This is a genomic window from Pseudogracilibacillus auburnensis (assembly GCF_003201975.1).
Taxonomy (GTDB): domain Bacteria; phylum Bacillota; class Bacilli; order Bacillales; family Amphibacillaceae; genus Pseudogracilibacillus; species Pseudogracilibacillus auburnensis.
In genome coordinates this window covers 57672-252190 of the sequence record NZ_QJJQ01000006.1, presented here as the reverse complement: position 1 = coordinate 252190, position 194519 = coordinate 57672, and the positions used below count along the sequence as shown (strand labels likewise).

The window sequence follows — 194519 nt, the reverse complement described above, 5'->3', positions numbered from 1 at the left end:
TCAGAAAGAACAGCGAAGTCTAAGATGCCTAAGTCAATACCGATGGCTGATTCGGTTTTAGGAAAGTCGTGTATCTTTTCTTCACAAAGAATAGACACAAAGTATTTTCCACTTGGGTTTTTGCGAATGGTCGCTTGAAGTATACGCCCATGAAGTTTCCGGCTTTTGGCGAATGGTACATGTCCAATTTTAGGAAGTTTCAGGAGGTTACCATCAATAGAGATATTTTGGTTGACGTATTTTGTAGTGTAGGACTGAACAGGGTGCATCTTACTTTTGAATCGGGGTCTTTCGTTTTGTTTGTTAAAGAAACGAGAAAAAGAATCAGCGAGGTTTTTCAAGGAGGACTGAAGGGCAATGCTATCAACCTCTTTTAACCACTCCGTCTCTTCTGCCCTTTTCATTTTAGGAAGCATGGCAGAACATTGATTGTACGATAATCCCTTTCCAGTCTCAGCGTATGTCGTATTCCATCGAAGAAGAAAATGATTATACACAAATCTTGCACAACCAATTGTTTTAGCAATTAGCTTTTCTTGGTTTTTATTGGGATAGATCCGAAATTTATAGGCTTTATGTTTCAACATATGATCCACCTCGTTTTGATACTTTCATTATACTTTACGGAACGTGTGTTTGCAAATGGATTGAGATTAGATTTATAGCTCCCTGGCGTCCATTCATCCCACGATTGAAATCGCGGGTGTTCTGGACATTTTTATAAAACATGAATCGTATTAGGTTGAATTCCATTTCTAATAGGTAAAAAAGCGTGTGTATCTCCAAACATCATTGCATAGTTTTCTGCTTTTTCATCTGCACCAATACCAAAAAAATATGGAAGCCACCAACTGATCAATACCCCTATAAAAATACAAGCCGGATGGATGATTAGCCATAACTTTGCCCATATGGGGTACCTTTTTCCTACAAATAGCGAAATTAAACAAATCAGAATAACTATTTGTATAGAATTGATAAAGGTTGTCATGATTAATCCTTTTTGACTGTTGACAGACTTAACTGCGTCAATGTCGTTTAGTACACCTAAAGAAATCCAATCGTGAAACAGCATAAACAATAAGATGAAAAAGTAACTAATTAATAAAAACTTTTCAGATGTACGGATATTACGTTCTATCATTACCTCCTCCTTCCTCACAATCTTTTTCCGTTTTGATCATACATCTACTTTTTCAATATTCCTAATCGATACATATGCGATATATACTCCGATTATAGCAAGAGTTAATGGAATATAAACGATCGAAGCGATCGAAACGACTGGATTATGTGAACTAATTAAAAAAACAATAAAAATCGATGAAATAATCGTTGCAGGGACAGATTTTTTCTTCATCCCAAAATATAATGGGATAAAGCTCGTACCAGCAATGGCAATCGCAAATGTGATCATACTTAGCCCTTGATTTACTAAAAGGTCGAGTGTCACATCTCCTTGGACAAAATGATATTTCGCATTAAATGCTAAAAATACAAACGCCACAAAGATATTAGTTAATAGAGTAACAAAAAACGTTAAAAACCCGATAATTCCTAACTTGGCAGCAAAAATTTTCTTTCGTTGAATAGGGTAAGTAAACAGAATAGATATCGTTTTATTTTTATATTCGTCAATAATTATTCTCACAATAAGAACGGATGCAAAGATAATAAATGTCGCTCTAACTAATGCACCAATTACAATAAATGCTTCATCGATACTTGTAAATGGGACTTCGCCCTCCATGGTTTCAATAAATCCCATAAAAACAACGAAAAAACAAGCGATCAATAGATTAGCAATAATCGCACCCCGTATATACCATCCTAACTTTGCCTTTCTTAATTCCAATTTCATTAATTGCCACATTGTAACACTCCTTTCTTCGTTAAAAAGTTACACATGGTCAAAAAAGTACTCTTCCAGTGATGCCTGCTTTTGGTAAATAGATTCGATCTCAATATTATTTAAAATAAGTGTTTTCGAAACGACAGACAACGGTGTATGTGTATCAAAAATACGAATATACTTATCTTCAACTACTTTATAATTTGTAATTTGCAGTTTATCTTCCAAAACGAAACAAGCTTTCTTTTGGCTGTTTGTTGCAATTTCAATATAATCGGTATACTGGGATTGGATTTTTTCCATGGAATTTTCAGAAGTAAGCTTCCCTTTATGGATAACACCAATGGTATCAGCAATTTGTTCAATTTCTTTTAAAATATGGCTAGAAATCAACATCGTAATCCCGTAATCTTGATTTAATCCTATAAATAAATCTCTTATTTCTTTAATTCCAACTGGATCAAGACCATTGATCGGTTCATCTAAAATTAATAATTCCGGCTTCGTAATGATTGCACGTGCGATTCCGAGACGCTGCTTCATCCCAAGTGAAAAGTTTTTTACAACTTTGTTCATAGCCTCATGCAATTTTACCTTTTCTAATACGAGTGGAATTTCCTTTTTATGATGAAATCCCATATACTCACAATGCAGCTCCAAATTTTCTTTTGCCGTCAACTTTTCATAAAAAATTGGATATTCGATCATACTCCCCATTCGCTTTAAAATGTCATATGACGAAGGTGTTACCTTTTGACCGAAAATTTCTATTTCCCCGTCAGTCGGTTTCATTAGATTCATCACCATCTTCATGATCGTTGTTTTACCAGCTCCATTAGGACCAAGAAAGCCATAAATTTCTCCTTTTCTTATCGACATATTTACGTTGGAAATAATTTCGACTCCTTGGATTGTTTTCGTCAAATTATGTGTTGTTAAAATATTTGTCAATCTATTTCCTCCTTCCTTCTTTCAGCTAATGTTATTATATTGCAGCAAAATTTCTTTTTTCTTTCGTAATTCTTACTTAATTCTTACGTTTTCACTATAGACTTCTAGTTTAAAAATGACCGATCTACCAAAATGGGAATCTCATTGTTTATTAAATGTTATAGTGAAAATAGTCTTTTCATATGGAACACTTTCTAAAGTGATGCTTCCACCCATTTCTTCTACAAGTCTTTTTGTAATCGTCAAACCAAGCCCACTTCCTTGAAAGGACTTATTCCTCGCTTCATCAAGCGTAAACAACCTTTCAAATACACGTGCTTGATCCTTCTCTTCAATACCTTGTCCCTGATCCCACACTTTGAGGAATATTTGCTGTTCGTCTTTACTCAAATGAAGTCCAATTACCCCTCCATCACTACCATAACGAATGGCATTCGATAACAAATTATGTAATACTCGATCAAATACTTCTTCATTTCCTAATGTAAAAAGCGATTCATCATCAATATCGACGATCGCTTCTAGTCCCTTTTCTTGGATTAAGTCATAAAATTGCAACATATTTCTTTTACAAACTTCATTCATACTCACAGGAGTTAATGGAATTCTTTTATCTCCTGCTTCAAGCTTTGCTAAGTCAAAAAAAGTGTTCATCAATTTGATAATTTCTATTACTTTATGATGGATTTTTGCTAGCATTCTGCTCCTTTCTTTATCTGATAGCATTTCATCCCTCTGCATCATTTCGATATACCCAAGTACCACAGTCAATGGCGTTTTTAAATCATGGGATACATTGGCTAGCATTTTTTTAATCGACCGTTCCTTCTTAGTATATTGAACAAACGTATGCTGCCAGTTTCCGAGTAATCGATTGATTGCTATTAATAAAGACTTTAAAGCAGTATAGTCAGTAACGACAAGTACATTTTCTGAAGAATGTTGATCAACAATTTCATTTAGTTTAGCTGTTATATACTCCATATCCCGTTCGATCGTTTTTTTTACACGATATTGAATCAAATTAGCTATAAGTAAAATGACGATTATCCCTAAAAGAAATAGAACCATTTAAAATTCTCCTAGCCGATAACCGATTCCCCATAATGTCTCGATATATCGCGGTTTAGACGGGTTATCCTCAATTTTTTTTCTTAATCTTCTCATATGTACATTAATGATATTCTCATCACCGTAATAGTCGTCCTGCCAGACTGATTGGTATAGTTGCTCTTTCGTAAAAACTTTCTTTTGATTCATAAAAAACAGTTTTAAAATCTCCCATTCTTTTAACGTTAGCTTGATTTCTTTTCCCTTTTTATCAAGACGAACATTTTCTAAATCAAGCGTAAGTTCATGTACAGAAATTGGCTCTTGTTTAGCTGGACTTGAATATTGATTGGCTCTCCGTATTGCCGACTTCACTCGTGCTAAAAGTTCAATCATGGAAAATGGTTTAGCGATATAATCATCTGCACCAAACCCTAATCCTAAAGCCTTATCTACATCACTATCTTTTGCTGAAACAATTAATACCGGAACAGTACTCCGCTGCCGAATAATTTTTAAAAATTCCATCCCATTTAATTCCGGTAACATAAGATCTAAAAGCACTAAATCAAACCGTTCATTTTGAAATGCCTCGATCGCTTTTACCCCATCTTCTGCATGAACAATATGAAAGCCTTCTTTCGTTAAATAATTTTCTATCATTTCACTAATCGATCCATCATCTTCTACTAACAAGATTTGTTGTAACAATCTAACTCCTCCTATTTTTACCTTTTATATATAGTAATTCATTAACTTTTATTGCCTTACTACCTTCTTTCATTGTAAATATATCATAATAAGGATTAGAAAACATGGGCATAGCCAAAATGAAAAAGACTCGCCTGAACCCGAAAAAACATGTAAATAATTTACACATCTAAATTCAAGATGCTTATTTTTCGTCATTATCAGTATGATGTCAAAAAAAGAATTTAGGATTAAACCTTTACAATACAACTATAGGGAGTAAATTTTTTGAACTAAGGGGAGTCATGATGAGTGAAAGTAATGTTAAAAATCGTTCCATTCTTATTGTAGGAAGAAGGTAAATCTATTTTCGTTCAAATCTCCATAAATAAAAGAGTAATCTAAAGGCACAAAAAGCAAGCCATTTTTTTGTGCCTCCTGAAAAGGATAACATTATTGATGATCCATTTTAATCGAATGCATACAGGAACATATGGAAAATTGTCTTGATCATTAAGCGCTCACTAAATGAAAAATACTTTCCCTAATAAATCTTTTTCGATTGATTAGTCTTTATTATTCCTATTTTCCCTCATTAATTTGGCAATTTTCTTTTCGTCTTCATATGGACTTTTTTCTAATTGAGTGATTACTAAGTTTTTACGGTGGGTAGAGTGATGCTGACTTAGTTTTGCTTGACCTTCCATCTTTGTTATGTTTATTTTAAATCCTTGAACACCTTTATTCATATTATCTAGAAATCGCTGATCCAAATTTTCTATTCTAAAAGAACTGTCCACTGCTTCATATTTCTCGACCATATCATGATAGGATTTTATTAATTCCTCACCGGCTTCAATAAGTTGCACCTCTCCATAAACATGGACAGAAACATAATTCCATGTTGGGACTGCTTGATTCGTTTCATACCATGAAGAAGATATATAACAATGTGGTCCTTGAAAAATGACTAGAACAGTTTGCCCCTCAATATCTGTCCATTGCGGATTTGATTTTGCAAAATGTCCATACAAAAAATTATTCTCTTTATTCAATAAAAGAGGTAAATGCGTTGCAAATGGTTGTCCTTCATGTGTTGATACGACTGTTGCAAAACTATTTTCCTCTATTATTTGGTATCTTTTAGCAAGATCTTTTAATTCAAATTGTTTTGGTATATACATAGCTGTCTCCACTCCAGATAGTAGGTTTATATAAAGAATCGATTACATATTCCAATATCGTTTTATATCCTATTTTTTTCGATATTAAATAAAATCATCTCTTTGATTAATTGATATGGTAATGGTTCATTTTTTGGAAATTGGATGGTGCCTTTTGAAAACGTATAATATGCAAGTTGATTTTCAAAAGCCTTAACTGTAGATGCGCCTACATAAAACCCTATATGATTTTGATGCATGGCAAAATGGACAAGATTCCCATTTTGAACAAATGTGGGCATTTTCCAACTAATTTTCTCTTCCGCATTGGGGGCAATATTTTTAATCATTTCTCGAAGTTCCTTTAATTTTGCTTGTTCTGTTGGCGAATAAAGAACAATATATTCATCAATTGAATTAATTGACCTACAATAATGGGATTGATTTTTCTTTTTAAATTCACGCCCGCACATACTGCATGTCCACATGTTACCAACACCTTTCGAACTTTAATAGTACTTTTCCTGTTCATTACATTCTATACTAACAATAATCGATAAGATAATAGAAATCTAGAACTATTTTCTATATTATTCTGTAAAAAGTATGCCTAATTTTATGATTACCTCGTTCTAAGGATACAAAATAGCTTTTTAGTTAAGTGTTCATCATAGATTTAAATGGAAAAAAGAATATTTTTAAGATCTTATTCAGAATATTAATAGGATAATTTAGATTGTATTTGTATGATCGCAGGTTATGCATCTATTTTTCTATAAAAAAACTTCACTTATCCATTTAAAAAGATAGTGAAGTAATAAAATTATCATTCAATTATTAAAAAATAACATAATAAAAGACTACAAAAGTTTCATAAAAAATTAAATGTGCTAAAGTATGCCATTAGTAGCTACTTTAACAACTTGAATATCATTATACTAATTTTGAACTTACACTTTCTCCACTACTAAACACAGAGAGAGCGAGTATTTCTGCGACATCCATCGTACCAATTTCCTGGTCGACGTCTTTTGCTTTCGTTCCATCGCTCAACATTGTTAAACAGAACGGACAAGCACTAGAGATCATCGTTGGATTTACTTCAAGAGCCTGCTCCGTCCGAGCAACGTTAATTCGGTTTCCTGTTGTCTCTTCCGTCCACATAAGGCCACCGCCTGCTCCACAGCACATACCGTTGTCGCGAGTACGAACCATTTCAACAAGTTCAAGGCTAGGAATTGCTTTTAAAACTTCGCGTGGCGGATCATAGACATCATTATACCTTCCCAAATAACAGGAATCATGATACGTAAGCCGATGTTCAATCCGACCCTTAGGTCTTAATTTCCCGTTCATCACTAGATCGTATAGTATCTGTGTATGGTGGATAACTTCCGCATTAAATCCAAAGTCTGGATACTCATTTTTAAAAATATTATATGCATGGGGATCAATCGTGACAATCTTCGTCACTTCATTTTTCTCAAACTCCTTAATATTTTTCTCGGCAATTTCTTGGAATAAAAATTCATTTCCGATTCGGCGTGCCGTGTCTCCTGAGTTTGCCTCCCGGTTTCCTAAAATTGCAAAGCTTATCCCCGCCTTATTCATTAATTTCGCAAAGGCAATGGCAATCTTTTGACTGCGACTATCATAAGCACCCATTGAACTTACCCAAAATAAGTATTCAAATTCTTGCTTTTCCTTCTTCAGCTCTTTCACTGTTGGGATGTATACATCCTCATCTAGCTCACGCCATTTGATGCGGTCTTTTTTCGATAAGCCCCAAGGATTTCCTTGTCGCTCGATGTTCATAACCGCTCGCTGTGCTTCCGGATCCATTTTTCCTTCTGTCATCACAAGATATCTTCGCATATCAATGATTTGACCGACATGCTCATTCATTACTGGACAGGCGTCTTCACAATTTCGGCAAGTCGTACAGCCTGCTAACTCTTCCTCTGTGATAATATCACCAATCATGTTGATCTGATTGATTTCGGCTACAGCGGTTTCATGCTCCATATGTGCATACTTATTCGGTCCTTTGTTGCCAAATGCATAGGCTGGTACCCAAGGCGCTTTTCCAGTAACTGCTGCTCCTTTATCGTTTAAATGATCGCGTAATTTAATCATAATATCCATTGGCGACAACATTTTCCCTGTCGTTGCCGCTGGACATACACTCGTACAGCGCCCACATTCCACACACGCATAAAAATCCAACATCTGACGTTGATCAAAATCTTCAACTTTCCCGACGCCGAAGGAAATTTCTTCTTCATCGGTATCCTCATCAAAATCAAAGCTGATTGTTTTCATTTTTCCAGGTATGCGTTTACTTAAAAACACATTCACTGGACCAGCAATTAAGTGGGCATGTTTTGACTGGGGGATATACACTAAGAATGCTAGAATCGTAACAGTATGAATCCACCAAGCTATGAAAAATAACACCATTGCGGCTGTAGGTGGCAACCAACTAAATCCGAGCGCAATAACACTTGCTACTGGCTCTGTCCAAGTCGCTGCTTCCCCTAACCATATTTGCAGCATTCCGTTACCGAACAATACCGAGATCATAAGCGTTCCAATGAAAAGCAAAACGATCCCTGCGTAAAATCCTCGCTTCAATCGGACTAGTTTTTCAATATATCGGCGGTAAAATGCCCAAACAACTGCGACTAAAATCGTAAGCGTTACAAGCTCTTGAAAAAAAGTAAAGCCAGGGTACAGCAGACCAAGCGGTAAATGGTTCCCAGGCGCAAGACCTTTAACGAACATATCAATCGCACCGAATTGTACGAGAATAAATCCGTAAAACATCATCACATGAATCAAGCCAGATTTCTTATCTTTGAGCAACTTCGATTGACCGAAAACGATGAACCAAATATCACGTAGCCGCTTGTTTAAAGCAAGATCGAATTCCGATTTTTTCCCAAGCTTCATATACGTAATCCGTGTTGCGACCGCTTTTCCGAATAAAAATAAACCGTAAAATGTTACGATAATAAATGTGATTAAATTAATCATTAAAAATGTATTCATTTTTTTACCTCACTTAAGACAAGAAATAGCCACTTAACGAGATGTACGCCAAAACAAACCGTTTCAGCGAACATCATCATGAACAGTTTTTCATTTTATTAAGCTTGCACACCTTCCACCTTTAATTGTTCCGTCAATTTAGGCACGACATCAAAGAGATCCCCGACAATGCCATAATCGGCGACATTAAAAATATTCGCTTCTGGATCTTTATTAATTGCGACAATCACTTTTGAGTTCGACATCCCTGCCAAATGCTGAATCGCACCAGAAATTCCAATAGCAATATACAAGTCAGGTGTAACTACTTTTCCTGTTTGTCCGATCTGCAAAGAATAATCACAGTACTCGGCATCACATGCACCACGTGATGCACCAACAGCACCACCTAGCACTTCTGCCAACTCATAAAGCTGCTTAAACCCATCGGCACTTTTCACACCACGACCACCCGCAATGATAACGTTCGCCTCAGACATATCGACACCTTCCGCTTGTTTACGAATAATTTCTTTTACCATCGTCCGCAAGTTTTTAATATCAATGTCCTTCGCTTCTACTGCACCTGTACGACTTTCGTCTCTTTCCAACATCGCAATATTATTCGGACGGATCGTAATGAAAGTGAGTCCTTTTTTAAACGTCTTTTTCTCAAAAGCTTTACCCGAATAAATTGGTCGTACAAAAACTTCCTGATTATCTTCTTTTTCGATGCTAACAACGTCTGATATAAGTCCTGTATCAAGGCGTGCAGCTATTTTCGGTGTTAGATCTTTTCCGATCGCCGTATGCCCCATAACAACACCGTACGGATCTTCTTCCTCAATAATTTTAAGCAATGCTTGTCCGTAACCTTCTGATGTATAATTTTCCAAATTAGCATGCTCCACTGTGATCACACGATCTGCACCGTGCTGAATCATTGTCTGTGCACTTACTTCCAGTGCTCCTTCGCCCAATAAAACGGCGACTATCTCTGCATCAACATTTATTTGTTTGGCGGCTGCAATTGCTTCAAAACTAACATTTCTAAGTTCTTGACCCGCTAATTCACCTATAACTAAAATCGGTTTACTCATCGTAATGTTCCTTTCTTTACGTAAATTTAGAGTACTTTTGCTTCATTCTTTAACAAGGAAATAAGTTCTTTTACCTGATCATCCATTTCCCCTTCTAAAATACGCCCAGCTGACTTTTCTGCTGGTAAGAACCGGTTCACAGTTTCCGTTTTTGGTTCCAATTCGTCTTCCTCTAAATCAAGATCATCGATTTCCAGTTCTTCCAAAGGTTTTCTTTTCGCTTTCATTATTCCCGGAAGAGACGGGTAGCGCGGCTCGTTAAGTCCTTGTTGACAAGTTACAAGGAGCGGTAAGTTCACTTCAATTTTCTCGACATCGCCTTCCACATCTTTTTCAATGTGAACTGTCTCACCGTCCATTTCAAGGCCGACAATTGTAGTCACATAAGGAATGTCTAGTCTTTCTGCAAGACGTGGGCCGACTTGTCCACTTGCTTCATCAATCGCAACGTTTCCAGCTAAAATAAGATCCGGTTCTTTACCTTCAAAAAAAGCCTCTAAAATTTTTGTTGTTGTAAATTGATCCCCATCTTCAAGATCGTCCTCTATGTTAATAAGTACTGCTTTGTCTGCACCCATGGCAAGTGCTGTACGTAATTGGCTTTCTGAATCTTCATCACCAATTGTTACAACTGTTACTTCACCACCATGTTTATCACGCTGGATAATTGCTTCTTCAACCGCATACTCGTCATATGGATTAATGATGAATTCAGCATCTCCTTCATCAATTTCTCCGTTGTTAATAACGATCTTATCTTCCGTATCAAACGTCTTTTTAAGTAATACGTATATATTCAAATGGAGTTCCTCCTTTAAATTTATTTAAAAAAGAGAACTGCTCACTTACTTATATTTTAGTAATTAGGTGGCCAGTTCTCCCTTCTTCCTTACTTTTTCATTGGAATATGAACACCGCGTTCTTCGGCAACTTCTAGGGCTCTAGAGTAACCTGCATCTGCGTGTCTGATCACTCCCATTCCAGGGTCAGAAACGAGGACGCGCTCAATTTTCTCAGCCGCTTCTTTCGTTCCATCAGCAACTAATACTTGACCAGCATGAATAGAGTATCCCATTCCAACACCACCACCGTGATGTAAACTTACCCAACTTGCTCCTCCACTTGTGTTTACTAGTGCGTTTAAAATTGGCCAGTCTGCTACTGCATCGCTTCCGTCTTTCATTGATTCTGTTTCACGGTTTGGTGAGGCAACAGATCCACTGTCCAAGTGGTCACGTCCAAATACGACTGGCGCACTCAGTTCACCACTTGCAACCATTTCATTTACTTTTAATGCAAATTTATGACGCTCGCCATAACCTAACCAACAAATCCTCGCTGGTAATCCTTGCCATTCTACCATTTTTTGCGCCATATCAATCCAGTTCACTAATGCTTGGTTTTCCTTAAACATTTCTTTTGCTAATTGGTCTGTTTTATAAATATCTTCTGGATTTCCTGACAATGCAGCCCAGCGGAAAGGTCCGTTTCCTTCACAGAACAGTGGACGTAAGTAAGCTGGAACAAATCCTGGGAAATCAAATGCATTTTCTACTCCTTGTTCTTTTGCATAATGACGGATGTTGTTACCATAATCAAATGTTTCTGCTCCAGCATCTTGTAAAGCTAACATTGCTCTTACATGCTTCGCAATCGTTTCTAAAGATAATCGTTCATATTTATCTGGATCTTCTTCTCTTAATTGTAATGCTTCTTCATATGTCATGCCGCTTGGAACATAACCATTTCTTGGATCATGTGCACTTGTTTGGTCTGTAACGATATCTGGAACGATGCCACGGTCATGAATTTCTTGGAAAATGTCGGCACAGTTCCCAACTAGTCCAATAGAGGCTGGCTCGCCTTTTTCTGTTAATTCTTTTACTTTATCTAAAGCTTCATCTAAATCTTCACAAATATAGTCACAGTATCCTTCTTTCATTTTTCTGTCAATTCGTTTACGGTCAACTTCTACTACTAAAATAACAGCCTTAGCCATTTTACCAGCTAGTGGCTGAGCACCACTCATTCCGCCCATACCACCAGTTAAAATAAATTTACCCGTCAAGTCAGGGCTACCGAATACTTTCTTCCCAGCTTCAACAAAGCTTAAATACGTACCTTGGAGAATTCCTTGTGCACCAATATAAATCCAGCTTCCCGCCGTCATTTGACCGTACATCATAAGACCTTCTTTATCTAACTCATTAAAATGTTCCCAGTTCGCATATGCAGGAACTAAGTTAGAATTCGCAATTAACACTCTTGGAGAGTTTTCATGTGTTCTGAATTTACCAACTGGCTTACCAGATTGAATTAATAGCGTTTCATCATTCTCTAACTCTTTTAATTCGTTAATAATTGCATGATAGCTTTCCCAGTTTCTTGCTGCTTTACCGATCCCGCCATATACAACAAGGTCATCAGGATTTTCTGCAACTTCTGGATCTAAGTTGTTCATTAGCATTCGCATTGCTGCTTCCTGAATCCACCCTTTACATGTTAACTCATTCCCTCTTGGTGCACGAATGTTTTGAACCTTAAGACTACTCATTTTACATCTCTCCTTTTTATTTTAAGCTGTTTTTAAAAAATATGTTTTTGCTACAAAATCCATAAACTGCGCAGTAAGTTAATTTGGTATTCTGGCTAGCCCCCAGTAACAGCACCGTTGATTTCCGCTCCAGACAGTCGCTTTCCGCGGGCACGGCTTTAGCCTCCTCGCGGAAAGATCACCGCTGCGGGGTCTTCAGACACGTGCTATTCCCGCAGGAATCGACTGTCCTACGCCCCAATCAAACTATACGTAAGGTGATTTACGTGATTACACCCTTATAAACAAATAACCGTAATGAGTGACAACACCCAACCTTAGCGAAGGAAATACACGAAGACTTCTGCGGGAGGCTAGGCCTCGGTGAGACTCCTCAACGAGCAAAGCGAGTGAGGAGGCTCAACAGCCGCCCGCGAAAAGCGCAGTGTATTTCCGTAGCGATAGGACATCCAGCTATTCGAATTTACTGCACAGTTTATCTCAACTACAAAGATTAATAGCTACAATACTTTGGAAAAAAACTATTTTAACAAATAACTAGAAATAACCATTTTTTGGACTTGTGACGTACCTTCAAAGATTTCCAAGATACGCTGATCTCTGTACAGCCTTTCAACTGTATATTCTTTCATATAACCATATCCGCCATGTACTTGAACTGCTTTATTGACAACTCTGTTCGATGCTTCTGCTGTAAATAGTTTTGCAATGGAAGCTTCTTTCGATAATCTAAATCCTTCTTTATCTTTTAAACTGGCAACATAATAGGTGTATAGTCGACCGACAGCAAGATCTGTTTCCATTTCTGCCAGCATCCACTGTAATCCTTGGAAATTGGAAATCGTTTTACCAAATGCTTCCCGTTCTTTCGAATAGTTAACCGCCTCATCTACTGCTGCTTGTGATAGACCAATAGCCATCGCTGCAATACCGATTCTTCCACGGTCGACTACTTGCATCGCAATTTTGAACCCTTGTCCTTCTTCCCCGACAAGATTTTCTTTTGGAATAACACAGTTTTCAAAAATGACTTCATCTGTTTTTGCACCACGAATGCCCATTTTGTCATCGCCAGCACCAAATGATAGTCCAGGTGTCCCTTTTTCTACGATAAAGGCGCTAATTCCTCTGCTGCCTTTTGATGTATCTGTTTTCGCATATACGACAAGTGTGTCCGCATAGGCACCATTCGTAATAAATATTTTTGAACCATTGATTACATAATTGTCTCCGTCAAGCTTTGCAGTTGTTTTCATGGAAGCAACATCCGTTCCACCATTCGGCTCTGTAAGACAAAATGCAAATAACTTTTCTCCTTGACAACCAGGAACTAAATATTTTTCTCGCTGCTCTTTATTAGAAGCAAGATAGAGCCCGTCAATACCTAAATAATGTGCTGTTAGGATGGAACCAGTTGCAGCACATCCATATGTTATTTCTTCCACGGCAATCGCTTCTGAAATTGCATCTGCCCCAACTCCACCGTCTTCTTCCGGATATGCAATTCCTAACAGGCCGAGCTCCGCCATTTTCGGAATATGCTCTTCTGGAAAACGGTTCTCCCGGTCAATTTCCTCTGCTTTAGGAGTAATGACATCTCTTGTAAAGTTTCTTACCATATCTCGAATGCTTTTTTGTTCATCTGTTAAATCAAAATTCACGATCATTCACTCACTTTGCTTTAAATTTCTGTTGCATCATGTCGTTATGTTCGCCCAAAGCCGGGCTTGGCGATGTTATTTGTACCGGTGTTTTTGATAATTTAACTGGATTGCCTGGAATCCGAGTTTTTCCCGCTACCGGATGCTCCATCTCTAGTAACATTTCTCTTTCTTTTACATGATCACTTTCACTAATTTCAGCAATATTTAAAATTGTCGAGCTCGGTACTCCCGCATTATTAATAAGCTCTACTGCTTCCTCAGCTGTATATCCCTGGAGCCATTCTTCGATAATCACTTTTAATTCGCTTTCATTTTTCCCACGTTCAATATCTGTTGCAAAACGTACATCCTTTAACAACTCTTCTTTATCCATCACTTTACAAAGTCGTGCAAATAAAGAATCATTTGCTGTCGCAATGACGACATAACCTTCTTTACTTTCATACACATCAAACGGAGCACTAATCGGATGCCTGCTTCCAATTCGTTCTGGAATAGTCCCTTCCGACGTATAGCGCATGACATTATGTTCGAGTAATGAGAATATCGAATCAACCATTGCTACATCAATTGTTTGACCAACACCTGTTCTTTCTCTATGAAATAGCGCTACCATCACGCCATATGCCGCATAAAGCGCTGCACTCATGTCACCAAGTGATGCACCAGACCGTGTAGGCGGATTATTTGGATGACCAGTAATGCTCGCAATCCCCCCCATCGCTTGTGCAACGAGATCATAGGCAGGTCTTTTCTTCAGTGGGCCATATTGACCAAATCCGGAAATGGAACAATAGATGATTCCTTTATTCACTTCTTTCAATGTTTCATAGTTTAACCCTAACCCTTCCATTACACCAGGACGGAAATTTTCTACAATAACATCCGCTTCTTTGATTAACTCCATTAGATTTTCATAATCAGAAGGATCTTTTAAATTCATTTCAATACTTTTTTTACCACGGTTCAAAAACATAAAGTAACCACTTTCCCCATTTTGGAACGGACCAAAATGTCGTGTATCATCTCCAAATTCTGGTCTTTCAATTTTAATAACCTCAGCACCCATATCTGCCAAGAGCATTGTGCAATATGGACCTGCCAAAACCCTGGAAAAGTCGATCACTTTTATCCCTTCTAAAGGCTGCTTCAATGAAACTCCCCCTTACCTAAAACTTGCTTTAATAGAACGCTTTCATATCCTTACTTACACTTTATCAGAAAGTGCATTTTTTAATAGTTGAAATTTATACGATAAAGTGCACTTTTCCATTGTGGTTTTGTGCACTATCAGAAGACTTGGCACTCACTAAAGAAAACACATCGATTGGCAAGCAGAGAGGTGGTGACTAGGTGATGCTTCGCTTATGTAAGTAAGTGATTAACTTATTTACCTAGCCGTTCTGCGAATGCCTTCGTTGCACTTACACTACACAGGACTTACTAGTAACTGGTGCCCACGGCAGTTGGTTTTCGATGGGGCGAGCATAAGCGCAGCTCCAGAACGTCGTGCTTTTAGCCAGTGAGCAGTAAGAAAGTTTATACTTTCTAATCTGCTAAAAAAAGAAACGCGACCGGAGTGACGATAATTAATGTTAAAATAACTCGGAAGAACCAAATAATGACTAACTTCGGTACACTAATCGGGATATCCGTCGCTAGCACACTTGGTATCGAAGCCGAGAAAAATAAAATGGATGATACGGATAAAACAGCAACAATATACTTTGTCACTAATGGAGCTTCAACCGCTAGTAAAGATGGTAAAAAAATTTCTGTTATCGAGATTGCGCTTGCTTTTGCAGCAAGTAAAGGTTCAGGAATTTTTAAGACGTATGTAATTGGATAAAAAACATAACCTAAATACTCAAAGATTGGAGTATATGTTGCTAAAACCAATCCGAGCAAACCGACCGAAAGAATGGTCGGCAAAATACTCATGACCATTTGAAATCCCTCTTTTAAACTGACGAAAATATAGCGATGTAATGGTTCACTTTCATCCGCTACTTTAAGGGCTTCTTTCCATGCTTCTTTTACCCGATCTTTTTTAATGATTCTTTCTGGGTCCCCCTCTCCTGTTACATATGTATCAGCCATTTTGTTCAGTGGCCACATACGAATCGTAATCATTGTTACAACGAATGTGATCACTAAAGAAGACCAAAAATAAAAGTTCCAAATCGACATTATATTCAACGTATTTGCAATGACGACCATAAATGTGACTGATACGGTTGAAAATCCAGTAGCAACGATCGCAGCTTCTTTATCCGTATACTTTCCTTCATTATAAATTCGGTTCGTAACTAAAAGACCGATGGAGTAACTTCCTACAAAAGAGGCGACTGCATCAATTGCTGATCTTCCCGGTGTTCTAAATAATGGGCGCATAATCGGCTGCATTAAAATACCGATAAATTCCAATAATCCGTATCCGACGAGTAGCGCTAAAAATAAAGCACCCACAGGGACGAGAATACTTACTGGTGTAATAAGTGCGTTTAATATAAATGGTCCCATATCTTCCTGAAACATCCATGCCGGTCCTACATTAAAAATCAGCATCAAACCAAGAATTAATCCAATAATTTTAAAAAAAGACATAATGATGGATGTGATCGTTTTGTTCCATGTCTTATTAACAAATGGATAAAACGCTCCCAAAACTAAAATGATCATAATATATACATGTAAGAGAAGCGGAGGCATCCCTTTTAAGAAAGATACAATATGATCCAGCATAATAGAGGATTTTCCATTTATCGTCACCGGAATAAAGAATACAAACGCACCGACAAAACTATAAAAAACTAATTTAAAAATGTTTTTCATCTTGATATAACTTTGCTCTGTTGAAGTGTCTTTCATATTATCAACTGCCATCTCCATTTCCTCCCTGTTAAACGCTTACATGAATGCTTCAGAAAAAGCGTGTCTATCCTACTACTTTATTTCATTTCATTGGTGAGTTAAAGTTTAAATTTTAGCAATATTGTGTACTTTTTCATTATTTGATTGTACTTTTTAGGGATATTCCTATTTTTTTATAGATAGTACACTGTTTCGGTAGGCACTTGGAGTCATGCCAATATGCTTTTTAAAAACTCTGCTGAAATATTGGGAAGAACTGTAGCCAATTGCTTCCGCTATTTCATATACGGTCAAGCTTAAATCTTGTAATTTCTCTTTTGCTTTTTTCATTCTTAATTCGGTTAAATAATCAATATACGATCTGCCAGTCGTTTGTTTAAATATCGCACTTAAATAGTTAGGACTTAAATCTACCCTATCTGCAATCGTTTCTAATCCGATATCTTCATCATAATGTTCTTCTACAAATTGCAGAACTTCCTGGACGGACTTAAGCACTTGTTCATTATGACCTTCATGGACATAAGCGGAGTATTCATGAACAATCGCTTTAATCCATGTATCAATCTCGGTTAATGATTCAATCTCATGTAGTTCTTTCGCATGTTTAATTTGTAAAGGCATGATATGTTTTGGATTCGCCCCATTTTGCATAGCTGATTTCGACAATGAAAATAAAAGATCCAACACTTGCAAGCGAAACTCTTCTGGTTGAAAATGACTATGGGTAGCCACAGAACGATAGATTTCTTTCCAAATGGCATGAACTGCTGTAACATCCCCTAATAAAAATTTATTTGTCATTTCCTGAATTTTGTTTTTGTACTTGTCATATTCAGGAGTTTCAAAGTAATCCAAATCCTCTATATGGATAATAGAATTTTCGGCTTGAAAAAGCCGGTATGTCTGTGCATATTCGCTTTCTTGATAAGAAAGATGGAGATTGCGGGCATCTTCATAATAATTCCCAATCCCGATCGTGACCGTATAATTTGTCTGTTTGTTAATTTCTTCTCTTATTTTCTCTGCATATTCCGTCGCTAGCACCTTATATTTTTCTTCCTCTAATTGCACAGGCAAAGAGAGTAATAATGCATACTTCTGCTCATTAACGAGCACTTTTAATGATACATCTTGCAAATTACAATAATTAATAGCCTGAAGTACCTCTTCTCGTAAAGAGTTTTTCCACAGTTCCCCTTTGTTCTCTACCAGTTTCGAAAAGTGGTCGATACGTAAAAGCAGCACCGTATTTGGAATGAGCGAAAGGTTTGCAAGTTGACTTCGTTCCCATATTTCCTTGGCATTTTTCGTATTTCCATGCAATAGATCATAAGCTAAACTTGCTCGAATGGATTGAATCTCATATGCTTCTCGCTTTCTCTTTCGTCTCTTTTCTCGTTTTAAGTCTGTATATGCATTTGTCAGCAGAGTGAGTAAATCGGGGATATTTAATGGAAGAGTTAGACAATCATACGTTCCATAAAACATAAGTTTTTTCACTAGTTCAAAAGAAAAGGTCTCACTTAAAAATATAACTTTTGGTTTGTCTAATTTTCGCAATTTTTTCAGGAAGTAGAAGTACTTCTCTTCTTCCAATCCTGAAAGATTAATGAGCAAGAGATCAAATTTCGAGAGTGTCGCTACATCGGTAAGGGCCTTAATCACTTCAATGTGAAAATTCTCTTGCTCCCACAAACGTTCATAAAGGGTTGGCTGATTATATACACCTAATGAAATCATCTTCTTAGCTCACCTCTTGCTCATTTTTATTTTATCTAATGATTTCTTAGCTTGTACATACCCTGCATCTGCATGGCGAATAATACTCATGCCAGGATCAACAACTAGGACCTTTCGAAGTTTTTCTGATGCCTCTTCACTTCCATCGGCAATAACGGTCATCCCCGAATGAACAGAGTTTCCAATGCCTACTCCCCCACCATTTTGAATGCTAACCATCGAGGCTCCCGCACTTGCATTTAACATCGCATTTAATATCGGCCAATCTGCGACTACATCACTACCGTCTAACATATTTTCTGTTTCCCTAAAAGGAGCGGCCATCGTGCTTCCTTCTGAATGGTCTCTCGTTATGGCAACCGGAGCAGACAGCTCTCCTGATTGCACCATTTCATTAATAAAAACACCAATTTGTTCTCTCTCCTCGTAATTTAACCAGCAAGTACGAGCTGGCAGTCCATAAAAATAGATTTTTTCCTGTACAAAGTTAATCCATCTAGACACCCTTTTATCATGCTCGAATACTTCTAAGACGAGTTCATCCATTTTGTAAATGTCCTCAGGATCCCCCGATAACGCGATCCACCTGCAAGGACCTCTTCCTTCACAGTAGAGCGGTCGCAAATATTCCGCTGCAAAACCTGGAATCGTAAATGCCTTCTCATAACCTGCCTGGAAAGCTTGTTTTCTTAAGTTATTCCCATACTCAAAAACGATTGCCCCTTGTTCCTTAAAGTTCACCATTGCTTCTACGTGTAAGAGTAATGATTCTTTAATAAGCTGATGATAATGTGTAAGATTTTTCTTCCGCAATGTTTTCGCCTGTTCTAAATTTAACCCACTCGGTATATACCCCATATGTAGATCATGGGCAGATGTCTGGTCTGTGACAATGTCAGGAATAAATCCTAATTTCAGTGCTTCACGATATCGTTCGGAAACATTACCAACTAACGCGATCGCTAACGGTTTTTTTGCAGTGGCCGCTTCCTTAGCTAATTTAATCGCTTCTTCCAGCGTATCCACTTTAATATCACAATAATTACTTTTTAAGCGCTGGTCGATTTTTTCTTCTGAAATTTCAACGACAATGCAAACACCGCCATGCATCGTAACAGATAAGGGTTGGGCAGTACTCATACCACCTAACCCTGAAGTTAACACTATTTTCCCTCTTAATGTATGGTCAAAATGCTTTTTTGCAATTTCACCCATCGTTTCAAATGTCCCCTGCAAAACGCCTTGGACTCCTATATAAGCCCAAGATGCTGCTGTTGATTGACCATACATGATTAATTCTTTATCAACCAATTTGCTAAACGTTTCATCTGTGGACCAGTGCGGAACTAATACAGATGAAGCATTCACAATTCTTGGCGAGCTTACGTATGTTTTAAATTTCCCAACTGGCTTTCCAGACTGAATAATCAATGTTTCGTCCACTTGCAAATTTTTCAATTCATGGACAATTGCTTTAACCGCTTGATGATTCCGGGCGGCTTTTCCTCTCCCACCATATACAATTAAATCTTTACTGCTTTCCGCGACGCGAGGATCAATACTGTTTAGAAATAACCGTAATAACCCTTCGATCTCCCAGCTTGCACAACTTTTTTTCGGTCCTATTGGTGAAATTAAAACATTTGGCATCCGTAAAACTCCTTTGCCTATTTACTTTATTATATGCCCATCGGCCACAACAACTTTGCCTTTTTTAACAACTGTATGAGCATGGTTCATTCCGTATTGATACGAAAGCATTAAGTGATTTTTTACATCAAACATCGTAAAATCTGCATCCTTACCAACCTCAATACTTCCAATTCTGTCAGCCGCATCAATCGCATGGGCTGCGTTTATCGTTGTTGCGGTAATCACTTCTTTTGGATTCATCCCCATTTCTAAGCAGCCCAAATTCATAATAAACTGTAAAGAAAGCGTTGGGGACGAACCCGGATTTGCATCAGTCGATAAAGCAACCGCCATTCCAGAGTCAATCATTTTTCTCGCTTCTGCATATTCAGCCATTAAGAAAAATGCTGTACCCGGAAGTAGTACACCAATGACATCGTTTTCTGCCATCATTTGGATTCCTTTATCTGAAGCTCTTAATAAATGATCCGCTGAAATGGCATTGACTTCTGCTGCTGTTTCCGATCCACCGTATGGTTCAATTTCATCAGCATGAATCTTCGGTTTTAAGCCATGCTTTTTCCCAGCTTCTAAAATTCTTCGTGACTGTTCTGGTGTAAAGACACCTCTTTCACAGAACACATCATTGAATACCGCAAGATTTTTCTCGGCAACGACCGGAAGCATTTCATTAATAACGATATCGACAAACACTTCCGGATTATCTTTATAATCCATTGGAACCGCATGTGCTCCCATAAAGGTTGAAATTAAATCAATCTGATGATCTTTATTCAATTTCTTCGCCACCTCAAGCTGTTTTAACTCATGTTCTGTCGTTAAACCATATCCGCTTTTTGCCTCAATCGTCGTTATCCCATTTAAGAGCATTTTATCTAAACGATTCTTCGATTGTTCATATAATTCAGCAGAAGTCGCTTGTTGTGTCGCTCTTGTCGTCGCATGGATTCCACCACCAGCATTCATAATATCCATATATGCTTTACCATCAAGCCTCATTGCATACTCATTTTCACGGGTTCCCGCGTAGACGATATGAGTATGTGGATCTACTAATCCAGGCGTAACGATTCTACCTGTTGCGTCAACAATTTCCGCTTGATCGATCAAATCCTGATGTTCTTTTCTAATTTCTTCGTCAGTACCAACGGCAATAATTTTACCACCTTTTGATAAAACACTGCCATTTTTAATAATACCGATTTCACTCATCGCTGCTTTTTTTGCTGGTATATCCGAATAACCCTTGACTGTAATAAGCTCCGCTGCATTGTTAATATATAATACGTTCGGCATCTTCATTTCCTCCTTGAATATGAAAATCTATCTTTATTTCCTTTAAATAATCATGTAAGTTATCAATATCTTGATGGAAAATTCTATCTTCTTTTAAACTTGGGACAATACTATTTACAGCATTCCATTTTTGTCTTATTTTCTTAGATGCTTTTTCAACTCCTTTATATTCCAATGCCTGCATTGCACAAATAGCCTCAATTGTTAATACTCTACGGCTATTTTGAATGATGTCTGCGGCATGTCTTGAGCCAATCGTTCCCATACTTACATGGTCTTCTTGGTTGGCTGATGATGGAATTGAATCCACACTTGCTGGATGGGCAAGTGTCTTATTTTCCGAAACTAAGGAAGCCGCAACATATTGCATAATCATCGCCCCAGACTGTAAACCTGGTTCCGGACTTAAGAATGCAGGTAAATCTTCATTTAACTGCGTGTTTACTAAGCGCTCAACTCGCCGTTCGGAAATATTTGCTAATTCCGCTACCGCTATTTTTAAGAAGTCCATCGCAAATGCAATAGGCTGTCCATGAAAATTCCCACCAGAGATCACTGTCTTTCCATTATCAAATATAAGTGGGTTGTCGGTCGCCGCATTCATTTCGATTTCCAATTTTTCTTTTACATAATCCAATACTTGCCATGATGCCCCATGAACTTGCGGAATACATCGTAGTGAATATGCATCTTGTACCCTTTTTTCATTTTGCCGAGTCGTTAACTCACTTCCTTGTAGCCAGTCCAACATTCTTTTTGCAACCGCTGTTTGCTGTGGGTATCCACGAACTTCATGTGTCTCCGGTAAAAATGCATCAATTACACCTTCAAGGGATTCAAATGTCATTCCAGAAATCCATTCGCTATCCAAAGCGAGTTGTTCTGCTTCGATATAATTGACAACCGCCATGGCTGTCATCGTCTGGGTTCCATTGATTAAAGCTAACCCTTCTTTCGCCTGTAATGTAATCGGCTTGATTCCATTCTTTTCCAACACTCCTAAAGCGGGGACAATATCACCCGACTCATTAAAGACGCGCCCTTCGCCAATTAACACTAAAGCTAAATGGGCAAGTGGTGCCAAATCACCTGAGGCACCTAATGAACCTTGCTGTGGAACTACAGGAATAATGTTTCGATTAATCAATTTCGTAAGCATCTCAACAACCTTTACCCGGACGCCTGAATATCCTTTTACTAACGCATTCAGCCGTAACATCATCATTGCTTTAGCAACGATCCTTGGAAAAGGATCCCCAACACCACAAGCATGAGAACGAATTAAATTCAACTGGAGAGTTTCCACATTTTCTTCGGCTATTTTTACATTACTGAATTTACCAAACCCAGTATTTATTCCGTAGACAGATTCATCACCCAGTGCGATTTTATCTACGGCTGCTCTGCTTGCTTCGACTCTAGTCAAGCTATTTTTTGCTATATGTATTTTTCGATCACCGTATAAAACTTCTTTTAATTCGCCAATTGTAAGTGTATCTCCGGTAAGTTCTATCATATCATTTCCTCCCTCTTTTACTTTTTTTATTCAAATGCATGAACGTTTCCGCTATGACGTAACTTATTAATCTTGCTGTTTGATCCGCCACATCTAAGGTTGGATTCACTTCCGATACATCAAAACTCAAAAAATTATCCAGTTTCACAACATGTTCTGTTATTGCTCTAACCGTCTTTGGCTCAAGACCAAATGGTGCTGGAGCACTCACACCTGGCGCATATGCTTGATTGATGACATCCGTACAAATTGTATAAATCACATAATCTTGCTTCTTAGCAAACGCATCAATTTTAGCAAATGTCTTCTCAAAAGGCTGGATCTCTGTCTCAAAAATGTATTCCACACCAAACTCCTCAGCCGTCTTAAACAATTGCTCTATATTCCCTAATTCCTGCAGACCTACACATAAATATTCAGCGTTTTTATCACTTTCTAAAATTTGCCGAAACATTGTTCCCGAAGATGGTATCTCATCCATACGCAAATCAAAATGGGCATCTAAATTTATCATACCGATTTTTTTATCATCCCCTACCGCTTCTCTTGCTCCCAAGTAATGACCGTAAAACGTTTCATGACCACCACCTAAGATAATTGGGGTGAAATTTTTATTGATCAGCTTTGCGACGTATTTCCCTAAATTAGACTGCGCCGCTTCCAAATCATTGTCTAAACATTGTATGTTTCCTATATCTATCACACTCTTAACCTCATAATGATACGGAATACTTCCAAGTAATTTTCTAATATGATTTGGAGCCTTGGCCGCTCCGATTCGACCTTTATTTCTTTTTACACCTTCATCACATTCAAATCCGACGATTCCGATATGCCGTTCATCACTTTTTACGACATCATCTATTTTTGTATTCTCAACCACCTGATGAAGGCGCTTTCCTTTTGTATTTTTGTCTATTCTACCTGCCCATTCATAAAACAAGTCCATCAACTCCTCTCGAAAAATCTCTCTTTAATTATTGTATTTCATCCTATTTATTAATACCAATACGATTATTCTATAAATGCATAGCTCTCATCTATAAATATTGTATAGTTGGATATGAAACAGTGTTTTGAGTCTGTATATTCAAGGGAGCATCATTTATTAATTATTTCCCTTGTATACACTTTCCGTGCTGGTACTTGGTTTCCCAGAATACGCTCATGAAGACTTATGAGGAAACCCCATCCGTAAAAATAAAGCTGTTTAATGGAAAGGAGTACGGGGGCTACGAATAATGCTGTCTTAAAAACTGAAATGCGGGATTCACACGAAAAATGCCACCTTCTATTCTAGAATGTAGAGAAGATAATCAACCTTTATTTAAACGTTAATCAATATAAGCCTGTAGCTTAACTCCATAAATAAATAGAAATCAGAAAACCATGCTATAATTGATTATATAAGAATGAAGGCGCTTTAGATGGGGCTTTTTGTTGGTGGTCTAGAACCCTTTCAGTCTACGCCATCATACAAGATTACTAGTGTCAATATGGGACGATTATCATTGATTACCAAGATTCGCCTTTTCAGCATAGGACAGGATGTACCATTATCGGTATTGTTCACAATACGACTAACTTTAATTGAACAAATGCAGCCGATACTCTTTCACGACTTTAGTCTTTTAATCATCCACAATATTACAATCATTTTTTATCATTGTTAAGGACAGGTGACTTACATATGGATCACAGACTATTATTATATTTCACCACATTAGTCGATAAGGGAACATTTACTCAAGCCGCCAAGGCTTTACATATTTCCCAGCCATCGTTAAGTTCGGCTATAAAGAAATTAGAAGATAATATGGGGCTCTCTCTATTCGAAAGAAGCACAAGGAAAATTTCACTAACAAGAGAGGGAGAAATTTTATATAAAGAATCAAATAAATTATTGAATCATTTTGAACATGTCCAAAAAGAAATGACTCGGTTAAAAAATGAAGGTCCTCTAGAATTGAAAATTGGTACGATCGAATCGGTAAAATTCTGGTTACCGAAAGTAATTGTGACTTATCGTGAATCAAACCCTGAAGTGCATATTAAACTACTAGAAGTGCTTGGCTTAAGGCAAGTGGAAACAGCATTGCAAAATTATAAAATTCATCTTGCCATCACGAACCAGCACTTCGAAAATGACGAGATATTAACCGTCCCCATCTATAAAGAGAATTTAGTTGCATTATTTCCGAAAGGTCATCGTCTGCAACATATCCAAGCTATCTCCATTAATGACCTGGAAGAGGAAGAGTTTATTATTTGTAAAGAGGGATTTCAAACACGCCAAGATATATTAAATGCATTCCGTAAAACAGGTATTAATCCAAATATTCATTTTGAAATTGAACGATTTGAAACCGCTTGTTCATTGGTAGAGGAAGGACTTGGGATTACAATCGTCCCTGAAAATTATATAAAATCGATTAACCATTCTGCATTTTCATATAAAAGAATTACAAATGCTAACTTATCAAGAACGGTCTATATTGCCTGTTTAAAAAATCGATACTTACCACCAGTTATTGAACAATTTATTAATATTACGAACGATTTCTTTGAAAAATCTATTTATAATGATTAATTGTATTACTTCGTTCAGTGAATAAGTATTAATGTCACCCAGGGTAATAGAAATATAATCAATAGTTAGCATTCGTAGTAGAAATAAGAATCCGCTCAAATTAGACAATGCTACTATTATTGTTTTTTCAGCGAAGGTATGATCCAGTGACTGCATTTGCTAGATCACCTACACTACCATCTGTTTAAACACAAGGTAAACCTTTTACCGTAAGACTTGGGCAACTTTAGATGGCCGAAATTCGGACAACGGATTCTTATCTTTATCTTTTATCATTCGTCTTTATGCTCGCTGTTTCACATCATTCAACACAAACTCTGGAACTTCTCCTTCTATTGCTCGAATGACATTTAAAGATGTTCGGGAACGAAGTTCATATTCTGATTCCACTGACACATATGAGGAATGTGGTGTAACATAAACCTCATCCATATGAAGCAATTCTAAATCCTCTTTCGGCGGCTCCTCCATAAGCACGTCCAAACCAACTCCAGCAAGATGCCTTTCCTTCATCACGCGAATTAAGTCATCTTCCATAACAATAGCACCTCTACATGTATTAATAATGATCGAACCTTTTTCCAGCTGCTTCAGCCGTTCATAATTAATCATTCCTTCCGTTTCTCCTGTTAATGGAACATGTAAACTTAAGATGTTTGATCGTTCTAACAACTCATCCAAAGAAACGGATTCCACCCCAAGTTCCACAAAAGCTTTTTTTGGTACAAACTTATCATGCGCAATGACATGTACGCCGAATACCTTAAACTTTTTTGCGACTTCTTTTGCAATTCGTCCAAAACCGAGTAGTCCTACTGTCCTACCTTGCAATCTACGTATAGGTAATGTATCTAATGGATTCCAATCCCCATTTCGTACTTGTTCATTATAAGCACGAAGTCTTCTAGCAACGACTAACGCAAGTGCTATCGTGTGATCGGATACTTCACCAATACAATAATCCGCCATATTCGTTACATAAATTCCTTTTTCCGTCGCTCTCTTCATGTCAATATGATTAAATCCAACTCCAGAAGAGGCAATGATTTTACATTTTGTTAACCGTGAAATAATTTCTTCTCCACAAGGAAATCCAACTTGGGCAACAATCCCGTCCGCATCTTTCCCGAAAGTCTCTAAATCGTCCTTCACCGATTCACTTCTTGTCACTTTATATTCAATGCCATGTTTTGTATAAATTTCTTCTTCTAATTCATGTGTAAACCATTCATCATCTAAAATCCATACTTTTTTCACCATAAAATCAAGTCCTCCTACATCGTTTTTAACGTATCAATTAACAAATCATTCTGTTCTTTCGTTCCTATAGAAATCCGGACATATTCGTCATATCCCCATGGTTTACATGGGCGGATAATAATCCCTTTTTGTAGTAATGCATCAAATATTACTTTCGCATCTCTTTTGACATGTACGAATAAGAAATTGGTAGAGGAAGGATAAACCGTAAAACCCAATTTTGTTAATTCTTCCTTAAGACTATGTTTTTCTGCTTCATTCATGTCAAAATGACGCTTGGTAAAGTCAGTATCATCTAATGTCGCCATAGCCGCCTCAATGGCAATCCGATTACATGCAAATGGTTCTCTGAGACGTAAAATAGGTTGTAATCTTTCTTCAGAAGCAATAGCATAGCCGACTCGTAATCCTGCTAGACTATAAAATTTAGAAAAGGTTCGAATCGTAATGATTGGATACCCATCTTTAAAGAAGTCAATGCCAGTTTTATAATTCTCTTTGTGGACATATTCTATATAGGCTTCGTCCAAAACGACAGTCACATGTTTCGGAACAGCTTTTATAAATTGTTCCAATGACTCTGAATCTACTATTGTTCCTGTCGGATTATTTGGATTACAAATAAAAATTAATTTTGTTCTTTCGGTAATGTTCTGCTTCAATGCTTCTAAATCAAACGTCCAATCTACTGTTAACGGTAGTTCAACAGGCTTCCCACCCATTAATAATGTTGCAGAACGATAAGCCGGAAAAGTAGGACTGCAGTACAATACTTCATCGCCCTCATTCACATAAGCGCTGATGACTAGTGATATAACATTGTCCGCCCCATTGCCTGTCAGTACTTCGTCCGGATGGACATGATATAAAGTGGCAAGTCGCTGCCTTAGTTTTTTTGCCGAAGCATCTGGATATAAATGACTACTCGTCATTGCATTTTGTATGGCTTCTTGTGCTTTCAATGACGGCCCTAGCGGGTTTTCATTTGAAGCAAGTCGATGGACTGCTTCTAATTTGAGTTCTTCTTTTACTTCTTCAATTGATTTCCCTGGTACATATGGAGCTATTTCTTGCACACTCTTTCTCCATCTCATTTCATTTCTAATCATTTTATCAGCTCCTCTTAATTCTAATTACTTAAACTCGGTATAAAAGTAGATAATTGCGGGATTAAGATGATAATAATAATCGTCACAACCATTGCTATCACAAATGGAATAAGTGCTCGTGATATCCGTTCCACCGAAACTTTGCTAATATGCGATGCGACAAATAAGTTTACACCTAAAGGTGGTGTCACATATCCAACCGCTAAGTTACATACCATAATGACCCCAAAGTGAATTGGATCGATGCCCACCGCTTGAGCAACTGGTAGTAAAATCGGTGTGAGGATAACGACAGATGAAATCGTATCGATAAACATCCCAACAACAAGTAAAAAAAGACTAATTAAGATCATCGTAATGATCATATTATCTGATATTCCAGTAATAAACTGTGCGATTGTACCTGGGATTCTTTCAATACTAAGTAAATAAGCAAACGAAATGGAAAAACTGATAATGATAACTACTGGGATATTCATCAATGTCGCTTCTAAAAAAACATCATACAATTTTTTAAATGTTAATTCTTTATAAACAAAAAGTCCGATAATTAGTGAATAAATACAAGCTACTGCTGCTGACTCTGTCGGAGAAAACAATCCACTGTATATTCCACCTAAAATGACTACTGGGATTAACAATGCCCATTTTGCATAATTAATTGCTTTCAATACGTCCATAAAAGTCGGGAATTTTCCTTCTGTCGGAAAACCTTCTTTTTTCGCAATCCCATAAGAGACAATCATAAGGGCTATTCCAACTAAAATTCCTGGAATGATACCAGCAAGGAATAGTGAACCAATCGATACTCCTCCGATAATTCCAAACATAATAAACGGTATACTTGGCGGTAAAATGACACCGATTGATCCGGCTGTTGCTGTAACAGCTGCTGCAAAATCTGTGCGATATCCTTTCTGAGCCATGGATGGAATCATAAAGGAACCGATCGCAGCTACCGTCGCTGGTCCTGAACCCGAAATTGCAGCAAAGAACATACTTGCCAGCACTGTACCGATAGCAAGCCCCCCTACTAAATACCCTACTAATACTTCAGCAAGTCTTAATAACCGTTTGGAGACTCCACCTTGCCCCATCAATACGCCAGCTAAAATAAATAGTGGTATTGCTAATAATGAAAAAGAATCAAGAGATGTAAAAGCTTGTTGAACAATAGATCCCAACGGTAGTTTAGTTGCAAAAATCATCGTAAATAAGGTTGACGCTCCCAAAGAAATAGCAATAGGAACACCGATTAACATAAGGACAAAAAAGCTTATAAATAAGATTGCAATTGTCATTCTTTCACCCCTTCTAACCCGTCATCTTCCACTAAATCACCCTTCAAAATGGATCTAAATTGTTGAATCAACCGAAGAGCCATGAGAAATCCTCCAATCGGAATTACCGTATATGGAATGGCCATTAAAATTCCCATAGAGGGAGCTTTTTGTCCTGTATTCATTAATTGAAGGATAAAGTCCGTGCCTTTTATTGCAATAAAGAGAGCAAAAATAAAAAATAAGATCGTTGCCAATAAATCAATGTACTTTTTCAATTTTTCACCGAACATATCCCGTAGAAAAGTAACTCGGATATGTCCTCCGGTTTTGATCGCTAAACTAGCACCAAGCCAAACTTGAGCTACATGAATATATCTAGCTAATTCTTCTCCCCAAATGAGACCACTGCCCAAAAAATATCGAAACAATGCTTGACTAAATATTAAAGCTAAAATAATAACCATGGAAGATACTAATAAAATCTCCTCAAGTTTCCTTATAAGGTTAAGTATTTTCACATTTTCATCCTCCCGTAATTAATTTTCCATCGTCTATGAAGTAAGTAAACCCGATCGTTATTTACAGGAAATAGCAATCGGGATTTTTATTACTATTTATTTATTGTCCATCCTTATCTGATTATGATAAGAGATACTATGTTTAACACTATTGTCTAGCTAGATCGACGAGTTCCTGTCCAATTTCTGCTTCATATTTTTCATAAACAGGTTGTAATGCTTCAATAATTTCAGCTTTCGCTTCATCAGAAAGTACATTTACTTCCAAGTTTTCTTTTAAAAACTCGATCGCTTTCTCGTCACGTTCTTTAGAAACTTGTCTTTCATGTTCTGTAAATGCTGCGCCAGCTTCATCAAGTACTGCTTGTAATTCCTCAGGTAAAGACTCATAAAAATCTTTGTTCATGATCAAAGCCTCTGCCGTAAAAGAATGATCCATAATCGTCATATACTTCTGTACCTCAAATACTTTTGAGCTTTCAATTAGCTGACCTGTTGTCTGCATTCCGTCAAAAATATTTTGCTGTAAGGCGGAATATAATTCCCCAAAAGCATAAGGTTGCGGGTTTGCACCCAATTCACTTAAGCTATCTAAATGGATATTATTTTCCATTGTTCTAATTTTTAGGCCATCAAAATCTTCCATTCCTTCAATTGGTTGAGCATTATTTGTTAGTTGCGTCATCCCAGCACTACCCCAACCTAAACCTTTTAACTGAACAGTTTCCAAACTCTCATTTAACTTATCCCCTAATTCGCCGTCTAAAGCAGCATTAGCTTCATCTACATCATCGAATAAAAATAAGAGATCGAGCACCATGAATTCTTCAGCAAAATTTGCCAGTGGTGCTGTGGCTGGACTAGCTGCTTCTATATTACCAGCCTGTACTGCTTCAATCGCTTCTCTTTCAGATGAATAGAGCTCAGCGTTTGAAAATACTTCCACTTGTAATCGACCATCTGATTTTTCCTCAGCAACTTCTTTAAACTTCATTAATCCTTCATGCAGTGCTGAATCCTCTTCAACTGAGTTAGAAATAGTTATCGTGTATGGTTCATCTGTAGAACTACTTTCCGCACTTTTACTACTTGCATCTGAATCTCCACAAGCGGCAACGATTAGTAATGTAAAAATTGCGAATATTCCAATTAATTTTCTCATTTTATTTCCTCCCAATATTGTTCCTTCGTTTTTTATTTAATTGAGCTACACTTTTCCTCAAATAATTGTAAGATCGATACAGGAATAATTTAACGGCTCCAAAATTAATCGCTTACAAATTATTTAATAAAACGATACATTTTTTTCTTTTGCAACACATTTTTTAAAGCGCTTTCACAGCGGACAAAAATTATTGCTAAAGACCCCCTTTTGCCTTTCTGTTTACTATGATGTGGAAAAGTACTTCAAAAATATATCTATGCTAGTTCTGTATTTTCAATTATAGGTAACGTTTTATTAAATAACAAATACCTTTTTTTTATATATTTATAGGTTTTATCTATAGGGGAGTTTATCTCTATGAAGAATAAAGCCTAACATAGCTATGCCATTGTGATTTAATATCCCTTGCGAGATTCGCTCACTAAGAATAAAGAATGGAAAAAAGAAGGAAATAGAGAGTTTAGACTTATTGATGTTAATTATCTATCAAAATAAAAAAATATGGAGTTTCTACGCACAGGACGTGCTAGCCAAACGTTTTCAGTGGGACGAGCGAAAACGCAGTCCCAGGGCGCCCTAGTTCTGAGTTTGCTTCATTTCTCTAACTGAACCTTAGTCGCACTTATTTTGCGGCACTTATTGGCAGGAGACAAGTGCCGCCGCGGGGATAAATTAAGGTATGGCTGTCCATGTCTATCTCTTAATGAAAACACATGAAAAACCATACCATTTAAATGATCAAGAAAACAACCACCTATTAGAACATTCTTCCTCCCTATTTAAAAATAGGAAGTGCATGATTACATAGCCAATTAATAACCCTACAGCTAAAAAGAATACCACCTTTTAATATCTCTTTCATATTGATGAAACCTTTCTTCTACCACTGTTAAACGTCTTTCCTCGTTCTCATAAAACAAATATAAGCAAATAAAACAGATCCTATAAACCAAATAAACACAATTCCAATTGAAGTCCATGAACCTGTATCAGCCATTTGAATAAGTTGCGGTACTGGAAACATATTCGTTATCTTTAGCATAACTCTACCTTGTTCAAGATTTAAAAATTCTATCATTGGCGTAAATCCAAATAAGAAAAGGATGGGCATTAAGTATGCAGTCATCATCCCAACTGTTTTTACGAATAACCCTACACCAATACCTAAAAATAAGAAAAAGAAAAATAAGAGAAGAAGACCAATCATACTTCGACTACCGTAATATTCCTAGCAGCACATGCCTCTAAATCAAAATGATCTGAACCTACTCCCGCTGTTATTGCTAACTTAAGATTTGGTGAACGTTGGACCCTATCTTCAGTCAAGTAAAACGGATAAAAAGGGCTACATATGATGACCGACATATCTTCTAAATGAGGTTCTAACGATTCATCGGTATCACTTACAACGACAAATTCATGGTCTTTGTCCTTAAAATAATCATATAAGTTATACGCCTTTTCTACATTGAACAAATAATTAGGGGATGGTTCCATCAACTCATCTACTGGCGGTAAAACAGCTACAATTTTCATTTTTATTCCTCCATTTTGTTAGATTTTTAGAAGAACACGGACAACACTCTTTCCTAATGTTTCGTTTCCATTTGAGTCTGTGTATAGAATCACCGCCCATCAAATATATTTTGATTAGAAAACTTAGCATACGTTATAGGTAAGAAAGTTTTATACTTTTTTTTTGCAAATAAAAAACCACCACATTTTCGACAAAAATCAGCATCATACTGATTCTTATCCAAAATGTTGGTGGTTAGTTACTAAGCACATATGTACCATATACCATCCGCCTAATCATATGGAAAAGCGTTCATTTGTTCCATCAATCGATCGTTCGAAGACGAAAATAGAAACTACTTCGTCCTTATCTAAATCAACATCGGTAAACAGTTTCACAAACTTAGCCCCGACTAGTTCTTCCATATCTGTTGGAGCTAACTGACTATACAAATCTTTAATCATCCGGGTTCGCGCTTGCCAAATCATCTTTCGTCCTTCCTCAGATTGGGTGATAAATTTTTCTACTGGGCTAGGCATCCACTCATATGAGCAATTACCCAATTGCGAATAAAAGTAACTTTAATTTTTTCAGGACCCTTTCCAATCTTGCTCTTACGATAAGCACGAATTAAATTGGCAAATTGCTGTTCAAGCTTTGGCAAACTTTCATTCATACAGCTCACCCACAAAGCTAATATTTAAAACCTTCTGCAAAGTTATATTTGATTATAAATAGACATAACAAATAATGTTTATATTCACAATTTACCATTTTTACATTGTATTGTCAATAATGAATAGTTCAAAAGTTAATTATTTTCTTACTCACAATACAATTCAAGTAATACTAATTCATTAGACTGCTATCACTATACGTATGATGGCTCTATTTAAAAAGTAAGCAAAACGATGCCCAAAACTGCAACAAATACGTATACTGTCATCTTAATACGGTTCTTTACTGATGTTAGTGGAACTTACATCTTATTGTCTTGCTAGTAACAAAGCTCGACGTATATCATTATGTAACCTAACGTTCCTCATATATTCCGCTTATTAAATAAAATTTTCATTGTTGTTCTAACAGATTGAGCTGATTTATCAAATGTAGCTTTTCCCCATAGCATTATTCAAATACCACTTATCACATACCTACATTATTTCAAGATTTACAAGCTTCAATGCAGAACGAAATAAGACATCAACAGCAGTAGATAGAACTTCTTCGTCAAAATCAAACTTCTCATTATGATGACCTGCTGATAACTTTGTCCCTATCACAGTGTAAGTTGCCAACCCGCCATGAGACTGTACATGGTTCATAAAATACGTTGCATCCTCTGATCCTATTGAATCATCATTATCATTAGATACCTTTTGTACATAGGGTGACTTTTCAGCTACATTTGTAAGTAATTCAACTAGGACGGGACTTGTACTTCCACTCGGCGCAGAACCAACCACATCTACGATTACATTAGTATCATACATTTCGGCAGCACCTCTTACTATTGAAGTTGCCTTTTTATACATATAATCATTAATCTCGGTTGTTTCTCCCCTCGTTTCAATTTGCATTGTTGCTTGTGACGGTATAATATTTCTCCCACTTCCACCTTGTAAAAAACCAACATTTACTCGAGAGTTACCTTTACTATGACGGGGTATACTATGTAAACCTAGAACTGCAGTAGCAGCTGCCATTAATGCATTTTTTCCTATTTCTGGACTACTACCTGCATGAGCAGCTTTCCCCTTAAATGAAGCATTTATTTTCGTCGTAGCTAAGAAACCATTTTGTCCAGTAACAATCTCACCTAAGGGAATGCCCAATCCTATATGTGTAGCAATAAAGAAGTCAACATCATCAACGATTCCCTTTTCAACCATTGACTTAGCCCCCCGTGTTCCCTCTTCAGCAGGTTGGAAGATTAACTTAATTGTTCCACATAGTAACTCTTTATTATCCATTAATAAAGTAGACAAACCAAGTCCGATAGCAGTATGTCCATCATGACCACAGGCATGCATCATATGCTTGTTAACGGATGCAAATCCTTCATTGAATGGTCGATGATTTGCCGTCAGGTCTTCTTGAATGTTTAAAGCATCCATATCAACTCTATAGGCTATTACAGGTCCCGGTCTTCCAGTTTCTACTATCCCGACAACTCCGGTTAATCCTTCGTTCATTTTGTCAATCCATTGCTTATCTGCACCATTTTTTAATGCCCACTCCCGATGAGTCTTCAATGTTTCTTCACTTGGAAGACCCATGCATGCATCCTTTTTCATTACCTCTTCTCCAACTTTTACAACATATCCTAATTTTTCTAAATAAGATGCCACTATAGAGGCAGTTCTCATTTCTAAAAATCCAACCTCTGCATGTTTATGGAAGTCTCTTCTCCAACTAATAAGGTCTTGTTGTATGACTTGAACTGCTTTTTGTATGTGCATCAAAATCACCTCACCTCTGATAAAACATTAAACTAGTTAAATGAGTATTGCAATCATCTAACTAGTTTAAAAGTTTATTAGTAACGTTCCTATTTTTACATAAATTCATTAACCTAAGTAGGAAGCTTGAACAACTTTGCTATTCATTAATTCCTCTTTTGTCCCTTCAGACACTAAGCGCCCTGCCATTAATACGTATGCACGATCACAAAAGTTAATTGCCATTTCTGCATTTTGATCCACCAATAATATGGTTGTTCCATTTTGATGGAGCTCATCAATCTTTTCATAGACTTCATAAACTAATTTTGGGGAAAGCCCCATTGACGGTTCATCAAGTAACAGTATTTTAGGTTTTGTCATCATAGCTCGGGCAATGGCTAACATTTGTTGTTCCCCACCTGAGAGAAGTCCTGCCATTTGATTTTTTCTTTCTCGCAAAATGGGAAAGGGAGCAGAAGACTCTTCAGCCATATTATTACGTTCTTTTAAAGATAATGTATATCCCCCCAATAATAGATTATCCCAAACCGATAAGTAAGGAAATACTTGTCTTCCCTCTGGAACGAGTGTCATTCCCCTTCCAACTAGCTTATATGTTCTCGTGTTATTAATCGGCTTCCCGTCCAATGTAATCGTTCCATTCCTTGGTCTGACTTCCCCCATAATGCTCTTTAAAAGTGTACTTTTTCCGGCTCCATTTGCCCCGATAACGGAAACTGCTTCACCTTCCTTCACATTAATATTAATCTTTTCTAATGCACATATTTGACCGTAATATGTAGCCAGATTTTTAATATTAAGCATTTGCCTCTGCCCTCCCCATATATGCTTCGATAACAGCTGGATGATTATGAATCATTTTAGGTGGCCCCTCTGCAAGCTTTTCTCCAAAATTTATGACCGTTATTTGATCGGATAATACGTTCACTAAATTCATATCATGGGCAATAATCAAAATGGTGATTCCTTGTTTATTTACTAACGAAAATAAATCCATCAATTCTTTTGTTTCTTGTGGATTCATACCAGCTGTTGGTTCATCAAGTAATAACAACTGTGGATTCATCGCTAAAGCTCTAGCAATTTCAACCCTTCTTTGATTACCGTATGACAGTTTTGCAGCATACTCATCACGCATATCCCATAAACCAACAAAATGTAAAATTTCCTCGACCCTCTCCTTTGCTGCTTTTTCATTATTTCGAAAATTTTTAGTTAAAAATAATGCTGGAAAAACTTTTCCACCTGTGATTAAATAGGTGCCCATTAACACCGTTTCAAATACAGTCATTTCCGGAAACAGTCGTATATTTTGAAAAGTTCGGGAAATACCGGCCTTTGCAACATGGTCCGTTCTCATTGATGTAATATTTCTATTTTTAAACCGAACTTCTCCGTTATCAGGCATAAATACTCCTGTAATCAGGTTGAATACGGTGCTCTTTCCAGCTCCATTTGGCCCTATAACCGCATGTATATGACCTTCTGTAATTGAAAATGATAAGTCATTTACAGCTTTTATACCACCGAATGATTTTGATAAATTTTTGATTGTTAGAATTCCATCAGAGTTCACATTATTCATAACGTAACCCTTCTTTCTTCACTTCGCTGTTTACAACCGTATTGACCGTTTTATTTTTAATAAATTTTTCCTTAAACAAATGCATTAGACCCATAATTCCTCTAGGAAAGAACATCATGACAAGAATGATCAGCAATCCATAAATCATCATTCTTAATTCGGGAGTGGAACGTAACGCCTCCGAAGTGACGGTTAATAGTGTCGCTCCAAGAATTGCACCAATAATAGACCCTTGCCCACCAATCATGACCATTGTTAATATCGTAACAGACATTGCAAATGCAAATGTCTCTGGACTTACAACATGAAGAAAATGAGCATATAAAGCACCTGCAACACCGCAATACGCACTAGAGATGGTGAACATCACAACTTTTGTTTTAAACACTGGAATCCCCATTGCTTGAGCAGCAAGTTCGTCATCTCGAATAGCTGTACAAGCACGACCAAATCCAGATCTGATGATTAATCTTGTAACAAATATCGATAACAACACAAAAGCAACAAACAGCGGATAATAATCGATATATTTATTAAATCCATATTCCAATATACTACCAATTCGAATAGTAGGTGGAGCTGGTATGGCTGAAACCCCCATCGGCCCACCGGTTAAATCCGACCAATTCAAAAAGACTAACCATAAAATAGTTCCAAAAGCTAATGTGGCCATAACTAAATATTCTTCCACTAGTTTTAATCCAATAAATCCAACTACAAATCCAATCATCGTTGTAATGATCGTCGCTAGCGGTAAAGTTACCCAAAACGAGTAATCTAGTTTGGTTGAAAACAACGCCGTAGAATAAGCACCAATTCCAAATAACCCTGCATGACCTAAGGAAACTTGCCCCGTATATCCGACAAGTAAATCTAATCCTAAAGTTAAAATTATGTAGATTAGAATTAAGTTAACGACATAAATGAAATATGGATTAGTAATCAAGAAGGGTAGAAAAAATAATACAATTCCTCCAATAATTAAGCCCATTTTACTGTAACCTAACTCTTTCATTTTCTTCATTTTTCTCCCCCTTTAAACTTTTTCTTGAACAATCTTTCCGAATATTCCTTGAGGTCTCACTAATAAAATCACTAATAATATAACCATTGCCACTGCATCCCGGTAACCAGAAGAGATAAAACCTGTTGCGAAGCTTTCGACAATACCGAGCATTAACCCAGCAACTAAAGCTCCAGGTATATTCCCCATTCCTCCCATTACAGATGCCGTAAATCCTTTTAATCCAGCGAAAACACCCATCGTTGGATAAACGAGAAATATGGGACCTACTAAAATACCTGCTATAGCTCCAACAGCGGAACCAACCGCGAATGTGATAGAAATTACCTTGTTCGCATTTATTCCCATTAATTCAGTTGCATGAATGTTTTGGGCTGCTGCCTGTACAGCTTTCCCCATTAATGTACGATTAATGAAGATTTCTAAAAGAGCCATTACAATTATTGCGATAATGATAATAAATACATAATGCTGATTAATTAACACTCCTCCAATCAAAACACTTTCAGTTAAAAACGGTGAATGCAATCGTTCAGGTGATGCACCAAAAACAAATTGAGCTACGTTTTGCAATAAAATCGCTATTCCAATTGCTGCAATGAGAAGGTTTAGCTTTGGGGCTGTTCGCATATGTTTATAAACGACTTTTTCCATTAAATATCCAAGTAGTGCACCGGCCACTACACCACCTACATAAGCTAACCAAAGCGGCATATCTAGTAAAGCGAGATAAAGGGCAACAAATGCCCCACCCATATATACCTCGCCATGTGCAAAATTAATAAAACGTAATACATTCCAAACCATCGTATAACCGATAGCCATTAAAGCATAAACACTACCTAGTACAATCCCATTAATAAGTTGGTCAACAATCATCAATTTCACCTACTTTTAATTTTGTATGACAATAAACTCATCATCTTGAACTTGCATAATTAATGGTGGATATGATCGATCACCATTTTCATCAAATTTGATTGGACCTGTTACTCCGGTTAAATCAATAGTAGCTAGGGCATCACGAACTGCTTCATTTGAATCGCCACCCTCTTCAAATGCTTTCGCTAAAGCAATAGCGCCATCATAAGCAATGGCAGTTAAAGCTTCTACGGGTACGTTATTTTCTTCTGCTAACTTTTTAAATTCATTCATTTCTTCAGATTCCATTTCTAAATTTAGCATTGAAGCAAAAATATGACCTTCTACCGTGTCTCCACCTAAAAGAAGTAATTGCTCTGAATACATAGAGTCATCAGGTGAGAAAAACTGTACATCTAATCCAGCTTGTTTTGCTTGTTGGGAAATCAAAGCAACTTCATTGTATAGACCAACAATCATGACAGCATCGGGATCTAAATTTTTTATTTTTGTTAATTGAGAAGAAAAGTTTTTATCACCGGGATTATATGTTTCATTAGTAATAAATTCGACACCGAGAGACCCAGCTGCTTCTTCCGCCGCTTTATGCATTGTTACACCGTAGTCTGTATTTTCGTATAAAGAGACAACTTTCTCTATACCTTCCTCTTTAGCCATATACTCTAACACTGCTGGTACATAGGTAGAGCCAGTAAGCAAATTTCTAAATAAGTAATCATTTTCAATTGTTGATAGTTCAGGACTTGCACCCATATGTAAGTGAATAACTTCAGCTTGCCCTGAAACTTCCTGTGCGGCAATCGTTGGCGAGGAGTTATACCCTCCCATGATTGCCCTTACCCCATCGTTATTAATCATTTTATTGACCACTGCTACAGCTTCAGAAGTAGTTGCCTTATCGTCTCCAACAACTAGTTCAAGTTTTTTCCCATTGACACCACCATCATGATTGATTTTAGTAAATGCTAGTTCAATTCCATTTCTCATTTCTTCCCCATACTGCGCATTATCACCTGTCATCGGAGCTTGTAATCCTATCTTAATTACGTCCGAATCACCTGATGATTCAGTTGATTTATCGTCATGATCAGATGACGTTTTCGAGTCAACATTTGAACAAGCAACCAAAAAAATGACTAAACTAAAGAAAACAATGAAATTTACTAGTTTCCCAATTCTTTTCCTTTTCATCAATTATTCTCCCCCATGTTTATTATTAACTACTTATCATTAGAGCAGCTTACAAAAATCTTTTACGTGTTAATAAAACATTTATCTCCTTTCTTTTTTATTTAGGACATTTCTTAATCAATTCCTAATTAGGGTTTGCTGAACAACTAAATTGCTTTTCATTCTACTGTTGTCTTCCGCGAAATGTGACATGCTTTCCGCAGGTACGGCTTCAGCCTTCGACGCATAGGACGTGCTAGTGCCGGTGTTGCGACAAGGACGTCACGTACTTAACCCGAAAACCACTTCCCGCAGGGTCTTTCGACGTACAGGATCTACTAGTGCAGACGAAGACATAAGGACGTGGCACACTTAATCATCATGTTCTAGTGACTTTATGCATAGGGTATTTTTGCCTTGCTGTCGTTCAGCTCCCCTCAAATTACCTTGCACTTTATATCAAGAAAAACGAGTACAAACTATTAATTTAGCTGGAATTTCTGTTTATTCAGTAGATCCTTAATAGATTGATAATCTATTCCGATACTTGTCAATAATTTGAATATTCAACCTACGAAAACACCAATTATTGATTGAATTAAATGCAACTTCATGCCTTTTGTGCTTCTTTTTTTATCTCTTCTGTTTCAGCTTTTATAAATTTATTTAACCCGTAATAGGCTCCAAAAGAGATGATAATTCCTACAACCCATGCTAAGTCTATACCACCAAGTGCCTTTGAAACAGGTCCTTGATAAATTCCGGTATTTGTAAATGGTACTTGACAAGTAATTGCTACTAAATAAACAACTAATGTCTTACTATTTAACTTTCCAAATATTCCATCTTTCTCCATGAATGCTTCTGGCGGATAATCATTTCGTTTTAATATATAAAAGTCTGTTAAATTGATAACACTCCATGGAATAATAAAGAATAAGATAAAACTTAAATAAATTTGAAAATAATTCATAAAGTCTCCCGCACCAGCAGTTGAAGCAAGCACGATAATAGCTCCAATAATCACCGATGTAATAATACGCATTTTTCTCGATGTTTTAAATTCAATAAAATTACTTGCAATTGACAAAGTAATTATTCCAGCTCCATAAATGTTTAGCGAATTTATCACTAATACGCCTAGTGTTATTACGATAACAAGAATGTATCCAATCGTCCCCATTGCCTTTATTTGCCCCATAACGTTTCCATTTACAACCATTGTCGCAATCGCGGCGCCTAAAATCATTAACCAAGCGGAACTAAGAAAACTGCCAGCATAAGAATAAATAAATGTCTTTTTTGCTTCACTTGGACGCATAAACCTTGAGTGATCCGACACGTACGGTCCATAAGTAATCTGCCAAGTTATCGATATTGCTGTAGATAGGAGAAATGTACTGAATGTGAACTCTCCTTTGCTGAGTATATCCATTGATAATTGACTGATTACTAATATGGTTAGTATTAAAAAGATCAACGTATATCCAATCGTATAGAGTTTCATAAACTTCTGAATAATATCTTGACCATATATCGCTAGTAGAACCATTGGTATCATAGCAATCATGACCGTAACATTAATATCAACGCCAAATGCTTCATTCATTCCTTGACCAACTAATATTGTATTTGTAGATCCATAACCAAAATACATAGTGAGCACAATTAACATTGGTAAAATTACTCCATAAAAACCAAACTGTGCCCTACTTTGCAATAGTTGTGGGATTCCTAATTTTGGACCCTGAGCAGAATGTAGAGCCATGATTGTTGCCCCAATCGCATGTCCTAGAAACATTGATACACTTGCCCACCAAAAATTTAATCCAATCATGATTGATATGGCTCCGGTAACTAATGTTGTTGATACGGTGCTAGCTGCAAACCAAGTAAAAAATAATTCTTTAGGATTTCCTTTTCTTTCATCTAAAGTGATATACTCATAACTTTTTCGTTCAATACGATTTGAGTTTTCATCCATTTCTTTATCCCCTTTTTGACCATAGATCCTTTTTAAAAAAGTATTTATTTCAGTTACATTAGCATGTTGGTGCTTTAAGATTGTTCCAATATTTAGATTGGATTTCAATTACACTATCAATTGCTTCTCGTTGGTTAGAATATACTTTATCGGGATAACCGTTTGAACCTGCTGAGAAAGGATCCTCAACATCCGTTGTCTTTTCACAGAGCTCCTCAATAATTCGTAAAGTACAGAAAGGGACATATGCATTACTGTAACCGCCTTCATGACACATAACCAATTTTCCTTCACAATACTTATTTGCTAAATCCTTAATAACTTTTGTCATTTTTCCAAAACCATTGGCTGAAACGAGCATTCTTCCTAGAGGATCAAATGCACTCGGATCTTGCCCTGCAGAAACGATGATTAATTCTGGCTTAAACTCCTCAACTATTGGACGAATAATGGATGTAAATGTTTTTAAATATCCTGCATCACCTGTACCAGGAGGTAAAGGAATATTGACGTTGTATCCACTACCAGCACCCTCTCCAACATGTGTTACATACCCAGTATCCGGCGGGAAACTTAAGTCTTGATGAACCGAAAAAAACAATACTTCAGGGTCATGATAAAAAGCTTTTTCCGTTCCATTTCCATGATGCACATCCCAGTCAAGAATCATTATTTTCTTAAGTCCATATTTTTCTTTTGCATATTTTGCGGCAATAACAACATTATTAAATAGGCAAAATCCTATACCGATATCTGCTTCCGCATGATGACCGGGTGGTCGTGTTAATGCATACGCATTATCAACAACTTTGTTCATAACAGAGTCTACAGCTGTTAATGCTCCACCAGCAGATAGTAAGGCAATTTCATAAGAACCTTTTCCAACGATTGCATGGTCGCCAGCATCGCCACCTGTCGTATCACTAAGATGTTTCACTTTATCTACATATTCTGGTAGATGAAATAATTCAATTTGCTCTCTTGTTGCCATACGAGGACGAATCCTTTCCAATTCCCACATTAACCCGCATCTTTCTAGCAAATTATTTACACGTTTTTTAGTTAATGGATGTTCAGAAAATACATCCGTTTCTAAATATCCTCCAGATGGAAGGTATAGTGTTCCACTTCCAGTATCATGCCAAAAATAACTTTCATCATAAATGTAACCTGTTTTCATGTTGCAACCTCCAGAGAAATAGATTGTTACTAAAGTTGATATAAACATATCTCCCAGCCCGATAATACAAAAGGTTTTTGGATTTTATCTAACTGGGAGCAACTATTTATCTATAATATAACTACTAAAATTACTAGTCTAAATTAACCCAAACATTTTTTACCTCTGTATAATTGTCTAATGCATATGAACCCATGTCTCTTCCAAAACCAGACTGTTTATATCCACCGAATGGCGTTGCAGGGTTTACCATACTGTAACAATTTATCCATACTGATCCGGCTTTTAGGCGATTAGCTACATTATGTGCATTTTTAAGGTTTTCTGTCCATACTCCAGCAGCCAATCCATATGGCGAATTATTTGCACGCCGAATCACTTCGTCAACATCGTTATAAGGTAATGCGACTACGACTGGGCCAAAGATCTCCTCTTGACAAACTCTCATACTATCATTAACATCCGCAAAAATGGTTGGCTCAACAAAGTATCCTTTATCTGTACTATTTCCGCCAGATAATAATTCAGCCCCTTCTTCTTTACCAATATTAATATAGCTTACAACACGATCCTGTTGTTCCTTTGATACAAGTGGTCCCATTTCCGTTTTCTCTGAAAGACCTGTACCAAGCTTTACTTTTTTTGCAAAACTAGCAAGATCAGCTACGACATGATCATAATCATCTTTATGAATATAGATCCTAGAACCTGCACTACAAATTTCTCCTTGATTTGCCATGATTCCAGTAAAAACTCCTGGTATAGCTTTAGACATATCAGCATCAGGAAACACAATATTCGGCGACTTCCCACCAAGTTCCAAAGAAACACGTTTCATTGTGTCAGCTGCATTTTTCATGATTAGTCTACCTACTTCTGTGGAACCAGTAAATGCAATTTTATTTACATCAACATGATTTACAAGCGCATTACCCGCAGTCTCACCGTTACCAGGCACTATGTTAATTACACCTTCTGGGAAACCAGCTTCCTCAATTAATTTTGCTAAATAAAGTACAGAAAGCGGTGTTTGCTCCGCTGGCTTTAATACAACAGTACACCCAGTAGCAAGAGCAGGGGTGATTTTCCAAAGTGCAATCATTAATGGAAAATTCCAAGGTACTATTGCTCCAACTACGCCGACTGGTTCATGTCGCGTGTAATTAAAAAAGGATGAATTAACAGGTATTGTTTGCCCCATATTTTTCGTTACCCAACCGGCAAAATAACGGGTTTGCTCAATACAATTAGGAATATCGATAAGACGTGCTTCATTAATTGGTTTTCCATTATCTAACGTTTCAATTTGTGCTAATTCTTCTGCGTTTTTTTCAATTAAATCAGCTAGTTTAAACATTAAGTTTGCTTTTTCGGCAGCACTCATTCTAGACCAAGGTCCATCTTCAAATGCAACCTTTGCTGCTTTTACTGCTTGATCGATATCAGTTCCATCCGCCTCACTTACTTTTGCTAAAACGTCTCCTGTTGCTGGATTTAATGTGTCAAATGTTTTTCCTGACACGGAATCTACAAATTCCCCATTAATATAAAGCTTTTTTGTACCTTTTAAAAATTCCATCACTTTTGGCTGTAATTTTATTGTAGTCGCTTCCATATTGATCCTCCTAATTAGTAGTATTAAGGGAAGAGGACAAGTATCGTCCTCTTGTTTTACAAAGTTTTTTCAAATGACGTTAATGCATCATCAATAATACTTATCATTTCTTCAATCTCTACTTTGTTTACAATAAGTGGCGGTGCTACAGCAACAATATTTACTTGTTCTTCAAAGTCAGCAGCTCGTAAAATTAAGCCGTTATCAAAACTATGATCAACGATATGACGGGCGGCTCTAATCGATTGAGCAAATGGAGTGTTTGAATCTCTATCTTGCATCAATTCAAAACCTGCGAGTAGTCCAACTGCTCTCGTTTTTGCAACATGTGGATGATGCTCAACTAAATAGTCGAATCCTTTTTGTAATTCTCTATTCATTTTATTAACATTATCTAAGACATTATTTTTTTCAATAAATTCTAATGTTTTTAACCCTACAGCACATGCAGTAGGGTGCCCACTATATGTGAATCCATGACCTAAAATGTTGTCATATGAAACAAGTGTATCTCTTACTTCTTGCGTAAGTAATACAGCTCCTAGCTGAGCATATCCACTCGTAATACCTTTTGCTACACACATGATGTCAGGTACGACATCCCAATTATCCACACCGAACATTTTACCTGTTCTACCGAAACCACAAATTACTTCATCAGCAATAAATAGAATATTATTATCTTCACATAATTGCTTAACAGCTTGTAAATATCCTTCGGGTGGAACGTGAACTCCCCCAGCCCCTTGGATAGGTTCCATAATTACCGCTGCAATTTGGTCAGCACCTTTCGTATCAATAATATGTCGGATACTATGTTTATAATCCGGGTCATTCTTATCCCCTTTTTCTGCATTTACTAAATGTGGCATTGCATGGATGATATCGGAATCTTTTGATCCAGAGAAATTATGAAATCCGACGATACCTGTTGCTGACCCTGTTGAAATAGTAGCACCATGGTATCCACGTTTTAATGAGATAATGTTTTTCTTAGACGATTGACCTTTTAGATCCCAATAGAATCTAGCAAATTTAAAGGCGGTTTCATTCGATTCTGACCCACCAGATGTGAAAAATACAGCATTTAAATCTCCTGGTGCAAGGCTGGCAATTTTTTCAGATAAACGAACAGCTAATTCATTTGAATAACCATAGAATGATGAACAATATGCGAGTTTCGTTAATTGTTCATGGGCGGCATCGGCAAGTTCTTTTTGACCAAATCCTAAGTTAACGTTCCATAGCATCGACACTCCATCAATATATGACTTTCCATGGATATCTTTAACACGAACTCCTTCTCCCTCTGAGAAGATAATTTTTGGTCCTTCTTCTAAAAATGTTCTCGGCACTGTAGTAGGATGAATAAAATGTTTTTTGTCAGCTTCTATTAATTGCTCTACGGTTGAATTTTCAGTTAAATTAGTCATGGATAAATTCTCTCCCTTATTTTAAATTAATCATATTATTTAATTGGTGTTAACTTAACAAACCAAAAGTATTACGCGATGTTTAACTCATTAACAACTAATCCTATTTAAGTGCGCGTTCAAAAAGACCGATAAAAAGGATCAAGAAGTTCAAGGCGGCGTAGCTTTGAGGAACGAAGCGCATGCCTTTACATACGTAAGTACCGGAAAAGCAAGCCAACGCGGAAATTCGATGCGTCATTTTTGTTGGACTTTTTGAACGTCCTCTTTAAGCAGTTTTTTCTTTATCATCTTTTTTATTATTCGGGTCATTTATTAGTTCTTCTAAAGGAACTGTCTCAAACAATGGTTTTTTCATTTTAAACTTTACCCAGCATGCAGCATAAAGTACTGTTAATGCTAAAAATAGTAATGAATATTTATATATTTCCTTAGCTACCGCGGCATCTGGATGCATATTAAGCATCACATAAATCATCCCTACTAGACCTAATAGTTGAATGGTTATCCCAAAAGGTGACTTAAATCCTCTTTTAGCTTGCGGATATTTAAAACGTAAAATCATTACATCTATATGAGCGATACAATAGGTCACTAGCCAACAGAAACAACCCGCTAAAATAAAGATTGCAACTGTTTCACCAGTAGCTGTCCCAGAAATAACAAAAATTAAAAATAATGAACTTAAAAACACTACGCCAACCCAAGGGGCTCCAAATCTATTTAGTTTACCAAAAAATTTAGGTAACTGTCCCCGTTGTCCCATTCCATAGAGCATACGAGCAACTGACCCAATGATTGTATTCATCGTACTTGTAGTGGCAAAAATTGCTACGATCCCCATCCACACTTGACCCGTTTTCCCTAGCATTGCAGTTGCAAAAACAACATGAGGAGAAGCTGAACCGGCTAAAGTTTCAAGCGGTACATATTTCATCGATGCGAAACCAAATAATATATTGGCAATAAATATTACAACTAATCCTATACCTATCGCTATAGGGATAGTGAGGTTTGGTCTTTTAATTTCTTCTGCAAGAGGAGTGATAAATTCAATACCTATAAATAACCAAATTGCAAGTGCAGTTAAACCTAGTACACCTAATCCAGTTTCACTAGCTACACTTATTGAAAAATCGATAGGTTCACCGGGAAGTTCAATTCCGGACAATCCTAAAATTCCCAACACAACAGTGGAGCCTATTAAGATGATTGTCAATGCTAGCTGAAGAGAACTATATGCTTTTACTCCAAGTACATTAACTGAAGCAATAATAACTGTGATAATTACCGCTACTATAATAGGATTTAATCCTGGAGCGAAAACGTCTGTAAATATCATTCCAGCAATTGCAGCTTCCGCGGCTCCTGAAAAAATACTTACTAGAAAATAACCACTAATGACTGAAATGATTCCAACAAAGGGGCCCATTGCAGGTAAGGTATAATGATTAATTCCTCCAGCTACGGGCATCATACCTGCTAATTCAGTAAATGAAATATAAGAAAATACCATAAGTATCAATGCTGCGAGCATCGCAAAAACAAATGGCTTACCACCTGCTCCAAATCCTTGACCTAATGAAACTAATGCACTCGAACTTACAACAATACCAACTCCAGTAGCGGTTGTTCCCCATAATCCCATGGTTCTCCTTAATTGCTTTCCCATAACCAACCTCCTAATAGATTTTTTATTAAGCACTTTATTCCTAATTAATATCGAGGATTCTCATTTCTTTACCTATGAACCCCTTCAGTAAAACGCTTTCAATTAACAGGAATAAAAGTTTCAAATGATTGAGACATTTGTTGAGTTGAGGACATTTCCGTATTAGTTCCTTAATTGAGATTATCCAGTCCTATTTTCGCTAGGAAACAAAATATTTAATCATTCGCCCCATAGACTTTGAATCATTTTTTAATCAAACCTTCTGTCAATTTCCAGCACACCTTGTAAAAGTAAATTTGCCGCAGCATCAATATCTTTTGGCTCACTGTATTCTTCTGGACAATGACTTTTACCACCAACACTTTTTACAAAGATCATAGCCGACTTTGATGAAGCTGCCATATGTGCTGCATCGTGAATTGCCATACTAGGTAATTTTAAATAAGGTTCATCTATTTGTTTTGCTGTATCTTCAAGAACAGCTACTATTTCATTATCTAATTGAATAGGTACTTGTTCTAAGATGACGTTCTTTGTAATGATTACATCACGATCCTTCAATATGCTTTTCCATTCCCTTTCAATTCCTTGAATGACTTCTTCCATTCTAGATTGACTTTCTCCCCGAATTTCGAAGAAGAATTCTACTTTTCCAGGAATAATATTGACCGCATTAGGATGGACATCTAGCTTACCTACTGTCCCTACCAAGTCCGTTTCATCACTCTTACAGATTGTTTCTACTACAGATATCATTTTTGAGGCAGCAGTTAATGCATCATTTCTATCCTCCATCATCGTTGTACCTGAATGATTCGACTCACCAATAACAGAAACATGACACCGGTACATTCCAACTAAATTATTCACTATTGCAACAGAAATATTTTTATTTTCTAACCGTTGTCCTTGCTCGATATGGACTTCAATGAAAACTTTTTTATCCTTCCTCATTTGCTCCATTTCCTTAATAGATTCTAAATCCCCACCCACCACCTTTAATGCATCTCGTAATAACTGACCTGATGAATCAGCTACGTCGAATAAATCCTCTTCTGTTAGCTTTCCAACAAACGTTCTACTTCCTAATGTAGATAAACCAAAATCGTTGGATTCTTCTGCTGTAAAGGATACAATCTCAATGTCATGGTCTAATGTTAGATTCCTTTCCTTCAGGCAGCAAATTACTTCTTTTGCAATAAGTACACCAAGTGCTCCATCATATTTCCCACCATTTGGAACGGTATCCAAATGGGAGCCGATCACAATAGCACCACTCTTTTTTCCATTGCCTTTTAATGTACCCCAAATATTTGCAATCCCATCCACCTTAACTTCCAGGCCTAAATCTTCTAATTCTTGAATAAACATCTTGCGAACCTCAATATCTGCTTTAGAGAAGCTCGGACGTGTTATACCACCTCGTTCATCTTTTCCATACGAAGCATATTTATCCAAATCGTCAAATAGCCGACGCTTATTAATTTGCTTCCATTCATATTCGATCACCTTACAAGCCCCCCTCTTCCTACAACTAGTTTGCTAAGTTAATAACTGTTATTAATGATAGATTGAAAGGTTCATTATTTCCTAAGATGCAATCTTTTTTTCCGACTACATCTTAGGCTACTGTTTATTATTTATTCGTCCCCTAGTACTCCATAGGATGGAGCTATTTCAGGTGTAATAGCTCTAATTCGATAATCTTCAGCTTGAGGTTCATAAATATCCCAAAGCGCTTTTAAATCTTCAAGAGGGTTATCGCTATAATCTACTCTTAAATCAACATAAGGAAAAGCATCTTCTAAGTATACAAGCAACCCTATAGAGCGCTCTTGATCCAATTCTCCCCCCATAGTAAACCCTTTTTCAATCGCGGCAATTAATCGATCTGTAATTGGTAAACCTTCAAGTTCTAAAAACTTTTTCCCCATTTCTTTTGGAATAGTTGGATCGCTTAACAAATTGCCTATACTTGCCACATTTTCGCTGTTAAACTCTCCATGGACACCTAAAGCTTCAGCACCCGTAAACACAGCTGATTTTCCGCTACTATCTACAACAGCTAATTGACGGTATTCCGAAAAAGGAGTAGATTCCTTCATTGCTTGAATAGCTGAATCTGCATCAAAACCATTTTCCATCACATTAAGACCTATGTTCGCAAGTCTTGGGTCTGTAACGTTCTGTGTTAAAATGGCACCGACAGACTCTTTTACCCAAGGGCATCTAGCTCCAACTGAGGGGCTACTTGAAGTAACGATCACCCCGAGAGCTCCTGTTTTAGAACATCTGCCCGCTACTGAAAATGTACTAGTAATTTTCATGTGTATAAATCCTCCTAATAATCTAACATCCTTTAAATAGTCTTAATTACTAATAACCGCTTCAACATCAATTTCCATAAGCATTTCAGGCATTGCAAAACCACTGACAATTAACCCCGTACTACATGGATAAACTCCTTTAAAATGTTTAGCAATTACCGGATATACTTTACTTCTGTCTTCACGCTTTAATATATAAACTGTCATTTTGCAAATATCATTGACTGTTCCACCAGCTTCTTCAATTAATTGCTTCACACACTTGCACGCCATATCTGTTTGAGCAGCTACATCTCCAACTCCATGGAAATTACCTTCAAGATCAAACCCTGTTTGCCCACGCAGAAAGATTCTATTTCCAGCTCGAACAGCCATACTAAGTTCGTTTTCTATATGATGTTCAGGTTTTCCTAGCTCTGCAGGGTAAAAATCTTTTGTTTTAAACTTTCTAATTCTTTTTATCTCCATTTTTTTTGTATCTTCTTGAATGCTCATTGTGAACATACCTCCAATTTATTTTATTAAATGCATAGGTGCAGCTTTTATTCCATCCCAATCTAATAGTTCTAGCGCTTCGTTTACCTTCCCTTGTACAAAAAGAGAACGTATTCGTGTAGATGAAATTACATTTCCTGATTCACAAAGTACTGGATCAAAAACCGACACATGAAAGTGTTTTCGTAATGTTGTTATATCTCCTTCCCTATTTCTTCCAAAACGAAAATCATGACCTTCACAAATTTCAAGAGGATGTAAGTATGATAGTTCCTCGATAAAAGCATCAGTTCCTTGTGAAATGTAATTGGCATCAAATGGTGCAATTATTACATGCTGTACACCAAGATTTTCTAACATCGTTATTTTTTCATCAACAGGCAATAATAACTTGGCATGCTGAAAGAAAACTTTCGGCGGCGGATCAAATGTATAGACTACAAGTGGGACATTTAATTCTTGGGCACGCTGATTCGCAAAACGAATTAATGCCTGATGTCCTTTATGAAGACCATCTAAAGCACCAATTGTAAGAATACATCCAGTGAGTTGTAAACTTTTTGCTTTGTGAACTTTCATACTTAGCCTCCTTTTCAATTTGATACAATATTTAACTTTGTACTAAATGTGGAGCTAAGTTTGCAGCCTTTAATACCATATTACGATGGGCTTCTAAATCGTAGTTCTTAAACGCTGCCGCAGACTGTGCAAACGGTGGACTTTGAGCAAATAATTCAAACGTCACTTGGTGTCCTGCATAAGATGAATTTAACAAGTCACGGGCAAAGTATAATAACTTAGCACGGTCTTCTGCACTCCATTTTCCTACCGAATAATAACGATCAACATAATCTTTAATTTGCGGATCGGTCATCGTTACCATATCTGGTGTTACCGCCAACTGTCCACCAACTAATTCTCTCGTTAAATGAGCCATAGCAGGAAAATGTTTCAAAGCATGAATTCGACCAGTATATAACAATGATTGGTTCGGCATCATTAAACCACCATCCGTATTTTCAGCCTCTGACACTGCAGCGGTTAAATGGGCATTAATTGTTTGGCGATATGTAATTAATTCTGTTAACTTTTCTTGAACTGCTGGTATTTTCGTTAAACCTGTTTGTTCTACGTTTAATAATGCTGCACCGATTAAATAATCTGCTCTTTTTAAAAGACGTAACACATAGTTGAATGCTGAATAACGGTGTACTGTTTCTCGAATATACTTTGCCGATTCTAATGAATTATGGAACAACACATTTTCCCAAGGTATGAGAACATCATCGAAAACGAGCAATGTATCAATTTCTTCAAATTTAGTAGATAAGGGATAATTCTCTGGATTTCTACCTGAGCCTACTGGCGAACGACAAATGTGCTTTAAACCCGGCGCTCCCATGTCACAAATAAATCCAACGGCATATGGCTCCATGTTTACACTAGTATTTGACCAATTAGAAATTGTCGGTTTAACAAAAGCTTGGTGTGCGTAGGCAGCGGCGGTTTCAAACTTTGCTCCCCGCACGATAATTCCTTTATCATTTTCTGAAACGACATGTAAAAGAGTCCCACCATCTTCTCCATTTATTAATTTACTTCGATCGCCTTTCGGATCTGTATTTGCAGAGACATGAAAAATGTCCTCCCTCGCAATACGGTCAATATGATTTCTTATATTCGTTGCATATGTTGGGTCAATTTCATTTAATCGGTCTTGAGCGTCATACAATGACCACATTTCACCTATCGTTTCATCTCCTACACGATAGACTACCCCACCTAAATCATCTAAGACCGTTTCTACATATGTACGGATAGCAGTTAAATCTTCTTTTGTCTCAGGCATTTTATAAGCACGGCAAACTTCTTCTCCATCCTCTAGTTTAGCTGTGGTAATATGTTTATACTTTTCTTCATGATTCATGTCATACATCCTAGCCTTCACATCTATAATCGGCTTAAAAGCAGGATGCTCCGCAATGTTTGAGACTCTTTCTCCATCAATGTAAACTTCTCTTCCATCATTCAATGAATCCTTATACTGTTGACCTGTTAGTAGTGCCATAATTCCTTCCTCCCTAAAGTGTTAATCTATTGTTAAATGCTGCCACCAGCACTTCCAATTAAATATTTACCTAACTTTTTAGCTTCTTCTGCATGTTGGATGATGATCTGTTTTGCTCTTTCTTTATTACCCGATTCATATGCTCCCAATAGCAAGACGTGATCTTCTGAAAGTCTATTTAGCTCGGAATAAGCCGTCGGATTATTTGCTTCTAACGCTACGCGTAATGCACTTGACATGACGGCCTCAGCAGTTAACCTTCTATACGAATCTAGTAATGTGGCGTTTCTAGCCAAAGCCATTGTATAGTCATGTAAAGCTGTGTTTGCTTCAATGTATTGATCTGGATTAATTGATTCATTTTCCTTGAAAATTGTAGATTCAACACGATGCCGTAATTCTTTAAGCTCATCTTCTGAAAGATTTCCAACTGTTTTTTCAATCGCTGCAACCTCTAACACCATACGGGTTTCCAAGGCTTCATTTAACAACTCAATATTTAATGGAGTGACCGTATAATTACCATCCTCCATTTGTGACAGGAGCTGTTCCGCCTCCAATTTGGCTAAAGCATAATAAATAACTTGTTTTGGCACTGATAATTCTTCTTGTAAATTTTCAACATTTATTGATTCTCCTGCAGAAATATCACGTTCTAAAACTCTTTTTCGAATGGTTCTATATGTTTTTTCATTGTCATACGGCTGAAAGTATCCAAACTTTCCACGGTAGTAAGTCAATGGAGCTTTGTCTTTTGTTCCCGCATAGATAACTTCCGCTAAAAACACGGAATGGGTTCCTCCCGTAACTTCCTTTATGACTTTACACTCTAAATGTGCCAAAGCGTCATTTAATATAGGTACATTAAATTTTCCAAATGTGTAATTCGTACCTTTAAATTTATCTGTTTTCGGACGTGAGAATTTAAATGCCATCTCCCCTTGCCCATCGTGTAGAATATTAACCCCAAACTTTTTTGCTTTTGAAATGGCATGACATGTTCCAGTTTGCTGATTCACACAGACGATCAACATTGGAGGATCAAGTGACAACGACGTAACCGCACTAGCCGTGATCCCAAATTTTTCATTTTCATGTTTAGTAGTAATAATAGTAACTCCACTAGCGAAATGACCAATAACATCCCTGTATAAATCACTATCTAGTTTTGAAGCATCAAACTTATCTGTAATCATATTCATCCTCCTTTTGGTTTATTAAGGAATATGTCCGTATTTATTCCTAAATTAATCAAAAAAAATAAAACTCATGATTTCAAGTTACTTAAAAAAGGTTTATGATTGCGCTTTCACTCCTTATGAAAAAAATAGAACAAACAACCCTAAATGATTCTTTATTTTCTGTTAGACTTAATATAATCTTTATTCAGATAATTGTCAACTATTTTTTAAATTAATTTTTTAATCTTTTTAAAAAACATATTTGTTTTAGTAATCTAAATTATCATGTTATATGTTTACAAATAGAGAAAAATTATAAAAATTTGTTTCATTCAGAGTTATCTTGTTATATTGTAATAAATAGCTTTTAAGAACATAACATAGAAATTTACTATAAGATTTTCACTCTTACAATTATTTTAAATATATATGGGGGTTAGTAATATGAAAGCAAAAGTTGGTGTTGTTGGACCGAAAGATTCGCTTGATTTAGTAAGTGAGATTGCAAAAGAATATGAAGACCAGTTAGAATTAATGCTCTTTATATATGAATTTGTAGAAGAAACAACTGCTATCGTTGATCAAAATCAACACTTAGTAGATGTATGGATTTTTTCTGGTCTTACTCCTTATTTATTAGCTAAAAAAAGTAATTCGAATCAACCTTTTTTTTATTTAACTTTAAATGGATCTAGTCTAATGAAATCTCTTTTAGAAAGTGGGTATAAGGACAAAAAAGTACTAAACAAGCTTAGCGTTGATATGCTAGAGTGGCAACATATTACGGATACTTTTTCCGACTTGAAGCTTCCCTATGAAGACATTAGATGGTACGAAATTAAAGATTATATCCCTATCAATGAAGTGATTAATTTTCATCTTAGTGTATATGAAGAGGATCATAACTTTATTTGCTTCACCTGTTTAAGTGATGTCTACGAAAGTTTAAACAAAAAAGGCATTCCGGTTTATCGGATAACTCCTACGAGAGCGAGTATTCAATCAACAATCAAACTTGCATTACAATATCGAAAAGCACTTCATTTTCAACAGTCTCAGATCACCGTTATTGTTGTTAAGGTAAGTAATATTGAGAAGTCTGATTATGAAAAAATGATATCATACGATGCCCATCGCCTAAATCTTGAATTGCAATCAACTATATTGTCGTTTACAGAAGAGATTTCAGGATCATTTGTCCCGATAGGAATCGGTACTTTCCATATCTATTCTACTAGGGGATCATTTGAAAATATTGAACAGCAAGTCAGTTTTCTTTTAGAACAATTAATGTTAATAACTGATTTGCCGGCTAATATAGGAATTGGCTATGGAGATACAACGTTAGCCGCAGAAGAAAATGCAAGACTTGCGCTACTCCATGCTCAAAACTACGATGAATTTAGCGCGTTTCTTGTAGATAATTATGGTGAAGTGGAAGGACCATTGGAAAGTGTAAATAAAATTACTTTTGGGTACCGAAATGAGGACAAAGAAATAGGCAAGAAACTGAAAGAAAGTGGTGTTACTATTACTACATTTAATAAAATTTTATCCATTCAACAAGATTCTGGCAAACATTCAATTTCAGCTAAAGAAATGGCAAACTGGCTGAAAATGTCCGAAAGAAATGCTCGCCGTATTTTGAATAACCTTATGAAAGCGGGGGTTGCAGAAATCATCGGCGAAGAATCTCCGGGTTCAAGAGGAAGACCTAGAAATATTTATAAGGTTGGCATAGAAAAAAACGACGATTAATTCACAATTTTTATCGATTCAAAGCTCGGATAGACAAGTAATGTCGCTTGTGGGAGAGATCGGCTTAAATAATTTGAAGAAGAACATGGTGTAGTTTTCCTAACAATACTAATAACATCTTCCAAATGACAAAACTTTAGAAAGAAATGTATGACAAAAGCCGTTTATTATACATAAGGTGTACAAAAGAACAATGATAAAGGAAGTGCTCTTTTGTATAATCCGTATCATCAGTGCCGTGAAAATCAATATCCTTACGTCATTCAACCAGGTGACACATTGCAATTTATTGCGAATAAGCTTGAAGTTGTATTATCAAGAATAATTGCAGCAAATCCTGGCATCGATCCATATAATCTAATAATCGGCCAAATCATCTGTATCCCAGCTTGTCCACCAAATCATATTGCTTATATTATTCAACAAGGAGATACGCTCTATCGTATTGCTCAGGATTTTAACGTAACGATTGCAAGTATATTAGAAGCAAATCCAAGTGTCGATCCTAATTATCTTCGTGTCGCCCAGCGAATATGTATTCCATCAGCATGCGCCACTTCAATATCCGATCAAGCATAAGATCGACATCCTCAGCCCCGAAATCCCATTCGGGGTATTATTCTCCCTATAAATTCTTACTTCACACCCCTTCGTATTGATTTTTTCTAATTTTAGCGAATGAAACGATTCACTTGGTGTAAACGCAATGAATCATTGGGGTGTTAAGTGTAGTACTAAATATTCATTTTTTCTTATCACCAATTCTGGCGACAATCTCGCCTGCCTTTTGCATCGAGATCAACTGTTATTTTCTTATGGGCTTTAAATCAGTAATAATAATACACAAATCCATCCTATCGTTTATACGTAACTTTGAGTTAAATTGTTCGTTTATGCACAAAATTCTTTTTCCCATCTCAACTTGCTATCTTATTAATAGAATAAAACCTATAATCTTGATTACCATTAATTGAAAAAACCATTTAATAATTGATTTCCGTTGTATATCCCCTTCATAGAATGTCTTAAATCTGTCAGAAATGGATCGTTCATATTTTTATAGACAACAATGATTCATGGTAGGAAAATATCCTTTTCAGCTTTGTTTTATTCATTCTTAATCCAATTTTATTTGGCTTCACAAATTTGTCTTTTTCATTGTTTAGCTATATGCTTTTTCCATTCTAAATTATGATATGATGAATGTATAATATAAAAGGATGATGCGCCATGGTATTAAAAAATGTTTTCTTTCAGCGTAATAGTTTACTTATTTTACTTGCTCTTGTACTCGCATCAAACATTTCGTTATACCATTCGACGTTTGGAGTGAGCATTTTACCTGAGAATCCAAATGGGGTCGTTGTTGGATCCATCATCGATCTTGCAATCATTTCACCGTTATTGTTCATTGCTTGGAGACGAAATTGGAATTTAAAAAACATCATTATTACAATCGCTGGTGGTCTAGTACTTGTGCGTTTCCTAATTCCAATTGAATATTTAAAGCCATTTGAAGCTGTAACTTGGGTTGGATTTACAGTAGAGGGGATGATCGTCTTATTTGAAATAAGTCTCCTTATCCTCTTGGTTAAATACTTGCCTGCTATTATCCGTTCTGTTAGGGATAGTTCACTTCCAGTATTATTTTCATTCTCGAACGCTATTGATAAACATATCAAATCTACACCATTGATCATTAAAATCATTTGCACAGAGATGCTTTTATTTTATTATGCTTTTTTAAGTTGGAAGAAACAACCAAATAGCAATGAGAATACGTTCACATTGCACAAAAATTCAAGTTTAATTGCGATGCAAATCATGATTATCCATAGTATTGTTCTTGAAACGCTCGTTATTCATTGGTGGCTTCATGAAAAATTTTTTATTTTGTCGATTATTTTACTCGTGCTAAATATATATACCGTTATCTTCTTTATCGGTGATTTACAAGCAATACGACATAATGCGTTACAAACAACCAAAGAAGGCATGTTTATTTCCCTAGGATTTATGAAGCGAATGGAAGTAAAATGGTCTAATATTGAAAAAATAATCGATGAACCTAGAATATTAGAGCAAAAGTGCGCAAAAGACACCATTGAATTCATTGCGCGTGATTTTGAATTAACCAGTCCACACGTGATTATACAATTAAAAGTGCCTGCGAAAGCAACTCTCTTTATTGGAAAACAAAAAGCTTATAAATTCGTATCAATTCGAGTGGATGAACCGAATAAGTTTTTAAAGACTATAAATGATAATATTAATAAGTAGCATAAAATTTTTACGTAATGAGGCAATCATATGGCACGTGTAAAAGGAATAACTTTGATCATTTTAGGGGGGCTCCTTTGGGGAACAACGGGCCCACTTCTTGAATGGGTGTTAGCAACTACAACTATGTCTGTACCTTTTTTGCTGACCGTTCGATTAATAGTAGGTGGCACTCTTTTATTAGCTTATTTACTGATTTGTAAAAAAGATATTTTGTCGATTTGGAAAATGCCTTCTTGGCGAAATCAGCTCGTCGTTTTTAGTATTTTTGGTATGTTAGGCGTGCAATATGGTTTTATCGCAACGATCGAAGCGAGTAATGCAGTGGTCGCCACGTTATTACAATTTTCAGCACCGATTTTTGTCGTTGTTTATGTCTCGATATCCTATAAAAGTTTTCCACCACGTTATCAAATTATTGGAATTACCGGAACGTTAATCGGTCTTTTTTTACTAATGACGAACGGAGGTCTAGGTACTTTATTAGTAAGCAAAACAGCGTTATTTTGGGGCGTGATCGTAGGTATTGCATTTGCCTTTTATACCATATACCCTGCCCGACTTATGAAGGAATGGAGCATTTTAATAGTTGTTGGCTGGGCAATGTTAATAGGTGGAATCGTCGTTGGTGCAGTGAACCAAGTTTGGAAATCGAATGAATGGGACCTGCTTTTTCAAAGCAATATACCTTTGATTATGCTTCTTTTAATCCTATTTGGAACTTTAGCATTTGTTTTGTTTTTAAGTAGTATGAAATATATTAGTGCTGTCGAAGCAAGCATTTTATCTGCTGTCGAACCTTTAACTGCTATGATTATTTCCGTTTTATGGTTCGGAACTGTCTTACTTCATTTTCAATTGCTTGGTGTCATACTCATGCTTATTTTTGTGACTTGGTTGTCTGTTGGGGGTAGAAAAAAGAAGAAAGTGAAAAAAGCAATGTAGCGTGCTCGGAAATCGAAACACGCTATTTTTACTTTATACGTTTTTTTTTGCAACAATTCGCAAGCGTTTATAATCAACTTCCCATGCGCCATCTTTATATAAATCAGATTGGATTTCATTTTTTACTTTTTTACAAATAACTGTTCTTTCTTCTTTAGAAAATTCGGGGAAAAAGTCATCCGCAAAACTGTCTAACCAATGATTTAACCCATGCTCCCCATCTGGAAGTAGTGTTGGTCGATCAAAAAGTTGTGCAAAAGTCACTGTAAATCCATGCTCCTCAAGCAAGCGACTGTACTCTCCAATGCTTGGAAAATACCAAGGATTTCTTTCTGCAGCATTAATTCCATAGTCTTTTGCTAACACTTCCGCAATCCCCCGAATAATCGTTTGTACATTTCCTTTTCCACCAAATTCAGCAACAAAACGACCATAAGGATGTAAGGCATGTCCAACAGATTTTATTACTTTATCTGCTTGATTCATCCAATGAAGTGCAGCATTTGAAAATACAGCATCATACTTTTCGTTTGTTCTAAAATTTTCCGCATTCTCGACAGCAAATGAAATGCTTGGATACTTCGCTCGAGCGTTCTCAATCATCTCCTTTGATGCATCAATTCCAGTGACATCCGCACCTAACGTTAAGATTTCATTGGTAAGATCCCCTGTTCCACAGCCTAAATCTAAAATTTTCTCTCCTGTTTTAGGCTGCAAAATGTCAACAATCCCTTTACCAAAATGAGAAACAAAACTCAATTTATCATCATACAGATCTGCGTCCCAAACATTTACGGAACTCATAGTAGTATCCACTTCCTTTCATACGTAGTTATTATTATTATAACGTATAAACACTTAACATATTATTTAAACTCTTTCTTTTTCATTCTACCTTTAGTCATTTCTTCGGCAACTATCTGGCAGTTCTTCGTTAGTTAGTGCGTAATCGCGGTTTGGTGGCGATTCTCCGGCGTTATATGGTGGTTCTCTGCGATTTGATGGCGAATCATTGTGCATATCTGGCGATTCTCCGCGATTATATGGCGAATGTTCTTACTTCAGATAAAGTTTAATTCATAGTAGACGATTGCATGAAATGTATGATAGCCTAATAAATACATATAACATTTCAACAACAGTCAGGAGTATGAAATTCAAATGACTTGGGACGTTTTTATATCATATGAACATTTAAGAGAGCTAGGTATATCAGTAGGTATCTTCTTCCTTTTTTTGCTTTTCCGGAAGTTGTTTACAAAATATATATTTAAAATCATTTTAAGAATAAGCCGAAAAGGAAAAACGAATTTTTTTCCTAATTTATTTTTAGCATTCCAAAGGCCGATGGAATGGGTCTTTGTTATTATCGGTATCTATGTTGCTATTCACTACTATCCATATTTAAACCAAGACAATGTAACACTTATTAAAGTGATTCGTGCAGTGATCATTTTTCTTATTACTTGGGGAATGTTTAATTTGGCTTCTACCTCTTCTAAGCTATTTAAAACGATAAATGATCGCACAAATATGAAGATAGACGAAATTCTCATTCCATTTTTATCACGTACATTACAATTTATTATTATTGCTATTAGTATTAGTGTTATTTTAGATGTATTTGGTTATCAAATTGGTGGTTTTCTTACTGGATTAGGTCTAGGTGGTCTCGCATTTTCTCTTGCCGCTAAAGATGCATTAGCTAATTTATTTGGGGGGATCATTATTATTACCGAGAAGCCTTTTACGATTGATGATTGGATTATGACGCCAAGTGTAGAAGGAACAGTGGAAGATATATCATTTCGTAGCACAAAAGTTCGGACATTCGCCCAGGCACTCGTTACCGTTCCAAATGCAACATTAGTGAATGAATCTATTACAAATTGGAGTAAAATGGGGAAGCGCCAAATTACTTTCAATATACGTTTAACGTATGATTCGCCAAGAAGTGCGATAAAATCTTCCGTAGAAAAAATTAATTCTTTATTAAAAAATCATCCAGAAATTCATCAGGAAACCATTTTTGTTACTGTTAATGAATATAAGGAAAATGGACTTGATATCTTGTTGTATTTCTTTACGGAAACGACTGATTGGGGAAAATATCTCAACATAAGAGAAGAAATTAATTTGAAAATACTTGAAATCCTCGATCAAGAAGGGGTCGAGATCGCTATTCCGAGTCGAAAATTGTTTTTGGATTCTGACGAAGAAGAAGGGGAAAAATAATTTACTATCTAACGCTTGTGGGATCATTTTTCCTACAAGCGTTTTTTTATATGGTAAAATGTTAAAGGGTCTGCCCTGAAATCATGTCAGATAACTAGATGGAGGAATCAAGTTTCATGTGGTTTATTTTTTCTATTTTAACAGCTATTGCATGGGGTGCTGCCAACCTCTTTTATAAGAAGGGATCTCATATTAGCGATAAATACAGTCACTTAAAAATTGTAACGATGGTCGGCTTTGTAATGGGAATTCATGCAATATCCTATATGTTTATCAAAGATATTACATTTGATCCATTTGATATGATCCGATATTTACCTGTTTCGGCAATGTATATTTTATCGATGACGATCGGTTATATTGGACTTCGTTATATTGAATTATCGATTGCTGCTCCCGTACAAAATTCAGCTGGGGCTGTTAGTGCTATTTTATTATTTATCTTTTTCCCTAGGGAGATGAATGTGATCGATATTGCCGGAATTGTCATTGTTACAATTGGTGTTATTACACTGGCAGTTTTTGAAAAACAGGCAGAAACATATGCATTGAAGAAACAGAATGAAGTCATCGATCCGAAATATCAACTTAGTGTACTGGCGATTACGTTTCCAATACTATATGCACTTATCGATGGACTAGGTACATTTGCGGATGGAATTTATCTTGATGAATTAAAATTGATTAGTGAAGATGCTGCACTACTATCTTATGAATTTACTTTTTTTATCGTTGCACTTATCTGTTATTGCTACTTAAAATTCATAAAGAAAGAGACGTTTGTTTTACTGAAAGAACGAGATAAAGGAATGGCAGCCATTTTAGAGACAACAGGGCAATTCTTTTATGTATTTGCCATGGCGGGAAATGCGATCATTGCAGCACCGCTAATAGCTGCACACGGAATTTTTTCCGTCATTTTGTCACGTATTTTCTTGAAGGAAGTATTATCGGTTAGGCAATATGTTATGATTGCCGTCGTTATGTTGGGGATTATTTTACTAGGGGTTTCGGAAGGGCTGTAAAATGTTATTGATTCAGTATGGAGTTTCGATGCACAGGACATACTAGGGAAAACGCCTGAGACAATGCTTTTCGGTGGGACGAGTAAGCGCAGTCCCAGAACGCCCGAGTTCTTAGTTTGCTTCATTTTTCCATCTGAACCTTCGTCGCATTTATTTCGGAGCTTGGCAAATAAATAATGATTTACTTATTTGCATTATCGGCACTATCTCCTGCCTATAGAAGCGGGAGATAAGTAACGCTGCGGAGATAAAAAATTAGTAGTAGGTGAGAGTTGTGAAAATAGTAATCATTTTAGGAAGTATGGTCGTCCCAATCATTATGTTCTTTTTACAGAGAGTTTGGACAAAGTGTCGGTTTATATTCAATTTACTGGCGATTATTTGTACACTCATATTTGGTAATATTTCAGCGACCGCCATATATGAAATAATTCGAGATAAAACTGTATTTATGACAAATATTCACGCGATTTTCTTAAATCCTTTATTTTTATTCACAGGAGCGTATTTAGGAGTATACATACTATACTTGCTACTTATTTTAACATTAGAAGACTGAAGGTGTTAAAGAAAAGTTACTGCACATTGCTGTAGTGGCTTTTTTATTATGAACATTTACTGAATAAATGATGAACACCCCCTCTTTTTCACCCATATAGTAATGAAGGGGGAGTAAAAATGAGTACAGTAGGTGCTTTTCTACAAGAAATGTTCGTTCTTTATGCGATCGCAATAGTAGGCTTCATCGTCAGAAAAAAAGGGATTTTAAATGAACATGCTAGCCATGTACTAACTCCATTAATTTTATATATTACGTTACCAGCACTTATTATATTTTCTCTCGATACCTCATTTTCCATTACAGTTTTAACGGAATTCCTCTGGCTTGTTTCTATGTCCATATATATTCTACTCCTTTCCATATGTTTTGCTTCATGGATGGGAAGACGTTCCGCTCTTCCTGAAAGGCAAAGAAGTGTTTATGAAGGAATTATTATTTTCGGTAATCAGGGATTTATCGGTTATGCTGTTAGTTTTATTTTATTGGGAGAACAAGGGATTATTTATTTAACGATGTTTAATATTTGTTATTTGATTTTAATTTGGACATACGGAATTTATTTATTTAATAAAGAAAAGGGAATGATCGATTGGAAAAATATATTTTTAAATCCAGGTATCCTTTCTACTATTATTGGTCTCCTTCTCTTTTTATCCCCCATCCGTTTACCAACTACCGTATCAAATGGATTGGAACTTATCGGAAAAATGACCATCCCACTTTCGATGATGATGATCGGCATATTAATTGCAAATGTAAAGGGTTTTCCTTGTAAACAAGTAACAAACAAATATTTATGGAAAGCAACCATCACAAGGTTAATCATCATTCCTTTATTTTTACTGCCGTTTTTCGCTTTACCTGTACCAATTTCAGTTTTATTCATAGCAGTTGTTGTTTCAGGGATGCCTTCAGCTCCAACTATTTCTCTGTATGCACAAAAATATGGCGCTGATACTTTTTTCGGTTCATTAGGAGTATTATTAACAACTGTGTTATGCATCATTTCAATTCCATTCCTTTATGTCGTTGTCCACTTTTTACATTATTAATGTTTTCCACCCTTTACCTTTAATTGTTATTTATGCATAATGGTAATAAGTAGTAAAAAAGGCAGGGAATTTTCGTTTTGTCGGTGATGTTGTTTATATTTATTAATTTTTAGGAGGTAAATATAAATGCTTTTTTATCTCGTAAGCCTTCTCGTTATTTTAACTATGTATCTATTCATCCGTTCTTATTTTTTACATCGGCGGAAAAACATACAAGATAAACGATATTGGTTGTTCGCAACAGGAAGAAATAAATATTTTGTTCTATTTGAAATTGTGGCCATTGTTATGTTTTTCATTACCGGCATGTTTGCGAGTATTTACCCCCATCTTGACTTTTCACCATATATGGTTACTGGATTATTATTGCTTCTTTCCAGTATTCAAGGGATCGAGGAATGGATATTTCACCGGGAAGAAAAAGTGTACTATCATCGTTTGCTCTCATCCGTCTCATTTTTAGTCATCATGTTTATTCCTTGGATTGAAAAGCAATTATTTTAAATGAATTAAAATAATATATATCAAGTGCCGTCGTTGTTATTACCGCTGGATTATTCTTTATATTATTTGGTGACATCGTGCCTGAAGTTCTTAATGATGCTTGGGATAAATACAATTTAGTTATCAGATTGATGAATTAGATCCTACCATTTGGATCAATATGAGTGATGAAAAAACCTATAGGAACTGCGTACATATTGAGAAAAAATAGACAAAACCGATTTGATCCGTTACCATATCGTCATTGAACAAGTACACTCGCAAAGTATCCAAAAAGAAGAGATGCAAAATGCTTACTTACACTGTCTTATAGACGTACCCAGTCCATAAATACTGAGACCACAACAAAGCATCTTTATATTTTTAAAACAATGACATCTCCCAAAACATACGCGCTTTTTGTTCTTGATTATTGACATACGTAAAGGTATACCTTAAGCTAAGCCGATTTCTCTGTGCAACTGAAATCGCGAGTGTTCTCGGCTAATTTATAAAAATAATACATTTGCTGCACGATTTTTTGACAAATCAATGATTTTTTCTTTCGTGTCTTGTCATTCTATTTTTACGTATTATGATATAGGTAAGGACATAATTCAATTTGAAAGAGGTTTTCACCAAATGGATCTTATTATTCGGAATGCTAAAGTAAAGAGTCAAGAAAGCACAGTGGATATTGGGATAAAAGACGGCAAGTTTGTACAAATCACAGAAACTATTCAGGAAAAAGCGATGAAGGAAATAGATGCGTTAGAAAATTTAGTACGTCCTCCTTTTGTCGAATCACATATTCACCTTGACTCCGCCCTTAGTGTTGGAAATCCCCGTTATAATCAATCTGGAACATTGCTTGAAGCAATCGATATTTGGGGTGAATATAAAACTAACTTTTCAAAAGAAGATGTGAAAACTCGTGCGAAACAAGCAATCCAGTGGCTAATTGCCAACGGTGTTCTTCATATTCGGGCACATACTGATTCAACAGAACCGAATTTACGCACAATGAAAGCAATTTTAGAACTAAAGGAAGAACTAAAACAATATGTTGATCTTCAAGTTGTAGCCTTTCCCCAAGATGGCATTTTTGCTTACCAAGGGATGGATTCCTTGTTGGAAGAGGCGATAAAGATGGGAGCGGATGTGGTCGGTGGACTGCCACAAGCGGAATTAACACGTGAAGATGGAATAAAGTCAATTCAGTATGTTTTTGACTTAGCCGAAAAATACGATAAGTTAATCGATATTCATACAGATGAAACAGGTGATGACCAGTCAAGATTTACAGAAGTCATTGCTAAATTTACTATTGAGCGTGATATGGCAGGACTTGTTACAGCGAGTCACACAACTGCAATGCACAATTACCATAATGATTATGCGGCAAAATTAATTCATACGATACGACGGGCTGGGGTTAACATTGTCACCAATCCATTTTCCAATGCACTGTTACAAAATCGACTAGACGGCTATCCGAAAAAAAGAGGTACAACAAGGGTAGATGAATTACTAGCATCAGGTGTAAATGTTAGTATCGGGAACGATAATTTGATGGATCCATTTGGACCAATTGGAAAAGGAAGCATGTTACAAGCAGCACATCTTCTTTTGCATACGGCACATTTAAGTGGAGAAAAACAAATAGGGCAATTGTTTCAGATGATTTCCCACAATGGAGCAAAAACACTTCATATTTCCGACGGTTATGGTATTAAGGAAGGAAATAAAGCTGATTGCATTATTCTCGATGCAACGGATGAAAAAGAAGCCATTCGTCTCACAAGTGAATGTCTCTATGTTATTCGTTGTGGGAAAGTAATTTCAGAAACAAAGCCTGCAAAAAGAGTTGTGCGAATGGATAATGACTCTTTTCAAATAGACTTTAAAAAGTAAAAGGCACGTCTGATGATGGGCTTTCATCAAAACATCATCAGCGTGCACTATTTTTTCATTATTACCAAGTTCGAAACGGTAACGAACCTGGATCATTGTTTACGACAACTTGATAAATTGGGACAGCATAGGCGATAACTGATAATGCGATCGAAACACCGATCCACACACTCCACCTTTCTAGAATTGGTGGTGGATCTTCTGCTCGTTCATTAATGACTCCAATTGGATATTCAATCGTTTTCTCCGATTTTGGGGCAAAAAAGATTAGCTTTATCCAAATATAGAGAACTAATACGATCGCGATAAAAAGAAGTACCCCACCGATTGCAATAATCTGGCTATAAGATAGCCAGGACAAGGCGAGTTCATGATCCCCATAAGTCGAATGAGCCGTTCGACGAGGCGCTCCTTTAATACCAGCAAAATGCATAATACCTCCCATCAACAATACACCAACAACCCAACATATTGTTTGAACAATAGCTAACCTGTTTAACCCTTTCGTAAATACTCGTTTCGTTAAGACAGGAATTAGCCAATAAGATATAGCAAAAAATGTTAATACAACAGATGTAGCAAGTGTCAGATGAAAGTGTCCCGTAATAAACCATGTATTATGTACCATTTGGTTTAATTGATAGCTTCCATTAATAATTCCCCCCGCCCCAGCTGGTACAAAAATAATCATCGCTAAAATCGTGGCAAAAAAGCGAGCATCTTTCCATGGGAGTTTTGTTACCCAACCGAATAATCCTTTCCCTCCTTTTGATCTACCTGTTAATTCAAAAGTAGCTACAACCGAAAATGCAGTAATTAATGAAGGAACGACAACCATCATCGTTAAGACGACTTGGAGAAATTTCCAAAATGATTGTATGCCTGGTTCTGTTAATTGATGATGAATTCCGACTGGTACTGAAAACAAAATTAATAAGATAAATGTGAGTCTTGGCAATGAGTTACTGAAAATTTTTCCACCGATTACTTGAGGAATGTTTACATACCAATAAATATAAGCTGGCAAAAGCCAAAAATAAACGAGTGCATGTCCAAAATACCAAAATAAAATGCGTGTTAGTGAAACATCAACACGAGGAACCCAGCCAAAAGCCCATGGGATAAGAAAAAACACAACCGACACTGCAACCGCAAGACTTGCATGAATCCAAAGAATTATTGTTGCAACTGACATATACGCAAATAAAGGGGAAGCTTGATTTTTATTCTTTTTTCGCCAATGGATATACGCTGCCAAAATGCCCGCAGAACTAAACCAACTGCCGACAATTAACAACGCTAAACTAACATAAAACCATGGGGATGCTTGCATTGGTGCGTAAAAAGTATATAACACCGTCCCATCATTCATTAAAATAATCGCTGTTCCAACGAGACTACCTATGGCCATTAAATAAAAACCGATCCATCCTAACGTCCTTGCACCTGGCGTAAGCTTTCCATCAAGTGTACGAGTTACCCCAGAAAACAAATAGCCAATAATGAAAAATGTGGTAAAAACTAAGGCAAGCAGTACTCCATGAGCTGTAAGCAATTGATAATATGTTAACCAATTCGGTAACGTAATCCAACCACTACGCTGCATCATTTGGAGTAGTCCTGCCAAACCGCCAAGAAAAATAGCAATAATGGAAAATATAATATAGGACATAATTAAATTGGCATCTTTTTGTTCAAAATCGAAATCTGTTAACACATTACCATGTTCATCTTTATCAAGTGTTATATCACTCATGTTTGTTCCCCTTCCTATACTGTATCCTCAACAATAATTTTCCCATACATTAATTCATGACCAATTCCGCAATACTCATGACATAAAAATAAAAATTCACCAGGCTCATTGAATGTTTGTGAATATTCAGCAATATGACCTGGTACGAGCATTAAATTAGTTGGTGTACCTGGAACATGAAGACCGTGAACAACATCTTTTGTTGTTACTTCAAAATGTACCGTCGATCCAACTGGTATCGTAATCGTGTTTGGATCATAGCCAAATGCATAGGATAAAATAGTAGCTTTATACTCGTTTGGTCCTATTTGTTCAAGTCCCGGATGATCAAACGGCGCTTGTGCTTCAACCTGATCAGGCTCAATCGTTGTAGCCAGCCCATCAGGAGGATTTAATCCCATTGCTACCGCCATCACTCCTGTGACAAGTAGAAATAAAACTAGTGAACCTGTACCAATTGCTAGCCATATTTTTTCAAATTTAGGCATATGGAACATAATAAAAGCACTCCTTGGATTTAGATTTCTCAAACAAAGAGATGAACATATGAAACGTTTTAAACAGTTGCAATATAGTAAAGGAACATTGCCAACCACGAAATAAAAATAATGACTCCAATTCCCAAAACCGTAATAAACGTACCTTTTAATCTTCTATCATAGAGTTGATCAGCTGACGATTCCTCTTCCCTTTTATCCATACATAGCTTCCTTTCATTTGTTAATAAATTACAATTAATAGTTTGTACCTGAACATGATAATTATGCATGTTTTAGCTGCTTATCTAATAAGCTACTTTATACATAGATAAAGGCAGCTTCTAATTAAGTAGGGAATTCGTAATGAAGAAGGGCAGAATTTTCGAGAAATGTCTCTGAGGGGCATTGTGGAATTCTAGTCTTTGAAAAAAGAAAAGTACGGAAATTTTAGTCTCAGTGCGGAAATTTTAATCTCAGTGCGTAAAATTTGAGGCATCCATTGAAGAGACGAACGCTGATTTGCGAAATTTCCATCATCCATCATGGAATTAGAACACCTTTGTTGCAATGTGTAAAGAAGATGACGAAAAAGCGATCTGATCACAGAGCGCTTTTTCAAATTTTTATATCTTAACATGTTTTAGTCTTAATGAGTTAAGAACAACAGCGATTGAACTAAAGGCCATTGCTGCCCCTGCAAGCCAAGGTACTAGTATACCAAACATGGCAAATGGAATCATGATAATATTGTAAATAAAAGCCCATCCAAAATTTTGTTTTATATTGTTCATCGTTCTCTTACTAATATGAATTGCATCTATTAAACGATATATATTTCCTTTTATCATCGTAATATCGCCTGATTCAATCGCAATATCTGAACCTGTACCAATCGCTACGCCGACATCGGCTACAGCAAGTGCTGGTGCATCATTAATTCCATCGCCGACCATCATAACTTGATTACCTTTTTTCTGTAGTCGCTTTACGATTGTAGCTTTTTCAGTTGGTGAACATTCAGCATACACTTCTTTTATACCAATTTTTTTAGCTATTTGTACACCAGCTTGATGGTGATCTCCGGTTACTAACATAACGTTTAACCCCATCTGCTTTAACTGTGAAACTGCCGTAACGGACGATGACTTCATTTCATCAAATAAAGCAATTACCCCAGCAAATTTGTTATCGATAAAAACGATCATAACTGTTTTTCCCGCTTTTTTATATGCTTTTTCTAACTGGAGCGCTTTAAGAGGAAGATCAATTTTATTTTTTCGATAAAACGAACTACTTGCGATTTTCACATCCATACCATCTACAACCGCCATTATTCCATATCCAGGGACATTTTGAACGTTCTGAGCTACCGGAAATGTCACGCCTTCTTCTTTTGCTTTAACGCAAACTGCTCTAGCTACTGGATGATCTGATGTCCGTTCAACAGCACCTACCAATTCCATAAAACGATCATAATGAAGGGAATCAACATATACATTGGTAACTTGAAGTATTCCACTCGTAATCGTACCTGTTTTATCTAATAAAATAGTATTGCATTTAGCAAGTAACTCTAAAAACTTTCCTTCTTTAAATAAAATCCCTAATTGAGCTGCTCGTCCGCTTCCAACCATAATAGATGTTGGTGTAGCAAGTCCAAGGGCACATGGACATGCAATAATTAATACAGCAATCACTTTGCTGAGTGCTCCACTCACATTCCCTTGATCAAACAGAAAATACGAGCCAAAAAAAGTTATGATCGCAACCATGATGACAATTGGGACAAACACGCCGGTAATTTTATCGGCTAGTTGTTGAATCGGCGCTTTTGAACTTTGTGCTTCTTCTACTATATTAATAATATTAGATAAAATTGTTTCCGACTCTTTTTTTGTTGCGATAATTTTTAATACTCCTTGTTGATTGATTGTTCCTGCATAAACGAAAGATCCAATCCGTTTTTCAATTGGAATACTTTCCCCAGTGAGTAATGCTTCATCTAGCAAAGAATAGCCTTCGATTACTTGTCCATCAATCGGCACTTTTTCTCCTGGTTTAATTAAGATAATATCTCCAGGTACAAGTTGAGCAACAGAAGTTAGCATTTCCTCTCCATTTTTAATGAGCGTCGCTGTTTTTATTTGCATATGATACAATTTTTCCAATGCAACTGTCGTTTTTGATTTTGTTTTTGCTTCTAATAGTCTTCCTAATAAAATAAACGTAATAATAAAGGCACTCGTTTCATAAAACAAAACTGCTGATCCTGTCGTAAATAAAAAATCTGGTGTTGTAAAAGTAACATAATGACTATAAAAAAATGCTGCACTTGTACTTAATACAACTAGTACATCCATATTTGCACTTCCACTTTTGATTGCTTTCCATGCTCGTTCATAAAATGGAAATCCGATGATAAATTGAATCGGGATCGTAATGAATAATTGAAAAAATGGATTTGTCACCAATGGTGGGATATAAATAAATGTTGTCCAAGCAAAGTGTGCGAGCATTGACCATGCTAAAGGGAAAGTCAGCATTGCAGAACATATAAAATTCCATTTAAGCACGTTTAATTCTTTATTTTTTTGAGCTTTTGCAGGAGTTAGTTTTGCTTGAAAACCTATCTTATTTATCTTCTTGATTACGCTAGTAATGCTTGTCTTTTGTTGATCATAAATAATTTTTCCTTTTTCTGTTGTTAAATTAATAGTTACTTCTTCCACTCCATCCAACTTCCCCACTACTTTTTCAATTCGATTTGCACAATTGGAACAATACATTCCCTCTATGTGAAGAAAACTTGTCTCATTCGCCATCTCGCTCAGCCCTTTTACCTTATTAGTACATTCTATTGCATCATTTTCCTAGATAGAACAATCGGTATTCGCTAAAATTGGTTGAACATAGTAGTAATTTCATGTACACTATACCTATTAATACTTGGTAGGTGGAAAAATGTTCGACCGGGAGCTTCTAAAAGGAAGTACATCGTTAATTGTTTTGCAGCTGTTATTTGAGGAAGATATGTACGGGTATCAGATCGTCAAAGAAATGGAAAAAAGAAGTGAAAATACATTAAAAATAAAAGAAGGTACGTTATATCCAGCACTTCACAAACTTGAGGAACAAGGATGTATTTCATCTTATTGGGTGGAACAAGCTAAAGGGCCAGCAAGGAAATATTATCAAATTACTACTGATGGACAGAAAATTTTAGATGCGAAAACGAAAGAATGGAATGTATTTACGAAAGTGATAAACCGATTATTGGAGAAACCGCTATGATTAAGCATTTTATTTCCCGTTTGGAAAAAGAATTAAGTGCTCATCCGAACAAAGCTGAAATTATATTGGAGTATAAGCATCATATCGAATGTAAACTAGATGATTTATTTATTTTAGGCTTTGATGAAGAACAAGCAAAAGCGAATATAATCAATGAGTTGGGGGATCCAAAACAAATAGCAATGCAGTTTTATGCAGAGACAAAAAAACCCTTGATACTGCAGCTTATTTTTATAAATTACCTCTTGTTTTTCACCGGTATTTTAATAACTGTCGGTTATTTTTTGAATATTACTCTTTTCGGGATCATCTGGGATCATTTAGTCGAGAAAAAGCTTTTCATTTTGAATTGCTATTTCATTTTTTGGATAGTTATCAGTTTTATAGCTGGTAAACAATATGGGTTCAAAAATGAATGGCGAATGAATAACGCACTATTCATTTCTTTACTACCTAACTTTATTTTCATGGCACTCATTATTTTTATTGAGAAATTTCAATATTGGTTTGCACCTTTTGTGAATCATTCGTTTCTCCTCTTATGTATCATTATCACGTTTTTGTTTTACCCTGTAAGTAAGCTTAGTTTCAAAGCAGGCATTTTACGAGGAATTTAATATATTCCTTTCTTTTTTATCACAATACATAGAATTACTATGTATATAGACTCATTTATCGATGAAAGGCATGAGTAAAACAAAAAGGTTGAAATAGTTTATGGAGATGGATAATTATTTGCTTAAGATTATTGCTCTTCCTCCTTGGTATACCATATTTTTAAATGGTCGTTGGAATAATTGAAAGATTTCTTTGCAAATGCTCAACGCATTTTTGCTTTGAAATGAGCATTATTCCTAAGAACAACACATTTCCGATTTGAACTCAGCATTATTCCCAGGAAGGCAGCATTCTCGGCTTGAACTCAGCATTATTCTCAAGAAGGCGGCATTCTCGGCTTGAACCCAGCATTATTCCCAGGAAGGCAGCATTCGCGGCTTGAACTCAGCATTATTCCCAAGAAGGCGGCATTCTCGGCTTGAACCTAGCATTATTCCCTGGAAGGCAGCATTCTCGGCTTGAACCAAGCATTATTCCCAGGAAGGCAGCATTCTCGGCTTGAACCTAGCATTATTCCCAGGAAGGCGGCATTCTCGGCTTGAACCCAGCTTTATTCCCAGGAAGGCAGCATTCTCGGCTTGAACCCAGCATTATTCCCAAGAAGGCAGCATTCTCGGCTTGAACCCAGCTTTATTCCCAGGAAGGCAGCATTCTCGGCTTGAACCCAGCATTATTCCCAGGAAGGCAGCATTCTCGGCTTGAACCCAGCATTATTCCCAGGAAGGCAGCATTCTCGGCTTGAACCCAGCTTTATTTAATAAGAAAGGTGAATGACATGGGACTCATTTTAATGGCATTTTTATTATTGATTGTCATGCCTATTGGTTTAGGATTAGCATTCCTGTTTCAGGCGAAGAAAAAATTAGTTTTTTTTATGTTAGCGATTCCTTTGCTCGTTGTCTTATTTATTGTTGGTTGGTGGACTTATGAAGTAAATCACCATTTTGTCAAAAGCACACAATTAGGTCATGAAAAAATTGGTGACATTTCTCTATATGACCCTGTAGACAATAAGTTTGCAGAAAAATATGGTTCTTATCGAAATATCGATAATGTTTTTTATCATGTGACACTGGAATTTAGGAAACTAACGATCGGGATAAATAATAACGATAAAATTACGTTTATTAGTACCGTTGATCCAAAAATGGCAACGATAAATAACATTCAAGTCGGTGATTCGATTCAAACGGTTAAAGAGACATACGGAAAAAACAATTACATATATCGGGATATGGGGATGGATGATTCGCTCCATTATGTCGATAGGAAAGAGAAAATCCATCTGCAATTTTTTTATCATGACGATATTGTTACGCAAATTGTGCTAGAAGAAATGTGAAGGTTCTGTCTTAAAAATGGAATGATCCATATTATTTTTCATCCTTTTTTTGCTGATAAACTTTTTGGCCAGTTCCATTCATCTTAAACCCAATTCTATTAGTAAACATTAATACCATTTTATGTATACCTAACATAAAAACTCCCGCCGATATTTGATCATATTTTGTATTAAAAGGTGAAGGTAAAATTTCAACCGTACCATCGGCTGGCAAGCAAAGATGTGTGGCAATTTGGCCAAAAAACGGATTACTCATTCCGTCTAAGAACCCAGCTATTATAAACATAAGACAAGCTGGCATAATGTATAGACTGCTGTCGCGGATAAACTTTTTTCTTTTTTCATTGCTATCGCTTACCGCTATATTGGGTGCTACAATCGGCCACCACATCCGGAAAGTAAGCAAAAATAAAATGGTTAAATATCCCTTTTGGATAAGGGGATTTGCTGAAATAATCGTTAATATAAAAGGTAAATGGTACAAGAAGAAAAAGAGTGCAAACATAGTAAGTGCCATTTGAGGGGATAGTTGAAATCGAAATCGGTATGTTTTTTTTATAAAAGGAGAGATTTGATCGTAACATTGTTGAGGAATACCAAGTAAAATGAGCGGTGGAATAATAAAAAACAGAAAACTCATTTGGATCATATGAAAACTAAATGATAAATAACTAATGGCAAGAATAGGACTTCCAATCGTGAAAAACAATAACCATATTCCGCCTAGAAAATAGATTAAATTGAAAGGTTTATCTAACTTTTTTAATAGGATAAAAATAATAGAAAGAATTGTTACACCAATACATATAATTAAAAGAAGGATATTCCACGAACCGAGAAGCAAAATGCTAATCAAACATTCATCGCCTCCTAAAAACTATTTACTTATAAGCATATGATCTGCATGCTATGTTTATGCCAGTGGACAAAAAAGGGAGCAATGTAAATTATCCTTACCTTTGTCCCTTTCACTCATTTCATAAACTGGTATATCAGTCTCCAACAATCTTTCAAATTTCTCTTACTATATATTTAATACATATCTACAGTTAAATCTTCCATTGTTACTTCCTCAGCATTTTGCACTCCGCACCATTCTAAAATAAATGCAGCATATACTTTCGTACATTCTTTTACACTTGGCAAATGAACCCACTCATTCGGCGCATGAAGGTTATCGCCAACCGGACCGTAACATGTGGCAGGGATACCATTAATATTGTATGCGGCCGTATCAACTGTCGCTGTTATCGCAATTTTTTCCATATCATTTTCATGAACTTTTTTATGGGCACTACCAAGTACTTTAAACATGTCCATATCTTTATCCAAGTCTAAGCCCCACGCATGATGTCCGTAAAATGTAATGTCAGGTGGCATTTGGCTTAACCACGGATCTTTCGCCGCTGCTTGCATTAATCGATCTGTAATCTCATCGATCATTACTTGTGGATCAATATCCGGATAAAATCCAACCCGCACCTCAAACATACAATCTGCAGGAACAGTCGATACCCAATCCCCGCCTTGTATCACGCCGATATTCACATTAAGCGGATGATCAAATGCTTCAAACGCTTTTGGCTTCGGCTGTGCATTAATATCATCACGATAACGTTTCATTTCTTCGATAAGCACCATTGCTTTTTCAATCGCATTTACAGCCTGGTCAGCGCCCAAAACATGTGCACCACTACCTGTAACACGGACTTTAAATAATAAAACACCAACTTGAGTTGTCACTGCAGCTGGACCAAATGGTTCTGGAATTAAACATGCATCCGCTTTATATCCTCTTGCAATAGCAGCTACTGCCCCATTACCTGTTACTTCTTCTTCATGAACACTTTGTAAAATTAAGTCTGCATTCAACTTAATTCCTAATTCCTTAATCGCCTTTACCGCATAAATATAAGCTGCAACTCCTGCTTTCATATCGCAAATTCCACGTCCATACATACGATCTCCTTCAATCGTTGAAGCCCAAGGATCATAATCCCATAATCGCAAAGGTTCAGCACTAACTACATCAATATGCCCTTGTAATATAAGACTTTTACCTGTTTTTGACCCCTCGGCTCCCCATGTACCGACGACAATTGGTCGTCCATCATAAGACCACTCATGTGGACCGTAACCGGGAGTACTCACCAGTTGTTTTGCATCGGGAATAAATGTATCTATTTCCAGACCCATTTCTCTATATTTTTTTTCCACAAAACGTTGAACAGCCGCTTCATTTCCTAATGTACTTGGATACTTGCCAAGCTTTTGTAAAAAGTGAACCTCTTCTTCCCAATCTTGATCAATTTTGTCAAATACTTTTTGTAATAAATTCATCTCTACTCTCTCCTACTATTCCCTAAAAAATTTATCTATTTCGGGTAATTAGAAAATAGCGTGGAAATCGTTTTCTCCTCGCAAATGGAATATACACGCTTTCACCAAGCACAAGGGCGACATCTGTTCAAGCTCCCTTTAGTCACTTTCGCCATGTTCTTTGCCGGGACGGCTGCCTTAGCCTCCGACGACGCATAATGTTTATTGCGACGAGTAAGCGCAGATGCAAAGCTTTGCGAAGGGACGAACATTTAGCGGAGTCCAAAGGCTTTTCGATGGGACGAGTAAGCGCAGTCCCAGAACGTCGCGCATTTTGCTTGCCTCAAGCTACGCGACTTTAGGGAACTCAACGATGCCTTTCCTCTCCGCAGGACTCTCGCATATTCTAATTGCTAGGTAGGTTTTATTATATTAAATTTCCACATGATCATTTCGAATACCCTCTATTTTGCTCTATGTTTAAAGTAGTCCTAGCTATATTGGAAAGTTCTATCCCCCACCTTTGAAAAGAAGCATTATTGATATATGGTAATAAGACTATTTATACGATTAATTATATGGCGAGATAAAAGGAAAAACAATACTAAGTTGCTCACAATCATAAATGAAATTGTTCGTTTACCTTATGGTGCCAATAAATTCGGAAGTCCCGTTGATAATGGTGGAAAATAAATGACGACTAATAAGGCAAAAAGCATCGTTATTAGAATAGGTATCATCGCCTTTACAATCGTTTCAAAGGAAACTTTTCCAACAGTGGAAGCGACGAATAAATTAACACCTAGTGGTGGTGTCACAAAGCCAATTGCCAAGTTCATGACAAGAATTATTCCGAAATGAATGGGATCAATTCCGATATTCGTGACGACTGGTAATAAAATTGGTGTTAATATAACGATGGCCGAAATCGTATCAATAAACATTCCTACAATTAATAGAAATAGATTAATAATTAAAATAATTACAATTGGACTATCGGAAATACTTACGATAAAATCTGCAACGATAACTGGAATTCTTTCTCTTGTCATCAAATATGCAAAAGAAATAGAGAATCCGATAATAATGACAGTAGCAGCATTGGTAAGTGCAGCCGAAGAAAAACTTTCATAAACTGCTTTCCAACTTAATTCTTTGTAAACAAAAACGCCTATTAAAAGTGCATAAATTGAAGCTACTGCCGCTGATTCGGTTGGAGAAAAAATTCCTGCATAAATTCCACCTAAAATAATAACTGGAATTAATAAGGCTAGTTTCGCTTCATTAAGCGCTTTTAAGACATCTTTAAAAGTTGGAACTTCACCTGTTCCCTTATAGCCATTTTTCTTCGCAATAATGAAAGATACAATCATTAAAGCAAGTCCTAAAATAATTCCTGGAATAATGCCTGCTAAAAACATGGAACCAATTGAAACGGTTCCAACAACCCCATACATAACAAATGGAATGCTTGGTGGAATCAACACTCCAATGGAACCAGCAGAAGCTGTAATTGCGGCAGCAAAACCACTATTATATTTTTGTTCTTTCATGGAAGGTATCATAAACGATCCAATCGCTGCAACAGTTGCCGGTCCAGATCCCGAAATTGCCGCAAAAAACATACTTGCTAAAACGGTAACCATCGCAAGTCCACCCGTAATAAAACCAATTAAAACTGTTGCTAAATTTAGTAGTCTTCTAGATATTCCACCATGACTCATTAAAACACCAGCTAATATAAAAAATGGGATGGCCATAAGTGGAAAACTATCTAATGACGTAAACGCCTTTTGAATAATAACATTTGGTGATGAATCTGTTGCAAAAACCATTGTTACCAAAGAAGCAAGACCAAGTGATAAAGCGATAGGAACACCGATCAACATTAGTAGAAAAAATGATCCAAATAGAATGGCAACCGTCATTGTATTTCCTCCTTTCCATATAGACCATCTTTATTCGTAAACAATAAATACATTTGTTGAATTAAGCGAATGACCATTAAAGTTCCCCCAATTGGAATTGCTAAATAAGGAATCCACATCGGAACTTGAAGAGATGGACTAGTTTGACCACTTGCCAACATATCTATGACATACTTACTTCCTTCAAATGCTAAAAATCCTGCAAAAATAAACCAACAAACAAGGGCTAAAAAATTAATAAAACGTTGAATCGTCTGTGGAAACAATTTGATAAATACATCCACTCGAATATGAGATTGTAATCGAACAGCTAGACTTGCACCAATCCATATTTGCCAAACGTGTAAATATTGTGCGAACTCGGATCCCCAACTGAAAGAAAATCCGAAAAAATATCGCGAAGTTGACTGAATAAACATAATAAGTACCATGATTGCCATTGTCAAAACAAGAATGAATTCTTCCATTCTTTTATCCAATAATGTTTTCACATTCATTATTTTTTCTCCTCACATCATTATTAAAACGGTTTATTAGAGTTTGAGAAAATGAGATAGGTTTGGTTAAGTTATGCAAAGATGTACTTAACCAAACCACTAGTTGTATTATTTATTTAGAATAGGAACGAGCAAGTTCCATTAAATCAGCACCAATATTTTCTTCATATTTTTCAAAAATTGGCTCTGCTGCATCTATAAATGCTTTCTTTTGTTCCGGTGTCAGTTCATTCACTTCCATATGTTCTTCAATATTTACCATTCCATCTTCATCTTGCTGTCTTGCAATTTCACGTTGGTGATCCATGGATTCAAGTGCAGATTCTTTAATAATTTCTTGGAAATCCTCTGGTAAACTTTCAAAAAAGTCACCATTCATAAATCCAACAGTTGCTGTATAAGCATGATTTGAAATCGTTAAATAATCTTGCACTTCGAAAAAGTTCATTTGATCGACTAAATTAATAGGGTTTTCCATTCCGTCGTAAATATTTTGTTGTAATGCACTATATAGCTCACCAAATGCAAAAGGTGATGCATTAGCCCCATATTCATTGAATGTATCGATATGGACCTCGTTTTCCATTGTTCTAATTTTTAATCCTTCTAAATCTTCCGGGGTTTCAATTGGTCTTTTACTATTAGAGAATTGACGCATTCCAGTTTCTCCATAAGCTAAACCAACTAATCCAATTTCAGGTAATCCATCAAGTAATGTTTGTCCAAGTTCGCCGTCTAATGCTTCATATGCTGTATCATGATCCGGGAAAATAAATGGTAGATCAAGCGCTAAAAATCGTTTATCAAATCCAGCTACAGGAGCTGACGCTGTTACGGTCATTTCAATATTACCTGCTTGGGCTGCTTCAATTGCTTCACGTTCTGATGCATATAGTTGTCCATTAGGGAATAGTTCAACTACTACTTCACCATCGGTCTTCTCTTCCACTAACTCTTTAAATTTCTCCATTCCCATATGTGTAGCTCCGCTCTCAGGTGTTGTATAAGTTACCCCGATTTTATATTCTCCAGAGCCAGAAACTGTTTTTTCATCATCAGATGATCCTTCCGTTTCCGTTTTCTCGTCATTGGAAGCACCTAACGTACATGCAGCCATTATCATCATCATTAAAACTAAACTAATCGTAAATAGAAACTTTTTAATCAATATGTATCTCCCCTTTTAAATTAATTATGTTTATTTTGATCCCGCCGAAATTTCGCACCAATCGATAATTGCTAAAGCGATAATCTCTGCAGTTTTAAACAACTTATCAAGTTCAACATATTCATCTGTAAAATGCGCCATGCTCGTTGTACCCGGTCCAAACACAATCGAAGGAATTCCACCTGCTTGAGTAAGTAATCCACCGTCTGTACCCCATGTTGAACCTGCAATAATAGGTTCTTCGTTCTCAACTTCGATATATTTTTCTTTCAATATGTTTAACATCGGATGATCAAGATCACATCCCCCTGGAGGCAAGTGAATTCCACCCCATTCTACTGTTGCCGGATGATTTTCAAACCAATCATCTTTATGTTTCAAATCATCAAGCATTTTAATGAACTCTTCTTTCGCTTCTTCAATCGTTTCCCCTGGGGCGACACCGTAACGTCCTTGAATCGTTGCCTTTTCTGCTACTGCAGATGGGAAATATCCTCCATTAAATTGGCCAATATTTATTGGAATTGGTATTGGGTTATCTTTATAAAGTGGATCTTTTCGTAGCGGTTCATTTCGCTTCTCTTCTAAATTCATAATTTCTTCAAATACGGTCCACCCTTTTTCAAGTGCACTTACTCCTTCATATCTAGTACCACCATGAGCAGAAACCCCTGTTACTGTTACTTCAAACCAAAGAGACCCTTGTTGCTTTGGAAAAATTCTCATTTCACTCGGTTCTGGAATAATCGCAACATCCGCTTTATATCCTCTTTGAATTGCAGCTAAAGTACCAGCACCACCTGTTTCTTCCTCGATAACGCTTTCATAAACTACATCACCTTTTAATTGAATCCCTAAATTAATAATCGTTTCTAGTGCAATTAACGTGGCGATATTTCCGCCTTTCATATCGGTTGTACCTCTTCCGTACAATTTCCCGTCAACTACATCTCCAGAGTAAGGGTCATATGTCCATTTCTTTTCATCTCCTGCCGGAACGACGTCAATATGACCATTTAAAATAACAGATCGCCCATTTTCTGTCCCTTTTAATATACCAACAACATTTGGGCTCCCTTCATAATTATCCCTAAGCGGATTGAAAAATTTACTTTTAATTAACTCATCATAATCAGGAATCCAAACATCAACTTCCAAACCTTTCTCCTTTAAACGGTCTGCCATTAATGTTTGAGCAGCTAATTCATTTCCAGTTGTACTAGGTTCTTTTACGATTTTTTGTAAAAATGCAATATATTCATCTTGATGATTTTTAATGTTTTCTTTTATTCTTTCATGCAAATCCATACGTATAATCCTCCTAAAACTTAACTTCCATATGCTAACTTCAGCCTATGAATGCGCTTTTATGAAAATCATCCCTCCTTCTTTAAAATGCAACTAATCGATTGTCGACAGTCCACATGTTGTTATTGTGTCTAATCATAGACTACGAATATTTAATTGTCAACAGCATTTTAAAATTCTTGTCGATTTCAGTCACTTTTTGTTCTTGACTACAAAATAGGTCATTGACATTTTTTAAAAATGGTGTCATCTTTAATATGATTTACAAAAGTGCAGGCGGTCCTTTAAGCTACATTTATAGTGTGTTTTGGCCTTTCATCATTGTTGTATGCTAAGCCCGTTCTCTACTTAATCAAAGAGCACATATTATAAGAAAGCGGGTCGAATAATGCTACTGCTTGACACTTTAACGAATGAAAAGGAGTGTACCAAATCAATGGAGAAAGTTATTGCCTATACAAGAGTTTCTGAACAAGTCAGAAAAAGTTTAGCCCAACAATATGATGTCATTTATTTTGAAAACGATGAATATATAGATGATCCATCATTTGTACAAGCACTTCAAGAAGCATCAGGTATCATTGGCTTAGAATTAAAAGTAACAAAAGAACTTCTAGATCTAGCACCAAACTTGAGAATTGTTTCGAATGTTTCGGTTGGTTATGACAATCTAGATATCAATGAATTAACAAAACGAAAAATAATAGCGACAAATACACCAGGGGTACTTACAGATACTGTTGCGGATGCAGTGATGGGAATGATACTTGCAACTGCAAGAAGAATTCCTGAACTAGATAACTTCGTAAAAAATGGAGAATGGAAACAATATTTACAGCTCGAACATTTCGGGACAGACGTACACCATAAAACAGTTGGAATTATTGGAATGGGCGGTATCGGAGAAGCAATTGCCAAAAGATGTCATGCTGGATTTGATATGGATGTGCTTTACTTCAATCGTTCTCGTAAAGTGGAAGTTGAACAAAAGTATCATGCTACTTTTTGCAACTTACATGAAGTATTAGAAAGATCTGACTTTGTTGTGCTTATGGTTCCATTAAGCCCACAAACAGAAAAAATGATCGGTGAAAAAGAATTTAACCAAATGAAAAAAACAGCAATCTTTATTAATGGTTCGCGCGGTAAAAACATTGATGAGCATGCATTATATAATGCTTTAAAAAATAGAACGATTCAAGCAGCCGGTATCGATGTTTTTGATGTAGAACCAGTCGAACCAACTAATCCATTACTAACGTTAGACAATATAGTTACCCTCCCACATATTGGGGCAGCAACGAAAGAAAATGAATTAGCTATGTCAACATTAGCCGCCGAAAATTTAATTGCTGGGTTAACTGGTGAACAGCCAACGAATGTAATCAATTCAGAACTTTTCCAAATAATGCAACGTAATTGACATTATGAAAAGTTCATTTTATACTTATTGAAGTGTCGACAATCGACTTTAATTGTTCAAATCACATGTTAAATTCTTTTTTAGCAGATAAGAAAGGGAAAAACTTTCTTACTGCATAGGTGCAACTAAGGCTTTCGCCATTAAAGGCATAGAGAAAAGCCAAGTTTTCTAAGAAAGGAGTGTATATGTTAGAATGAGTCATCATATTGCGAAAGAATCTTTAGGTGAGCTCGTTGCCGAACAATTAAGGCGGAGTATTTGGAACCGAGAATTTGAATTTGGCGAACGCCTAATCGAAAGCGACTTATCAGAAAAATTTGATGTAAGTCGAAATACAATTAGAGATGCATTAAAAATTCTTGAGTATGAAGAAATGGTTATTAGTAAACCAAGAAAAGGCACATATGTCTCCCAATTTTCCAAAAATGATTGGCAAGAAATTATTGAATTAAGATCGATGGTTGAATCATTTGCTTTTGTAAAAGCGCTACCATACCTTGAGGAACAACATTTTCAAGACTTAGAAACAATTTTAGAACAAATGAAAGTGCAAACAGAAAACCAAAACTGGAGCGACCTATTTGATTTAGACATGAAATTTCATCGTTATGTCCTTAATATGTCTGGCAACTCTAGAGTGATCAAGTTATATGATTCAATTCAAGTACAAATTAGAACTTTCCTTTTACATCTTGACAAATACTACTCTAGTCATCAATCTTTTTACGATGAACAAAAGGAGTTACTTGATGCATTAAAAACGAAAAACCCAAAAATAGTAGATGAAAAAATTCGCACACATATTGAGTATGTTGAAGGTCAATTTCTTGGGGATGTTGAATAACATTTTAATCAAATTGAGGTGATTACATGAAAAATTTATTATACATCAATGGACAATGGATTGGTGAGGAGTTAGAAAAAGTGCCGGTTCATAACCCAGCAACAGGTGAATTAGTTTCAGAAGTGCCAAAAGGCGGAAAAAAAGAAGCACTACAAGCAGTCGATGCAGCAGAACAAGCTTTTGAGGAATGGTCTAACCTAACTGCATACGATCGAGCAAACATACTAAAAACGTATTATAATTTGTTAATTGAGCATGAACAAGAATTAGCTGAGCTAATGACAAAAGAAATGGGAAAACCGTTAACTGAGGCAAAAGGCGAAGTTCATTATGCGGCAAATTATATCGAATGGTATGCAGAACAAGCGAAACGAATTTACGGAGAAACGATCCCTACTCATGATCCGAATAAACGTCTCCAAGTTTGGAAAAAACCTGTCGGTATTGTTGCAGCAATAACACCATGGAATTTCCCGGCAGCTATGTTGACGAGAAAAATGGGTCCAGCTTTAGCTGCAGGTTGTACAGTAGTTATAAAACCTTCGAGTGAAACACCGCTAACAGCTATTAAGTTAGTTGAGTTAGCTGAACAAGCAGGCTTTCCGAAAGGTGTCATTAATATTGTAACAGGCTCATCACGAGAAATTGGCGAAGTTTTCTTAACAGATGCACGTGTAAGAAAAGTCACTTTTACTGGCTCAACAGAGGTTGGAAAAGTATTAATGAAACAAGGTGCAGATACGATGAAAAAACTCTCTTTAGAGTTAGGTGGTCACGCACCAATTATCGTACTAAACGATGCAGATATCGATAAAGCTGTTCAAGGTGTCATGGCTTCCAAGTTTAGAAATACTGGTCAAACTTGTGTTTGTGGGAACCGTGTCTATGTACAGTCTGAGGTTTATGAGACTTTTGTCGAAAAATTTACTGAAAGTGTTAAACAGTTGCAGGTCGGTAATGGGCTAGAAGAAGGGACTAATATCGGACCATTAATCAATCAGGCCGCCGTTGAAAAAGTTACCGAGCATGTAGAAGATGCAGTCAAAAATGGAGCAACCGTCGTAGTTGGCGGAGAGCAACCTGCTGAACAAGGGAATTATTATTTACCAACTGTAATTAAAGATGCAAATGCTTCTATGTTAATTATGAATGAAGAAACATTTGGTCCTGTAGCTCCTGTGCAGAAATTTGATACGGTTGAAGAAGCGATCAAGCTGGCAAATGATACTCCTTATGGATTAGCTGCTTACGTATTTACTGAAAGTGTGTCAGCTGGAACGAAAGTAGTCGAAAAGTTAGATTTTGGTATAATCGGTTGGAATGATGGCGCTCCATCAGCAGTTCAAGCTCCATTTGGTGGAATGAAAGAAAGCGGGCTTGGGCGTGAAGGTGGACACCAAGGAATAGATGACTTTTTAGAAATGCAATACGTGTCAATTGGCGTGTAGGAAAGGAGGAACTATGGATAATTATAACATCGCATTAATACCTGGAGACGGTATTGGTCCAGAAGTGGTTGATGAAGGAGTAAAAGTTTTACAAGCAATTGAAAAGCTAGATTCGAGTCTTTCGTTTTCTTTTACCGAGTTCCCTTGGGGATGTGAATATTATCTTGAGCATGGAAAAATGATGGATGAGGATGGCATTGATCGACTAAAAGAATTTGATGCTATCTATCTTGGAGCTGTCGGTTATCCAGGCGTACCAGATCATATTTCGTTATGGGATCTTTTATTACGAATTCGCAAAGAGTTTAAACAGTATGTCAATCTACGCCCAATTACATTATTAAATGAATCATTAACACCATTAAAAGATAAAACAAAAGAAGATATTGATTTTCTAGTTATCAGAGAAAATAGTGAAGGCGAATATGCTGGGGCTGGCGACTGGTTATTTAAAGGAAAACCTGAAGAGGTCGTTTTACAAACGGGAGTGTTTTCTCGTAAAGGAACGGAACGAATTATTCGTTATGCCTATGAGGAAGCGCGCAAACAAAAGAAAACATTAACGAGCATTAGTAAAGGAAATGCATTAAATTATTCGATGGTGTTCTGGGATGAAGTATTTGAAGAAGTCGGTAAAGAATACCCTGACGTTGAAACGTATTCTTACCTAGTTGACGCGGCTAGCTTATATTTTGTCTCAAATCCAGAACGTTTTGAAATTGTAGTTACATCTAATTTATTCGGTGATATTTTAACAGATATTGGAGCGGCCATTACTGGTGGTATGGGACTTGCAACAGGTGCGAATGTGAACCCTGAAAAAGAATTCCCTTCCATGTTTGAACCTGTGCATGGATCTGCACCAGATATTTCTGGCAAAGGGATTGCCAATCCACTTGCATCCATTTGGTCTGTTAGTCAAATGATGGACTTTTTCGGGCAGGAAAAATGGGGAGCGGTAATTTTAGATACCATTAAAGAGATGTTAAATGAAACTGAACATCTTACACCCGATTTGGGTGGGAAAGCATCCACTTCCGAATTAGGTAATCGTTTTGTTGAACTACTTACCGAGAATGCAAAAAAACTAGGCATACGTTAAAGAAAACACACCGAGTGACAAGCCGTTAGGCAATGGCAGAGGTGATGTTGCACTTATGTAAGTAAACTAGCGGGGAGCTAGTTTATGACGAAAGAAAACACACCGAGTGACAAGCCGTTAGGCGATGGCAAAGGTGATATTGCATTTGGCAGTAAGGCGTTATCCTTCCTTACTTGTCAAAAAGAAAAGATTAATAGAATAATAGGAGGAAAATAATATGACAAAAGTAGAACAAAGTGTGAAAGATGAATTAGTACAATTAGACAAAAAGCATTTCATTCATCCGACTTCCAATATGAAACAACTTCAGGAAGACGGTCCGGCTTTTATTTTTACAGAAGGTGATGGCATTTATTTAAAAGATGTAGAAGGTAGAAAGCTAATGGATAGTTTATCTTCTCTTTGGAATGTCAATATTGGCCATGGTCGAAAAGAAATTGGTGAAGTTGCCAAAGAACAAATAAACAAACTTGCATTCACTTCTACATTTAATAATTGGAGCCACGAGCCAGTCATTCGTCTTGCAGCTGAAATTGCAGAGTGGGCACCTGGCGATTTAAATGCAACATTCTTTACATCTGGTGGGTCGGAAGCAAATGATACAGCCTTTAAAACAGTGCGCCATTACTGGAAAGTGATGGGGCAACCAGAGAAGAAAAAAATCATTTCTAGAAAACTATCATACCATGGAGTAGCAATGGGAGCGACAAGTGCAACAGGTATCGAACAATTCCATACGTTTACAACATCGATTGCACCAGACTTCCATTATGTCGATAGTTCGATTGAAGCACTGAAAGAATTAATTGAAAAAGAAGGTGCTGACACAATTGCAGCATACATTTCTGAGCCAGTGCAAGGATCTGGTGGAGTAAACTTACCTCCTGAAGGTTATTTTCAAGAAGTGCGAAAAATTTGTGATGAACATGATATTTTATTTATTGCCGATGAAGTGATTTGTGGTTTTGGTCGACTCGGAACAAATTTCGGAATCGAACGTTTCGGTGTCACTCCAGATATAATTACGATGGCTAAAGGTGTAACAAGTGGTTATGCACCACTTGGCGGAATGATTATTTCGGAGCGAATTCACCAAGAAATCATTGAAAAAACGGAAGGAAACTTCTGGCATGGTTATACGTACAGTGGTCATCCTACTGCTGCAGCTATTGCACTTAAAAACCTTGAAATCATTAAAAATGAAAATCTAATCGAACATGTGAATGTTGTTGGCAAGCAAATGCTTGAAGGTTTTGAATGGATTAAAGAACAACACGATAACGTTGTAGATGTACGTGGAATTGGCTTACTAGGTGCGATTGGTATTGAAAGAGCGTCCGAATCTGTAGATCCAATTGGACCAAAAGTTGTTGCAGAAGCATTGAAAAAAGGGCTCATTTGTCGCTCAGTTGTATACAATGGCCAAGATACCCTTGCGTTTGCACCACCATTCCCGATTACGAAAGAACAAATGGATGAAATGATCATTATTGTCAACGAATCAATAAAAGCTGTTAAGTAAATTTTTACAAGGCGCACAGAATGAACGACCTCCTATCTTAAGGAAGTTCATTCTGTGTGTTTTTACGTGTAGTAGTTCTTTATTCACTAGCTGGAAACAAAAACGCAAGCGCTCTTACAGGCTAAAAGCGCGACGTCCTGGGACTGCGCTTACTCGTCCCAACGTAAAGATTTGAACTAGCCCCTGTGCGTCGAAGCTAAACGTAGATAATTTCGTAAATAAATTGTATCCACAAGTAGATTCAACTATCATTTCCTAGACAGCAAGAAACTTTAAAATCACTCGAAATTGTCTGGAGGAACCCACTGGTACTTATGTAAATCCACTCTATCATTTTCATCAAATATAACACCTTCCACTTCAAGCATCTCCTGTTGCTCACTTCCCGTTAAAGATATTCTTCCCTGCGCATTGATTACTCGATGCCAAGGAAGATGATATTTTTGACTCATGGAATGAAGTAACCAGGAAACTTGTCTTGCTCCTTTCGGGTTTCCGGCTGCTTTTGCAATTCCCCCATACGTCATCACTCGACCTGGAGGAATCGATTGAATCATTTGAATAACCCGTTTCGTGTATACATCCACTATGATGAACTCCTTTTACCATTCTAATTTCTCTTTAACCTCTTTTATTTGCTCGATATGACGCCTTTCATGCCAACCAATAAATGAGATCCATTGTGATAAATTCAACATGTTAAATCCAGGGTGAGGCATTGCTTTCTCTTTCAGTAATTCTTCATCTGTATGCTGAACAAACTTTATTAATTTCTCCCTTGATGCCGCCAGTTTTTGTGTTAATTCTTCTAATGATTGAAATGTTTCGCTCGGCTGTACAGCCTCGGGTGCAGTACTTTGTATTTTCGGTTTACCGTTAAATGAATCGGTTTGTCATCGACAGTAGTTTTCCTAGCGTTTACCAGTTCTTTTTCCATTGATCGGACAATACTTATTTCCATTAAATACAAATGCTCTATGATTTGGTTAATCGACCACTGATCTTCCCCGGGTTTTTTATGTAACATTTCTTTCGTTATTCCTTCTACTTCTTTTAATAAATCGATACGTGCTTTCTCATTGTTCTTCACCATTCCACCCCTTATTTAGAAGATTTGGGTACCGAAAACTATTAATGGCACAAACGAAAGTTGCACTTATGCAATAAGATAGTTATACTTTCTTCTTTACCAAAAAAATTCAAAAGTTATTTTCATTCTATCAGTTTGATCGTCTTTATGGAATAAGAAAATGGCTTTCTTCCCCTCTTCCAAACCACTTCTTTGAACTCCTTCTTACATTATGATTATAATTAAGGTAATATATTTTTATAGAGGTTGTTCAAAAAGTCCAAAAAAAATGACACATCGAATTTCTGCGTTGGCTTGCCTTTCCGGTACTCAAGTATGTAAAAGCATACGCTCCGTTCCTCAATGCTACGCCGCCTTGAACTTCTCGATCCTTTTTAACGGCCTTTTTGAACACGTACTTATAGTTGGGAGGAAAATCGTGAAGACTATTCTTTCGTTTTTAAAGCCTTATCGACTTCCTATTATCATTGCCTATAGTCTAACTTTATTAGAATTAGCTGCTGACTTGCTCTTCCCACTTTTTCTCGGACTAATGATCAATGATGGAATTTTGCATCAAAACAGTGAAAACATCGTCTTTTGGGGAAGTATTATGTTAGTACTTACGGTTATTACCTTTGTTGGTGGAATTATTAATTCATATTATTCTTCTCATGTTAGCGCATCTTCCGCTTACGATATTCGAGAAAAATTATTTGATCAGATTCAACGATTTACATTTGAACATTTGAGTAATTATCCTACATCTACACTTGTTACAAGGTTTACAAATGATGTTCGCCAAATCCAAAATACCATCTTTATGGGACTTAGAATTATGGTCAGAGCCCCATTAATGGTCATTGGTAGTATCGTGATGGCATTAATCGTTAATATCAAAATTTCATTAATTTTTCTCCTTACTGTTCCGCTTCTTATCGGATTTTTATATTGGGTCTTAATAAAAGGAAGTAAGATGTTTACGAGTGTTCAGGAGCGAGTCGATCAAGTAAATAAAGTGATTCAAGAGAATATTGCTGGTATGCGTATCATTAAAGCATTTGTGCGTAGGGATTTTGAAGTGAGCCGTTTTAATAATGCAAATGAAACATTAGCTCTCGAAACACAATCCTCCTTTCGTTTCGTTGAGGCAACGATGCCTATTTTATTATTTGTGATGAATATTAGTTTGATTTTCATTTTATGGTTTGGGAACTTACAAACAATCGTTGGAACGACAACTGTCGGGGACGTCGTAGCAATTGTTAACTACGCTCTTAGAACAGTAATGGCAATGTCGATGTTTACCTTTATTGCCCTCGCCTTTTCACGAGCAAAAGCGTCCGCAGAACGACTTGAACCTATTTTAACGGAAAAAGTTGATCATCATAACTCTGAAGTAGAAAAGCAATCGCAAATTACTACTGGAAAAATAGCATTCAAACAAGTTTCTTTTTCCTATCCGAACGAAAAAACATCTGTTTTAAACGATATTTCATTTAAGGCAGAGCCAAAAGAGCAGATTGCCGTAATTGGTTCAACAGGTTCAGGGAAAACGACATTATTTCAATTAATTCCTCGTCTTTATCGTCCTGAGTCCGGAATGATTTATTTGGATAATGTTCCAATTACTCATTTTTCAGATGAAGACTTAAGAGGAAATATCGGCTATGTTCCACAAAGTTCATTACTTTTTACAGGAACGATTGCAGATAATATTAAGTTTGGTAAAGAGGATGCAACAAAAGCTGAAGTGATTCAAGCGGCAAAGGATGCGCAAATTCACCATACGATCGAATCTTTTCCAAATAAGTATGACTCTGTGGTTGGGCAAAAAGGGGTTAATCTTTCAGGTGGACAAAAACAACGAATTTCGATTGCACGGGCACTTATCCGTAGACCGAAGATTTTATTATTTGATGACAGTACAAGTGCACTCGATTTAAAAACAGAGTCCCTTTTACTTGATGCACTCCGTCAGTATAAATGTACGATATTGATCATTACTCAAAAAATTACAACAGCAAAGCGTGCTGACCGAATCCTGCTCATTGATCATGGTCAAATATTAGCATACGGGTCACATGAAAAATTACTTACAACATCAGCCCTATATCAAAACATTGTCGAATCTCAATATCAAAAGGAGCTTCCATATGTCTAGTAGTCAACTAAAGCAACCTTTTCAATATGAAAAAATAACTTTATCCTCTAAAACAGATAAAATAAAAGGAAAACGTGCGAAAAATACGTCTAAAACGATAAAACGAATAGGTACTTATTTGGTTGCAGAAAAAGGGAAACTGATCCTCGTTATTTTGATGGTTCTGTTAAGTTCCGGGCTAGGCTTATTGGGTCCATATTTAGTTGGGGTAGCAATTGATGAGTTTATCGTAACGAAACAAAGTGCCGGGTTAGCTTATTTACTTATCTGGCTACTCATCATTTTCATACTCCACTCTGCTTCGGTATTTTTACAAAACTTTTGGATGATTGGTATTGCTCAAAACACTGTGTATACATTACGAAAACAAATTTATAACCAATTTCACCGCTTACCGATCTCGTATTTCGATGTTAGACAACAAGGTGAATTAATGAGTCGGGTAACGAATGATATTGATAATATTAATAACACATTAAATCAATCAGTCATTCAAATTTTAGCAAGTATTATCACCCTTGTTGGTACGGTTACGGTGATGCTATTATTGAGCCCTATTTTAACGTTGATTACAATGACCATTATACCACTCATGTTTTTTGCGATGCGCTGGATTACGAAACGAACAGGTCCCTTATATAAAATGCAACAAAATGATTTAGGCGAATTGAATGGATACGTCGAAGAAATTGTTTCTGGTCAACAAATTGTGAAAGTATTTTCCCAAGAAGAGCGTGCAATCCGAGAATTTAAAGAACGTAATGAACAGTTAAAACATTCAGGATTTTGGGCACAAACAATTGCCGGATATATTCCAAAAGTGATGAACACACTTAATTTTTTAAGTTTTGCATTCATCGCCTTATTCGGTGGTATCCTTGCTATTAAAGGACATATTACCGTCGGGGTTATCGTTATTTTTACCGAATATGCCCGCCAATTTACAAGACCATTAAATGAGTTATCAAATCAATTTAATATTTTGCTTTCTGCCGTTGCAGGTGCGGAACGAGTTTTTTCCGTATTAGATGAAGAGGTGGAAGAAGTCGATGAAACGGGAGCAAAAGAACTTACATCAGTGGTCGGCCATGTTACATTTGAACATGTATCTTTTTCTTATAGTAATACGGAAGTTCTATCCGATATTAGCTTTGAAGTGAAACCTGGGCAAACAGTCGCTTTTGTCGGTCATACAGGTGCAGGGAAAACGACGATCGTCAACTTACTATCTCGTTTTTATCATTATAATAGTGGAAAAATTATGCTCGATGGCATCGAATTAAAAGATATTAAACGATCCAGTTTACGATCCCATATGGCGTTTGTATTACAAGATACATTTTTATTTCAAGGAACAATTAAAGATAATATTCGCTACGGTAGGCTGGATGCCACAGATGAAGAAGTCATTCACGCAGCAAAACAGGCGAATGCACATAGTTTTATTGAGCGACTACCAAATGGATATGATACAATAATCGACCAAGAAGGGAGTAGTATCAGTCAAGGACAAAAGCAACTTCTTACTGTTGCAAGGGCAATGATTGCAGAACCATCGATGTTAATTTTGGATGAGGCAACGAGTAATATCGACACAATTACGGAACTAAAAATTCAAGAAGGTCTAAAACGACTCATGAAAAACCGTACTAGTTTTGTTATTGCCCATCGGTTAAATACGATTCAACAAGCAGACCAAATTATTTTACTTGAAAATGGAAAAATTGTTGAACAAGGAACTCATGAACAATTAATCAAAAAACGCGGAAAATATAATGAATTATATAGTAAATAACTCAACTTTCGCAGAGCGAAATTAACAAAAAACCTTCGTAGAATGAAGTGGGATGAAGCTACAGTGCTGAAGTTGACTTTAGATTAACTGTTTATTTTAAGTAGTCTGTTAACATCTAAACTCTACCTACTCTTTACGTTAACTTTGTTGCTAATTATTACACACTTGAACGAAACGGTGCAATAACTGCTTGGTCTACCGCTACGGAAGACCAACATAATTCGAGATGCGCCATATAATTGCGAAGAATCGCCATATATTTGCTAAGATGCGCCATATAATCGTGGAGAATCGCCACATAATCGCTGGGATGCTTCATAGTCGCAAAGAACCGCCATATATCCTCTTAGATGGCGCGTCATTGTTGTAAATGTACATGTTTATCTGCACTCATTTTATTGGTGCGAAAGTTGAGTAAATAAAATAACGAGGTGTAAGGATGGCTAGAAAAGGCAATATGTATGATAAAGAAATAATGAGTGATTTTTTAAATGAAAAGATGCTGATCAAAATATATGAACCAAAAGAATTTAATTCGCTTTATGAAAATACTGTCTGTATCATGCAAGATGGAGATGATTATTTTCAACTCGGTCGAATCGCAACATTAAGTGATAAACTTCATGACAATGATGAAATTACTAATACAACTTTTGTTGGCATCCATTATATCGATCGTTATGATCGTTTGAAAAAGTATCATCCGGATGGAGAACAATTTGAAGCATATAAGCAATTTTTAACGAAAGAAGTTGTGCCTCTTTTAGATGAAAAATTACCGATTAATCCTCTTGGTACGATTAGGGCTTTATTAGGTGATTCATTAGCTGGAACAATTGCCTTAATGACAGCATTAGAGCAACCGGCAACGTTTCATAAAGTAATGATGCAATCACCCCTAGTAACTGATACCGTCTTTCAGATGGCAAAAACTGTAGACAATAGACGCTTAGAAGTATATCATTCCATTGGGTTAAATGAACTTGCTGTCCCGACAACCAAGGATGGCCAGGTCGATTTCCTTACCCCTAATCGGGAACTTGCACATATTTTGCAACAATCATTGTCAAACTACGAATATGTGGAAATAGAAAATGGAAATCATACTTGGAAATACTGGCAAAAGGAATTGCCAAATGTGTTAGCTAAGATGCTTTCCTAACATATATTAGTATATTATACCCTTTTGGATTCCCTTTTTATTTGTTATACTATGAAGACAATGGCACAAAGATCGATGAATGAACGACAGAAAAATTTAGTTCATTTTCTATAAAATAAAGAGCCAATAGATCCGGAAAAATATATTATAAATGGAGGTTTTATGATGAAATATGGAATTGTAATCTTTCCATCGAAAGAAATTCAAGATGAAGCAAATGCCCTTCGTAAAAGGTACGATCCACGATATGCACATATTCCACCACATATTACGTTAAAATCTGCGTTTGAAATGGACATTCCATTACGCGATACATTAGTAACAGAAATTAAAAAAATAGCGAATGAAACGAAACCATTTACCATCAATATAAATAAAGTAAGTTCCTTTGCACCAGTGACGAAAACGATTTACTTTAAAGTAGAACCAATCCCTGAACTATCGGAACTTCATGAGAAATTGCACACTGGAAAATTTCCTCTTGATCGCGAACATGCCTTTGTTCCACATATAACGATTGCACAAGACTTAGTAGAAGATGAGTATTCTGATGTGTACGGGAGTCTACGGATGAAAAAAGTCGAACTTGAAGATACGGTTGATCGAATTCAATTATGTTATCAATTAGAAAATGAGACTTGGACTGTCTATGAAACATTTGTGTTTGGTGAGGAGATCGTATGATGAGTACAAGAATTGTAGAAACTGAACAGGAAAAAAATAAAATTTATCACATTCGAAAAACAGTTTTTGTTGAAGAACAACATGTTCCTATTGAAGAAGAGATCGATCAATACGAAGAAGAAGCAATTCATTTTATTTGTTATGAAAAGGATCAAGCGGTCGGAGCAGGACGTTTACGGTTTATCGACCAATGTGGAAAATTAGAACGGATTTGTATTTTAAAACCTCATCGGGGAAAATCGTACGGTAAAGAAATTATAGAAAGAATGGAAAACGAGATCGTAAAGCATGGATATGCAAAAGCAAAATTACATGCCCAAACACATGCAAAAAACTTTTATGAACGGTTAGGTTATGAGGTAGTATCCGAAGAATTTATGGATGCAGGTATCCCACATGTAGCAATGGTTAAACAACTTTAAAAAAGCTTTAAAGAAAAACAGAGGATAAAATAATGTATCCTCTGTTTTTGATTGAGAGCTTCACACATAAGACCACTAAAACATAGTGTTTAATGGTATTCTCTAGCTGAACTCATAAGGGAAGCTTTTTTAACGATACAATTTCTTTCATTCCCATTATATCGAATAAATTTTCCTCTTTGCGATAGTCTATACGTATGATACTTTATCGAGAGAGGTTTTTTATTTATGAATAATATGTTACCAATGCTATATGAAACGTTATTTGGCATTTTAGCATTATTTCTTTTAACGAAATTATTGGGGAAAACACAGATTTCCCAATTAACAGCATTTGACTTTATCGCCGCCATCGTTCTCGGTGAATTAGTTGGAAATGCATTATTTGATAAAAAAGCAGGAATCCTTGATATTGGATTCGTTATATTGCTTTGGGGAGTAGTTCTATATGCGATTGAAATAGTCACTCAAAAATTTAAAGGTTCACGGTTTATTTTGGAAGGAAAGCCAGCGATTATTATTCATAAAGGGGAGCTTATTTATGAAGAAATGCGAAAAAATAAGATCGACATCAATGAAGTACAACAGTTATTACGAATGAAAGATGTGTTTGCGCTACAAGAAGTAGAATATGCGATATTGGAAACAAATGGCGAACTGTCTGTGTTAAAAAAAGCACCATTTCAAACACCGAACAAAAAAGATTTAAATGTTGCTCCGGAAGAGCCACAAATTGCCATGCCGCTCATTATTGATGGTGAAGTGGTTAAAGATAATCTAGCTGAAGCAAATGTAACGGAAGAATGGTTATTAGATGAATTAAAAAGACAAAATTATGATGATATAAGACAAGTCTTTTATGCTGAATGGCTTGAAGGAAAAAAACTTTTTGTTCTTCCATATACGAAAATAAAAAAGAAGCATCTAAAGAAAAAGTATAAATAAAATCTGCTTATTAGCTGACATCACAATTGTAATTATGCATTTTTACCAAATAAACCGGAAAAGTTCGGAATGGGTCACATGTATTCATCGACACAACTTTTCAAGTAATATTCCTTTTATCATCATAAAGAAAGTGTTAAAGAGGGGCGAATTTCTATCTCTCATTAACACTTTTTTTACTTAAACCGTTTCATTAAATTTTCCGCCTTTACCAGTCATTTTAGCCTTTTGTAAAGCATCCATTTGAACATGATCTAATTTTTCTGTACTTTTTTGCCGACTTCCTTTATACATCTGTTTATTTTGAGCATGATATCCTTCATTTATTTTATGAAATACTACTTTATATATGCCCTCAATTTGATGAGGGCTTCCTTGTTCTTTCATTCTGTACTGGTAATTGTGATACGTGTGATGTGTGATCGGTAAAATATACCCCATGTAATCCCTCCTCTTTCATTATATACCCGTTTTAACACATCTTTATTCATGATTTCTGAATATTTCATCCTTTTATTATCCACCATCGATGACTTTTAGTAAATAGTTATTTATCCTTCACCCTTGATGTATGCCTACACAGACTATGCATTCACACATATTCTATTAACGACTACACAAAGTCTATTTGTTTAGAAAGGAGATTTTAATCATGGGTTGCGGAGAAGAGTATAATACGGGAAGCTGCGTTTGTAACATCCTAAAAGAAATTGCTCGCGCACAAAGAGATATTACAGAATTTGAATGCGATACTAGTTGTGAAAGATCAATTAGTGATTTATTAGGTGAAACTGAAGTTCGTAATGGCTTAGATACTGTTCCTGTATTATTATATTGCGAAGATGGATGTAAACCATTCAAAGGGTTTGGCGCACATCCAAGAAATATCGGAAAAATCGTATCAAGTTTCTATTTTAGAGTAAAAAGTGTTTCAAATAATTGCTGTGCGGTGCTTGAGTTATTAAGAGATCCTAATGATAGTAACCATAACCCACACTGTCCTACTGAGCAGCATACTAAAAATTTACGCTCAACAGGAATTTGCATAACCGTAGATGTAAATTGCTTCTGCCATATCACTTGTTTACCAGCAATTTCAGCATTTTAAGGAACACTATAAATAGCACCATCGAATCTTCTCGATGGTGCTATTTTGATGTATAAAAACAGAATCAATCAAATGCGCCTTGGCGTATTTGCGCCCAGATTTTATCGAGCTCCGCTCGATAAATTTCCTTTAAAAATCTGTGGCATCCGGCCGGAGGCTTTAACTTTATTCAGAAGGGTTTGAACCCCCAATGAATGGAATACCAGCATGCATTCATCTCACCACTTACAGAAGTGGGAGACTTCTACTGAATGAAGTTAAAAACCAATCATCTTTATGGATAAAATCTTTTCTTTTTCTACTAATTCATTTTGTCTTCCAAAAATACGTAAAACGATATTCTCCTGATTTTCATCAATGAGTACACCACGATATCTATTTTCATTTGTTAAAACTTCACATCTAACTTTAGGCACTTCACTTGGAATATCGATTAAATATTTTATTTTCTCAGCAATCGTTAAATCTTTAAATGAGTCATGGCCTTCCCTTTTGGATTTAAGACTTTCTACTTGTATTCCATTTTGTTCTTCCACTTTTTCTTTTTCGTCTGTTTTTACACCTAAATAATTTTCTTGCATATACGCTTTCGGTTTTTGAAATATCGGTTGATCAATATATAATAATGGCTCATTGATTCTTTCACTCTCCATATTAATCGCTCCTTTCATAGTGAGTGTGTCACCATTATATGAGCCTATTGTTTAAAATGTGCCTATTTCTAGTTCGTACGAGGAAAGTGAAAAAGTATATATTTCTAGAAAAAAACAGGAAATACTGGAGAAACGCTTTCTAATTTTTTTCACTTAAGGATGGGTCTATGTATAGAGGTTATGCATGATATCGGAAATGATTTGGCTAAATAGGTAAAAAAGACTAATATGGACCATGAATTTTACTGAATCCTACGATTAGGGGCTTATTAAATCTCCTAACTGTCTCCTATCTTGATTCTTTCTTCCCCCAACAATATTAAAAACTAGAGTGCAAGCATAAGCGCACTCTAGTTTTTAAACTAATTAATTGATAGTACCTTTCTTTCTAAAGAACATTAATGAGCCACCTGCCACTACAACAATGAAACCTATTAGTAACATTGTATAAGTGTTTGTTGCAGTTTTCGGTAGGTTTCCACCTTTATCAGAATCAGATGATCCGACAGTTACCTTTGAATCATTTGAACTGTCATCACCACCATCAACTGTCACTTTTACATCGCCACCAGAATTGTCATCAGATCCAGTTCCTCCACCATCGTTAGTAGAACCTTTTCCGTTATCACCAGTGCCGCCTTTATTTCCGCCATTTCCATTGTCTCCACCGGTTCCGTTGTCTCCACCAGTTCCGTTATCGTCATTTCCATCATCGTCACCGAAACCATCATCGTCATATGTTCCGAAAACGAATGGCGCTTTAATTGTTTTTACAATTGTCTCACCGTCACGATAAAGTGTCACAGTTACATCTAAATCTTTTAACTGGTTTAATGATTTACTACTTGTTCCTGTAGCCGTAAAGTAACCTTTCCATCCTGATGCTCCTTCAAGATCACCTAATGTAACTCTTGCTGTATTCCCTTTCCAGCTAATGTCTGCATTACCTAAACTATCATTATACACTGGCTTTTGAATCTTAATATCGTTTGGTACAACAAATTCAAGTTCTACTTTCTCTACATCATCTAAATTAATATTTTTAACCTCGTAGTTAAAGCGGAATCCAAATTCATTACCACTCAATCCAGGATAGTCAGTAATAATTTCACTTTTTGCAGCAAATTTCCATTCAACATCCATATCAGAGAAATCAACTTTCACATATCCTTCAAATTCTCCAATATCAGTATATCCACTGTCAGTAATACGATAAACAGGAATCGTGTTAGATTCTACAACAGCCTTTGAAACCCCAACAACTGGGATACGATACGTAACTTCTTTTTCATCACCTTGTGGTAATTCAGGAAGTTTTAAAGCGACAGCTCTTCCACCATCATCTTTCCTTATGCCTGTCACATTGGAAGGTGAGTGCTCATTCGTAATCACTCTTACATCTTCTGGTAGATCAAATGCTACATAGACATCTTTTACGTTGTCATCAGTTTGATTTTCTGCCTTCACTGTTACATTTAAGAAATGGTATCCTTTGTCTTCATCGAATTCCGTTTTCCCAGTAATTGAACCGTGTAAATCAAGTTCAACCGGGTCTGTCATAACGGAGAAGTCAATTTTTCTTTGGCCTCTAAGTTGTCCAATTTCTTCATATGAGCCTGCGTTTACATCTACATCCAGTAAATACATGTTAAGGTGTGGATCATTATCATCCTCAACACCTGCAAGCGGAATGTCTAAAGTTACCGTTTCACTACCTGATGATTTTACATCTGGAATCTTAACAGCTAGTCCTGATTTTCCAGCAATCCCAATTCGCACTACACCACTTGGTATTTCTCCTTCATCAGACATGTAAACACCATTCGGTAAAGTAAAGGCAACCCATTTATCCTTAATTTCTTGATTCGTATGGAAATTTGTAATTCCTGCTCGTAAATGAAGGACATAATATCCTTTATTGAAATCATATTTAATTTCGCCAGACGCATTTCCAAACACATCTCTAAGATTTAATTCTTCATCTGCGTCATCATTTTCTTCCTCTTCCGTTGCGGACTCTTCCTCTTCTGCTCCTTCATTAGCAGTCGTTTCTTCCTCTGTTGCATTATCTGTGGCATTCGCTTCTGCTTCTTCTGCTTCATTTTCTGCCTCAGCGTTATTATCGTCTTCCTCTACTGCATTTTCTTCCTCTGAAGTGGCTTCGTCTGACTTAGACGTTTCTTCGCCTTCGCCTGGTTCTTCAGTTGCCTCTTCTGTATCTGTAGTCTCATCTAATGTAGTCTGATCTGTCTCGTCAGTTGAGTCCTCTTCTATTGTTTCAGCAGCAATTGTTGCTACTGGAGAAAATGCTAATAACAATACAAGACCCAATGTAGACATTTTTTTTAACATGTATGTCATCCCTCCTATAATTTTTTGCCAGCCTTCGCGTGACAATATTTGACTATTTATGTCACCATTTCTATAAAGCTAGGCTTAGTAAGTACACGACTAGTGTAAGCAATTAACAAAATCGCCACAAGTGTAGATCATCACGATGAATTCAGCTTATATTTATGTAAGTTTTTTCCATAAATAGTCCAATTGAATTAGTTAGTAAATAGTAAACTTATACTTTTTAGTCATTACTAAATCATTCAAGTAAAATTTAATGGTTATTTATGGGTATATTTTGGTTGTTTAATCCTTTTACATAATTCGGCAAATAAAATTCAAGAAAGTGTAAAAAAGACAATGAATGATGATTTTATACTATTTTTTTCATATATTTAATTGATTTACAGGTCGAAAAGACTGGTAAAATAGTTGGGTTTTGACATAAAATATCGAAAAACAAATGCATTTACATAAATATAATGTTCATTTTTTCCATCATAAAAAAACCGCTTCATTAAATACTTATTGCAGTATTTAATGAAGCAGTTTTCATGTTCGTTTTTTATAATAATAAACTCATAAATACAGTGGCCATTCCAAAATAAATTAATACAGATGTAATATCATTTAAAGTCGTTATAAAAGGTCCTGAAGCGACTGCTGGATCAATATTAAGTCGTTCCATAATTAAAGGAATAAGTGCACCCGAAAGAGTGGCAACCGTCAAAGTCGCTAAAATGGCGATCCCGACTAATACTCCTAAAAAGAAGTTTCCTTTCCAAAAATAGATTAATAATACAACGACAATTCCGCAAGCACCACCTACAAATAAACCTGTCGTAATTTCCCTTAAAATAAGACGGATTCTTTTTTCAGCACCGTAATTCCCAACAGCTATTCCACGAACCGCTACTGCTAGTGATTGTGTACCTGCATTTCCAGCCATACCAGCAATTAGTGGAATAAAAATTGCAACGATCGGTACTTTTTCTAACGTTTGTTCAAAACTGCCAATTAAGCTTGCTGTAATCATTCCTAAAAACAATAAGATAATCAACCATGGTAACCTTTTTTTGGCAGATTGAATTGGATTTGAATCTCGGGAATCAATGTCTACTAAGGCAGCAAATTTGGAGTAATCGTCGCTTGCTTCTTCTTCCATTACGTCTAAAATATCATCGACCGTAATAATTCCGAGTAAATGATTTTGAAAGTCAACAACTGGTAATGCTAAAAAGTCATAATCACGTATCATTTGGGCAACTTCTTCTTGATCTCTACCTACTGATACTGAAACAACATTTTCACTCATAATATTTTCAATAATTTCATCTTCTTCTGCGATAATTAAGTTACGTAAAGATAAGACACCTACTAATCGTTTATTTTCATCTAGAACATACGTATAATAAATTGTTTCTGCTTCAGGTGCCTTTATTTTCATTTCTTTTAACGTTTCTTTTACTGTCTGGGTTTTTAAAATCGACACAAATTCTGTCGTCATAATACTACCAGCAGTTTTTTCTTCGTAATGAAGTAGAGCTTTTATTTCATCGGCCGCTTTTTTATCCATAATAGCGAAAAAGCTCGCCACTTCATCTTTCGTTAATTCCTTTAAAATGTCCACCGCATCGTCGACTGCCATTTCTGCAAAAACCATCGTAGCAAAATGTGGGTCCATTTCTGTAATAAATTGTTCCGTCTCTTCTAGATCAATATATTCCATAATGTCGGACATTTCTTTTGGGGATAAATACGTATAGATTGTTAAACGATCTTTCGTCTCTTGCTCTTTAAAAAAAACTGCTTGATCATAAGGGTGCATATCTAAAAAGAGTGCCCGAAACCCTTCTGTATCCTCTTTTCCCAATAATGAACTTAATTCATCTAACTTTAATTCAACTTCTTCTTTTAATTCAACCATATTTTCACCCACTTTCATTAAATTTCAGTAAGTGTTAGGTGTAGAGTAGCCTCAGGTAACATCACCAACCATTTAAGTACATTCGTACATGAGGTATTATTCATTATATTTATTTCCCATTCCGTCTATATTATCGATGGAAAAAATGAAAAAACACCTCAACGAAGAAGGTGTCCTATCAAAAAATATGACTACGAAGCCTCCATCGTGGAGTTTTAGCACTATATGGCCTGGATTTCCATCCCACTGCATTAAAAACTACCTTAAGTCGATAGTCTCTGTTAACCCATTGGTGTCTCTCGACGTTTCTGGGTAGCAGCTTACTTCCATATAGGAGCCTCACCTAACGAGGATTGATATTTAATTTATATTGTTAATCCATTATCTATCTTAACAAATGAACGCAAATTGTCAAACGTTTTTCGATAAGCGGAACTTCTCGGTCCTTTTATCGGCATTTTTAAACACGCACTATAATGACGTAAAAATCATTGCGATATCAGAAGCAAGCTTTGAGGAAAATCTCATTTCCTTTTTTAGAACAGGATGGACAAAACTTATTTCTGAACAATGTAATGCTTGTCTACCAATAATTTTCTTACTACCACCATATAAATCATCCCCAACTAACGGATGACCTATAAAAGAGAAATGCACACGAATTTGATGTGTTCTTCCTGTTTCAAGTTCAATTTCAACAACAGAAAATTGCTTTGTTTCCTTTACTACTTCATAACGGGTTACCGCTTTTTTTCCTTCACTCGTAACCATTCGTTCAATAATGGAATGAGGATTTCTGCCAATCGGTTCATCAATCATATCTTGCTTTTTTGCTAATCTTCCGTGAACGATAGCCGTATATTTTCGCTTTAATTCATTCTTTCTTTGCAAGTTAGAAAATAGCGAATGGCTATATTGATGTTTTGCAATTAATACTAATCCTGATGTATCTTTGTCAAGTCTTGTTACAATATGTACGGTGGATGGAATATTATTTTTTTCATAATAATAGCGTAATCCATTCGCAATCGTGCCTGTTTGATGAAGCCTGGAAGGAATCGTTGGCATATTTGCCTTTTTATTAATAATCATAAAAAAATCGTCTTCATACACCATTTGTAACGGAATATTTTCAGGGATAATGGAATCGCTTATCTTTTCTGCTTTCAGTTCAATTGTAAGTATATCACCAGATTTTACGATGTAACGGACCGTTTTTCTTTCCCCATTTACTAATATGTTGCTTTCCGTTTCTTTTGCTTTTTTAACTAACCGATTAGAAAAATGTAGCACGTCAAATAAATAATCCCGTAGCATCATTCCATCGTATTGTTTTGTAATTTTCCATTCCACTTACATATCACCTATACTAGTCTTCTCTTTTCACTTCTGTAACGAAGGAATCACGCACTCGATTCCAAAACGGAAATGGACGATAACGAACAAATCGAACCCGCTCTTTGGCGACCCGAGATTGAATCGATTTAACATTTGCATATGATTTTGTAATATGATCGATCGCAATAATAAAGCTATCTTTTCTTAAAGGTTTTAATAGAAATGTATGATGTTTCGGTAAAATAAGCGGTGAACCAATCGTTCTAAATACTCGGTTGTTGATCGACGCTATTTCCGTTACTTGAATCGCCTCAAGCGATGGGTGAATAATTCCCCCGCCCAACGCTTTATTATATGCTGTACTTCCAGATGGTGTCGAAATACAAAGCCCATCTCCTCTAAATGTTTCAAAATGCTCGCCACGAATTTGGACATCAAAAACGACAGAACCTTCTACTGTTTTTATCGTTGTTTCGTTTAAAGCAAGTACTCTCGTTGATTTTTCTTCTCCACTAAAACGTATAATAACTTCGAGTAATGGATATTCAACAACATGAAAAGGAGTTTTTGCAATTTCAATCACAAGTTTTTCAATTTCATTTGAAGTCCAATCGGTATAAAACCCTAAATGTCCCGTATGAACACCTAAAAATGCTGTCGTATCTAATTTATCAACATAGCGACGAAACGCTTCTAAAAATGTTCCGTCTCCACCTACAGAAATGACTAAATCTGGATTTTCATGATTGTAAACCAAATCAAAATCGATCAAATATTGTTTCATTTTCGCTTTAATTTTATTTGATCGTTCATCTCCGCGAGATACGATTGTAAAGTTCATCCAATTAACCTCCTAGTGCAACCAATAATTACATATTCACTATGTTCATTTTATCATACTATCCTTCTCTTACCTATCAAAGATATGTGACTTGCTAAGATTGATCTTTTGCATCTTATCCTTTCATTAGCGATAATAAGAATAGATAGCAAATGATGATCTTTTTGGAGGAATTATGTCACAAGAAATAGAAATAGAATATAAGGTGCTTTTAACAAAAGTAGAATTTGATCGATTAGCTAAAAATTTACCATTTCCCGATCAAGGTGTAGAACAAACAAATTACTATTTTGATACAAAAGTAATGGCATTAAAAAATGTTCGTTGTGCATTACGCATCCGTAAAAAAGGTAATACGTACACATTAACATTGAAAGAACCACATAGTGATGGTATTTTAGAGACCCATGATACTTTAACAGAAAAAGAATTTGTTAGCTGGATCAATGGAACACCAATACCCAAACCAAATATCACAAAACAGCTTCAACAATTACAAATCGATGAAGCCAATTTAGTTTACCTTGGGGCCTTAACAACATTAAGAAAAACGTTCATGAGAGAAGAAATTGAATATGTTCTTGACCAAAGTATGTATAATGGGAAAACGGATTACGAACTAGAAATTGAAGCACCGACACACGAAAAAGGGTTACCTGCTTTCCAGAAAATTTTACAAGCATACAAGATTAAAGAAAGAAAATCAGTGACAAAAATAGAACGCTTTTTTTATAGTTTGACGTAGAGAAAAGCAGATATTTTGCGTTTGAATTATTCCATTGTTACAATATGTAAAAATATTAGAGGAGTCTTATTATGTTAAAGCCTGGAACAATTTATGAAGCAATTGGTGGACAAGAAGCTGTCGATAAAATAATCGATTCATTATATAAACATATTGGAAAACACCCTAAACTAATTCCTATTTTCCCAGACGATCTAGAAGAATCAGCGAGAAAACAACGCTTATTTTTAACACAATTTTTTGGTGGTCCGAATCTATATTTTCAAGATAGAGGCCATCCGATGTTAAAAAGAAGACATATGGAATTTGAAATTACGCCAGATAGAAAAGATGCTTGGTTAGAATGTATGAATAAAGCGTTAGAAGAAGCAAATATAGAAGAACCTTATCGTTCAGCCATTTTTGAAAGACTTACAATGACTGCTGTTCATATGATCAATACAGAAGCGTAACATTCCCTTTATCTACAAATTTTGCGATGCTAGCATATTTACGAAAGATAAACATATGAATAGGATACAAATGTAGTTCGGTTTCACTTGATGTTTTCATGCTTTAGGAATAAGAATTTTTCTTACTATTAAAATGAAAGAGGGATTCAGGATGGATGCTTATCATGTACATAGTGAGTCGACTCGTTCAAATGTAAATCATCCGTTTATCAATTTTTTTCATAAACCGATCATGATTTATTACTTTGTAGATCCTTTCTGCCAACAATGTTGGGAATTAGAACGATATATGAAAAAATTAACGATGGAATATGGTGCTTTTTTTAATGTACGACCAATTATTAGTCATATATATAATGAATCGCCTCATAGATTACTAGACAAAAAAGAAGAAAATCACATCATTCACAATGGGGACCATTTAAATAAGTATTATGGTTTTATTAGCATTAAAGCTGCTGCTTTGCAAGGTAACAAAGCAGGTCGTGATTTTTTGCGTAGCGTCCAAGAAGCGATATTTCTTTATAATAAAAATGAATCGATCCATGATATTCTTGCTCATTCGGTAGAGAATACAGATTTAGACATCCGTGAATTTGAAAATGACCTTCTTTCCTCTTCGGCAAAAAAAGCATATGAATCAGACATCCAATTAATGCATGAAATGGATGTGAATCAATATCCGACACTCGTTTTTTTCAGCCAACATAATGAAGAATATAGTGTGAAAGTTTCCGGCCTCCAAACGTATGACGCTTACACGTTTGTGCTTAAGAAAATGTTACATTTTGAATTAACTAATTTTTCGAAACCAACCATTGAAGCATGCTTCATCCAATATGGGCGACTACAAACAGAAGAAATAGCCTTTATATTTGATTTATCAGAAAAAGAAGCGGAGAAAAAATTAAAACAATTACAGCTTATGCAGAAAGTTAAACAAGTAGTTATCAATGGGATACTTTTTTGGGAATATTGTGGCCAAAATAAAGCCGAGGTACACCAAAACGATTAATTGGTGTACCTTTTTATCTAATGATGAATTATTGTTTACTCAAGCAGTCCCATCATATTTCACCTCTATTCGTGCATATAGTTTATTAGGAGGTGGTATCGTTGTATACAAGAAATTATTTACCCATCTTTTTTGTTTTTTGTACCATCATCTTAATTATTTTAAATCTCTTTGCACTTATGCGTCTTATCCCCTATTTAATTACATTACCATTGCTGTTTTTATCCATCTATTTAACGATATACACTTTTACCTATCGGAAAATGTTTCGCGGTACAAAACATTTTTAGTAATAAATAGCAAAGGCCGTAATTAAAATAACTGTAACGATAAAACCTATGATATATGTCCATATTTGGATTGGTAACATGGTAGATACCGAATTTTCTTCGTAATGCTTTGATCGTTTTTGGGCATCCGCAAATGAAAATTCCTTTGTACTGTATTCATTCATTTTTTTCTCTTCTTGTTTTAATGCATGAATAGTTATGACCGCCGCAATAATAACTAATAGAAGACTACTAACGATTAAAATGGTATTCATCTGAATCCCTCCTCAAGGACTTGTAGCCATTATATAATTACTATTACCACGTGTCTGTGATTTAAAACACACCTTGTACAAAAAAATGATAAAGCGATCGATATTGTAGTGATTTATTATTTTTGAATTTGCAGGGCTTGTGAACATTTCCGCACTTTTTAAAAGTATTACGCAATGGCACTCAAATTTTCCGCACTTTATGAAACTATCACGCACTTGCAATCAAAAATTCCGCACTTCATGAAAAATATTTATGCCTTATCGCTACAAATATTGCTTAAGTTACCATAAACGATTTGAAAATACGTTAGTTCAACAGCTCCTGCCCTGAATAAATATGCGTTTCAGCTGAACAAATCAGTTCATTGGTTCCCTAATTTTTTAACGGGGCTTATGAAAGATTTTTCATAGTTGATGCAAAGATAGTAGCTAACTCTTCGTATCAACGTCCAACCCTTTGTATTTTTAGATTTGACTTCCATTCAGCAATCCCTACATAATGGAACAAAAAAAAGTAGAAGATGATATCATCTCCTACTTACTTGTTAGGTATAAAAATTAACGAAAATCTCTTGTTTCTTCAATCATTCGTGAGGCAACAATATAGCCTAGTAAAGAAGCAAAAATAATCAACAATGTATTACATAAGTTTTTCATATTTTAGAAATTCCTCCTTCTAAATATTGTTTACTTATTAAAATGGGCGTATTTTTCCTTTTTTAAGTAATATTTTCGTTCCACCTAGTAAGAAGATTGAACGGTTATCAACTACTTTTTTCATTGCTGCAGCTGATTTACCTTTTAATGGTGTACCTGAAAAAACACTACCAATTCCATCTGTAACACCTAAAGAGGCGACAGTTCCACGATCTTCAAAGACGAACTTCTGCAAAGGTTCTCCGTATAATAATGCTTGTATATTATTTGCACAAGTGCTTGCATGTTGCATAGCAGCTTGAGCTGTTGGTGGAAACGGTCTACCTGCTTCTTCATCCATTACCCAAGCACAATCACCTAAAATAAAAACATTTTCATAGCCTGGAGCACGTAAATCACCATCAACCGTAACTTTTCCTCTCGTTAATTCAAATCCTGATTTTCCAAGTACCGAATTACCTGTCACTCCACCTGTCCAAACGATCGTACCTGCTTTAATTTCTTCGTTATCTTCACCGATAATAAAGCTATCTTCTGTACATTCGTTAATTGCGGCACCTAATCTGAACTCAACACCCCGATCTTCTAAAGATTTCATTGCATATGATACTAAATCTTTATCAAACATCGGTAAAATAGTAGGCATTGCTTCCACATTAATAATTTTTACTTTTCTACGGTCAATATCATATTTCTTACAAAGCTGTGGTACTCTCTCTGCTAATTCACCAGCAAACTCAATTCCAGTAAATCCAGCACCACCTACTAAAATCGTTAGGCTAGATTCATCCGTCTCTTCATCTGATTTATATTTTGCAAATTGAAGTTCGATATGTTCACGAATTAAACGACTGGAATCAATATCGACAATGGCAAATGCATTCTCTTCCATGCCTTTAATACCAAATGTATTTGATTCAAATCCAAGGGCAATGACTAAGTAATCGTATGTAATTTCACCATTTTCCAAAATTATTCGTTGATCTTCTGTATTTACTTCTTCAACTGCATCATAAATCAAGCGGACTCTATTCGGATTAATCACATCACTAATCATGAAGCGCGCTTGGTTTGGATTGATCGTTCCTGCTGCAACTTCATGGAGCCAAGTTGTTTCATAATGGTAATTATGTTTATTTACTAAGACGATATCTGCCTCTTCTGGTGACAACAATTTTGTTAATTCTCTAGTTGTTTTTAAACCAGCATATCCTGCTCCAAGAACAACAATTTTAGGTTTAATACTCATTAAAATCCACCTTCCTGATATTAGTTTACACTTTACTCCACGATAAAAAATTGTATTATCATTATTGTACATAAGTAAATCTCATTATACAAAGTATTAAACACGATTTAATATATATACACAAAGTTGGTGAATGATTGAACAATCTTTTATTTTATCGATCCAATCACTTGAAAAATTAAGGAAAAACACACCATATAAAGGTGACTTTATTTAGAAAGTGATAGCATGTTAAATCCTAATTAAACTAAAGTCACCTTTATAAAAATTGTAATGAAATTAAATTGTTTTAACGTATATTTTACAAATTAATAATAACAAATATTTTTTTATTTTGCTAATCTAAAAATGTATTTCAACGTTTTTCATGGAAACGTAATAGCTTTTTTCTCGTTTTAAACAGGTCGAACGGTTATTTCATTTACATTCACATATGTTGGTTGTGTCAAAGCATAAAAAACAGCATTTGCAAGATCCTCTGGCGCAAGTGGTTTTCGTTGGATAGTATGCCTTCTCGTTAAGTTCGTATCAACCATCCCTGGGGAAATATTCGTTACTCTAACACCTGTATGCGCTAATTCCTTTTCAAGTCCCATCGAGATTGCACGAACAGCAAATTTAGTCGCACTATAAACGGTACTTTTTTTCGTTACTTCTATCCCGGACACAGATGCGATATTAATAAGATGACCGGTTTTTCGCTCTTTCATCTCCGGAACAACAGCGTGTATCCCATAAAGAACACCTTTCATATTGACATCTATCATTTGTTCCCAGTCATTTATTTGTCCATCTGTTACGGCAGCACTTAACATAAGACCAGCATTGTTTATATAAACATCAATCGATCCAAATTGCTTTTTTGCTTCCTTTACCATTTTTTCTACTTCTTCTCGTTTAGAAACATCTGTCGGGATTGCTAATGCATTTGCTCCTTCTTTGTTATTAATTTCTTTTGCAAGTGTTGTTAATTTATCTTCACTCCTTGCAACTAATACGACATTAATATTTTCTTCCGCAAGTTTCATTGCAATTGCTTTACCAATCCCACTACTTGCCCCTGTAACAATGGCTGTTTTCGTCATCGTATTACCCTCCAAAAAGAATTATTAATTATCCTCATCTCCCGGATCTGGTTTTGGATCTGGTTTTGGATCCGGATTTGGATCTGGATTTGGATCTGGTTTTGGATCTGGTTTTGGATCTGGCTTTGGATCTGGTTTTGGATCTGGCTTTGGATCTGGCTTTGGATCTGGCTTTGGATCCGGCTTTGGCTTTGGCTTTGGTTCCGCTGGTGGTTTTTGATTAGAACCCGATTGTTCAGAACCACCTTTCCCTTTTGATTCAGTTTTTGGTTTATTCGGATAAGTAGATCTATTATTTTCACTAGAACCTGTATAGGAATTCGTATTACTCTGCTGACTATTCCAAGTATTCACAGGTGCTTGGTAACTATCAATCTCTTCATCGACTGTTTCCACTGGCTCGTAAGCAACAACCTCTTCTTCCTCCAGTGGTTCTTCCTCTTCCTCCTCTTCTAACTCCACAATTTCTAATTCCTCTCGTTCAAAGAGTTCAAAATCAGCCTTCTTTTTCTTTACATAGGAACTAGCTAATAATGTAGGATTAGCTTGAAAGGTTACTACAGGTTTTTGTTCCACCGCTTCTTCATTATCGTCTGATTTTGCTGATGTATTTGCCACTCCCCATGTATTCCTACCGATAAATACAACGGCAACAAAAAGAATGAGAATAATTATATTAAAAACAACTAATTTTTTATTCTTCAACCATCGTCCCCTACCTTTTATAAGGAAATAATATCTACTTTCCATTGTATACATAGGGGACTAAAGTTTCAATTAAGTTTCTATATATTACTCACTCAACTTTCGCATAGTGAAATGAACAAGAAAGTCTTGGTAGAATTAAATGGAATGAAGATACAGTTGTCAAGTTGACTTTGGATGATTCATTTGTTCTTAAGTTTAAGCTGATATCCATCTGGGCTCGCTCCGTACGGACGTTTTCCGCGGAAGTCGCCGCACTGCGCTCACCGAGACTAGTTTGGAGATATATACTGGGAACATAATTAGAGTGCTAAATCATATTTATCATTCGGAGCAGTTCAAACCCATCAAGACGCCTGTGGGAGGAAGGCCTAGATGAGATCACGTAGTGCGTCAGCACCAAGGGAGCTCAACAGCCGCCCACGGCAAGCGAAGATGTATTTGGACTGCGGACCTCAGTAGACATCCTATCAGCTAAATTCAGTTTATTATACCGAGGTTGTAAAGGATCATTAGAAGTACCTTAAGCTTTACCAAGCGAACTGTTTGAACTTATTTTATTGGTATGAAAGTTGAGTTACTCATATTGGGATTGATCGATAAACAACGTTTGGACGAAATATAATAAGATGCAAAAAGCGATCAGTAAAAACCCCCAACCTAATGTTCGCTGTTCCACAATTAAATAATTATTGCAAAGCTGATCTGGTGAAAAAATATATAACCAAGCCATTCCTAAGTAAGCAACAGATACAATAATATATACAGCATTTTTCCATGCATTTGATAATTTCGCCCAACTATCCCGCAAAGATACACCGATCAAAAAAGGCCAACTTATAAATTTAAACACTTCAACATGAGTTAATATAAGTGTTTCATCCATTGCTCTAGGAAGTAACCAATAGAAAAACACAATGAAAAATAAGATAATTCCCGGGATTCCATTTTCATTCCACTTTTTAAAAAATGACGGGAATTTCTTTTGTAAAAAAGGTGTCATAAACATTCCGGCAATCCCCAAAAGGGGCATTTGCATATGCATATGAATACTCATAATAGATTCCGATAAATGTACGACTGGGGGGATCATTAAAAAAACATATAAGATAAGACCATAAATTGCTTGTTTCATTTTTTATCCCTCCCCTTCTTGCTCTAGCGTTTCTAACACTCTTGCCTTAGCTCCTTCGACATCTGAAAAATCAAGCACATCCACTAAATACCCATCTTTATCCACTAAATAATATGCGACATTATGCTGAAAGTCCCCTTCGCCATCTGGAATAACGATAACACCAAATTCATCTAAAACAGATTGTAACTCTTGTTCATCTGGAATTCTGACCATCCGCCACGTCTCTCCATCACTTCCGAAATAAGTACGATAACGATCTAAAATTTCTGGAGTGTCTCGTTCAGGGTCAAAGCTTACACTCATAAATACAATATCTTCTCCAATATATTTTTCAGGAAGTGATTCGTAGATTTCAGCCGTATTCATTTCAAGCTGTGGACAAACAGTCGAACAAGCAGTGTAAATAAATGTCATTAACATGTATTTACCTTCGAATTCATCAAAGCTATATTCTCTGCCTTTACTATCTTCTAATGTTATATCTGGTAACAATGGTTGCTCTTCAATAAGCTTATTCGTTCTTGCCGTTTCTTCAGTAAATGCAGTAAATCCGTCTGTTCCGATGTAGAACAATGTAAAACCAAATACTAATACAATGGCTAGAGAAATCATTTGGTGACGACTTTTAAACATAAGGATCACATCCTTTTTTAATTTGATTTAGAAGAAAAAATCGATAACAATCATTGTTCAGTTTCCTACTTTTCGGAGCACTACCATAATTTATCATTGAGCTTTATGTTTTATCAGTTGTAAACGAGATTATTTACGATAGTATTATTAATCTGGGGACAAATGGAAGAGGATTTAATAATGAGGTGAAAAGGAGATAGCCCACCCCAAGGCTATCTCCTTCTTTATTCCGTTCTAAACTTCGCCTTGGGGCTAAAGTGTAGAAACATATTCCTTTAAGAAATCTAGTTTTACCATGTTTTAAATGGTGGAGATCCTGGAGGTGCATTCATGATTAAGTCTACAATTGGAATGACATATCCCATGGAAATAACGGCTATCATTAGCACAACCCAGAGACTCCATCTTTCTGTCCATTTAGGGGTTGGTGAAGCATCCTCTTCCTCTTCCGCAATCGGGAATTCTGTTTCTCCTTTAGGTGCTTTTAACATTAAGTGGAATACAATGTAAACAACCATAACGACAGAGATAATAAGTAATGTTCCACCAACTGCAAGTAACATTAGATAAGGATTCCAACTTGCTGCTGTTGCACTGTCAAAATAAGTAGAGAATGCTGTTCTTCTTGGTGCTCCAAATAATCCGACAGTATGCATCGCACCCGACATAAAGAACATCCCAACCATCCAGATGATAATTTGCCAAATGGCTAATTTGTTTATCTTTGGTGTCATCACACGTTTAGATAAATGTGGGACAAGCCAGTAAGCAATGCCAAAGAATGATAATGCAACAGATACTCCAACTGTTAAGTGAAAATGTCCTGTAATAAATAATGTGTTATGAACAACTTGGTTTAACTGAAAGTTTGTTTGTGCAATTCCACCTGCCCCAGCAGGGATAAATGTTGCCATTGCTAGGAATAGTGCTAAGAAACGAGCATCTTTCCAAGGTAATTTTTTAAACCAGCCAAGTAATCCTTTTGCCCCTTTTCTTCTACCTGCACGTTCCATCATCGCAAACATGGCAAAAGCAGTCATTAAGGATGGAAATCCAATGGATAAACTCATGAATACGTGCATGTATTTTAATCCTTCTGTAAAACCAGGATCAATAATTTGATGGTGGAATCCACCTGGTACGTTTAAAATAACAATTAACACTGCTACAACACGTGCTAATGTATCACTAAATTGTCGTCCGCCAATGATTTTCGGAAATGCGACATACCATGCTGATACTGCGGTAAAGTACCATACGTTAACAAGTGTGTGTCCAAAACTCCAAAATAACGTACGACTCAATAACACATTAACGGTATCTGTCCAACCGAATGCCCAAGGAATTAATGTTAATACTTCATATGTTACTCCCAATGTTGCAGTAAATAATAAAACAAATATACCTGTTCCGAAAAATGCAAGTAATGGAAGATGCTGTCCTCGGTGATTTTTACGCCAGTTTGCTACATTTATAAATGCTCCAAATGCAGCTGTCCAAATGCCTAGTACGACTAACACTAATCCGATATAAAACCAAGGTGATGCTGCCATTGGTGGATAGAAGGTGTAAAGAACAGATGCCTCACCAATAATTACTTGTGATGCTGCTAATGCTGTACCAATTACCATTAACGTAAAAGCAATCCAACCCATTTTTCTTACTTTTGGAATTAAACCACCTAGCGTATGAGAAAGACCTGCATAGACATAACCAACTAGAAATGTTCCTGTAAAAACAAGGATGAGTAAAATTCCATGTGTCGTTAATGTTTGATAATAATCGAACCATGCGGGCATTGTTAAAAGTCCTGCTCGTTCCAATCCTTGTAATAATCCTAAAAACCCACCAACAAGTAAAGCAATAAATGAAACAGTAAAATAGGACAATGTTAATTTTGCATCTTTTGGATTCGTGCCTAAGTATTTTTCAATTCTTTTACTCTTTTTTTCAGTAAACGTCTGATGTAAAGCTGTTTCCATTTTCTTTTCCTCCCTTCCTTATTTCACCGTAATCGTTGTACTCATTAATTGGTGACCAACACCACAATATTCGTTACATAAAACCAAATATTCTCCAGGTTCATTAAATGTTTGTGATATCGTTTGAATATGTCCTGGTAAGATCATTGCATTGACGTTTGTATCAACGATTTGCATGCCATGAACGACATCTTTAGAAGTCATAATAAAGGTAACTGTCGAACCAACAGGTACTTCTATATCTCCAGGGTTAAAATTAAATGCTTCAAGTGTCATGACAACGTCGTATTCATTTTCACCATTCTCGAACACGCCAGGATTATCAAATGGTGCTGTTTGATCAACCTTCTGTGGATCAATTGTTTCCTTATGACTTGGTGGCCCCATACCTAAAGCAAAAGTTTGGTACCCTGTAACAACCATTGAACCGATAATGATAATGACTGCAAAGATAAGCCAAATTTCTTCAAAACGATGCATTTTCATTATTCTCCCCTCCTCAAATCCTAGTCATATAAAAATAGAAAAGTACGATTATGAAAAAAAGTATTCCGCCTCCGACAAAAATGATTGTAGAAAACAGTGTTCCTTTTAACGAGTCTTGGTTTTCAACTTGCACATCTTGTTTTTTAACGTCTGTTGCCATGAATAACCCCTCCTTAAGTTGCTTTATATTTGATTCACTTATAGTATAGAGGGTCATCAACCTGTTTAGAGTGAGGTAAATCACACTTGAGCATTTTCTTTAAAAACATTATTTTTTAATAGTCACTTTTTCAATTTGTTTTTGAGATAATTAGAAACCTTGATATATCAGCATTTATAGCCAAGGAGACAATAAAAAAAGATGCATTCACCTTGTATAAGTGAGTGCACCCCAATGGATAATCATTCTCAGTTGTGTCAAATTTACGTCATTCACATTTAATTAATAAATCTCTGGAGAAAAAGTATAAATAACTTTCAGACACTTTTTGTTGCAAAATATCTTCTAATGCTTGTTTATATAGGTTTATCTGAATTTTATACCGAGCTTTTAATTTAGTGATTAATTCATCTGTAATCATTTCATCCGTTATTTTATCTGTTTTATAATCGAGAATAATTGCTCCTTTGTCCGTATAAATAATACAATCAATCACTCCTTGAAGAAGCACTTTTTCATTTGTTTCACTCGACCAATTTGGATAAACTTCACTTGCCTCTAACGTATAGGTAAACGGTACTTCTCGTTCCACATTTTCACTCCTAAACATACGTTTTGCAAGATCAGTTGAATAAAAATGTTCAATTGCGTCCAAATCAATGACTTCTGCTTCTTTTTCTGTTATTTTTTCCTCCCCGACGAATATGGAAACATACTCTTTAATGTCCTCTTTTGAAAGCGGTCGTGAAATGGGTAAATGTTGCATTACTGTATGCATGGCAGTTCCGATTTCAGCAGCAGTAAGTGTTTTTTCCACTTGCATAAAAGAAGGTCTCTGCCTTAAAGGAGCCCGAAACGGCAATGTAAGTTGTTGATCACTATAAACATCTGCTAACTCTTGCCTTCTTTTTATTTCCGTTACACTCTGTTTCGCACGTGCTTCAGTCGCTTCTTGAAACGTGTATTGAAAAGATAATCTCTCTTCCACTTCTTTTTCAAATACTGGGTTTGCATGGAGAGCATTTTCCCAATGAATAATGGTATTTTTCAGCTTTTCTTTCGTCTCTTCCACTTGTGCATTGATATTTGTAAGTTTTGTAGCTGAAACAATATCTAACTTCCACTGTGATGGATCTTTCCGAATTTCATCAGGCATATCTACCGCAAGTTCTTCTTCCCCCAATAATAATGATGATTGATGATGTCTGATTAACGCGGGACCAACCCAATCTAAATACGTTTTCGCTTCTTTACGCAGCTGTTTTGGTAAAATCCAGTCTAGATGATCCGTTATTTGTAGCCATTTTTCCTGCTTTTTCTCAAAGGATGCCACATTACCAATCATCACTAACTTTTCTTTTGCTCGTGTCATGGCAACATATAAAACACGCATTTCTTCTGCTAATAATTTTCGTAAAGATTCTTGTTGTAAAGATACGTAATATAAAGTTGGATACGTAATTCGCTTGACTGGATCGATAAATTTCGTCGCAAACCCTTGATCTTTATCCAAAATATATTTCGCACGAATATCGCTAAAATTAAATTCTTTATTCATTCCGCCAATAATGACGACTGGAAACTCAAGTCCTTTACTTTTATGAATAGTCATAATCCGAACGACATCTTCTTGTTCACTTAATGCTCGAGCTTCCCCTAAATCTTTATTTTGTTCCTGCATTCGCTCGATGAAACGTAAAAATCGGAATAATCCACGAAATGATGTGGATTCATAGCCACGTGCTCGATCATATAAAGCACGTAAATTAGCTTGTCTTTGTCTACCACCTGGAATACCTCCGACAAAATCATAATAGCCAGTATCCCGATAAATCTGCCAAATAAGCTCCGATAATGCTCCTTCTTTCGCAAGCTGTCTGAATTTCTTATGTTGATCAAGAAAATGTTGAACTAAAATACTTCCATCTTGATTGTCTTTTGCATATCGTTTTAATGCCACGTAGAAAGATTCATATCTTTTCGTTAATCTTATTTGTGTCAATTGCTCTTCATTCAAGCCAACGATTGGCGAACGTAATACAGAGGCAAGTGGAATATCTTGATAAGGATTATCAATAATTTTTAACATATTAATCATTACTTGGATTTCAATAGCGACAAAATAGCCTGTTCGTAGTTCGGCATACACCGGAATTCCTTGTTTTTTTAATTCATCAACAATTGTCGGTGCTCCAGTTAAAGACCGTTGCAAAATAACAATATCACGGTACTGGATATTGCGTTTTTTATTCGTCGCTTTATCGATTACCTGCATAGGAGCTTTATCTTTTGTCCCGATCCATTCTTTTATTTTTTCCGCGTAAAGTCTTACTTCAAGTTGAGTTGCTTCAAGATCCTCGACACTTTCTCCCTCTGTCTGTTCCTCTTTCTCTTCTGTATCCCGGTCAATAATCAATAGCTCTGTTTCTGGATTTTCTATTGGCACATTATCATAAGATGTATTACCGTATATTAATTCCGCAGCCGTATCGTACTCAATTTCTCCAAGTGACTCATCAAAAATTTGTTTGAAAATATAATTAGCTCCCGTTAAAATTTCTTCTCGACTGCGGAAATTCCTGGCTAAATCAATTCGTTTTCCGTGTGATTCATCTTCTCTAAATCGTTTATATTTTTCAATAAAGAGGGTCGGTTCTGCATGACGGAAACGATAAATACTCTGTTTTACGTCCCCAACCATAAACATGTTTCCTCGTTTTGTATCATCACTTACAACAGATAAAATCGTTTCTTGCACAATATTAATATCTTGATATTCATCGACGAGCACTTCTTTAAATTGATTTTTGTAATAATAGGCAATATCGGATGGAATAATTTGCTCTAATGTTGAAGTTGGTTCAATTAAAATAGCTAAACAAAAATGTTCCAAGTCTAAAAAGTCAACGATAGCTTTCTCTCTTTTAACTGCCGAAAAACGTTCCTTAAATTCAATGACAAGTTCTGTCACTCGTTTTATAGCAGGAAATAAGAGGCGCATATCCTCTAGATGGGCAGCAATATTTCGGCTAAACCAATTCTTTTTCATTTTATTCCACTGTTCACGAAAACGACTTCGTATTTTTTGCACTTTTTCTTTTTTATCTTCATTACATTCGACACGTTTTCTTGATAAACTTTTTAGTTTACTTGAAACGATCGACTGTTGTAAATCTTCCCATAAATGGGCATGTTCTATTGCATGGTCTATTACATTCATATCCGCTTCCAGTGCATCCAAATAATGATAAGGCCCATCACTTTCTCTTGCAATGTCCATTGCCCGCAATATTTCGCTCCGAAAAGAATAAAGCTGATCTTTCACTTCTTCTTTTAAGATCGTTAACCAAGAAAGTTCGTCTTCGGAACAATTTTCTTCTATATGATAACTTTCTGCCACCCCATTTAACCATTGTTCAGGCCAAGGGTGTTGCATGGCAAATGTATATAAGGTTAATACAAGCTTTTCCACTTCCACATCACTGCGATCACTGGAAAACATATCAACGACGGTAAAAAAGCGGTCTAATTCTTCCTCTTCAGCACCGTATGCATCTTCAAACATTTCATCGATTACTTCTTGCTTTATTAAATCGATTTCCATTTCATCCGCAATCCGAAATGAAGGATCTATATCTAATAAATAAGCATACTGTCTAACTACTGTCGTACAAAAGGAATGCAAAGTTGAAATAGATGCTCGTTGTAACAAGGAGAGTTGCTTTTTTAAATGATAAGATGTTGGGTCTTTTGCGATTGCATCTTCTAAAGCAACTCCGATTCGGTTTCTCATTTCTTCTGCCGCCGCATTTGTAAATGTAGCTACAAGAATTTCATCAATATTTAATGGATCTTCTACATCCATTAATTTTTGAATAATTCGTTCCACTAATACAGCTGTTTTTCCTGATCCAGCCGCTGCTGCCACAAGAATATTAGACCCTTTTCGTTCAATTGCCTCTCGTTGTTCCTTCGTCCAAGTTACCACTTCATGTCTCCTCCTCTATAACAGCAAATTTCCCGATTCTTTTGTTTGCTTTTTGAGACTTTCAAGGATCTCTTCTTCTTTCATCTGTTTTAATCGACGATAATTATTTTCCTTTAAAATCGGATCAAATTGACAGATGGATTTAAATGAACAAAAGGTACAAGCATTTCCTTCTTTATTTTCATACGGATTTAATTCTATTTCTCCCGACGTTATTTGAATTCCTGCCCGTCTCATTAAATGATACATATGCTCTTGTAATAGTTTAAACGTATCATCATTAGCTACTTTAGAACCCGCATAAAAACTACCATCTTTCTTAAAACCTATTGGTACGATGTTGCTTCGACCCGATTCTAGTGATGTATCCATTAGCTTGGCTATTTCTTGATTAGATGTTACTAATCCACTCATTTTATATCGTTTAAAAATTTCTTCAACTATTTGTTCATCACTTAACCGTTCCGATTCTGATAACATAGCATGGTGAACATGGAAATAAAGTATTCCAGCTGGGGTCGCTTCCATACCGAGCCATTGCTTCGACTGAGATAAAACGACATCCAAATAGGTGAGCATTTGTAGCGCTAGACCATAATAAACATCTACTAAATCGAGTCCTCTTGAACTAGATTTATAGTCAATAATCCGTAAATATAAATTGTCATGATGGACAGACTTATCCACTCGGTCTATCCGCCCTCTTAATAAAAGTTCATAACCATTTGGAAGTGCAATCGTCACAGGATCTAACCCTTTTTCAAACCCAAAACCCAGTTCAATCCCGACAGGGGAAAATCCACTAGCTCTCGCTTGTTCACTTAATATATATGTTGCTTGAGCAATCACATCTTGGAGTTTTCGTTGAATATATTGATAACGATTCGAACTCGATAATATGTGATGTTGTAGTGCTGGTGCTAAGTGTGAGATAGATTTTTTAGCATATTGATTTGAGTCTACTTCCGTTAATCTAGCAAAATCTTTTCCTTCTTGCTGAATCCATTCTGTAATTGTTTTTAATGCTTCATGAAAAAGTTGTCCGATATCTGGAGCATCTAATTTATACATACGTCGTTCTTCCAGTTGTAAACTATATTGAACATAGTGTTGATACGAACAACGATGTAACATTTCAAGACGGGATACGCTCGTTTTTACTTGTTTTGGATACAGCTTTTCAACCGTATGTGCTGTTAAAGGTGTCGGTTTATTTTCATAGAACAGGCTTTGCAACACTTTATAAGTTGTATCATGTTTTTCCTCGTTTTTCATATACCAATCTAGCACATTCCACCAAATATCTTCTACTCTATATCCACGTACATAACGGGATAATTGGACCGTAAGTGCAGATCTTGTTTTTTCTTTTGTCGTAATAAAGCGAGTAGCTTCTTGCAATTCATCTGGATCCGTTAATAAAATTGGTTCTTTCAAGACAGGGAAAAGTTCCTTCAGCCGATTAATCATCGGAGAAGCAGTCTTCATTTTTCCTTCGTTATCACTTAGCACATAACTAACCCATAAATAATCTGTTGCAGACGTAAATGCCAAATACATGTAAAAAGTGTCATCTAATAAAATTCTCCGATTACTTTCTGCGAGTTGCATTCCAAACTGCTTCAAAAATTCCCGCTCTCGTTCATTAATCATACCATCTACAGCTGGCTTCATCGGCCATGATCCTTCATTAACACCGAGTAAAAAGGCACACTTTTTATTAGCAATTCGAGAATGATCAATCGAACCGACGATAACATGATCCATACTTGGTGGTACGTGTGCAAATTGTAGTGCTTCCAGACCTGCTTCGAACGTTTTTTGAAACATTGGGAAAGACAATGTTTCATCTCCGATCATTTCTACCATTTCATCTAAAAGTTGCATCAGAGCCTTCCATACTTGTTCTTCTTCCCGTGCTTTTTCCACTTTTCCCAGATCGTCATAGTTCGCGCGACTCTGTTCAAGTTGCCTTGGTATATGTAACCGTTCTAACAATGAATATAGTATTTCACAGCGTTGTCTAATCGTCCTTTTCCCTCTTATTTGTTTATCAAAAACGTTAAGTGCTTGTACCACTTGATCTCGATAAGCATTGATTCTTTCTTCTTTTTCAAGTTCTTTATCTGTTTGTGCTGCTTCTGAAAATCCAGCAAAACGTTTATAGATCCATTTTTCGGTTTGCAGCCATTGCTTTTTCTGACGAATTCCATATTCTAAACAGTAGTTTTCTAGTTCGTCAATTGCATCAAGATGTAAAGGAAACGTTCGATCAGTCGGCTTAATAAAGCCTGTCTTTAAAAGTCGAAAGACCGCATCATACCGCCAGTTTGATTCAACGACATCAAATAAGGAGCGGATACATTCAATTAAAGGATGGTTGAGCATCGTTCGTTTTTCATCAATAAAAACAGGAATATTATAATCTGCAAACATCGTCTGAATTAAATCATTATATTCCTCTGTTTCTCTGACAAAAATAACAATGTCTCTGTACCGATAAGTTTCTTCCCTAACGAGTCGCAAAATCTCTTGGATAACTCCTTCTAATTCTGCTCGTGGATGAACTGCTTCAGCAAGTTGAATAGGATTTCGTTGCTCCGTTTGTAAGGCTGGTGTTGGTCGCTCATCAAAATATTTCTCCAAATGGAAAAAATAAGGACTTTCCTTAAAATGTCCAGCTTCAGAATGAAGGATAACTGGTTCTTCCAGCAAAACATCATGTTCTTTCGCTAATTGTTGTAAAGTGAAATACGTTTCAGTCGTCTGATAAAATAAATCTAGTTCAGACGGTTCTTTCTCAAGTGCTAATTCATCAGTCGTCAATGTCACTGTCACTTGTTTGCTCACCTTTAAAAGCTCTGTCACTATTTCTAATTCTTTCGGTGTAAATCGGTGAAATCCATCGATATAAATATCAGCATCTTGTAAAAGCTCCGTGTCAGCAATTTTCTCTGTTAAAAATTGTAACTGGTCTTCCCCATCAATATATTTATGTTGTAATAATGAAGCTAACTTGGCATATATGTAATGTAAATCTGCTAATTTTTTCGTTAACGGAATATTCTGTTCCGTGTAATTGATTTGTTCCGCTAATACATCTGGTGTAATACAATGTCGTTTAAATTCAGTAATCATGCCTTCAAGCTCTTGAACAAAGCCTTGTTTATCAACAGCTTTTTGAAACATTTCAAACGGTTCTGTACGCTCTTCGATAATTTTTCGTAACATCATTTGAAGTCCAGTTGAACTAATAAATTGTTTCGTACTTCCACCAGTTTCTTGTAATACTCGCCATGCAAGTCGTGAAAAGCTAACGACTTGAGCACGGATACTCCCTTTGACTTGATCATCACGAAATAGGGCATATTCTTGTTGGAAGGTCATTTGCTCCGGAACAATGTAAAGAATCGTACGACCATGCGGGTTAGAACGTAATTTTTCCTTCATTTCTTGTAATATTACATTCCCTTTCCCTGTTCCAGATCTTCCAATGATCATTCGTAATGACATCGTTACCCCTCCAATTTTAAGTATCTGTTCCATTGTGTCGGTTTTCAGAGCGCTTTATTAATTTCTTTTCTAACAATTTACCAAGTCCCCAAAAAATAATAATACAAATCGTAATAATAATTGTTTTTACTGGGTTTTTGGCAAACTCAAAAATACTTGAACCAATATAAGCAATGGAAAAAATCATGACGGATTTTCCTAATAATACGGCTAAAATAAATTGTTGTTTACTAACATTTGAAAGACCAGCAACGACATTAATAATCGATGACGGTGAAAAGGGAAAGCATAATAATAAAAATAACGGACCAAACCCATGACGCTCTACCCATGAAGTAACATGGATAACTTGCCGATTTTTTTTAATTTTCATCAATAACTTTTTATTACCAAATTTTCGAATGATAAAAAACACAGCTATCGAGCCTAAAGAGGAGCCGAGCCATGAGTATAAAAATCCTTTCAATAAACCATATGCCGCACTATTTGCCATCACAAAAGCAAATAACGGCAAAAAGGGCAAAAATGCCTCAATGAAAGGTAATAAAATTCCTGGAATTGGACCGAGTTTTTCATATTTATCTAATATTTCTATGACATAATCAAAAAATTCACTAGCCTCTTCTACTACTGTTATTGTTGAATTTAACACGTGAGTTTCTCCCAAAAGTTCAATTTAGAAAAGATGTTTGAAAAAGTAGATCAAGGGACGATAATTAATTAGCTATCGTTATAATAAAAAAGCAATCCCTAATTTTTCATTTTACAGATTTATTTACTATTATAAACTAAAAACAATTCATTATGATTGATCATCTTTTCTCATCGTCGATTTTTCCATGTATCCATGTATTTAATTATATTCTTTATTCATTTCTTGTTCTAATAAAGCAGTCTTAATTAAGTTCATCCTGTTCTCTAATGAATAACGAAATTGTGCGGTCCGTTGTACTTGATTTAAGATGGAACCATACGAAACATCCACACTTATCCGAGCGCCATTTTTAAAAATTAATTCAGTTTTGTCATTTCTTATGGGTTTTACAAAATCGACGTGAGAGTGGGAAATCCAAGAACAATTTTTATTCATGGGCGAGGCCGTTGGAAAGAAGTACATTCCGCTTGAAGGGTCAATTGCTACAGGTGCCTTATGAGTAATGTTGCTTATGTCTTTTGTTCCTTCGAGCCTTCCTTTCAGGCTACTTCCAAAAAACTTACATGCATGATCAATTACTTTAGTTGGGGTTAAATGGACAATATAATCTCGTGTTTCTTCAAGAACGAAAGTTTTCGTCGCTCCTTTGTCATTTTTTTTACACAAGACCGCCATTGTAAGAGGTGTAATTTCATAACTAATTTTAATAAATTCATTATACAATAATCTCTCATCCTTTCAATTATCAAACGAGAAATTAGGGATTATGGACTACGCTAACATAAAAAATAGGGAAAAGAAACTAATTTGCATTAATTATCAAAAAATAATTAACAATCAATCTATTAAAACGACATTTTTACTTTTCCACCCTATCATTCATTTTACACTCAATAAAATGGAAAGAGGCATTTCATTTGGTTACAAAGTCCCCAAATGCGTCGTTCCCTGACGCTTTGATCTGCCTCTTCGGTATGCTACCATTAATAAATTAAATGAACAAACTCTTCTTTCGTAATTTTCCCGAGATAATAAGGGATATCGATTCCTTCTAATGCAGCTTCAACTGCGGCACGCTCGTGTCTAACACCAATTAACTTATTTTCAATATCTTCCACTTCACCAATTCCAAAAAAATCACCATAAATTTTACAATTTTGAATCATTCCTTTTTTCACATCCAATCGTACATCCAACAGTCCAGATGGAAATTTATGTGATGCTTTTTTGTTGAAAGCAGGTGATTTTCCAAAATTCCAATCCCAACGTTGGTAACGATTACGGGAAATTTCATACACTTTTTCCCAGTCTTCCTCTGTCAACTCATATTGAGGGACATCTTTTACATCTTCCACATGAAAGATAGAACATAAAAGAATATTTTTAAATTGCTCCATCTTCATTTCTTCGGTTAAATATTCCGTTATATTTGCTACCCTGCTCCGAATTGATTTAATCCCTTTCGATTCAATTTTTTCCTTTTTTACATTTAACGCAGCAACAACATGTTCAATTTCAGAATCAAACATTAATGTTCCATGGCTAAACATTCTTCCTTTTGTAGAAAATTGGGCATTTCCCGAAAACTTTCGACCTTCAATTAGCAAATCATTTCGACCAATTAATTCAGCAGGAACACCGATTTCATTCAATGCTTTAACGATTGGTTCCGTAAATTTTGCGAAATTATGAAAGCTGTTTCCATCATCTTTTGTAATGAAACTAAAATTTAAATTACCTTCATCATGATAAACAGCGCCACCACCTGATAATCTTCGAACAACCTTTATATGATTAGCATCAACGTAGTCTGTATTTATTTCCTCTATTGAATTTTGATTTTTTCCGACGATAATCGATGGTGCATTAATATAAAACAATAAATAAGTATCTTCTTCCCCGAAATTTTTAAGAATATATTCTTCTAAAGCTAAATTGATATATGGATCCGTAATTCCTTTATTATCGATAAATTTCATCTATTTCAGCCCCTTCAATATTAGTTTAATTGTTTTTTTACCTTTTGCAACTTAGAAATCTGACAAAAATCATTGCTCCCCCCAAGTTAATCCTTCAGATGCAAGCGTAACTTTTCCTGTGAATTCTTTCCTTGCTTCCTCTACTAGTTGTTTATGGTCTCCATAATGGGGTAAATGAGTTAAAATTAATTCTTTAACAGCTGCTTGTTCTGCAATAATACCAACTTCTTTACTCGTCATATGCCCCGCCTTTGTACCATCTTGATTGGCATAAAAATTACAATCCGCCAATAAGAAATCAGCATGTTGACTAAATTTGATCCATTCCTCTTGGTATGCCGAATCAGCTGTATAAACAATAGTACTAGCTCCATCGGTAATTCGCATACCGTAACATGGTACAGAATGATTCGTTTTCAAAAAGCGAATAAAAAATGGACCAATTTTAAGTGTATGATTCGGTTCATATTGCCTTGCTTCTGTATAATCATGATTTAATTGATCAAACTGTTCTTCATCTTCTTTATGTCCATAGATTGGCAACGTTTTTTTGACACCTGTTAGATAAGACTGTACTAAATAGGCATGTTGTAGTACACCTACATCAGCAATATGGTCTGCATGATAATGTGATAGTAGTACAGCGTCGATATCTGTTACATTGTTATATTTTTGAAACTTAGCTAATCCACCACTCCCAACATCGAGGACTAGCATAAAGTCGTCCTTTTCCACTATATACATCGAAGACGCCTCATCCTTGGCGGGATAACCGCCCCAATATCCAATCACTGTTAGTTTCATTTTTTGGACTCCTTACATATAATGTTGTAACACAGTTTTCACATTTTAAAAAATAAATATTGATTTTGTTGTAAAACAGGGTTGATTTAAATTTATTGTTATAGTACAATACATGTAACAGTTCAAAAGGTATTAATTACTTACATCTATTCCTAACAAGGAGGAGTTATTGTGGTGAACGTTATTGAGTTTTTTAGAAACTTACCTAAGAAGAAATGTAAGCAATGTGGTAGCGAAATGGTTGAACAGGCCGATTGTTATGGCAATATTTGTGATGATTGTAATCATCCTGCTCGTTAACAGTTGACGTGTCAATCCATTTTTTACAATATTTAAAGTCTATTCTATAATAAGACTTCCTTTCCGGATGAAGCAACTAATTAAATTTAGTTGCTTATTTTTTTTGCTCAAAATTTCTATTAGATGCTAGTTGGAAAAGCGAATGGAGGGTTAATTCTAAATAATGCTGAGGAAGAAATCGGGGAAGTTTTTGAATTGGAACAAGCGGTTACTGTTACACTTTTACAATTATCTTTTGCTATAACCGGGATTATTTGCATTGTGCAAGCACCTTCTGGACATAAAAGAGCAATTATGGAAGGACATTCAGGTCTTTGGTGGGGAGTTATCTTAACGCTCGTTATCACTTCATCAGCACAGGGGATTTCTTTGGAAGAGCTGGGTGGAAGTTTAGCCATTGGCATATTTATTTCAGCTATCCTCACTATTTTAATCGGAATCACAGGTTTAAGCTCACATCTTGCAAAATTATTTACTCCAGGTGTGAATGGGTGTCTTCATGTTGTTATTTGGGATTCAATTAATTCAAATTTTCTTAAAAGGGATGCTAGGATTACCTTTTAATAATCCAGAGAAAAATGATCATATTCATTTTATCGTATTTTTATTTACAACAATTATTGCCACGCTTGTCATCGTCCTTACTATCGTAACGCGGCATTTCCTGTGAAAAGTGCGGAAAATCCTAAGGAAAGTGCGCAAATTCTTAAGTGAAGTACGGAAACTTTTGAAAAACTGCGTAATTTCCAAAGAATGTGCGCAATGGTCGTGATGTAGCAATTATGGAGATAAGTGATGAACTTATTTGCTATTGCGAATGCCTTATTTGAACTTTTGCGGTAAGAGACTTTTATACTTCTTATCTATAAGAAGACAAATGCGTTTTGGCCACATTGGAGGAAAACTCCTTGTGGCTAAAACGCATTTTATTTAGTCGTTTGCTTCTTCGTCGCTTTTATCTGAAATAAATTGCACTAAATCTGATACAGCTTTTTCACCTTGTTCAATACAATCTGGAACTCCAACACCTTCATAAGAGGCACCAGTAAGGAAAACTCCTGGTAACTGTTCTGCCATATAGCTTCTCCATGTTTTTATTCGTTCCTTATGTCCAACTGTATATTGAGGCATCTGATTTTTAAAACGAGTAACAATGTTAAACAATGGTTCTCCTGTTATTTTCATCGTTTTATTTAAATCTTTTAATACAACTTGAACGAGTTCCTCATCTGTTAAATGAACTGCTTCTGGATCGTTGGGGCCCCCAACATAACTTCGTAACAATACCTTCCCATTTGGAGTGGTATGTGGCCATTTTCGATGTGTCCAAGTACAAGCAGTAATGCGGTAATTACTATTTCTCGATACAACAAAACCTGTTCCATCTAATTCTTTCTTAACAGCCTTTTGATCATAAGCTAAAGCGACATTTGCAACAGATGTATTCGGAATTTCATCAACTGTTTTAAACATATCATGCTGACTAAATATTTTTCGTAATGTTTGATGTGGTGTTGCAACGATGATAGCATCTGCCCTATAAACAGTACCATCACTTAATAATACATGATACACATTTTCTTTTTTCTCTATATGATCAACAGCAGTAGATAACGAAATAACGTCCTTACCAATCTGTTTTTCTAATTCAACAACTAATGATTCGAAGCCACCACGAAGTGCATAAAAAATACCTGGTTGCTTTTCCTTCGTTTTCGGTCGTTTCGGCATTGTTTTTTGTAATCCTTTAATTAAGCTTCCGTACTTTTGTTCCAAATGATAAAAATTCGGAAATGTCGCCATTAAACTCATTTCATCCATATCACCTGAATAAATACCTGAGAGCAATGGTTCAATTAAATTCTCCACTAATTCATCACCAAAACGTCGCCTAAAAAATAAACCTAATGATTGATCGTCTTGTGCTTTTCCTTTTGGTACAACATAATCTAAACTAGCTCTCACTTTTCCTTTTACGCCAAATAATCCTGAAAATAAAAAGGGGCGGGCCTCAATAGGTATCCCCATAAATGATCCAGGTGGAATTTTATGCAGTTTTTTCCCTACTAAAATATGAGCTTGTCCAGACGCATTTCGAACAAGTTGATCCTGTAATCCTAGCTTGTCAATTAGGGTAACAGCAGGTGTTTTTCGGGATAAGAATGAGTCAGGTCCCCGCTCAATGGTAAACCCATCTTGATGAACTGTTGCGATTTTTCCACCGAGTCTGTTAGTTGCTTCGACTAATTTTACGTTGTATGGTAGTTTCTTATCTTTTATTTTTTGTTGCAAATAAAAGGCGGAAGTTAACCCTGTAATTCCGCCTCCAATAATTAGTATGTTTTTCACTGTACATCACTCTTTTTCTGTGAAATGTGCACAAAATCTTTCTTCTTATCCGTTCAATTGATCCAGCACAACATCTGCAAGTGTTTTAATAAAAAGTGAATCCGTATTTGGCATTTCCGGTCGATAATAGCTAGCACCAATTTCATCACAAACAACTTTACATTCATAATCATTATCATATAACACTTCTAAATGATCGGAAACGAAGCCAACTGGAGCATAAATAAATGCTTTATATCCTTCTTCTTGATATAAATCTCTTGTTAGATCTTGTACATCAGGACCGAGCCAAGGTTCAGGCGTATTCCCTTCACTTTGCCAGCCAATTGCATAATTAGGAACAGTTACTTTTTCTGCAATTAGTTTTGCCGTTTCAGCTAACTGTTCTGGGTACGGGTCTCCCCCTGCCAAGATTTTCTCTGGTAAACTGTGGGCAGAAACGATTAATACAGAACTCGCTTGTTCATCCTTCGGTATATGTTGATACGTTTCTTCAATTTTATCAGCCCAATACTTGATAAATCCGGGTTTATCATACCAATCGACAACTGAATGGATCTCAATACCGTATTTCTCAGCTTCTTCTTTTGCTCTTCCATTATATGACTTCACACTAAATGTAGAATAATGTGGTGCCAGAACAATCGAGGCAATTTTTTTATACCCATCATTGGCAATTTGTTCGATCGCGTCTTCAATAAAAGGTTCGATATGCTTTAAGCCGATATACATCTTAAATTCATATGTATCTTGGGTATCGTTCAATTTTTTTTCTAAATTTTCCGCTTGATTTTCCGTTATTTTCGCAAGAGGGGAAATACCACCGATAGCTTGATATCGCTCAGTTAAATCTTGTAATGCCTCCTCGGACGGTTTTCTTCCGTGTCTTATATGTGTATAATATCGTTCTATATCTTCTTCTTTATAAGGAGTTCCATAAGCCATAACCAGTAGTGCTACTTTTTCTTTACTCATTTATATCACCCTACCTAACAAGTTTAAATATGTGCCCTTTTTACCGTTTAGAATATGTACGAACTAAATGTGCTAATTTTCCCAGTGTGTCTTGTGTAATATCAGGTGTTACACCATGCCCTAAATTAAAGACGTGTCGTCCATCTGCCATTCCTTCGTCAAGAATTAATTTTGTACGTGACTCGATCGTTTCCCAATCAGCAAGTAAAATGGCTGGATCTAAATTTCCTTGTAACACTTTCGTTACCCCAATTTCTCGTGCTTCTAAAATGTTTGTGCGCCAATCAAGTCCTATCACATCTACTGGTAGGTCATTCCACTCAAGCAATAAATGTTTCGCACCAATTCCGAAAATGATCAGTGGGACATTATCTTTTCTTAACTCCGTAAAGATATGTTCCATTGTCGGCTTAATATATGTACGATAATCGGCTACATTTAATGCCCCTACCCAAGAATCAAAAATTTGAATTGCTCGAACACCTGCTTTGATTTGTGCCCTTACATAGACGATAATCATTTCCGCTAGCTTATTCATTAATGTATACCATGTTTTCGGTTCACTATACATAAGTGCCTTTGTTTTTGCGTAATTCTTTGATGGTCCACCTTCAATCATATAGCTTGCTAATGTGAAGGGTGCACCACTAAATCCTATTAGTGGCACACTTAATTGTTCTTCTGTTAAAAGTTTAATTGTGTCTAACACATAATCTATATCTTCTTCAGGATTTAACTCACCAAGTGCCTCTACATCTTGGACAGTCCTAATCGGGTTATCGATCACCGGTCCAATTCCAGACTTTATTTCAACATCAACCCCCATTGCAGGAAGTGGAGTCATAATATCTTTGTATAAAATAGCTGCATCGATCCCATATTGCTCTACAGGGAGCCTTGTTACATAAGCACATAATTCTGGTTGATGCGTAATTTCGAATAAAGAATATTTCTTTTTAATTTCACGGTATTCTTTTTGCGATCTTCCCGCTTGACGCATAAACCATGCAGGTGTATGACTTGTTTTCTCGCCATTATATGCGCGTAAAATTGTATCATTGAATTTCTTTGTCATTATTTAATCATCCTTTTCTTTTTCCATCCAATGTTAGAAAACTTGGTTATCGCCAAGTCTTTAATAGCGATAACTAAAGTTACACTTATGCGAGTCAAAAAAGTTTTATACTCTTATCTGCTAAATGATACACATTTCACTTAGCATACCATTTTATCTATTCCTCATTAACTATATCGATAATCTTACAAACTGTATAGCGACTAGTGTTTATTGTCATAAACTTGTCTAAAGTTTTGTTACATAATTGACACAGATTATTAAAAAATTAGCATTAAACTGCGACGCACATCTTAACTCATCGCTAAGGATATACTCTTCGCTTCGCGGGCGGCTGATGGGCCTCATCACTTGCTTTACGCGTTGCAAGGTTAACGCGTGTCATTCTATTCATCATTACTCTTATCGTCTTTTTACATTCTAAAAGTCCTAACATTAACATCGATATAGAAAGAGGTATAAAAAATAATAAACATACTTTTTATCTATTTTATTAGCATTTATTAAAAGAAGGATAAATATTGTTCGTATTGTGAGATAAAAACCAACGTGTTAATTGTATTTTCAGGCTGTTCATTCATCCTTTTTAAATTTAAACTTGGTATATTTATAGTTGAATCAATTTCATCATTCAAATAGGTTAGGATTAATCCGAACAATATAAAATGTATTGAAACCGTTGCTTTCCACGGGCATGGCTTGAGCCTCCTCGCTCGCTATTGCTCGCTGTGGGGTCTCAAGACTCATGCTATTGCCGTAGGAGTCGTCGCCTTTCGCTACAAGCAACTTTGTTTAGCGCGTTTTCCTTTCGAACAATAGGCATAAAGTAAGCGTGATTGTTCGGATAAATCGCCCATTATTCTATTTATGAAAATGTCTCAGTTGTTAGTAATAAGACATTCAAAATGTAATTTTTACAACATTCGATGGTTGCCCTTCTGTTTGAGCTAACGGATCATATGGTACGACATAATAAGAATTGGTATCAAAAAGTGAAAATTTATCAATAACAAACTCATTTTCACCATTCACCTCACCAATTTGTTCATCTTTATCGCCATTTTCTTCATACACCCGGTAAATAATCCGTTTATCTTTCGTTCCAGTCCATTCTAACTTACCTTTCACTATTTTTAAACCACCAAACACATAAGAACTAGAAAGATCCGTAATGTTTGGAAGTTCAATCGGTTCCGCAAGTGCTTGCACATTTTCGGGCTTTGTAAAAGTAGTAACAAGTGGTCGTTGCTTATCTAGCTCCGTTAAAATTTTCTTCGTTAACTCCGTCGGATACGAACTTCCTCCAGTTAGAAAATGGTCTTGTTGTGAAATATCGTCATACCCCATCCAAAGTGCTGTTACATACTCAGGTGTGAACCCAACAAACCAAGCGTCTTTTGTCTCACCTTTTACTTTCGGGTGTTGTGTTGTTCCAGTTTTTCCAGCAAGTTCATGTGGATAGTAACCTGATTGGCCAGTACCACTAGCAACTACATCTTTTAGCATTTCTGTCATATTCCATGCAACTTGATCTGAAAAAACTTCTGTTGTTTCAGGATTTGCAGAAGCTACCACTTCCCCTTTACGATTGTACACTTCAATAATTGTATGAGCATCAATCATTTTTCCACCATGTACAAACGTACGATAGCTTTGCACAAGTTGAAGCGGAGATAAGCCCTTCTTTAAATCTCCTAAAGCAATTCTAACATCTTTATCTTCAATATCTATTTTCATTTTCTTCAAATATGATTTCGCATAATCGACCCCTATTTCATTTAATAACCATACGGAAGAGGTGTTTTTTGAATACTTTATTGCATTGTAAAAAGTGACCGCACCATCATATTGATCATTGTAATTACGGACGGGTTTCCCATCCCATTCTTGAAGCTCGTCTGGTAATGTCGAGTAAGGGGTAAATAATTCTGTTTCCAATGCGGGAGCATATACTGCCAATGGCTTCATCGTTGACCCCGGCTGTCCAATAGGTTTTACGACACGGTTCAAATCTCCTGTCTGAAAATGTCGACCACCGATTGCGGCTACAATCTCGCCACTTTCTTGCTCCATCATCACAAAAGCTCCTTCGACATCTTCCTTGTTATTTCCCGGGAAATAGCCGTCTTGTTGGAATTGGTCGAAAGCAATCGTTTGTGCGGTTTCATCCAACGACGTAATCAGGCGATATCGTGAACGTTTCAAGTCATCTAATGTAATGCCATATAATTCTTCTGCTTCTTGTATTGCAATATCAACAAAGGCATGGTGAGCAGGATTGTATTTACGTTGCGAAATATTTAATTCGACATTTTTTGCTTGTGCTTCTTTTGCTTCATCAACCGAAATATAGTCCAATTCACTCATCGTAGTTAGTACAAGATTTCTTCGGTTTTGCGCTTTTTCAAGATGATCAATTGGAGAATACCCATTTGGCGCTTTTACCATTCCCGCAAGTAAAGCCCCTTCTTCCAATGTCAAATCTTCTACTGATTTGTAAAAATATTTATTTGCAGCAGCTTCAATTCCGTACTGTCCTTGCCCAAAATAAACGACATTTAAATACATTTCCAAAATTTCATCTTTTGTAAATTCTCTCTCTAAATAGAGAGCAATCATGACTTCTTTTATTTTCCTGAGCCAAGATTTATCATTCGTTAAAAATAAATTTTTAGCTAATTGCTGAGTAAGGGTACTTCCACCTTCCACTTTGCTTCTAGCAACAATATCCCGATAAATCGCTCGGACTACTGATCTAATATCCACTCCTGAATGAGAGTAAAATCGTTTATCCTCAATAGCGACAAATGCATCTTTCACATGATCTGGAACTTGGTCCAATTCCACTGGTAAACGATATTGATCATACAAATACCAAACAATATCGCCATCTTCTGTTTCGATCGTTGTTGGTGGAGAAATAATTAATTTTTCTTCATCTACAATTAATTTTCCACCGTAAAGAATGGTTGTATAAGCAATAAGTGCAAGAACGAATACAACACCAAAAGAAACAATCGTATGTTTGAATGTAAAAACAAAACCTTTTTTCTCCGTTTTTTTTGATCTTCTGCCTTCTTGTTTTATTTGCTTATTCTCTTCTTTACGTTCTTCTCTTTCTCTATGGCGATCAGAGCGATTTCTTTTTTGCTTTTGTTTAGTAGGACGCTCATATTTTATTGTAGCTTGAAGGTCTTCTTCCTTTTGACGCTTTATTCTACTTAGTAATTTATTCAATTGTATGCTACGCTTCTCTGATCGTTTTGGCCTATGTTCTGTTTTATTTTTATGACGATCGGAACGCGATTTCTTTTGTTTTTCCCTTTGATTTGAGTCCATATAATCACCTCAAGTGATTTGCTAATACTTTGCCACTATTTTTTATCTCTTCTATTATACGACATTTCCTGCAACAGGGGTAATCACTACTACTTCTTTTCAGATATATTGACTAATTCAAGCTTAAATGGTGTAAAATAAAGAGTAAGGAGGGGAAGTTGATGCGGGCTTTTATGACGACAGGCACGGCACATTTTCTAAAAAATGTAACTGATTCTCATCCAACTATTCATTTTTACTTTATGAAAAGTGGTGTTTCTACACTCGTCTATTATGAAAGTGAAAAAAAGAAAAGTATTTTTGTTTCTGGGCGTTCGTACGATATCCTAGCTAATTATGGGTTTATGAACAAAACAGGATTCGTAGTCATGGATAGTGTTCCAGTAATGGAAGATGGTATGGCTGTTTTCGAAGAGCGGTTCAACAAACAACTTTCAACTATTCAACATGCGAAGGGGATATTAGCAGCGAGATTATTAAAACAGGTAAAAGGTAATACGTATATTATTTTTACTCAATGGGAAACAGAAAGACATTACACAGATTGGCAAAAGTCAAGTGCATATGAACAACTTACCTTTTCAAAACTTGCAAGGCTCCCTGCATATTTCGCAGAACGACCTTTTACTTCTACTTACTATATGTTGAAAGAAGACGATTAATTTTACGAGCATATTGGCAATGCTCTACATGTATGTTCAACATTTAAAACATATGTGACTATATCGAACCATTCAAAAAAGCTGCTCTATTCTTCACAATAGAAAGCAGCTTTTTAACATCTATTTTGTTAACACATATTGTTCAAAAAATGCACGAAAATCTTCCTCAGGATGTTCGCCAGCAATTCTAGCAACTTCTTCGCCATCTTCATAATGGATAATGGTTGGGGTACCTTCCACATGATAATAATCCATTTTATCGAACTCTAATAAATTCATTTTCTTCATATCAACGCCAAGCTCTTCTGTTAACGGTACAACTACAGGTGTCGTTTTTTGACAATAAACACATGTTGGACTGAAATAATAAACAGTTATTGTTTCCCCATTATCTAACTTTGCATCCAAATCTTCGGGTACAATAATATTTTGATATAAAGGATCGTTCAGTTGATCGATTGTTTCTTGTTTTAAATCGTCTTTTCCATACGGATTATCGCTTTCCTCTAATGCTTGTTTATTTTTATAACTATTCACAACATATAATCCAGCAAATAATATAAGTAATACACCAACAATGAGCCACATTTTATTTTTCACTGTTTTTCCTCCCAGATAAATGCAATGTAATAACGCTATTTTCTACTTTAAAACAGATCATCCATTTTGACAATTTTTTATTACTTAAAATCTGCTACGTAAGATAAGAATATGTGAACAAAAAACGACAATAAATGCAACACCCGCTAAAAATGGAATTGTAATAAATCCAAAATAATTTACGTATTGTAAATTACATGGGATATTCGTACAAAATCCGCCTGCATCAGAAAGTGGGGGAAATTTTTGCAGTCCATAATGATAGGCTGAAAAAAGCATACCAATGCCACTCAATATTAATCCCGGGAGCGCAATTTCTACGTTTTTTTTCACTAAAGCTACACCATATATAATGACTAGTGGATACATGAGAATACGCTGTATCCAGCATAAGTCACACGGAAGATAGCCCATTATTTCAGAATAAAATAAACTACCAAATGTGGCGAGTAAGGTTTGCGTCCATATAATTAATAGCAACGTTTCCTGTTTTTTTGAAACATTCATATGAATCCCTCTCAAGATCATTTACTTTACTTTTGTATTATAGTAGAAAAAGGTCTGACCTCCAAAGAAAAAGTGTCGTCTAGGTTCTATGTCTACACAAAATAATAAAGAACCTCTACTTTTTCCAATGTTATTTTGCAGTAAATAAAAACACCTATTCGAAAATAGGTGTAGAAGTTTCATTAACTAGCTTTTGTTACTTGTAATTGAATTTGTTTTTTTAATTCGCGAATTTGCTCTTCATTCAATGGTACAAGCGGTAATCGTACACCACCAACATTAATGCCATTCATATTTAAGACAGCTTTTAACGGTGTTGGGCTTGGCGCTGAGAATAATGCCTTAAATGTAGGCAATAAATTGCGGTGAAGGGCTCCCGCCTCCTCCACATTACCACTCTTAAACGCATGAATCATGTTTTGCATCTCATTTCCAACAATATGAGCAGCAACAGATACAATTCCAACTCCACCAATTGCTAGTACTGGTAATGTCAAACCGTCATCCCCACTGTACAAGACAAATTCATTAGGAGTTCGACGAATGATTTCAGACATAGCATCTAAATCACCACTTGCTTCTTTCACACAAACGATATTTTCAATTTCTGATAATTGTACAATTGTATCAACTTCTATATTACACGATGTACGACCAGGAATATTATAAATCATTATTGGTAAATTAGTTGCTTCAGCAATCACCTTAAAATGTTGATATAATCCTTCTTGTGATGGTTTATTATAATATGGTGCAACGAGCATAATTCCATCTACACCACAATTCTCCGCTTCACGTGTTAATTCGATGGAAGCTCTCGTATTGTTAGATCCCGTACCTGCGATAACTGGGATTCTACCATTCACTTCTTGTACGACAAATTTGAATAATTCGATCTTCTCATCTGTTGATAGAGTCGGGCTTTCGCCTGTCGTTCCTGAGACAACAACTGCATCTGTACCATTTGCAATTAAATGTTCAATTAAGTTTTTTGTTGCTGGAAAATCAATTTCTCCTTGACGATCAAAAGGAGTTACCATTGCAGTTACTACTTGACCAAAATTCATTTTTCCACACCCTTTTATGATTTTAAAACATATAAGGCTATGCTTGAATACTGGACACGAAAAAAGCAACAACGACGGCACGCTGTTGCATAGAAAGTAATGTATATTTACGTTTCCGTGCGTAAGATAGCCCTCCATATAGTTTCCTATATGACAGTCCTGCACTTATTCAATACAGACCCAGCTAAGTAAGATCATGAGACTCTTACAGCTTCGGCAAATTCCCCTTTCAATAATTATCGACAGAGCTCATTCTCTTCCAATTATTTACTTATGGTTTTTGCGCCTCCATACTCACTTTAGAATAGTGAATTTAGAAAAAATGTAATTAAGTTACTTGTAATATAACAGATTTAGAGAAAGGATGCAAGGAAAGTACAATAATATTTATGCCAATTTTTAACGTCTTGTTTCATAACATCCACATTTTATCCTTCTCTAGCACTTTTTTCCCTCTGTTCCTATGATCATATCTGACTAATCGTCATCATGTTGTAAAATACCCATCTCAAGAAATGAGTCTAAATCAAACGAACCAGCTGGTTTTTCAAGTGTAGGCAGTAAGCGAACAAATGGGAATAATTCTTTTTGAGCAACTTTGTAAACACGTGTCAATTCGACTACTGGGTCATGGTGTTCATCTACTCTTAAATCAATAAACGGATACTCTTCTTTATCGACAATATATAAAGCTCCAGACTGTTTTCCTCTTTTATCGCCACCCGCATTTTGTCCGGCTTGTAGTGCTTGTAACAACCTATCTGCTAAAGGTAGTTCCGTTTCCTTTTCAAAACTTTGAGCCATCTCCTCAATGGTTGCTTCATTTACGAGCATATTTCCAGCAACTGCATAATTTTCACCTGTCAGATGACCTTTCCATGAATCACTTTTATCTCCGGTAAATGCAACTGCTTGGCCGTGCTTATCAACAATACTAAATTGCCGAATTTCCGGGACGGGGTCTTCTTCCAATAAACGGTCTAACACTTCCTGTGCTGATACATTTTCTTCTAAATATTTGAGCCCATTAATTCCAATATAAGGATTGACAAACGATTGTGATGCAATTGCACCAATACCAGCTTTTGCATAGGTTGTTAAACTTCCGACAGCGGGAATTTTCGTTGAAATAGCGATACCAAATTGCCCTGTTCTTGCACATCTAGCCGTAATGGAAAAAGTGTTGAATGTAAGCAATTTAATCAGCTCCCTCAAGTAGTTAAAAATAGACGATATAAATGTTCGTACTGTGACGAGAGATTCGTATTTTACAAGTTCAGGATAAATAAACAAGGATATGCTTCTACAATGAATTGTTTTATTTCGTTAGAAAGGTACGATTCAATTCATTTTGCCATTGCAGGGTCGCCTTGACCCTTTGTCCTTTCCTTAATTAAATCGATCCATGGAAAACCATTTTACAAAAGTAGTAAATAAACCCAACAATCTATTCGTTCAAATTCCTTCCATTATGCATGTAATGGGAGTGCTACATAAAATATGCTACCAATTTCTACTTCACTTTTAACCCATATCCGTCCATGATGTACACGGACAATTTCCTTTACGATTGCAAGACCTAAACCTGTTCCACGATATTTTTTTTCATTACTTTGCCCATACGATTTATAAAATCGCTCAAAAATATACGCTATTTTTTCTTCAGCAATTCCATCCCCATTATCTTCTACTGCAAAAATAATCTCATTTTGTTGATCGGCAATTTGGACAGTGATGGCAATTTGTCCTGTTTCTTCATCCGTATGTTTAATTGCATTCCAAATTAAATTAGAAAAAACTTGATGCATTCGCTCTTTATCAATGAAACAATGAAAATCTAAAAACATATTATTCTCATTTTGCGGAAATAGAAAGGTTCGATTTGCCTCCATCACTTCTATTTTATATACTTTTCTAATTTCATTGATCCATTCTTGCACATTTACTTTTTGTTTTTGGAAACTTATTTGTCCACCCTCTAATTTAGATAAGTCGGCTAAGTCATCAATTAGTCTCGTTAACAATTTCACCTTATCAACAACTAACTGTAAATAATTTGAGTCATTCGCCGGAATTAATCTATCTCGTACCGCTTGAACATATCCGTGAATAACTGTAACAGGAGTTCCAAGCTCATGCGAAATATTAGCAAGTAAATGTTGTCGTGATTTTGCCACTTCTGTTAAACGATCATTAACAAGTTGCAATTCAGTTGTACGCTCATCGACCTTTTCTTCTAAAAGACGATTAAATTGTAATAGCTGTTTATGTAATTGACTTAGCTGAACTAATGTTTTTACGCGAGATAGTAACTCTTTACTTTCACACGGTTTTGTTAAATAATCATTTGCTCCAGCTTGAAAGGATGTTAATTTATCATGTAGTTGATTTTTCGCCGTCAACATCAATACAGGTAATTCCATTAATGAATATTTTTGTCTCAATTGCTGACAAACCTCGTATCCTGACATTTTTGGCATCATAATATCTAGAACAAGTAAATCAATTTCATTTTCGTTCACCTTTTGTAATACTTCTTCTCCATCCTTTGCAAGGATAACGTGATAGCCGTCTAAAGCTAAATGATTAAACAAAACTTGTACATTTACCATTTCATCATCTGCAACAAGTATCGTTCCTTTTCTTTCCGTTATCTTTGCTATTTCTGGTTTTGTTATACTTACATCTTGAAACGGAAAAGAATGAATGGATAAAGCTATTTCCTCTTTAGCAAAAGACTGTTCATCATATTTTTTTAAAGTGAAATAAAAAGTAGATCCTTCATGTAATGTTGATTCAACATGAACATTCCCTTCATGTAATTCAACCAATTGTTTTGTAATGCTTAATCCAATACCTGAACTGCCTATTTCATGCATATTTTCTAGCTTAATTTGATAAAAATCATCAAAGATGAAATCTTGTTTCGTCGCCGGAATTCCTCTTCCCGTATCTGAAACCGCAATTTGTATATAGTTATCTAACTCTTGAGCCCAAATAACTATTTCTCCTCGATCAGTATATTTAATGGCATTTCCGATTAAATTGTATAAAATTTGTTGAACTCGATTTTCATCTGCATGGACTGGTGCCATTTTTTCGTCCATTTTATTTTGTAAACGAATATTTTTGTCTTGAAGTAACGGTCTACAAACCGTTAAAACGACGTCTGTTATTTCCTTCATATTTACTGGTGCAAGATTTAACTGTAATTCTTTGTTTTTTAATTTTGTAAAATCTAATAAGTCGTTAATTAAGTTGGACAACCTTTTTCCACTTAACACAATAAGTGATAAATGATCATACATCTTTTTAGAAACTTGACCTGCTGCCCCATTTTGTAATGTTTCCGCTATTCCGATAATCCCTGTAATAGGTGTTCTTAATTCATGGGATGTCATTGCTAAAAATTCATCTTTTAATTGATCTGCTCGTTTTAAATTTTCAATTGCCTGCTTTTGACTTTTATGTGATTCGAGTACTGCTTCATTTTTTTCTTTTTGCAATATATTTATTCGATCAGCTAAAGCTAGAGACAGTAAAATAACTTCCATTGATACGGATAATTGCCACACATTTTTAGTAAAAGGGGTTAGGGGAATTAGTGCTGCATCTGCTAACATCGAGATTAGTACTCCAAATAAAAATACGGACCAGGCAACGATAAAAAATCGGGCTTGCCGCACTCCTCTTCTTAACACAATAAAAGCGGCAGATAAAATAATGACGATCATTGCCCCTAAATTAAAGACAAGCAAACGAAGTGCGGGTTGGTAAGTGATAAATACAAATAGTGCATTCAACATATTCATCATCAAAAGGAAGTAAAGATACTTACGCCATTTCGGTAAATGTTGCTTCAAATCTAAAAAACTATCTGTAAACAACAATCCTAATACGGTAGCAAGACTCATAAAAAATACGATTGATCTCATATTCCACCAAGGGGAATCAGGCCATAAATATTGAAAGCCAATCCCGTTTAAACAAATACTAATCATGCTCGTCGACAAAATAACGAGTACATAATATAAGTAGCTTGTATGCTTTAAAGAGAAAAATAAAAATAAATTATACAAAGCCATGACACCCGTAATCCCGTAAAAAATTCCGAAGAATAAATAATCAAGCTGTTTTTGGGCGACAAATTCAGACCGTTCCCAGATCTGAATTGGCATTTGCATGGAGCCTTCCGTATCGAAACGAATAAAAAAAGTCCGTTGTTCATTTTCTTCCACGTCAAAATAAAAGGAGAAATTAGGATAAAAAAGGGGGCGCTCATCAAATGGATATTTGGCCCCTAATTGAAGCTCTTGTAATAGTTCTCCATTATGACCATACATATAAATATCTATTTCATTTAACGGTGGGTACGGAATTTCTAGTACTTTTTCTGTAAATGTACTGTTATTTTCCACTTCAAAATAGACCCAATATGTAGATGACGTGTATCCATAGTTTGGAACAGTCATTGTGTTACGTTCGAAATGACTAAACAATGGCTCCTTTCGAACATCCCCAATATCCCACTGCTTATCTTTATCTTCTAAAATAAACAATTGCTTGCTAATATTAGGGTTACTAGATTGAAAATTAAAATCGTTTGTCACTTCTTTGTTACCTTTAGCAGCTGTTTTAAGTGGGATAACTACTGATAACAGGATGAACAGCAAATATACAAATATTCTTACTTTCAACCTAAGCACCCCCTTTTTTGGGTGAAGTTTAACTAGTAAATTTATACCCAAAGCCTCTTACCGTTTGAATGTAATTGACACCGTCATTACTTTGGTCAAGTTTTCTTCTAATATTACTAATATGTACTTTGATCGTTTGTACATCACCTAAAGAATCATAGCCCCAAATTCGATCATATAATTGTTCCGCGCTCCAGACTTGATTCGGATGTTGGGCTAATAAGAAGAGAATTTCCATTTCTCGAGTAGAAAGAGGTAGTAATTTTCCGTTCAGATAACACTCATATCTGTCTAAATGTATTTCCAAATTGTTATATTGCAATATCTTTTTAACCTGTTTTTTTTCTTCGTCCTTATATCTTCGTATATTTGCTCTTACTCGTGCTTCTAATTCGACAAAATCAAATGGTTTCGTTATATAATCATCTCCACCAAGTTCGAAAGATCTAACCTTATCTGCTAGTTCTCGGCTACTACTTATAAAGATAATTGGTATATTTTTCATTTGCCGAATTTTTTGACATACTTCAAATCCGTCCATATATGGCATTTCAATATCAAGTAAAATTAAACTAAGATTTTCATTTTTTACGATTCCAAGTGCTTCTTGCCCACTTGAAACAGGATAGACGATAAACCCTTTGCTTTCCAAGTACAATTGGATTAAAGACCGAATCCCCTTCTCATCTTCCACTACTAATATTTTATTTTTTATCATTGTATTCCCCTCTGATCTCCATTAATTTGTAGATTAGTATTGAAAAATCAGTTACTGTTATTATATTCCATTCCATATTGTTTCACAATTCAAGTTTTACGCTTCCATAATGTAACATCATTCTTACTCTTCAATCTTAGCTCATTTATTCGTATAGTATGAATAAATGTTATACTATAAAGTAGATAAATATAGAAGGAGGCTCTTTCAATTGCTCAAAAAAATCCAACAATCAATTGACAATCTTTATTCTGAAATGGTAGAAATTCGCAGGTATTTACATCAATATCCTGAAGTTTCCTTTCAAGAATTTAAAACAGCGCAATATATAGCTGATTTTTATGAAAAATTAAATATACCTTATGAAAGAAATGTAGGTGGAAATGGGGTTATCGCCACATTAAAAGGCGGCAAACCAGGAAAAACAGTTGCATTACGAGCTGATTTTGACGCCCTTGCTATTCAAGACGAAAAAGATGTACCTTATAAATCGAAAAATCCGGGTGCGATGCATGCATGTGGACATGATGGTCATACAGCAACATTATTAGTGCTTGCAAAAGTGATGAAAGAATACCAAGAAGATTTAGTAGGAACAATTCTATTTCTTCATCAGCACGCGGAAGAAGAAACACCTGGCGGGGCAAAACCGATCGTTGAATCTGGTGCATTAGATCATGTAGATGCAGTATTTGGTAATCATCTGTGGGCGACGACTCCACTTGGTACCATTCAAACGAGAAATGGTGTTTTTATGGCTGGAACGGATCGATTTGAAATTACAATAAAAGGGCAAGGTGGTCATGGTGCCTATCCTCATGAAACGAAAGATGCTGTAGTGATCGGTGCAGAAGTTGTTTCCCAATTGCAAAATATTGTAAGTAGAAGGGTAGATCCTTTAAAAACAGCAGTTATCACAGTAGGAAAGTTTGCCGCTGGAAATACATTTAATATTATTGCTGATCAGGCAACTTTAATTGGAACGGTTCGTTATCTTGATACGGAGATTCAATCTATTGTTCGAGAAGAGTTAGAACGTGTTGTAAAAGGGATTTGTCTTGCTAATAATGCTGGTTATGAATTAAATTATGGAGTTGGCTATCCCCCTGTTATGAACCATGAAGAAGAAACGAAGCTCGTTTTTGAAGCGAGTCAACAAGTTTCAGAAGTACAATCAGCTGTTGAGGTTGCACCACAAATGGGTGGGGAAGATTTTGCACATTATTTAAACCATAAACCTGGCGCATTTTTCTTTACAGGTGCTAAAATAGAAGGGCAAAATTATCCACACCACCATCCAAAGTTTGACATTAACGAGAAATCAATGCCAATTGCTGCCAAAATGTTAATTGGTGCCTATTTTGCTTATCAAGAAAAGAATAAGTAAAAGTTAAATGCGAGTCGACTTTTTTAGTGACTCGCTTTTTCAATCTTTCGTTTAACATACCCGTAATTAAATAAATAGTTAAAAATGGATCCAGCAGCAAATGTTAAAACCACGCTACCAATATCGAACCAGATAAAAAAGACCGCTGCAAAAATAACCGTTTGAATCAATGTTAATAAAGATACCCATTTGATAAACGACTTTTTCCTATTTTCCAGATTTACTGGATAAAGATCCAGCCAAATATTTGTTTGATAATGGTGGTATAACGTAATCATTTGAAAATTACTCATATAAATGAAAAGTAATGCAAAGATAATTTTTAGCCAAACATTTGGAACGAAAAGAATAATCGCACCGCCAATAATGATTAATCTAACATATAAACTTAAGTAATCACTACTACGAATAAACGTTAAACGATATAAATAATCATATGTAGACGTATGAGTAAAAGGGATAAAATTTTGTATAAATGAAGCTAGCATGCGTCTTTTTCGTAATCGTTTTGTAAGTTGTGGGACTTCAGCGAACATGCTAACAAATCGATAAAATAATGCTAATCGATTTTGGTCATTTTCAATTAAAAGATCCCAAGCTAATCCAGATTGTTTTCTAGCTAAAAAATAATTATTTATTACGACGATAAAATATAAGATCGCAATGATGACAAAAAATTGCTCTTGAAGAAAAAAGTAAAAGAATGCAATCCCTATCAAACCCCGAATTAGTTTATCAACCATCCGTATCCGTGGATTCCGAATTTTTAACATATACCAATTTGTTACCATGTTCCACCCTTTAACTACTAAGATGATTACTAGCAACAAGACGTAATCCAGTTTAGTTTTTCCCGGAAAAGCTTGAGCATATAATGGAACAACTGCGGCAGATACGATCAATACTACATATAACTGAACGAAAAAATTATATAGTAATGTCAACCGAAAATACCGGTGCATCTCTTCTTCTTTTACGATTAAGAAAACTTTGTCTGGTTTCTTTAAAAACGATTGGATCGGATTGTAACTAACAAGAAAACCAAGTGCGAGGGCAATAACAAAGGCAGCTGGAAAGTCGTCAGAAAGGTTTTCTAGCCATTTTTGGTAATAGATAGCAAGCATGATAATCGTAAAAGATAACGCAATCATAAAATGACCGTTAAAAATATACCGTAAATAGCGGTTTATCAATTTAATATGTTCAGTTAATCGTTGTTTAAATAAATCGACTGGATTAAACATTGCTTTCTTCCTTCGTTAATTGTATATATAAATCATCTAAAGTTGCGTTTGGCATATGAAACTGTTCTTGTAATTGTCGAAGTGTACCTTCAGCACGAATGGTTCCCTCATGCAAAATGATAAATCTATCACAGTAGCGCTCTGCTGTCGCTAAAATATGTGTAGACATCAACACGCCTGCCCCTTTTTCTTTCATTTGATTCATCCACTCTAAATAAGATTGAATGCCTAAAGGGTCTAAACCGACAAATGGTTCATCAACGATATATAATGCCGGTTCTATTAAAAATGCACACATAATCATCACCTTTTGCCGCATTCCTTTTGAAAAATGAACCGGGAACCAATGTAAATGTCGCTCCATTCGGAAGGCTTTTAATAATAATGGTAACCGCTCTTCAAATACATCTTCAGGTATATCGTATGCCATGGCAGTTAAACGCAAATGTTCATGTAGTGTTAATTCATCATAAAGAATGGGTTGTTCTGGAATATAAGCAATTTGTTTCCGATATGTTGTTGGATCTTTTTTAAATGTTTGTCCATTTATTTGAATTGTTCCACTTTTTGCTTGCATTAATCCAATAATATGTTTAATGGTTGTACTTTTTCCTGCACCATTCAAGCCAATTAGACCAACAATTTCTTCCTGATCGACTTGGAGTGATATTTCATGTAAAACATTTTTATTCGAATAGCCTCCAACTAAATGGTCAATTTGTAATAAAGGTTGCATCGAATCCTCCTCTTTAAAACATGTCTTCCCTAATAGTATATATGATTTTAATTGAATATGTATATTATTTCATGATTTGCTAACAATAGAAAGGAAGAAAACAGGATAGCCACTATATCCATTATCGATACGGTGTTGATCATTCTTTATGTTTATAGTGAGAAATCAAAATCACTTTTCGCATCGTCACGATGCCTAAAATGTCCCCGAAATCAACAATGATCGCTAACTGTTTTCTTCTTAATGCAGACTACGTGAATGGAATTACGTAGTCTGTTATTATTTCATTTGATCTTCCATTTTAAATTCCGTTTTGTACTGTTACAAATCGATCATTTTTGGATACAGTAATACATATTTAACACATCCTTCATATACTTGTTTGACTCTTTATGATAAACTAGAACTTACTATTACAATTAACTAGGAGTTGTTCACGATGAGACATGACGATTGCCTTTTTTGTAAAATAATTGCTGGAGAACTGCCTTCTGCAAAAGTGTACGAGGATGAACATGTATTTGCTTTTATGGATATTAGTCAAGTAACAACTGGCCATACACTCGTCATTCCAAAAATACATACAAAAAATATTTATGAAACCCCATCACATGTTGCAGGTGAATTGTTTACTAGAGTTCCAAAGATTGCTCAAGCAATTAAAGATGTTTTTAACCCAGTCGGTTTGAATATATTAAATAATAATGAAATTTTAGCCGGACAATCTGTTTTTCATTTTCACCTCCATCTTATCCCAAGATATGGAGAAGATGATGGATTTGATTCAAAATGGGTAACTCGAAATGATCAATTTTCTTTGGAAAAATTGCAACAGATGGCTGAAAACATAAGTGGAGCATTAAAATAATTTTATGGATATGAACATGCTTTTTATGAAAGGAGAATATTATTATGTCTAAAGGAAAATCTATAGCAATAGGATTTATTGTTGGTGGAACAATTAGTGCGGCAACAGCTTTATTAACTACTCCATCTTCTGGTAGGGAATTAAGATATCAAATTAAACAACAAAGCCTAGAATGGAAACGAATTGTTGATGACATCATTCAAGATGGGCTACGCCTTAAAGATCAAATTGCGAAAACATCAAAAGAAGGTGTAGCATTAATTAATGAATTAACACAAGAAATGCAGACTTCCGTAGAAGAATGGAAAAACGCAATCGAACCTCATCAAGAAAATATTCATGAATATTTGGAGCAAATACAAGCTAGCATTCAAGATTTGGAACAGAAAATACAAGAAAAAAATGAGTGAAGCTTTGTAAGTCTGTGTTCAAAAAGGAGGATAAAAAGGATCGAGGGGCGGCTAAGATCGTCGGCGTCCTTGAACTTCGCATTTAGACAGTGAGCAGTAGAAAGTGGCTATACTTTCTTTCTGCCAAAGAAATGCGAGTGTCATTTTTACCGAACTTTTTGAACAACTTCTATAGGAGAGAAGGTTAATTTATTGACCTTCTTTTCTATTGCCACTCCTCCTTTTTCAGTAAGTTGTTACATTTTGATAACAACTTCTATTTTCGACAAGAAATAAATTTATCTATTTTAATAGATGTGGTATTCTTTTTAAAGGGCATTTAATATAAGGTAAAGTTTTAACTATATTTAGGTTAGTTATATGAGGAGTGTAAAGGAATGAAAAAGATAATCGTAGCAGCATCTCTTACAATTGGACTAGTAGGGCTTACTGCATGTGGAGGAACAAAAGATAATTCAGAAACGGTTGTAAAAACGAGTGCTGGAGATGTAACGAAAGAACAATTTTATAACGAGTTAAAAAACCGGAATGGTGCTGAAGTTTTAAGAGAGCTAATTACGATCACAGTATTAGAAGATAAATATGAAGTGACAGACAAACAAATTGAAGATGAGCTAGATAAAATAAAAGAACAAGTTGGCGAAGACTACGAAGATGTCTTAAAAGCACAAGGTTTGACAGAAGAAGATTTAAAAAAGGATATTAAAAACAGTTTATTGCAAGAAGCTGCTATAACGGAAGATATTGAAGTGACGGATGAAGAAGTGAAACAATATTATGACCGATTGAAAACAGAAATTGAAGCCCGTCACATTTTAGTGGAAGATGAAGAAACAGCAAAAGAAGTGAAAAAGAAATTAGATAAAGGGGAAGACTTTGCCAAATTAGCAAAAGAATACTCATCGGACGGTAGTGCTGAAGAAGGTGGAAACTTAGGCTATTTCTCAGTTGGTGCAATGGTTCCTGAATTTGAAGATGCTGCATTCTCAATGGATGTTGGAGAAATTAGTGATCCTGTTCAATCTCCATTCGGCTTTCATATTATCGAAGTGACAGATAAGAAAGAAATGAAAGAAGATATCGGATCATTGGAAGAAAAAGAGGAAGAAATCCGCCGTACAATTATGGAAAGAAAAATTGATCCTGAAGAAGCAATGGAAAAAATTAATAAAATAATTGAGGATACTAAAATAGACATTAAACTTGATGAATTCAAAGATATTTTTGAAGAAGGTCAAGGATTAGGCTAAAAATGATAGGACAATTCAAATAAGTAAAGTTAAACAGACGATGTGTAATATCATCGTCTGTTTGTTATCAAAACCTATAAATGAGACTAAAAAATATATCGAAATGATGGACCTGGAAGAATAAAGTTCAGTTAGATCTTACTTTCCTTATACGTGTAATCTTTCATTTGCTTCGATCTGACCTTTTGCGTTTAAGTTTTTTTAGTACATTCCAAAGAAATGCAAAGCACATAAAAAATGGTTCATTAGAAATGGAACCAGCTTCTTCTAATCCGCTCCCACACATCATAACCTTGATTCATCATTCGCATTTCTTCTACTGACACTTGTGAATCATATAAGTAACATCAACTTTACCATTATCTGAAAAAAAGCGGGAATTAAAAATGAGTCGATACAATTCCGGACTCATTTTCAACAAATCGCCTAATGAAATAACTATGTCTAACTTTTAGGAGTCACTTCAAATTTTAGATGCTTTTTGTTCTATATTAACTGCATAGTTGTAATACAAGTTCCGTCTTGTTCGAAGGTTGAAAACTTTGCCTTCACTTTTTTTCCATTATGATTAATGGTTATATTATACGTTTTATCTCGTGGCAACCATAAATCAATAAATCCGTTTGCCTCTGTTTTCAATGTATCTTCCAGCACTACATTGCCTTCCATATCTTCAATAAATACATTAAATGTTTCTTCTACCATTTCACCTTGACACCCTGTCAGACTATGGTTCGTACAAGGATGGGTTTCATTGATGTAAGGCGCAATGGAAACAAAAAATTCATCCTCAGGCAATGAATAGATAGTCTCGCTTTTATCACTATTTGTAACGATTAATTCTTCTGATGTGATAGAGGCAGTTTCGTCTTTGATGTCACCCACACTATATTCATGAACTAATTCCTTGATGTCTTCCGTATCACCTTCCTGGGATATACTATCATTACTACAGGCAACTAATAAAACAGATGCCAATAACATAAACAAACTTAGTTTAATTTTCAAGTAGACTCACCTCACTATTATTTCTATACTCCTTTATACCATTTCTACTCTTTACGAATGCATTATCTCTACAAAACATCTAATACTTCCCTTTCTAATAAGTTATTTGAAATAACGATAAAATCTGTTTACTTAACTTGGTACAAAAATCCAAATGATCTTATTGTCTTATTCTTCATATAATCTTTCTTCCAATGGTTTTAAAATAATATTCCTGTTTACCTCATCAATAAAAACCTTGAAGTGTTTTATTCCTTTTAAATTAAAATGATCACGTACTTCAGTAGGAATATAAATTTGCCCCTCTCTACCAATTGTGCTAGTAATTTCGGTCGTATATTGATCACATGCTTTTATTATAACAGAGTTATTTTGGATCCATATTTTTGCTATGTTTCCTTGTTCTATCTTAATTTTACTTCTCCAGGTAGAAGGGATTCTAAATAAAATACGCTTAGACATTTTAACTGTTATTCCAATTGGTATCATTAACCTACCCCTTCTCTCTAATGATAAATATACTTTTTACTTGTTCGTAGCTAGAGGACTATCCTTATAATGACTACGAAAAGTACGAATATAGATAATGTTAAAATTTTTTTTCAAATAGTAAATCTTTGTTTACATCATTCGTTTCTTGATCTATCCTTTCGGAATTTAATTTGATTATTCCCTCTTGATTTTCAAATCCTTTCTTACCTACTTTAAACTTTTTTTGTGCAGAAATGATGGAGTTTATTTCCTGTCATACATATTTAATATTGTTAACTGTTTGTAATAATATTCACCAATAGAAAGTACCGCACTAATCATACTTTGCCTTTTACCATACATAACATAAAATAATGGATAAGGTTGAAAGGGGTAAGAATAATGGGTGTTTCAGTATATTTGATGCTTTTTAGCATTGTGTTACTTTCAATATTTGTAATCAATAAAACGATCTATTATAGAAAAAAAATAACTAGTATGACCGGTATGATGATTGCCATGACATTGGGAATGAGTATTGGTTTAACAATAGGAGTAATATTTGGAATATTGTTTTCAGGAAACTTATTTATTTCAACAGTACTGGGAATGTTAGTTGGTTTGGTTATGGGTTTTTTAGCCGGCGTACCCATAAGTATTATGGCAATACTAGACGGAATGTTCTCTGGACTTATGGGGGGAATGATGGGTGCGATGCTTGGAGAAATGATAACAGTAGAATATCGTGATGCCATTGCTAAAATAATGTTTTTTTTATTCCTCGGCACATCATTAATCCTCCTTTGTATGATTAATCAAGAAGTAAATAAAAAAACCAGTTTTTTTAGTAATCTGTTCATTACAGTCATTCTTTTTGGGTTTTTCTTTTTTGCATTTGAACTATTTGAACCAGTTTTTATTAAACCTGATGTTTCTATAGAGAGCTATTTTGGAAAATAGTTAAGATAGGGACTTTTTGTTTTATTCGTAAAATAAACAGACACTGTTTAACAAAGTAAAATAGCAGCCTTTATTATAAGGTATTAAACGTAAATACCACGGACGACTCCAATTCCATTAATCTAAAAAACGTTCGTAAATTGAATAACTGTTATTTTTACTAATAAATTTCACTTTACTTATTTTTCCCTACTAAGACGATACAGAATTAATGATATTGCTCCAATATTGAAAGAAACAAATAGATTCCCAAATTGATTCACCTATGTAACTATAGATGGTACATTACACCATCCATAGTTACTTGATGCATGATAAAATTCGGTAAATATGGATGGAAATTATGATAGGCAGCCTCTGAAATAATTTTGGTAAACATGAAATGGATCGATTTGAACGAGCATATTGGTAGGGAATTATATCCTGAGTGAGATTACGGTACCCTAAAAAGTAGCAAGAAAATGCAAAAAACAACGATACCCCATTGCTTTTTGCTGACAAGATCATTTTAAAGAACCAGACGATGAAAAGCATCGACATAAAGCTAATTTGGAAATTCTAGGGAATAGAAATCCATTCATTGATTTGCCCAAATTAATGACTACTATCTCTTTTCCTAATTGCTAGTTACATATATCTTGATGAAACAACAATAATACAAAAAAAATTTAATTTTTTTGTATACATTTTACGCTTTTAATAATTTTGCATTAATTGCAACAATTATCGTACTTAAGCTCATTAAAACTGCTCCAACTGCCGGGCTTAATACTATCCCAATCGGTGCTAAAATCCCTGCTGCTAATGGAATAGCAAAAATATTGTATCCTGTTGCCCACCATAAGTTTTGAACCATTTTTCGATATGTTTTTTGAGATAGTTCCATCAGATCCACAACATCTTTTGGATCACTTTTTACTAGTACCACATCCGCTGTCTCCATAGCGACGTCCGTTCCCGCACCAATTGCAATACCTAAGTCAGCTGTTGCTAATGCTGGAGCATCGTTTACTCCGTCACCAGTCATGGCGACCTTCCAACCTTTTGACTGAATTTCCCTCACTTGATTAGCCTTATCATCGGGTAAAACTTCTGCGTAAACCTCATCTATATCTAATTGTTTTGCTACCCAATAAGCTACCTTTTCATTGTCTCCAGTAAGCATGATGGAATGGACTCCTTTTTCTTTCAACTCGGAAATTGCTTCTTTTGCTGACTCCCGAATGATATCGGCTAATGCAATCATACCAATTAGTTCATCATCTAGTAATACAAATATTACCGTCTTACCTAATGCAGACATTTCATTGAACGTTTGTTTATCATAATCCATATTTTCACTATGAACAAAACCAGGACTTACTGCATTTACTTTTTTTCCCTCGATGATTCCCTCAATCCCTTTACCGGTTATTGAATTAAATTCTGTAATAGGCTTCAGATTGATACCTCGATCATTTGCTGACTTTACTATACCAGTAGCAATTGGGTGTTCTGAATTTTGTTCCAAGCTTGCACCCCAAATAAGAATCTCTTCTTCACTAAATCCTTCACTCGGAATAATATCTGTTATCCCGAATTTACCTTCTGTAAGTGTACCCGTTTTATCAAAAACTACCGCATTTAGATTACGTGCATTTTCAAAATTAGCACGGTTGCGAATTAATAACCCTTTATTAGCCGAAATAGCTGTAGAAACTGCAACAACTAGCGGTGCTGCTAATCCTAGTGCATGTGGACAAGTAATAACCATTACTGTTACCATTCGTTCCAATGCAACATAGAAAGGATAACCAAGAGCAAGCCATATAAACAATGTTGCAAACCCCGCTGTTAAAGCAAGATAAAATAGCCACTTAGCTGCTCGATTTGTTAAATCTTGTGTTCTTGATTTCGATTCCTGTGCTTCTTTTACAAGAGTAATAACTTGAGATAAGTAGGACGCTTCTCCTGTTTTTTCCACTTGTATAATAAGAGATCCCTCATTATTAACTGATCCACCTATTACTTCATCTGCTTTCCCTTTTTCCACGGGAACAGATTCACCAGTTAGCATTGATTCATCAATGGTTGATTTACCGTCAAGGATTTGCCCATCGACTGGTATTTTTTCACCGGGTTTAACAAGTACCCTATCTCCATTAGTAAGTTGGGAAATAGGTACATCATGGACTTCATCGTTGAAATCTAGTTTATGAGCTTCATTAGGCATCAGTTTCACAAGCTTTTCTAATGCATTGGAAGCTCCCATTATAGATCGCATTTCAATCCAATGTCCAAGTAACATAATATCTACTAAAGTTGCCAATTCCCAAAATAAATTATGACCTTCCCAACCAAATACGACAAGAGTACTATAAACGTAGGCGATAGTAATGGCAAGACCAATAAGTGTCATCATTCCAGGGTTCTTGTCTCTTAACTCATTAATACCGCCAGTAATAAATGGCCAGCCACCATAGAAAAATACGAACGTGGAAAGGATAAATAAAATGTATTGGTCATTAGCAAATCGCCAATCTACTCCCATGAATTCTTGAATCATTGGTGATAAAGCGAGAATTGGAATGGTAATAATTAAAGAGATAAAAAATCGTTTCTTAAAATCTTCTACCATGTCACTATGATCGTGATGACCATGTCCTCCGTGACTACCATGGTTGTGACCGTGATGACCATGTTCATCATGAATCTTACCCTTACCGTGTTCTTCGTGTATATGATGATCATGAGGCCTATGATTTCCTTCATGTATATGTACATGCTTTTGGTCTTGATGGTTATGATGTTCATGTTTTACCATTGATATCACTCCTGCTAAAATAAATTTAACTTGTATACGTATTTTATACAATATATCTCTTTCTTACTTCATTATAATATACCCCTGCAAGGTATTATTAAACCCCATTTAATGTAAAAACAGAACCACCATAACTTTTTGATAATTCTACATTTGAGTCATTCTGAAAAAATACATATGCAAAATTACTTTTTTGTTTGTTTTTAAAGCCTAAACTTTAAAGATTGAACGGTAGGCGTAATAGTTATATTTTTTTCTTGATTAGTTTTTCTCCCTCTCTTTATTTACTATATTAAAGATAAAATTTCGAGAATTTATCAAGAAAATGTTACATATTATTGCTATGGTTGAAATTCGTATCAATTTTTAAACATCATGCATTTTCTGTCGAGTTTTATATTTTGCGTTTATATATAATAATGCTGGGCAATTTATATTTTGAAAGAAAAATTTTAACTATAAGGAGGATTATCATGTCACATGAACAACATCAAGAACTGCTTCAAATTTTGCATGAATGTATGACAGCTTGTAACCACTGTTATGATGCATGCTTACGAGAAGACGACATGCAAATGATGGCTAATTGCATTCGATTGGATAGAGAATGCGCAGATATTTGTGGTTATTTAGAACAAGCCGTAACAAGAGGCTCACCTTTTATATCCGAATTAGCGGTAGTTTGTACAACAGTATGTGAAGCATGTGGGAACGAATGTAAAAAACACCCTCAAGATCATTGCAAGCAATGTGCACAAGCATGTTTTAAATGTGCAGAGGCTTGTCGAAATATCGCTTAATTTAAAATTGCTCAGTATAAAAAATATATTAGGCAATTTTATATTATATAAATAACATTCAGAAGTTGGAGACAGATCATATGAAGGATATGAAAGGTGCTACAGTAACGATTGTGGGTGCTTATTATACTAATGTATATGCTGTTTTTTCTCTCCTTCAACCATGATGAAAAAGTTAAAGATCATAAATGGGTAACAGAAAATAAACTTTCGCACTTAAAAGAAGATAAATAATTAAATTAGAAAAGATGATATTTCGTTAAAGAGGAAAGTTTTATTTTTTCTTATACCTACTGATATAAAAAAGAGAGTCAAAATATATATTGATATGCTCCCCCTAAGGTAGACAGAGATTAAAAAATTAAAAATCTGTTGAATCTTAGGGGGAGTTTTTTTATGTCAGGAAGATCCCATTCTCTTGTGTTTAAATTAGAAGTATTGGGGCTTACAAAAAGAGAAATTGTTCACTTATAGAATTTTGTGTGAAATATAAAATATCTAAAAAGACCTTATCTAGATGGATGAATCATTTTGAATTCTCCGGAACAAGCGGGCTAATACCTTATACATCTTGGAAGAAGTACACGAAGGAATTAAAGGAAACATTAGGACATTCCATAATAACTTTGTGTTTAATGCGCTAGACCAAGCCACTGAACTTTTAGAATGGGATCATCGACTAATTCATAGTGATCTGTTGGTGGGTTTCAATACACCTCTCATCGGTTTAAATGAAGAATTGATAAAGCGGGAATGACACAAAGTATGTCGTAAGTCGGTAGGTGTATTGATAATGGACCAATGGAATCTTTTTGGGGGAACAATCAAATGTGAGAAATACTATTTACATAAGTATGGAACATTTGAAGAATTATCTAAAGCCATAGAGGACTATATTCATTTTTACAATCATAATAGGTATCTAAAACGACTAAACGGGCTTAGTCCTATGGAATTTAGAACTAAAGCCGCTTAGATCGCTTTTTACTATTTCTACTGTCTACTTGACAGGGGGCAGTTCATACATCAGGCTCTCTTTTTTTCAAATAACTATCGCAATGACAAATTTACTCTACTTTAATTTGTCCCATCATACCATTATCTTCATGCTCTAAAATATGGCAATGATACATAAAAACTCCTTTTTCTTCAAATTTCACTGCAATTTTTGCCCTATCACCTGGATCAAGAGCTATCGTATCTTTATACCCTTGTAAATTTTCTGGGGGCTCTTCTCCATTAATAGAAATTACTTTAAATTGTGTACCGTGTATATGGAACGGATGAATCATACCACCCATCATGTCGGGTTTGTTATAAATTTCCCATACTTCCGTTTCTCCTTTTTTCTGAGTAAAATCAATCCGATTCATATCAAATTTCTTACCATTAATCGTAACGTGATGACCCATACCAAATAAAACAATTTCTTTACTTACTTGCTTTTGCATTTCCTCATTACTAATTGTAACAGGAGTTAATGGTTCTTGTATTTCGTTTTTTACTTCTTTTCCTTTATCTTTTATTTGAAATGGTAATAAAACCGTTCCATCATCCATTATTAATTTTATGTCTTCATCCTTTTTGAATTTTGAAAAGTCAATAACAATTTCCGCTCTTTCTGACGGTGTTAATTGTAATTCTTTTAATTCTACAGGGGCATTTAGTAATCCACCATCTGATGCAATTTGCTGAAACGATTGGTTGTTACTAAGTTTAATCGTATAGTTTCTCATGTTCGATCCATTTAATAATCTGAAACGAACTTTTTCATTATTAACTGTTAAACGAGGGCTTAATGTACCATTAATAAGTAAAGATTCTCCCATTGTACCGTCTGGATGTTGAACAAATTGATAATCCAGTTGTTTTTGATTATTGAAAGTTCTATCTTGTAATATTAAAGGAAAATCATTTTCACCATATTCAAATGGGTCATCCTTGCTATCTTCAATATATATCAATCCAGCAAGCCCTTCAAAAACTTGTTTTGCAGTTTTCCCCTTTGGGTGAGGATGAAACCATAATGTGGCTCTATCTTGTTGTACCTTAAAATTAATTTCTTTTTCTTCGCCCGGCTGGATAACATCATGTGGTCCACCGTCTGCTTCCCCGTCAATAATAAGCCCGTGCCAATGAAATGTCGTTTCTTCATCTAAGCTGTTTTTTAATTTTATATGCACATTTTGTCCCTTTTTCAGTTTCATAACTGGACCTAAAAAGGAGGAATTATATCCTAAAGTTTTCGTTTGAATGCCTTCAAAGATTTCTGTCTGTCCTTTTTGAGCTTCAATTGTATAATAGACCTCATTACCTATTTCTTTATCACTTTCTAAAATAGGTGGAATTCTTAATTCATTCTCTCCCGTTGATTGTTGCAACGGCATATTATGGTGACCATGTCCCATCATCATTGGGCCTCGAGAACGATCTTCTGGAAAATTTTTCATATCGAATGGTCTCATGTTACCAAAATTAGTACTACATGCCCCCAAAATAATAATGAAGGCTAAACTTAGTATCATAAACATGTATCTTTTCATTAGAAACACCCTCTGAACAAATTTTCTACTCACAAACAATGTTAAATTAATATTGTGCAGAAAGTATGTAGAAAATTTTACAACTTGTTAAACTTCTGCTTTTACCCATTCTCCCACTTATATCCTATACCCCATACAGTTTTAAAATGGTCATCAATCGGAAAGCCAGCTTGTCGAATTTTATCCCTCATATTCCTCACATGAGAATCAACAGTTCTTCCTTCCGTTTCTGAATCAAATCCCCAAATAAGTTCAATTAATTGTTCTCTAGCAAATACTTGATTTGGATTTTTAATAAAATGCCCAAGCATAATAAATTCCTTAGGTGTTAGCTTGATTAATTTATTTTTAAAGGTTAGTTCAAACTGCTCCTTATTCCATAATAAGCCATTGCTTTCGACATAATCCCTTGGTGTTCTTCTCCGCAATAGAGCTTTTATTCTAGCCAGTAATTCATCTTCATTAAAAGGCTTTATAATATAATCATCTGCACCTAGCTGTAATCCTTTTATAATATCCTCACGTTGGTCACGCGCAGTTAGCATGATAATTGGGACATCTGAAAAACGTCTAATTTCCTGACATAATTCCCATCCATCCATTCCAGGCATCATAATATCAAGTAAAACAATGTCAAATGTTTCGAATTCAATACAGGATAATGCTTCATTAGCCCCTTGTGCTTTCTTACAGATATAATTATGAGGCTGTAAATACAATGCAATTAAATCTAACATACGTTTTTCATCATCCACGATGAGGACCTTATTCATCATTACCACCTCTTGTTAACTTAATGATAACACTTGTCCCTTTTCCTAATTGACTTTGTACTTCGATACTGCCCCCATGCGATTCAACAATTTCTTTTGTAATTGAAAGCCCAAGTCCTGAACCACCACTTAGCCTAGACCGAGATTTTTCTACACGGTACAATCGTTCAAATATATATGGCAGATCTTGTTCAGGTATACCTTCCCCTTCGTCAGTAGTTATTATAATAATTTGCTTAGCTGTCTGTTTCACATCTATTGAAATTTCCGATCCTTTAAAAGAATGTTTTTGTGCATTATCTAATATATTCGTAAAGACTTGATGAAAACGTTCCGGATCAATAAAAGCCATCACTTCGCCAGTACAATTCACATAAAGCATTATTTTTTTCTCAGTCAATGCTGGTCGGATACGTTCGACTATATTTTCGATGAGATCACATAGTGACACATGTTCTCGACTAATTTGAAAGTTGTTTTGATCAATTTTAGCCAATTGAAATAAGTTCTTAATTAAGACCGTTAATTGTTCTGTCTCTTCACGAATTATTTTGACATATTCTATAATTTCTTCTGTGGACGTATCTGGACGATTAATGATATCAGCATATCCTTTAATATATGTTAAGGGAGTCCGAAGCTCATGTGATACACTGGCCAAAAATTCATTTCTTGCCATCTTTAAATCTTCTAAATCCCTTGATAACCTTGTGATAGAATTCGCCAATTCCCCTAACTCATCTTTTCGTTCTGTGTGCAGTTCAACATTGTGCTTTCCTTTACTTAATTGTTCCGTTGCTTCTTTCATTTTTATTAAAGGGTGTGCAATAAATCTTGATAATATAAAAATTGTTACTATTGTTAGAGCTATAGTGATAAGACTTGCCAACATAAACTGGTTGCCCAGTTGATCTACTGTTCTTTTTACATAATTTGTATTGGCAAACATAAACACATGTCCCTTATGTTCACCATTTATCGTGATCGGACTATCGGTAGCAATATACTTTCCTTCATTCCACCTATCTTCCACAATTTTACCCTCTGTAGGTATTTCATCGTTATTAGTATGTTCTACCACATTCATCATGTCATCTTCTACAGGATCAGATGAAATAATAATTTCACCCTTTTTATCGGTAATAATGACAATAAATTCAGATGCTGATTCCATAATTCCTACATGCTCTAAAGTTGGTTGATCAAAATGATCTTCTAAAACATCACGATGGGTATTCCCTCTTGCCAATAAGCTATTCATTACCTCATCAATACGATCGTTTGCCAAATTAGTATATAAAATAAAAAATAAAAAAGTTTCGATAATCAAGATAAATACAAAGAATAGTAATCCAATTTTAAATGATAGTTTATTAATCATACTACACCTCTATAACCAATAGGTAAGTGTATCCAATATACCGATAATCATTAGTAACACACCCGCAATCTTTTGAGTAATAGCACCTATTTTCCTACTTCTTTTTAATATTGCACCACTTGCTCCAAAATACCAAATCAAAAAGATAACAATTAACAGTGGTAAGGATGTACCTATTCCAAAAATTGCAGGAAGAACTGCCCCATACGAAGTAACCAATACAACTGGCATTAATGTCAATAGGAATAACACAAACATTGTTGGACAAAAAGCTAACGTAAAGCTTACACCCATCAAAAAGCTACCTAAATAATTATCTTTAAATACTTTTGTAGGAAAATTAAAAATACGCCATGTTTGCTTCCATTGAAATAACCCAATCATAAATAACCCTATGATTATTAGTAGTGGACCTATAACTTTACGTATAATAGGCATGATTTGTGATAGCGTGTTATATACTTCTTTACCTAATAACCAAATTATAATCCCTAATACAGAATAAACAACGATCTTTCCTAAAATAAATAATAATACACGTAACCAAGGAACTTTATCAACTAATGACTTATTACCATAAATTGTAATAGCACTAATATTACTAGTAAGCTGGCATGGAGCAACAGCTCCTACAATACCAAGGAAAAAAGCAAATAATAATGGTAAATGTTCCAAACTATATGCGATATCCATTATTGGACCGATTAATGTGCTAATTATTTGATTAAACAACTCATACATGCAAATTCAACCCTTTATTTTGTTAAAATGTTTTAGTGGAAATCAAAAATCACTTATTTGGTGAGATTATAATTTTTCTCATAATTGATGTCATTAGATATTTTTGTTGTTCAATTCTCAAGCCAGCTTTTTCTATGTTTTCAATGGTTTTTCGATTTACATTTGCACCAACAATTCGTACGGTTAAAGGATTCATCAAATCAAGTATTTTTCCAGCAACGACATTTTCACTACGCATATGTTCGAGCATTACAATTTTACCCTCTGGTTTAACAACCCGACGAATTTCCTTAAAACCTTTTACAGGATTAGGAATTGAACAAAAAACGTATGTAGAGACAACAGCATCAAAAGTGTTGTCTGGAAAGTCCATATCTTGTGCATCCATTTCCCTTAAGACAACCTTTACTTCAGCCTTGTCAATTTTTTCATACGCTTTCATCAACATTTTAGGGCTGAAATCAATCCCAGTTACATGCACGTTTGATGGGTAATAGCTAAGATTTGCCCCTGTACCGACACCTACTTCCAATATATTTCCTTGTAAATTTTCGAGTAAGTCTTTTCGCCAAGATGATTGAATCATTTGATTCATTACGTCAAACAAAGAGGATATTCTATCCTATCTTTTCTTTATGGTTTCCGTATGTTTGTTCAATTTGGATCGCTACTTTCCATCTTGCTTTATAATTGATTTTAACCGCTCGTACTCTGTTTCATCAATTTCACCTTTAGCCAAACGTTCTTTAATTATTTGTAATGAAGTTTTTTTGTTGCCACCATTGATGAAGTTTGTTATTAAAAAAATACCAAAACTAATTAGACCTACCCAAAAGATAATCATCAATATCATTGACCAAAATGATCCGTATCCATGCATCATATGCATAAATAACACCTTCTCTTATTATCATTTTATATTTATTATATCTTTTATTTATCAAGAAAGTTTGCATTTTAACGGAATATACAAAGTATTCTTCTTCAAAACCAAGCAGACAGAACATCAATCAAGATTTATATATTAAACACATGACAATACTTTACCATATTGTCTAAAAAGTATGTCTATAGTAGTCAAAATATTAATTTCTGTTGATTCTAGAAAGCCGATTACTGTATGTAGTAATCAGTAATCGGCTTTGATATAATAATTCAACTTTTCGCAGAGTGAAATGGACAAAAAGCCTTTCTGGAATGAAGATAAAGTGCTCAAGTTGACTTTGGATTACCTGTTTGCCTAATCAGTCTGTTTACATCCACCTACTCTTTTCGCTAAGTTTATTGCTATTATCACGTATTTGAATTAAACTGCGCAGTAACTGCTTGGTCTACCGCTACGGAAATACACTCCGCTTTCACCACAGACATAAGAGTGACATCTGTTCAAGCTGCGATATTGCTTGCTTTCACAGTGTCTCCTTTACCGTGGGCGGCTGGTGAGCCTCCTCACTTTCCCCCTTCGCTAAGGAATGTCAGAAGCAAAATGTAGAGTTCAATACAAGAATGCGCAGTTCCATTGAATAATGCAGAGTTTAATGCAAGAATGCGCAGTTCATGGGAATAATGCAGAGTTCAATACGGGAATGCGCAGTTCCATTGAATAATGCAGAGTTTAATGCAAGAATGCGCAGTTCCATTGAATAATGCAAAGTTCAATACAAGAATGCGCAGTTCCATTGAATAATGCAGAGTTCAATACAAGAATGCGCAGTTCCATTGAATAATGCAAAGTTCAATACAAGAATGCGCAGTTCCATTGAATAATGCAAAGTTCAATACAAGAATGCGCAGTTCCATTGAATAATGCAAAGTTCAATACAAGAATGCGCAGTTCCATTGAATAATGCAGAGTTCAATACAAGAATGCGCAGTTCATGGGAATAATGCGCAGTTTATTTCTTATATGTAAAAAACAATAAATCTATTTGGTAGGAAGTATTCGCAGTCCCAATCTTTTAGAAAACGGTTTATGATACCAAGGTTGATTAAAGATATAGTTAGAAGCATCCCAAACTTAACCAAGCGAACTGTTTGAACTCATTTTAGTGGTGCGAAAGTTGAGTAATAAATATAGAAATTTATGCATAGGAATGTAACCCGGCTATTACTAAATTTACAACAATAAGGTTAAACATTATTATTGCAAATCCCCCAACTGCTAACCATGCTGATTTTTCACCATGCCAGCCCCGGGACAACCTAAGGTGTAAAAACGCCGCATAGAAAAACCATGTTATAAGAGCCCATACTTCCTTTGGATCCCAGCCCCAAAAACGATCCCAAGCAATTTGAGCCCAGATGGAAGCAAAAATTAACCCGCCCAATGTGAAAAGTGGAAAACCAATTGCTACAGCACGATAAGTTATCTCATCAACAAGATTTGGTTTAATATTTTTCAATAATGGTTGTATGGCAGCACCAATTCTTTTTCTAAAAATAAGTCGAAGTAATCCATATAAGATAAATCCAGTTGTAAAGGACCAAATAAGTGTATTGAATTTTTGGGCAGCATTCCTTCCTTGTAACCAACTCGGGGCTTCAAACAAAGCATCTTTTGCGCCTTCTGTAATCAATTCACCGTCTTGAGGTCCTGCGATAGCTGGTAAATTATATTCTACTGTTACTATTCTATCACCTAGTGGATACTCAAATGTTACATGATAATCTAATAAATTAAATGTAATTGTTGATAGAATAAATCCTATACAAGCAACTAAAAAAAACATAATGAGCTCCAACCACATATTCTTTTTACTTCGTTTCTTTTGATCAATTTGTTTGATCAAGTATATAAGCCCTGCAACAAAACTAATGCCTAAAATCCCTTGTGATAAGGAAACAGTCGTTACATGGATATATAGCCACGGACTTTGCAATGATGGTACTAACGGTGATAAATCTGTAGGGAACATACTTGCATACGCAATAATAATTAATGCAATTGGTAATGCAAATAATCCAAGAATATCAAAGCGATAGATGAAGTAAATAATGATAAACGCCAAAACGATACTCATGCCCAAAAATGTCATAAACTCAAACATATTTCCAACGGGAGCATGTCCGCCCGCTATCCATCGTGTTATAAAATAGATCAATTGTGCAGATAGTCCAATAATGGTTAAGGTAATTGCAACAGTTCCTGTTCTTCCTTTTTTCTTTTGCTGATTTTTATCTTTTATTGTTACACCAAACATGACCGTTGCAAGTGAATAAAATGCAAATGCTGTATACAACATTGAACTACTTAACGTTGCTAAGTTACTCATTATGAACCTCCTTAGTTTTTTCATATCCTTCTACTTCTTGCTGATCCACCACCATTTGTATGTTCGTTCCTAAAATTGCCTTTTCAATATCTTTATTCACACCGAACCAATTTTTATTTGTATGTGCTGCTAACAAAATACTTCGACCATTAGGATGTATCCAAATTCTTCGATGTTGCCAGTACATTCCTTGAACGACACCAATCATGAAAACTAAAGCTCCTAGACCAAATAAAGGTAATGTATAATCTTGGCGTAATGTCATCCCACTAACAAAATGTGTTTCAAAATCAACAATCCCTAATTTAAACTTATTTTCACCAGTTGCATCGATATTTTTACCAATTCCTATAAAGCTAATTTCTGGACTTTCGGTATTTGGTGGGTAAACAAAGATAACGAATGCAGGATTTCTCGGAAATTTAGTTTCAGACCTTGGCTCACCTTTATCAAGAACATAATCTGGATAGTACTTGTCAATCACAACTCGGAATCCACTTTCAAATTCATATTCAGTTTCTGGTGACGTCAAATCGATTGTGAATGTTTCTAATGCTTTTTGATCCGAGTCATTTGTTTCATAGATTTTAAAGGACATATTTGAAAATTCATTTTGTTGATATCCCGACTGATATAAAGTATAGCCATCGAACTTAAGTGGATGATTCATCCATACTTTATCTTCCAAAACTTTTTCAAGTTTTGGCTCTGCACCAGGGATAGTTGCATCAACATTTTTGTAAATGATGACATTCGTTTGATAGTTTTTATGTACTTCTCCTCCAACTCGATCGATTGCGTCTTGGAACCGCTTATCATCCTCATCATACTTTTCTAATATAAACTCCTTATTTTTAATATAGTATTTATTGTCAGTTCCTGGAATAACTACTTGTTGTCCTTCTCTTACCCATACGTAATCATCCAAATATAACCATGGTGTCATCCGAAGTAATGCAGCAATTAAAATAATAATTAAACCGATATGGTTAACATATGGACCCCATCGAGAAAACCTTCCCTTTTCGGCCAATATATGTCCTTCCTCACTTCTCACTTTATATCGCAACTTCTTCAAGTTATTAACCACTTGCTGTTTTTCTTCATCTGAGATATTTGGTGATTCGCTGTAAAGTCGTTGTCTATTAATAAATGTTTCATGCCGTCTAGGTTTTTGCATTTTTAAAGCTCGATGTAGTGGAACAACTCTATCAATACTACAAATAACTAATGAGATGCCAATTAGTGAAATTAGTAACATATACCACCAAGAACTGTATAAATCATAAAACCCAAGTTGATAATAAATCTTACCAAAAACACCAAATTGATCTTCGTAGTAAATTGCCGGATCACGTGACACAGCATCTATCGGTATGTAAATCTCTTGAGGAAAAATCGTTCCTAATGCCGACGCAACTAATGCAATGACAATAAGCCAGACTCCAACCTTAACAGATGAAAAAAAGCTCCATATTTTATCAATAATCGATCTATTGTATGTTAAAGATCTTCTAGCACTGCCATCGTAACGCATATTAATTAATTTTGTTTTGTCATTTCCGTCTATATGTTGATTCTCTTCAATTGGTTTACCACATGCTTCGCACAGAACCGTTCCTTCTGGATTCACATGTCCACATTCACATTTGATTTTCTTCATTTTATTATCTCTCCATTTTATCAATCATTATCAGGTTGAATTTGTTTTAAATATCCTTCCAATTGTTCCAATGTCAATGCACCCTCTACTTTTTCTACAATTATCCCTTCTGGATTAACAAAGTAAGTAGTTGGGATTGGACCAATTTTATAAAGGTCATTTACCTGATTGCTAGTATCATGTGGTATTGGAAAAGTTAGATTATATTTGTCAATGAATTGATGAACTACAGCTTCCGTCGCATCTAAACTAACTGCTACAATTTCTATCCCTTTATCTTTATATTGTGGATATAATTTTTCCATGTAAGGCATCTCTTTTTCACACGGCTTACAATAGGTCGCCCAAAAATTAAGCATTACTCCTTTTCCTTTTAAGTCACTAAGTCGAATTGATTCTAAATCATTATTCTTATTAATTTGCTGAAGTTGGAAATCAGGAGCTTTATCACCAACTTTATATATTTTGTTATCTTTTTTTGCATTTGTTATTAACGCAAACACAACTGCCGCTACTAATAAAGCTAAAATAATGGTTCTGAAAATTAATCTATTTCGTTTTCTATCTTTTTTCTTTTCTCTAGCTTTTTCTATGCGCACACGGATCACTCCCTATATCATTTATTTTCTCGGATGAAATATCTTTAAATTTGAATCAAAATCCTGTAAACCCACCAAATAACGGGATCAACAGTGCAATAATCAGTCTCATCCAATCAAAGTACAAAAGAATCCCCATTAAAATCATTAATATACCACCAAATATCATAAAGCGATTTCCATGTTTCTTTAAGAAGGTCATCTTATCAAGAAAGAAGGTCATAATTAAAAATGGTATGGAAAAACCTAATACATAAAATGACATATAAAATAGTCCCATACTTGGATTTGCAACTCCGAGTGCCATTACTCCTGCAAGGATAGGCCCTGTACATGGTGTCCATCCCGCAGCAAATCCTAATCCAATTAATACGGAACCTAAATATCCTGTAGGTCTTTTTTGAAACTGGATTTTTTTATCAGAGAGTAAAAAATTGAAACGAAGTACACCAGTTAAAATCAATCCAAAAAACACTAATAATACTGCACCTAGTTGTCGTAATAGCCCTTGATAGGCTATAAAAAAAGAGCCTATCAAAGAAGTCGTTAAACCAAGTGCTAAAAATATAATAGAGAATCCTAATAAAAATAGGAATGTATGTATAAACGCCTTTTTTCTTATAATACCTCTTTCTTCTTTAAGTTCATTTACTGTCATTCCTGTAAGATAGGAAAGAAAGGCTGGGTACAAAGGCAATGCACAAGGAGATAAAAATGATAAAAACCCTGCGCCAAAAGCTAGAAATAAGTTAATTTGCTCCAATAATACTTCACAACCTTTTAATAAAATTAAATAATCTTATCATAAAGATAGGATAAGATTGTGGAGAAACTATGCAGATCCCTAAAAATTCTACTTCGTTCATAAATAATTCAAAAACACATTATTTACCCGTTAATCTAAGGTCATCCTTTTTTTCAAACAAGCAATCTTACATGCATAGTGATATGCTAAAGAATCAACTTCAAAATAAAATAGTGAGGGAGCAAGCGTTTTTTTCCAGATGTCATCGTACAACGTTGTATCGTTCATTTGATTATTTTAAACAACAATGTGTTGCATATTTGTTTATTGATGTTACGACAATGACCTTTCATTATGTGGAACAACTCTATGGTTAATGGTGCTACTATCCGTAAAGTGATGCACACAACGAATAGTGTAGAAAAAAATCCATCAGTTTTAGAAAAGTAACCAAAAAAAATAGCATTCCCAAATGAGAACACTCTTTTAAAAGTATGATATATTTCCGGAGCGGGTTATATGCTGCTACCATTGTTCGGATTTAACTTTGGTAAAAACAATTTTGTCCCTGCTTCGTTTTCATATTTCAATATGTTAAGTTAACTTGAACTTCCTTCTCTTCTCTCTTTTTCTTGATTCATTCTTTCAATAAATATTTGACCTTCACGTTCAATAAACTGTTGTTCTAACTGTCGTTCAGCTCGCATTGCACGAAATGACATATATCCACTAAAACAAATAAATAAAAAGATAATAAAAACCCACCAAGGAATATTAAAAATCACTCCTCTTCCTCCTTGTCCCATTTATTCTCTCATTTATTTATATGTTCTACTTCGCAATAACATGACCTTTTCATTCATCATTTTCAAAAGTAGGTTTATAAAAGGAACGATGATCCATCGCAAATAACCTCTCGGTAAATTCACCAGGTCTCGTTTTATCTAATGCTCTATTTAACATATTTACTTTTGCATCAATCTGATCGATCAGATGCAAAATTTCAGCTTCCCTTACGAGAGGTGGTTTGGGACTACCCCATTCTGCTTTGCCATGATGGCTTAACACTAAATGCTGTAAAATAACTACTTCCTCTCCATCTATATTTAATTCATCAGCGACTTGCTTAATCTCAGTCACCATTAATGAAATATGACCTAGTAAAGTCCCTTCCATCGTATAGGATGTTGATACTACTCCAGTTAGCTCGTGAAGTTTTCCAATATCATGTAAAATAATACCTGCATAGAGCAAATCTTTGTTTAACTCTGGATATACGAGGCAAAGCTGTTTCGCCACTTTTAACATCGTTACAATATGATAAGCAAGACCCGACACAAAAGCATGATGATTTTTCGATGCTGCTGGATAGATGAATAAATCCTCATGGTATTTTTTTACGAAAGCACGAACAATCCGCTGTAAATTAGGATTTTTCATTTCAAAAATTGCTTCCATTAATTGTTCTTGCAACATTTCTTTATCGATAGGTGACTTTTCCAAAAAATCCGATACCCTCACCCCGTCAGTCACTTGAGCCGGACGAATTGACTTAATTCTCATCTGTGCTTTCCCTCTGAATTCGTTAATATCCCCGACTATTTTAACCACTTTTTCCTCTGTAAAAGTTTCCACATCTTCTTTTGAGGCATCCCATAATTTTGCATCAATTTCACCTGTCGCATCGACAAAAAATAACGTTAAAAATTGTTTACCATTACTTGCAGTTCCTTTTGTGGCGGTTTTAATTAACATAAAACCATCAAATGTATCACCGATTACATGATTTCCGATTCCTTTCTGCATTCGTATCCCCCTATCATACATTTCGTCTAATTAAACGCATGTACACCAAGCACAATATGATCAGCGTGTAATTTTCTCGCAATCTCTTTCTTACATGTAAATAGTAAAATTTGCTGTCCTTTGGCAATTTGCTTAATAACATCTAACACTTGATCCGTTCTTTCATCATCAAAATGAACGAAAGCATCATCAATCATAAGTGGGATGATATATTTTTCACTCATTGCCTTACTTATTGCTAGTCTTAAAGAAACGTATAATTGATCTATAGTCCCTTGTGACAACTCATCTACAGTATATCGTATATAATTATTTGCTTCTACTTGAAAAGACGTTGCCTGCGTCGGAGCAAATACTTTTTTATATTTTCCGTTCGTTAATTGCTGAAAATATGTTGAAGTGAATGCTATTACTTCGGTTAAATGTTTTGCTTGATATGATTTTTTGGCATGGAATAAAGTCGTTTGGGCGATTTTTAGCATGGTCCATTTTTTAGCGAGTTCATTTAGCTTATTGTGTTCCATTTGATACAAAAATGCCGCTTCTGAATAATCTTCTGACATCTCCATTTGGTTTATTTCCAATTCAACGGCTGCTATCTGTTTATTTGTATCAGAAATTTCTTTTTGGTACGTTTGAATTTCGTCCTTTAATTGTAAGATCTCTACTTCAAGTTCATTAAAATTCATCTCTTTTGATATTAATTGTTCTTTCCATTCATTTGAAAACATTGCTAATAATTGCTGCTCAATCTTTTCGAGTTGTTCTGTCATCCGTTGCTTTTCCTCTAACTCTTTAGCAATTTGGAAAAACTGTTCTTCAGCTTGCACCTTTGCAATAGAAAAAAGTGATGCTATCTCTTCTTGATATACAGTCATTTTTTCAGTTAGTTCGCCTTGTTTTTTTATCGTTTGACCCAATAATTGTTTATATTGATCAACTAACTGCAAATTAGAATAATTTGATTCAATCATTTTTTCAACTTCTTCTATAGTTATCATGGAATGCTCCGCATCAATTTCTGTTGCCAAATGAACTAACTTATGTTCAAACTGCTCTTTTTTCTCCTGTAAAAGATGTAACTGTTTTTCATCTTGTGTTTGTTCATGGATATATTGTTTAATTTGCTGAACGATTCGTAATAATTCACCCCAATGTGCTGGGTCGATTCGCTCTAAAAATGGGTATTGATACCGTTCTGTTTCAAGACGATCCACATAATTTTGTTCCCTTTGCTCAAACAACCTTTTTCTTTCTTCCCATTGTAAGTTGGCAAAATGCAACCGTTTTTCCTCTTTTTCAATCATCAGTAAATCCGATTGCCATTGTTCTTGTTGGTGAATGATTTTTTCATACTCATCTCGTTTTGTTGTAGAAATGGTTGTTCGATTTGGCCTTTTGGTTGTATGAAGCTCCATATCTTTAATAGACTTTTTCACAAAAAAGAATTGCATCATTCCAATGCCTAATACAATGATAGAAAAAAAAGATACAGTATAATTAGCGATCGATAAACCGACGAAAAATAAAAGGACGAAAAATATACTTGCCATTATAAGCGTTATATTCGCTGTTTTCAGCCGTTTTTTCTTCCACTTCAACCACCTTTTTTGTTGTAATTCATAATTAGTTAATTCAGAATCGTATACATCGCTCTTTTTTATTTCAAGTTTTAGTTGGTTTACTGCTTCCATTGGTAATTTGTTCTGATCAATAATCGATTTTTCTTTCTGTAATCTGTTCATTTCTTGTGTAAAGACTTGTTGATCTTCAGCTAATTTATTGTTTTCTCGCTGAAGTTCTACATTCATCTCCCTTATTTCTCTCCAGCTCGATTCTAAATGGAACGGAAGGATGATATCAACTAGTTCGTTTTTTTCTAAATTTACATGTTGTAACTGCTCATTTAATAAGCTGTTTGTATGATCAAGCTGCTTTTCTAATTCTTCTATTTCCCGGCAATGAATAACATACTCATGCTTTTCATTCACTATTGATTCCGCAAGTTGATACGTTTGTTCATCCAACAATTGCTCTTCTAACATGGCTATTTTTGCTTCATATTGTTTTTTGTTTGTCTGTAAGATAGCGTATTCACTTTTAATTGGGAGCAAGATTGTTTTTATTGTTTGATAACGATTGACCCCATCTTCTGGAAACCGAATGGTTTTATGGTATTCCTCTAACCTACTTGATAAAGATTGATGTTCATGTAATAACGGAATGACATGAACTATTTTTTCCTTTGTTAATAGCTTCTCTTGGCAAGATGTAACATTTTTTTCTGCCTCTTTTCCCCTTTCAATTAGTTGTTCTATTAATGTTTTTTTATTGCGATATTCCTCTTCTTTCTTTTTCGTTTCTGTCATATTCTTGAAAAGATTATTTACCGTATTTATTTGTTGATTAATGAGTGGTTTTCTTCCCGTTTTTTTATATAATTCCCCTAATTCATTGTCAAGCTGTTTTTCCACTTTATATATATTCGTAGCACCAGAAAGACCGACACTGAATAGTACATCACTCAATTGATCTGCTTTCATGCTCCTTATTTCTGTTAAATCAAGTGCAGAAAAAGAATAAATGGATTCATATATTCCTCTTGTCAATCCTTTTAATTTTTCTTTAAGCCAGCGCTCGTCTTCATTTTTTCCATTTGGTAATAAACAATGTAGTTCATCCTCTACCCGCTCAATTGTATATGGACCGATTCGCTCATCTTCAAGTGTTAACATTCCACCCACACGGTTACTATTCTTAGGTTTATAAAAATTTCTTTTTCGCGGGGGGAGTCCAAACAATACAAATAAAATAAATTGTTGTAATGTTGATTTTCCTGATTCATTTTCACCATAAAAAGTTGTTAAGGAAGCTTTCGAAAAGTCGAATGTCGTATCAACCCATTTACCGAATCCGTATATATCAGCTCGTAAAAATTTCAACCTTCTTCACCTTCCTACTTTCAAAAGCTCGTATAATAGAAATTGTTTTGCTTTCTGTTTCATTTCTTCATTCGAGATTTTTTCGATAAACTTTCTTCCACGTGGATGATTATAAAGTTCTTCCAAAACATCAGCAAACTCCAAGTCTTCTAAAGATTGAATCACTTCACCAACAAAAAAGTCATCATAATCAATTTTAGAATTGTCATCTATTTGAAGACGATAATCATAAATATACGCCCAAATATCATCCTTGATCAAAGACTCATTCACGATCGCAATTAACTCCTTTAGAAGCCCTTCATTTTCAAAAGCAATCATTTTTTCATTTTCACCATGGAGTGTAAGATGAATTAGTTTTTTTATCGGTTGATTTCCCGCTGTTTCCATGATTTTTTCTTCCACGTCTTGCAATGATTCGCAATTAGTAACATCGATTATTGCTGAATCAAATTGGATAGCTTGAAGTGGAACAAATTCCAAGTTCGTGCTTGTTTTCGATAAAGTTACATAATAACAACCTTTTTCACCTGCTTCATGTCGATGCCTTCCTTGTGTATTTCCCGGATAAACAACAGGAGGCAACTTTGCAATAATTTCTCGTTTATGAATATGCCCAAGAGCCCAGTAGTCAAAATGTTTTTCGATTACATGTTGAAGCTTAAAAGGTGCATATGGATCGTGATCTTTATTACCGAAAATGGAACCGTGTAATGTTGCAATATGAAACGGGATCGTCTTATCGATCACATCGTATTCTATCGATTTATTCTCCGTCACTGCTCGGTTTTCATAACTAAAGCCATAAATCGAAGCAATCTTTTGATTTTCTTTTTCAAAGGTAAAGAAGGATATTGTTTCATTGGGAAAAATATGTACGTTCTCTGGATAGATCATTGGGTGGATATTTCCATTTATATAGTCATGATTTCCATAAGACATATAGACTGGGATATTATGCTTTCCTAATTGTTCAAAAGCTGTTCTTAGCTGCACTTGTGCTTTTAAACTTTGTCTTTCATTATTAAATAAATCACCTACGAGTAAAACGAAGTCAACTTGTTTATTAATCGCTGTTTTCACTAAGTTATTGAGTGCTGTAAACGTACTATTTCTAACTTCGGAGAACATTGTATTTGGAATATCCGTTAATCCTTGAAAAGGACTGTCTAAATGTAAATCTGCTGCATGGATAAATGAAACTGAGTTTGACATCTATATCACCATTTCATTGCCTATAGTTAAAATGTATCATACCACGAATGACCAATGGGATCAAACGTTTCCTTTTCTGTTTTTTTATAAACCTAAAAGCCACTTGAGCATAGGAAGATTTCGCTCATTTTCTCACTGTATTAAATTATTGACACTAATTATTGTTTAAATTATAGTAGTAATAAATATTACTACTATAGAGGAGGCTACTCTATGGAACGTTTAATTGAGCAGTTTGAAGAGATTGGTTTTTCAAAAAATGAGGCAAAGTCTTATATGGCATTACTGAAAGAGCCTGCTATAAATGGTTATGAAATCAGTAAAAAAAGTGGTGTGCCACGCTCGATGGTTTATTCAGTCATTGCAAAATTACTAGCGAAAGAAGCAATCATAGAGTTACGAACCGAACCACCAACCTATACCCCTGTTCCAGTAAAAGAACTAATCATGAATCGTAAAAGGCAAACTGAGGAGACACTTTCCTTTTTAGAAAAAGAATTGCAAGTGATTGAAAAACCAGTAGAAGTGAATGTGATTAAACATATTGAAGGAAGAACAAAAATCATTCAAGCTATGCAAAAATTAATGAAGGAAGCAAATGAGGAGGTTTGGCTTTCTGCTTGGGAAGAGGAGCTGGAGGAGTTGCGTAGTTCGGCCGTAGAACAAGGTAAAAAAGGGATTCAGTTGTATTCATTGCTTTTTACAAATCAAGAGACCAATTCTTTTGGGAAAACATTTTATCATCGACATGATACAGCTTCAATCGAAAAACGTAGAATGGGCCAAAGACTAACAATTATTATTCAGGACAATCAAGATGTACTAATTGCGAGCTTTATTGAAAGGCAAATACCACAAGCTATCCAAACTACTGAACCAATGTTAGTTCTCCTCGCTAAGGAATATATTCGTCATGATATGATGATGAAAGTTGTGGGTGACAAAGTAGGAAAGGACATGCTTAATTCTTTATGGCAAGGGGATGACCTATTGACTTATATTGTTCGCAATGTGAAGAAGTGAGGAGTTGTTGTCTTTGTATATGGAAGTTTTTTTGGTTGGTGTTTTAGCAGCTTTATCACCTGGACCTGATTTTGTAGTAGTAATGAAAAATAGTTTAGGGATAGGCAGAAAGTATGGTATGGCTACAGCATTGGGCATTGCCAGTGCATTGATTGTTCATATAACCTATACAATTTTAGGTTTTACCATCATATTAGAAAAATCACCAATTATTTTTAATCTAATTAAACTTGTTGGTGCTGCTTATTTACTTTGGTTAGGTTGGCAAGGTATTCGTTCAAAGGCTCAATCAGAAAGTGTACATGATGTAGGAATAAAACCATTGTTGAACTCATCTATTATGCAAGGTTTTCGTGAAGGATTTTTATGTAATATATTAAATCCCAAATCGGCATTATTTTTCTTAAGTGTATTTTCACAATTTATCGGAGACAACACTCCATATTGGATGCATTGGATATATGGTGGAGAAATAATACTGGCGGTGGGACTTTGGTTTATTTTATTAGCAATACTTATTTCAAATAACTACTTTAGAAAATTCTATCAACAGTATATGCATTGGTTTGACCGTGGACTTGGTATTATCTTAATTATTTTTGCAGTTACTATTAGTATAACTACTCTTTCAAGTTAAAGGGACATGTCCAATAAAATGACGGTTGAATTATATAAAAACCAAAGTTATATTACTGAAATTGGAGACTTTACCATTATTCAAAACAAGTGCTTCAAAAAGAAGAATAAAAATTCAGTTGAGTAAATTCGTTACATACTAATTCGAACATTTATGTCATATATACCCTTAAGTTTTAGTATTAAAGAAATAAACGGGCAAGTAAGTAGGGTCTGCTGAACAACTAAATTGCGTTTCATCTTACCGTTGTTTTCCGCGAAATGTGACAGTGCTTTTTAGCGGGCACGGCTTCAGCCTCCGACGCTCAGGACGTGCTAGTGTGGGTGTTGCGACATGGATGTCGCGAACTTAACTCGCCTTGGAAGAAAACCCCTTCCTGCGGGGTCTTCAGACTCGCGCTTTTCCCGCTGGAGTCAGTCACTTTCGCTCCAGACAACTAGAGTAGTTCATTGCATATGCAAAGGTTTTTTGATAACCAGTCAAAAGCCTTGCACTTTATATCGAGAAAAACGGTTACAAACTATCGATGTAGAGGGGATTTCTTTTTATTCAGTAAACCCTAAGTAAGAAGGAAATAAATTGAACCACACATATTTAGATATGTCTAAAATGTGTGGTCTTCTAATATCAATAATTTTACTTCTCTAATCTAAATAGAATATTTGTGTGAATATCCAATTACTTACAAGAAACATTCCGCATCTATATATAAAAACGTCACATTTCTTGATTATTTCTTGTACATTTCTCCTTACGATAAGTCTTAGTAAAAAAGGTTATCATAAGATTCATAAAAACCGGCAAGATGCTCCATATAAAATATCTAATATCTTTTGTAACAAGAGTCAATTTCATAATAGACTACTTCTAGAATAAAACCGAACAACAAACAAAAGTATAATGTTATCGTTCGTTTTTTACATCCTATAAAATTTTGGCTGGAACGGCAGGTGGTCGACTCCTGCGGGAGAAGAGGCCTAGATAAGACCCCGCAATATCGAAAGATTACAGACTAAAACCGCCCTTTGCGGGCAACGTCTGCATACCCCTTGCCGGGGCAGGAGGCTTATCAGCCGCCCGCGGAAAGCGACCACCTGGAGTGAAAGCCTTTTGCTCAAGCAATATAGTTCGGTTTTTGAAGCGCTATATTGAATGATGAAATTGATTCACAAATGAAATGATTAAAAAAACAATCAGAACTCCCATCGAAATATATAACGACCGTTTCATAACCCCGTTCATTTTAAGCACCTCGTTATTTTTCTTTTTTCGTTAACATGAGTGCCTTTTTAAAATCTTTTAATGATCTGGAAGGGCCATACATTAACACGCCACCACGATAAATTCGCGCTCCTAAAATCGCAAGTAATATAATTGTTCCGACTAAAAGACCAACAGAAACGATGACTTCCCAAATCGGCACTTCCAACATCCCAACTCGTAAAAACATAATCATCGGTGAGAAAAATGGAATAAAAGATGTAATGGTAATAAATTTTGCATCAGGTACCGTTAATCCAAACATCGCGATAAAGAAAGCAATCATAATTAAAAAGACCATCGGCATAATTAGTTGTTGCACATCTTCTACCCGGCTTACGAGTGAACCAAGCATTGCTGCGATTGTGGCATAAAGAAAATAGCCTAGAATGAAAAATAATAACGCATAAAAATAAATACTAATGGAGGTAGAAGTGAACCCGAAAAATTCAAATATTTCTCCTGACGTTGTATCCATTTTAGTTGAAATTAAACTTGCACCAACGATAAAAAATAAAACCATTTGTGTTAATCCAAGTAAAGCAATACCGATAATTTTAGCAAACATATGGGTCACTGGTGATGCACTAGAAATCAATATTTCCATGACACGAGAAGATTTTTCTGTAGCAACATCCATCGCGATCATTTGCCCATAAATAATGACTGCCATGTATAAAACAAATAACATAATATAAACAATCCCACGTGCTTGATTTAGTTCCTCATCCGTTTTTGTTGCTTCATCAAGAGCAATTTTTTCAAATGGCATTTCTTCGTAAATAGAAGCTAAAGTCGCCTCATCAACGCCAGCTTGTTCCGTTGCAATGGCGATTTTCACTTGCTGTAATTGCTGTTCGATCGTATATTGCAAAGAAGATTCAGCTGCATTATTTTCATAATATGTTGCAATCGGTAAGTTATTTTCATCTAATTCCAAAATTAATAATCCGTCATATTCTTCATTCTGAACAGCCGATTTTCCCACTTCTTCTGATTCCTCATAGGCAATTAATTCAACCTCTTCATCTAATTGAGAAATACTCGTTTCTAGTGGTGCAAATAATTCGCCTGACTCATCAATGACGATAACTTGTTCCAATTCATCGTCCCCTGTAAATAATTGAATAATCGACTGAATATTTGCGATTCCAAAAATAAATAAAAAGACAACTAAAGTAGATATAATAAATGCTTTTGACTTTAACCGAGAAAAATATGTATGCCCTAAAACAATCCAAAATTTATTCATAATGCTCACCAACTTTTTCAATAAAAATATCATTTAAAGTAGGTTCTTCTAGTTCAAACTTACGAATAAAACCTTTCCCTTGCAATTCATTAAAAATAATTTGCGATACTTCCTCACTCATTATTTGTAGTTCACATCCACCAATTACTTGCTTGAACTTTACAACACCTTCCATCTGTTGTAAAAAGTCTAAAGACTCTTGTGCATGAATAATTAAATTTTTCTTTCCAAATGAGCGTTTAATTTCACTTAAATTCCCTTTGACTACAGCATTTCCTTCTTTTAAAATACACAGATTTTCACATAATTCTTCCACATGATCCATTTGGTGAGAAGAGAAAACGATAGATGTACCACTGTTTTTTACATCAATAACTGCCTCTTTTAACATTTCTACATTGATCGGATCAAGACCGGAAAATGGTTCATCTAATATAAGTAGTTTCGGCTTATGCATTACACTTGAGATAAATTGGATTTTTTGCTGGTTCCCTTTTGATAATTCTTCTACCTTTTTATCGAGATAATGACTAACTTGAAAACGATCTAACCATTTTTTCAATTCGATTAAAGCACTTTGACCCGTCATCCCTCTAAGTTTCCCTAAATAAACAAGTTGTTCTTTTACCTTTAGTTTCGGATATAATCCTCTTTCCTCAGGTAAATAACCAATTAAATGACTTTTATGATAATCAATTTTTTCTCCATTCCACTCAATTTGACCATCAGTCTGATCTAGTAAGCCTAAGATCATACGGAATGTCGTTGTTTTCCCTGCGCCATTTCCTCCTAAAAAGCCGAATAATTCTCTTTCTGGCATTTCAAGTGTAAGATTGTTCACTGCGATGTGGTCATCGAACTTTTTCGTAACATTTTTTAATAGTAAGCTCAAACAAAATTCCCTCCTAATCCTCTTTTGATTTACTTTGTCTAATAAAATAAAGGCCTATCACACTAAATGGAATTGACCCAAAAAGGAATAACCAGCTATCAGAAACGATAGCTAATATAACAAATAATAATACTGATAAAACAATAACAGTGATCCCAATAATAAAATTCGAATCGATTTCTTTTCCGCTAAACATCAAACCTGTTAAAACTGCTCCACCAAATCCCCAACTTGCCATTTGTACTAACATTAAAATACCTAAGACAGCTGGTACATGCAGTGTAACACCAAGTACATATAGAGTAAACAGAAAATATATCGTTATAATCGTTATATACCACGAAAATGATTTTGCTTTTTGCCAAATATGCTCATGCACTTCATCTAATCCTCGTTGTTTAGCAGCTTTCTTTCTACCAAAATACCAACCGAGCACGCCACAAAATAATCCGCCATAAAGACCAAGCAAGCCACCAATTTGTATACCCATTACATTTTCTCCTCCTCTTCTTCAAATAAAAAAACCTCTTCAATTGTGTAATTAAAAACACGTGCAATTTTATATGCTAATTGTAATGACGGATTATATTTCCCTGACTCAATAGCAACGATTGACTGTCTAGATACACCGACTTTTTGTGACAATTGTTCTTGTGTCATTTTTTGGTTAGCTCGTAGGTCCTTTATTCTATTTTCCATATGCTCTCCTCACAATAAAAATGTCAAGGTAACTTTACAATTATATTGTAATAGATGACCGAGCATATTGTCAAGCCAACTTTACATTTATCTTTTTCCTGTCTTTCCCCTAAAAAACATGCAATAATAATTTTAATATTGCTATTATCGTAAGAGGAGGAATATTCATGAAAAATTACGTTTTAACTGTCTTTTCAAAAGCGGGCGAAAAATTATTAGATGAATCTTTTACTGCCAAAAATGATGATGAAGCAAAAAGTATTGGGGAAAAACGGTTAGAAGAAGAAAACTACAGTGAAAATACACATCGTTGTGTGACAGATGATGCACGATTAATTTTGTTTCACCGATAAAAAAAGAAATGAACTTAAACCTTCTATGTCTAAGTTCATTTTCTTTAAAGATATGGAATTTTTTAATGTTGAAAGAGGATGTTCACTTATGATTTTATTTTTATCAAAATCATAAGTTACCGCATCCTCTTAAATTTTTTAATTATTGATATCCGCCACCGATTTGTTGTTGAGCAGCGTGAACGAGACGCTTAGTGATCTCCCCACCTACAGATCCATTTGCACGTGAAGTAGTATCTGCACCTAACTGAACACCAAATTCTTGAGCGATTTCTGTTTTCATTTGATTAAGGGCTTGCTCTGCTCCGGGTACTACTAATTGGTTAGAATTATTTGTTGCCATTTATCTCACCTCCTTAATACGTATTGTTCGCATTTTTCTCTTTCTTATCAGACATATTTGTTGGTAATAAAGGTAAAATCCTTCCAAAAAATTAGTGCATATTCAACCCCTCCGTATCTTCCTAAACACCGTGATATATAATAAATCCCGTTTTCGGAAGAAAAAGAAGGCTAAACAGGATCAAAGTTTTGCAAAGATCACTGGTATTCTGGGACTTCGCATTTGCTCGTTTCATCGAAAAACTTATGCGCTTGCAATCACTCTAGGCACTAAAGTTCTGTAGTCTTGATTACTCGATGGAATAAATAGTTATGTCGCAGTTCGACTCAGCGTAGCTCACGGCAACGAAGCGTAAGCATTTTTAGAACCGACATATTATTGTTGAGATGCGCCATATTATTGCGGAGAATCGCCATATAATCGCAAAGATGAGCCATATAACTGTGAAGTTGCGCCATATATTCTGGGAGATACACCATATAACTGCAAAGTTTCTACATCTATTGCTTTCATCTATGTTTATTTTAGTCATAAACGTTGTTTTCATTCTTCACACCAAAAAAGCCTTCTACAAATAGTAAAAGGCTTTTCTAATGTCGAAAGAATTATAAAGTATGTGTCATATCTTCTGGGACGACATATTGATCAAATTCTTCTTCTGTTAATAAATTTAAAGCAACAGCAGCTTCTTTTAATGTCGAATTATCTTCATATGCTTTTTTGGCAATTTTAGCCGCATTTTCATAACCAATATGAGGGTTTAATGCTGTTACAAGCATTAACGAATCATTTAAAAACTGCTTGATTTTTTCATGATTCGGTTCAATACCACGTACACAACGCTCTTCAAAAGATAACATACTGTCTGCAAGTAGTTGTGCAGATTGGATGAAATTATAAGCAATCACAGGCTTAAATACATTTAATTCAAAATTACCTTGACTCGCAGCAAAAGCAATTGTAGCATCATTACCAATCACTTGCGTAACGACCATCGTCATTGCCTCGCTTTGTGTTGGGTTGACTTTACCAGGCATGATGGAGCTTCCAGGCTCATTTGCAGGAATGATAATTTCCCCTAATCCTGAACGTGGACCACTTGCTAACCAACGAACATCATTAGCAACTTTCATTAAATCAGCGGCTAGTGCTTTTAGTGCGCCATGTGCATAAACGGCCTCATCATAACTTGTTAACGAATGGAATTTCACAGGCTCTGAACGAAAGTTTTTATTTGTAATTTTGCTAATCTCTTCACAAACTTTTTCTGCATAGTCCGGATGAGCATTTAAGCCCGTTCCTACTGCTGTTCCACCAATAGCCAGATCTTTTAAATGATCTACACTTTCTGTAATCATTATTTCTGCTTTTTCTAGCATTCGGTGCCAACCGCTCATTTCTTGTCCTAACGTAATTGGAGTTGCGTCTTGTAAATGAGTACGACCAATTTTAACGATATCTTTAAATGCTTCTACTTTTTTCCCGATAGAATCTTTTAACACTTTTACAGCTGGAAGTACTGTATCTTCAAGCTTTAATACTGCAGCTATATGTAGTGCAGTAGGATATGTATCGTTTGAACTTTGTGATTTGTTTACATCATCATTTGGATGAAGAACTAAATCACTTTCTTGTTCTTTTAACCATTTGTTTCCTACGTGAGCAAGCACTTCGTTCACATTCATATTAGACTGTGTACCGCTTCCAGTTTGCCATACCACTAGTGGAAAATGATCCGTTAATTTGTCCGCTAAAACTTGATCAGCTGCATAAGAAATTGCATCCGCTTTTTCTTTTTCTAACAATCCTAATTGGTGATTCGCAATGGCTGATCCTTTTTTTGTAATAGCAAATGCTTTAATAATTTCAATCGGCATTTTCTCATGACCAATTGGAAAGTTTTGTTTACTTCTCTGCGTTTGTGCACCCCAAAATTTATCCGCAGGTACTTTTATTTCCCCTATTGTGTCTTTTTCGATACGATAATCCATTATAAATTCCTCCTGTGGGTCGAAAGATTTTCTGAAATATTCAATATATGTGATACATTTGAGTCAATTTCATAAAGTTCATTTCTGAAATAAATACGAACATTTATATGCAAAATTACTTTATTGTTTATTTTTAAAACGTAAACTGTAATGATTGGAACGGCAGGCGGGCGACTTCTGGAACTACGCTAAATGCTCATCCCATCGTAATGATTTGCGAGAGAAAGATCTAGATGAGACCCTGCCCCGGCAATTGGGTATGCCGATGTTGGCCGCAAAGGCCAATTTTAGTTGGCATCCTTCATTACGAGCGAATGAGAAGGCTTATTAGCCGCTCGCGGAAAGCGTCTGCCTAGAGTGAAAATCAATTCCGCCAAATAATTATTCGTATTGTAAATGCGATTATTGAATTATGAAATTGATACATTTATATACATTGTAACAAAGATTAATTTTTTTTTATAGCTATTCAGTATGACATACTTCGTTTATACGTTATACTGTATCGATTCATGTTTGAAAATAACTAAACATAATAATCAACAGAAAAAAGACTACCTAAAATACAGATAGTCTTTCGTACATGTCTATTCATTCCCAAACAAAGCTTCTATATGCTTCACTAAGTTGTTCAAATCTCTTTTTATCTCCACAATCAATCGCTTCATCAATCTCGTTCAGTATTTGCTTTTTATTCCATGTGTAGCAAAGCTTGTCAAGAATCAATCTGGATGATAATTTAATTTCAAATGGAGTTTCATTTTTAGCTAGAAGCACCTTACCATCATAACGATAAAACCGATAAACCAACTTTTGCTTTTTCATGGAACAAGCCCCCTTCAGCTTTCCTTTAATAATATTATGCTAAATTATTAGAACAATTGCAACATTTAGCATTTACTTTTTATTCTGGGTTAATATTTTTAAAGGCTAAAAATCCAGCTCCAAGTGCAAAAAAAGTAAGGATACACACCATCCAAATAATATTTTGTTTCATTAATACCGCAACTGCAGGAGGACCTGCTGCAACCCCGATAAATCGCATCGAACTATAAATAGATGTAATCGCTCCACGAACTGTTTTATCTAAGCTTTTCGTAATGAGGGAATCAAGACACGGTAGGGCCATACCAATTCCTGCACCACAAATTAAGAAAATAATGAGTAAATAGATAAAATGATCCATAAAAGAAATAACTGCAACCGAACACCCCGCAAAAACGATACCGATAAAAGTAATCCACTTCATCAGCGTTAAATTATCTTTAATTTTTTTTCCTGTAACATAAGATGCAATTGATAATGCTAACAGAGGAATAGCTAATAATAACCCTTTTTTTATGCCGTCGATATCGAATTTGTCTTCTAATATGTTAGATAAATAAAATAAAAAGCCAAAAAGAATAAACATTAAAATAGCACCAATAATAAAAATTGCTATGAGCCATCTTTTATGATCCCGAAATACATCTTTAATTAATTGCCAATATTGTTTAAACCTCAATGGCTCTTCTTCTTCATTTTTTTTCTTATTTTTAATTAAAAAAATGATCATTAAAACAGAAGCAGCACAAAAAACAGGAATAGAGAAAAAAGGTAAAAACCAAATGATTGCAGTGAGTGCAGAACCTAAAATTGGACTTAGTACTTTTCCAACCGTATTCGAAGTCTCAATAATTCCAAGTGTCGCACTAGCTTCTGAATCTCGTCGGAACATATCGCCGACTAAAGGAAATACGATCGGCATCGCCCCTGATGCACCAATCCCTTGTAAAACTCTTCCGATTAAAATGACTGTATATGGTTGGTCCATTTTCCAAGAAGCAAGACCAGCGATTAACCCACCAATGCCCGTAATGATAAGAGCTGGTATCATCACTTTTTTTCGACCAAAACGATCAGACAAATAACCAGCAAGGGGAATAAATATGATAGCAACAACAGAATATACTGTAATAATATAACTAGATTGAAGTTTGGAAATGTCTAGTTTCTTTTCCATTAGAGGGAGAATAGGGATTAACATTGAATTACCTAATGTCATAATTAAAGGAACAGAAGCAAGTGATATAATTGCCCAGCGTTTCTCATCATTTTGGTTTACCACACAATTTCATCCTTTTTTACATAATAAGTACATCTATTATGCGCCCGAATATATAACTTATTCTATCTTGCCAGATGAATACAGAAAAAAACAACCACAGTAAAATGTGGTTGAAATTTAGAGTGTTAGTAAAAATACGGTGGCTATTGCTCCGATTACGACTAGGACAATATTTAATCCAAAAGAAGCGAGTACAATCGCAACAATCCCCCCTATGATTCCAATATGGGGCTCCCCTTCGATCACTGATAAAATACCTGGAAATATTAACGCCCCTAATGCTGCATATGGGATAGCACGTAACCAATTATTCAGCCATTCCCTAAATACCAGCTTATGAACGATAAACGCAGGAATAAATCTGGGAATTACGGTAGCTAGTGACATGCCAATAATGATTAGTAAGATCATTGCTGTTTCTCCTTTAGAAAGTAAACCCCTGTTAATCCACCAAAAACTGTTCCTAAAACGATCGCCCAACCACTACTGACAAATTGGTTCGCAATCACATTGATGAGCATGGCAATAATAGCAATAAAACCAAATTTTATCTCTTTTTTAACGGAAGGAATTAATAAACCAATAAACATCGCATAAAGTGCAATCCCCATACTTTGACTAAGACGTTCTGGAATAACTTCTCCAAGCAAACCCCCTACAAAAGAACCAATTACCCACGATAAATAAGCGGCCATATAGATAGTAGCATAAAAAAATACACCTTTTTCTTCCTCCGCTTTTTCTTTATTCATAGATGCGACGGCGAACGTTTCATCTGTCAGTCCTAATGATAAGCCAACTCTTCCTTTTAATGAAACACGATCACGAATTTCATTCATAAACGATAAACTCATAATAAAATGGCGAAAATTTAGGACAAACGTGGCGACGACAATTTCAATTGCACTGGCACTAGCCGCCATCATATTTACTCCCATAAATTGACTTGCACCAGCATAGACGAGTGCACTCATTAATGTCAAATCGAGAAGGGACATTCCTGATTGAGAAGCTAATACACCATAAGTTAATGCCACTGGAATATACCCAAGTATAATTGGAAATCCTACTTGGATTCCTTTTTGAATCATATACATGGATTGACTATCTCCTTGTCTTTTAGAAGCCTGCCTCAATCATGTTTCCTCCTTAAGGGTAAATTAATTATCTTGTTCCGTTAAAATAAATGGTCCATTTTTCGTAATCGCTAAAGTATGTTCGTATTGGGCGGATCGTCCTTTATCAATCGTCCGTGCTGTCCAATTGTTTTTGTCCATTTTGCTCTTCCAAGAACCTTCATTAATCATCGGCTCGATCGTAATCACCATGCCTTCTTTGAGGCGAATGCCTTTGTTTGGTAAGCCAAAATGAGGGATATGTGGGGGTTCATGAATCGTTGGTCCAATTCCATGACCCGTGAAATCGCGAACGACCGAAAACCCTTCTCCTTCAGCATATGTTTGGATCGCATGCCCAATATCACCTATTCTATTTCCAACTTGAGCTTGCTCAATTCCTAAATATAAAGCTTTTTTCGTTACTGAAAGTAGCCGTTTACCTTTTTCATCTACTTGCCCAACTTCATATGACCAAGCAGAATCAGCGAGTCCTCCATTTAAATTAACGACCATATCAATTGTTACGATATCCCCGTCGTTTAATTTATCTGTTCTCGGAAATCCATGACAAATTTCATCATTAATGGAAGCACATGTCGCATACTTATATCCTTGGTACCCTTTTTGCTCCGGTGTTGCTCCATGTTTTTTTAGAAACTGTTCAACAAATTCCTCAATTTCCATTGTTGAAATACCAGGTTGAATCATTTTAGCTATTTCTTTATGTGTTTTTACAAGTAACTTACCTGCTTCATGCATTTGGCTAATTTCACGCTTACTTTTTCGTGTAATCAACAAAAATACTCCCTTTCTAACAATTATTACTAAGTGTAAGTGTACCATAAATTATGTCACTTATATCAAATGTTGTTTCCTAGCATTTTTATGATGAGTATGAAAGTGGCTGTATACTAGATCAATAACCTACATTGTAAACACAAAAAAAGAGAGCTTTTCAACTCTCTTTTTCATCTTACATTTAATTAACAAAATCCACAGTCTGCGAAAAGCACTCCAATAATCACTAACAAAATAAACAATACGACGATTAACGCGAAGCTACCTCCAAAATAGCTTCCTCTATGTTCACTCATTTTAGCCCCTCCCATATTCATACATTCTTATTGCGAAATAATTTATTTAATTCGCTGTTTGCTATATTTTATGTGTAAACGTCTTGCATGGAAGGGCGATTAACTATTCGGTAAAAAATTATTAGGAAAATCGCTCAAAAATAATCTTTCACATCGTAAATTTTCCCATTTTTCACATTTACCTCATCCGTTAAAATATCAACTAACACACCTGCGACAGCCTCCGTATCTGATAACAAATTTTGTTTTTTATAATGTTTAAATGTATCTACATCAATAAATTCATGATAATCACTTGCACGGATTTCCGCTTGCATATCTGTATTCATGACACCAGGATTAAAAGCAATAATTTTATTGTGCGTTTTTAACTCTTCTTGTTCCAAGGCAACGGCTTTTGTATACATATTTAAACTCGCCTTTGAGCTACAATATGCACTCCAACCATATACCGGACGATTGGCTGCTCCACTCGTAATATTTACCCCTATAAAAGGAATCCTTTTCTCATTACTTACGTGTAAACATTCATTTACTAGCATCATTGGGGAAATTACATTTAGTTGATAATGATAGGATAGTTCATCGCCTGTTGTATCTGTCGATTTTTTTATTGGCTTAACAACTGCTGCATTATTAATAACATATAATTGGCTAATCTTTTTTGTGTTTAAATCTTCCTTTATGGATGTGATAACCTCTTTTGTATTCGTCAGCTTGCCTAAATCACATGAAAAATGTGCATAATAAACATTATTTTCTTTCGCTACCTCGGTTAATTCCGTTTTTGTTCGAGAAAGTCCATATACATTTATGCCTGACTCAAGTAAAAAAGTGGCTACAGACATCCCTAGACCTTTCGAAACTCCTGTCACAATTGCATATTTCACGATTTATTCCCCCTTAGTCCATTCCGATGGAAACATATTGTGTTTCAAGGAAAGCATCCATCCCTTCGTGTCCACCTTCCCTACCGATTCCACTTTCTTTCATGCCACCAAAAGGGGCTTGTGCAGCAGATGGCATTCCATCATTCCATCCGACAATCCCAAAATCTAATTGTTCAATGACTTTCGTTCCTCGAGCTACATTTTCTGTAAAAATGTATGCAGCAAGCCCGTATTCAGTACTATTGGCAAGTTCAATTGCTTCCTCTTCTGTTTCGACCTTTTGAATCGGAGCAACCGGACCAAATGTTTCTTCCTGCATAATGACCATAGAACGGTTCACATCACGTATCACTGTCGGCTCATAAAAAACCCCTTCACCAATTTGTTTTCCTCCTGTTACAACCGTTGCACCTTTTTCTCGTGCATCGTCTACATGGTCTGACACTTTTATTAAAGCCTCTTTATTTATAAGTGGTCCGATATCTGTAGATTTTTCCATTCCATCTCCAACAATTAATTTTTTCACTTGTTCTGAAAATTTTTCCACAAATTCCTCATATACGCCTGCTTGCACATAAATTCGATTGGCACAAACACAAGTTTGACCAGCATTACGAAATTTTGAAGCGACGACACCGTCTACTGCTCGATCAATATTTGCATCGTCTAAAATGATAAATGGTGCATGCCCACCAAGTTCAAGTGAAAGTCGTTTAACTTGTTCGGCGCTCTGTTTGATTAAAATTTTCCCTACTTCCGTTGAACCTGTAAAGGTAATTTTTCTTACTTTCTCATTTTTCATCATTTCGCCAACTATTTCTTGAGATGAACCTGTAACAAGGTTTATGACACCTTTTGGAAAATTTGCCTTGTCTACTAATTCCATAAATTTCACTGCAGAAAGGGGACTTTCTTTAGATGGTTTAATAATAACCGTACATCCTGCAGCAATGGCTGGTGCTACTTTTCGGGTAATCATTGCCAAAGGAAAATTCCATGGTGTTATTGCTGCGACAACACCAACAGGCTTTTTCCATATTTGCATACGTTTGTTTATTAGGTGGGATGGAATGGTTTCTCCATAAACCCGTTTCGCCTCTTCTGCATACCATTCGATAAATGAGGCAGCATAAACAACTTCCCCAAGCGATTGTGAAATAGGTTTACCCATTTCTAGTGTCATTATTTCAGCAAGTTCCTCTTTATTGCTAAGTAAAAGGTCATTTAATGTTTTTAAATAATGTGCACGTTCATAAGCTGTAGTTTGTGACCATGTAGTAAATGAATGATAAGCTGCTTTAATTGCCAGTTGTGCTTCTTCTGCTCCTCCATTTGGTACTGTTCCAACAACTTCATTTGTTGCTGGATTACGCACTTCCATTTTCGGTAGCGTCTCCCCAACTTTTTCACCGTTAATATTCATGACATAATCCAAAACGAACCCCTCATTTCATTATTTATTAAGCACCTTTTCTCCTTACCAATTTAGATTTATATACCCACTTCTTTCCAATAGTATACAAGTGTTTCCATCCCTTTTTCAAAACTATCAAGTGGAAAACTTTCATTTGGTGAATGTAAGCGATCTTCAGGCGTTCCAAAACCGAGCAAAATAATTGGTGTTTGATAAATTTTATCTAGCCATTCAACTACAGGAATGGATCCTCCCATTCGGACAAAGACTGTTTCCTTCTGAAAAGCCTTTTCGTAACATAATGCTGCCTTTTGAATTAACGGATGATTTGGTTCCACCATATAAGCTTTAGATGATAACTTTTCCAGTTTGATATCTACTTCTACACCAGATGGTTTTACACGCTCGATATGTTGTTTTAACAATTGTTGAATATGATTAGGATCTTGACCTGGGACTAAACGGCATGTAATTTTTGCGGTTGCAGAAGCTGGGATAATTGTTTTTGTACCTTCACCTTGGTAACCGCCATACATGCCATTTATTTCAAACGTTGGTCTTGCCATTGTATGCTCTTTTGCACTATACCCTTTTTCTGATACTGTTTCAGATATTCCTGTTGTAGCCGAATAATTTTCTCCTTCTACTTTACTAATTAATTTCCGTTCCTCTTCACTTAAAGGTTCGACCCCATCATAAAACCCATCTATCGTAATTACCTCTTCTTGGTTTTTCATTGATGCTAAAATATGCGTTAATGCCATGACAGGATTACGTACAGCACCACCATATATTCCTGAATGAAGGTCTTGATCGGGACCTTTTACAGTTACTTCTATACCAGTAAACCCTTTCAAACCATACAAAATAGTCGGTTGATTTTTGGCAACCATACCGGAATCTGAAATGACGACGAAATCTGCCGCAAATTTCTCCTGATGTTCGCGCAAAACATCGTATAAATTTTCACTCCCGATTTCTTCTTCTCCTTCAATACAAACTTTCACATTCAAAGGTAATTTACCTACTGTTTTCATGTACGCTTCAAAAACAGCTAAATGCATAAATACTTGACCTTTATCGTCACTTGCTCCACGCGCATAAAGCCTGCCTTCCCTTACTTCTGGGGTAAATGGATCACTTTCCCATTCATCGATTGGATCAACTGGTTGAACATCATAATGCCCATAAAATAATACAGTAGGAGCATTTTCTCCCGCCTCATTATACTCTGCAAATACGAGTGGATGACCTTTTGTTTCCATTTCTTCCACATGCGTAAAGCCAATTTCTTTTACATATTCACTAACAAATCTTGCTGCATTTTTCACATCATTTTTATGACTACTATCAGTACTAACACTCGGAATAGATAAAAATCGATTTAATCGTTCTAAAAGTGGATTGCGATTATTTTTTAAATAGTGGATTACTTGTTCAACCAATTACATCATCTTCCTTTCTATTCTTTCTTTTTATCGTACCATATTTTAGTTACTTTTCCATGAGAAATTTACAAGGTTAGTGTGAAATAGAAATACTTGATTAGCGAAGTTGGATTTTTGGGCGGGCAAGTTGAATGGCTATTTGACAGATTCAAAACTCCAAGAACAGAGCGGAAATCCGGAAAAGTGAGACCAATCTACCTCGTTGTCCGCAGTTTTTTGGCGAGTGTTCCTCGTTATATGGCGGTTATTCGTAGTTATATGGTGAATGTTTACAATTATATGGCGCTTCTTCGCAGTTCTATGGCGAATGTTCATAATTAGATGGCGCTTTTATCCATTTTTATGGCGCACCAAAAAAACGAGAATTCATTTAGAATCCTCGTTTTTACATCGTTTATTATCGTTTATTTTGAGGGAAGATTCTTTCAATCGTATTACCTATTTGATCAAAGAATCCACGGACTGGTTTTCCGTTATCCATGTCTGTCACATAATTGTGGGATAAGTCAACGAAGTCAGGGCTTGTTGAAACATATACATTATCAATATTATTGTCAACATCTTGTACGATGTCAGCAATTTTATTTTTAACATCATCTGTTACTTCATCTGACTCTACATCACGTTTTCGATCTACTTCATCTGAAACAGTATCACGTCTGTTTGCCATATGATTGTCTTGGCGACGATCATTTGCATTACCTTCGTTTACTGTACGATTCTTAACATTACGATCGTTTACATTTCTAACGTTCATTCCGGCAGAACTATTTTGCCTATCATTATACGTTAAATTATCTTTTGGAGTTGTATTATTCTCGTCTAAAGTTGCGGCAACATATGCATTATTTCTCGTCGTTAATACATATGCACGATCTATTTCAGCAATTTCATCGACAATTCTGTCAGCAGATTCTTTGGAAACTTCATATCGATCTTGACGATTGTTACTATCGCGATTATTACTGTTACGGTTACGATCATCAACATTATCCATGAAGTTGCCATCCCTCGTAGTACGAGTAATGTTTCGATCATTATTGTTGTAACGTGTGTTCTCATAGGTCGTGTTATCAGTTCCAAGACCTTCACGATTATTATTTGTTCCCATACAACCCATTAGTAAGAAAACTGCTGTAATAATGACAGTAAATATTTTGAATTTCATTTATATTTTATCCTCCTTACTGTTTTGATTTTATTATGTAACAGTAAAAAGGATTTATTCTCTAAACCTTAAACCTTATATTGGTAGAAGCACCACCTTTGTATTAGAAAGTTCCAATCTATTCGGGAAATACTATCTAATACTTATCTTTATTCATAAAGGAGGTAGTTGTAATGATGCCTGATTATGAGTATGCATTGAATTACGTTCTGTGGGGGAGATGGGATGATTTATTTACATTAATGTTACGGACAAAAGATGATATGTTAGGAAAAAAAATACAACTTTTTTTACACGCTTATTACTATTCCTCCAAACAAAATGAAATAATGAACACACATGATGATTTACTTTTCTACATTGATCACGCCATGGAAAGTGCACCAGTTCAAACGATGAAAGTATAAGAAATGGGGAGCTACCTTTATGTGGCTCTTTATTTTACTTTTCCATATACTTCATATGGAAATAATTTCGCCTGTTTATACGAGTGAAAAAATGCAAACAGATTATCTGAACTTTGTGCAGCAAAAGGAAGTAAATCGTTTTGAGTGATTTCCACATTCACCTGCGTAAGATCCCATAATGTATGAAGTATTGGTATTTTAATGATTTTTTTCTTTTTGATGTTCCAAATGCAATATCTTTCTGCTAAAAAGGAAGTAAGCTTTGTATGAATGCATGCTTTAGAAGGTCGATATCGTGCAGCAAAGATGGTACGATTATCCATATTCCCAAAAACATGAGTCATATCATTTTCTTTCTTCATTTCTGTTTGCATATATTGAAAAGGTAAACCGTAACCACTCCTTGCCCCCATTGCAGCAAGGAAACTTTTACCATATAAACGAAAAAAATAGACACCACGTTCAGGGGAAGAAGGATGTTTTACATAGGTTCGCACATTTATTTGGATTATTTCTGGATAGGACAACTGCTTGGGAATTCCCCGAGGCCGACTATTTTGTACTTTAAATAGGACAATACTGATCCAAGCTTTTTCATCAAATGTATCGACGATAAAAGGTCGCGGAATAAGTGATTCCATTAAAGGAACAGGAATTGGCCAATGTAGAAATAAAACGTTCGTCCAATCTTGTTTAGCAATCCATGGATACTTTCTTTTCGTAATCATTTGGCTAGCCCCTATCTTGATAACGATCATGCAAATAGTCTATTGGAATGAATAAACCAACTCGTCCTTCTTGATCATCGTGTAAAGTAGCAAAAATGATCCCAATTACTTCTCCTGCTTCATCGATAACTGGACTCCCACTATTTCCTCGATAAACAGGGGCATTCATCATGACAACAGGAAGTTCTTTACTCTGTACATGAGTATAATCAAGGATTGTCCCTTCATTTGCTATTCCCTGAAATTTCAATGGGTTTCCAATAAAGTAGATATGCTCTTTCTCATCTAAAACAAATTCATTTGCTAATGATAAATGAGGAAGATTTTCACCGTTTTCTATTTTTAAAACAGCCAAATCAACATCAGGGTATGTTTCAATGACTTCCCCTACATATAAACCGTCTTCTGGAAAAGCAACTGTAACTGTATCATTCCCCTCAATAACATGATAATTCGTTATAATATCCCCTTCTGCATTGATCGAGAAACCAGTTCCTTTACTATTTTCTGTTTCAATAACGACAACCGCTTCTTTATAAGCTTTGATATTTTCTTTTGTCGATAGTTTAGCTGATGTGATTAAAAAGTCAACTGCGGGAATAGAAAAAGTTTGTGGTAGTAGGGCAATCACATTAAACATTAACGCAATCGCTATTAGCCAAAAGACCCACTTTGGAAAGCGAGTTTTTGGCTGTTTTACTTTTCTTCTATGGGCAGCTTTTCTTAAAGCCTCTTCTTTTGCTTCCTGAACTAATTCATACAATTCTTCCTCATCAAACTCTTCATAAAGATCTTGATCAATTATGTCTTTTGCATCATCATATTTATGATTTTTTTCCATAGACACCTCTTATACGATTGCCGTTTTTACCTATTATCCTGCTCGCTCTGGGTTTCCTTTTTGCATTTGATACATTTGGTAATACATCCCACGTTCTCTAATTAACTCTTCATGATTCCCTGTCTCTTTTATTCTACCACTTTCCAACACAAAAATCTTATCCGCATTTTGAATCGTTGACAGACGGTGAGCAATAACGAGGGTAGTTCTTCCTTTTTTTAATACTTCCAATGCTTTTTGAATAATGTATTCTGTTTCCGTATCGATATTTGCTGTCGCTTCATCTAAAATTAATATCGCGGGATCAAAGGCTAATGCCCGAGCAAAAGAGATTAATTGTCTTTCCCCAAGCGAAAAGGTGCTACCACCTTCTGTCACCTTCTGATCATATCCATTTGGCAATTTTTCAATAAATTCATTTGCACCGACTGCTTGTAATGCTTTTATAGCTGTTTCTTTCGTTATATCGGGATCATTCATCGTTACATTCGAAATAATCGTTCCAGAGAATAAAAATGGATCTTGTAAAACGATTCCCATATGACCTCTTACTTGCTGTCTGGACCAATCAGCTGTTGAGGAGCCATCGATCGTAATATTTCCTTTTTGCGGATCGTAAAATCGAAATAACAAATTCATAATGGAACTTTTCCCCGAACCAGTATGACCAACAAATGCCGCAGTTTCTCCAGCGTTTACTTCAAAGGTAATATTTTTTAATACGTACTCATCTCCCGTATATGCAAAGGAAACATCGTTAAATTTTATGTTTCCTTCATAACGGGAAACTGGAACATCATTTACTTCTTCACCTGCAACATCCATTAATTTAAACATTCTTGCCCCAGAGGCTCTTGCTTGTTCAATTAACGGGAACTGGTTGACGATTGCTGTTACCGGCTCAAAAAATCTCGTTAAATAATCAACTAATGCATACAATAGTCCAATCGAGATGACACTGTTAGGCTCAAGTGAAAAGGAACCAAAGTACCAAATAAAGGCAACAAATGCTATATTCCGAACAACATTCACTAAATTAAAAGAAGTGAAAGCATTTAACTTAATTAGCTTTTTTTGGTGCGTATAGATTCCTTCATTTAAATGCTCAAAGTCTGCTTTCGTCTTTTCTTCCACTTGAAAAGCCTGAATGATCGACATTCCTTGGATGGATTCATTAATATTACCATTTATTTCACTATTCGTTTTTCGAATGACTAAATTATACTTAGACCCATAATGTTTATACACTCTCGCTATTAAATAAATGATTGGGATGATGAGCAAGCAAATAAGCGCTATCTTGGGATTTAATAAATAAATGGCAATTAAAATTCCAGCCATATAAATAATTCGTGTAATAACAATGGATAGGACACGTTCATACAATTCGCGAATTGCTTCTGTATCGTTTGTAATCCGTGCAACAATTTTACCAGCTGGTTGGTCAACATAATAATCAATTGGAATTTTTTGCGTATGTAAAAATACATCATTACGCATTTTTTTAACAATTTGATTGGATGATTTTTGTAATAAGTATGTTTGTGCATATTGAAAAAAGCCAGCGATTATTAGGAGTAACATATATAAACCTAATAAAATAAAAATTGGTTTTTGTTCTGGCTTAAAAAAATGAAATAGTTCGTTTAAGGACAATTTTTCCCCGTGAATGCTGATTGGCTCCTCAGTCCCAATTGTAACGATGCCATCATTTACACTTCTTGCACCTTCTAATGGAACTTTTTCTTCCACAACATAATAATCTTTATCAATCGCGATGACTGTAATTTGATTGGAGGCTTCTACTTTCGATGGAACACGATCTTCACGGATAAAATTACGCCCTTTATATTCAACCGTTTGTTTGGCTTCCTGACCATTCACTTCTTGCCAAGTACCTTCCATACCTAAAATATGATCATCAATAATCACTTTAGCAATAAATGGACCCGCAAGTTCAAGTGCAGTAGCAATCATTAAACAAATAATGCCTATAAAGATGCCTTTTTTATACTTTAAAGCATACTTCATTAATCTTTTTTCAGTTGAATCAGTCATTACGTACACCTCCACTTACGTTTCAAGCTGTTGTTGTTCATATTGTTCTTTATACCAGCCACCTAACTCCATCAATTCTTGATGGGTACCTTCTTCTGAAATTTTACCGTCTTCTAAAACGATGATATGATCTGCATGTGTTACTGCTGATAGGCGGTGTGCGGCAATTAATGTTGTTTTATTTTTTCTTTCTTCCCGTAAATGTGCGATTATATTTGCCTCTGTTTTTCCGTCAACTGCAGACATTGAATCATCTAAGATTAATACCTCTGGATTTTTAATAAATGCTCTTGCTAGAGCGACTCGTTGTTTTTGCCCGCCTGATAGAGTTACACCACTTTCGCCAACTTTTGTATCTAATCCTTTCGGTAATTGTTTGATATCGTCTAAAAAATGGGCTAGCTCCATGACACGATAAATTTCTTCATCTGTTGCCCCATCTTTTCCAAACTGAATATTTTCCCGAATTGTTTTTGAAAACATCACTTGGTCTTGAGGAACATATCCAATCCAATGACGTAATTGGTCTAATTCCAGTTGTTCAATATCGGTAGTTGAAAAAGTTAATTTTCCTTTTATATTTGGATATTCGCGTAACAACATTTTAAACAAAGTCGTTTTTCCTGCACCTGTTTTCCCGACAATGCCGATCGTATCTCCTTTTTGGATCGATAATCGATTAATGTCGATTTGATTCTCTGTTGTAAAAGGATAAGAAAAGGTAACATGTTGGAATTGTATATCATGTAGATCGTTTACATGAACCGGGTATTTTGGACTTTGAACATCTGCCTGATACCGTAAAATTTTATTTACACGATCAAGAGAGGCATTTCCTCGTTGTAACACATTAATTAATTCTCCTACAGCGAACATCGGCCAAATAAGCATGCCTAGATAAACATTAAATGTCACTAAATCCCCTAACGTAATAGCGTTACGAAAGACTAATAGTGCTCCAAATCCGAGCCCAATCGTGTACGAGGCTCCAACTAATATTTTCATTGTCGGTTCAAATAAGGCATCAACCCTTGCAACTGCCATATTTTTTTCATATACATCCTCTGTCATATCGGAAAATCTTTTTGCATCTTGTCGTTCTTGAACAAATGCACGAATAACGCGTACTCCTCGAATCGATTCAAGTACTTCATTGTTCATCTCACCAAATGCATCTTGTGCTTTCGTAAAACGATGATGAATTGCAGCACCGTATTTGTTCATAATAATAGCCATGATTGGTAATGGAATAAGTGCGGCAAATGTTAATTTCCAACTAATTGTAAAGCCCATCATTGCGATAATCATAAACATAAAAGTCGTTGCATCAACAAGGGTTAAAATACCAAAACCAGCTGTTAAAGCGATAGCTTTCAAATCGTTAGTACTTCTAGCCATTAAATCGCCCGTTTTATATTTTCCAAAAAAAGTGGGAGTCATCTTTAAAAAATGTTGCATCAAACGGCTACGCATCCATTTTTCTAAAATAATAGATCCACCAAATAATGTATAATCCCATAAAAATGAAATTATGTAATGGATAATAATGATCGATCCATAAATAATAATGACTGTTATTAATATTTTTGTTGTTAACGTTTCAAAACGAATATGGTCGATCGTATACCCTAATAATTTAGGAGGAATCAATCCGATCGCACTCGCGATAATAAGGGCGGTAATGGCAAATGTATATCGTTT

174 protein-coding genes, 2 pseudogenes and 2 riboswitches (1 of these 178 only partly in view) are annotated in these 194519 nt (G+C 35.5%); of the genes and pseudogenes, 47 read left to right on the top strand and 129 right to left on the bottom strand.

Going from position 1 to position 194519, the window contains the following annotated elements; genetic code table 11:
- From DFR56_RS10465 to hutG, 20 genes are all read right to left on the bottom strand, one after another.
- A partial coding sequence (locus DFR56_RS10465) for an RNA-guided endonuclease TnpB family protein (protein WP_146214279.1) occupies positions 1 to 587 on the bottom strand: 587 nt, incomplete at its 3' end.
- Between the two features lie 131 nt (positions 588 to 718).
- The gene (locus tag DFR56_RS10460) at positions 719 to 1144 is read right to left on the bottom strand and encodes a hypothetical protein (RefSeq protein WP_110395381.1); all 426 of its coding nucleotides are present in this window, start codon (positions 1142 to 1144) and stop codon (positions 719 to 721) included.
- Positions 1145 to 1180: 36 nt separating this feature from the next.
- Positions 1181 to 1873 carry an ABC transporter permease gene (locus DFR56_RS10455; protein ID WP_110395380.1) on the bottom strand — a complete coding sequence of 231 codons (693 nt, stop codon included), beginning with the start codon at positions 1871 to 1873 and terminating at the stop codon, positions 1181 to 1183.
- A 27-nt stretch (positions 1874 to 1900) separates the two neighbouring features.
- Positions 1901 to 2803, bottom strand: coding sequence for an ABC transporter ATP-binding protein (locus DFR56_RS10450; RefSeq protein ID WP_110395379.1), 903 nt, complete (start codon positions 2801 to 2803; stop codon positions 1901 to 1903).
- 141 nt (positions 2804 to 2944) lie between these two features.
- Entirely contained in the window at positions 2945 to 3874 is a 930-nt protein-coding gene (locus DFR56_RS10445) for a sensor histidine kinase (protein WP_110395378.1), read from the bottom strand.
- Positions 3875 to 4564, bottom strand: coding sequence for a response regulator transcription factor (locus DFR56_RS10440; RefSeq protein ID WP_110395377.1), 690 nt, complete (start codon positions 4562 to 4564; stop codon positions 3875 to 3877).
- A 545-nt stretch (positions 4565 to 5109) separates the two neighbouring features.
- The gene (locus tag DFR56_RS10435; protein WP_110395376.1) at positions 5110 to 5727 is read right to left on the bottom strand and encodes an FMN-binding negative transcriptional regulator; all 618 of its coding nucleotides are present in this window, start codon (positions 5725 to 5727) and stop codon (positions 5110 to 5112) included.
- A 62-nt stretch (positions 5728 to 5789) separates the two neighbouring features.
- Entirely contained in the window at positions 5790 to 6194 is a 405-nt protein-coding gene (locus DFR56_RS10430) for an iron chaperone (protein ID WP_244916478.1), read from the bottom strand.
- 445 nt (positions 6195 to 6639) lie between these two features.
- Positions 6640 to 8757, bottom strand: coding sequence for a heterodisulfide reductase-related iron-sulfur binding cluster (locus tag DFR56_RS10425; protein ID WP_110395375.1), 2118 nt, complete (start codon positions 8755 to 8757; stop codon positions 6640 to 6642).
- 98 nt (positions 8758 to 8855) lie between these two features.
- A complete protein-coding gene (locus tag DFR56_RS10420) occupies positions 8856 to 9836 on the bottom strand; it encodes an electron transfer flavoprotein subunit alpha/FixB family protein (RefSeq protein WP_110395374.1) in 981 nt (326 codons plus the stop codon).
- A 26-nt stretch (positions 9837 to 9862) separates the two neighbouring features.
- Positions 9863 to 10636, bottom strand: coding sequence for an electron transfer flavoprotein subunit beta/FixA family protein (locus DFR56_RS10415; protein WP_110395373.1), 774 nt, complete (start codon positions 10634 to 10636; stop codon positions 9863 to 9865).
- Between the two features lie 89 nt (positions 10637 to 10725).
- Positions 10726 to 12390 carry a urocanate hydratase gene (gene hutU, locus DFR56_RS10410; RefSeq protein ID WP_110395372.1) on the bottom strand — a complete coding sequence of 555 codons (1665 nt, stop codon included), beginning with the start codon at positions 12388 to 12390 and terminating at the stop codon, positions 10726 to 10728.
- Positions 12391 to 12911: 521 nt separating this feature from the next.
- Positions 12912 to 14051, bottom strand: coding sequence for an acyl-CoA dehydrogenase family protein (locus tag DFR56_RS10405; protein ID WP_110395396.1), 1140 nt, complete (start codon positions 14049 to 14051; stop codon positions 12912 to 12914).
- Positions 14052 to 14061: 10 nt separating this feature from the next.
- Complete coding sequence (locus tag DFR56_RS10400; RefSeq protein WP_110395371.1) at positions 14062 to 15207, bottom strand: CaiB/BaiF CoA transferase family protein; 1146 nt, start codon at positions 15205 to 15207, stop codon at positions 14062 to 14064.
- Positions 15208 to 15602: 395 nt separating this feature from the next.
- Positions 15603 to 16940 carry a YjiH family protein gene (locus DFR56_RS10395; RefSeq protein ID WP_242694791.1) on the bottom strand — a complete coding sequence of 446 codons (1338 nt, stop codon included), beginning with the start codon at positions 16938 to 16940 and terminating at the stop codon, positions 15603 to 15605.
- Positions 16941 to 17093: 153 nt separating this feature from the next.
- Entirely contained in the window at positions 17094 to 18671 is a 1578-nt protein-coding gene (locus DFR56_RS10390) for a helix-turn-helix domain-containing protein (protein ID WP_110395370.1), read from the bottom strand.
- A 9-nt stretch (positions 18672 to 18680) separates the two neighbouring features.
- Positions 18681 to 20321, bottom strand: a complete 1641-nt coding sequence (gene hutU / locus DFR56_RS10385; protein ID WP_110395369.1) for a urocanate hydratase — start codon at positions 20319 to 20321, stop codon at positions 18681 to 18683.
- Positions 20322 to 20342: 21 nt separating this feature from the next.
- A complete protein-coding gene (gene hutI / locus DFR56_RS10380; protein WP_110395368.1) occupies positions 20343 to 21620 on the bottom strand; it encodes an imidazolonepropionase in 1278 nt (425 codons plus the stop codon).
- A complete protein-coding gene (gene hutH / locus DFR56_RS10375) occupies positions 21598 to 23136 on the bottom strand; it encodes a histidine ammonia-lyase (RefSeq protein WP_110395367.1) in 1539 nt (512 codons plus the stop codon). Before hutH ends, hutI begins: the two co-directional genes overlap by 23 nt.
- A 1-nt stretch (position 23137) precedes the next feature.
- Positions 23138 to 24079 (bottom strand): formimidoylglutamase, encoded by a 942-nt coding sequence (gene hutG / locus DFR56_RS10370; protein WP_242694792.1) that lies wholly within the window; start codon positions 24077 to 24079, stop codon positions 23138 to 23140.
- A 747-nt stretch (positions 24080 to 24826) separates the two neighbouring features.
- On the opposite strand from hutG, the gene DFR56_RS10365 reads away from it, so the two are divergent.
- Positions 24827 to 25726, top strand: coding sequence for a LysR family transcriptional regulator (locus DFR56_RS10365; RefSeq protein ID WP_110395365.1), 900 nt, complete (start codon positions 24827 to 24829; stop codon positions 25724 to 25726).
- Between the two features lie 282 nt (positions 25727 to 26008).
- Here DFR56_RS10365 and DFR56_RS10360 read toward each other — a convergent pair whose 3' ends face one another.
- The 25 genes and pseudogenes from DFR56_RS10360 to DFR56_RS10240 form a co-directional block, all read right to left on the bottom strand.
- Positions 26009 to 26986: a C-terminal binding protein gene (locus tag DFR56_RS10360; protein ID WP_110395364.1), complete on the bottom strand. Its 978-nt coding sequence runs from the start codon at positions 26984 to 26986 to the stop codon at positions 26009 to 26011.
- Positions 26987 to 27000: 14 nt separating this feature from the next.
- Positions 27001 to 28095 (bottom strand): histidinol-phosphate transaminase, encoded by a 1095-nt coding sequence (hisC, locus tag DFR56_RS10355; RefSeq protein ID WP_242694793.1) that lies wholly within the window; start codon positions 28093 to 28095, stop codon positions 27001 to 27003.
- A gap of 20 nt (positions 28096 to 28115) precedes the next feature.
- Positions 28116 to 29396, bottom strand: a complete 1281-nt coding sequence (locus DFR56_RS10350; RefSeq protein WP_110395363.1) for a TRAP transporter large permease — start codon at positions 29394 to 29396, stop codon at positions 28116 to 28118.
- A complete protein-coding gene (locus DFR56_RS10345; RefSeq protein ID WP_110395362.1) occupies positions 29393 to 29896 on the bottom strand; it encodes a TRAP transporter small permease in 504 nt (167 codons plus the stop codon). The genes DFR56_RS10350 and DFR56_RS10345 overlap by 4 nt, the downstream gene beginning before the upstream one ends.
- A 148-nt stretch (positions 29897 to 30044) precedes the next feature.
- Positions 30045 to 31058 carry a TRAP transporter substrate-binding protein gene (locus DFR56_RS10340; RefSeq protein WP_110395361.1) on the bottom strand — a complete coding sequence of 338 codons (1014 nt, stop codon included), beginning with the start codon at positions 31056 to 31058 and terminating at the stop codon, positions 30045 to 30047.
- Between the two features lie 892 nt (positions 31059 to 31950).
- Entirely contained in the window at positions 31951 to 32268 is a 318-nt protein-coding gene (locus DFR56_RS10335; RefSeq protein ID WP_110395360.1) for a hypothetical protein, read from the bottom strand.
- A complete protein-coding gene (locus tag DFR56_RS10330) occupies positions 32265 to 32597 on the bottom strand; it encodes a Rossmann-fold NAD(P)-binding domain-containing protein (RefSeq protein ID WP_110395359.1) in 333 nt (110 codons plus the stop codon). The genes DFR56_RS10335 and DFR56_RS10330 overlap by 4 nt, the downstream gene beginning before the upstream one ends.
- 276 nt (positions 32598 to 32873) lie before the next feature.
- Positions 32874 to 33253 (bottom strand): annotated as a pseudogene (locus DFR56_RS10325) (Na-translocating system protein MpsC family protein).
- Positions 33254 to 33731: 478 nt separating this feature from the next.
- Positions 33732 to 35039: a M20 family metallo-hydrolase gene (locus tag DFR56_RS10320; protein ID WP_110395358.1), complete on the bottom strand. Its 1308-nt coding sequence runs from the start codon at positions 35037 to 35039 to the stop codon at positions 33732 to 33734.
- Between the two features lie 108 nt (positions 35040 to 35147).
- Positions 35148 to 35846 carry an ABC transporter ATP-binding protein gene (locus tag DFR56_RS10315; RefSeq protein WP_110395357.1) on the bottom strand — a complete coding sequence of 233 codons (699 nt, stop codon included), beginning with the start codon at positions 35844 to 35846 and terminating at the stop codon, positions 35148 to 35150.
- Positions 35839 to 36627 carry an ABC transporter ATP-binding protein gene (locus DFR56_RS10310; protein WP_110395356.1) on the bottom strand — a complete coding sequence of 263 codons (789 nt, stop codon included), beginning with the start codon at positions 36625 to 36627 and terminating at the stop codon, positions 35839 to 35841. The genes DFR56_RS10315 and DFR56_RS10310 overlap by 8 nt, the downstream gene beginning before the upstream one ends.
- Positions 36620 to 37651, bottom strand: coding sequence for a branched-chain amino acid ABC transporter permease (locus DFR56_RS10305; RefSeq protein WP_110395355.1), 1032 nt, complete (start codon positions 37649 to 37651; stop codon positions 36620 to 36622). Before DFR56_RS10305 ends, DFR56_RS10310 begins: the two co-directional genes overlap by 8 nt.
- A 12-nt stretch (positions 37652 to 37663) precedes the next feature.
- Positions 37664 to 38530 (bottom strand): branched-chain amino acid ABC transporter permease, encoded by an 867-nt coding sequence (locus DFR56_RS10300; RefSeq protein WP_110395354.1) that lies wholly within the window; start codon positions 38528 to 38530, stop codon positions 37664 to 37666.
- 15 nt (positions 38531 to 38545) lie between these two features.
- Positions 38546 to 39724: an ABC transporter substrate-binding protein gene (locus DFR56_RS10295; protein ID WP_110395353.1), complete on the bottom strand. Its 1179-nt coding sequence runs from the start codon at positions 39722 to 39724 to the stop codon at positions 38546 to 38548.
- Between the two features lie 589 nt (positions 39725 to 40313).
- Positions 40314 to 41687: a purine-cytosine permease family protein gene (locus tag DFR56_RS10290; protein WP_110395352.1), complete on the bottom strand. Its 1374-nt coding sequence runs from the start codon at positions 41685 to 41687 to the stop codon at positions 40314 to 40316.
- A 58-nt stretch (positions 41688 to 41745) separates the two neighbouring features.
- Positions 41746 to 42867 (bottom strand): class II histone deacetylase, encoded by a 1122-nt coding sequence (locus tag DFR56_RS10285; protein ID WP_110395351.1) that lies wholly within the window; start codon positions 42865 to 42867, stop codon positions 41746 to 41748.
- 133 nt (positions 42868 to 43000) lie between these two features.
- Complete coding sequence (locus DFR56_RS10280; RefSeq protein ID WP_110395350.1) at positions 43001 to 44482, bottom strand: aldehyde dehydrogenase family protein; 1482 nt, start codon at positions 44480 to 44482, stop codon at positions 43001 to 43003.
- A 56-nt stretch (positions 44483 to 44538) separates the two neighbouring features.
- Positions 44539 to 45915 carry an aminotransferase family protein gene (locus DFR56_RS10275; protein WP_110395349.1) on the bottom strand — a complete coding sequence of 459 codons (1377 nt, stop codon included), beginning with the start codon at positions 45913 to 45915 and terminating at the stop codon, positions 44539 to 44541.
- Between the two features lie 268 nt (positions 45916 to 46183).
- The gene (locus DFR56_RS10270; RefSeq protein ID WP_110395348.1) at positions 46184 to 47587 is read right to left on the bottom strand and encodes an APC family permease; all 1404 of its coding nucleotides are present in this window, start codon (positions 47585 to 47587) and stop codon (positions 46184 to 46186) included.
- 249 nt (positions 47588 to 47836) lie between these two features.
- Complete coding sequence (locus DFR56_RS10265) at positions 47837 to 49096, bottom strand: Zn-dependent hydrolase (protein ID WP_244916476.1); 1260 nt, start codon at positions 49094 to 49096, stop codon at positions 47837 to 47839.
- Between the two features lie 131 nt (positions 49097 to 49227).
- A complete protein-coding gene (locus DFR56_RS10260) occupies positions 49228 to 49914 on the bottom strand; it encodes a DUF1028 domain-containing protein (protein WP_110395347.1) in 687 nt (228 codons plus the stop codon).
- 42 nt (positions 49915 to 49956) lie between these two features.
- Entirely contained in the window at positions 49957 to 50409 is a 453-nt protein-coding gene (locus tag DFR56_RS10255; RefSeq protein WP_242694794.1) for a RidA family protein, read from the bottom strand.
- Between the two features lie 18 nt (positions 50410 to 50427).
- Positions 50428 to 50988 carry an FAD synthetase gene (locus DFR56_RS10250; RefSeq protein ID WP_110395345.1) on the bottom strand — a complete coding sequence of 187 codons (561 nt, stop codon included), beginning with the start codon at positions 50986 to 50988 and terminating at the stop codon, positions 50428 to 50430.
- Positions 50989 to 51019: 31 nt separating this feature from the next.
- Positions 51020 to 52477: a 4-hydroxyphenylacetate 3-hydroxylase family protein gene (locus tag DFR56_RS10245; protein ID WP_110395344.1), complete on the bottom strand. Its 1458-nt coding sequence runs from the start codon at positions 52475 to 52477 to the stop codon at positions 51020 to 51022.
- A gap of 32 nt (positions 52478 to 52509) precedes the next feature.
- Positions 52510 to 53673: a flavin reductase gene (locus tag DFR56_RS10240; RefSeq protein WP_110395343.1), complete on the bottom strand. Its 1164-nt coding sequence runs from the start codon at positions 53671 to 53673 to the stop codon at positions 52510 to 52512.
- A gap of 429 nt (positions 53674 to 54102) precedes the next feature.
- On the opposite strand from DFR56_RS10240, the gene DFR56_RS10235 reads away from it, so the two are divergent.
- The 4 genes from DFR56_RS10235 to DFR56_RS10220 all read left to right on the top strand — a co-directional run bounded on the left by DFR56_RS10235 (position 54103) and on the right by DFR56_RS10220 (position 58641).
- Entirely contained in the window at positions 54103 to 55416 is a 1314-nt protein-coding gene (locus DFR56_RS10235) for a hypothetical protein (protein WP_110395342.1), read from the top strand.
- Positions 55417 to 55629: 213 nt separating this feature from the next.
- Positions 55630 to 55995 carry a LysM peptidoglycan-binding domain-containing protein gene (locus DFR56_RS10230; RefSeq protein WP_110395341.1) on the top strand — a complete coding sequence of 122 codons (366 nt, stop codon included), beginning with the start codon at positions 55630 to 55632 and terminating at the stop codon, positions 55993 to 55995.
- Positions 55996 to 56646: 651 nt separating this feature from the next.
- Positions 56647 to 57696, top strand: coding sequence for a beta-carotene 15,15'-monooxygenase (locus tag DFR56_RS10225; RefSeq protein ID WP_110395340.1), 1050 nt, complete (start codon positions 56647 to 56649; stop codon positions 57694 to 57696).
- 30 nt (positions 57697 to 57726) lie between these two features.
- Positions 57727 to 58641, top strand: a complete 915-nt coding sequence (locus tag DFR56_RS10220; RefSeq protein ID WP_110395339.1) for a DMT family transporter — start codon at positions 57727 to 57729, stop codon at positions 58639 to 58641.
- A 33-nt stretch (positions 58642 to 58674) separates the two neighbouring features.
- Here DFR56_RS10220 and DFR56_RS10215 read toward each other — a convergent pair whose 3' ends face one another.
- The gene (locus tag DFR56_RS10215) at positions 58675 to 59445 is read right to left on the bottom strand and encodes a class I SAM-dependent methyltransferase (RefSeq protein WP_110395338.1); all 771 of its coding nucleotides are present in this window, start codon (positions 59443 to 59445) and stop codon (positions 58675 to 58677) included.
- A gap of 357 nt (positions 59446 to 59802) precedes the next feature.
- Here DFR56_RS10215 and DFR56_RS10210 point away from each other — a divergent pair, with 357 nt between their 5' ends.
- From DFR56_RS10210 to codA, 6 genes are all read left to right on the top strand, one after another.
- Positions 59803 to 60876 carry a mechanosensitive ion channel family protein gene (locus tag DFR56_RS10210; RefSeq protein ID WP_110395337.1) on the top strand — a complete coding sequence of 358 codons (1074 nt, stop codon included), beginning with the start codon at positions 59803 to 59805 and terminating at the stop codon, positions 60874 to 60876.
- Between the two features lie 116 nt (positions 60877 to 60992).
- Positions 60993 to 61901, top strand: coding sequence for an EamA family transporter (locus tag DFR56_RS10205; RefSeq protein WP_110395336.1), 909 nt, complete (start codon positions 60993 to 60995; stop codon positions 61899 to 61901).
- A 274-nt stretch (positions 61902 to 62175) separates the two neighbouring features.
- On the top strand, positions 62176 to 62460 hold the full coding sequence (locus DFR56_RS10200) for a transposase (protein ID WP_110395335.1): 285 nt from the start codon (positions 62176 to 62178) through the stop codon (positions 62458 to 62460).
- A 119-nt stretch (positions 62461 to 62579) separates the two neighbouring features.
- Positions 62580 to 63515 (top strand): AEC family transporter, encoded by a 936-nt coding sequence (locus DFR56_RS10195; protein WP_110395334.1) that lies wholly within the window; start codon positions 62580 to 62582, stop codon positions 63513 to 63515.
- 126 nt (positions 63516 to 63641) lie between these two features.
- Positions 63642 to 64019, top strand: coding sequence for a DUF4181 domain-containing protein (locus tag DFR56_RS10190; RefSeq protein ID WP_110395333.1), 378 nt, complete (start codon positions 63642 to 63644; stop codon positions 64017 to 64019).
- A gap of 621 nt (positions 64020 to 64640) precedes the next feature.
- Entirely contained in the window at positions 64641 to 65912 is a 1272-nt protein-coding gene (gene codA / locus DFR56_RS10185) for a cytosine deaminase (RefSeq protein ID WP_110395332.1), read from the top strand.
- Positions 65913 to 65973: 61 nt separating this feature from the next.
- On the opposite strand, the gene DFR56_RS10180 is transcribed toward codA, so the two are convergent.
- The 4 genes from DFR56_RS10180 to DFR56_RS10165 all read right to left on the bottom strand — a co-directional run bounded on the left by DFR56_RS10180 (position 65974) and on the right by DFR56_RS10165 (position 70969).
- Positions 65974 to 67668 (bottom strand): cbb3-type cytochrome c oxidase subunit I, encoded by a 1695-nt coding sequence (locus tag DFR56_RS10180; RefSeq protein ID WP_110395331.1) that lies wholly within the window; start codon positions 67666 to 67668, stop codon positions 65974 to 65976.
- Positions 67669 to 67682: 14 nt separating this feature from the next.
- On the bottom strand, positions 67683 to 68165 hold the full coding sequence (locus DFR56_RS10175; protein ID WP_110395330.1) for a cytochrome c oxidase subunit II: 483 nt from the start codon (positions 68163 to 68165) through the stop codon (positions 67683 to 67685).
- 59 nt (positions 68166 to 68224) lie between these two features.
- Positions 68225 to 68368 (bottom strand): cytochrome c oxidase subunit 2A, encoded by a 144-nt coding sequence (locus DFR56_RS10170; RefSeq protein WP_110395329.1) that lies wholly within the window; start codon positions 68366 to 68368, stop codon positions 68225 to 68227.
- Between the two features lie 402 nt (positions 68369 to 68770).
- Positions 68771 to 70969 carry a heavy metal translocating P-type ATPase gene (locus tag DFR56_RS10165; protein ID WP_110395328.1) on the bottom strand — a complete coding sequence of 733 codons (2199 nt, stop codon included), beginning with the start codon at positions 70967 to 70969 and terminating at the stop codon, positions 68771 to 68773.
- 139 nt (positions 70970 to 71108) lie between these two features.
- Here DFR56_RS10165 and DFR56_RS10160 point away from each other — a divergent pair, with 139 nt between their 5' ends.
- The 3 genes from DFR56_RS10160 (at position 71109) to DFR56_RS10150 (ending at position 73398) form a co-directional block, all read left to right on the top strand.
- A complete protein-coding gene (locus tag DFR56_RS10160; protein ID WP_110395327.1) occupies positions 71109 to 71438 on the top strand; it encodes a PadR family transcriptional regulator in 330 nt (109 codons plus the stop codon).
- Positions 71435 to 72055, top strand: coding sequence for an HAAS signaling domain-containing protein (locus DFR56_RS10155; protein ID WP_110395326.1), 621 nt, complete (start codon positions 71435 to 71437; stop codon positions 72053 to 72055). Before DFR56_RS10160 ends, DFR56_RS10155 begins: the two co-directional genes overlap by 4 nt.
- Before the next feature lie 776 nt (positions 72056 to 72831).
- Complete coding sequence (locus DFR56_RS10150; RefSeq protein ID WP_110395325.1) at positions 72832 to 73398, top strand: hypothetical protein; 567 nt, start codon at positions 72832 to 72834, stop codon at positions 73396 to 73398.
- Between the two features lie 31 nt (positions 73399 to 73429).
- Here DFR56_RS10150 and DFR56_RS10145 read toward each other — a convergent pair whose 3' ends face one another.
- The 6 genes from DFR56_RS10145 to DFR56_RS10120 all read right to left on the bottom strand — a co-directional run bounded on the left by DFR56_RS10145 (position 73430) and on the right by DFR56_RS10120 (position 80618).
- Positions 73430 to 74254, bottom strand: a complete 825-nt coding sequence (locus tag DFR56_RS10145; protein ID WP_110395324.1) for a cytochrome c oxidase assembly protein — start codon at positions 74252 to 74254, stop codon at positions 73430 to 73432.
- A gap of 176 nt (positions 74255 to 74430) precedes the next feature.
- Entirely contained in the window at positions 74431 to 75738 is a 1308-nt protein-coding gene (locus DFR56_RS10140) for an ArgE/DapE family deacylase (protein WP_110395323.1), read from the bottom strand.
- A 623-nt stretch (positions 75739 to 76361) separates the two neighbouring features.
- On the bottom strand, positions 76362 to 77645 hold the full coding sequence (locus DFR56_RS10135) for a TRAP transporter large permease (protein WP_110395322.1): 1284 nt from the start codon (positions 77643 to 77645) through the stop codon (positions 76362 to 76364).
- A complete protein-coding gene (locus tag DFR56_RS10130; protein ID WP_110395321.1) occupies positions 77642 to 78142 on the bottom strand; it encodes a TRAP transporter small permease in 501 nt (166 codons plus the stop codon). The genes DFR56_RS10135 and DFR56_RS10130 overlap by 4 nt, the downstream gene beginning before the upstream one ends.
- A gap of 112 nt (positions 78143 to 78254) precedes the next feature.
- On the bottom strand, positions 78255 to 79310 hold the full coding sequence (locus tag DFR56_RS10125; RefSeq protein WP_244916475.1) for a DctP family TRAP transporter solute-binding subunit: 1056 nt from the start codon (positions 79308 to 79310) through the stop codon (positions 78255 to 78257).
- A gap of 30 nt (positions 79311 to 79340) precedes the next feature.
- Positions 79341 to 80618: a peptidase gene (locus tag DFR56_RS10120; RefSeq protein ID WP_110395320.1), complete on the bottom strand. Its 1278-nt coding sequence runs from the start codon at positions 80616 to 80618 to the stop codon at positions 79341 to 79343.
- Positions 80619 to 81054: 436 nt separating this feature from the next.
- Here DFR56_RS10120 and DFR56_RS10115 point away from each other — a divergent pair, with 436 nt between their 5' ends.
- The 6 genes from DFR56_RS10115 (at position 81055) to DFR56_RS10095 (ending at position 86957) form a co-directional block, all read left to right on the top strand.
- Complete coding sequence (locus tag DFR56_RS10115) at positions 81055 to 82041, top strand: 2-hydroxyacid dehydrogenase (RefSeq protein WP_110395319.1); 987 nt, start codon at positions 81055 to 81057, stop codon at positions 82039 to 82041.
- Positions 82042 to 82234: 193 nt separating this feature from the next.
- On the top strand, positions 82235 to 82885 hold the full coding sequence (locus DFR56_RS10110) for a GntR family transcriptional regulator (RefSeq protein ID WP_110395318.1): 651 nt from the start codon (positions 82235 to 82237) through the stop codon (positions 82883 to 82885).
- A gap of 26 nt (positions 82886 to 82911) precedes the next feature.
- On the top strand, positions 82912 to 84333 hold the full coding sequence (locus DFR56_RS10105; protein WP_110395317.1) for an NAD-dependent succinate-semialdehyde dehydrogenase: 1422 nt from the start codon (positions 82912 to 82914) through the stop codon (positions 84331 to 84333).
- Positions 84334 to 84346: 13 nt separating this feature from the next.
- Positions 84347 to 85435, top strand: a complete 1089-nt coding sequence (locus tag DFR56_RS10100) for a tartrate dehydrogenase (protein ID WP_110395316.1) — start codon at positions 84347 to 84349, stop codon at positions 85433 to 85435.
- An 84-nt stretch (positions 85436 to 85519) separates the two neighbouring features.
- Positions 85520 to 85651, top strand: a complete 132-nt coding sequence (locus DFR56_RS23705) for a hypothetical protein (RefSeq protein ID WP_280523454.1) — start codon at positions 85520 to 85522, stop codon at positions 85649 to 85651.
- A 1-nt stretch (position 85652) separates the two neighbouring features.
- Positions 85653 to 86957 (top strand): aminotransferase family protein, encoded by a 1305-nt coding sequence (locus tag DFR56_RS10095; protein WP_110395315.1) that lies wholly within the window; start codon positions 85653 to 85655, stop codon positions 86955 to 86957.
- A gap of 278 nt (positions 86958 to 87235) precedes the next feature.
- Here the strand turns inward: DFR56_RS10095 and DFR56_RS10090 are convergent, their stop codons facing one another.
- Genes DFR56_RS10090 through DFR56_RS10080 form a run of 3 tightly spaced genes read right to left on the bottom strand, consistent with a single transcriptional unit; the run spans position 87236 to position 88047 of the window.
- Positions 87236 to 87544 carry an MGMT family protein gene (locus DFR56_RS10090; protein WP_110395314.1) on the bottom strand — a complete coding sequence of 103 codons (309 nt, stop codon included), beginning with the start codon at positions 87542 to 87544 and terminating at the stop codon, positions 87236 to 87238.
- A gap of 15 nt (positions 87545 to 87559) precedes the next feature.
- Positions 87560 to 87748 (bottom strand): DinB family protein, encoded by a 189-nt coding sequence (locus DFR56_RS23975; RefSeq protein ID WP_425326635.1) that lies wholly within the window; start codon positions 87746 to 87748, stop codon positions 87560 to 87562.
- Positions 87749 to 87765: 17 nt separating this feature from the next.
- A complete protein-coding gene (locus tag DFR56_RS10080; protein ID WP_158525600.1) occupies positions 87766 to 88047 on the bottom strand; it encodes a DinB family protein in 282 nt (93 codons plus the stop codon).
- Between the two features lie 418 nt (positions 88048 to 88465).
- Here DFR56_RS10080 and DFR56_RS10075 point away from each other — a divergent pair, with 418 nt between their 5' ends.
- The 6 genes from DFR56_RS10075 to DFR56_RS10050 all read left to right on the top strand — a co-directional run bounded on the left by DFR56_RS10075 (position 88466) and on the right by DFR56_RS10050 (position 95198).
- Positions 88466 to 90190 (top strand): ABC transporter ATP-binding protein, encoded by a 1725-nt coding sequence (locus tag DFR56_RS10075; RefSeq protein WP_110395311.1) that lies wholly within the window; start codon positions 88466 to 88468, stop codon positions 90188 to 90190.
- Positions 90183 to 91985 (top strand): ABC transporter ATP-binding protein, encoded by a 1803-nt coding sequence (locus DFR56_RS10070; protein ID WP_110395310.1) that lies wholly within the window; start codon positions 90183 to 90185, stop codon positions 91983 to 91985. The genes DFR56_RS10075 and DFR56_RS10070 overlap by 8 nt, the downstream gene beginning before the upstream one ends.
- A gap of 439 nt (positions 91986 to 92424) precedes the next feature.
- Positions 92425 to 93147, top strand: a complete 723-nt coding sequence (locus tag DFR56_RS10065; RefSeq protein WP_110395309.1) for an alpha/beta hydrolase — start codon at positions 92425 to 92427, stop codon at positions 93145 to 93147.
- A 165-nt stretch (positions 93148 to 93312) separates the two neighbouring features.
- Entirely contained in the window at positions 93313 to 93831 is a 519-nt protein-coding gene (locus DFR56_RS10060; protein ID WP_110395308.1) for a YjcG family protein, read from the top strand.
- A complete protein-coding gene (locus tag DFR56_RS10055) occupies positions 93831 to 94253 on the top strand; it encodes a GNAT family N-acetyltransferase (protein WP_110395307.1) in 423 nt (140 codons plus the stop codon). The genes DFR56_RS10060 and DFR56_RS10055 overlap by 1 nt, the downstream gene beginning before the upstream one ends.
- A gap of 228 nt (positions 94254 to 94481) precedes the next feature.
- On the top strand, positions 94482 to 95198 hold the full coding sequence (locus tag DFR56_RS10050) for a DUF421 domain-containing protein (protein WP_110395306.1): 717 nt from the start codon (positions 94482 to 94484) through the stop codon (positions 95196 to 95198).
- A 180-nt stretch (positions 95199 to 95378) separates the two neighbouring features.
- Here DFR56_RS10050 and DFR56_RS10045 read toward each other — a convergent pair whose 3' ends face one another.
- A complete protein-coding gene (locus DFR56_RS10045) occupies positions 95379 to 95639 on the bottom strand; it encodes a hypothetical protein (protein ID WP_110395305.1) in 261 nt (86 codons plus the stop codon).
- Between the two features lie 211 nt (positions 95640 to 95850).
- Here DFR56_RS10045 and DFR56_RS10040 point away from each other — a divergent pair, with 211 nt between their 5' ends.
- On the top strand, positions 95851 to 96306 hold the full coding sequence (locus DFR56_RS10040; RefSeq protein ID WP_110395304.1) for a CotY/CotZ family spore coat protein: 456 nt from the start codon (positions 95851 to 95853) through the stop codon (positions 96304 to 96306).
- A gap of 257 nt (positions 96307 to 96563) precedes the next feature.
- On the opposite strand, the gene DFR56_RS10035 is transcribed toward DFR56_RS10040, so the two are convergent.
- The 5 genes from DFR56_RS10035 to DFR56_RS10015 form a co-directional block, all read right to left on the bottom strand.
- Positions 96564 to 96959, bottom strand: coding sequence for a CotO family spore coat protein (locus DFR56_RS10035; protein WP_158525599.1), 396 nt, complete (start codon positions 96957 to 96959; stop codon positions 96564 to 96566).
- A 366-nt stretch (positions 96960 to 97325) separates the two neighbouring features.
- Positions 97326 to 99311: an LPXTG cell wall anchor domain-containing protein gene (locus tag DFR56_RS10030; protein WP_110395302.1), complete on the bottom strand. Its 1986-nt coding sequence runs from the start codon at positions 99309 to 99311 to the stop codon at positions 97326 to 97328.
- Positions 99312 to 99858: 547 nt separating this feature from the next.
- Positions 99859 to 101220, bottom strand: a complete 1362-nt coding sequence (mgtE, locus tag DFR56_RS10025; RefSeq protein ID WP_110395301.1) for a magnesium transporter — start codon at positions 101218 to 101220, stop codon at positions 99859 to 99861.
- A gap of 193 nt (positions 101221 to 101413) precedes the next feature.
- A riboswitch (M-box (ykoK) riboswitch) is annotated at positions 101414 to 101578 on the bottom strand.
- 113 nt (positions 101579 to 101691) lie between these two features.
- Complete coding sequence (locus DFR56_RS10020; RefSeq protein ID WP_244916474.1) at positions 101692 to 102573, bottom strand: RluA family pseudouridine synthase; 882 nt, start codon at positions 102571 to 102573, stop codon at positions 101692 to 101694.
- Between the two features lie 16 nt (positions 102574 to 102589).
- Positions 102590 to 103399, bottom strand: a complete 810-nt coding sequence (locus DFR56_RS10015) for an NAD kinase (protein ID WP_110395300.1) — start codon at positions 103397 to 103399, stop codon at positions 102590 to 102592.
- A gap of 175 nt (positions 103400 to 103574) precedes the next feature.
- Here DFR56_RS10015 and DFR56_RS10010 point away from each other — a divergent pair, with 175 nt between their 5' ends.
- The 4 genes from DFR56_RS10010 to DFR56_RS09995 all read left to right on the top strand — a co-directional run bounded on the left by DFR56_RS10010 (position 103575) and on the right by DFR56_RS09995 (position 105901).
- Positions 103575 to 104144, top strand: coding sequence for a CYTH domain-containing protein (locus tag DFR56_RS10010; protein WP_110395299.1), 570 nt, complete (start codon positions 103575 to 103577; stop codon positions 104142 to 104144).
- Positions 104145 to 104215: 71 nt separating this feature from the next.
- Positions 104216 to 104596 (top strand): globin domain-containing protein, encoded by a 381-nt coding sequence (locus DFR56_RS10005; RefSeq protein ID WP_110395298.1) that lies wholly within the window; start codon positions 104216 to 104218, stop codon positions 104594 to 104596.
- A 151-nt stretch (positions 104597 to 104747) separates the two neighbouring features.
- Positions 104748 to 105611: a DsbA family protein gene (locus DFR56_RS10000; RefSeq protein WP_158525598.1), complete on the top strand. Its 864-nt coding sequence runs from the start codon at positions 104748 to 104750 to the stop codon at positions 105609 to 105611.
- Between the two features lie 101 nt (positions 105612 to 105712).
- On the top strand, positions 105713 to 105901 hold the full coding sequence (locus tag DFR56_RS09995; RefSeq protein WP_110395296.1) for a hypothetical protein: 189 nt from the start codon (positions 105713 to 105715) through the stop codon (positions 105899 to 105901).
- Here the strand turns inward: DFR56_RS09995 and DFR56_RS09990 are convergent.
- The 15 genes from DFR56_RS09990 to DFR56_RS09925 form a co-directional block, all read right to left on the bottom strand.
- Positions 105898 to 106155 (bottom strand): hypothetical protein, encoded by a 258-nt coding sequence (locus DFR56_RS09990; protein ID WP_110395295.1) that lies wholly within the window; start codon positions 106153 to 106155, stop codon positions 105898 to 105900. The two genes, DFR56_RS09995 and DFR56_RS09990, sit on opposite strands and share 4 nt — an antisense overlap.
- 694 nt (positions 106156 to 106849) lie before the next feature.
- Entirely contained in the window at positions 106850 to 108061 is a 1212-nt protein-coding gene (locus DFR56_RS09985; RefSeq protein WP_110395294.1) for an NAD(P)/FAD-dependent oxidoreductase, read from the bottom strand.
- A 395-nt stretch (positions 108062 to 108456) separates the two neighbouring features.
- Positions 108457 to 109146, bottom strand: a complete 690-nt coding sequence (locus DFR56_RS09980; RefSeq protein WP_110395293.1) for an SDR family oxidoreductase — start codon at positions 109144 to 109146, stop codon at positions 108457 to 108459.
- 24 nt (positions 109147 to 109170) lie between these two features.
- Positions 109171 to 109851, bottom strand: a complete 681-nt coding sequence (locus DFR56_RS09975) for a hypothetical protein (RefSeq protein ID WP_110395292.1) — start codon at positions 109849 to 109851, stop codon at positions 109171 to 109173.
- A 577-nt stretch (positions 109852 to 110428) separates the two neighbouring features.
- Positions 110429 to 110986 carry a hypothetical protein gene (locus DFR56_RS09970; protein ID WP_110395291.1) on the bottom strand — a complete coding sequence of 186 codons (558 nt, stop codon included), beginning with the start codon at positions 110984 to 110986 and terminating at the stop codon, positions 110429 to 110431.
- A 3-nt stretch (positions 110987 to 110989) separates the two neighbouring features.
- Positions 110990 to 111622 (bottom strand): SCO family protein, encoded by a 633-nt coding sequence (locus DFR56_RS09965; RefSeq protein ID WP_110395290.1) that lies wholly within the window; start codon positions 111620 to 111622, stop codon positions 110990 to 110992.
- Positions 111623 to 111912: 290 nt separating this feature from the next.
- Positions 111913 to 113604: a cbb3-type cytochrome c oxidase subunit I gene (locus DFR56_RS09960; protein WP_110395289.1), complete on the bottom strand. Its 1692-nt coding sequence runs from the start codon at positions 113602 to 113604 to the stop codon at positions 111913 to 111915.
- 18 nt (positions 113605 to 113622) lie between these two features.
- A complete protein-coding gene (locus tag DFR56_RS09955; RefSeq protein WP_110395288.1) occupies positions 113623 to 114090 on the bottom strand; it encodes a cytochrome c oxidase subunit II in 468 nt (155 codons plus the stop codon).
- A 13-nt stretch (positions 114091 to 114103) separates the two neighbouring features.
- Positions 114104 to 114250, bottom strand: coding sequence for a hypothetical protein (locus DFR56_RS22940; protein WP_158525597.1), 147 nt, complete (start codon positions 114248 to 114250; stop codon positions 114104 to 114106).
- A 268-nt stretch (positions 114251 to 114518) separates the two neighbouring features.
- Positions 114519 to 118238: a helicase-exonuclease AddAB subunit AddA gene (addA, locus tag DFR56_RS09950; RefSeq protein ID WP_110395287.1), complete on the bottom strand. Its 3720-nt coding sequence runs from the start codon at positions 118236 to 118238 to the stop codon at positions 114519 to 114521.
- A gap of 15 nt (positions 118239 to 118253) precedes the next feature.
- Positions 118254 to 121751, bottom strand: a complete 3498-nt coding sequence (gene addB, locus DFR56_RS09945; protein WP_110395286.1) for a helicase-exonuclease AddAB subunit AddB — start codon at positions 121749 to 121751, stop codon at positions 118254 to 118256.
- Positions 121752 to 121767: 16 nt separating this feature from the next.
- The gene (locus DFR56_RS09940; protein WP_244916473.1) at positions 121768 to 122403 is read right to left on the bottom strand and encodes a TVP38/TMEM64 family protein; all 636 of its coding nucleotides are present in this window, start codon (positions 122401 to 122403) and stop codon (positions 121768 to 121770) included.
- A 201-nt stretch (positions 122404 to 122604) separates the two neighbouring features.
- Complete coding sequence (locus DFR56_RS09935; protein ID WP_242694645.1) at positions 122605 to 123129, bottom strand: competence protein ComK; 525 nt, start codon at positions 123127 to 123129, stop codon at positions 122605 to 122607.
- 260 nt (positions 123130 to 123389) lie between these two features.
- On the bottom strand, positions 123390 to 124385 hold the full coding sequence (gene lplA / locus DFR56_RS09930) for a lipoate--protein ligase (protein WP_110395284.1): 996 nt from the start codon (positions 124383 to 124385) through the stop codon (positions 123390 to 123392).
- A 69-nt stretch (positions 124386 to 124454) separates the two neighbouring features.
- The gene (locus DFR56_RS09925; protein WP_110395283.1) at positions 124455 to 125189 is read right to left on the bottom strand and encodes an MBL fold metallo-hydrolase; all 735 of its coding nucleotides are present in this window, start codon (positions 125187 to 125189) and stop codon (positions 124455 to 124457) included.
- Between the two features lie 171 nt (positions 125190 to 125360).
- On the opposite strand from DFR56_RS09925, the gene yhfH reads away from it, so the two are divergent.
- Positions 125361 to 125489, top strand: a complete 129-nt coding sequence (yhfH, locus tag DFR56_RS09920) for a protein YhfH (protein ID WP_207519595.1) — start codon at positions 125361 to 125363, stop codon at positions 125487 to 125489.
- A gap of 123 nt (positions 125490 to 125612) precedes the next feature.
- Positions 125613 to 126053, top strand: coding sequence for a purine/pyrimidine permease (locus tag DFR56_RS09915; protein ID WP_244916472.1), 441 nt, complete (start codon positions 125613 to 125615; stop codon positions 126051 to 126053).
- Positions 126054 to 126419: 366 nt separating this feature from the next.
- On the opposite strand, the gene hemY is transcribed toward DFR56_RS09915, so the two are convergent.
- The 4 genes from hemY to DFR56_RS09895 form a co-directional block, all read right to left on the bottom strand.
- Positions 126420 to 127838 (bottom strand): protoporphyrinogen oxidase, encoded by a 1419-nt coding sequence (hemY, locus tag DFR56_RS09910; RefSeq protein WP_110395281.1) that lies wholly within the window; start codon positions 127836 to 127838, stop codon positions 126420 to 126422.
- A 45-nt stretch (positions 127839 to 127883) separates the two neighbouring features.
- Entirely contained in the window at positions 127884 to 128813 is a 930-nt protein-coding gene (gene hemH, locus DFR56_RS09905; RefSeq protein ID WP_110395280.1) for a ferrochelatase, read from the bottom strand.
- A gap of 40 nt (positions 128814 to 128853) precedes the next feature.
- Positions 128854 to 129888, bottom strand: coding sequence for a uroporphyrinogen decarboxylase (hemE, locus tag DFR56_RS09900; protein WP_110395279.1), 1035 nt, complete (start codon positions 129886 to 129888; stop codon positions 128854 to 128856).
- 900 nt (positions 129889 to 130788) lie between these two features.
- On the bottom strand, positions 130789 to 133227 hold the full coding sequence (locus tag DFR56_RS09895; RefSeq protein ID WP_110395278.1) for a transglycosylase domain-containing protein: 2439 nt from the start codon (positions 133225 to 133227) through the stop codon (positions 130789 to 130791).
- Positions 133228 to 133388: 161 nt separating this feature from the next.
- Between DFR56_RS09895 and DFR56_RS09890 the strand changes: the two genes are divergently transcribed.
- Positions 133389 to 133889: an antibiotic biosynthesis monooxygenase family protein gene (locus tag DFR56_RS09890; RefSeq protein WP_110395277.1), complete on the top strand. Its 501-nt coding sequence runs from the start codon at positions 133389 to 133391 to the stop codon at positions 133887 to 133889.
- A gap of 120 nt (positions 133890 to 134009) precedes the next feature.
- Here DFR56_RS09890 and DFR56_RS09885 read toward each other — a convergent pair whose 3' ends face one another.
- The 6 genes from DFR56_RS09885 to DFR56_RS09860 all read right to left on the bottom strand — a co-directional run bounded on the left by DFR56_RS09885 (position 134010) and on the right by DFR56_RS09860 (position 141478).
- Complete coding sequence (locus DFR56_RS09885; protein WP_110395276.1) at positions 134010 to 134489, bottom strand: thioredoxin family protein; 480 nt, start codon at positions 134487 to 134489, stop codon at positions 134010 to 134012.
- Positions 134490 to 134573: 84 nt separating this feature from the next.
- A complete protein-coding gene (locus DFR56_RS09880) occupies positions 134574 to 134996 on the bottom strand; it encodes a disulfide oxidoreductase (RefSeq protein WP_110395275.1) in 423 nt (140 codons plus the stop codon).
- A gap of 182 nt (positions 134997 to 135178) precedes the next feature.
- A complete protein-coding gene (dapA, locus tag DFR56_RS09875) occupies positions 135179 to 136063 on the bottom strand; it encodes a 4-hydroxy-tetrahydrodipicolinate synthase (RefSeq protein WP_110395274.1) in 885 nt (294 codons plus the stop codon).
- Positions 136064 to 136182: 119 nt separating this feature from the next.
- Positions 136183 to 136362, bottom strand: a riboswitch (Lysine riboswitch).
- A gap of 178 nt (positions 136363 to 136540) precedes the next feature.
- Complete coding sequence (locus tag DFR56_RS09870) at positions 136541 to 137260, bottom strand: DUF1028 domain-containing protein (RefSeq protein WP_110395273.1); 720 nt, start codon at positions 137258 to 137260, stop codon at positions 136541 to 136543.
- A gap of 272 nt (positions 137261 to 137532) precedes the next feature.
- A complete protein-coding gene (locus DFR56_RS09865; RefSeq protein ID WP_158525595.1) occupies positions 137533 to 140760 on the bottom strand; it encodes an ATP-binding protein in 3228 nt (1075 codons plus the stop codon).
- A 28-nt stretch (positions 140761 to 140788) separates the two neighbouring features.
- Positions 140789 to 141478 (bottom strand): response regulator transcription factor, encoded by a 690-nt coding sequence (locus DFR56_RS09860; protein WP_110395271.1) that lies wholly within the window; start codon positions 141476 to 141478, stop codon positions 140789 to 140791.
- 211 nt (positions 141479 to 141689) lie between these two features.
- On the opposite strand from DFR56_RS09860, the gene DFR56_RS09855 reads away from it, so the two are divergent.
- Positions 141690 to 142865 carry a M20 family metallopeptidase gene (locus DFR56_RS09855; RefSeq protein WP_110395270.1) on the top strand — a complete coding sequence of 392 codons (1176 nt, stop codon included), beginning with the start codon at positions 141690 to 141692 and terminating at the stop codon, positions 142863 to 142865.
- 23 nt (positions 142866 to 142888) lie between these two features.
- Here the strand turns inward: DFR56_RS09855 and DFR56_RS09850 are convergent, their stop codons facing one another.
- Entirely contained in the window at positions 142889 to 144109 is a 1221-nt protein-coding gene (locus tag DFR56_RS09850; protein ID WP_110395269.1) for an ABC transporter permease, read from the bottom strand.
- The gene (locus DFR56_RS09845; RefSeq protein ID WP_110395268.1) at positions 144102 to 144845 is read right to left on the bottom strand and encodes an ABC transporter ATP-binding protein; all 744 of its coding nucleotides are present in this window, start codon (positions 144843 to 144845) and stop codon (positions 144102 to 144104) included. Before DFR56_RS09845 ends, DFR56_RS09850 begins: the two co-directional genes overlap by 8 nt.
- A 439-nt stretch (positions 144846 to 145284) precedes the next feature.
- On the opposite strand from DFR56_RS09845, the gene DFR56_RS09840 reads away from it, so the two are divergent.
- The 3 genes from DFR56_RS09840 to DFR56_RS09830 all read left to right on the top strand — a co-directional run bounded on the left by DFR56_RS09840 (position 145285) and on the right by DFR56_RS09830 (position 147373).
- Positions 145285 to 145713 carry an HIT family protein gene (locus DFR56_RS09840; RefSeq protein WP_110395267.1) on the top strand — a complete coding sequence of 143 codons (429 nt, stop codon included), beginning with the start codon at positions 145285 to 145287 and terminating at the stop codon, positions 145711 to 145713.
- Between the two features lie 44 nt (positions 145714 to 145757).
- Positions 145758 to 146123 carry a YtxH domain-containing protein gene (locus DFR56_RS09835; RefSeq protein WP_110395266.1) on the top strand — a complete coding sequence of 122 codons (366 nt, stop codon included), beginning with the start codon at positions 145758 to 145760 and terminating at the stop codon, positions 146121 to 146123.
- 377 nt (positions 146124 to 146500) lie between these two features.
- Entirely contained in the window at positions 146501 to 147373 is an 873-nt protein-coding gene (locus tag DFR56_RS09830; RefSeq protein WP_110395265.1) for a peptidylprolyl isomerase, read from the top strand.
- Positions 147374 to 147859: 486 nt separating this feature from the next.
- Here DFR56_RS09830 and DFR56_RS09825 read toward each other — a convergent pair whose 3' ends face one another.
- Positions 147860 to 148381 (bottom strand): CueP family metal-binding protein, encoded by a 522-nt coding sequence (locus DFR56_RS09825; protein ID WP_170124500.1) that lies wholly within the window; start codon positions 148379 to 148381, stop codon positions 147860 to 147862.
- Positions 148382 to 148549: 168 nt separating this feature from the next.
- On the bottom strand, positions 148550 to 148870 hold the full coding sequence (locus tag DFR56_RS09820) for an AbrB/MazE/SpoVT family DNA-binding domain-containing protein (RefSeq protein WP_110395264.1): 321 nt from the start codon (positions 148868 to 148870) through the stop codon (positions 148550 to 148552).
- A gap of 384 nt (positions 148871 to 149254) precedes the next feature.
- Between DFR56_RS09820 and DFR56_RS09815 the strand changes: the two genes are divergently transcribed.
- Complete coding sequence (locus DFR56_RS09815; RefSeq protein WP_110395263.1) at positions 149255 to 149812, top strand: hypothetical protein; 558 nt, start codon at positions 149255 to 149257, stop codon at positions 149810 to 149812.
- Positions 149813 to 150500: 688 nt separating this feature from the next.
- On the opposite strand, the gene DFR56_RS09810 is transcribed toward DFR56_RS09815, so the two are convergent.
- Positions 150501 to 152615: a copper-translocating P-type ATPase gene (locus DFR56_RS09810; RefSeq protein ID WP_110395262.1), complete on the bottom strand. Its 2115-nt coding sequence runs from the start codon at positions 152613 to 152615 to the stop codon at positions 150501 to 150503.
- Between the two features lie 473 nt (positions 152616 to 153088).
- Here DFR56_RS09810 and DFR56_RS09805 point away from each other — a divergent pair, with 473 nt between their 5' ends.
- The 4 genes and pseudogenes from DFR56_RS09805 to DFR56_RS23465 form a co-directional block, all read left to right on the top strand.
- Positions 153089 to 153415 (top strand): four-helix bundle copper-binding protein, encoded by a 327-nt coding sequence (locus DFR56_RS09805; RefSeq protein WP_110395261.1) that lies wholly within the window; start codon positions 153089 to 153091, stop codon positions 153413 to 153415.
- 65 nt (positions 153416 to 153480) lie between these two features.
- A complete protein-coding gene (locus DFR56_RS23970; RefSeq protein ID WP_146214276.1) occupies positions 153481 to 153582 on the top strand; it encodes a DUF1541 domain-containing protein in 102 nt (33 codons plus the stop codon).
- 261 nt (positions 153583 to 153843) lie between these two features.
- A complete protein-coding gene (locus tag DFR56_RS24085) occupies positions 153844 to 154059 on the top strand; it encodes a helix-turn-helix domain-containing protein (RefSeq protein ID WP_483407034.1) in 216 nt (71 codons plus the stop codon).
- A 58-nt stretch (positions 154060 to 154117) separates the two neighbouring features.
- Positions 154118 to 154391, top strand: a pseudogene (locus DFR56_RS23465) (transposase); the annotation flags it as partial.
- A 91-nt stretch (positions 154392 to 154482) separates the two neighbouring features.
- On the opposite strand, the gene DFR56_RS09790 reads toward DFR56_RS23465, so the two are convergent.
- The 14 genes from DFR56_RS09790 to DFR56_RS09725 all read right to left on the bottom strand — a co-directional run bounded on the left by DFR56_RS09790 (position 154483) and on the right by DFR56_RS09725 (position 171095).
- Complete coding sequence (locus tag DFR56_RS09790) at positions 154483 to 155958, bottom strand: multicopper oxidase family protein (protein ID WP_110395258.1); 1476 nt, start codon at positions 155956 to 155958, stop codon at positions 154483 to 154485.
- A 101-nt stretch (positions 155959 to 156059) separates the two neighbouring features.
- Entirely contained in the window at positions 156060 to 156731 is a 672-nt protein-coding gene (locus DFR56_RS09785; RefSeq protein WP_110395257.1) for a response regulator transcription factor, read from the bottom strand.
- Positions 156724 to 158112, bottom strand: a complete 1389-nt coding sequence (locus DFR56_RS09780) for a HAMP domain-containing sensor histidine kinase (protein WP_110395256.1) — start codon at positions 158110 to 158112, stop codon at positions 156724 to 156726. Before DFR56_RS09780 ends, DFR56_RS09785 begins: the two co-directional genes overlap by 8 nt.
- Positions 158113 to 158121: 9 nt before the next feature.
- Positions 158122 to 158853, bottom strand: a complete 732-nt coding sequence (locus DFR56_RS09775) for a cytochrome c biogenesis CcdA family protein (RefSeq protein WP_110395255.1) — start codon at positions 158851 to 158853, stop codon at positions 158122 to 158124.
- Positions 158854 to 158902: 49 nt separating this feature from the next.
- A complete protein-coding gene (locus DFR56_RS09770; RefSeq protein WP_244916471.1) occupies positions 158903 to 159460 on the bottom strand; it encodes a class I SAM-dependent methyltransferase in 558 nt (185 codons plus the stop codon).
- Positions 159461 to 159520: 60 nt separating this feature from the next.
- The gene (locus tag DFR56_RS09765; protein WP_110395254.1) at positions 159521 to 159742 is read right to left on the bottom strand and encodes an SHOCT domain-containing protein; all 222 of its coding nucleotides are present in this window, start codon (positions 159740 to 159742) and stop codon (positions 159521 to 159523) included.
- Positions 159743 to 160934: 1192 nt separating this feature from the next.
- Positions 160935 to 162125, bottom strand: coding sequence for a c-type cytochrome biogenesis protein CcsB (ccsB, locus tag DFR56_RS09760; RefSeq protein WP_110395253.1), 1191 nt, complete (start codon positions 162123 to 162125; stop codon positions 160935 to 160937).
- On the bottom strand, positions 162118 to 163788 hold the full coding sequence (gene resB / locus DFR56_RS09755; protein ID WP_110395252.1) for a cytochrome c biogenesis protein ResB: 1671 nt from the start codon (positions 163786 to 163788) through the stop codon (positions 162118 to 162120). The genes ccsB and resB overlap by 8 nt, the downstream gene beginning before the upstream one ends.
- A 20-nt stretch (positions 163789 to 163808) precedes the next feature.
- Positions 163809 to 164387: a thiol-disulfide oxidoreductase ResA gene (gene resA, locus DFR56_RS09750; protein WP_110395251.1), complete on the bottom strand. Its 579-nt coding sequence runs from the start codon at positions 164385 to 164387 to the stop codon at positions 163809 to 163811.
- A gap of 55 nt (positions 164388 to 164442) precedes the next feature.
- On the bottom strand, positions 164443 to 165150 hold the full coding sequence (locus DFR56_RS09745; protein ID WP_110395250.1) for a cytochrome c biogenesis CcdA family protein: 708 nt from the start codon (positions 165148 to 165150) through the stop codon (positions 164443 to 164445).
- A 581-nt stretch (positions 165151 to 165731) separates the two neighbouring features.
- Entirely contained in the window at positions 165732 to 165917 is a 186-nt protein-coding gene (locus tag DFR56_RS09740; protein WP_110395249.1) for a sporulation YhaL family protein, read from the bottom strand.
- Between the two features lie 70 nt (positions 165918 to 165987).
- Positions 165988 to 166938, bottom strand: a complete 951-nt coding sequence (gene yhaM, locus DFR56_RS09735) for a 3'-5' exoribonuclease YhaM (RefSeq protein WP_110395248.1) — start codon at positions 166936 to 166938, stop codon at positions 165988 to 165990.
- 26 nt (positions 166939 to 166964) lie between these two features.
- Entirely contained in the window at positions 166965 to 169880 is a 2916-nt protein-coding gene (locus tag DFR56_RS09730) for an ATP-binding protein (protein ID WP_110395247.1), read from the bottom strand.
- Positions 169881 to 169886: 6 nt separating this feature from the next.
- A complete protein-coding gene (locus DFR56_RS09725; protein ID WP_110395246.1) occupies positions 169887 to 171095 on the bottom strand; it encodes a metallophosphoesterase family protein in 1209 nt (402 codons plus the stop codon).
- Between the two features lie 213 nt (positions 171096 to 171308).
- On the opposite strand from DFR56_RS09725, the gene DFR56_RS09720 reads away from it, so the two are divergent.
- Together DFR56_RS09720 and DFR56_RS09715 are read left to right on the top strand one after the other, a co-directional pair.
- Positions 171309 to 172118: a TrmB family transcriptional regulator gene (locus DFR56_RS09720; RefSeq protein ID WP_110395245.1), complete on the top strand. Its 810-nt coding sequence runs from the start codon at positions 171309 to 171311 to the stop codon at positions 172116 to 172118.
- 19 nt (positions 172119 to 172137) lie between these two features.
- Positions 172138 to 172755: a LysE family transporter gene (locus DFR56_RS09715; protein WP_242694648.1), complete on the top strand. Its 618-nt coding sequence runs from the start codon at positions 172138 to 172140 to the stop codon at positions 172753 to 172755.
- A gap of 1255 nt (positions 172756 to 174010) precedes the next feature.
- Here the strand turns inward: DFR56_RS09715 and DFR56_RS09710 are convergent.
- From DFR56_RS09710 to DFR56_RS09695, 4 genes are read right to left on the bottom strand one after another with little or no spacing between them, the layout of a single operon-like run.
- On the bottom strand, positions 174011 to 175267 hold the full coding sequence (locus DFR56_RS09710) for an ABC transporter permease (protein WP_110395243.1): 1257 nt from the start codon (positions 175265 to 175267) through the stop codon (positions 174011 to 174013).
- Complete coding sequence (locus DFR56_RS09705; protein ID WP_110395242.1) at positions 175260 to 176159, bottom strand: ABC transporter ATP-binding protein; 900 nt, start codon at positions 176157 to 176159, stop codon at positions 175260 to 175262. The genes DFR56_RS09710 and DFR56_RS09705 overlap by 8 nt, the downstream gene beginning before the upstream one ends.
- A gap of 13 nt (positions 176160 to 176172) precedes the next feature.
- Positions 176173 to 176649 (bottom strand): hypothetical protein, encoded by a 477-nt coding sequence (locus DFR56_RS09700; protein WP_110395241.1) that lies wholly within the window; start codon positions 176647 to 176649, stop codon positions 176173 to 176175.
- A complete protein-coding gene (locus DFR56_RS09695) occupies positions 176649 to 176858 on the bottom strand; it encodes a helix-turn-helix transcriptional regulator (protein ID WP_110395240.1) in 210 nt (69 codons plus the stop codon). Before DFR56_RS09695 ends, DFR56_RS09700 begins: the two co-directional genes overlap by 1 nt.
- 167 nt (positions 176859 to 177025) lie before the next feature.
- Here DFR56_RS09695 and DFR56_RS09690 point away from each other — a divergent pair, with 167 nt between their 5' ends.
- On the top strand, positions 177026 to 177211 hold the full coding sequence (locus DFR56_RS09690; protein ID WP_110395239.1) for a YhzD family protein: 186 nt from the start codon (positions 177026 to 177028) through the stop codon (positions 177209 to 177211).
- A 142-nt stretch (positions 177212 to 177353) separates the two neighbouring features.
- Here the strand turns inward: DFR56_RS09690 and DFR56_RS09685 are convergent, their stop codons facing one another.
- From DFR56_RS09685 to DFR56_RS09630, 12 genes are all read right to left on the bottom strand, one after another.
- A complete protein-coding gene (locus DFR56_RS09685) occupies positions 177354 to 177554 on the bottom strand; it encodes an alpha/beta-type small acid-soluble spore protein (RefSeq protein ID WP_110395238.1) in 201 nt (66 codons plus the stop codon).
- A 605-nt stretch (positions 177555 to 178159) separates the two neighbouring features.
- Positions 178160 to 179545 (bottom strand): class II fumarate hydratase, encoded by a 1386-nt coding sequence (gene fumC / locus DFR56_RS09680; protein ID WP_110395237.1) that lies wholly within the window; start codon positions 179543 to 179545, stop codon positions 178160 to 178162.
- Between the two features lie 591 nt (positions 179546 to 180136).
- On the bottom strand, positions 180137 to 180370 hold the full coding sequence (locus tag DFR56_RS09675) for an IDEAL domain-containing protein (protein WP_110395236.1): 234 nt from the start codon (positions 180368 to 180370) through the stop codon (positions 180137 to 180139).
- A gap of 79 nt (positions 180371 to 180449) precedes the next feature.
- Complete coding sequence (locus DFR56_RS09670; protein WP_280523452.1) at positions 180450 to 181652, bottom strand: MFS transporter; 1203 nt, start codon at positions 181650 to 181652, stop codon at positions 180450 to 180452.
- A 117-nt stretch (positions 181653 to 181769) separates the two neighbouring features.
- Positions 181770 to 182063 carry an AzlD domain-containing protein gene (locus DFR56_RS09665; protein WP_110395235.1) on the bottom strand — a complete coding sequence of 98 codons (294 nt, stop codon included), beginning with the start codon at positions 182061 to 182063 and terminating at the stop codon, positions 181770 to 181772.
- A complete protein-coding gene (locus tag DFR56_RS09660) occupies positions 182060 to 182749 on the bottom strand; it encodes an AzlC family ABC transporter permease (protein WP_110395387.1) in 690 nt (229 codons plus the stop codon). Before DFR56_RS09660 ends, DFR56_RS09665 begins: the two co-directional genes overlap by 4 nt.
- Positions 182750 to 182812: 63 nt before the next feature.
- Positions 182813 to 183565, bottom strand: coding sequence for a type I methionyl aminopeptidase (map, locus tag DFR56_RS09655; protein WP_110395234.1), 753 nt, complete (start codon positions 183563 to 183565; stop codon positions 182813 to 182815).
- A gap of 188 nt (positions 183566 to 183753) precedes the next feature.
- Positions 183754 to 183864 (bottom strand): YjcZ family sporulation protein, encoded by a 111-nt coding sequence (locus DFR56_RS09650; RefSeq protein ID WP_110395233.1) that lies wholly within the window; start codon positions 183862 to 183864, stop codon positions 183754 to 183756.
- 134 nt (positions 183865 to 183998) lie between these two features.
- Complete coding sequence (locus DFR56_RS09645; RefSeq protein WP_110395232.1) at positions 183999 to 184754, bottom strand: (S)-benzoin forming benzil reductase; 756 nt, start codon at positions 184752 to 184754, stop codon at positions 183999 to 184001.
- Positions 184755 to 184767: 13 nt separating this feature from the next.
- Positions 184768 to 186177, bottom strand: a complete 1410-nt coding sequence (locus tag DFR56_RS09640; protein ID WP_110395386.1) for an NAD-dependent succinate-semialdehyde dehydrogenase — start codon at positions 186175 to 186177, stop codon at positions 184768 to 184770.
- 68 nt (positions 186178 to 186245) lie between these two features.
- Positions 186246 to 187613 carry a dipeptidase gene (locus tag DFR56_RS09635; protein ID WP_110395231.1) on the bottom strand — a complete coding sequence of 456 codons (1368 nt, stop codon included), beginning with the start codon at positions 187611 to 187613 and terminating at the stop codon, positions 186246 to 186248.
- 400 nt (positions 187614 to 188013) lie between these two features.
- A complete protein-coding gene (locus DFR56_RS09630; RefSeq protein ID WP_146214274.1) occupies positions 188014 to 188784 on the bottom strand; it encodes a YhcN/YlaJ family sporulation lipoprotein in 771 nt (256 codons plus the stop codon).
- A 173-nt stretch (positions 188785 to 188957) separates the two neighbouring features.
- Here DFR56_RS09630 and DFR56_RS09625 point away from each other — a divergent pair, with 173 nt between their 5' ends.
- Complete coding sequence (locus DFR56_RS09625) at positions 188958 to 189191, top strand: YhdB family protein (RefSeq protein ID WP_110395230.1); 234 nt, start codon at positions 188958 to 188960, stop codon at positions 189189 to 189191.
- 29 nt (positions 189192 to 189220) lie between these two features.
- Here the strand turns inward: DFR56_RS09625 and DFR56_RS09620 are convergent, their stop codons facing one another.
- The 4 genes in view from DFR56_RS09620 to DFR56_RS09605 are tightly spaced (at most 33 nt apart) and all read right to left on the bottom strand, a layout consistent with a single transcriptional unit that may run on beyond the window.
- Positions 189221 to 189919, bottom strand: coding sequence for a DUF2071 domain-containing protein (locus DFR56_RS09620; protein ID WP_158525592.1), 699 nt, complete (start codon positions 189917 to 189919; stop codon positions 189221 to 189223).
- Between the two features lie 4 nt (positions 189920 to 189923).
- The gene (locus DFR56_RS09615) at positions 189924 to 190760 is read right to left on the bottom strand and encodes a S1C family serine protease (RefSeq protein ID WP_110395228.1); all 837 of its coding nucleotides are present in this window, start codon (positions 190758 to 190760) and stop codon (positions 189924 to 189926) included.
- A 33-nt stretch (positions 190761 to 190793) separates the two neighbouring features.
- Complete coding sequence (locus DFR56_RS09610; RefSeq protein WP_110395227.1) at positions 190794 to 192818, bottom strand: ABC transporter ATP-binding protein; 2025 nt, start codon at positions 192816 to 192818, stop codon at positions 190794 to 190796.
- A 15-nt stretch (positions 192819 to 192833) separates the two neighbouring features.
- Positions 192834 to 194519, bottom strand: partial view of an ABC transporter ATP-binding protein gene (locus DFR56_RS09605; RefSeq protein WP_110395226.1) — the 3' portion only. 48 nt of this gene lie beyond the right edge of the window; 1686 of the gene's 1734 nt are visible here — the last part of the coding sequence; the start codon falls outside the window, past its right edge; its stop codon occupies positions 192834 to 192836.

Excerpts from the sequence above, each read along its gene's own strand:
- DFR56_RS10460 (WP_110395381.1), bottom strand. The coding sequence starts at position 1,144 with ATGATAGAACGTAATATCCGTACATCTGAAAAGTTTTTATTAATTAGT.
- DFR56_RS10455 (WP_110395380.1), bottom strand. The coding sequence starts at position 1,873 with ATGTGGCAATTAATGAAATTGGAATTAAGAAAGGCAAAGTTAGGATGG.
- DFR56_RS10445 (WP_110395378.1), bottom strand. The coding sequence starts at position 3,874 with ATGGTTCTATTTCTTTTAGGGATAATCGTCATTTTACTTATAGCTAAT.
- DFR56_RS10435 (WP_110395376.1), bottom strand. The coding sequence starts at position 5,727 with ATGTATATACCAAAACAATTTGAATTAAAAGATCTTGCTAAAAGATAC.
- DFR56_RS10430 (WP_244916478.1), bottom strand. The coding sequence starts at position 6,194 with ATGTGGACATGCAGTATGTGCGGGCGTGAATTTAAAAAGAAAAATCAA.
- DFR56_RS10425 (WP_110395375.1), bottom strand. The coding sequence starts at position 8,757 with ATGAATACATTTTTAATGATTAATTTAATCACATTTATTATCGTAACA.
- DFR56_RS10420 (WP_110395374.1), bottom strand. The coding sequence starts at position 9,836 with ATGAGTAAACCGATTTTAGTTATAGGTGAATTAGCGGGTCAAGAACTT.
- hutU (WP_110395372.1), bottom strand. The coding sequence starts at position 12,390 with ATGAGTAGTCTTAAGGTTCAAAACATTCGTGCACCAAGAGGGAATGAG.
- DFR56_RS10395 (WP_242694791.1), bottom strand. The coding sequence starts at position 16,940 with ATGGCAGTTGATAATATGAAAGACACTTCAACAGAGCAAAGTTATATC.
- DFR56_RS10390 (WP_110395370.1), bottom strand. The coding sequence starts at position 18,671 with ATGATTTCATTAGGTGTATATAATCAGCCAACCCTTTATGAACGTTTG.
- hutU (WP_110395369.1), bottom strand. The coding sequence starts at position 20,321 with ATGCCAAATGTTTTAATTTCACCAATAGGACCGAAAAAAAGTTGTGCA.
- hutI (WP_110395368.1), bottom strand. The coding sequence starts at position 21,620 with ATGCCGAACGTATTATATATTAACAATGCAGCGGAGCTTATTACAGTC.
- hutH (WP_110395367.1), bottom strand. The coding sequence starts at position 23,136 with ATGATAGAACTTACCGGAGATACACTTACAATTGGCGAATTAAAAGAA.
- DFR56_RS10365 (WP_110395365.1), top strand. The coding sequence starts at position 24,827 with ATGGATCACAGACTATTATTATATTTCACCACATTAGTCGATAAGGGA.
- DFR56_RS10360 (WP_110395364.1), bottom strand. The coding sequence starts at position 26,986 with ATGGTGAAAAAAGTATGGATTTTAGATGATGAATGGTTTACACATGAA.
- hisC (WP_242694793.1), bottom strand. The coding sequence starts at position 28,095 with ATGATTAGAAATGAAATGAGATGGAGAAAGAGTGTGCAAGAAATAGCT.
- DFR56_RS10350 (WP_110395363.1), bottom strand. The coding sequence starts at position 29,396 with ATGACAATTGCAATCTTATTTATAAGCTTTTTTGTCCTTATGTTAATC.
- DFR56_RS10340 (WP_110395361.1), bottom strand. The coding sequence starts at position 31,058 with ATGAGAAAATTAATTGGAATATTCGCAATTTTTACATTACTAATCGTT.
- DFR56_RS10335 (WP_110395360.1), bottom strand. The coding sequence starts at position 32,268 with ATGATTGGTCTTCTTCTCTTATTTTTCTTTTTCTTATTTTTAGGTATT.
- DFR56_RS10330 (WP_110395359.1), bottom strand. The coding sequence starts at position 32,597 with ATGAAAATTGTAGCTGTTTTACCGCCAGTAGATGAGTTGATGGAACCA.
- DFR56_RS10320 (WP_110395358.1), bottom strand. The coding sequence starts at position 35,039 with ATGCACATACAAAAAGCAGTTCAAGTCATACAACAAGACCTTATTAGT.
- DFR56_RS10315 (WP_110395357.1), bottom strand. The coding sequence starts at position 35,846 with ATGCTTAATATTAAAAATCTGGCTACATATTACGGTCAAATATGTGCA.
- DFR56_RS10310 (WP_110395356.1), bottom strand. The coding sequence starts at position 36,627 with ATGAATAATGTGAACTCTGATGGAATTCTAACAATCAAAAATTTATCA.
- DFR56_RS10305 (WP_110395355.1), bottom strand. The coding sequence starts at position 37,651 with ATGAAGAAAATGAAAGAGTTAGGTTACAGTAAAATGGGCTTAATTATT.
- DFR56_RS10300 (WP_110395354.1), bottom strand. The coding sequence starts at position 38,530 with ATGATTGTTGACCAACTTATTAATGGGATTGTACTAGGTAGTGTTTAT.
- DFR56_RS10295 (WP_110395353.1), bottom strand. The coding sequence starts at position 39,724 with ATGAAAAGGAAAAGAATTGGGAAACTAGTAAATTTCATTGTTTTCTTT.
- DFR56_RS10290 (WP_110395352.1), bottom strand. The coding sequence starts at position 41,687 with ATGGATGAAAACTCAAATCGTATTGAACGAAAAAGTTATGAGTATATC.
- DFR56_RS10285 (WP_110395351.1), bottom strand. The coding sequence starts at position 42,867 with ATGAAAACAGGTTACATTTATGATGAAAGTTATTTTTGGCATGATACT.
- DFR56_RS10280 (WP_110395350.1), bottom strand. The coding sequence starts at position 44,482 with ATGGAAGCGACTACAATAAAATTACAGCCAAAAGTGATGGAATTTTTA.
- DFR56_RS10275 (WP_110395349.1), bottom strand. The coding sequence starts at position 45,915 with ATGACTAATTTAACTGAAAATTCAACCGTAGAGCAATTAATAGAAGCT.
- DFR56_RS10270 (WP_110395348.1), bottom strand. The coding sequence starts at position 47,587 with ATGGGAAAGCAATTAAGGAGAACCATGGGATTATGGGGAACAACCGCT.
- DFR56_RS10260 (WP_110395347.1), bottom strand. The coding sequence starts at position 49,914 with ATGAAAATTACTAGTACATTTTCAGTAGCGGGCAGATGTTCTAAAACA.
- DFR56_RS10255 (WP_242694794.1), bottom strand. The coding sequence starts at position 50,409 with ATGAGCATTCAAGAAGATACAAAAAAAATGGAGATAAAAAGAATTAGA.
- DFR56_RS10250 (WP_110395345.1), bottom strand. The coding sequence starts at position 50,988 with ATGAAAGTTCACAAAGCAAAAAGTTTACAACTCACTGGATGTATTCTT.
- DFR56_RS10245 (WP_110395344.1), bottom strand. The coding sequence starts at position 52,477 with ATGGCACTACTAACAGGTCAACAGTATAAGGATTCATTGAATGATGGA.
- DFR56_RS10240 (WP_110395343.1), bottom strand. The coding sequence starts at position 53,673 with ATGATTACAGATAAGTTTGATGCTTCAAAACTAGATAGTGATTTATAC.
- DFR56_RS10235 (WP_110395342.1), top strand. The coding sequence starts at position 54,103 with ATGAAAGCAAAAGTTGGTGTTGTTGGACCGAAAGATTCGCTTGATTTA.
- DFR56_RS10225 (WP_110395340.1), top strand. The coding sequence starts at position 56,647 with ATGGTATTAAAAAATGTTTTCTTTCAGCGTAATAGTTTACTTATTTTA.
- DFR56_RS10220 (WP_110395339.1), top strand. The coding sequence starts at position 57,727 with ATGGCACGTGTAAAAGGAATAACTTTGATCATTTTAGGGGGGCTCCTT.
- DFR56_RS10215 (WP_110395338.1), bottom strand. The coding sequence starts at position 59,445 with ATGAGTTCCGTAAATGTTTGGGACGCAGATCTGTATGATGATAAATTG.
- DFR56_RS10210 (WP_110395337.1), top strand. The coding sequence starts at position 59,803 with ATGACTTGGGACGTTTTTATATCATATGAACATTTAAGAGAGCTAGGT.
- DFR56_RS10205 (WP_110395336.1), top strand. The coding sequence starts at position 60,993 with ATGTGGTTTATTTTTTCTATTTTAACAGCTATTGCATGGGGTGCTGCC.
- DFR56_RS10195 (WP_110395334.1), top strand. The coding sequence starts at position 62,580 with ATGAGTACAGTAGGTGCTTTTCTACAAGAAATGTTCGTTCTTTATGCG.
- DFR56_RS10190 (WP_110395333.1), top strand. The coding sequence starts at position 63,642 with ATGCTTTTTTATCTCGTAAGCCTTCTCGTTATTTTAACTATGTATCTA.
- codA (WP_110395332.1), top strand. The coding sequence starts at position 64,641 with ATGGATCTTATTATTCGGAATGCTAAAGTAAAGAGTCAAGAAAGCACA.
- DFR56_RS10180 (WP_110395331.1), bottom strand. The coding sequence starts at position 67,668 with ATGAGTGATATAACACTTGATAAAGATGAACATGGTAATGTGTTAACA.
- DFR56_RS10175 (WP_110395330.1), bottom strand. The coding sequence starts at position 68,165 with ATGTTCCATATGCCTAAATTTGAAAAAATATGGCTAGCAATTGGTACA.
- DFR56_RS10170 (WP_110395329.1), bottom strand. The coding sequence starts at position 68,368 with ATGGATAAAAGGGAAGAGGAATCGTCAGCTGATCAACTCTATGATAGA.
- DFR56_RS10165 (WP_110395328.1), bottom strand. The coding sequence starts at position 70,969 with ATGGCGAATGAGACAAGTTTTCTTCACATAGAGGGAATGTATTGTTCC.
- DFR56_RS10160 (WP_110395327.1), top strand. The coding sequence starts at position 71,109 with ATGTTCGACCGGGAGCTTCTAAAAGGAAGTACATCGTTAATTGTTTTG.
- DFR56_RS10155 (WP_110395326.1), top strand. The coding sequence starts at position 71,435 with ATGATTAAGCATTTTATTTCCCGTTTGGAAAAAGAATTAAGTGCTCAT.
- DFR56_RS10150 (WP_110395325.1), top strand. The coding sequence starts at position 72,832 with ATGGGACTCATTTTAATGGCATTTTTATTATTGATTGTCATGCCTATT.
- DFR56_RS10140 (WP_110395323.1), bottom strand. The coding sequence starts at position 75,738 with ATGAATTTATTACAAAAAGTATTTGACAAAATTGATCAAGATTGGGAA.
- DFR56_RS10135 (WP_110395322.1), bottom strand. The coding sequence starts at position 77,645 with ATGACGGTTGCCATTCTATTTGGATCATTTTTTCTACTAATGTTGATC.
- DFR56_RS10130 (WP_110395321.1), bottom strand. The coding sequence starts at position 78,142 with ATGAATGTGAAAACATTATTGGATAAAAGAATGGAAGAATTCATTCTT.
- DFR56_RS10120 (WP_110395320.1), bottom strand. The coding sequence starts at position 80,618 with ATGGATTTGCATGAAAGAATAAAAGAAAACATTAAAAATCATCAAGAT.
- DFR56_RS10115 (WP_110395319.1), top strand. The coding sequence starts at position 81,055 with ATGGAGAAAGTTATTGCCTATACAAGAGTTTCTGAACAAGTCAGAAAA.
- DFR56_RS10110 (WP_110395318.1), top strand. The coding sequence starts at position 82,235 with ATGAGTCATCATATTGCGAAAGAATCTTTAGGTGAGCTCGTTGCCGAA.
- DFR56_RS10105 (WP_110395317.1), top strand. The coding sequence starts at position 82,912 with ATGAAAAATTTATTATACATCAATGGACAATGGATTGGTGAGGAGTTA.
- DFR56_RS10100 (WP_110395316.1), top strand. The coding sequence starts at position 84,347 with ATGGATAATTATAACATCGCATTAATACCTGGAGACGGTATTGGTCCA.
- DFR56_RS23705 (WP_280523454.1), top strand. The coding sequence starts at position 85,520 with ATGACGAAAGAAAACACACCGAGTGACAAGCCGTTAGGCGATGGCAAA.
- DFR56_RS10095 (WP_110395315.1), top strand. The coding sequence starts at position 85,653 with ATGACAAAAGTAGAACAAAGTGTGAAAGATGAATTAGTACAATTAGAC.
- DFR56_RS10070 (WP_110395310.1), top strand. The coding sequence starts at position 90,183 with ATGTCTAGTAGTCAACTAAAGCAACCTTTTCAATATGAAAAAATAACT.
- DFR56_RS10065 (WP_110395309.1), top strand. The coding sequence starts at position 92,425 with ATGGCTAGAAAAGGCAATATGTATGATAAAGAAATAATGAGTGATTTT.
- DFR56_RS10060 (WP_110395308.1), top strand. The coding sequence starts at position 93,313 with ATGAAATATGGAATTGTAATCTTTCCATCGAAAGAAATTCAAGATGAA.
- DFR56_RS10055 (WP_110395307.1), top strand. The coding sequence starts at position 93,831 with ATGAGTACAAGAATTGTAGAAACTGAACAGGAAAAAAATAAAATTTAT.
- DFR56_RS10050 (WP_110395306.1), top strand. The coding sequence starts at position 94,482 with ATGAATAATATGTTACCAATGCTATATGAAACGTTATTTGGCATTTTA.
- DFR56_RS10045 (WP_110395305.1), bottom strand. The coding sequence starts at position 95,639 with ATGGGGTATATTTTACCGATCACACATCACACGTATCACAATTACCAG.
- DFR56_RS10040 (WP_110395304.1), top strand. The coding sequence starts at position 95,851 with ATGGGTTGCGGAGAAGAGTATAATACGGGAAGCTGCGTTTGTAACATC.
- DFR56_RS10035 (WP_158525599.1), bottom strand. The coding sequence starts at position 96,959 with ATGGAGAGTGAAAGAATCAATGAGCCATTATTATATATTGATCAACCG.
- DFR56_RS10030 (WP_110395302.1), bottom strand. The coding sequence starts at position 99,311 with ATGTTAAAAAAAATGTCTACATTGGGTCTTGTATTGTTATTAGCATTT.
- mgtE (WP_110395301.1), bottom strand. The coding sequence starts at position 101,220 with ATGGTTGAATTAAAAGAAGAAGTTGAATTAAAGTTAGATGAATTAAGT.
- DFR56_RS10015 (WP_110395300.1), bottom strand. The coding sequence starts at position 103,399 with ATGAACTTTACAATCGTATCTCGCGGAGATGAACGATCAAATAAAATT.
- DFR56_RS10010 (WP_110395299.1), top strand. The coding sequence starts at position 103,575 with ATGTCACAAGAAATAGAAATAGAATATAAGGTGCTTTTAACAAAAGTA.
- DFR56_RS10005 (WP_110395298.1), top strand. The coding sequence starts at position 104,216 with ATGTTAAAGCCTGGAACAATTTATGAAGCAATTGGTGGACAAGAAGCT.
- DFR56_RS10000 (WP_158525598.1), top strand. The coding sequence starts at position 104,748 with ATGGATGCTTATCATGTACATAGTGAGTCGACTCGTTCAAATGTAAAT.
- DFR56_RS09990 (WP_110395295.1), bottom strand. The coding sequence starts at position 106,155 with ATGAATACCATTTTAATCGTTAGTAGTCTTCTATTAGTTATTATTGCG.
- DFR56_RS09985 (WP_110395294.1), bottom strand. The coding sequence starts at position 108,061 with ATGAGTATTAAACCTAAAATTGTTGTTCTTGGAGCAGGATATGCTGGT.
- DFR56_RS09980 (WP_110395293.1), bottom strand. The coding sequence starts at position 109,146 with ATGACGAAAACAGCCATTGTTACAGGGGCAAGTAGTGGGATTGGTAAA.
- DFR56_RS09970 (WP_110395291.1), bottom strand. The coding sequence starts at position 110,986 with ATGAAACAAGCAATTTATGGTCTTATCTTATATGTTTTTTTAATGATC.
- DFR56_RS09965 (WP_110395290.1), bottom strand. The coding sequence starts at position 111,622 with ATGTTTAAAAGTCGTCACCAAATGATTTCTCTAGCCATTGTATTAGTA.
- DFR56_RS09960 (WP_110395289.1), bottom strand. The coding sequence starts at position 113,604 with ATGGAAACAGCTTTACATCAGACGTTTACTGAAAAAAAGAGTAAAAGA.
- DFR56_RS09955 (WP_110395288.1), bottom strand. The coding sequence starts at position 114,090 with ATGAAAATGCATCGTTTTGAAGAAATTTGGCTTATCTTTGCAGTCATT.
- DFR56_RS22940 (WP_158525597.1), bottom strand. The coding sequence starts at position 114,250 with ATGGCAACAGACGTTAAAAAACAAGATGTGCAAGTTGAAAACCAAGAC.
- addB (WP_110395286.1), bottom strand. The coding sequence starts at position 121,751 with ATGTCATTACGAATGATCATTGGAAGATCTGGAACAGGGAAAGGGAAT.
- lplA (WP_110395284.1), bottom strand. The coding sequence starts at position 124,385 with ATGAAATTTATCGATAATAAAGGAATTACGGATCCATATATCAATTTA.
- DFR56_RS09925 (WP_110395283.1), bottom strand. The coding sequence starts at position 125,189 with ATGAAACTAACAGTGATTGGATATTGGGGCGGTTATCCCGCCAAGGAT.
- DFR56_RS09915 (WP_244916472.1), top strand. The coding sequence starts at position 125,613 with ATGCTAGTTGGAAAAGCGAATGGAGGGTTAATTCTAAATAATGCTGAG.
- hemH (WP_110395280.1), bottom strand. The coding sequence starts at position 128,813 with ATGAGTAAAGAAAAAGTAGCACTACTGGTTATGGCTTATGGAACTCCT.
- hemE (WP_110395279.1), bottom strand. The coding sequence starts at position 129,888 with ATGACAAAGAAATTCAATGATACAATTTTACGCGCATATAATGGCGAG.
- DFR56_RS09895 (WP_110395278.1), bottom strand. The coding sequence starts at position 133,227 with ATGGACTCAAATCAAAGGGAAAAACAAAAGAAATCGCGTTCCGATCGT.
- DFR56_RS09890 (WP_110395277.1), top strand. The coding sequence starts at position 133,389 with ATGCGGGCTTTTATGACGACAGGCACGGCACATTTTCTAAAAAATGTA.
- DFR56_RS09880 (WP_110395275.1), bottom strand. The coding sequence starts at position 134,996 with ATGAATGTTTCAAAAAAACAGGAAACGTTGCTATTAATTATATGGACG.
- dapA (WP_110395274.1), bottom strand. The coding sequence starts at position 136,063 with ATGAATTTTGGTCAAGTAGTAACTGCAATGGTAACTCCTTTTGATCGT.
- DFR56_RS09860 (WP_110395271.1), bottom strand. The coding sequence starts at position 141,478 with ATGATAAAAAATAAAATATTAGTAGTGGAAGATGAGAAGGGGATTCGG.
- DFR56_RS09850 (WP_110395269.1), bottom strand. The coding sequence starts at position 144,109 with ATGTTTAATCCAGTCGATTTATTTAAACAACGATTAACTGAACATATT.
- DFR56_RS09845 (WP_110395268.1), bottom strand. The coding sequence starts at position 144,845 with ATGCAACCTTTATTACAAATTGACCATTTAGTTGGAGGCTATTCGAAT.
- DFR56_RS09840 (WP_110395267.1), top strand. The coding sequence starts at position 145,285 with ATGAGACATGACGATTGCCTTTTTTGTAAAATAATTGCTGGAGAACTG.
- DFR56_RS09835 (WP_110395266.1), top strand. The coding sequence starts at position 145,758 with ATGTCTAAAGGAAAATCTATAGCAATAGGATTTATTGTTGGTGGAACA.
- DFR56_RS09830 (WP_110395265.1), top strand. The coding sequence starts at position 146,501 with ATGAAAAAGATAATCGTAGCAGCATCTCTTACAATTGGACTAGTAGGG.
- DFR56_RS09820 (WP_110395264.1), bottom strand. The coding sequence starts at position 148,870 with ATGATACCAATTGGAATAACAGTTAAAATGTCTAAGCGTATTTTATTT.
- DFR56_RS09815 (WP_110395263.1), top strand. The coding sequence starts at position 149,255 with ATGGGTGTTTCAGTATATTTGATGCTTTTTAGCATTGTGTTACTTTCA.
- DFR56_RS09810 (WP_110395262.1), bottom strand. The coding sequence starts at position 152,615 with ATGGTAAAACATGAACATCATAACCATCAAGACCAAAAGCATGTACAT.
- DFR56_RS09805 (WP_110395261.1), top strand. The coding sequence starts at position 153,089 with ATGTCACATGAACAACATCAAGAACTGCTTCAAATTTTGCATGAATGT.
- DFR56_RS09790 (WP_110395258.1), bottom strand. The coding sequence starts at position 155,958 with ATGAAAAGATACATGTTTATGATACTAAGTTTAGCCTTCATTATTATT.
- DFR56_RS09785 (WP_110395257.1), bottom strand. The coding sequence starts at position 156,731 with ATGAATAAGGTCCTCATCGTGGATGATGAAAAACGTATGTTAGATTTA.
- DFR56_RS09780 (WP_110395256.1), bottom strand. The coding sequence starts at position 158,112 with ATGATTAATAAACTATCATTTAAAATTGGATTACTATTCTTTGTATTT.
- DFR56_RS09775 (WP_110395255.1), bottom strand. The coding sequence starts at position 158,853 with ATGTATGAGTTGTTTAATCAAATAATTAGCACATTAATCGGTCCAATA.
- DFR56_RS09765 (WP_110395254.1), bottom strand. The coding sequence starts at position 159,742 with ATGCATATGATGCATGGATACGGATCATTTTGGTCAATGATATTGATG.
- ccsB (WP_110395253.1), bottom strand. The coding sequence starts at position 162,125 with ATGAGTAACTTAGCAACGTTAAGTAGTTCAATGTTGTATACAGCATTT.
- resB (WP_110395252.1), bottom strand. The coding sequence starts at position 163,788 with ATGAAGAAAATCAAATGTGAATGTGGACATGTGAATCCAGAAGGAACG.
- yhaM (WP_110395248.1), bottom strand. The coding sequence starts at position 166,938 with ATGCAGAAAGGAATCGGAAATCATGTAATCGGTGATACATTTGATGGT.
- DFR56_RS09725 (WP_110395246.1), bottom strand. The coding sequence starts at position 171,095 with ATGTCAAACTCAGTTTCATTTATCCATGCAGCAGATTTACATTTAGAC.
- DFR56_RS09720 (WP_110395245.1), top strand. The coding sequence starts at position 171,309 with ATGGAACGTTTAATTGAGCAGTTTGAAGAGATTGGTTTTTCAAAAAAT.
- DFR56_RS09715 (WP_242694648.1), top strand. The coding sequence starts at position 172,138 with ATGGAAGTTTTTTTGGTTGGTGTTTTAGCAGCTTTATCACCTGGACCT.
- DFR56_RS09710 (WP_110395243.1), bottom strand. The coding sequence starts at position 175,267 with ATGAATAAATTTTGGATTGTTTTAGGGCATACATATTTTTCTCGGTTA.
- DFR56_RS09700 (WP_110395241.1), bottom strand. The coding sequence starts at position 176,649 with ATGGGTATACAAATTGGTGGCTTGCTTGGTCTTTATGGCGGATTATTT.
- DFR56_RS09695 (WP_110395240.1), bottom strand. The coding sequence starts at position 176,858 with ATGGAAAATAGAATAAAGGACCTACGAGCTAACCAAAAAATGACACAA.
- DFR56_RS09690 (WP_110395239.1), top strand. The coding sequence starts at position 177,026 with ATGAAAAATTACGTTTTAACTGTCTTTTCAAAAGCGGGCGAAAAATTA.
- DFR56_RS09685 (WP_110395238.1), bottom strand. The coding sequence starts at position 177,554 with ATGGCAACAAATAATTCTAACCAATTAGTAGTACCCGGAGCAGAGCAA.
- fumC (WP_110395237.1), bottom strand. The coding sequence starts at position 179,545 with ATGGATTATCGTATCGAAAAAGACACAATAGGGGAAATAAAAGTACCT.
- DFR56_RS09675 (WP_110395236.1), bottom strand. The coding sequence starts at position 180,370 with ATGAAAAAGCAAAAGTTGGTTTATCGGTTTTATCGTTATGATGGTAAG.
- DFR56_RS09665 (WP_110395235.1), bottom strand. The coding sequence starts at position 182,063 with ATGATCTTACTAATCATTATTGGCATGTCACTAGCTACCGTAATTCCC.
- DFR56_RS09660 (WP_110395387.1), bottom strand. The coding sequence starts at position 182,749 with ATGTATATGATTCAAAAAGGAATCCAAGTAGGATTTCCAATTATACTT.
- DFR56_RS09650 (WP_110395233.1), bottom strand. The coding sequence starts at position 183,864 with ATGAGTGAACATAGAGGAAGCTATTTTGGAGGTAGCTTCGCGTTAATC.
- DFR56_RS09640 (WP_110395386.1), bottom strand. The coding sequence starts at position 186,177 with ATGAATATTAACGGTGAAAAAGTTGGGGAGACGCTACCGAAAATGGAA.
- DFR56_RS09630 (WP_146214274.1), bottom strand. The coding sequence starts at position 188,784 with ATGAAATTCAAAATATTTACTGTCATTATTACAGCAGTTTTCTTACTA.
- DFR56_RS09625 (WP_110395230.1), top strand. The coding sequence starts at position 188,958 with ATGATGCCTGATTATGAGTATGCATTGAATTACGTTCTGTGGGGGAGA.
- DFR56_RS09620 (WP_158525592.1), bottom strand. The coding sequence starts at position 189,919 with ATGATTACGAAAAGAAAGTATCCATGGATTGCTAAACAAGATTGGACG.
- DFR56_RS09615 (WP_110395228.1), bottom strand. The coding sequence starts at position 190,760 with ATGGAAAAAAATCATAAATATGATGATGCAAAAGACATAATTGATCAA.
- DFR56_RS09610 (WP_110395227.1), bottom strand. The coding sequence starts at position 192,818 with ATGACTGATTCAACTGAAAAAAGATTAATGAAGTATGCTTTAAAGTAT.